The 230686-nt window shown below is 29.7% G+C and carries 183 protein-coding genes, 1 other RNA gene, 1 pseudogene, 2 riboswitches and 1 other annotated feature (2 of these 188 only partly in view); of the genes and pseudogenes, 44 read left to right on the top strand and 141 right to left on the bottom strand.

Translation table 11 applies throughout. The features are described 5' to 3' along the window. Positions 1–597, top strand: the 3' end of a protein-coding gene (locus psyc5s11_RS05790) for an MFS transporter (RefSeq protein WP_224036677.1). Its footprint begins 639 nt before the window's first position; only the last 597 of its 1236 coding nucleotides appear in the window; its start codon lies off the left edge, out of view; it ends in the stop codon at positions 595–597. 254 nt (positions 598–851) lie between these two features. Here the strand turns inward: psyc5s11_RS05790 and psyc5s11_RS05785 are convergent, their stop codons facing one another. The 4 genes from psyc5s11_RS05785 to psyc5s11_RS05770 all read right to left on the bottom strand — a co-directional run bounded on the left by psyc5s11_RS05785 (position 852) and on the right by psyc5s11_RS05770 (position 4232). Continuing rightward, positions 852–2477, bottom strand: a complete 1626-nt coding sequence (locus tag psyc5s11_RS05785) for a histidine kinase N-terminal 7TM domain-containing diguanylate cyclase (protein ID WP_224036676.1) — start codon at positions 2475–2477, stop codon at positions 852–854. Between the two features lie 333 nt (positions 2478–2810). After that, complete coding sequence (locus psyc5s11_RS05780; RefSeq protein ID WP_224036675.1) at positions 2811–3326, bottom strand: DUF2812 domain-containing protein; 516 nt, start codon at positions 3324–3326, stop codon at positions 2811–2813. 14 nt (positions 3327–3340) lie between these two features. Continuing rightward, the gene (locus tag psyc5s11_RS05775) at positions 3341–3652 is read right to left on the bottom strand and encodes a PadR family transcriptional regulator (protein WP_224038132.1); all 312 of its coding nucleotides are present in this window, start codon (positions 3650–3652) and stop codon (positions 3341–3343) included. A 409-nt stretch (positions 3653–4061) separates the two neighbouring features. Next, positions 4062–4232, bottom strand: a complete 171-nt coding sequence (locus psyc5s11_RS05770; protein ID WP_224036674.1) for a winged helix-turn-helix domain-containing protein — start codon at positions 4230–4232, stop codon at positions 4062–4064. A gap of 172 nt (positions 4233–4404) precedes the next feature. Here psyc5s11_RS05770 and psyc5s11_RS05765 point away from each other — a divergent pair, with 172 nt between their 5' ends. Both psyc5s11_RS05765 and psyc5s11_RS28045 read left to right on the top strand, forming a co-directional pair. Further along, a complete protein-coding gene (locus tag psyc5s11_RS05765) occupies positions 4405–4659 on the top strand; it encodes a hypothetical protein (protein ID WP_224036673.1) in 255 nt (84 codons plus the stop codon). Between the two features lie 238 nt (positions 4660–4897). Next, positions 4898–4978: pseudogene (locus tag psyc5s11_RS28045) on the top strand (IS200/IS605 family transposase); the annotation flags it as partial. Positions 4979–5121: 143 nt separating this feature from the next. Here psyc5s11_RS28045 and psyc5s11_RS05760 read toward each other — a convergent pair. Together psyc5s11_RS05760 and psyc5s11_RS28185 are read right to left on the bottom strand one after the other, a co-directional pair. Continuing rightward, positions 5122–5967 (bottom strand): alpha/beta hydrolase fold domain-containing protein, encoded by an 846-nt coding sequence (locus tag psyc5s11_RS05760; protein ID WP_224036672.1) that lies wholly within the window; start codon positions 5965–5967, stop codon positions 5122–5124. A 410-nt stretch (positions 5968–6377) separates the two neighbouring features. Then, a complete protein-coding gene (locus psyc5s11_RS28185) occupies positions 6378–6587 on the bottom strand; it encodes a tyrosine-type recombinase/integrase (protein ID WP_224038131.1) in 210 nt (69 codons plus the stop codon). 152 nt (positions 6588–6739) lie between these two features. Here psyc5s11_RS28185 and psyc5s11_RS05750 point away from each other — a divergent pair, with 152 nt between their 5' ends. Then, entirely contained in the window at positions 6740–7393 is a 654-nt protein-coding gene (locus psyc5s11_RS05750; protein WP_224036671.1) for a TetR/AcrR family transcriptional regulator, read from the top strand. A 544-nt stretch (positions 7394–7937) separates the two neighbouring features. Here the strand turns inward: psyc5s11_RS05750 and psyc5s11_RS05745 are convergent. The 9 genes from psyc5s11_RS05745 to psyc5s11_RS05705 all read right to left on the bottom strand — a co-directional run bounded on the left by psyc5s11_RS05745 (position 7938) and on the right by psyc5s11_RS05705 (position 23232). After that, on the bottom strand, positions 7938–8816 hold the full coding sequence (locus psyc5s11_RS05745) for an IS3 family transposase (RefSeq protein ID WP_224038130.1): 879 nt from the start codon (positions 8814–8816) through the stop codon (positions 7938–7940). A gap of 8 nt (positions 8817–8824) precedes the next feature. Next, a complete protein-coding gene (locus psyc5s11_RS05740) occupies positions 8825–9505 on the bottom strand; it encodes a helix-turn-helix domain-containing protein (RefSeq protein WP_224034445.1) in 681 nt (226 codons plus the stop codon). A 335-nt stretch (positions 9506–9840) separates the two neighbouring features. Beyond that, positions 9841–11259, bottom strand: a complete 1419-nt coding sequence (locus tag psyc5s11_RS05735) for a sigma-54-dependent transcriptional regulator (RefSeq protein WP_224036670.1) — start codon at positions 11257–11259, stop codon at positions 9841–9843. Positions 11260–11414: 155 nt separating this feature from the next. Continuing rightward, a complete protein-coding gene (locus psyc5s11_RS05730; RefSeq protein WP_224036669.1) occupies positions 11415–13385 on the bottom strand; it encodes a methyl-accepting chemotaxis protein in 1971 nt (656 codons plus the stop codon). Between the two features lie 81 nt (positions 13386–13466). Beyond that, the gene (gene atoS / locus psyc5s11_RS05725; protein WP_224036668.1) at positions 13467–15284 is read right to left on the bottom strand and encodes a two-component system sensor histidine kinase AtoS; all 1818 of its coding nucleotides are present in this window, start codon (positions 15282–15284) and stop codon (positions 13467–13469) included. Positions 15285–15487: 203 nt separating this feature from the next. Next, positions 15488–17014, bottom strand: coding sequence for an acyl CoA:acetate/3-ketoacid CoA transferase (locus psyc5s11_RS05720; RefSeq protein ID WP_224036667.1), 1527 nt, complete (start codon positions 17012–17014; stop codon positions 15488–15490). Between the two features lie 30 nt (positions 17015–17044). After that, entirely contained in the window at positions 17045–17989 is a 945-nt protein-coding gene (locus tag psyc5s11_RS05715; RefSeq protein ID WP_224036666.1) for a 3-hydroxyacyl-CoA dehydrogenase family protein, read from the bottom strand. Between the two features lie 216 nt (positions 17990–18205). Next, positions 18206–19531: a TIGR00366 family protein gene (locus psyc5s11_RS05710; protein ID WP_224036665.1), complete on the bottom strand. Its 1326-nt coding sequence runs from the start codon at positions 19529–19531 to the stop codon at positions 18206–18208. A 365-nt stretch (positions 19532–19896) separates the two neighbouring features. Continuing rightward, positions 19897–23232 (bottom strand): InlB B-repeat-containing protein, encoded by a 3336-nt coding sequence (locus tag psyc5s11_RS05705; protein WP_224036664.1) that lies wholly within the window; start codon positions 23230–23232, stop codon positions 19897–19899. Positions 23233–23526: 294 nt separating this feature from the next. Here psyc5s11_RS05705 and psyc5s11_RS05700 point away from each other — a divergent pair, with 294 nt between their 5' ends. Together psyc5s11_RS05700 and psyc5s11_RS05695 are read left to right on the top strand one after the other, a co-directional pair. Then, positions 23527–24207, top strand: coding sequence for a helix-turn-helix domain-containing protein (locus psyc5s11_RS05700; RefSeq protein WP_224034445.1), 681 nt, complete (start codon positions 23527–23529; stop codon positions 24205–24207). Continuing rightward, positions 24180–25094: an IS3 family transposase gene (locus psyc5s11_RS05695; RefSeq protein ID WP_311196440.1), complete on the top strand. Its 915-nt coding sequence runs from the start codon at positions 24180–24182 to the stop codon at positions 25092–25094. The genes psyc5s11_RS05700 and psyc5s11_RS05695 overlap by 28 nt, the downstream gene beginning before the upstream one ends. Positions 25095–25214: 120 nt before the next feature. Here psyc5s11_RS05695 and psyc5s11_RS05690 read toward each other — a convergent pair whose 3' ends face one another. Together psyc5s11_RS05690 and psyc5s11_RS05685 are read right to left on the bottom strand one after the other, a co-directional pair. Next, positions 25215–25661 carry a hypothetical protein gene (locus psyc5s11_RS05690; RefSeq protein WP_224036663.1) on the bottom strand — a complete coding sequence of 149 codons (447 nt, stop codon included), beginning with the start codon at positions 25659–25661 and terminating at the stop codon, positions 25215–25217. Further along, the gene (locus psyc5s11_RS05685; protein WP_224038128.1) at positions 25654–26109 is read right to left on the bottom strand and encodes a DUF3990 domain-containing protein; all 456 of its coding nucleotides are present in this window, start codon (positions 26107–26109) and stop codon (positions 25654–25656) included. Before psyc5s11_RS05685 ends, psyc5s11_RS05690 begins: the two co-directional genes overlap by 8 nt. A gap of 425 nt (positions 26110–26534) precedes the next feature. Between psyc5s11_RS05685 and psyc5s11_RS05680 the strand changes: the two genes are divergently transcribed. Next, complete coding sequence (locus psyc5s11_RS05680; RefSeq protein WP_224036662.1) at positions 26535–27050, top strand: ECF transporter S component; 516 nt, start codon at positions 26535–26537, stop codon at positions 27048–27050. 85 nt (positions 27051–27135) lie between these two features. On the opposite strand, the gene psyc5s11_RS05675 is transcribed toward psyc5s11_RS05680, so the two are convergent. Together psyc5s11_RS05675 and psyc5s11_RS05670 are read right to left on the bottom strand one after the other, a co-directional pair. Beyond that, positions 27136–27789, bottom strand: a complete 654-nt coding sequence (locus psyc5s11_RS05675) for a TIGR04100 family radical SAM protein (RefSeq protein ID WP_224036661.1) — start codon at positions 27787–27789, stop codon at positions 27136–27138. A 67-nt stretch (positions 27790–27856) separates the two neighbouring features. Next, positions 27857–28684: a pyridoxamine kinase gene (locus tag psyc5s11_RS05670; RefSeq protein ID WP_224036660.1), complete on the bottom strand. Its 828-nt coding sequence runs from the start codon at positions 28682–28684 to the stop codon at positions 27857–27859. Positions 28685–28938: 254 nt separating this feature from the next. On the opposite strand from psyc5s11_RS05670, the gene psyc5s11_RS05665 reads away from it, so the two are divergent. Continuing rightward, positions 28939–30333 carry a DUF4317 domain-containing protein gene (locus psyc5s11_RS05665; RefSeq protein ID WP_224038127.1) on the top strand — a complete coding sequence of 465 codons (1395 nt, stop codon included), beginning with the start codon at positions 28939–28941 and terminating at the stop codon, positions 30331–30333. A gap of 128 nt (positions 30334–30461) precedes the next feature. Here the strand turns inward: psyc5s11_RS05665 and psyc5s11_RS05660 are convergent, their stop codons facing one another. The 17 genes from psyc5s11_RS05660 to psyc5s11_RS28040 form a co-directional block, all read right to left on the bottom strand. Continuing rightward, positions 30462–31253, bottom strand: a complete 792-nt coding sequence (locus tag psyc5s11_RS05660) for a pseudouridine synthase (protein WP_224036659.1) — start codon at positions 31251–31253, stop codon at positions 30462–30464. 103 nt (positions 31254–31356) lie between these two features. Continuing rightward, on the bottom strand, positions 31357–32136 hold the full coding sequence (locus tag psyc5s11_RS05655; protein WP_311196439.1) for a class I SAM-dependent methyltransferase: 780 nt from the start codon (positions 32134–32136) through the stop codon (positions 31357–31359). A gap of 246 nt (positions 32137–32382) precedes the next feature. Then, on the bottom strand, positions 32383–34773 hold the full coding sequence (locus tag psyc5s11_RS05650; protein WP_224036657.1) for an ABC transporter permease: 2391 nt from the start codon (positions 34771–34773) through the stop codon (positions 32383–32385). After that, complete coding sequence (locus psyc5s11_RS05645; RefSeq protein WP_224036656.1) at positions 34770–35453, bottom strand: ABC transporter ATP-binding protein; 684 nt, start codon at positions 35451–35453, stop codon at positions 34770–34772. Before psyc5s11_RS05645 ends, psyc5s11_RS05650 begins: the two co-directional genes overlap by 4 nt. A 131-nt stretch (positions 35454–35584) precedes the next feature. After that, a complete protein-coding gene (locus psyc5s11_RS05640) occupies positions 35585–36829 on the bottom strand; it encodes a sensor histidine kinase (protein ID WP_224036655.1) in 1245 nt (414 codons plus the stop codon). A gap of 9 nt (positions 36830–36838) precedes the next feature. Continuing rightward, the gene (locus tag psyc5s11_RS05635) at positions 36839–37525 is read right to left on the bottom strand and encodes a response regulator transcription factor (protein ID WP_224036654.1); all 687 of its coding nucleotides are present in this window, start codon (positions 37523–37525) and stop codon (positions 36839–36841) included. Positions 37526–37780: 255 nt separating this feature from the next. Next, complete coding sequence (locus tag psyc5s11_RS05630; protein WP_224036653.1) at positions 37781–38557, bottom strand: class I SAM-dependent methyltransferase; 777 nt, start codon at positions 38555–38557, stop codon at positions 37781–37783. 23 nt (positions 38558–38580) lie between these two features. Beyond that, entirely contained in the window at positions 38581–40578 is a 1998-nt protein-coding gene (locus psyc5s11_RS05625) for a methyl-accepting chemotaxis protein (protein ID WP_224036652.1), read from the bottom strand. A gap of 405 nt (positions 40579–40983) precedes the next feature. Continuing rightward, complete coding sequence (locus tag psyc5s11_RS05620; protein WP_224036651.1) at positions 40984–41838, bottom strand: carbohydrate ABC transporter permease; 855 nt, start codon at positions 41836–41838, stop codon at positions 40984–40986. A gap of 21 nt (positions 41839–41859) precedes the next feature. Then, entirely contained in the window at positions 41860–42744 is an 885-nt protein-coding gene (locus psyc5s11_RS05615; protein ID WP_224036650.1) for a carbohydrate ABC transporter permease, read from the bottom strand. A gap of 245 nt (positions 42745–42989) precedes the next feature. Beyond that, positions 42990–44288, bottom strand: a complete 1299-nt coding sequence (locus tag psyc5s11_RS05610; RefSeq protein ID WP_224036649.1) for an extracellular solute-binding protein — start codon at positions 44286–44288, stop codon at positions 42990–42992. Positions 44289–44459: 171 nt separating this feature from the next. Next, positions 44460–46067: a response regulator gene (locus psyc5s11_RS05605; RefSeq protein WP_224036648.1), complete on the bottom strand. Its 1608-nt coding sequence runs from the start codon at positions 46065–46067 to the stop codon at positions 44460–44462. Further along, positions 46060–47877: a sensor histidine kinase gene (locus tag psyc5s11_RS05600; protein ID WP_224036647.1), complete on the bottom strand. Its 1818-nt coding sequence runs from the start codon at positions 47875–47877 to the stop codon at positions 46060–46062. Before psyc5s11_RS05600 ends, psyc5s11_RS05605 begins: the two co-directional genes overlap by 8 nt. Positions 47878–47990: 113 nt before the next feature. After that, the gene (locus tag psyc5s11_RS05595; RefSeq protein ID WP_224036646.1) at positions 47991–49706 is read right to left on the bottom strand and encodes an SGNH/GDSL hydrolase family protein; all 1716 of its coding nucleotides are present in this window, start codon (positions 49704–49706) and stop codon (positions 47991–47993) included. Positions 49707–50129: 423 nt separating this feature from the next. Continuing rightward, complete coding sequence (gene fliB / locus psyc5s11_RS05590) at positions 50130–51341, bottom strand: flagellin lysine-N-methylase (protein WP_224036645.1); 1212 nt, start codon at positions 51339–51341, stop codon at positions 50130–50132. 251 nt (positions 51342–51592) lie between these two features. After that, positions 51593–53071 (bottom strand): ISLre2 family transposase, encoded by a 1479-nt coding sequence (locus tag psyc5s11_RS05585; protein WP_224033258.1) that lies wholly within the window; start codon positions 53069–53071, stop codon positions 51593–51595. A 306-nt stretch (positions 53072–53377) separates the two neighbouring features. Beyond that, positions 53378–54466, bottom strand: a complete 1089-nt coding sequence (locus psyc5s11_RS28040; RefSeq protein ID WP_311196410.1) for a cadherin-like beta sandwich domain-containing protein — start codon at positions 54464–54466, stop codon at positions 53378–53380. Between the two features lie 162 nt (positions 54467–54628). Between psyc5s11_RS28040 and psyc5s11_RS05570 the strand changes: the two genes are divergently transcribed. Further along, positions 54629–55378, top strand: coding sequence for a MerR family transcriptional regulator (locus tag psyc5s11_RS05570; RefSeq protein WP_224036644.1), 750 nt, complete (start codon positions 54629–54631; stop codon positions 55376–55378). A gap of 149 nt (positions 55379–55527) precedes the next feature. Here the strand turns inward: psyc5s11_RS05570 and psyc5s11_RS05565 are convergent, their stop codons facing one another. The 9 genes from psyc5s11_RS05565 to psyc5s11_RS05525 form a co-directional block, all read right to left on the bottom strand. Beyond that, the gene (locus tag psyc5s11_RS05565; protein ID WP_224036643.1) at positions 55528–55713 is read right to left on the bottom strand and encodes a hypothetical protein; all 186 of its coding nucleotides are present in this window, start codon (positions 55711–55713) and stop codon (positions 55528–55530) included. A 104-nt stretch (positions 55714–55817) separates the two neighbouring features. Further along, a complete protein-coding gene (locus tag psyc5s11_RS05560) occupies positions 55818–57362 on the bottom strand; it encodes a sensor histidine kinase (protein ID WP_224036642.1) in 1545 nt (514 codons plus the stop codon). Further along, on the bottom strand, positions 57359–58048 hold the full coding sequence (locus psyc5s11_RS05555) for a response regulator transcription factor (RefSeq protein WP_224036641.1): 690 nt from the start codon (positions 58046–58048) through the stop codon (positions 57359–57361). Before psyc5s11_RS05555 ends, psyc5s11_RS05560 begins: the two co-directional genes overlap by 4 nt. A gap of 96 nt (positions 58049–58144) precedes the next feature. After that, positions 58145–59023 carry an L-serine ammonia-lyase, iron-sulfur-dependent, subunit alpha gene (gene sdaAA, locus psyc5s11_RS05550; protein ID WP_224036640.1) on the bottom strand — a complete coding sequence of 293 codons (879 nt, stop codon included), beginning with the start codon at positions 59021–59023 and terminating at the stop codon, positions 58145–58147. Positions 59024–59075: 52 nt separating this feature from the next. Further along, positions 59076–59753: an L-serine ammonia-lyase, iron-sulfur-dependent subunit beta gene (sdaAB, locus tag psyc5s11_RS05545; protein WP_224036639.1), complete on the bottom strand. Its 678-nt coding sequence runs from the start codon at positions 59751–59753 to the stop codon at positions 59076–59078. Between the two features lie 384 nt (positions 59754–60137). Further along, positions 60138–60446: a DUF6506 family protein gene (locus tag psyc5s11_RS05540; RefSeq protein ID WP_224036638.1), complete on the bottom strand. Its 309-nt coding sequence runs from the start codon at positions 60444–60446 to the stop codon at positions 60138–60140. Further along, a complete protein-coding gene (locus tag psyc5s11_RS05535; RefSeq protein ID WP_224036637.1) occupies positions 60436–61395 on the bottom strand; it encodes an ROK family glucokinase in 960 nt (319 codons plus the stop codon). Before psyc5s11_RS05535 ends, psyc5s11_RS05540 begins: the two co-directional genes overlap by 11 nt. A 66-nt stretch (positions 61396–61461) precedes the next feature. Then, entirely contained in the window at positions 61462–63177 is a 1716-nt protein-coding gene (locus psyc5s11_RS05530) for a methyl-accepting chemotaxis protein (protein WP_224036636.1), read from the bottom strand. 154 nt (positions 63178–63331) lie between these two features. Continuing rightward, positions 63332–64513 carry an MFS transporter gene (locus psyc5s11_RS05525; protein WP_224036635.1) on the bottom strand — a complete coding sequence of 394 codons (1182 nt, stop codon included), beginning with the start codon at positions 64511–64513 and terminating at the stop codon, positions 63332–63334. Between the two features lie 496 nt (positions 64514–65009). On the opposite strand from psyc5s11_RS05525, the gene psyc5s11_RS05520 reads away from it, so the two are divergent. From psyc5s11_RS05520 to psyc5s11_RS05500, 5 genes are all read left to right on the top strand, one after another. Continuing rightward, complete coding sequence (locus tag psyc5s11_RS05520) at positions 65010–66071, top strand: Gfo/Idh/MocA family protein (protein WP_224036634.1); 1062 nt, start codon at positions 65010–65012, stop codon at positions 66069–66071. A 40-nt stretch (positions 66072–66111) separates the two neighbouring features. Beyond that, positions 66112–67227 (top strand): Gfo/Idh/MocA family protein, encoded by a 1116-nt coding sequence (locus tag psyc5s11_RS05515; protein WP_224036633.1) that lies wholly within the window; start codon positions 66112–66114, stop codon positions 67225–67227. An 84-nt stretch (positions 67228–67311) separates the two neighbouring features. Beyond that, entirely contained in the window at positions 67312–68226 is a 915-nt protein-coding gene (locus psyc5s11_RS05510; protein WP_224036632.1) for a sugar phosphate isomerase/epimerase family protein, read from the top strand. A 127-nt stretch (positions 68227–68353) separates the two neighbouring features. After that, positions 68354–69802 (top strand): FAD-dependent oxidoreductase, encoded by a 1449-nt coding sequence (locus psyc5s11_RS05505; protein ID WP_224036631.1) that lies wholly within the window; start codon positions 68354–68356, stop codon positions 69800–69802. A 267-nt stretch (positions 69803–70069) separates the two neighbouring features. After that, the gene (locus psyc5s11_RS05500; RefSeq protein WP_311196409.1) at positions 70070–70906 is read left to right on the top strand and encodes a methyl-accepting chemotaxis protein; all 837 of its coding nucleotides are present in this window, start codon (positions 70070–70072) and stop codon (positions 70904–70906) included. Between the two features lie 140 nt (positions 70907–71046). Here psyc5s11_RS05500 and psyc5s11_RS05495 read toward each other — a convergent pair whose 3' ends face one another. The 7 genes from psyc5s11_RS05495 to psyc5s11_RS05470 all read right to left on the bottom strand — a co-directional run bounded on the left by psyc5s11_RS05495 (position 71047) and on the right by psyc5s11_RS05470 (position 77877). Next, positions 71047–71436, bottom strand: coding sequence for a nitroreductase family protein (locus psyc5s11_RS05495; protein ID WP_258712457.1), 390 nt, complete (start codon positions 71434–71436; stop codon positions 71047–71049). 14 nt (positions 71437–71450) lie between these two features. Beyond that, a complete protein-coding gene (locus psyc5s11_RS27815; protein WP_258712430.1) occupies positions 71451–71603 on the bottom strand; it encodes a nitroreductase family protein in 153 nt (50 codons plus the stop codon). 192 nt (positions 71604–71795) lie between these two features. Next, positions 71796–72848 carry a sugar phosphate isomerase/epimerase family protein gene (locus tag psyc5s11_RS05490; RefSeq protein WP_224036630.1) on the bottom strand — a complete coding sequence of 351 codons (1053 nt, stop codon included), beginning with the start codon at positions 72846–72848 and terminating at the stop codon, positions 71796–71798. A gap of 12 nt (positions 72849–72860) precedes the next feature. Beyond that, positions 72861–73250: a C-glycoside deglycosidase beta subunit domain-containing protein gene (locus tag psyc5s11_RS05485; protein ID WP_224036629.1), complete on the bottom strand. Its 390-nt coding sequence runs from the start codon at positions 73248–73250 to the stop codon at positions 72861–72863. A 121-nt stretch (positions 73251–73371) separates the two neighbouring features. After that, positions 73372–74322 (bottom strand): flavodoxin family protein, encoded by a 951-nt coding sequence (locus psyc5s11_RS05480; protein WP_224036628.1) that lies wholly within the window; start codon positions 74320–74322, stop codon positions 73372–73374. 109 nt (positions 74323–74431) lie between these two features. Next, positions 74432–75745: an NADH-ubiquinone oxidoreductase-F iron-sulfur binding region domain-containing protein gene (locus tag psyc5s11_RS05475; protein WP_224036627.1), complete on the bottom strand. Its 1314-nt coding sequence runs from the start codon at positions 75743–75745 to the stop codon at positions 74432–74434. Between the two features lie 2 nt (positions 75746–75747). After that, a complete protein-coding gene (locus tag psyc5s11_RS05470; RefSeq protein ID WP_224036626.1) occupies positions 75748–77877 on the bottom strand; it encodes an FAD-dependent oxidoreductase in 2130 nt (709 codons plus the stop codon). Positions 77878–78286: 409 nt separating this feature from the next. On the opposite strand from psyc5s11_RS05470, the gene psyc5s11_RS05465 reads away from it, so the two are divergent. Next, the gene (locus psyc5s11_RS05465; protein WP_224036625.1) at positions 78287–79291 is read left to right on the top strand and encodes a LacI family DNA-binding transcriptional regulator; all 1005 of its coding nucleotides are present in this window, start codon (positions 78287–78289) and stop codon (positions 79289–79291) included. 93 nt (positions 79292–79384) lie between these two features. Here the strand turns inward: psyc5s11_RS05465 and psyc5s11_RS05460 are convergent, their stop codons facing one another. From psyc5s11_RS05460 to psyc5s11_RS05415, 10 genes are all read right to left on the bottom strand, one after another. Beyond that, positions 79385–81361: an oxidoreductase gene (locus tag psyc5s11_RS05460; RefSeq protein WP_224036624.1), complete on the bottom strand. Its 1977-nt coding sequence runs from the start codon at positions 81359–81361 to the stop codon at positions 79385–79387. A gap of 94 nt (positions 81362–81455) precedes the next feature. Then, complete coding sequence (locus psyc5s11_RS05455; protein WP_224036623.1) at positions 81456–82256, bottom strand: DAPG hydrolase family protein; 801 nt, start codon at positions 82254–82256, stop codon at positions 81456–81458. A gap of 39 nt (positions 82257–82295) precedes the next feature. Beyond that, positions 82296–83447, bottom strand: coding sequence for an MFS transporter (locus tag psyc5s11_RS05450; RefSeq protein WP_224036622.1), 1152 nt, complete (start codon positions 83445–83447; stop codon positions 82296–82298). A gap of 234 nt (positions 83448–83681) precedes the next feature. Continuing rightward, the gene (locus tag psyc5s11_RS05445) at positions 83682–85637 is read right to left on the bottom strand and encodes a BglG family transcription antiterminator (RefSeq protein WP_224036621.1); all 1956 of its coding nucleotides are present in this window, start codon (positions 85635–85637) and stop codon (positions 83682–83684) included. A 394-nt stretch (positions 85638–86031) separates the two neighbouring features. After that, positions 86032–87426 (bottom strand): MFS transporter, encoded by a 1395-nt coding sequence (locus tag psyc5s11_RS05440; RefSeq protein WP_224036620.1) that lies wholly within the window; start codon positions 87424–87426, stop codon positions 86032–86034. A gap of 868 nt (positions 87427–88294) precedes the next feature. Further along, positions 88295–88492 (bottom strand): hypothetical protein, encoded by a 198-nt coding sequence (locus tag psyc5s11_RS05435; RefSeq protein ID WP_224036619.1) that lies wholly within the window; start codon positions 88490–88492, stop codon positions 88295–88297. Positions 88493–88931: 439 nt separating this feature from the next. Continuing rightward, the gene (locus psyc5s11_RS05430; protein ID WP_224036618.1) at positions 88932–90653 is read right to left on the bottom strand and encodes a methyl-accepting chemotaxis protein; all 1722 of its coding nucleotides are present in this window, start codon (positions 90651–90653) and stop codon (positions 88932–88934) included. Between the two features lie 337 nt (positions 90654–90990). Then, a complete protein-coding gene (locus psyc5s11_RS05425) occupies positions 90991–92352 on the bottom strand; it encodes a citrate/2-methylcitrate synthase (RefSeq protein WP_224036617.1) in 1362 nt (453 codons plus the stop codon). A 387-nt stretch (positions 92353–92739) separates the two neighbouring features. Further along, positions 92740–93417, bottom strand: a complete 678-nt coding sequence (locus tag psyc5s11_RS05420) for a phage replisome organizer N-terminal domain-containing protein (protein WP_224036616.1) — start codon at positions 93415–93417, stop codon at positions 92740–92742. Positions 93418–93779: 362 nt separating this feature from the next. Then, positions 93780–95435: a nucleoside kinase gene (locus psyc5s11_RS05415; RefSeq protein ID WP_224036615.1), complete on the bottom strand. Its 1656-nt coding sequence runs from the start codon at positions 95433–95435 to the stop codon at positions 93780–93782. Between the two features lie 297 nt (positions 95436–95732). Here psyc5s11_RS05415 and psyc5s11_RS05410 point away from each other — a divergent pair, with 297 nt between their 5' ends. From psyc5s11_RS05410 to psyc5s11_RS05360, 11 genes are all read left to right on the top strand, one after another. Then, complete coding sequence (locus tag psyc5s11_RS05410; protein ID WP_224036614.1) at positions 95733–96425, top strand: DUF421 domain-containing protein; 693 nt, start codon at positions 95733–95735, stop codon at positions 96423–96425. Continuing rightward, a complete protein-coding gene (locus psyc5s11_RS05405; RefSeq protein WP_224036613.1) occupies positions 96425–96805 on the top strand; it encodes a DUF4363 family protein in 381 nt (126 codons plus the stop codon). The genes psyc5s11_RS05410 and psyc5s11_RS05405 overlap by 1 nt, the downstream gene beginning before the upstream one ends. Positions 96806–97140: 335 nt before the next feature. Continuing rightward, positions 97141–98364: an argininosuccinate synthase gene (locus psyc5s11_RS05400; RefSeq protein ID WP_224036612.1), complete on the top strand. Its 1224-nt coding sequence runs from the start codon at positions 97141–97143 to the stop codon at positions 98362–98364. Next, complete coding sequence (gene argH, locus psyc5s11_RS05395; protein WP_224036611.1) at positions 98364–99752, top strand: argininosuccinate lyase; 1389 nt, start codon at positions 98364–98366, stop codon at positions 99750–99752. The genes psyc5s11_RS05400 and argH overlap by 1 nt, the downstream gene beginning before the upstream one ends. Positions 99753–99957: 205 nt before the next feature. Beyond that, entirely contained in the window at positions 99958–100992 is a 1035-nt protein-coding gene (gene argC, locus psyc5s11_RS05390; protein ID WP_224036610.1) for an N-acetyl-gamma-glutamyl-phosphate reductase, read from the top strand. A 234-nt stretch (positions 100993–101226) separates the two neighbouring features. Continuing rightward, on the top strand, positions 101227–102450 hold the full coding sequence (gene argJ, locus psyc5s11_RS05385) for a bifunctional glutamate N-acetyltransferase/amino-acid acetyltransferase ArgJ (RefSeq protein WP_224036609.1): 1224 nt from the start codon (positions 101227–101229) through the stop codon (positions 102448–102450). 67 nt (positions 102451–102517) lie between these two features. Further along, positions 102518–103372, top strand: a complete 855-nt coding sequence (gene argB / locus psyc5s11_RS05380; protein WP_224036608.1) for an acetylglutamate kinase — start codon at positions 102518–102520, stop codon at positions 103370–103372. Positions 103373–103528: 156 nt separating this feature from the next. Next, the gene (locus psyc5s11_RS05375; protein WP_224036607.1) at positions 103529–104713 is read left to right on the top strand and encodes an aspartate aminotransferase family protein; all 1185 of its coding nucleotides are present in this window, start codon (positions 103529–103531) and stop codon (positions 104711–104713) included. 47 nt (positions 104714–104760) lie between these two features. After that, on the top strand, positions 104761–105681 hold the full coding sequence (gene argF, locus psyc5s11_RS05370) for an ornithine carbamoyltransferase (RefSeq protein WP_224036606.1): 921 nt from the start codon (positions 104761–104763) through the stop codon (positions 105679–105681). A 183-nt stretch (positions 105682–105864) separates the two neighbouring features. After that, positions 105865–106722, top strand: a complete 858-nt coding sequence (locus tag psyc5s11_RS05365; RefSeq protein ID WP_224036605.1) for a MurR/RpiR family transcriptional regulator — start codon at positions 105865–105867, stop codon at positions 106720–106722. Positions 106723–106855: 133 nt separating this feature from the next. Further along, positions 106856–108331, top strand: a complete 1476-nt coding sequence (locus psyc5s11_RS05360) for a family 1 glycosylhydrolase (RefSeq protein ID WP_224036604.1) — start codon at positions 106856–106858, stop codon at positions 108329–108331. A gap of 246 nt (positions 108332–108577) precedes the next feature. Here psyc5s11_RS05360 and psyc5s11_RS05355 read toward each other — a convergent pair whose 3' ends face one another. The 3 genes from psyc5s11_RS05355 to nagE all read right to left on the bottom strand — a co-directional run bounded on the left by psyc5s11_RS05355 (position 108578) and on the right by nagE (position 112107). Continuing rightward, complete coding sequence (locus tag psyc5s11_RS05355) at positions 108578–109615, bottom strand: nucleoid-associated protein (protein WP_224036603.1); 1038 nt, start codon at positions 109613–109615, stop codon at positions 108578–108580. A 135-nt stretch (positions 109616–109750) separates the two neighbouring features. Then, positions 109751–110359, bottom strand: coding sequence for a copper homeostasis protein CutC (locus psyc5s11_RS05350; protein WP_224036602.1), 609 nt, complete (start codon positions 110357–110359; stop codon positions 109751–109753). A gap of 299 nt (positions 110360–110658) precedes the next feature. Next, complete coding sequence (gene nagE, locus psyc5s11_RS05345; RefSeq protein ID WP_224036601.1) at positions 110659–112107, bottom strand: N-acetylglucosamine-specific PTS transporter subunit IIBC; 1449 nt, start codon at positions 112105–112107, stop codon at positions 110659–110661. Between the two features lie 422 nt (positions 112108–112529). Between nagE and psyc5s11_RS05340 the strand changes: the two genes are divergently transcribed. Both psyc5s11_RS05340 and glcT read left to right on the top strand, forming a co-directional pair. Then, a complete protein-coding gene (locus psyc5s11_RS05340) occupies positions 112530–113018 on the top strand; it encodes a PTS sugar transporter subunit IIA (protein ID WP_224036600.1) in 489 nt (162 codons plus the stop codon). 122 nt (positions 113019–113140) lie between these two features. Then, positions 113141–113995, top strand: a complete 855-nt coding sequence (gene glcT, locus psyc5s11_RS05335; protein ID WP_224036599.1) for a glucose PTS transporter transcription antiterminator GlcT — start codon at positions 113141–113143, stop codon at positions 113993–113995. Positions 113996–114290: 295 nt separating this feature from the next. On the opposite strand, the gene psyc5s11_RS05330 is transcribed toward glcT, so the two are convergent. From psyc5s11_RS05330 to psyc5s11_RS05315, 4 genes are all read right to left on the bottom strand, one after another. Further along, complete coding sequence (locus psyc5s11_RS05330) at positions 114291–115019, bottom strand: amino acid ABC transporter ATP-binding protein (RefSeq protein ID WP_224036598.1); 729 nt, start codon at positions 115017–115019, stop codon at positions 114291–114293. Positions 115020–115024: 5 nt separating this feature from the next. Further along, positions 115025–115723, bottom strand: coding sequence for an amino acid ABC transporter permease (locus psyc5s11_RS05325; protein WP_224036597.1), 699 nt, complete (start codon positions 115721–115723; stop codon positions 115025–115027). A gap of 54 nt (positions 115724–115777) precedes the next feature. Further along, a complete protein-coding gene (locus psyc5s11_RS05320) occupies positions 115778–116557 on the bottom strand; it encodes a transporter substrate-binding domain-containing protein (RefSeq protein WP_224036596.1) in 780 nt (259 codons plus the stop codon). Positions 116558–116781: 224 nt separating this feature from the next. Further along, on the bottom strand, positions 116782–117408 hold the full coding sequence (locus psyc5s11_RS05315; protein ID WP_224036595.1) for a GntR family transcriptional regulator: 627 nt from the start codon (positions 117406–117408) through the stop codon (positions 116782–116784). Between the two features lie 174 nt (positions 117409–117582). Between psyc5s11_RS05315 and psyc5s11_RS05310 the strand changes: the two genes are divergently transcribed. Together psyc5s11_RS05310 and psyc5s11_RS05305 are read left to right on the top strand one after the other, a co-directional pair. Next, positions 117583–118143, top strand: a complete 561-nt coding sequence (locus psyc5s11_RS05310; RefSeq protein ID WP_224036594.1) for a class IV adenylate cyclase — start codon at positions 117583–117585, stop codon at positions 118141–118143. A gap of 157 nt (positions 118144–118300) precedes the next feature. After that, entirely contained in the window at positions 118301–120265 is a 1965-nt protein-coding gene (locus psyc5s11_RS05305) for a fructose-1,6-bisphosphatase (RefSeq protein ID WP_224036593.1), read from the top strand. A gap of 141 nt (positions 120266–120406) precedes the next feature. Here the strand turns inward: psyc5s11_RS05305 and psyc5s11_RS05300 are convergent, their stop codons facing one another. Beyond that, on the bottom strand, positions 120407–121351 hold the full coding sequence (locus psyc5s11_RS05300) for a CAP domain-containing protein (protein ID WP_224036592.1): 945 nt from the start codon (positions 121349–121351) through the stop codon (positions 120407–120409). A 389-nt stretch (positions 121352–121740) separates the two neighbouring features. Here psyc5s11_RS05300 and psyc5s11_RS05295 point away from each other — a divergent pair, with 389 nt between their 5' ends. Beyond that, complete coding sequence (locus psyc5s11_RS05295) at positions 121741–122433, top strand: PHP domain-containing protein (protein ID WP_224036591.1); 693 nt, start codon at positions 121741–121743, stop codon at positions 122431–122433. Between the two features lie 137 nt (positions 122434–122570). On the opposite strand, the gene psyc5s11_RS05290 is transcribed toward psyc5s11_RS05295, so the two are convergent. From psyc5s11_RS05290 to psyc5s11_RS05215, 16 genes are all read right to left on the bottom strand, one after another. Beyond that, entirely contained in the window at positions 122571–123167 is a 597-nt protein-coding gene (locus tag psyc5s11_RS05290) for an HD-GYP domain-containing protein (protein ID WP_224036590.1), read from the bottom strand. 252 nt (positions 123168–123419) lie between these two features. Continuing rightward, positions 123420–124412 (bottom strand): glycoside hydrolase family 43 protein, encoded by a 993-nt coding sequence (locus tag psyc5s11_RS05285; protein ID WP_224036589.1) that lies wholly within the window; start codon positions 124410–124412, stop codon positions 123420–123422. A gap of 321 nt (positions 124413–124733) precedes the next feature. Then, positions 124734–126518, bottom strand: a complete 1785-nt coding sequence (recQ, locus tag psyc5s11_RS05280; RefSeq protein WP_224036588.1) for a DNA helicase RecQ — start codon at positions 126516–126518, stop codon at positions 124734–124736. Between the two features lie 171 nt (positions 126519–126689). Continuing rightward, positions 126690–127334 carry a hypothetical protein gene (locus tag psyc5s11_RS05275; RefSeq protein WP_224036587.1) on the bottom strand — a complete coding sequence of 215 codons (645 nt, stop codon included), beginning with the start codon at positions 127332–127334 and terminating at the stop codon, positions 126690–126692. Positions 127335–127696: 362 nt separating this feature from the next. Further along, complete coding sequence (locus tag psyc5s11_RS05270; protein ID WP_224036586.1) at positions 127697–128926, bottom strand: NAD(P)-dependent oxidoreductase; 1230 nt, start codon at positions 128924–128926, stop codon at positions 127697–127699. A gap of 48 nt (positions 128927–128974) precedes the next feature. Beyond that, positions 128975–129865 carry an aldo/keto reductase gene (locus psyc5s11_RS05265; RefSeq protein ID WP_224036585.1) on the bottom strand — a complete coding sequence of 297 codons (891 nt, stop codon included), beginning with the start codon at positions 129863–129865 and terminating at the stop codon, positions 128975–128977. A gap of 124 nt (positions 129866–129989) precedes the next feature. After that, positions 129990–130982: a D-2-hydroxyacid dehydrogenase gene (locus psyc5s11_RS05260; protein ID WP_224036584.1), complete on the bottom strand. Its 993-nt coding sequence runs from the start codon at positions 130980–130982 to the stop codon at positions 129990–129992. A 167-nt stretch (positions 130983–131149) separates the two neighbouring features. Further along, complete coding sequence (locus psyc5s11_RS05255) at positions 131150–132475, bottom strand: enolase C-terminal domain-like protein (protein ID WP_224036583.1); 1326 nt, start codon at positions 132473–132475, stop codon at positions 131150–131152. A gap of 345 nt (positions 132476–132820) precedes the next feature. Then, positions 132821–133705 (bottom strand): 2-hydroxy-3-oxopropionate reductase, encoded by an 885-nt coding sequence (gene garR, locus psyc5s11_RS05250; protein ID WP_224036582.1) that lies wholly within the window; start codon positions 133703–133705, stop codon positions 132821–132823. A 57-nt stretch (positions 133706–133762) separates the two neighbouring features. Further along, complete coding sequence (gene dapA / locus psyc5s11_RS05245; RefSeq protein ID WP_224036581.1) at positions 133763–134662, bottom strand: 4-hydroxy-tetrahydrodipicolinate synthase; 900 nt, start codon at positions 134660–134662, stop codon at positions 133763–133765. Between the two features lie 18 nt (positions 134663–134680). Next, positions 134681–135826 carry a glycerate kinase gene (locus tag psyc5s11_RS05240; RefSeq protein WP_224036580.1) on the bottom strand — a complete coding sequence of 382 codons (1146 nt, stop codon included), beginning with the start codon at positions 135824–135826 and terminating at the stop codon, positions 134681–134683. A gap of 345 nt (positions 135827–136171) precedes the next feature. Then, positions 136172–137050 (bottom strand): MBL fold metallo-hydrolase, encoded by an 879-nt coding sequence (locus tag psyc5s11_RS05235; RefSeq protein ID WP_224036579.1) that lies wholly within the window; start codon positions 137048–137050, stop codon positions 136172–136174. A 50-nt stretch (positions 137051–137100) separates the two neighbouring features. After that, positions 137101–137547 carry a DUF3237 domain-containing protein gene (locus psyc5s11_RS05230; protein ID WP_224036578.1) on the bottom strand — a complete coding sequence of 149 codons (447 nt, stop codon included), beginning with the start codon at positions 137545–137547 and terminating at the stop codon, positions 137101–137103. 97 nt (positions 137548–137644) lie between these two features. After that, complete coding sequence (gene bla, locus psyc5s11_RS05225; RefSeq protein WP_224036577.1) at positions 137645–138493, bottom strand: metallo-beta-lactamase; 849 nt, start codon at positions 138491–138493, stop codon at positions 137645–137647. Between the two features lie 111 nt (positions 138494–138604). Further along, a complete protein-coding gene (locus psyc5s11_RS05220; RefSeq protein ID WP_224036576.1) occupies positions 138605–139501 on the bottom strand; it encodes an alpha/beta hydrolase in 897 nt (298 codons plus the stop codon). Positions 139502–139626: 125 nt separating this feature from the next. After that, positions 139627–140898 (bottom strand): MFS transporter, encoded by a 1272-nt coding sequence (locus psyc5s11_RS05215; RefSeq protein ID WP_224036575.1) that lies wholly within the window; start codon positions 140896–140898, stop codon positions 139627–139629. Positions 140899–141323: 425 nt separating this feature from the next. Here psyc5s11_RS05215 and psyc5s11_RS05210 point away from each other — a divergent pair, with 425 nt between their 5' ends. Further along, positions 141324–143276, top strand: a complete 1953-nt coding sequence (locus psyc5s11_RS05210) for a sigma 54-interacting transcriptional regulator (RefSeq protein WP_224036574.1) — start codon at positions 141324–141326, stop codon at positions 143274–143276. Between the two features lie 216 nt (positions 143277–143492). Here psyc5s11_RS05210 and psyc5s11_RS05205 read toward each other — a convergent pair whose 3' ends face one another. The 5 genes from psyc5s11_RS05205 to garD all read right to left on the bottom strand — a co-directional run bounded on the left by psyc5s11_RS05205 (position 143493) and on the right by garD (position 151360). Beyond that, entirely contained in the window at positions 143493–144782 is a 1290-nt protein-coding gene (locus tag psyc5s11_RS05205; RefSeq protein WP_224036573.1) for a lactate racemase domain-containing protein, read from the bottom strand. 131 nt (positions 144783–144913) lie between these two features. Next, positions 144914–146884, bottom strand: coding sequence for a methyl-accepting chemotaxis protein (locus psyc5s11_RS05200; protein WP_224036572.1), 1971 nt, complete (start codon positions 146882–146884; stop codon positions 144914–144916). Positions 146885–146985: 101 nt separating this feature from the next. Continuing rightward, positions 146986–148437, bottom strand: a complete 1452-nt coding sequence (locus psyc5s11_RS05195) for a DASS family sodium-coupled anion symporter (protein WP_224036571.1) — start codon at positions 148435–148437, stop codon at positions 146986–146988. Positions 148438–148740: 303 nt separating this feature from the next. After that, on the bottom strand, positions 148741–149703 hold the full coding sequence (locus psyc5s11_RS05190; RefSeq protein WP_224036570.1) for an AEC family transporter: 963 nt from the start codon (positions 149701–149703) through the stop codon (positions 148741–148743). 139 nt (positions 149704–149842) lie between these two features. After that, on the bottom strand, positions 149843–151360 hold the full coding sequence (gene garD, locus psyc5s11_RS05185; RefSeq protein WP_224036569.1) for a galactarate dehydratase: 1518 nt from the start codon (positions 151358–151360) through the stop codon (positions 149843–149845). 160 nt (positions 151361–151520) lie between these two features. Between garD and psyc5s11_RS05180 the strand changes: the two genes are divergently transcribed. Both psyc5s11_RS05180 and psyc5s11_RS05175 read left to right on the top strand, forming a co-directional pair. Continuing rightward, positions 151521–152450, top strand: coding sequence for a LysR family transcriptional regulator (locus psyc5s11_RS05180; RefSeq protein ID WP_224036568.1), 930 nt, complete (start codon positions 151521–151523; stop codon positions 152448–152450). A 252-nt stretch (positions 152451–152702) separates the two neighbouring features. Beyond that, a complete protein-coding gene (locus psyc5s11_RS05175) occupies positions 152703–153608 on the top strand; it encodes a LysR family transcriptional regulator (protein WP_224036567.1) in 906 nt (301 codons plus the stop codon). A gap of 87 nt (positions 153609–153695) precedes the next feature. Here psyc5s11_RS05175 and psyc5s11_RS05170 read toward each other — a convergent pair whose 3' ends face one another. The 22 genes from psyc5s11_RS05170 to psyc5s11_RS05065 form a co-directional block, all read right to left on the bottom strand. Further along, positions 153696–155054 (bottom strand): enolase C-terminal domain-like protein, encoded by a 1359-nt coding sequence (locus tag psyc5s11_RS05170; RefSeq protein WP_224036566.1) that lies wholly within the window; start codon positions 155052–155054, stop codon positions 153696–153698. Between the two features lie 239 nt (positions 155055–155293). Continuing rightward, positions 155294–156616, bottom strand: a complete 1323-nt coding sequence (locus psyc5s11_RS05165; RefSeq protein WP_224036565.1) for a gluconate:H+ symporter — start codon at positions 156614–156616, stop codon at positions 155294–155296. A gap of 603 nt (positions 156617–157219) precedes the next feature. After that, positions 157220–158377: a sugar diacid recognition domain-containing protein gene (locus tag psyc5s11_RS05160; protein ID WP_224036564.1), complete on the bottom strand. Its 1158-nt coding sequence runs from the start codon at positions 158375–158377 to the stop codon at positions 157220–157222. 166 nt (positions 158378–158543) lie between these two features. After that, positions 158544–159455, bottom strand: coding sequence for a TIM barrel protein (locus tag psyc5s11_RS05155; RefSeq protein WP_224036563.1), 912 nt, complete (start codon positions 159453–159455; stop codon positions 158544–158546). Between the two features lie 815 nt (positions 159456–160270). Next, positions 160271–161506 carry an efflux RND transporter periplasmic adaptor subunit gene (locus psyc5s11_RS05150; RefSeq protein WP_224036562.1) on the bottom strand — a complete coding sequence of 412 codons (1236 nt, stop codon included), beginning with the start codon at positions 161504–161506 and terminating at the stop codon, positions 160271–160273. A 146-nt stretch (positions 161507–161652) separates the two neighbouring features. Continuing rightward, positions 161653–164016, bottom strand: coding sequence for an ABC transporter permease (locus tag psyc5s11_RS05145; RefSeq protein WP_224036561.1), 2364 nt, complete (start codon positions 164014–164016; stop codon positions 161653–161655). Continuing rightward, positions 164016–164723, bottom strand: a complete 708-nt coding sequence (locus psyc5s11_RS05140) for an ABC transporter ATP-binding protein (protein ID WP_311196408.1) — start codon at positions 164721–164723, stop codon at positions 164016–164018. Before psyc5s11_RS05140 ends, psyc5s11_RS05145 begins: the two co-directional genes overlap by 1 nt. Positions 164724–164943: 220 nt before the next feature. Next, positions 164944–167139, bottom strand: coding sequence for a glycogen debranching protein GlgX (gene glgX / locus psyc5s11_RS05135; protein ID WP_224036560.1), 2196 nt, complete (start codon positions 167137–167139; stop codon positions 164944–164946). A gap of 62 nt (positions 167140–167201) precedes the next feature. Beyond that, complete coding sequence (locus tag psyc5s11_RS05130; RefSeq protein WP_224036559.1) at positions 167202–167807, bottom strand: transglutaminase-like domain-containing protein; 606 nt, start codon at positions 167805–167807, stop codon at positions 167202–167204. 220 nt (positions 167808–168027) lie between these two features. After that, positions 168028–170013: a methyl-accepting chemotaxis protein gene (locus psyc5s11_RS05125; RefSeq protein WP_224036558.1), complete on the bottom strand. Its 1986-nt coding sequence runs from the start codon at positions 170011–170013 to the stop codon at positions 168028–168030. Positions 170014–170185: 172 nt separating this feature from the next. After that, positions 170186–170268, bottom strand: a riboswitch (cyclic di-GMP riboswitch). A gap of 620 nt (positions 170269–170888) precedes the next feature. Then, complete coding sequence (locus psyc5s11_RS05120; protein ID WP_224036557.1) at positions 170889–171263, bottom strand: PilZ domain-containing protein; 375 nt, start codon at positions 171261–171263, stop codon at positions 170889–170891. A 364-nt stretch (positions 171264–171627) separates the two neighbouring features. Beyond that, a complete protein-coding gene (gene thiE / locus psyc5s11_RS05115) occupies positions 171628–172257 on the bottom strand; it encodes a thiamine phosphate synthase (protein ID WP_224036556.1) in 630 nt (209 codons plus the stop codon). Between the two features lie 121 nt (positions 172258–172378). Beyond that, positions 172379–173209 carry a hydroxyethylthiazole kinase gene (thiM, locus tag psyc5s11_RS05110; RefSeq protein ID WP_224036555.1) on the bottom strand — a complete coding sequence of 277 codons (831 nt, stop codon included), beginning with the start codon at positions 173207–173209 and terminating at the stop codon, positions 172379–172381. Positions 173210–173223: 14 nt separating this feature from the next. Then, the gene (gene thiC / locus psyc5s11_RS05105) at positions 173224–174534 is read right to left on the bottom strand and encodes a phosphomethylpyrimidine synthase ThiC (protein WP_224036554.1); all 1311 of its coding nucleotides are present in this window, start codon (positions 174532–174534) and stop codon (positions 173224–173226) included. Between the two features lie 79 nt (positions 174535–174613). Further along, positions 174614–175414 (bottom strand): bifunctional hydroxymethylpyrimidine kinase/phosphomethylpyrimidine kinase, encoded by an 801-nt coding sequence (gene thiD, locus psyc5s11_RS05100; RefSeq protein ID WP_224036553.1) that lies wholly within the window; start codon positions 175412–175414, stop codon positions 174614–174616. Between the two features lie 74 nt (positions 175415–175488). Beyond that, on the bottom strand, positions 175489–176028 hold the full coding sequence (gene thiW, locus psyc5s11_RS05095) for an energy coupling factor transporter S component ThiW (protein WP_224036552.1): 540 nt from the start codon (positions 176026–176028) through the stop codon (positions 175489–175491). Positions 176029–176143: 115 nt separating this feature from the next. Next, positions 176144–176253, bottom strand: a riboswitch (TPP riboswitch). A gap of 66 nt (positions 176254–176319) precedes the next feature. Beyond that, positions 176320–176514, bottom strand: a complete 195-nt coding sequence (locus tag psyc5s11_RS05090; protein ID WP_224036551.1) for a hypothetical protein — start codon at positions 176512–176514, stop codon at positions 176320–176322. A 127-nt stretch (positions 176515–176641) separates the two neighbouring features. Beyond that, entirely contained in the window at positions 176642–178357 is a 1716-nt protein-coding gene (locus tag psyc5s11_RS05085) for a S8 family peptidase (RefSeq protein ID WP_224036550.1), read from the bottom strand. Then, positions 178347–180167, bottom strand: coding sequence for a S8 family peptidase (locus psyc5s11_RS05080; protein ID WP_224036549.1), 1821 nt, complete (start codon positions 180165–180167; stop codon positions 178347–178349). The genes psyc5s11_RS05085 and psyc5s11_RS05080 overlap by 11 nt, the downstream gene beginning before the upstream one ends. Before the next feature lie 178 nt (positions 180168–180345). Beyond that, positions 180346–181536 (bottom strand): 4Fe-4S binding protein, encoded by a 1191-nt coding sequence (locus psyc5s11_RS05075; protein WP_224036548.1) that lies wholly within the window; start codon positions 181534–181536, stop codon positions 180346–180348. A gap of 421 nt (positions 181537–181957) precedes the next feature. Then, entirely contained in the window at positions 181958–184027 is a 2070-nt protein-coding gene (locus psyc5s11_RS05070; RefSeq protein ID WP_224036547.1) for an FMN-binding protein, read from the bottom strand. 40 nt (positions 184028–184067) lie between these two features. Further along, a complete protein-coding gene (locus psyc5s11_RS05065) occupies positions 184068–185108 on the bottom strand; it encodes an FAD:protein FMN transferase (protein WP_224036546.1) in 1041 nt (346 codons plus the stop codon). 501 nt (positions 185109–185609) lie between these two features. Here psyc5s11_RS05065 and psyc5s11_RS05060 point away from each other — a divergent pair. Together psyc5s11_RS05060 and psyc5s11_RS05055 are read left to right on the top strand one after the other, a co-directional pair. Further along, a complete protein-coding gene (locus tag psyc5s11_RS05060) occupies positions 185610–186290 on the top strand; it encodes a helix-turn-helix domain-containing protein (RefSeq protein ID WP_224036545.1) in 681 nt (226 codons plus the stop codon). Beyond that, on the top strand, positions 186263–187177 hold the full coding sequence (locus psyc5s11_RS05055; protein WP_311196438.1) for an IS3 family transposase: 915 nt from the start codon (positions 186263–186265) through the stop codon (positions 187175–187177). The genes psyc5s11_RS05060 and psyc5s11_RS05055 overlap by 28 nt, the downstream gene beginning before the upstream one ends. A 110-nt stretch (positions 187178–187287) precedes the next feature. Here psyc5s11_RS05055 and psyc5s11_RS27810 read toward each other — a convergent pair whose 3' ends face one another. From psyc5s11_RS27810 to psyc5s11_RS04970, 19 genes are all read right to left on the bottom strand, one after another. Continuing rightward, on the bottom strand, positions 187288–187413 hold the full coding sequence (locus tag psyc5s11_RS27810; RefSeq protein ID WP_258712427.1) for a hypothetical protein: 126 nt from the start codon (positions 187411–187413) through the stop codon (positions 187288–187290). 129 nt (positions 187414–187542) lie between these two features. Continuing rightward, positions 187543–188925, bottom strand: a complete 1383-nt coding sequence (locus tag psyc5s11_RS05050) for an amino acid permease (RefSeq protein WP_224036544.1) — start codon at positions 188923–188925, stop codon at positions 187543–187545. 900 nt (positions 188926–189825) lie between these two features. Continuing rightward, positions 189826–190181, bottom strand: a transfer-messenger RNA (tmRNA) gene (gene ssrA / locus psyc5s11_RS05045). A 302-nt stretch (positions 190182–190483) separates the two neighbouring features. Next, a complete protein-coding gene (locus tag psyc5s11_RS05040; RefSeq protein WP_224036543.1) occupies positions 190484–190729 on the bottom strand; it encodes a hypothetical protein in 246 nt (81 codons plus the stop codon). Positions 190730–190846: 117 nt separating this feature from the next. Then, positions 190847–191986, bottom strand: coding sequence for an ABC transporter permease (locus psyc5s11_RS05035; protein ID WP_224036542.1), 1140 nt, complete (start codon positions 191984–191986; stop codon positions 190847–190849). Then, positions 191987–193285 carry an ABC transporter permease gene (locus tag psyc5s11_RS05030; protein ID WP_224036541.1) on the bottom strand — a complete coding sequence of 433 codons (1299 nt, stop codon included), beginning with the start codon at positions 193283–193285 and terminating at the stop codon, positions 191987–191989. Between the two features lie 34 nt (positions 193286–193319). After that, positions 193320–194975 (bottom strand): hypothetical protein, encoded by a 1656-nt coding sequence (locus psyc5s11_RS05025; protein WP_224036540.1) that lies wholly within the window; start codon positions 194973–194975, stop codon positions 193320–193322. A gap of 18 nt (positions 194976–194993) precedes the next feature. Next, a complete protein-coding gene (locus tag psyc5s11_RS05020) occupies positions 194994–195671 on the bottom strand; it encodes an ABC transporter ATP-binding protein (protein WP_224036539.1) in 678 nt (225 codons plus the stop codon). Between the two features lie 174 nt (positions 195672–195845). Further along, positions 195846–197663, bottom strand: coding sequence for a PAS domain S-box protein (locus tag psyc5s11_RS05015; RefSeq protein ID WP_224036538.1), 1818 nt, complete (start codon positions 197661–197663; stop codon positions 195846–195848). 132 nt (positions 197664–197795) lie between these two features. Continuing rightward, the gene (locus psyc5s11_RS05010; RefSeq protein ID WP_224036537.1) at positions 197796–198080 is read right to left on the bottom strand and encodes an STAS domain-containing protein; all 285 of its coding nucleotides are present in this window, start codon (positions 198078–198080) and stop codon (positions 197796–197798) included. 11 nt (positions 198081–198091) lie between these two features. After that, positions 198092–200077 (bottom strand): methyl-accepting chemotaxis protein, encoded by a 1986-nt coding sequence (locus psyc5s11_RS05005; protein ID WP_224036536.1) that lies wholly within the window; start codon positions 200075–200077, stop codon positions 198092–198094. Between the two features lie 51 nt (positions 200078–200128). After that, on the bottom strand, positions 200129–200515 hold the full coding sequence (locus psyc5s11_RS05000) for an ATP-binding protein (protein ID WP_224036535.1): 387 nt from the start codon (positions 200513–200515) through the stop codon (positions 200129–200131). Between the two features lie 298 nt (positions 200516–200813). Beyond that, complete coding sequence (locus psyc5s11_RS04995; RefSeq protein WP_224036534.1) at positions 200814–201533, bottom strand: YczE/YyaS/YitT family protein; 720 nt, start codon at positions 201531–201533, stop codon at positions 200814–200816. A gap of 409 nt (positions 201534–201942) precedes the next feature. Further along, positions 201943–203337: an NADPH-dependent glutamate synthase gene (gene gltA / locus psyc5s11_RS04990; RefSeq protein ID WP_224036533.1), complete on the bottom strand. Its 1395-nt coding sequence runs from the start codon at positions 203335–203337 to the stop codon at positions 201943–201945. After that, positions 203337–204227, bottom strand: coding sequence for a sulfide/dihydroorotate dehydrogenase-like FAD/NAD-binding protein (locus psyc5s11_RS04985; RefSeq protein WP_224036532.1), 891 nt, complete (start codon positions 204225–204227; stop codon positions 203337–203339). Before psyc5s11_RS04985 ends, gltA begins: the two co-directional genes overlap by 1 nt. Positions 204228–204712: 485 nt before the next feature. Next, positions 204713–205969, bottom strand: coding sequence for a sensor histidine kinase (locus psyc5s11_RS04980; protein ID WP_224036531.1), 1257 nt, complete (start codon positions 205967–205969; stop codon positions 204713–204715). Between the two features lie 27 nt (positions 205970–205996). Next, a complete protein-coding gene (locus psyc5s11_RS27805) occupies positions 205997–206122 on the bottom strand; it encodes a hypothetical protein (RefSeq protein ID WP_258712426.1) in 126 nt (41 codons plus the stop codon). 41 nt (positions 206123–206163) lie between these two features. Then, positions 206164–206721, bottom strand: a complete 558-nt coding sequence (locus tag psyc5s11_RS04975; protein WP_224036530.1) for an accessory gene regulator ArgB-like protein — start codon at positions 206719–206721, stop codon at positions 206164–206166. Between the two features lie 203 nt (positions 206722–206924). Then, the gene (locus psyc5s11_RS04970; protein WP_224036529.1) at positions 206925–208175 is read right to left on the bottom strand and encodes a sensor histidine kinase; all 1251 of its coding nucleotides are present in this window, start codon (positions 208173–208175) and stop codon (positions 206925–206927) included. 299 nt (positions 208176–208474) lie between these two features. Between psyc5s11_RS04970 and psyc5s11_RS04965 the strand changes: the two genes are divergently transcribed. Next, a complete protein-coding gene (locus psyc5s11_RS04965; RefSeq protein WP_224036528.1) occupies positions 208475–209035 on the top strand; it encodes a class I SAM-dependent methyltransferase in 561 nt (186 codons plus the stop codon). 230 nt (positions 209036–209265) lie between these two features. Here the strand turns inward: psyc5s11_RS04965 and dut are convergent, their stop codons facing one another. The 4 genes from dut to psyc5s11_RS04945 all read right to left on the bottom strand — a co-directional run bounded on the left by dut (position 209266) and on the right by psyc5s11_RS04945 (position 217500). Beyond that, positions 209266–209706 (bottom strand): dUTP diphosphatase, encoded by a 441-nt coding sequence (gene dut / locus psyc5s11_RS04960; RefSeq protein ID WP_224036527.1) that lies wholly within the window; start codon positions 209704–209706, stop codon positions 209266–209268. Between the two features lie 286 nt (positions 209707–209992). Then, a complete protein-coding gene (locus psyc5s11_RS04955; protein ID WP_224038123.1) occupies positions 209993–211543 on the bottom strand; it encodes an IS1182 family transposase in 1551 nt (516 codons plus the stop codon). Between the two features lie 177 nt (positions 211544–211720). Next, positions 211721–212134 carry a SpaA isopeptide-forming pilin-related protein gene (locus psyc5s11_RS04950; protein ID WP_224036526.1) on the bottom strand — a complete coding sequence of 138 codons (414 nt, stop codon included), beginning with the start codon at positions 212132–212134 and terminating at the stop codon, positions 211721–211723. Positions 212135–212211: 77 nt separating this feature from the next. Continuing rightward, a complete protein-coding gene (locus psyc5s11_RS04945) occupies positions 212212–217500 on the bottom strand; it encodes a diguanylate cyclase (protein ID WP_224036525.1) in 5289 nt (1762 codons plus the stop codon). A 211-nt stretch (positions 217501–217711) separates the two neighbouring features. Between psyc5s11_RS04945 and psyc5s11_RS04940 the strand changes: the two genes are divergently transcribed. Then, positions 217712–218431, top strand: coding sequence for a polysaccharide deacetylase family protein (locus psyc5s11_RS04940; protein ID WP_224036524.1), 720 nt, complete (start codon positions 217712–217714; stop codon positions 218429–218431). A gap of 102 nt (positions 218432–218533) precedes the next feature. On the opposite strand, the gene psyc5s11_RS04935 is transcribed toward psyc5s11_RS04940, so the two are convergent. From psyc5s11_RS04935 to psyc5s11_RS04920, 4 genes are all read right to left on the bottom strand, one after another. Beyond that, positions 218534–219055: a tryptophan transporter gene (locus psyc5s11_RS04935; protein ID WP_224036523.1), complete on the bottom strand. Its 522-nt coding sequence runs from the start codon at positions 219053–219055 to the stop codon at positions 218534–218536. 128 nt (positions 219056–219183) lie between these two features. Beyond that, positions 219184–219417: a binding site (T-box leader), on the bottom strand. A 45-nt stretch (positions 219418–219462) separates the two neighbouring features. Next, complete coding sequence (locus psyc5s11_RS04930) at positions 219463–221208, bottom strand: putative bifunctional diguanylate cyclase/phosphodiesterase (RefSeq protein ID WP_224036522.1); 1746 nt, start codon at positions 221206–221208, stop codon at positions 219463–219465. Positions 221209–221385: 177 nt separating this feature from the next. After that, positions 221386–221598 carry a DUF4250 domain-containing protein gene (locus psyc5s11_RS04925; protein WP_224036521.1) on the bottom strand — a complete coding sequence of 71 codons (213 nt, stop codon included), beginning with the start codon at positions 221596–221598 and terminating at the stop codon, positions 221386–221388. Between the two features lie 178 nt (positions 221599–221776). Continuing rightward, positions 221777–222643: a tRNA 2-thiocytidine biosynthesis TtcA family protein gene (locus psyc5s11_RS04920; RefSeq protein ID WP_224036520.1), complete on the bottom strand. Its 867-nt coding sequence runs from the start codon at positions 222641–222643 to the stop codon at positions 221777–221779. A gap of 391 nt (positions 222644–223034) precedes the next feature. Between psyc5s11_RS04920 and psyc5s11_RS04915 the strand changes: the two genes are divergently transcribed. The 6 genes from psyc5s11_RS04915 to psyc5s11_RS04890 all read left to right on the top strand — a co-directional run bounded on the left by psyc5s11_RS04915 (position 223035) and on the right by psyc5s11_RS04890 (position 228162). Beyond that, the gene (locus psyc5s11_RS04915) at positions 223035–223256 is read left to right on the top strand and encodes a PspC domain-containing protein (protein ID WP_224036519.1); all 222 of its coding nucleotides are present in this window, start codon (positions 223035–223037) and stop codon (positions 223254–223256) included. A 172-nt stretch (positions 223257–223428) separates the two neighbouring features. Then, positions 223429–224016: an ECF transporter S component gene (locus psyc5s11_RS04910; protein ID WP_224036518.1), complete on the top strand. Its 588-nt coding sequence runs from the start codon at positions 223429–223431 to the stop codon at positions 224014–224016. A 378-nt stretch (positions 224017–224394) separates the two neighbouring features. Then, positions 224395–225147, top strand: a complete 753-nt coding sequence (locus psyc5s11_RS04905) for an ABC transporter ATP-binding protein (protein WP_375541986.1) — start codon at positions 224395–224397, stop codon at positions 225145–225147. Next, on the top strand, positions 225144–226166 hold the full coding sequence (locus tag psyc5s11_RS04900; protein ID WP_224036517.1) for an ABC transporter permease: 1023 nt from the start codon (positions 225144–225146) through the stop codon (positions 226164–226166). Before psyc5s11_RS04905 ends, psyc5s11_RS04900 begins: the two co-directional genes overlap by 4 nt. 22 nt (positions 226167–226188) lie before the next feature. After that, the gene (locus tag psyc5s11_RS04895) at positions 226189–226863 is read left to right on the top strand and encodes a TetR/AcrR family transcriptional regulator (RefSeq protein ID WP_224036516.1); all 675 of its coding nucleotides are present in this window, start codon (positions 226189–226191) and stop codon (positions 226861–226863) included. Positions 226864–227010: 147 nt separating this feature from the next. Beyond that, positions 227011–228162: an HlyD family secretion protein gene (locus tag psyc5s11_RS04890; RefSeq protein WP_224036515.1), complete on the top strand. Its 1152-nt coding sequence runs from the start codon at positions 227011–227013 to the stop codon at positions 228160–228162. 92 nt (positions 228163–228254) lie between these two features. Here psyc5s11_RS04890 and clpB read toward each other — a convergent pair whose 3' ends face one another. After that, a protein-coding gene (gene clpB, locus psyc5s11_RS04885; RefSeq protein WP_224036514.1) for an ATP-dependent chaperone ClpB crosses the window boundary here: on the bottom strand, positions 228255–230686 show its 3' portion. The gene runs 181 nt beyond the window's last position; 2432 of the gene's 2613 nt are visible here — the last part of the coding sequence; its start codon lies beyond the right edge, outside the window; its stop codon occupies positions 228255–228257.

The following is a 230686-nucleotide window of genomic DNA, read 5'->3' as shown; positions in this document are numbered from 1 at the left end:
GAGGGTTTCAACTATGTTTGGCAGGAAAAGGCTCTCACTATACTAGGCTCTGTTTTTGCAGCAGCAGGCCTTGCTGTTGGGATTATACAGCCACTTGGAGTTTTCATAATTGTTGAAAGACTAGGTCTTCCTAAGGAAAACCTTCAATTACTATTTATGGTTAATGGAGCAGCCATGTTTATTGGTGGCGGCCTAATTATGACCATAGCGAAGAAGGTAAAACCTCAAAAACTCCTTGCAATAGGACTAGTTGTAAATGCTATTTCCATGGTTGGACTGGGATTGTCCTCAAGCTGGGTTATGGTTCTTTTGTTTGAATTTTTTAATGGATTTTTTATGCCTTGTATTCAGATTGGTATTAATACACTAATTCTACAACTGACAAGGTCAGAATTTGTAGGAAGAGTAAACGGAGTATTAAATCCTATGTTTATGGGTTTCATGGTCATTACTATGTCCCTTACAGGTTGGCTTAAAGGTCAGTTTTCATTAACTGCTCTTTACATTGCAGCAGGACTGCTTTTTCTCATAGGAGCTATACTAACTTCATTAATATTTAATACTTCAGTTCATAATAAAATAGATTCCGCACAGTAATAAAACATCCGGTTTTTATTTGGGCACCTCAAATTGTTATATATATTTAACATTTTAGGTGCTTTACCTTATTATAATTAAAAGTATTTCTCTAGAGCTCAACAAAGTTATCATTAAGCCCTATCAAAAAGTCCACAAAGAAAAAAGATACTACATCTTGCAAGATCTAATATCTTCTTATAAATTAATTCAACGTGAATTTCTTCTTTTAATTACTTATTTATCCCACTTGATTAAATACTGAAATTCTATGTTTATGTTGATACAACTATCCTATTTTTTCCACTATGTTTCGCTTCATAGAGAGCCTGATCAGCCTTATTAAAAGATTCTTCCTTTGGCTGACCCTTATAATATTCATGTACACCAATACTTACAGTTACATTCCTGTTTAGTTCTATATGTTTTTCATCTTGTATTGCTTTCCTTATTGCTTCTAGTAACACTCGTGATTGCTCCATGGTTTTGTTTGTTAGTATTACTACAAACTCTTCTCCACCATACCTAGCAGTTATGTCCTCTGCTGTAACCATTGTTTTTATTCTACTTGCTATACTTTTAAGTATAATGTCACCAACACTATGACCGAAAGTATCATTTATTTTCTTGAAATCATCAATATCAAATATGGCTAACTGTAATGTGCTATTATTCCTTGAGACTTGTCCTACTATTGTATGAAAATACTCTTGAAATGTTCTATGGTTATACATATCTGTCAAAGCATCCACCTTGGACATATTTTCCATAATAGCGCTTCTAATTAACAATTCCTGCTTATCCATCGTCACTTTTTCTAAGTTATTTTCAAGTAAAAGCTGATATTCCTTTATTGTTTGTAAATTTTTCATATATTTTGTTGTATCTCTAAATAATATTAAAGTCCCTAAATATTTAGCTTTATTAAATATGGGTGTTACTTCAATATTAAAATAACGTACTCCATTTTTAAAATTTATAGCTGAGTCAAAACTAATTGAATCCTTCTTTTCTAAAGACATTCTACCATAACTCAGCAATTTTTTAGTATCCAACTCTTCCATTTTTAAAGAACTCATGAATTCTTTAAGATCTTGGCTTCTTCTTATTTCGGTATTACCACTACACCACAATTGAACTGCTTTATTAAAATCTATAATTTTTCTATTTTCATCTATTACTATAAATCCATCTGATATATAGTCTACTACCTTCTGCAATGCTATTGGCATAATGTTAAACATATCCAATTTTAATATTGCAATTCCTATTAGAATTACCAATATGACTATGCTTGGTATTGTTGAGTAACACCCTCCACGTACTATGCTAAATGATGTTAACACATTGACTACCAATGATATACCTATTCCTACAATTAATGTTATTGCTTGTTTTGAAAAAATTCCCAAATTATTTATTGCATGCTTTATTAAATATCCCAGTCCTATTGCAATGTATACGTAACAATAAATATAATGAACCCACATTAAAGGCCCCATCACCGTATCTTTAATTATTATACAAAATACTTTCATGAATAAATGATGACTTTCGTTAGTTGCAACTGCTATTGCTGACCCTATTGGTAATATGAATAGTAGTGCATATTTCCATGTTACTGTTATTTTTGAATTAGTAAAAACTATTCCTAATAATAGTATAAATACTGACACTAATCCTATACCAAAATAATTGCATGTTTGTATAAATGAATTAAAATGATATACATCTTTAGTAGTCACTTCCCCTATTGCTCCTGTACACCACACTAACACACTTGACATTAGCAAAATATATACATAATGTAATTGAGTTTTATTTTTTCTTGTGCCCACATATATAATAGATCCTAAAATTGTAATTGTGGATATAACCACTAATATTAGACTTATGCTCATCTAAAGTCTCTCCCTGCTAAATATATCTGTCTTTATAATACCATAATTTACTTAATATATTTTAATTATAACACTTTTACAAATCAATTAGTATTTTCAATACGTAAATTACTTGCTAAACTACTACCACATTAGCTCCTTAATCAAAGCCTTAACTGCCTAATTCCAAATTAGTGATATCATCAGATCTAATTCTAAATATTTCTCTTAGTAAAAAATGTAGTAACAATTATCACACTATACTCTATTTACTTTATAACTCAAAAAATCTTCGACAATACTTACATTAAAGTATTGCCGAAGATATACTTGTAGGAGGTGAATCATCACCGCCTACAATTCTTCATGTTTTAATTGCTCAATTTTCCATTTGGATTTCCAAACTATCTTTAATATTGCCAAACATATAATTGCAAGTAATACCGTAAATATTCCGAAAACAAATTCACCAGTTTTAATTGTTGCTATCAACTCCATCAAAAAACAAATGATTTCTACAGCTAAAAATATTTTAAAAAACTTCATAATCTTGCTGTATTGAGTTATTTTTGATTCCATATCTGTATACATTTCAAAAGGACCGTCTTCTATCTTTTTCTGCAAGTATACCCATCTCCACCATTGACTTATGACTTCTACCCCTGCATCCTCCATAAAAGATGCATAATCAGCATTGTTACCGTTCCAATTATCAAGCAAATCTATCTGATAATTATATTCTCCTGGCTCACATGGTTCAAAAGTATAAAATCCAAGGTAGAATTTTTTGAACGCCCATCCACTTAAAGACATTTTTTTAAGCCAATCTTCTTCTTCGTCTTTATCATAATATAGTTTGAATTTTAACATATACTCATCTCCCCCTAATCGTCCATCTTTTTTGAATTTTTTATAAGTTCATTCAACCTTTTGACTTCATTTTGAAATACCATTTTCCCCATGTTTGTAATCAAATATTCTTTTTTCTTTCTGGATTCCTTATCCTCACTATATAAACTTATCCATCCTTTTGTAAGCATTGAATTGATTGCACCATATAGAGTTCCTGGTCCGAGTATTACTCTTCCATCTGTCATTTCACTTATATTCTTAATAATTCCATATCCGTGGTTCGGTGTTCGTACCGTCAATAAAATATAAAATAAAGCTTCTGTCAAAGGTGTACTATTATCCATAACCATCGCCTCCAATCTATCGTCTAACGATATATTAAATATATCACATCCCAATATATCTGTCAATGATGTATATGAACTACTAAAATAAAAAAATTTCATAACAATACTTTTAAAATCAAGTATTGTTATGGAATTCATTAATAAGCTATGCACTTAAACTTATCATAATTTGAAATTTTCAAGATATATATTACTTCAAGAATGTTTGCACTTATACCTGGTACAAATTTAATTTCTCCATCTTAAGAATAACCCACGGCAATCAATGATTAAAATAACTATTGCCATTGGTTTCATGTTGGAGGCTAAGCACGATCTTTAAAATTCAACACTCGAAATTGAAACAAACTTGCTTGAAAAACATTTAAATAACACAAATGCTAAATATATATAATTCTAGATTAAATTAATCTCCAAATTTATAGCCCACACCCCAAACAGTTTTTATATACTTAGGGTGCTTATTATCATCTTCTATTTTATCTCTCAAATTTCTAATATGAACCATAACTGTATTATCTACTTCAAATTCCTCTTCCCCCCATATTCTTTCAAAGATTTTCTCTGTAGAAAACACTATTCCTCTATTAATTCATAATAATTTTAGAATTTTAAATTCTGTAGGAGTAAGTCTTATTTCTTCATCTTTTTTTATTAGTTTATGGGTACTTAAGTTTAATATAAAATCGTCATATTTTAATACTTCACTAAACAGACACAATAATTTTTAATTACATTACTTCTATATAATGATGGTTAAGAAGATATTATCAGAGATAAGACAATTAAAACAAGCTACTGAAGTTTTAGAATACTCATCAGATAATTTAAATGAGATAGTTGGATCATTTAAAATAAAATACAATTATTCAGCAAAAGATTTATATTTATGTGGCGATATACCTAAATCAAATACATTTGTGTTCCACAGACTTAAGAAAATTTTGCTGAAAGTATTAAGAGGAAGGTTCCACCCACCCACTTTAGCTTGCTCCAATCGCTAAAGTGGAACAACCGTCCTCTAAGTGCTTTTAGCATCGAAATTTTCAAATGCCTGTTACAGTACTCCAAGCAATGGCGTAAAAGATAATGAAAGATTCAAACTTTTATTATCACTATATAGCAGGTGCGAATCCTGCATGACAAAGGTTAGCAACCAGTCATTAGTTAGTCTTGGGATTATTATAGTGATATAATAAGTTAAGTGTAGACAAACAAGATATCAGACCGCAAGCGAATACAAAAAATCAGATACAAGAAGATATAGCTTATGAACAAATGAGTTTGAAGGAATATATATACCCGTTTAACGGGTGGCATTGATTCAAAATAAGGATTACCTGTTGCATATTTGGGTCTAAATGTAAGCGTCAAAAACATCGGCATCTCGACTTAAATGTCAAGGTGCCGATGTTTTTGATGCTTACTATTGAAGCTCCTGTTCGTAAATCCTTTGAAGATGATTATTATTTTATTTCATTAATAATATCAATGATCTGCTGTTGTGCTTTTTTTGCTTCAGGCATTGGAAAAAGCGGAAAAACATGATTCATCTTCGGGTATTCATAATAATCTATACTAATATTTTGCATTAAAGATTTCTTATTAAATATTCTTGCATCTGGTAAAAAATTCTCATAAGTTCCCATGAATAAAGAAATGTGCCCTAATCCTTTAAGGTCTCCATTAATAGGGCTAACCAAGGGATTTGTTGTACTTGAATCTCCTGCCCATAGCTTTCCCATCTGCTTTAATCCATATATACCTAGCATAAGATCTTTTTTATCTAGTGGAAGAATATCCGGGTTTTCCATTGTCACATCAAGCCAAGGAGATATTAAAGTAATTTCCTTAGGTTGAGGCATATCAGTTTTAAGCAGATGTTGCGCAAATGCAAGAGTTAACCCACCGCCTGCTGAATCTCCCATAAAGACGATATTGGATGGATTTGATTTACTTAACATATCAGAATAGACTATTACCAAGTTATCTATTGATTCCATAAAATGATGATCAGGTGCTTTGGGATAAATCGGAACAATAACAGACGCTCCCGTTTTTCTTATTAACAGATCTAAGAATTTCCAATGTTCTATTACTGGCTGTTCGATATAACTACCGCCGTGTACATAGAGAATTTGTTTTTGAGTTGTATCATGTTGCTGGTTAAGAATGAATACTTCCATACCGTTTACTGTCGTCTTCTCTGCAGTAAATTTCAATTTGGAGGACTGCGGCAAATTATATGGCTTTGCACTAATTTGGCGGCATTTTTCAATATACCTTTTAACTTTTTTCGGATCATTAGTCATTTTTTTGTAGCCATTTAAGCTCAGATATGTTTCAATAAGGATGCAGGGTAAACTTCTCATTAATAATCACCTTCCTAGTATAATGAATTCGTAACATAGTTACGTCCTTTAATAGCAGCTATTTCTTCCATATCACCTATTGTATCTTTTTTGCACAAATGGGACATCAAAAGCCTTGCTTGATGCTGCTACGGGTTGAGCCAAGATACGTGTAAAAATACCTAATAATGCTGAATTTATTACCATAACAATCTACCTATTGTTTCAATGATGAAATTATAATCAGTTCTAGAGTTCTCAACCCCACCCGTATTCTTTAAAACTGTCTAATTATATCAAAAATTTTTAAATCTGTTTTAAAATATTTGGGTATATCTTACAGTATGTTGAATATTCTTATGCCCTAAATATTACTGAATACTCCTTGTGTCTTGTCCATCATTAGGAAGCTTGAATTCGGTGAAATGCCGAAGCATACATTGGTAGACAGGTATGCCAAGGTTAGCTTCCATACCAGCTCTAACAACTATCTTTCTGAAAGTAGAATCTGTTATTGGTGTTTTGCGTTCAGTTATAAAAATATAGTCGCTGTTCGAATACTCTCGCTTAAGTGTTCTCAAAGTTCTTAATTCAGAACCCAATAGCGAATAAGTGAATGACTAGTCACTCTTTAATGGTATTATATTGATACCACAGTAAAATGTCAACTATAATTTTTAATTACATTACTTCTAATTTGTGGTACAATATTTTGAAGTTAGGAGGTATTTATGTGAAGGACTTATTTTTAAAAATTCCAGAAGAAAAAAGAAAAAGAATATATGAAGAAACTATATCTCAATTTGCTAAATATGGCTATGAAAGTACAACTACCAGCTCAATTGCAAAATCAGTAAACATAAGTGTCGGTAGTTTATTTCAATATTTTGACAATAAAGAAGATATATATATTTCTGTTGCAAAATATTATGCATTATTAACAAAACAAAACTTTGATGAAATCATGGAGCATGACGAACCTTTTATTATTAAAGTGGAAAAGATTATAAATCGTATTTTTAAAAACTCCCGTGAAAATCCAGAATACGTAAAATTCTATTATGACATGTCATCTCCTAATAAATATCACATTATGCAGCAAACTGCTCAGGAAATTGAAAGTTACGCTCTTAGTATTTATGTTAAACTGATAGAAAAAGCGAAATCTGAAGGCTTAATCCCCAATGACGGTGACACTAATTTTTATTCGTATATATTAGATAATCTATTTATTATGTTGCAGTATTCTTATACTTGTGGTTATCATAAAGAAAGATTAAAAATCTTTCTTGGTGAAGATATCTTTAATAACGATGAACTTATGGTTGAAAAAATAATAAAATTTATATATAACGCTTTTAATATCACCCATCTACCTCAAAAGTAGCACAACTTCTGTTTCTTACATATAACTTTGCCATTAGCTAAAGCATTATTGCAGAAACAAAATGTGTTGATTCAAGAATCTCAATTCATTAGAACAGTTGCAATAAAATGTTGATAAAAGTAACTGTTTGGGATGAAAAAAGTAATGTGAAAGTATTAGATGAATCAGTCAGGACCACCCGGATAAATGGGTGGCTTGCTCCACGCCTATAAGTCTAAAAAATATAGGACAGTCTTTTCACTCTGTTATACTTGCTCTATATTTTTTAATTGTGTGGTTATTTTATATTTAAAATTTAATTGTGCAACTTAAGTTTTATAGTAACTTATAGTTTTGCATTACCAGTATTAGTTTAGTTGTAATACACAAAGTTTGTGGTAAAAATATCTTTTGAGAATACTTGCAGTTTTTTAACGGTATAATCACTTACCTCCACTCGCTTACCAGATGGTTTTCTTTTAACGCTAAAGCGCATAATAAAATACCCACGAAAAATCCAAAATGAACTGCTCCCTGTCAAGTAGACAGATGAAAAAATAAAAAATTATGAAGCTAAGGTCTGATTTCGATATTCAATTGGAGTCAGACCTTTTAAGTTTTTCTGTAACCTTTTTGTATTATAAAATACTATGTAGTCATCAATTGATTGTCTCAATTCTTCATATGTATAAAACTTTTGCAAATAATACATCTCACATTTGAGAGTTCCCCAAAAACCTTCCATTGGTCCGTTGTCGATACACCTACTAACACGTGACATACTTTGGGTTGCATTGATCTTATCAAGTTTAGCTTTGAAAGTTCTATTAGTATACTGAAATCCCCTGTCACTATGAAAAAGCGGCTTTGCATTCGGATTAGCAATTACTGCTAAGTCAAATGTATCAAAAACAAGTTGATTGTTATTTGAGTGACCGACCACATAAGAAACAATGCTTTTATCAGATAAATCAAATATTGCACTGAGGTAAGCCTTTTGACCATTAAGTAGCTTAAATTCAGTGACATCTGTTAACCATTTTTCATTTGGTTTCTTTGCATAGAATTCTCTATTTAATTTGTTTTCTGCCGTAATTTGTGGAGTACTTTGCAGATAAGACTTTCTCTTTTTTCTTATAACTGATTTCATGTTAATAGACTTCATTAATCTATAAATTCGTTTATGATTATACTGTTTATTAAGAAGTCGATTTATATTCATTGTTATCCGACGGTATCCATAGATACCATGTACATCTTCATAAAGTTTAACAATTTCTTTTAGTATTAGTGAATTCTCTTTATCTAATTCAGTCTCTGAACGGTTAATCCATTTGTAGTAAGATGATCGTGCAATATTAGCTAAATTGCATAAATCAGCTATTGGATAGTCGTTTTCCTCATGTAATTCTTTTATAGAAATATATTTATATTCTTGAAATATTCTAGTACTTATCGCCTTCTTTCTACTTCCTTCAATTTTTTTAAGAAATCAATCTCCATCTTTAAACGTGTATTTTCTGATTCGATAAGTTTCAATTGTACAGATAATTTTTCCAATTCAGTAAGCTCAGTAGCTTCTTTACGCTTACCGCGTCGATCCATTAGTGCCTCATATCCATTAGCTTCGTATTTTCTTACCCATGCATAAACTTGTTGATAAGAAACTTTAAATTTATTAGCAGTGGCTTGATAATCACCATTATTCGAAATGCAGAATGCAACAATCTCAATTCTTTCTTCATAAGTAGTTTTTCTTCCATTAGTCATAATTCTATCTCCTTGCTTACTATGAGATTTAAATATTTTATGACCATTATACTTCTTAATCCAATCTCTGAGAACACGAGGAGATGAAATTTCATATATGCAGCATATATTTCTTAAAGAACCTTTTCCGGCTAGATAATCTTTAACTGCATTAAGTTTAAGCGAATCAGAATAATATTTATTTTTTGTAGAAACTATTAAATTTGCTTCCCCAACATCATTATATATTTTCAACCAGTCATAAAATGTGGCACTATGAATTGCCATCTCATCACATATCTGTATAACTGCTTTTTCTCCTGATAGATATTCTTTAATTCCTTTCAATTTCTCTTCCAGAGAACATTTCGTTTTTCTTGACATTAAAATACCCCCTTTATAGAAACAGTTTTATTATTTTAACTGTCTACTATAAAGGGAGCATATCAAAAATTTTAGATTTTAGTGGGTTTCATGGTGGAGGCGAAGAGTATCGAACCCCTATACGTTAATATTACTTTTAAAATCCAACCACATCCCCTATCAATACTCCATAATTTATATTTATTAATATGCCTTATCTTCAGTAACCTTAATTTCTTTTCCTTTAAATACAATAGCAAGCTTTATTATATCTTTGATTCCTTTTTGTAATAGTTCTTGTGCATATTAACTCACTAATGCCATTTTGTAATAAAGCCGCATTAACCTATAATAATTTAATCGATATTATTCCCATTAATTTTATAAAGAAGGGCTCTTCGTGAAATCTGAAGGAGCTTTGCAGCATGTGTGTGGTTTCCCCCTGTTCGTTCTATAGCTTCGGAGATGTGACGTTTTTCAGCTTCTAACAATATTTCTCGCAAAGGTTTGAAATAACCATTTACCGGAACAATGGCACCATCCTCTTCAACATCTTCTACTTTTATACTAAGTGGAAGATCTTCCGGTAAAATAACACGAGTGTTACTCATAATAATAGCGTGTTCCACTGCATTTTCTAATTCTCTGATATTCCCTGGCCAAGAATAGTTACGAAAAATATCTAATACCTCTGGTGCAAAAAACATGCCATTTCGCCCTACTTCTCCCGAAAAACGCTTTAAAAAGTAATCAGCTAGTAAAACAGTATCCTCTCCTCTTTCACAAAGTGGAGGTAAACATATTGAAACAACATTAAGTCGATAATATATATCCTTTCGAAAACGCTTTTCAGCTATTTCTTTAATCAAATCACGGTTTGTTGCTGCAATAATACGCACATTTGTATGAAATGTTTTCGTACCTCCAACACGTTCAAACTCTTTTTCTTGCAACACCCTAAGAAGTTTTACTTGAAGATTTGGACTCATCTCCGCAATTTCATCTAGAAAAAGTGTCCCACCTTCTGCCAGTTCAAATTTACCTGGTTTTTGAAAAAAGGCACTTGTAAATGCGCCCTTCTCATGCCCAAATATTTCACTCTCTAATAAACCTTCTGGAATTGAACCACAATTCACTTGAATGAAGGGTTTTTCTCGCCGGTCACTGGCATAATGGATAGCCTTAGCAACCATTCCTTTACCCGTCCCACTTTCTCCTGTTAGCAATACTGTAGCTTTTGAATTAGCTACTCGGCCAATAATTTTATATACTTCTTGGATTTTAGAGCTTTCCCCAACAATTTTACCTGGGGTCGTTGTTGTCATGCTCATCTCTTGCACTTCCTGCGTAAGATATACAACTTCTTTAGTCAATTGTTGCATACGAATAGCTCTATTTACAATAATCTTCACTTCATCAAGGTTAAAAGGTTTTAATATATAATCATAAGCACCGTGTTTCATAGCATCAACTGCAGTTTCCGAACTTCCAAATGCTGTCATAAGAATGATTGGTAAATTAGGCTTTATTTTGTGAATTTCATAAAATGCTTGCAACCCATCCATCTCTGGCATGCGGATATCAAAAATAGCAACATCATAGTAGTTTTCCTGCGCCATGCAAAGTGCCTCTTTTCCATTTTTAACTGTATCCACTTCATATCCCACCTTATTTAGTGCTGTTTGAAGCACCAATCTCAGGCTCAGCTCATCATCAGCTATTAAAACACGAATATTTTCTGTCATATTGTAATCAGCCTTTCTTTTTATAAACATAATATTAATCTAATTTAGTTATACAACATTTTACAGTATATATCAATATTTAACCAATTTCGATATTTTACATCTAATATTTGAATCAATTTAAATATTATGCAAATATAATAATATATATCAAAGTAAAATTTGTAATAATATCCCAAGTATTATTATAGTTTAAATTTACTTATAGCTTCATGCAAATCTTCAGATAGTTTTAGTAAATTCTGACTTGATCCAGCAATCTCAAACATTGATGCAGATTGTTCTTCTGTTGTTGCAGTTACAGTCTGCGTTTTTTCTGCAGTGTCACTACTAATTTTTTCTATTTCATAAGTTGAAGTAACAATCTTATTACTGTTTGATGATATTTGTTTTACTGTCTCCGATACACTTCTTACTTGTACTGCTACATGCTCAACTGATTGTGATATTTGACTAAATGCCTTACCTGCTGAATTTACAACATCAGTTCCATTTCTAACTTCTTTGGTTCCTTCTTTCATTACAACTACAGCATTATCAGTTTCTCTTTGAATATCTCCGATAAGTTTTGCTATCTGCATTGATGCTACATTAGATTGCTCAGAAAGTTTTCGTACTTCTTCTGCCACTATTGCAAATCCTTTACCTGATTCACCTGCACGTGCTGCTTCTATTGCTGCATTTAGTGCTAAAAGATTAGTTTGTTCAGCTATAGTAGATATTGTATCTACTATCTGTCCTATTTCCTTTGAGCTTTTACCTAATATTCCAACTACATTTGCAGAACTGTTGACAGCTTTTTCAATCTTGCTCATCTGAACAATTACTTCATCAACAGCTTTACTTCCTAGCTGTGCAGCATTTGCAGTTTCCCCTACTGTTTCTATCATGCTCTCTGTATTATCTGCCATATTCTTTATTTTTTTATCCATCTCTTCAATGGCAGATGAAGTTTGATTTACAGCTTCCATTTGTTTATTAGCCCCTTCTGATACATCCATAATAGTTGTTGCTATATGGTTTGCTGCATACGAAGTTTGCTCAGAACTTTCAGTTAATTGCTTTGAGGCAGCTGATACATTGTCTGCTGAACTTGAAACTTGTTCAATAAATCCTCTCAAATTTATTATCATATTTTCAAAAGTTTTAGCGAGTCTTCCAAATTCATTCTTTGAATTAACCTTCACCTTTGTAACACTAAAATCACCATCTGAGATGCGGAATGCCATATTCTCTATGGTTTTTAATGGTTTTAGCATTTTATTTAACATAAATAGAAATAAAAATATTACTATTATTAAAGTAATACCTAAAGCTAAAGCTGATTCAAAAATTTGTTGTACAAGTGGTCCAGTAAATTCACTTTCAGATGCCATCAGACTAATCGTCCAATTAATTCCTGGAACAGTTGTATATGAAATATATTGCTTATTAGAAGCATAGTATTCAACATTTGTTTCACCTTTGCATATATTTTGATATATTCCTTTTAATTTTGGTTCAATTTGCTCATCTTTCAATGGATTATATTTTAAAATCAAATCATTATTAGGATTAGCAATTACTGTTCCATCTAATAAATTCAGTGAGGCATAACCATTTTCTTTTACTTTTATAGAAGATATGTATTGTGTCAATTCATCAAGTTTTACATTACCACCCCAAATAGCTTTAATAGTACCATTAACCTTTATTGGAACAGCAACAACTACAGCCATTTTCCCATCTGCCTTCCCAAGTAAAGGATCTGATATTACCGTTTTTCCTGTAGCTAGTAATTCTTTATAATAAGGCCTTTCGCTTATACTTCCTGTTGTCCCTGTAGCAGAATACCAATCTCCATTAGCATCTGAAAGCCAAAACGCACTATATAGAGGAAGACGACTTGTTTCAGAAGACATATAATCTATTATATCCTGCTTAGTTCCTTTTAAGAAAACAGGAGAATTTGCAATGCTTTCCATCTCTGCCTTTCTAATATCAAGCCATAATCCAATTTCTTTAGCTGTTGATTGAGTGCTAGAAGTCATCGTTGTCTGTACTTCTGTATCAACCATCTGTTTTGTTCCTATATAACTTGTAACCTCAAGTACAGTCATAGATAAACAAATAATAGGTATAATAGCAACCGTGAGCAAAGTCTTAATACTTTTCATCAAATCATCCAATCTCTTTATAATTAGTGTAACTTAATAAATTACTTTTCTTAGTTTTTTATATCTCACTTTACACTATACTTACTTAATTACACTTTCATAAGGTAAGTAGATTGTAAATGTACTTCCAATACCAAGGATACTTTCAGCTCGAATGTGTCCTTGATGAATTTCTATGATTTTGTTACTAACAGCAAGTCCTAGACCCGTACCTGTGTCCTTTGTGGTAAAAAAAGGATCAAAAATTCTTGGTAAACTTTTCTGATCAATCCCTTTTCCATTGTCTTCTATGATAATCTCAATCCCTTTAATCATCCCTTGTGTTGTAACTGTGATTTTTCCGTTTTCTTGAGGAATAGCTTGCGTTGCATTTAGTAATAAGTTAACTAAAACTTGTTTAATGAGTTGGGCATCAACAGAAATAACTCCAATTGATGGATCAAAGTGTGTTTCTAAAATAACAATCTCCTTTTTTATACTCGGTAAAAGTAAAAAAAGAGCATTTTCCACAAGTTCGTTGGTATTAATTGATGTCACATAGTGTTTGGAAGGTTTAGCAAAATATAAAAGATCTTCAATGATACAGTTAACACGGTCAACCTCTTTCAATACAATATCTCCAAAAACTCGCGCAGAATTATCTATTGGCAATTCATCCACCAAAATTTGCACACTCCCGGAAATAGCTGATAAAGGATTACGTATTTCATGAGCCACACCAGCAGCAAGCTCCCCAACTGCAGCAAGACGATCTACTCTCCTCACACAATCCTCAAAAGCCTTATGTTCTGATAAATCTTTGAAAACTACAACTACACCCAATACATTATTATTATTATGTAGCATAGAGGTGCTGACACTGATAGGGATAATTGCACCGTCCGAACGAGTAAATTCTACTTCATATCCAATAAATTTTTTACTGGCATGCAAAGTTTCTAGCAATATGTCAAGGACTTTAATATTTCCAGAGAAGAGATCTCTATAATTAATGCCAATCACATCTTGATTTAATCCCATAATAGACCAAGCAGCAGTGTTTATCTCTGTCACCTTTTCATTATTATCAATTGTAATAATTCCATCTACCATACTCTCCATAATAATTTCTGTATGTGAACGTGTATTCATTAAACTTTGAGCCATTCCATTAATAGCTGAAGCAATTTTCCCAAATTCACCATCAATTTCTGGCAGTCGGTGACTTAAATCGTTGCCCAAACTCGATAGCCCTTTAATAATACCATGAACAGAATTAGAAACGCTATTTGCCAAAGTCATACTGATACTTAGTCCCACTAACAAAGCAATAGCCAACCCATTGTACATCACAACTTCCATCTCATATATTTGACTCTCTATACTTTCAGTCATTTCGTTAGCCCATACGTATCCGATTACACGATTATCTCGAATAAGCGGAACCATGGCATTTAGAATATTTCCTCTAACCATCTTGCCACGTGCAGTCAAAGATATCCCTTTTTTCATTACTTCACGCCCCAAATGTTCTTCACTTATTGATTGTCCAACAGTTGAGTCATATTGAGAACTTGGTCCATAGGTAATAATACAGTCGAGATCTTTAGAATAATACCCGCCTCCTACTCCTGGATTTCCCGAAACAATTTTCTCCGTAATCCCTGATAACTTTTGGTTAAGTAGTCGTACCTTCTCGTCATGGGAAGCATTCTCAGCCTCTATAGATAATAATGATTCAAAATCACCTACCATACTAGCATCCAAAGTTCTTGCTATTCCATAAAGCTTGATTTCCTTCTCTGAATTCATAGCCTTTTCCGCACTATGAATTAATATATAGCCACTCCCTACAAGTGGTATTACCACTGCAAGTGCAAGGATAATCATAAGCTTATAACGCATACTAAAAAGCCTCATCAGAATACCCCCATAAACATTAATATTTCATACTTTTCATAATATATCTTATTTTATAATTATTATATGTATTCAATTTCGTGTCAAGCAAAAGCAAAGCCTTGCAACATAATAAATCAGACCACCCCACTAAGTAGGTATTTCTGTCAAAATCTACTTAGCGGGGTATTTTTTTAAGCACAATTAAGAACTTTTTAAATCAACTATTTAAACATATTTTCATCCATAAGCTTTAATTTTGGAGATATTATTGGTTTAAATTCCATATGAGCTAGAACATCTTTTTCCAAATTTACTCCTGGCGCTATTTCTTCTAAAACTAGGCCATCCGTAGTTAACTTAAATACAGCTCTTTCTGTAACATAAAGCACAGTTTGTCCAATACTTGATGCATATTCACCACTAAAAGTAATTTGTTCAACAGCATTTACAAATTTCTTAGCCTTACCTTCATTTTCTATCGTTAATTTACCATCCCCGATTTTTAATTTTAAACCACCAGCTGTAAATGTACCACAATATATTAACTTCTTGGCATTTTGAGTTATATTAATAAATCCGCCACAGCCTGCAATCTTAGTTCCAAATTTACTAACGTTTATATTCCCTAATTTATCACATTGTGCAAGTCCTAAGAAAGCTACATCAAGACCTCCTCCATCATAAAAATCAAATTGACTACCTTGATCTAATATGCATACTGGATTAGTTGAAGCTCCAAAACTTAATCCACCTGCTGGCACTCCACCAACACCACCAGTTTCTATAGTTAAAGTCATTTCATCTGCAATACCTTCTTCATTAGCAACTATAGCTATTCCTTCCGGTATACCAATGCCTAAATTAGTAATTGCATTAGGTACAAGTTCCTTAGCGCATCTTCTTGCTATTACCTTTCTCTCATTAAGTGGTAATGGTTCTATTGAATCTACTGATACTTTAGTTTCCCCGCAATATGCTGAATTAAAGTCTTCACCAAAAGTTTGCATTTGATTTTCTGAAGATGCAACAACAATAGCATCAACATATATTCCTGGAATTTTGACTTTTCTTGGATCAAGTGAACCTTTAGCTACTACCTTTTCAACCTGAAGTATTACTATTCCGCCAGAATTTTTAGCAGCTTGAGCCATTGCTGTTGCATCAAGCGTCACAGCTTCTTTTTCTAATGTTGCATTTCCATCCTCATCTGCATAAGTAGCTCTTAAAATCGCAACATCTATAGGAAAAGTTTTATATAATAAATACTCCTTATCTTCAATATTAACTACTTTTATAATATCTTCTTTTGTAACTTCATTAAGCTTACCGCCTTCAATTCTAGGATCTACAAATGTTTTTAATCCAACATGAGTAATTGTACCCGGTTTTCCAGCCGCAATGTCTCTATACAAGTGTGATATAACCCCTTGAGGTAAATTATACGCTTGTACTTTATTGTCTAAAACTAGTTTTTGAAGTTTTGGTGTCAATGCCCAATGTCCACCTATTATTTTACTAACTAAACCTTCATGACCAAGATGATTTAACCCTCTGTCCTTACCATCCCCTTGACCTGCTGCAAAAACTAATGTCAAATTGTTAGGCGCCTGCTTTTCTAAATATTGTTTTTCTATTTCCAATGTAATTTCTTCCGGATGAGCACATCCAACAAACCCACCTACTGCAATAGTAGATCCATTTTTTATTAAATCAATTGATTGTTCTTTAGAAATTACCTTTGACTTCATATTAATTACCTCCATTTTATTTTATATCATTTATTCATTATTCTTAGAATCCCTTTCTAAGAAATATAAAAGTACTTCTGCACGTTCCTTTTCTTTTCTTTCTGAAAATTCTGGTGACCAATTATAAAAGCCTTGTTTATTCTTCTTTCCGATTTCCCCTGCTTCAACCTTAGCTTCCATTAACTTAGATGGCTCAGAATAATTACATAAATCTTTAAATAGGTATGAAGAAATATTATGAAAAATATCTAATCCTCCTAAATCTGCACTACATAATGGTCCAGTAGCAGAAAGCCTTCTCCCATGACCATACTCTATAGCTTTATCTACTTCCTCTGGTTTTGCCCAGCCCTTTTCTACTATATATAAAGCTTCTCTAAGTAACGCCAATTGTAATCTATTTCCTATAAAACCTAAACATTCTTTCTCCATGCGAACAGATTTTTTTCCTATAAAATCAACCCATTCCATAATTTTTGCTATTGTATCCTCTGATGTTTTTTCTCCTGGAACTACCTCAACTAAAGGAATTAATTGTGGTGGATTCCAAAAGTGAGCAACTGCTATTCTCTCTGGATGTTTTGTATATTTAGATATATCTGTTGGACTAAGTCCTGAAGTGTTAGTTGCTAAAATTACACTTGGTGGACAAAGCTCATCTAATTTCTTAAATATTTTTTGTTTAAGCTCTAAATTTTCCGCCAAGGATTCTATTATAAAATCAGCATTCTTGGTAGCTTCTTCAATACTTGTAACTCCTTTTATTTTATCTAAAATTTCTTTGCACCTGCTATCTTCTAATTTTCCTTGATCTTTCAAAAGATTTAAACTAGCCTTTATACTATTAAAACCTCTTTCTAAACTTTCATCTGATCTACCATACATAATTACATTTAACCCTGCCTTAGCAGAAAATAATGCTATGCCATGTCCCATAGTTCCAGTACCTAATACTGCTATATTTTTTATATTCATTTTCATCATCCTTTCCATATGTTTTATTCTTTATTTATAATGTTAAAATGATTTCAAAATTTTCTTTATGAAACTAAAGTTTAATACTTGCAAATTCCACATATGTTTACAGATTATAGTTCGAGGCTATTAACTGATAAAAATATATGTGAATCTACAAGTATTAAATAATTTACTAGTCTTAGATTTAAAAACGTATTTTTATTTTTTCAATTGTTAAAACAAAGCCAAACCTACACCAAAGATTAAAGCACCTACAATTAAGGTTGTTACACAATATCCCATAATGTCTCGAACTTTAAGGCCAGCTATAGCTAAAGCTGGTAATGCCCAAAATGGTTGCGCCATATTCATCCAAGCTTCACCATACGCAATTGCCATAGCTGATTTTCCAAGATCTGCGCCAAGTGCTTGTGCAGCTGGCATTATAAATGGACCTTGCACAACCCAATGTCCACCACCAGATGGAACAAAGAAGTTAATTAATCCTGAGCTTAAAAATGCAAAGATTGGGAATGTATGAACATTTGAAATACTAACAAAACCGCTAGTAATTAAGCCGCCTAATCCTGACAACTCCATCATGCCTTGTATACCAGCATAGAACGGAAATTGTACCATTATGCCTGCTGTTCCTTTTGCTCCATTAACTACAGCCTGCATATAAGATAAAGGACTACCATGAAGAATAATACCAGCAAAGAACATAATCATATTTACAGCGTTTACATCCATGGAACCACCATTCATAAAGTAATAGACCATATATGAAACCCCAAGAATACCAATTAGCCATGCAATAATTCTACTGTTTTCAATGCGCACAGCAAATGTTTTTTCAGTTGTAGTATCAGTACTAATCCCAGCTGCTGCCTCTGCCGCTAATAAAGCTGGATCAATTTCTACAACATCCTCGTCTTTAGGCATCATCATTCTTGTCATTAAAGGTAATACAACTATCAAAGCAATAGTTATAAAAATATTGAACGGTGCAAAAATAGTTTGACTTAAAGGAATTAATCCTATGGCCTTTTCCATTGGATTCCCTTTAGTTGCTGCCAATAGAGGAATTGAACCAGATAATCCTCCATGCCAAGTCATAAAACCAATATATGCACTTGCAATCAATAAACGATAATCGGTACGTGGTACTTTTTTAGCAACTTCTTTTGCAAGTAAGGCACCAACAATTAGACCAAATCCCCAGTTAACAATATTAGCTACTGCTGCTGAAAATGTAACAAGCATAATAGCTTGAGCTGGTGTTTTAGGTATGCTTGCAATCTTTTCTAAGATACGTTTAACAGGCGGTGAACTAGCTAATGCACTACCAGTAACTAGAATTAGCGCCATTTGCATTCCAAATGCTAGAAGATTCCAAAAACTCTTACCCCAAAATCCGATCATATCAATCGGAGTATGGCCAGTAAATATAATACCTGAAACAAACATAATTAATGTTAAAATCATTGCGAAAACAAGTGGGTCTGGAAGAAACCTTTGAACAATAGTTGTGAAAAATTTAGATAATCCTTTTATCATCTTTTTTGCCTCCTTAGATTTATTAATGAACAACAAGCTTGTTTATTCCTACACTTTATTAATATAGCAAAATACGTGCCAAATTCGCCTTTCTAAGAGTTCAAAAAAGAAAAAGTTAAAATTAATGTCGTAAAAAATCAACTTTTGCCTGTCCAGAGACACTTTGACGATTTAAATCTAAGCAAAATAATTAGAATTTATATATATAAAAACGAAAAAGTTCACACTTATTTTTATTTGTAAAAAATAAGTGCGAACTTTTTATACAGTATATGTGCAAAATCCTGCACACTTTCTATTTACTTTGACAATTGATATCCTTATATTTCATATATTAGTTTTGCACAGCCGCTTATTTTGTATTATTAAACCATAGCTCCACTTGCATCTAATAGATAACCCTCAATTACTGTATTTCTTGCCATAGCTCCATCACTATATAAGTAGTACCATTCACCATTTGATTCTTGCCAACCTATTGCCATAGCTCCATTATTCTTTAATAAATACCATATTCCATTTGACTGTATCCATCCTGTTGCCATAGCTCCACTATCTTTTAATAAGTACCAAGTACCATTTATTTGCTTCCAACCAGTTTGCATAACACTAGTTGAATCCATTAGGTACCAAGAACCATCTATTTGATTCCATCCAGTAACAGGTTGTCCATCTTTAATGTATTTCCAACCTTGTTCACTTTTTTCCCAACTTCCTGCACCATTATTAGTTGTTTGTTGATTTAATTTTACTATTGTAAAATCACTAAATTTAGTTGTTCTAACTTTTACTCCTAAAACTCCACTTGAATATTCTACTATTTCACCTCTTGCAAGTACCTTTTCTCCATCACTATGTTCTATAAATACTCCAAGGTCTTTTAAGAATGCTTCTTTCTCTGCTGGATTGCTTGGAATTGTAAAACCTTTTAACGGTATTATAATATCTACTGGTCTTGGGCTCATATTTGTATCTATGGTCATTGGACGACCTAATACTTGAGCACTATTCTTTCCTGATATATTTCTTATTACTTGTTGTTGATTTGCCCTTGCTTCGATTTCTTTTTTCTTGGTCTCATCCTTTATTGGAACAAATCTGAAATAGAAATCTCCATTTTGAGATAACCCTTGTATAGATTCTTTAGGTAAAGAAAGTCTAGCATTTTCTGTGTCTATTTCGAAGTTTATCTTTCCACTTTCTAGTACAGAAATTGTAGCTTTAGGAATATTTACTGTTGCTTCTGATACTTCATCTTTACCATCTGGCAATATTATTCTTGCTGTATCATTGCCTTCCTTTATTAATGAAGCTACTGTTTGCGTCGCTTTATCTGCTGTATAACTTACAACATCTTTTTTTGTACCATCTGTTTTGGTAGTTCTTTGAACTACAGTTTGTGAAAGCGAATTATCACTGTTACCATCTGTAATAGGCACTGTGATTTGTTCTGTACTTGAACTTGATGAAGAGCTTGAACTACTACTTGATGATGAACTTGAACTACTACTTGATGATGAACTTGGACTACTGCTTGATGAATTTGCTGTAATCATTGCAGTTTTATCTATAAATGTTTTTCCATCATAAGTAGCATTTAATCCTATATATTTACCTAGATCACTACTAGTTAATGTATAGTTTGTACCTGTTCCTATTACATTAACAAATTCAGAATTCAAACTATTTAATCCATACCATCTGTAACTTACTGCTGCACTTGTAGTAGTTACACTTTGATTTTCATCAATAAGTTCAGCACTTAAAGTATTACCAACTTTTTGAGTTCCTTTAATTGTTACTGCAGCTGGTGTTGTACTATTGTTACCTGGTGGTGTTATTACTGGATCACTTCCATTAGAAGATGTTAGTGTAAATTTTGCATACAATGTTGTATTTATATTTACTACATCAGTAGTGAAATTCCATTTAGTAGTACAAGCTGCTTCCTTAAACCACCCTTCAAATTTATACCCAACTTTAGCTGGCTCAGTTGCTGGGTTTGATACTTTACTACCACTTGTTACAAATGAATATTTATTAGCATAAGTGCCCACTTGTGAATCAAAGGTAACCTTACATCCAACACTCATATTATATTCATTCAAAGTTGCACTGCTTAAATCATAAATACCATCAGTAGGTTCACTAGTTTTTACAAGACTCATAGTATCTTCATCTACTGTGTATTTTCCTGCTGTACTAACTGTTGTTAAAAAGGAATATGCACCTGATGGAAATGTTAAATCTTTTGTATTTGCGCTATTTGTTGCGTCTGTTACGTTAATGCTTACATTACTAGTAGTTGAAAGTGGAGATAATAATTCACCTGACATAATTGGTAGTGATGATGTTGTTGTTACGGTCCCATTTACAGCACCTTTTGTGCTGCTTTTCCCAAATGCAATTATATTTGGAGTACCATCTATATTAATAGTACCACTCGACTCACTATCTTGGCCGCCGATTCCTACTCCACCATCTCCGCTGCCGATTTCTGATTCCTTGTCTCCTCCAGTAGCAGTTACTTTTGCACTACCATATATCTTAATATCACCACCTTCACCACTATATCCGCAGCCGATTCCTGCTCCTCTGTCTCTTCCAGTAGCAGTTACATCGGCACTGTCATATATATATATCTTAATATCACCACCTATACTACGATATCCGCTGCCGATTCCTGCTCCAGATTTTCCTCCAGTAGCATTTACTTTTGCACTACTATATATCTTAATATCACCACCTTCACCACTATATCCGCTGCCGATTCCTGCTCCATAGTCTCCTCCAGTAGCATTTACTTCTGCATAATCATATATATTAATAGTACCACTGCTAACACCGATACTATTGAGATTACCGACACCGCCACCGATTCCTGCTGCATTGACTCCTCCAGTAGCAGTTACGTCTGCACTACCCTTTATATTAGTAGTTCCACCGCTACCACCATTTCCACCACCGATTCCTGCTCCATAGTCTCCTCCAGTAGCAGTTACTTTCGCACTACCCTCTATATTAGTAGTTCCACCTCTACCACCAAATCCGCCTCCGATTCCTGCGCCATCGAATCCTCCAGTAGCAGTTACTTCTGCACTACCATATATATTAGTAGTTCCACCTCTACCACTCTCCATTCTGCCGCCGATTCCTGCTGCACCGTCTCCTCCAGTAGCAGTAAGTTTAGGCTTTACCTCTGTGTCTACATTGGTAATTGAAAGCTTATTTAGATATTCAACACTTATGCCTGCATAAAAATTCACACTTGATATAATATTGTTTGTACCTGATATAATAAGCTTATTATTATCATTGCCATCACCTGCAATTATTGCAGAACTATTAAATGTAGTATTTGTTATATTGAGATTTTCAATTGTAACACTTGATCCATTTGTAATATTAATAGCAAGATTTTCAAAGGTCTTATCTGTAGCTCCTATAATTTTAACAGACCCTCCATTTGCTGTAATCTTCTTACCACTTGTACCTGCATCAGTAGCAGTAATACCACTCAAGTCCAATATGTCTCCATCATTAAGCGTCCAATCTACTGTAGAGCCATTTACTGAGCTACCCCATGTTATTGGATGCAAAGGTTCTGCTGCCATTGCTGTAAATGGCGTTGAAAATACCATGGATGAAAGTAGCATAAATACAGTAAACAGACTTAAAAATTTTTTCCTGTGTTTTTTCATTTTTTATTCCCCCATATCAATTAATAATTTAGTCTTGTGCAAAACTTACAAGCTTTTAGATTTATAGAATAGTGTATTAATCATAATCAAAAAAATAGCAAGTCAATATGACTTACTTGTTGATTTGTATAACAATGTAACTATTTATACAATATCATGAATTATTCTAAATAATCTTCAAATGTAAAAATCACGGCCTGAAATGTAAAAAACACACTTAAATTTGTTATGATATGCTCCCTTTATAGTAGACAGTTAAAATAATAAAACTGTTTCTATAAAGGGGGTATTTTAATGTCAAGAAAAACGAAATGTTCTCTGGAAGAGAAATTGAAAGGAATTAAAGAATATCTATCAGGAGAAAAAGCAGTTATACAGATATGTGATGAGATGGCAATTCATAGTGCCACATTTTATGACTGGTTGAAAATATATAATGATGTTGGGGAAGCAAATTTAATAGTTTCTACAAAAAATAAATATTATTCTGATTCGCTTAAACTTAATGCAGTTAAAGATTATCTAGCCGGAAAAGGTTCTTTAAGAAATATATGCTGCATATATGAAATTTCATCTCCTCGTGTTCTCAGAGATTGGATTAAGAAGTATAATGGTCATAAAATATTTAAATCTCATAGTAAGCAAGGAGATAGAATTATGACTAATGGAAGAAAAACTACTTATGAAGAAAGAATTGAGATTGTTGCATTCTGCATTTCGAATAATGGTGATTATCAAGCCACTGCTAATAAATTTAAAGTTTCTTATCAACAAGTTTATGCATGGGTAAGAAAATACGAAGCTAATGGATATGAGGCACTAATGGATCGACGCGGTAAGCGTAAAGAAGCTACTGAGCTTACTGAATTGGAAAAATTATCTGTACAATTGAAACTTATCGAATCAGAAAATACACGTTTAAAGATGGAGATTGATTTCTTAAAAAAATTGAAGGAAGTAGAAAGAAGGCGATAAGTACTAGAATATTTCAAGAATATAAATATATTTCTATAAAAGAATTACATGAGGAAAACGACTATCCAATAGCTGATTTATGCAATTTAGCTAATATTGCACGATCATCTTACTACAAATGGATTAACCGTTCAGAGACTGAATTAGATAAAGAGAATTCACTAATACTAAAAGAAATTGTTAAACTTTATGAAGATGTACATGGTATCTATGGATACCGTCGGATAACAATGAATATAAATCGACTTCTTAATAAACAGTATAATCATAAACGAATTTATAGATTAATGAAGTCTATTAACATGAAATCAGTTATAAGAAAAAAGAGAAAGTCTTATCTGCAAAGTACTCCACAAATTACGGCAGAAAACAAATTAAATAGAGAATTCTATGCAAAGAAACCAAATGAAAAATGGTTAACAGATGTCACTGAATTTAAGCTACTTAATGGTCAAAAGGCTTACCTCAGTGCAATATTTGATTTATCTGATAAAAGCATTGTTTCTTATGTGGTCGGTCACTCAAATAACAATCAACTTGTTTTTGATACATTTGACTTAGCAGTAATTGCTAATCCGAATGCAAAGCCGCTTTTTCATAGTGACAGGGGATTTCAGTATACTAATAGAACTTTCAAAGCTAAACTTGATAAGATCAATGCAACCCAAAGTATGTCACGTGTTAGTAGGTGTATCGACAACGGACCAATGGAAGGTTTTTGGGGAACTCTCAAATGTGAGATGTATTATTTGCAAAAGTTTTATACATATGAAGAATTGAGACAATCAATTGATGACTACATAGTATTTTATAATACAAAAAGGTTACAGAAAAACTTAAAAGGTCTGACTCCAATTGAATATCGAAATCAGACCTTAGCTTCATAATTTTTTATTTTTTCATCTGTCTACTTGACAGGGAGCAGTTCAATTAAGCTTTTCGTGGGTTTCATGGGTGGAATCCAAGCACGACCTTTAAAATCCACTATAAATTTTATACTATTTAAATTATGCTAATAATTTTCCTTCCAAATAAGAATACTTCAAATATTCTGGAGTACTATAATATACTGACGAATTAAAATCTGAAATTTCATCACTAATGAATGATTGAAATACTAAGTATAGCAGATCTACTATATTATCGTGTTCTGAACTTACATCGATTATTAATCTTTGATATTCTTTACCTATTGCTTGGAAACTTGGCACATTATATTTGCATAGCCCTACTGAATCAAAATCACCTTCTTGAATATTAAAATATTCTATTATCTCATCTGATACTTGTTCAAATGATAAACAATGATTAACATCTGCAAGTTCTAACTGCCTCTCTAATTCTTTCTTTCCAAGTATTTTTACAATGGTCGCTCTTCTATTTTTCGTATTTCTTCCAATAAACTCTATAAGTGAACAAACGTAAAATAAATTATTTTTTTGAACATCATTCATTTACAATTTCACTCCTCTCAAACTGGAGACAATCTAATGCTCTTAATGTATGAAAACTTATTTGATGAGTAGGATATTTAAATTTTGCTAACTCCCAAAAAATATTTCTAGTAATTTCTTCAGCTAAAAAGTCATTTACATAATTCCAAACAGTATCATCTGCCATTGGTCCTTCTACTATATCATAATCATGTATTAATCCTTTTCTACAAGCTGCAATAAAATCTAACCATTCATCAGTCATATTTTCAAATTTCAATATTTTTAAGTCTCTATTTTCTGTAAAAGTATAATAATTAACTGTAGCATACTCCCTATTTCGTTCAGCCCATTTTTTAGCTTGTTCAAAATTATTAGTACAATAAAATCCCCATGAAAAATCTTTTGTATACCTACTTTTTCTTATCTCTGGAAATTCTACAATTTCTCCTGATGCATGATACAACATAAAATACTCACCTTTCTTTCCATATTTTCTTCTTTTTATTATATCATTTTTAAAATTCATCTTCTAGAGGCCATTTTAAAACGGCCTCTATTAGCATTACTTTACACACATAAAAAACAACAATTATTGGCTCCACTCCATTTCTTATAAAGCATACTATGTTTTTGAATGAAGTATTTTCTGCCAGTAATTCCTCTGCTTCTTTATCTCAATTCTACGCCATCTTTAAATTTGTATTTCACCATCTTATATATGTATCGATACAATAGACTATTTTTAAATTTTATGATAATCTTTTTCATGTTAGTATGTATTGAAATTTAAATATTAATTTTAATTTTAACTAATCAATCTTTAATTATGACATTGAATATATGTAATAACATCTAAAACAGTATTAATAATGATTTCAAAAGGAGAATAATATGGAAAAAGAACAAATTAAAACAAAAGACTTAACAAAAATGGGTTTAATGGCTGCATTAGTTTTTCTCGGAACATTTTTTATAAAAATTCCTTCAATAAGTGGATATACACATTTAGGCGATTGTATGATTTTTGTGTCAGTATTAATTTTAGGCTGGCGTAAAGGAGCTGTAGCTGGAGGAATTGGTGCTGCTTTAGCTGACCTTTTAGGTGGATACACTCAGTGGATTATTCCAACACTTTTCATAAAAGCTATAATGGCTATGATTATGGGTATAATGACTGAAAAATTATTTCCTAATTTAAGATTTGGCTGGTTAATAGGTGCCACTGTTGGAGGTATATTTCAAATTGCAGGATATACATTTGTAAGAATACTTTTATATGGAACAGCTATGGGATTTGTTGAACTTCCTATGTTAATAATTCAAACTGTAAGTGGTGTCGCTTTATCACTTGTTTTAGTGACAACATTATTACAATCCAATATAATAAACAAGTTAAAGGAAATATAAATATTAAAAATATCTGCGTAAATAAGACAAGCTATAACAAAATTTAATAGCTTGTCTTATTTACGATAACAGTATATTACTTTACTTATTCAAATGGACGCACTCTTAAAGGTACTCCAACAGTATCGCATACATCTTGACAAGCATCTATTTCTTCTTGTCCAATACAATCTACTACTGTCATAACTACATTGGTAACATACTCTTTGCAACTTACTGCGAATTTCAGCATGGCATCATAAGATTCTATACCAAATTTATTACGAGTTAACCTAAAATATTCTTCCGCATTTGATGCATTAAGGCTTATGGATACGGTATTAATCAAGTCTTTTAACAATGGTGCAATTTTCTTTTTATGCATTAAATCCGCTAATCCATTAGTGTTTACACGAATTGGCGTATTGCCGCTCCTATCTTTTAAGTATTTTGCTACTTCTAATAAATCATCAAGACGAGTTAAAGGTTCTCCAAAGCCACAGAATATAATTTCATCAAACTTACTTAAATCATATTTTTCAAACTCTCCTATAACTTCTTGAATGGTAGGTTCTCTATCTAACCACAGGCTATTTGACTGTGCCATTTCTTTAGTATTTCTTAAACAAAAGGTGCAAGAACAAGGGCATTGGTTAGTTAAATTAACATAAATATTTCTATGTCCTGATTCTTTTGTAGTCATATCAACATCTTTTAAATTGATATAAACACCATTGTTATATGTATACAATATAACCATAATATATCTTCCTCTTTTCTTTATGTTTTAAATTTCTAATTAATAATTATTAAATATGCTTAAATTATTACAGTTCCGTCAAATATTCTTCAAAGCAAATACCTTCATTTATTGGAGTACCAATTTTAACAGTATAATTAATAGCCTTACTGATAAAATCTGCAGCCTTTTTTACTGCAGTAACTATATCTACTCCTTTTACAATACTCGCAGCTACAATAGAAGAAAATACATCTCCAGTACCTGAACGATCTTCACCAATTTTTTTTGCTTCTATAATAGTATAGGGCTTTCCTGTTTCATATATAAAGTTTCGTATATTCCCATTATGCTGCAGTCCAGTGATAACAATTTTACTAGGACCTTTTGTGCAAAGCTCTTTTGCAATATTTTCAAGTTGATCAGGGTTCAAGGCTTTTTGTGGATAAGGAATATCAAGAAGTCTACAGGCTTCGGTAAGATTAGGAGTCATTACATCCGCATATTTAATTAACTTCTTCATTTCATCACACATTTCCTGTGTATAGGTAGAATAAAGTCGTCCATAGTCACCCATCACAGGATCAACCATGACAATAGTATTTTTTGTTTTAAAATTGTCAAGAAACTCTACAACAACATCAATTTGTTCTTTTGAACCTAAAAATCCAGTACAGATTCCATCAAATTCTAAGTTAAGCTCTTTCCAATTATTTATGTAATCCCTCATATGAGGAGTATAATCATCAAAAAAGAAACTTGAAAATCCAGTATGGGCAGATAATATTGCAGTAGGTACTGGACAACATTGTATCTTCATTGCTGATATAATAGGCAATGCTACTGCTACAGAACATCGTCCAAAACCAGTAACATCATTCACAACAGCAATTTTCTTTTGCTTTTTTAAACTCATTATAGCACCACCTTTTCTAATACCCTTTATTATAGCCTAATTAATGTATAAATCAAAGTGTACGGATACAAAATCTATGCTCAAAGCCTTACTTTGAGGAACAATTTTTTTCATAATACTAAATCAAAACATTTTACTAACTTATGAAGATAGTTTTTTAAATTTATTTAGTTACTTGCAGAGCTATTCATTGAATATTATACTATATTATGTAGCATATTCTTTATTATGCTCATGAAATGAGAGGGATATATATGAATAAAAAAGAAATCTTGGAATTGAAAAGACGTTTGAAAAAGGACGAATGTACGTTTACTAGAATGTGTGGTTGCTATGTAGATGGTCAAAAAAATATTATTTTAAATATTAAACAAACTTTTTTAAATCTAAAAGATGAAGAATTTTTTAAATATTTAGAGATTGCAAAAAAAACATTATCTGGGACAATCAGAAATAATCTTCTAGAACTTGACTTTCCTCTTGAGGAAGAAAATATAGGAGGTAGACAACATTCTCTAATGGCACTAAAAAAAAGTAGGTTAAAAGATGATGCGGCTCTTGATAGCTTCTATAAATTAATTATAGATAGTTATGACTACACAGGTAATTTTCTAATACTTATTTTTCACGATGCTTATGATGTTATTACAAGAACTACGGATAATGCAAAATTAGATGAATCAGAGGAAGTATATGAATACCTATTATGTGCAATATGCCCAGTATCACTTTCAAAGCCAGGTCTTGGATATCTAGAAGATGATAATAGAATTGGAGCACGTATTCGCGATTGGGTAGTTGAAGCTCCAAATCTTGGATTTGTCTTTCCAGCTTTTACAGACCGTAGTACTGATATTCATTCTATTATGTACTATACAAAAGATGCAAAAAATCCACATCCAGAATTAATGGAAGAAGCTTTAGGCTGTATTTCAAAAAAAACTGCTACCGAGCATAAAGAAACATTCAATACTATTATTCGTAATGCCATTGGCACTGATGATGAAAAATCTGATCATTTATTCATGGAAATTCAAGAAACTCTTAATAATATGGTAGATGATCATAATACTGTCAATGGTAAAAATGCTGAGCCTATAATTTTGACTAATGATAATATTCAAGATATTCTAATTGAAAGTGGGATTCCTGAAGAAATTACTGCAAAAATCGAAAAATCCTATACAGAAGAATTTGGTGATACTCCTCCTGTAGTAGAGAATTTAATCGATAAAAAAGTTCTTGCAGCAAATGAGCAAAGAAAAAAGGAAGAAAGGCTTGAAAAAAAAGTTCAAATACTAGAAGAAAGACTTGAAAAAACAAAACAAGATGCTGCAATAGATTCAGAAAAAGAATCGGCTTTGGAATCTGAGACTGATATCATATTAGGCGCAGAGATTGATACCCTGTTGGAAACAAATTCTGTCACTAACTTAGAATATGCTTCCGACTCAGAGTTAGAAGCAGCTTCTGACTCTGAAATAGAATCTGAGAACAATACTACTCAAAACTATGACATTGTACTTCAAGTAAATCCTCAAAAAGTAACTCAAATAAAATCACAAATAATTGACGGAAAAAAGTGTATTGTTATTCCTATGGATGATGATGAACAAGCCAATGTAAATGGTGTCAATACCTTGCTTTAGGCACATTTTTTCATTCATACTAAGAATTTCATTAAAAAGGCTAATATCTATAATTATTATGGATATTAGCCTCTTTATTATACATTTTTTGAATCGTATAATAATTATAAACCTTAATTTATAAAATACTATTCTTTACTAATTTTCATTAACTTTTGAATTTCCACTTCTGTCAAAAATCTATATTGACCTTTTTCTAATGATTCATCTAATATTAATCCTCCAATGGAAATCCTCTTTAAATATACCACGTAACAGCCTACTGCCTTTAACATACGCTTCACTTGATGCTTGCGCCCCTCTGAAATAGTAAGATATCCAGATACAACAGGCTGACTATAATGATTCGAGTGCATATTTTCTAAATTATCAATAGGCATTTCATATTTTAACTCTTTATACATTCCACATTTTTGCACTTCTATTTTAGCAGGTTTCGTTAGTATTTCACCTTTTCCAATATAAATTCCTTGTTCTAATTGCTTCCTATCTTTCTCATCTAAAGAACCCAACGCCCAGAAAAAATAAGTTTTTTCAACATGTTTTTCTGGATACATTAATTGATGTTCAAATTCGCCATCATTAGTAAGTAACAATAAGCCTTCTGTATCCTTGTCTAATCTTCCTACATGGAATACTCCATTCATGTTAACATTATCAAAAAAATCAAATACTGTTTTATGATCTGTATCCTTTGTTGCAGTAATGTAACCAGACGGTTTATTAAACATATAATATACTTTTCCAGCATAATCAACTACCTTACCAATATACTTAATAACATCAGAACTTTCATTAATTTCTATTGCAGGTTCTGTTATCACGTCTCCATTTACCGTTATCATACCTTCTTTAATATAAGTTCTCACCTTTTTCCTATTTCCAATGGATGATTGTGCTAAAAATTTATCTAATCTCATATCTCACCACCATGTATTTTTAATGTTCTAATCTATCTACATTCCTGATTCAATTTATAGATGTCAATTATTTCTGCTTATTTTTCATTTACACCTATATTTCTTATATATTTTTTTCAATCACTCCATAAATAATTGCACCGCTTTTTTTTCCTCCATAATATTTTTCTATTCCTAATTTTTCAAAATCATTAGAACCTTGTCTTTCTTTAATAACAACTCTTTTTTTACACACTCTAAGTGCTTCCATCAAAATCTCTTTTGTTAATCCTTTGTGATCTGCAAAATCCCTAAAGGAATTTATTGATGCTGACTTTCTATTTGGTGCATTAAACATAGGATCAAAATATACTACATCAAAACTATTATCACTTTGCTTTAAAATATAATCTTCATATGATTCATTAACGACCTTTATATTATTTATAGTTTCACCATTAACATTTTTATAGTTTTCTAATCCACGTTTACTTAAATAAGCTATATATTTATTAATTTCTGTCCCTACTACATATCCCTTGTCTCCAACAACTGCTGAAAAGACAAGTGAATCCCCTGCAAGACCTAATGTACAATCTAATATACTATTTCCTTCTTCTAATTTTGTTGCCTCTATTATAGTTTCTTTATTGCCTTGTCTTATTGATTTAATTTTAAGTTCTGACATATTAGGATGCCAAAATAGTGTACTATCTTCTCCCTTTATAACAATTTTATCTCTTTCAACTACTAATAAGTAATCAAAATCATCTTTTAAAATTGTTTTTTTGATACTAAAATTACCTCTTTTTATATATGATATATCTAAATCCTTAGCTATACTTTTTGCTTTATAATTTAAACTCTCATCTGCTTCTCTTGTAGTAGTAACCGCAATCTTCATTTTTTCATCTCTATCTTTCTTCATATATTTCACTTGTTCCATTATATAATACATTCTACCAATTAAATAATTCATTTTATTTTAAATTGAATTTTATAAATTCACAATTAATCTAATAAGTTTATTAATTTTATAATATATATGGATAATCTAGTATCAAGTACACTTGACATAGTATACTTACCTAAACTCTTTTTCCTTTCCTTAAATTCTATTTATTCTTTACTTCTTATGCCTTAATGAATTTTACATTGCCGTTACAACTTGTGAAATAGAATTAGCTCTAATTCTCTTCAATGGATTTATAACAGATAATATTGTAATAGATATATAGCATGCAAATATGAATACTATTTGCAACAATGGAAATTTCCATTCGCCAAGAATAAGATTACCTAATGTTCTTTGCAACACAAGTCCCAAAGTGCATCCTAGAGTGCACCCACTTAAGCTATATACAAAAGCTTCTGTTAAAACCATTCGAAAAAGCTGATCTCCAGACATGCCAATAGCTCTCATAACTCCTAAATATTTTGTTTTTGATTCTACACTTGTATTCATTGTATTTATAATATTTAAAATGCTTATAAGTACTATTACTCCTACAAATCCATAAATAAATACAGCTATTGTCATAAAAGCATTTTGGGCTTCTGAATTAAGTTGCCTCATATCATGAAATTTTATATTAGAATCTTCCATGGCTTGTATATTGGCAACATTTTGCTTTTTATCATTAAGTTGCATTTCTATAGTGCTATATTTATTGTTCTCAAATGTTTCTGAAAATAGCTTTTCAGTTGTTATAAAAGTAGACATTGTTACACTTTCACTATGCTGAGGAGCAGAACTTAATATACCCACAACTGTAAATTCTTTATTTCCTTTGGTAGTTTTAATATAAATTTTATCACCTATTTTTAATTTTGTATTTTTCACTAAATCATTTCCTCTAATTGACTTCTCAACAACTATTATTCCATTTTGTGAATTTAATTTATCTTCATCTAATTCACCAGCTGTTAAAAACTCTTTAGCCCAATTTAATTGAGTTTTATCATAGGACATAAGCCATGAATTATTTTCTGCTGCCACAAATAAACCCTTGTTATCTATTTTAATTTCTCCTACATTTTTCGTGTATTCATCAGTAAGCTTTTCTGCATCAAAGGATGCAGTAACATAGTTTGTCATTCTTCCATAAACTCTTTTTATTCCATCTATACTAGATAATTTAGAATACATATCGTTAGAAATTCCTTGCTTAGAAGTTAATGAAATATCAGGTGTATATGATTTAATTGGTGTCATACCTAAAGCTTTTGGATTAACAAGAATATTAAATCCCATAAACAACATGATACTTAACGCAATTGAAACTGACATTAAAAAAAGAGTTTTCTTTTTAGTTACAGCATTATTTATTCCAAGGGAAATATCAATATTAAAAACTTTTGTTAAAAATCCTTTTTTCTTTTTCTTTGATATTTTAATTTCATTACTTCCAGTAACTGCATTTACTGGTGATACATTTGAAGCTTTTTGGGCTGGTATTAAAGAAGCTATGAAAACTGTTAAAAAACCAATTATAACACCTAAACTTATTCCTACTATACTAAAATTAAATATTGATATTTCTCCAAAGATCTGAGTATTGTAATATTTTAATATAACAGAACAAATAGAACTAATTATCATGCCTGTAATTATGCCTATAGGTATTGCTTTTAAAGAAATAACTATTCCTTCTCGTCTTACCAATCTTTCTATCTGTTTTTTTGAAGCACCAATACATCTTAATACTCCAAACTGCCTAACCCTTTCCATAACTGAAATATTAAAAGTGTTATAAATCATTGTAATTGCTGTAACAAGAACAAGACAAAATAATACACCACCTATAGCATAGAATTTTATAATTGTATTATTATTAGTCTGCATCATAAGTGCCAGAAGACCTTCATTATGTGCTACCCTATCATCTGTTAACTTTAAATCTTTTTTAATAATATCTTCTGTCTGCTTTATATTCACTCCATCTTTAAATAAAATAAAATGTTGACTCAATTTAGGTGTTAAAGTATTTGACATATTTACTGATAAAAATACAATAGGTATAGAAGCTGCTTTTGTACCTCCCCAGTCGTTATATACTCCACTTACAGTAAATTCTTTAATTGAGTTGTTAGGCATTGCTACTGAAACTGCACTACCTATATTGATTTTAACTTTTTCCATAAACCATTTCTCAAGCATAATTTCATTTTCTTTTGTTGGATAAGTTCCTTGTGCTAAATTAAAATTTAAATTGTTTGCAAATTTCTCATCTAGAGAACCAAATGCACATTTTTCATTATTTATGGTACCTTCACCTAAATCTTTTAAAGTTCCCGCATTCTTTACATCGATTCTATTATCAACATAAGCAGTCTCATTTTCAGATGGATTGAAAATTAATATATGATAATTTCCTTCATTTTTCAAAACTTGTGCTGTTTCAAATTTAATAAGTGATTCTAACATGGAAAAAATGCTTACTACAAGTGTTACTGCTATAACTATACTCAAACTTGCCAGCCTAGTTTTCCTCTTATGAACTGATAAATATTTGGGAGCAAGGGCAAGATAACTTGTCATTTTATCTCACCTCCTAGTTCTGATACAATACCATCCTCAACATTAAAAACTCTATCTCCTAAAGAAGCTAAATTTTGATTATGTGTAATCATAATTAATGTTTGATTATATTTACTAACAGATAATTTTAAGAGATTAATTACATCCTTACTGTTTTTAGTATCAAGGTTTCCTGTTGGTTCATCTGCTAAAATAATGGCTGGTTTTGTCGCCAAAGCTCTTCCTATAGCTACTCGCTGTTGTTGTCCTCCTGATAACTGATTAGGAAGATGATTTTTCCTGTCTGATAGACCTAGTATTTCTAATAATTCATTGATATATTTTTTATTAGGTTTTTTATTATCCAATAATATTGGCAGCACGATATTCTCTTCAACATTTAATTCTGGTACCAAATTAAATGCTTGAAATATAAATCCAATATTACGTCTTCTAAAAACTGATAACTCTTTTTCTTTCATTACAAAAATATCTCTATCATCTAACAATACTTTTCCAGACGTTTGAGTATCTAACCCTCCCATAATATTAAGCAATGTACTTTTTCCTGACCCTGATGGTCCTATAATTGAAACAAACTCCCCTTTATTAATTGAAAATGTAACATTTTTTAGTGCTTCTACTTTATTATCACCTTTTCCATATGTTTTACATAAATTTTCTATTCTTAATATCTCCAATATTAAACACCTCACTTTTTACTTTACACACATGAAAGAAAATAATAGACTAACATACTGGTCTATTATTTTCTTGATTATGCCTTAATTAGACTATAACTCATTAAGCTTACAGTTAGATGTATTTAATCTTACAATGTTGTAAGTTTTGAAAAAATCAAATTAAAAGTAGTTCCCTTACCTAATTCACTTTCTACCATAATTGTGCCACCATGTTTTTCAACAATAGACTTTGAAAGCGTTAGACCAATTCCAACTCCCTGAGTATTTTTTGAAAACTTGCTTCTATAAAATCTTTTAAAAATATAATGAAAATCTTCACTATGAATACCCAATCCGTTGTCCTTAATCATAATAATTATAGCTACCGATGTATTATGACAAGAAATAGAAATTTCATTTCCTGATTTTGTATGTTCTAATGCATTTTTAATTATGTTACTTATAGATTCCAGCATCCATTCTTTATCCCAAATAAGACTAATGTTATTATCACAATTTAATACTACTTTTTTACTTTCAAATTTTGCTCGAGTTTGAAATCTCATAATTATATTTTCTAAAAAACCTTTAAGGTTGCAATTTTCCTTATTAAGCTCAATTGCCCCAGCATCTAATTTTGCTAATTTCAATAAATTTTGAATCAAACTTTCCATTCGTTCTAATTCATTCTTAATTTTTAAATTAAAACTGTTAACCACATCATTGTCAACAATTTCATCTAATATAATTTCATTATACATTTCTAATGCTGCTAGTGGTGTCTTCAATTGGTGGGATATATCTGAAATTGTGTCTTTTAAGAATTCCTTGTTTTGTTTTTCTTTTGTTATGTGGGTTATTAAAGAGGTGCCCATCATATTAATTGCTGAAAAAAGTTTTGATAAACTTCCTTCTTTATTATCATCTAAACGTATTTTATAATTACCATTCATAAAATTTAAAATATCTGAATTAGCTTTTTCTAGAGTTTTATTGTATTTAACAGCAAATGTCAATAATACAGTAAAAAATATTATTCCTATACCTAAAGATAAAACAAAGACTATTACAGCATATTTATTATGAAAAGCTTTTACACTAGGAATAAGACTATTATTTATGCTTTCATCATATCCTGCATTTCTTAAAAGTATTTCTCCGCTTCTATAATCTTCTATACTTTTATTATGAGTAAAAGCAGCTGGAAGCTGTGCCATGTTGACCTTATTTTCATATAAATATCCTGCCACTTCATAATCATGCTTTATTAATTCCTTTTTATAATCATTAGTAATTAGTGTTATAATTACTTGTCCTAAAAGAATATAAGAAAATAGAATAATTATTATAGAAATAAATAATTTCCTTAAATCTTTAATATCAAAAATTCTCATGCTAAATCCTCACTTTATAATATTCCATCTATACCCAACACCACGTATTGTTAATAAATATTTTGGGTTCTCTGGGTCATCTTCAATTTTACATCTTAATCTTCTTATATATACAGATAAAGTATTATCATCTATAAAACTGCCATTATTATCCCAGAGCCTGTCCAAAATGGTTTCGCGCATCAACCCTATATTGGGATTTCTCATAAATAAACATAAAAGCCTGTATTCAGCTGTTGTGACTTCTATTTCATTCTTATTTTTAAATACTCTGCTTTCTTCTAAGCTAATCACAATACCATTTGACTGTACTAAATTTTGTTCAATATTAGATGATTTTGTGCGACGCATAAGCGCATTAATTCTTGAAATAAGCTCATTTAATTTAAATGGTTTTGTAATATAATCATCACCACCAATATCAAGTCCCATTACAATATTAACTTCTTCATCTGAAGCAGTAAGAAAAATAATTGGAGCATTGGAAATCTGGCGTACTTTTTTACAAATTTCAAAACCAGTACCATCTGGTAATGTTAAATCGAGAATAAGTAAATCATATTTATTATCTTCAAATATTTCTAAGGCTTCTTTTACAGTTTGGGCTATATTAACATTGAATCCATTCTTTTGGAGTGAAAATTCAAGACCATCAATCAAACTTAAGTCATCTTCTACTAAAAGAATTTTATTCATTATTATTCTCCTTTTATTTTAATATTTACTATAAATGTATTTATTTTTAATGCTATCACATATTTAAAGAAAAAGACACATTGAAACTCTCTTCAATGTGTCTTTTATAAACTATAACTTCTTTTACAAAGTCTCTTATGAACTTTTTACTCTCTGGTACATTCCTGATAATAACATAAGCGCTAAAATCACTCAAAAGATTTCGTACATCTGCTTTTGTTACTATTTGATTAGTATCCTTTGCTTCTCTTTCCCTTATTCTTTTCTCAAAATATCTACTGTATGTCCACTTGCTCCTAGCAGTTCTGGTCTTTCACACGTTGAAAAATGATAATCAAGAAAAAGCCTAAATGTATCTTCATCCATAGCATTCAAAACAGGTCGCATATAATTAGCTGGTCCATCTGCTGCAATTAATTTTATCCTTTGCAGTACTGCGACCTCATTTAACTTATTAATATCTTCAATCCTTACATAATCATATAAATCTTCTGGTTCCGATATAACATGAAAATCATCAGTAAGTTTTCCATTATCAATGCTTGTACGAATATTGTTTTCCTTAAAACCATATGTTATTACACTAAATTCATTCATACAATATGCCACTAAGATAACACCGCCAACCTTAGTTACTCTTTTTGCCTCTTGCAGTGCTTGTACCTTATCTTCAAATGTATATAAATGATACATTGGTCCAAACACCAAAGTCATGTCAAAAGTATTATCCAAAAATCTTGATAAATCTAAGGCTGTTCCTTGATGCGCTTTTACTGTACTTCCTTTTGACTTTAAAACACCTAAATTGTGCTTAACAAGTTCAATTGCAGTAACATCATATCCTTCATTTGCTAGTTGTACAGAGTATCTCCCTGTCCCTGCACCAACATCTAAGATTTTTGCATTCTCATTATTTCCTAGATACTCATGAATATACTTCATGGAAGTTAAAAATTCAACCTGTGCATATTTTCTCGTTAATCTTTTGTCCTCACAAAATTTATTATAATATTTTTCCAATTCCATTGTCATATCTTTATGTACCCCATCTGTTATTATATTTTAAATTGATTAACATGTTCGATCATTTCTTTAGTCACGCCATTTAGTACTTCTGCTGCTAATGCAACTTCTGATGATGCAGACTTCATTTCTTCAGTTGAAGCTGCAATCTCTTCTGATGAAGCTGAAACCTCTTCTGATACTGCAGATGTATTCTCTATTTTATCTGAAATCACGTTCTTCTCAGTATTTATTTCTGCAATTGATACATTGGCAGACTTAATTTTGGTTACAATGTCATTTATTTCAGATATTATATTTTCATAAGATTTAAGTGCTGTGTTTATAACATTAACTTGATTATCTAATTCATTATTAAGTCCATTTGTATTTTTTATAATTCCATTAGCTTCATTTGATATTCCATTAATTAATAAATTTATATTTTTTGAAGATTCTTGAGATTGCTCTGCAAGTGTTCTAATCTCATCAGCAACCACTGCAAATCCCCTACCTGATTCTCCAGCTCTTGCCGCTTCTATAGCTGCATTTAATGCCAATAAATTTGTTTGTTCTGATATATCATTTATTAATGTAGTTATTTCCGATATTTGAATTATGTTGCTATTTAATTTTTCAATTTTCTTAATAAAATCTTTAAAAGAAGAACTTACAACATTAACAGATTCAATTAACAACTTCATATTTTCATTACTATTTCCAGCCATTTGATTAATTCCATTTGATTTTAAATTTATAGTTTCTATTTCACTCACTACACCATCTAATTTATTCCCAAATGTATTTAATATAGTTGTAATTTCCATTAAATTTGTTGCTTGACTACTTACACCAGTTGCAGTTTCATGAGTTGCAATAGATACATTCTCAGCTGTAGATGCCATTTGTTCAGCAACCTTTGATAAATTATTTGCTTTTAAATCAATATTAGCAGAATTTTCTTTAATTGATACAATTGTTCCAACTATAGATTCCTGCATGATTTTTATTGACTTAAACGCGTGACCAATTTCGTCATTAGTTTTTAATCTTTTAGCTGAAACTTCCATTGTAAAATCCCCGTTTGAAATAACTTGTAAATGAGATGAGATTTTACTTATTCCAACTGAAATTAATCTTGCCACTATATAAACTAATACTAGTCCAACTAATACAATAATTAAAGAAGCTGCAAAAATAGATATTTTCAAGACATTTAGTTGAGATAAAACTTCATTTTGAGGTACCGCAATTCCTATAAACCAATTTGTATTTTTTATTGGTGCGTATCCTACATATTTAAACTCTCCTTGATACTTAAATTCTCCAGTACCTGCTTTCCCTTTTATCATTTGATTTTGAACATCTGCCAACATTTGAAGTGATGGATCATTTTTAGCTTCCTCAATAACATTTTCACCTTTAGTTACTGATTCTTTATTATAATGCGCAACAGTAACCCCTAAATTATTAATAATAAAACTCTTGCCAGTCTTTCCAACTGTTATATCACTCGTAATTGCACTTAGTTCTGCTGCATCCCTATTTCCAATCAACACACCAATAACTTTTCCATCCTTATCTTTAATTGGTACTGCCATATTTATTATTAAGTTTCCATCTGCCTTACTAATTATAGGATCTGTAATAACTCTATTTCCTTTTAACGCTTCCTGATAATAAGGCCTATCCTTTAATACAATATGATCAAGTGTCATAGTGTAAGCATCTCCATTTAAATCTCCAAATCCAAGACTTGTAAATCCTGTCCTCTTTGCCTCTGCTTTTAATATCTCTGCCTTATCTTGAAGCGAAACACTAAAATCCCTTATTTCATTCCTTTGACTTATAGTCTCTAAAACACTATAGTTGGTATCAAGGCGACTTTCTATTACCCTTGCAGCTTGTACTGAAGTGCTAGATAACATTTCTTTTGCGTTGTTTGCCAATGCATAATTGGATGAATAATAAGCAGTAGTTCCCAAAGCTAAACATACACATACAATTAATACACCAAAATACACTGACAATTTTATTTTTATACTTCTCATAAATAAATCCCCCTAAGCCTTTTTGATTAAATTTCACTTCACACCAATTATAAATATTCTTTATTGTATAATATAATTGCAATTAGATATAGTAATTACATTATACTACATATTGACTCATATTAAATACAACGCAGCCAAATTAATTGCCCATTAGTTGTACATTATACAAATGTTTTCTTATACTTTATAACCTAATTAAGCTGAAAACATGTGCACCAATTCTCTGAGTACATTTTCTAGATATACATATATCATTGAGCTAATATTATCCTTAATTAAAACTATAATCCCATAGTTCTATCAAATTAGTTATTTGATAAATCTATGGGATTATAACTTTATTCACAAATAATTTTTTATAAGAATCGATTAATTTTTATTTATAACATTTAAAAAATAATATTAACCCTTTAGAGCACCAGCTGTTAAGCTCTTATGAACCTGACTGCTCATTAAAAGATAAATAATAACAGTAGGAATAGTAGCAATAACTAAAGCTGCACCTATGGGACCCCATTCTGTTGCATATTTCCCAGCCATAGACTGAATTCCTACTGTCAATGGCTTATAGGCCTGCTTATTAATAAATACGGTTGCAAACATTAATTCATTCCAAGCTTGCAAAAATGTGAATATAGAAATTGTTGCTACTGCTGGTCTTAAGATAGGCACAATAATACTGAAAAATATTCTGTAAATACTGCATCCATCAATACAAGCTGCTTCTTCAATTTCTCTAGGAATAGATTTCATAAAGCTTGTAAGAATAAGAATAGCCATCGGAATAGCAAATGCAACATAAGGTAAAATTAAAGCCCAATAGGTATCCAATAACTTTATCTTACGCAATATTAAAAATACTGGGAGAAGCGCTGCATGAATTGGTATCATTAGCCCTGCCATAAAAAGCAAAAGAGTTGTATTTCTAAATTTCCACTTCATTCTAACCAATGCATAAGAAGCCATTAATGAAACTAATACAGTTACAGCTATAGTAACACCTGTAATTATTGCACTGTTCATAAAGTATACTCCAACATTTGCATTAACTAATGCCTTTTCATAGTTTCCCCATAAAAACTTATCAGGCAAACCAATTAAGTTACCTCCAAATATTTCCCCATTAGTTTTAAGGGAGAATGTTATCAGCCAATATAGTGGGAAAATTTGTATAATAGCCCATACAATAAGAAATATGTATAACAGTTTGTTTACAATTTTCCCTCCAAAAATTTTTGAAATATAATTACTACTCATTTTTCATACTCCTCTACTCATTTATTCCACATCATCGACTTTGAAAAATTTCTGTATTACTCCTGTAAGTATAAGACATTCTATTATTATAAAAATTGCGATGGCACTTCCATATCCATACATGCCTCTTACAAATATATTATTAACAAGTAATGTACTTGGTACCTCACTTGCATGGTTAGGTCCACCATTAGTCAATACATATACAAGGTCAAAAATCTTCAGAGCACCTATAACAGAGAAAGTTACACATACTTTGAGCATAGGTTTTATTAGTGGTATAGTAATTTTAAAAGCCATTTTAACACCTGATGCTCCATCAAGTTTTGCGGCTTCATATATATCTGTAGGAATTGATTTTATGGCTGCATACATTAGTAACATATGATATCCTACGTATTGCCATAATGTAGGCACAAAGGATGCTCCAAGCGCTGTAGTTGGATCTGCTAACCATGTTTTTGCCATACTGCCAAGACCTATTGATTTCAAAAAACTGTTAAGTAATCCGTAATCCGGGTTATAAATCTTCATCCAAAGTTGTCCAATAACAACTGTAGAAATTATTACAGGTATAAAAAAAACATTTAAAAAAAACTTTTCTCCTTTAACTCCATTAGCAAGAACTAATGCTAAAAATAAACTAATTGGTAATTGAATAAACACTGATACAATAACAAAATATAATGAATTTTTAATAGATAGAGCAAAACTACTTGTACTACTAGTAAACAGATCTATATAATTTTGTAAACCTACAAAGACTGGCTTCTTTAATCCATCCCAATCAAGAGTACTGTAATAACCTGAAATAAATATAGGTAAAAGTACAATTAGAACAAAAAATATTAGTGCAGGAAATAAGAAAAATAATATTGCTTTTTTATCTGAAAGAACTTTATCCATTGTTAACCTCCTTAAAATAAGTCATTTTCAAAAATTACCATATTAAATTTATTGAATATGATTTAACATATACTACCCGTATGAAGACAAAATAGCAGTATCAATCCCATCAAAGGATTCATAAATCGTATATATATTAGATTGGATTTGTAGAAAACTACAAATCCAATTGTATTTAAAAACTTATTGGCAAGGAGCATGTTAAAATGAAATATTAACTTCTGTTCCTCTTCAAATTTATAACATTACTTGGCATTCATTTTTTGCATATCTTTAGCAAATTGTTCTGGTGTGACTTGTAAAGAGAATAATTGTGTTAATTCTTTTTGGTAATCGTCAGAATCTTTAGTTAGCAATAGTGAATTAAACCATTGTGTAGTTGTCTTTGCTTCCTTAAGATTTTTAGCTATTTGTAAATTTAAAGGATCAAGCTTAGATTCATCTACATCCATTTTCCAAGTTGGTATTCCAGCACCTGCTAGATATGCTTCTTTTGAGTGATGTTCAGTAATATACTTAAGAAGTTTAACTGATTCTTCTTTATGTTTTGTATTAGCACCTACAAAGAATCCTTCAGCAGCTCCACCTGTAAAATCATTTATATCGCCTTTTCCACCTTCAATAATTGGGAATTTTAAAGCAAGAATCTTACCTTTAATCTTAGAATCATCTTTTTGGATATTACCAACAGTCCAGCTACCATTTACATACATTGGAATTTTACCATCGTAAAAACCCATCTCTGATTCATCTCTTGTTACACCAAGAGCACCATCATTAAATGCTTTAAGCTTTACTAACTCCTGAAATTTTGCAGCAGCATCTATAAAACCTGGATCTTCATAAGTACCTTTTTTACTAAGCGCATCATTAACTACCTTAGCACCTGCATCACGAATAGCCATAATGTCAAAATACTGTGTTGTAGGCCATTCATCCTTAGCACCTACAGTCATAGGTGTAATTCCTTTAGCTCTAAAAGCTTTAACTGCAGTTACTAATTCATTGTAAGTTTCAGGAATCTTAATTCCATTTTGATCAAACAGTTCTTTGTTTACGAAGAATACGGCAGTTGCTTGTGTATAAGGTAAGCCATATACTTTTCCATCAAAAGTCATATTAGATAGAACTCCTGAAAGTAATCTATCTTTAGTTCCATCGTTTAAATAATCGTCTATAGGTAAAATCTTTCCAGCGTCTACATAACCTTTAATAGATCCTCCAGCCTGAGAATAGAAAACATCTGGAAGTTCATCACCAGCTGCTGCTGTCTTAATTTTAGTATCATAAGCTTTAGCTTCTGTTTCATCAATGTCTAGCTTAATATCAGGATTTTCTTTTTGAAAGTCTTCTAACACCTTAAGAAAAGGTTTTCTGTTTGACTCGCTGTCAGCAGCCCATACATGCCACAATTTTAATGTAACTTGCTTTGAACCATCAGCACTTTTTCCATCACCTGAAGAGCTAGCTCCACAACCAACTGCACTAGTTACTAATAATAACGACATAGATATAGTTGCTATTTTTTTTAAGATATTTTTCATTTTTTTACCCCCTATAATTAATATAGTTTTATTTGGTTTACTATATAATTCTAGTTCACTATGGACTTTGTTAGAACGTAAAATATTTACTTAAATGGGTAGTTTTTTTACGTCTTTAAATCGTTTTCACGAGTAACACATTAAATGGCTATTGCTTTTTGCAATAACCATTTAAATAATTTGAGTTTTCTTAAAATCACTTACAGATATCCCCGTATACTTCTTAAAACATTTTCCGAAATAATTAGGGTCAGGTACTCCAATTTTTTCGCATACCTCATAATTCCTTAAATCTGTCTCTTTAAATAATTCTATAGCTTTTTCAATTCTAATTTTTGTCAGATATTCTATAAAACTCTGTCCAATTTCTTGTTTAAAGACTCTGCACAAGTAACTTGGATTTAAATAAAATTTATTTGCTATACTTGAAAGTGAAAGTTCAGAATCAGAAATGTTTTTTTGAATATACTCTACTATTTCAATATAAACCTTATTAACCTTTTTGGCTCTAGCTCCTTTAATTGACTTAATTGCATTTAAAACAAACCTGATCAAATATTCCCTCATTTCACTAATGGTATCAATTTTTAGTATAGAATTATAAGGAAAATCTTTAGATTCTAGCATCTGCTCATAATCCATTCCTAATTCTGTTATTGAATTGAAAACCATAGTTGCTATATTTATTGATAATACCCTTACCTGTCCAATATTATAATTTTTAGTAGTATCGATATCTTTAAATATTTTATCAATAATAGATATAACCTTTTCATCAATTCCGGCTTTTATATAAAAACCCAATTCATTAGTTTCTTCATTCTTTACATCTAAGCCTTGACTCTCAATACTCATATCATTAAAATAAATTACCTGATTTTTACCATAAACTTCTTTATAATTTAATGCTTCAAAAGCCTCCCTATAGGATTTCTTTATGTTTTTTAAATCTTTATAAGCATTTCCTATGCCTACACAGACATAACAATTAAGTCTATTTATTAGCAAATCTTTAATATGTTCACAGCTAAATATAATATCTATTTTAGGATTACTGTTTAAAATAACTATCTTACGGCTATTGTCAATAATTACATATACATCCTTATAATCTTGAAAATATTTCTTAACTATTTCTGCACAAGCCAAGTCCAATAAAACAGCTTCTTCCTCACTTTTAGATTCTTCATTATCAATATGAGAAGTTCCAATTAGCGCAATTTGAATATATTGACTAAGACTTTCCACTGAAAAATATAAAAGCTTATCTATAATATGTTCCGAAGAATTACTTCTTTGGATCAAATCGTTTAAAAATTTTTCTTTTAAATACTCAAAGTTTTCTGATAATCGTTCTTTGAGTTTCAAATATTCTGCTCGGCTCATTCTTTCAGTTTCAATCTTATTTTTCAAGCTTTCAACAGATTCTCTAAGTTCTGATCTTTTAATAGGCTTTAACAAAAAGTCATTTATTCCTATCTTTATTCCTTGCTTTGCATATTCAAACTCTTCATAAGCTGTTAAAACAATAATTTTTATATATGGAAATCTTTCAGAAGCCTTTCTACTAAACTCCAAACCATCCATAAATTGCATACGTATATCTGTAATTATAATATCAGCATTAACTTTTTCTAGCATATCAAGGGCTTCTTGCCCGCTAGATGATTCTCCAGCAATTTGTATTCCAAGTTCATCCCAATTGATGCACTTCTTAATTAAATTTCTAGTATTCTCTTCATCGTCTACAATTAATATTTTTATAAAATTATTATTCATTTTTACCCCCATCTTCTATAGGAATTGTAATAGTCACTTTAGTTCCGTATCTTTTGCGACTTTCAATTTCATATACTTCTGATATACCATAAAAAATTCTTAATCTTTCTATAGTTCCCCTTAATCCAAAGCTCAAATTATTATGGTCAATTTTATCACTCATAACCTTATCAAGTTCTTCCTCTGTCATTCCAACTCCATCATCTTCTATAGATATTTTCATTAAGTTACCTATTAAACCAACTGTAAACTTTATATTACCTTTTTCACCCTTTGGTTTTATACCATGATACAATGCATTTTCTGCAATAGGCTGCAATACTAGCTTTAATATCCTAAGATGAAGTACCTTTTCATCAACTTCATAAGTGTCCGTAAAAATATCCCCATACCTTAACTTTTGTAACAAGAAATAATTTTTTACTATATCAATTTCTTCTCCTACAGTAATTACCTCTCTTCCTTTGCTAAGGCTAGTCCTATAGTATCCACCTAAAGCTTCTAGAGCTTCATATACTTCATTACATTTTCCAGATAAAGCGAGATATCCCATAGCATCCAAAGTATTATATAGAAAATGAGGTTTTACTTGAGCTTGAAGCACACTAAGTTCTGCCTTCCTCTTTACCTTTTGTTCATCAACAATTCTATTGATAAGCTTTTCAATTTCACAAACCATAATATTATACCCATCTTTAAGTTTACCAATTTCATCATTACCAACTTCAATATTAACTTTCTTAAATTCCCCATTTTCTATCCCCTTCATAGATCTCAAAAGTTTTTTTATAGGGTTAGTAATTAATCTAGATATTGAAATAGCTCCAATAAGCATCAATATTCCATTGATTATAGTAAAAATAAAGGTCATAAAATATAAGGTATTTGATTCTTTTGAAAGTTCCTTAAAAGGTATTTTACTAACAATCGTCCAGTTAAAATCTTCAATTTTCAATAAAGAAAATATATAGTCCTGCCCTTTTACTTTTTCAATTATTGAATTATGCTCCTTTTCATCAGTAGATTTTACTAACTTTTTTGTCACCAATTCACTTATTTGATTAAAATCAGATACATCCTTCGGATTAACTATAGATTCATTATTTTCATCCATAAGTAAAATATTAGTACCATTTTTACTTACAATATCCTTATAACAATTAACAAAGTAGCTTTCATTTATATTTATAACGAGTGTTCCTATTGGTTTTTGAGATTCCATATCATTTATCACTCTAATTAATGACACATAATTTTCTTTAATATTAGAATCTGCTTTCTCTCCAGCATTTAATCTTAATATATAATATCCTTTTTTATCAATAATGGTTTTATACCAATTTGCATCTTCAATTCTATCAAACTTAAAGCTATTTCTAGATTGCTTGTCTATGTAGTATTTGTTTCCAAAATTATCATAAATATAAATTGCAGATACATTATTCATGGAATCTATAATACTACTTAAATAACTATTCATAGTAATCTGGATATTACTACCATTCCTATTGTTTGAATTTTTTAATATGGACTGTATATCTTTATTAGATATTATTATTCTTGAATTATTACCTATGCTCTGTATCATAGAATTTATATTTGACTTTATGGTATAAAGTGTTTGAACAGACAATTCACTAACCTTTTTTGATGTAATGTCATCATATATTTTTTCATAAATAAAACTGCTTGCAATTACTGAAAAAATCATTAGCATAAGATATATAACAACTATTTTTGAACTTATCTTTAAATCCATGTATCTTTTACGTATACCTATTAAATTTATCATCATTATCTTCTCTTTCATTTAAATAGTTGGGAGTGGCAAAAAATACTTAGTCTATAATTTTAATTTAAACTATAAATATATTAGGAATCATTCTGCATTTTTCTTACATCTAATGGTTGCCTTGGAACTTTCTAATTATATCCAAATCCAAGGATAGTAAAAAACTTATCCTGACTATCTGCTGCCATCTTTATTTCTACCTGATGTTCCCTGCTATTTTCCTCTTGATACAAAATAACAGCATTACAATGTGTCCATCCTGTTGCTCGTGGATCTGCTGTTAACACAATCGTACTATCCACATAAACATCTGCCTTGCCAAAATCCATTCTTCCTGAATCCTTAAAAATGAGCAGCAAACTTCGGCTATTAACTGTTAAACAGAAGCTTTCATCTCCAGATTCTGGTGTGTGCATCCAATTATATGGGAACTCAGGTGTTCCCAAAGGATTACAATCCATTTCAACAAACTGAAGATCTTCATCTGTTTCTTTAAAACTTCCATGTTTTATTACTGCCCCGTATGCATTATCCTTCTTATCAATAAGATGCACTTCTATAAAACAATTTCCTATAGCTGGCTCTATATCAAGTAAGATATCCTTTTCATTACAAACATCCTTTGCAGTCTGATCGAATAAATGTGCAAGACAATCTACCATTATAGTATGTCCATCATTTGTAGGGTGATAAATGTCGTAAAAGTACTGTCTCTTTGTTATGATGTTACCTTCCTCTTTGGTTAGTTTAAATTGTTCTACAACAGCATCAGATAAGCTTACCATAGGCAAGTCATAATGATTTCCCACTGGTGAAAGTCTTTCCTGGAGATTAAAATCATCGGCAAATACACTAAACAATAAAACTACTGCTGGTTTATTTTCAGCAGAAAGTATATTTTTAACCAAACTTTCATAACATTTACCTTTTGTCTCATCTCCTTCATCATTTACTGCAAATTCAACAACAACAATATCAGGTTTTACCTTTTCATCTCTTAGAACATCCCGGTCATATCTTATCATTCCAAGCTCTGAAGGCGTTCCACCTACTCCTGCTTTTATAAAATGAACATTATCTCCACCATTCTTTCCAAACATCTCTTTAAATTTCACATATGATCTATAAGCGTAACACTCTGTATGAATTGGTTTTGCACCAGCACCTTGAGTGATAGAACCTCCTATATAAGCAATGGTTACATCTTCTCCTTTTCTTGCCTTATCTATCGCAGCTTTAAGCCTTTTATTATTACCAATATTTAAAAGAGACTTTGAAATCATTGAATTATACTTAGTACTACCGAATTCCACTGGTGGATCAATTTCGATTTCAGGCACCTCATAACCATCATTAAGATAAACCTTAACTGTTGCCTGCGCTGTTAATCCTGGATTTTCAAACTCAAAAGCTATTTTTCCAACAACATCATCATCTGTTGACCACTCATAATCTTCAAGGTTAAGAATTACCTCTGATCCATCTTTGGTGCATGGCAGCTTAATTATTGTTCCACCTGCATATCTATCTACTTTTCCATAGTTTTGAAATACAAAGTCGATAGTTCCTACATCATCTTTTCCTATTACACACACTCCGATGCTATGAACTACTTTATGAACACTGTCGCAATTTTTTAATAATTCAAGGATATTTTCATCCTTAACTCCGCCTACAAACTGAGCATTAAAGGCTAATCTACCTTCATCCAGATAAACTTCCTGAGAAGGTTTTCCTTCCAATCGTGCAGTGGCTTCTAAAATTTTATCTACCATAATATAAAAGCCACTACGTTTTTCTTGTGGATCTTTAGGCGCTTTAGGTCCTAATTGTTCATCATTCATCATATTGTTCCATTCCTCCTATATATGCTTTCTGTAATCTATAATTTTACACGTATAATTTAATAAAAATTTGTCAAAATACATTACCAATAAACATGGATAACTTTTGTTCTTCTACTAATTTTAAATTTTCTTATTACCATATTACATCTATTTGGTAAATTAAACTGGCAATATATTAACCAAATATAGACATATGTTGCACTAGATTTTATATTATAAAGAATTACTATCGTTTTAATGATTATTGTAAATTAAATGTGGATAAATCATGCTCAGAAGTTGCTTAGGTTAATTTATTTTTACTTCTTATAAAAACAAATTAACCCACGAAAATCTAAAATTAAGATTTTCGTAGGTTTCCTGGTAGAGACGAAGTACGATATTCGTATTCTTGAATATAAATATTAATTGAACTTGTTGTAATTACAAAAGCATTTTTGCAAATTCCATATTATCAAAGCTATTTTCTTTAATATATTCTAAAATTTTGCTTCTATAGTTTCTATCGTGCTCTACTGCTTTTACAAATACTTTAACAAACTCTATTATATCTTCTACAGAATCTTTTCCATTATATATGTATTTCCCAACTAGATAAAATCTGATTAATGAATATCTAAATAAAAGCAGAATATATCCATCGAACATAAAGTCACTTTCTGAAAAAGGGAATAAATTATTATATATAAAATTAACCATATAATTTTCAAATATGTGGCTGTTGCTTTCTATATACTCATCTGTATATTTTTCAAATGCATTTATATATTCCTTCTTATTTTCAATTACATCATCATTATCTTTAATATTATATCCCTGTAAAACTTCCTTAGTGTACTTTCTTAATTTATCGCTATCCATTTCATTTACTATATCTAAAGAATCAACTATATTCTTCAAAAATGAAACTTGAAGTGCATAATTCATAGGATCTCTTTTATAAGACTTAGATTTAGTTTCTATATCATATTTACTTATAAATTCTTTTATTTTATTACTTTCTATATCTTCAAGCTTATTTAAAAAATCACCCAGAACATATAATCTAGAACTGAAATTTAAATTTCTATTTTGCATTATTTTTATTGAAAAGTCTCGTATCTCTTTAAAATACTTTATAGGTGTATTTTTAAATTCAGATGATCTAGTATCAAGTACACCGGACATAGTATACTTACCTAAACTCTTTTCACTTTGCTTAAATTCTATTTTTTCTTTACTTCCAAAAATAATTCTTGCTGCCTCTATACATGATGCATCAAGACACATTTCATAATGGTCATCTACTTTATTTAGTACTCTAGGAAATTGACCACAAACACTAGATAGATAATCTTCACCAAATCTTCCTTGAATGGAACAGAAATTCTGATCATCTAGAAGCGGACATTTTTTTTCTTTGTTTAATTTAATTCTTCCATAATCTAAATCTTTATTAGTACAATATTCATTGATATGAATACTTTTTCGGATTATCTTCTTCATTGTTTCATCTGTAACTTTATGATATTTTTTAAATGTTTCTTTATCAACATCTATATCCCATCCCATGCAACAGGTATCTTCACATTTTCCTCCAATACACTGAAACTTATCTAAATATGATGGATATATTATTTTAACATTTTTCTCCATGATTATCTTCCTTACCTTTTAATATTTTATCTAAGGCACATGAAAGAAAATAATGGACCAAAGATGCGATGCATACTGGACTATTATTTTTTTAATTGTGCCTAAAGCTAATTATATCATCAAAGTAGCAAGTAATATTGAAAAATATAAAAATAAGGTTGAGTCAAGTAAAAGTTGGCAAGAATTTTATTTAAATTATTATCCATTATTTTACATTGCATTTTTAAAATTTCCCTACCCATACTGTATATTTAACTATAACTAATATCACTAAATGATTTTAATCCACATAAATCACGTACTATTTTTCTACCTAACGTTGCGGCAGCTCCGCTATACGGAATTTGTGCACTATTGCACTTATATGCCTTACACTTATTAGATTCTTTATTCGCTTGAAATACTGTTAATGGTAGTTTTGCAACTACTGTATCAATAACATCATCAGAAATAATATTTCTGTAGATTTTATCTACAGTATCAAACAACCTATTACTAAATTTTTCAGATAATATTTTAGATAAATTATCTGCACCATTAATAGACCAGCTCATTTTTCTGCCCTTCATTCTTTGAGCTAATACATCACAAATATTATGTTCCATTGTGCCTAGATTCTTGTATTCCATGCCTTCCGGCGCCGTAGGCATGTTTATGTCACTTCTTAATTTATACGGTATTAATCCATCTCTATTGTGAACAAAGTAATCATATAATTCAGTAAGCTTCTTAAATGCAATATCTTTTTCGTTTGTAAGTATCATCATATTTACAATAGTTTCTAGACCTTCATCAATTTTACCTTCTCTAAATAGTTTTAGTAATTGCTTTTGAGCTCTTTTATCACTTACCTTACGTATAATCGCTTGGCCTACATGAAATGGATCTAGCTGAAAATGAATGTCTTCATCCTCACAAGTTGCTTTAATCCAATTTGCTCCATCACCGTTTAATATTCTAGTTTGAATTTCATCTACATTGTATTTTTCTGAAATTGTTGCGCTAGCAAGCTTTTTAAAGTGATTGGAATTGCTAAAGCTTGCACAAACAGTTTTATCAACAACCACATATTCTTTTTTGCTCCCTGGGCGTAAAGTCCAGCCAGTATATGATACTGCTAGTTTTAACTCTTTCTTTTTATTTTTCCCTTTTGGTCTATCATTACCTTGAAGATAGAGCCAAACTCCATCTTGCTCCTGAAACAATACTGGTACTTCCTTTTCGCCTTTTAATGCACCTTTGTCATTTAACTCAATTTTACGATTTTCTATTTCTTTAATCTTTTCCCCAAGTGTTTGAACTATGTTCCAAACGCCTTGAGCACTAATATCTTGATTACACATAGTTTTAATATTCTCAGATGTCTTTCTAAAAGAAACCTCCGTCACGTTAGTTAAAATAGTTTCTACGAGATTTATAGACACATTTCCTAAAGTGTCCATCCCTAAATACTCATCCAAAAGGTACTTAGTTGCTTTCTTACCATCTTCAAGTTTAAATTCATAAATGCGCCTAGAATACTCTACGTTCCCCATAATAGTCCTCAAACAAGTTTGCTTACGACCTTTATTACGGTAAACCTTGCTATCTCTTTCATTAAGTAGTTTTTCATCTAAAAATTCTAATATACTTTTTAAAGCATTACAAGCTTCGTCACAAGCATATTTATAAATTCTTTTCTCTAACTCCTTGAAAGTCATTCCTTTATCATTTAAACTTAATTCATACATAAATATAACTCCATTCTATTTAGTCTTAGCAACTTAATTATAATGGATAATTTATGTATTTGGGAGATGCTTTCGCATCTCCTTTTACTATTTATACAGTTTTTATTACTGTTTCTGCCTACTAAAATTATACTCTAACTAAAAATAAGAAGGAGAATCTCCTCTTTCTGGACTTGATTCTCCTTCATTGTCTAAATACATTATTAAGTTATCATTTACAAATATTGTTTTTCCTGATGAAAAATGGTCATGGAAGTTTTGGACTTATTATTTATTTTTATGTGCCTTATCTTTTATTTCAATAAACTAATTATTTATTTTTGCGCCATCAGAACCTATTCTATATCCTTCACCTATAGCATTTACAACCATAGCACCTTTAAATCCATTAGATATTGGATTTAGATAATATGATTTTCCATTAGTTCCACTCTTTATCCAACCTGTTTGCATAAGTCCACTTTCATTCATGTAATACCATCTTCCATCTATCTTTTGCCAACCTGTTTGCTTAGCTCCATCTGGAGTTATAAAATACCATTCTCCACTTGTCTGATGCCATCCTTCACTTAATGATGTGGAAAGACTGCTTGTACTACTTGTAGCATTGCTTTCATTGCTTGATAATCTTTTAATATTTAGATTATATTCTCTTTGGTTATTATCATCATCTTTAATCTTAACTGTAACAGTATTTTTACCTTCCGATAATGACACTTTATCTGTCCAATCATCACCATCATCTACTGTACTGCCATTAATCTTAACAGTATAATCTTTATCTTCTGGCTCTGCACATATTTTTACATAACTCACTTTATTTTTAACATCAATATCATATGATGATTTCTCTTTATCGAAATTAAAATCAATATCATCGCTATCATATGTTAATGATAAATCATCTAAATATATATCATCATCACTACTATTTGAACTAGAATTTTCCTTTTTTATTTTGAGGTTATATGTTTCTTTAAGAGTTGATCCACTATATGCTTGAATTTTTAGTGTTACACTACTTGAAATACTAATTTCTTCATCTAAATTTATTTTTGTACTTCCCTTGTAAATTTCAACCTTATCACAATTAGTTCCTAAATCAATATCAGTAATCTTGATCTTCCTTACGTTGCTTCTAACTTTAGCATATAAGCTTGTTGGAGCTTTATCACTTATTTCACTTAACTTATACCGACTGTTATAACTGCTTTTAGTATATACTTTTACTGTATCATCTTTATTTGTTTCTAGTTTTATATCAGTAACATATCCTGAAGAACTAGCAGCATAAACAGCTGTTGTTCCTAAATTTAAAACACTTGGCATTATTGTAGGTGTTAAACTAAATGCCAAAGCAATAGATATTATTTTTTTTATGTCTTTTTTATTCATTATTATCTCCCCTATTATTAATTCACTACATTTTGCATAATTGTATTCGCTAATCACAAACAACTCAAGCAATTTATGTTATAGTAATAGTATAAACCTTAAAGTAACTTTAAGGTCAATATACCTTTAATCAAAAATATCTGTTTATAATAGGAGGTTCATATGAAAAAAAGAAATTATATTAAGGAAATTTCAGATATATTTGAAGTTCCATCTTCTACATTGCGCTATTGGGAGAATGAATGCCTTATTAAATTTTCAAGGGATGAAAAAAATAATTATCGACTCCCCTCTTTTCAGACAATATTGGATATTTGGAATATTGCATTTTATCGTGATCTTTCTATTCCGCTTAAAGAAATTAAACTAATACCTTTTATGAATATTGATGAGCTAGGGACTACTCTCAATAAAAATAAAGAAAAGCTCATTGATGAATTCCATAAGCTGAAAAATACTATTGAAAGAATTGAATCTAAAGAAAAAATTATTGAAAAATTAAAATATCTGCAATCCAATCCTTGTTATATAGACAATTGCATTTTTTCAGCAATTAAAGTATTTGATTATCCTAAGAATTATCTAAATAAAGAGTTTATACAATTATATCTTTCCAAACCTAATGAAGGTTTAATAGTTATTGATTCAGAAAAATCACTTATTGATTATGGTTATTTTACATCTGAAACTGATAATGATATTTTTAGAGAAAAAGATAGCTGTGAAAAATTATATTTAGTAGGCTTATTAAAAGTTGAATTTTATAATATGCTTAATAACAATTATAGTGAATTAATATCTAATGCTGAAAATTTAGGATATAAAACAGGTATTATCATTGGGAAATATCTAATTACTGCTTGTGATGATAAACAATATGATTACTATGAGGCGTGGATAGAATTGTTTTGAATGTAATTGATGTAATAGCTTACTTGATTTTCATAGCTTTCTAATTGTTCTTCATTGCTTGTACTGACATAAAAAAACACTCTAAATTTTAAAAATAAAAGCAACTTCATTAATTAGAAGATGCTTCATTAAAATCAAATATTTTTAATTTATACACACATAAGTGTATTTTCATTATTTACTTCTTTTGCCCAATAATCAACAGTATAATGCAAAACATAGTTTGTATCTTCTTCAAGTAGTTGATTAAATGTTGACTCTAAAACAACTTTTTTAGCTTCCTCATAATCATAATGATAGTTAGTAACTAAATTTTGTATAAGCAGGTGTTCCATATTTCTAAGTATAATGTGCCTATTTACGATATATAAGAACCACTGTCTCTACATGCCTTGTAAAAGCAAACATATTTATCCTCTATTCATTAGTGTATTCCAGCTTAATAGCTCGAATTATTTTCCATCTTTAGATAAACAGAAAATATTGTCCCAACCCCAACTTCACTTTCAACACGAATTTCCCCATGATTACTATCAATTATAGATTTCACTATGGAAAGTCCCAGACCATATCCTCCTTGTTCTCTAGATCTATGAACATCACTTCTAAAAAATCTATCATAAATTTTACTAAGATGCTTTTCAGTTATACCTGTCCCATTATCTGATATTCTTAGAACCCCAAAAGTTTCATCTTTAAATTTTTCTATAGCTGTAGATATTACTATTATCCCATTCTTTTTATCCGTATGAAGAACTGCATTTTGAGTTATATTAAATATAACTTGTTTAATCTGATCTTTATTTATATATACTATTACATCATCCTTTAGTTCAAGCTGTAATAGCATATCTTTAGAAAGAATTTGAAGTTGTGGAAATACTTCTTGGATTATATTATTTATGTTTTCTTTATTTATTTCTACAACTGGATTTTGCTCCAACCTAGTTAATGCCAAAAGATCATTTACTAATTTTGTTAGTCTTTCACTTTCTGTCAATATACTATTTAATGCCAAATCCAATTGTTGTTCATTTTTTGCTGCTCCTCTTAGTAGAACTTCTACAAAACCATGAATCGATGTGAGGGGAGTCCGAAGTTCATGAGATGCATCAGATACAAATCTTCTCATTTTCTCCTTAATATATTGTTCTTTTTGAAATGAGGATTCTATTCTTTCAAACATAATATTAAAAGATTTTGCTAATCTATCAATTTCCAATTGACCATTTTCTTCTGGCAATCTTTTATCTAAATCTGTTACATTTATTCCTTCAACAGTATCTGTTATATTATATAAAGGCTTTAATGTGCGTTTAAAAAGTCCCAATCCAAGTATTGTCCCTATTATCAATATTAGAATTGAAATACTTGTATGCATATATACTTCACGATTTAATATAGCGTCAATATCGTCTATTGATGTACTTAACTGTATTAACCCAACTGGTGAATCTAAGTCACCTATTTTTCTACACACAACTAATTGAGAATTATTATTTTTATCTTTTACAATTTCAAATACATGTTCCAAGTTACCTTGTTCATTAAAAAGGTTTATGTATTCTTCTTTAGAAAGTATTGGGACAGGTATTGCTTCTATTTTTCTTTCAGTTACCTCCTTAGAATCATCATCCCCATCATTATCATCTCTAGGCGTATCTGCATTACTTCTTTTACCTAACAACTCTCCATTTTTATCTATTAGGGCTACACTCATACTTTTATCCCATAAGTTCTTCAAAATTTCTTTAGAATCACTTTCAGTTACATCTGTCATATTTTCTTTTGACAAACTTGCAAAATCTATGTTGTGGAACCTTTCTTGCAACACTTGTACTTTTGTTTTATACAAATAGTCCTTCATACTTATATACTGAAAAATTCCCATTGCAACTAGTAAAACCGTTAATATAATAAGGAAACGGAATAACAGCTGCCATTTTAAACTCTTTATTTTAAGCTTGCCTATTAATTTTTTCATTGTAGCACCATTTTATAACCAACACCGCGAACAGTTTTAATAATATTATGTTCCTTATCATCTATTTTATCTCTTAAGTATCTTATGTATACTTCAACAATATTTTCTTCTCCATTAAAATCATATCCCCATACTTTTTCAAGTATCAATGACTTGCTAAGTGCTATTCCATTATTTATAAGTAAAAATCTTAATAAATTGTATTGAGTAGGAGGTAATTCTAATATTTTTCCACAGTAAGTGAACTCATGTGCTCCGTCATCTATAGTAAAATCACCAATACTCATGACATCATCTAATTCCGGAAAACTATTCCTTATCCTAGCATTAATTCGTGCTAAAAGTTCCTTAAAACTAAAAGGCTTTGCCATATAATCATCTGCACCAGTATCTAAGCCTTTTACTTTATCATCAACATCATCTCTTGCTGTAAGCATAATTATTGATGTTTTTATAGCTTTTTTAATCCTTGAACATACTTCATACCCATCCATTCCTGGTAACATAATATCTAATATAATTATATGAGGATTTATTTTTTGAGCTAATTCAATTGCTTCATTTCCATCAAAAGCTGAATACACAGCATATCCTTCAGCTTCTAACCCCATCTTAATAAAATCAACTATGCTTTTTTCATCATCTACTATAAGTATATTTATTTGTTCTCTTGCTAATAAATTCATAGAATTCCCCCTTTGATTATCAAGTTAGTCCTTGTATTTTCTGTTTTCTCACTCCTAATTTATTACTTATCAGCCTATTAGTATTCAAAAATTGTATTATTCTTTTCCAAAGACCTGTTCTTTAAGTCTTAAACCTTCTTTTGTTACTGCTACTCCACCTAAAGCTGTTTCCCTAAGTGATGGAGGCAAACATTTCCCTACCTTATACATTGCACTAACTGTATCATCAAACGGAATCTTAGATGCTACTCCTGCCATCACCATATCAACTGCACAAAGAGCAGTTATAGCTCCTTGAGCATTTCTCTTAGCACAAGGTATTTCAACAAGCCCTGCAACTGGATCACACACAAGTCCCAAAACATTTTTAAGTATTATAGCTGCTGCATCTAAACTCATTTGAGGTGTTCCCCCAAACATTTCAACAACTGCCGCTGCTCCCATTGCAGAAGCTGAGCCACATTCTGCTTGACATCCACCTTCTGCCCCTGACAAAGTAGCATTCAATCCAATAATAATTCCAACAGCTGCTGCTGCAAATAATCCTCTTAAAAGTCCCTCTTCATCTAACTCAAGCTTTTTCCCTGCTGCTAAAATCACAGCTGGCAATATTCCACAAGAACCAGCTGTTGGACATGCTACTATTTTCCCCATTGAAGCATTAACTTCCGAAGAAGAAAGTGCCATAGCCATTGCCATATTTGTTACAGTGCCTGTCAGTGTCTTGCCTTCCTTAGCATAATTATATAACTTAAAGCCATCTCCACCAATTAATCCACTAACTGAATAAACTTCCTTTTCCATTCCTTCATTAGCTGCTGAAATCATAACCTTTAAATTTGCTCTCATTTTTTCTACAACTTCATCTCTTGTTAATCCCTTTTCTTCAATTTCACATCTTATAGCATATTCACTTAATGAAATACTATATTTCTCACACAATTCTAATAATTCTACTCCAGTTTTAGCTATCATAACTAAATATCCACCTTCCTTAACTATTATCTTTCAAATTAAATTCCAACTGTTAACTGATGACAGCTGGGCTTATTGATATTACATTATGTACTAATTCTATATTTTTAATCTTTTCTATTATATGGTTATTAACCTTGTTATCCATTTCAAAAATCATGGTAGCATCTTGACCTTTATGATTTCTAAAAACTCTCATAAATGCTACATTTATATTCTCACTATAAAGAATACTTGTTACACCATTAATAACACCTGGTGCATCTTTATGATCGACTATTAAAGTTTCATACATTCCAGTAAAATCAACTTCATTATCATTAACTTCAATAATTTGAATACTTCCTCCACCAATAGATGAACCCATAACTTCACAATACTTTTCATCACTTGTTCTCATAATAAATTTTACTGTATTCGGATGAACATCTCCTAAATCAGCTTCCTTAAATAAAAATTTAATTCCCGCATCTTTTGCTATATCAATAGAATTTCTAAGCCTTTCATCACTTGGTTCCATTCCGAGTATTCCAGCAACCAATGCTCTATCTGTTCCATGTCCTTTATATGTTTTTGCAAAAGAACCATGCAATAAAAAAGTTACCTCAACTATCTCACTACCTGCTATACTCCTTGCAATTTTTCCAAGCCTTGCTGCACCTGCTGTATGTGAACTTGATGGACCTATCATAATAGGTCCTAAAATATCGAAAACTCCTATACCTTTCATATTACTCCTCTTTCTTATAACCTTTATCAAAAATACACTCTTAGTTTGTTTATTTATTATATTAATTAAACCACAATATAGTTAATTTTAATATGTCTATAATTTTATATTTTAGGGGCATCAAAAAAGCCAAGCAAAAAACAGGGTGTAATCACCTTAGTTTTTATGCTTGACTCTAAGTTCTCTCATCATTTTTATTCAATTTATGGTTTTATTATATGATGTAAATATATACTCATCCAGTATTTATAACACTACTTTAAGATTGATTGCTAATTGCTCATTTAACGATAGGATATAAGTATAAGAGGAAGTTATGTTAGTTCACTGTTTTCTTATATTAAGCATTATAGGCTATACTTCAACCTTATATTAAAACATAGCCTAATTGTTAAATAACTCATCACCGCTGTTAAAATCGAATCCAGGATGATGATCAAATTTAACAGCACCAACAGATGCTTTTCCTTGTACTGCTTTAGTAACAAGTGCAATCCCTTCATTTCCAAATCCTGCACAAAGCTCTATAGCGTTAACGCCTTGCTCAACTAATTCTTTTGCAATTTCAACCGCTTCACTGTAATTTTTTACACCTACTACGGTTAAATATACAACAGGAGTATCCACAACAGTTCTGTGAATTTTACAATCAACCTCAGGTGCTACAAAAATAAATGCTGCATTAACTTTCATTTTTTAGTCCCCTTTCTAATACCAATTTTACTCCGCCATAAATTCCAGCATCATTTCCCAGCTTAGCAAGTTCAAATCTTGTTCCTTCACATGCATGAAAAGCTTTTTCAATAAAGTGTTCTCTAATTACATTTATAAGAATCATTCCTGCCTTTGATACGCCTCCACCTATAACAAAAACTTCTGGATCGCATATACATGAAATGCTGGCAAGTGTACTTCCTAACTTTTCTCCCAAATCTTCAACCAGTTTATTAGCTAATTTATCTCCTTTTTTAGCTGCATCAAATATATCTTTTGCTGTAATTACATCCAAGTTTCTTAGAACTGAATGACTATCGTCATTACTTAAAAGTTTTTTTGATTCTTTTACTACTCCTGTTGCTGATGCATATTGCTCTAGACATCCTGTTTTTCCGCATCCACAAGTTTCTGTTTCATTTTTAGCAACTTTTATATGACCTATTTCTCCTCCAGCACCATTGGTTCCTGAAATTATATTTCCATCAATTATAATTCCACCACCAACTCCTGTTCCAAGGGTTACCATTACTACATTTTTATAGCCTTGTCCTCCGCCTTGCCACATTTCACCGAGTGCCGCAACATTGGCGTCATTACCGGCTTTTACTGGAAGATCAATCATTTCACTCAAGGTTTCTTCTACATTAAATACTCCCCAGCCTAAGTTAACACATTTTAAAACAGTTCCATCACTACTCACTGGCCCTGGAACTCCAATTCCAACACCTACCACATCATTTTTATGTATACTTTTTTCTTTCAACTTATCTTTTATTTCTTTTGCAATATCATCTAAAATATATTTTCCATTTTCCTCTTTTCTCGTATCTACTTCCCACTTTTCTAATAGTATTCCATCTCCCTTAAACAATCCCATTTTTATTGTAGTTCCACCAATATCTATTCCAAATCCATATTTTCGCATTATCTGTTCTCCCTGCAATTCGTTCTATTATTAATGATTTTCACTTTTAAATTATTTGTATAATTCCTATAACTTAAATTTTTGAACCATACTATTTAATCTTTCTGCTAATACAGCTTGATCTTGAGAAGTTTTAGTTATTTCTTGAATTGCCATAGTAGATTCATTAACACTTACTAATATTTCCTCTGAACTAGCAGCTGATTCCTCTGCTGTAGCTGATACAGTTTCAATTGCATTTTTAATTTCTGATATTGTTTCATTTACTGTATTCATTGAATCTACAATATCTGAAGATAAATCACTAAATTCTAGAGCATCATTACCATACTGTTTACCTGTATCTACAAACAATTCATAATCAACTTTAACCTTACTATCAATAAAGTTTAATACATCGTTCGCAGTTCTAGAAATATTATCAAATGCTTGTTGTACTTTCTGAGTCACGTCTTGAATGTTTTTAACTGTAGCGGAGGATTGTTCAGCTAATTTTCTAACTTCATCAGCAACTACTGCAAATCCTTTACCTTGTTCTCCTGCTCTTGCTGCTTCTATAGCTGCATTAAGTGCAAGAAGGTTTGTCTGACTTGCTATGTTTCCTATTTCATCAGCCATTATTTTAACTTGATTAACCACCTTGCCTTCTTCAATTGCTTTTACTATGCTTTCTTGTTTTTCTAAATATACTTGATTTGATGTACTAGTACTATTTTCAGCAGTTTTCCTAAATTGATTTGCTTTTATTTCTATGTTGTTCGCACTTTTATTTCCTTCATTTGCTTTCTCTGCAACATCAGCTACATTAGCTGAGATACTTTCTGTTGTAGCATTTATTTCTTGTGTTGTTGCACTTAATTGTTCTGCACCTAATGATACCTGCCTCACTGATTCATTAACAACATCCATTTTGGCAGATATTTCTTCTGTTGTTGCGCATATTTCTTCGCTTACAGTGCTTATATTCGCTGCCCCAGTAGATATTTCTTCAATTAACACCTTTAAGTTTAATATAGATTTATTTAAAGCTTTTGCTAAGATTCCAGTTTCACTATTGTTATCTATATCAGCTGTTTTTGATAAGTCATTTTCTCCAAGAGCTTTAGCAACTATTATAATCTTCTTTATTTGACTTGAAATTGTAGTAGAAATTATTATACCTAATATTACAGCAATAAATAACCCAAAAACTGTTACTACTATAGTTTTAACAACTGTACTTCTATATACTAATTGGCTATTATCATAATCAACTCGCGCATTTTCTGAAACTAATTCTACCTGCTTATCTAGAAATGCAAGTTTATTAGCTAAAATACCCTGACCATACTCAGACATAAGTCCACCTGTATCAGCATAATTTCCAGCCTCAGCTAAATTAATTATTTTATCACTTATTACACGAGAACTAGCCAATAATTTTTCAAATTCAGCCAATTCATTCCTATCTGAATCAGTTGTCAATATTGTTTTGTAATTTGCAATACTCTTATCCTCACTAGCTTTTGTAGTTTCCAACGTTTTCTTAAATGAATCTAATCCCAATCTAAATCCAGGATTAGCAACTAGTAACATGTCCCTTTCTCCTGAAATTGAATTTAATCTAAGTTCATTAATATATTTAATCTTTGCTAAATCATTCTCATAAATATTTTCAAGATTTTTGTTCATATTTCTCATGCTGTATATTCCAATACTCCCCACAATACCTATAAATAACCCAACAAGAATAAATGCTGATACTAGTTTATGAATAATTTTCAAATTGCTAAACCATTTCATTAATTGCCACTCCTTATTATTATATTTTTTAAAATCATTATTTATATAATTCGACAATTTTTTCATTTCTCCTTCTTCACATATTATATTCAATATTGTATCTCTTAAAGTAAAGTAAAAAAATCCAATAATTTTGTCTAAAGTTAATTGTTCTTCATAATTTATTCACTGCATTTTTCGTTCTGCATATTACTAAAATATAACTAAACATCGCCAATACAAGCATTCCAATAGTGCATATTATAAATATATTTCCAGTTGATACATTCCCAAATATACTTTTTGCAATGCAGTTTAGTATAATAGGCGATAACAAGCCGCCAATACCTCCAATTAATCCAAAAACACCACTTGCAAGAGTGACTGCAATTTGTGATACTGACATAGAAATCATATATGAAGCTTGCGCCATAAAACAGCTTAATGATATTCCCAAACATGCACTAGCAAAGAAAATCCCAATCATATTATTAGAAAAAACTACAAGAGACAAATATCCTACACCAGCTATAATAATTGAAAAAGGCAATGTTTTTTCTTTAAATAATGAAGATATTTTCGAAAAAGTAAGACCAACAATAAGTGCAAATACATCTGTAAACGCAGTTACAACACCCGTAAGAGCCGAACTTCCATTTAAATTTTGTGAGATATGTATTCCTATATTAGTCATATAAGCTGTTATAAATAATGTATGAAAAAAGCTAGTAATCGACAGATCAAACACCATTCGATTTAACTTTACTTTACTATGTTTTGTATCCTTAGAAACTTGTACTCCTGTCTCTGGCAATTGAGTTATTACAATTAAAAATGATATCATGGCAATCAAATGAAGTAAAAAAAACTTCTGATATCCTATGCTTCCCAGCATTCCTCCAACAATATTTATGCACATAGCTCCTATTCCCATCCCCGTAACATGCACTCCCATAAGCGCTGCGCGATCTTTACCTTGAAAAAATTCACTAATTATTGCTGTATTGAGAGGTGCTATTATTCCAAATCCAAACCCTATAAGAAATCTTGATATCATCATAAACGTAAAATTATCAACTATAAATGGACTTGTCCCTATAAAAGCAATAAAAATTAATCCTCCTAGCACTAATCTCTTTTTTGAAATTCTTGTTACTAGCCATCCAACAACTATAGATGCTATCATCAATAAAAAGTAAGGTAATGTCTGAAGCGCTTGAACCGTATTAGCTCCCTTCTCTTTAAATACATTATCTAACACCCCTAATATCGGTGCTACTCCACTAAGATTTAACCCTAAAGTAAAAGCAATTGAAAATACACATATTTTAATACGTATATTGTTTATTTCTCTCAAATTATCACTTCCCCGTTTTTATTTTTTAATATCCATTACATTATTAAGTCTCATCATAAGTTATGTTATTGTTTTCATTCAGAGTTTTAATACGAGAACTTTTAGAAGTTCTCTGTAATAATTACATCATATCATATTCATGAATACATTTGAAGTTTTTTCTGAAAATTTAGTTTTTTTCATGATTTATTATTATAATATTAGATATATATAAGTTGCATTAAAGCGTTACAATTCATAATTAATGTTTGTCTTTATATAATTTAACGTTATTTTTGCAACTTATATATACCAAGCAATTACACATTTTCTCAAGAAATTTCTTACATTAATAATGCATGTATTAGTTTTACACATATTTTAATATTTCTCTTTTTTTCTGAAAATAAAATTCAAATTTCGTTTTTACTCTTGTAATTTTCATGAAAATAATGTTATAATGTTTTCAAGAGATACAATATGTTATTTTATTAAATTATACAAGGAGGATAAAAAAATGAAAGTTAATTTTGGAATAATCGGTTTTGGATTTATGGGCCATATACATGAAAAAACATTAGATTCGTTAGAATCTGCAAATGTAGTAGCAATATGTGATATAAATGAAGAAAAAATGAACGATGCTATTACTGAAAATGTTATCAAAACTACTAGTTTTGATGAACTGTTAAAGATTGATGATATTAATACTGTACTAATTTCACTAAGTAATCATGTTCACAAGGAAGTTGTAATTAAGGCTGCAAAAGCAGGGAAAAACATAATTTGTGAAAAACCTGCTGCTATGAATGTAACGGAATACGATGAAATGATAGCCGCTGTTAAAGATGCCGGAGTATTATTTACGGTACATCAACAACGTAGATTCGACGTTGACTTTAGAACAGCAAAGGAAGTATATGATAAAGAGACATTAGGCAATGTATATACTATCCAATCAAAGTTATATGGAATAAATGGAAATATGCATGATTGGCATGTATTTAAAAAATATGGTGGCGGAATGTTATACGACTGGGGTGTTCATTTAATAGATCAAATGCTTTATATGGTTGATAGTAAGATAACGACTATATATGCTGATTTAAGGAATGTTATTAATGAAGAAGTAGACGATTACTTCAAGATTTTATTTAAGTTTGAAAATGGAGTAACAGGTGAAATTGAACTTGGAACATACTTCTTAGCTGACAAGCCAAAATGGTTTGAAAGACATTGGTTTATAGGTGGAGATACAGGAACCATGTATAGTGATGGTTTTGACCCAGAAGGAAAAATTGCAAGGACAACAAGACTTCTTGAAAATGTTTCAGGCAAAACTACTATGACTGCTTCTGGTCCAACACGTTCATTTGGACCACCACAAGAAGGAGTGCTAGTTACTGAAGATCTTCCTCAAGTGAATGTTGCTCATATTATGTTCTTTGAAAATTATCTAAATGCATTACAAGGAAAAGAAGAATTAATTGTTAAGATACCTGAAGTAAGAAGAGTTCTTGCTGTAATGGAAGCTGTAAGAGAATCAGCAGCCTCTGGAAAATCTGTTGATTTTGAATAAAAAATTTAAATAAATTTTAAATATAAAGGAGAATTGAATTATGAAAAACGGAAAAGTTCAAATTGCTATTGTAGGTTGTGGAGGAATTGCAAATCAAAAACACATGCCATCCATAAAAGCTAATTCAGAAAAGGCAGAAATAGTTGCCTTCTGTGATATTATACCTGAACGTGCAGAGAAAGCTGCTGCAGACTATGGAACACCAGATGCTAAAGTCTATGCAGATTATAAAGAAATGTTAGCTGATACAAGTATAGAATTTGATGTAGTACATGTATGCACTCCAAACGTTGCACACTGTCCAATTACAGTTGCAGCCTTTGAAGCAGGAAAGCATGTAATGTGTGAAAAGCCAATGGCTCATAACACTGAAGATGCACAAAAAATGATTGATACTTGGAAAAAATCAGGAATGAAATTCACAATTGGTTACCAAAACAGATTCCGTGATGATACAACAACATTAAATGCTTCATGTAAAAATGGAGAACTTGGAGAAGTTTATTTTGCTAAAGCACATGCTTTGAGAAGAAGAGCAGTTCCTACTTGGGGTGTATTCCCTAACAAAGCACTACAAGGTGGTGGTCCATTAATAGATATTGGTACTCATGCATTAGATATAACACTTTGGATGATGGATAATTATAAACCAGTTTCTGTAACTGGGCAAGTATTTTATAAACTAGGACGTCAAGCTGATGGTCCTGATGGAAATGTATTTGGTCCATGGGATCCTGAAACATTTGAAGTAGAAGATTCAGCATTTGGTATGATTAAAATGGAAAATGGAGCTGTTGTTTACCTAGAATCATCTTGGGCATTAAATATACTAAAATCTATGGAAGCATCTACAACACTTTGTGGAACAAAAGGTGGAGCTGAAATTCATCATGGTGGAAGTTATCCAAAAGATGAACTTATATACAACAATGTAGAACATAATCAATTAATGGAAAAAGTTATCTCACCTGCTGGTATTGTTGACTTCTTCCAAGGAGGAGCATCAGCAGAAGGTGTACGCGAGCAGTCACAATGGATGGATGCAATTATAAATGATACAGATCCACTAGTTAGACCTGAACAAGCTTTCGTAGTAACACAAATTCTAGAAGCGATCTATAAATCAGCTGAAACTGGTAAAGAAATATACCTTTAATAAATAATTAATTAACATAAGCCATAAGAGTTAGTCTCTTTTGGCTTATAATATCAAATTTTTTTAAATTGGAGGAATTATAATATGAAATTAGGTTTTGTAAGTGCTATTTTAGATACTTATACATTTGAAGAAATGATTGATTTTGCAAGTGAAAACGGTTTTGAATGTGTAGAAGTAGCTTGTTGGCCAAAAGGTAAAGCAGAACGTAGATATGCTGGTGTTACACATATTAATGTAGATGAACTTGATGACAATAAAATTGCTTATATTAAAGATTATTGTTCTAAGAAAAATGTAACTTTATCTTCTCTTGCTTACTATCCAAATGCTTTAGATCCTGATCTTGAAAAAAGAGAAGCTCATATTAACCATATAAAAAAATTAATCGTTGCATCTAACAAATTAAATATAGGTGTAGTAACTACTTTTATAGGTAGAGATCAAAATAAGACTGTAGAAGAAAATCTTGAAATATTCAAAGATGTTTGGACTCCAATAATAAAATTAGCCGAAGAAAACAAAGTTAAAGTTGCTATAGAAAATTGTCCAATGTTATTTACAAATGATCAATGGCCAGGCGGACAAAATCTTGCAACAACTCCTGCTATTTGGAGACAAATGTTTACTGCAATACAAAGCGATTATTTAGGACTAAACTATGATCCATCACATTTTGTTTGGCAGCAAATTGATTATATTAAGCCACTATACGAATTCAAAGATAAAATATTTCATGTACATTATAAAGATATTAAAGTTTATAAAGATAAATTAGACGATGTTGGGATTATGGCTACTCCATTAAAATTCATGTCTCCAAAATTACCAGGTCTTGGTGATGTAAACTGGGGTAAATATATTTCCGCTTTAACTGATATTGGATATAAAGGTAATACATGTATAGAGATTGAGGATAAAGCTTTTGAAGGCTCAGACGAAGAAATTAGAAACTCTTTATTACTTAGTCAAAAGCATTTAAAACAATTTGTAATTTAAAAGCACTTTCTCACAATACTTATTATTAAATAAATGAATACTAAACATATAATGCACACTAACTTAACACTATAATACACTATAAAATTATTGAAATTATAAACTTAAATCTAAGGAGGATTTTATTATGAAAGAAATTACATGTGACGTAGTTGTCGTTGCTGCTGGTCCAGCTGGGCTTGCTGCAGCAATATCAGCTGCTGAAAATGATATGTCAGTTATAGTATTTGAAAAATCAATGAACACAGGTGGTGCAGCCAATATGGGTATGGGCCCATTAGGTCTTGGAACTAGCGTTCAACGTAAAGAATTAGCAACTGTAGATAAAAATAAAGCTTTTGATATGTTTATGAATTATACACATTGGAGAGTAGATGCAACTTTAGTTAGAAAGTACTTTGATAAATCTGCTGATACTATCGATTGGTTACAAGATATGGGAGTTGAATTCTATAAAGCTTCTAAATATTTCCCTGGTTCAGAGCCTACTTGGCATATTGTAAAACCTGAATCTGGTATGCCTGGTCCAAGAGCTGCTGCTACTATGATAAAACGTATGACTGAAAGAGCTGTAGAATTAGGAGTTCAATTTTATTTTGAAACACCTGGAAAAGAATTAATAAAAACTGATGGCAAGATAACTGGAGTTATCGGCGAAACTAAAGATGGCGAAGAAATCAAAGCAAACTGTAAATCTGCTATTATTGCAACAGGTGGTTTTGGTGATAATGCTGAGATGATAAAGAAATATACTGGATATGAATGCGGAAAGGACTATTTTGGTTTCCGTATCCCAGGATTAGTTGGTGATGGAATTAAAATGGCTTGGAATGCTGGTGCTGGTAAAAGTGATGTTAGTATTGAAATGACATCATCTCTTCCTGGAGAAAATATCACAACTTCAATTCACGCTGCATTTAACCAACCAAATCTATTAGTTAATTTGCAAGGTGAACGTTTCTTTAATGAAGAACACTTTGAAAATAGTACTTATGCTGGAAATGCTATAAATATTCAAAAAGATCGTTGTGCTTTCATGATTATCGATGAATCAATTAAAAGACAATACCTTAAAAGAGGTGTTGATGTTGTAAGTATGGTTCTAAATCAAGAAACTATTGATGGCTTTGATGAACATATGGAAACAGCTATTTCTCAGGGAAATCCTTACTTATTTGTTGCTGATACTATTGAAGAATTAGCAAAGAAAACTGGAATTGATTGTGATACCCTATTAGATACAATTGATGATTATAATGATGCTTGCGAAGCTAGAGATGAAGCTTTTGGTAAAAAGGCTGAATATATGAGACAAATAAGAAAAGGAAAATTCTATGCTGCTAAATTCTTCCCTGGCGCTTATGGTTCATTAGGTGGAATTAAAATCAATCATAAAACTGAAGTTGTTACACAAGACTTTGAAGTTATTGAAGGACTTTATGCAGCTGGAACAGATACTTGCACAATTTATGGTGACAGTTATATGTTCTTATTACCAGGTAACACTATGGGATATGCATTAAACAGTGGTCGTATGGCTGGTGAAAATGCTTCTGATTATGTTAATGCATTATAATCTCTTTAAGATATAATTACAAAATAAAAGATATGCACAAAAATTATTAGTATAAACCAAGTCCCATACATAAGTGACTCCTCTATGTATGGGACCATTCTTAATTTCAGAAAAATTAATATAATTTATGACTATAGTAATAAATTATAAACCACATAAATTAATTAAATTATTCAATCCATACTTTACCAAAATAGACACTATTTTAAATATGGAAGGAGAAACATTATTCACTATATATTTTGTGTTTAATGTGTGTGATAATCTATGAAAAAAGAACAGATAAACTCTTTGATTGAATTAATGCCTTATTTTAATGACCTTTTCAACATAAATACAAACATCGCTGTAACCGACCTAAATCAGTTTATTTCTATTCAGCAAGGCGATGGTGCAATGAACGTCAATTGCAAAGCAGGAGATCCCTTTAATACTAACAACCCTTTTTTTGAGTCTATAGCTAAAGGTAAAAAGACTTTTTCAGCGTTTAGAGACCCTGATGACACATTCATAGTCCCTACATGCTCAACAATTACCTCTTATTATAATAATGATAACTCCATCGCAGGTTTCATATTGGTTGTACGCGACCTTGAACAACAAACAAATGTGCAGAATCTATCCCTTAATATTTCACAGACATTCTCAGAATTTAATAAAAGCTTTGATAATATTATTAAAGAAATTTCTAAATTATCAGAAGAAGCCCATTCTAATGTTCAGGATGCTGATATGCTAATGCAACGTATCAATGGTATAGATATTATAATAGAATCAATTCAGAATATTGCAAATCAGTCTAGTCTACTAGCATTAAATGCGAAAATCGAAGCCGCACGAGCTGGAGAAATCGGAAAGGGATTCGGAGTTGTTGCTGCTGAAATTGGGAAACTGTCTAGTTCAAGCAAAAATTCTGCTGAAGAGGCTAAAAAATCTCTATCGGCTATGAAACAGGCCATTGGAGAAATTAACATCCGAATCAATTCAATTGAGAGCAACACCAACAATCAAGTAACATCAATTACTAATATATCTAAAAATGTAATCGATGTACATGATAATCTGTCAAATCTAGCCCAAATTGCAAAGCTTATTAATAATTAACTAAAAGCCTGAGTGATTCGGTCTTTTTTCATGTACTGAAAGAACTTATTTTATATAAATAATTATTATATAAAAATGCAGATATTCCCTTTATTAAGGTATAACTGCATTTAACTATTTCTATGACTTATACTCTAAGTTTACTTAATCCGAGTTATCTTTGTTTCATTTAATTCGTGTGGATTTCCAGTCATATCTCCATATCCAATTGCAATAGCTGCTACAAATTGGTTCCCTTTTGGAATACAGAATAAATTTTCATAAACAGGTTTCTTCTCTCCCATAAAAGCCACTCTCATTCCACCAAGTATAATGCTCGAAAGACCAATACTCTCAGCAGCAATTACAATATTTTCAATTGAAATTCCACAATCCAACATATCAAAATGTCCTTTTAACGGAGATGAAACTACTATTAAAAGAGGTGCATCAAAAATAACCTTATTATTACGTGACTTTAATCTTCCAATTGCTATTTCATCACCTGAATTCATAGCAAGTTCAACAAGATAATTTTCTAAATCTGTTATTAATTTTGTATCCTCTACAAAACTAAACTGCCAAGGTTGTGTTTAGCAGCGCTAGGTGCTGCAAGAGCTGCTTTCATTAAAATGTTTATTTCAGTTTCACCTATTTTATCCCTTTTAAATTTGCGAATAGAACTTCTTTTCATTATTGATTTTATTGTATCATTCATTACTATTCCAACCCTTCTATTAAATATAAATTAAATTTATCTAGTGTCTCAAGACTTAATAAATTTGACACATATTTTTATAATTAATCATTCATTATTCATTTTTCATCATTTTGATCTTGTTAAATTTAATACAGAAATGTGCATGATTTCTTACAATAAATCATGCACATTAAACTTTTCAATATATTTTTATTCTTCTATAGCACGTCTTAATGCTTCTTGATGACGTCTAACTTGTTCAATACTGTCAACTTCAAAAGCATCATTGATCATTCCATGTCCCTCATATTCAGTAGATAAGAAGCCATGGTAACCTGCTTTTTTATAAGAAGCTACTATTTCTTTAATAGGCATTGATGTTTCTTCATAATTTTCATCTATTTCATAACATTTTGCATGTGTATGATAAATGTACTTAATGTTATCAATAACATCTTGAGGATCACACCATGTGTAGTTAAATGAAGCTCCTGCATATCCTAAATCTACTTTATTGCCATTAGCCTTATTAATTGCTTCCATTAATTGTGGCATTCCATTGGCTTTCATATATTCACCATGTGCGTGTCCAAGATTTGTGTCATATTTGATCTTTGTAAATCCTTTTGCAACTCTATTAGCAAAAGCTTCATCTACAATTTTAACACATTCTAAGTTAGCTCCTCGACGTATAGCTTGTTCTCGAAGCTGTCTTGGAATTTTATTGCAGAATATACCAAAGTCAGGCATAAATCCAAAGTGCTTTGTTCCTGTACGAAGAATCATTTCCATATATCCATCTGCCCATCCAGAATTCAACGAGAATGGTGAATGAACTTCAATACATACTTTAATGTCATTTTTAGCTGCACATTCAAGACTGCCTTCAATAACATCCATAGGGGTTGCAACAAGAGTACGTAAAGTTTTGAATCCAAGTTCTTTTGCAATTTTAATATCTCTCTCCATCATTTTAACTTGTTCACGAAGAGTAAGAGTTCTATTATCATAAATATGATTTTCTAAAAATGCATCATAGCAAGTTGGTTCTGTACCATACTTCTCCATCCAGCCAAACCATCGCTCTTTAAATTCTGGTGTAATTATAGGAAAAGAATCCACCATTTGTTCAGCTAAAAGTTCAATTCCTGTAGCTCCAGCTTTTGATGCTTCTCTGATACATCCTTCTAAATCTAGCTTACCAACATAATATTCTGATTGATAACTATATAATGATACACTTCTTCCAATTTTATAATCCATTGTTATTTCCTCCTATCTAATTTCAAAATCATATTCACCAGGATGTACTAAAAGAAATGGCATATATGATGGTGCAATAGTTTGAGTACATTTAATATGATGATTCCCAGCTTTAAGTCCACCTTGTTTCATTACAGTAACTGTAGCAAATTGTCCAAATAGCCAACGATTATCTATAACTGTACGCATTTCTTCTAAAGTAAATGTTTCACCATTTACAGTAAAACGAATATCTTCACGTGGATATGTTTCACCATCCACCTCAACTTCAATATTTCTTATAATAGAAAGTGTAATTCCACGATAATATTGAATTCTCATGTCAAATTGAAATCCTATAACTTCATTATCCAATACTGTGATTTTAAACCCTTCTGGATTATACATATGTCTTGCAAACATATTCCTATCTCCCTCCAATTTTTCTATAATTATATTTTTATATCAATACCAATTTTCTCTAGATTTAAAAATTATGCTCAATACAATTGATGTTTATTAATACTTAAATCTTGCATCTAAACTATTTAGTTAATTCATCAAAATTCTTATATTTTTCTAACATTTTAGGTAAAGTTTCTTTATTTGCTTGTAATTTTGGTATTAGAACTTTTATCATATTTTGAATTTCATCATAATGTTCTTTCAATCCATTCGCAGTTCCTCTTGCACGATTTTGTTGTTCTTTACTAAATTCAATATTTACTTTATCACCATCTACAGATAAATGACCTTCTATTCCACAGATTGGACATTCAACTGTTGTTGTTTTAGTTACACTAATCAAATTACAGTGACAAACTGGACAAGTACCTTCTTCACCAAACCATTCAACTTCGTCATATGGTTTTCCAACTGCTTCAGCAACTCTTTTTCCTAATTCTCCTACTCTATCCATTAAGTTTTGATCTAAAAGAGGATTAGCTGTTCTTCCCATATCATAAGCATCTATTTGACCTACAACTTTCATCATTAATGAGAAAGTGAATAAATTCATTGTTGGTAATCCTAAAGATACCCAGTTTTGTGTACTTGCGCCACCAACAGATATTAATCCAACATATTTATCTCTAAATGAACGTTCATCTAATAATTCTGTACCTGCTGCGATACGCTTATTTTGTTCTGCTTCAAGAGCTGGCCTGTCATGAGCCGGTCCAAAACGATCAACGAAATTTTTAAATTGACCTGATGGTCCTACTGCATATACTGGTGCTGCTATTATTACAGCATCTGCATCTAAAACAGCATCTTCTAATACTTGATAATCATCTTTTATAATACATTTAATTTGTTTACCATTGTCTCTTGCTGCACTACAAGCCCCACAGCCTTTACAGTGTTGAATATTCATATTAACAGCATTTATAAATTGAACATCAGCACCTGCGTCTTTAGATTTAAAAAGAGCCTCCTTTACTAAAAGGTCTCCACATTTCATTTTTCTTCCAAAAGATATTCCTAATACTTTCATTTTTTTCTTCCTTTCTTTAATATGACTAATCTAAGTCATCAGTTATTTATTTTTTATATAAATTATTTTATTTGATAGCCAATTATTATAGCACTCAAATTTTTAAATACTATCTTCTCTTTTTCCATTTTCCAACACGTGTAAGCTTATCTGGCCCCACAGCTTTATTTCCTAAAATTTTTACTATTGCAGAAACTGGACAAATATCTATACATTTACCACATTTTGTACAGTCAAACTCATCAATCATATGAATATATCCACTTTTTCCTTCAATTGCATCAAAATCACATACATCAACACATTCCCCACATCCATCACAAATATCACCTTTTATAGCAATATTTTGAGAATTTCCACATAAATCAACAGGACATTTTTTTCTTTTAATATGTGATTCATAGTTAGATTTGAATAACAGCATTGATGTTTTTACAAATTCAGTTGATTTTTGTCCATAGCTGCATAAAGTTTCTTCGGATACTTCATTAGCAATCTCTTCTATTAATTCAAGATCTTCAGCTTTACCTTTTCCTTCTGTAGCATCTGAAATCATTTGCTTTAATTGATATAATCCTTCTCTACAGAAGGTACATTTTCCACAAGTACCTTCATACATTTTTATAATTCCTTGTTTTGCAAAATCTACAATACATTCTGTTTTATTTAATGCAATAATTTCATTAGTACTGTTGCCTTCAAAAATAGTTTTCTCAGCTTCAGACTCAGCAATACACTTTCCACTTTTGCCCCCAAGGACAATTGCTTGAATTTCTCCTTCAAACCCTCCTGAAATTTTCTCAACTATTGCTATTACATTAGTATTTTCAGGTATTTCTCCAACACCCGGCTTTTTTACAGCTCCAGTTACTGAAACAATTTTTGAAGGAACATACTCTTCTTCTACATCGAAATATGCTGCAATAGATGCCATAGTATCAATATGATGTACCAAATCATAATCTTCTACTTGCCTCACATCAATTTTTCCAATTGCAATTTCGACTTCAAAACCAAATAACTCTATTTCTTTTATTCTATTTTCCAAAACTTCTTTTAAATTTGCCTTCTCTTCTGGAATATATAGAACTCCCTTAGAAATATCTACTGCTCTACCTAATATTGCCATCCCCCCAAAAACATTAGCTGGATCATTTTCAAGAAGACATATGGAAACATACGAATTATCTATGTTATTAAAACCAGTAATCAGCTTTTTTTCTTCATTTTTAGGTGCAGAAATTATTTTTTTCCATTTATCAGCAACGCTTTCTGAATACACACCACATTCTTTTAACTGAATTTTCTCAATTCTATCTATTATTTCTTGTGATGATAAATTTATTACTTTAGATAATCCTTTAGATTCTAAATTATTTGTATTAAAGTTACGCATAAGAATTGGTTTAAATTCATTTATCATAGTTAATCGTTGCCCCTTTCAATAGTAATTCCAGCAAAATCATTCCAAGTTTTAGGTTTTGATATTCCTAAACGCAAATCGCATTGTAAGCATCTGCTGCTTTCTTTATTTGCTTGTTCACATGTAAATCTATTTTCTGCTATGCTAAAATTAACTTTTCGTGAATTCACATCAATTTCATTAGGAATAATTCTTTCTTCATATCCAAATCCTGCTTTTTTCCCTATACATTTATTAGGCTCGTCTACATCAATAAGATGTTCATCTATATTTCCATCTCCGCCTAAAAATTTATCTATGGCTTTAGCAGCATCTCTGCCTGAAGCAACAGCTTTTACTACAGAATTAGTACCATAAATTGCATCTCCCGCACCAAAAACACCTTTTTTATTTGTTTCTTGTATATCATTTACAACAATTGTATTTCCTCTGCCTAATTCAAGACCGCTGTTTTCATCAATTTCTGGTCTTTGCCCAGTTGCAAATATAATTTGATCAACTTCAAGAATATGATTTGATCCTTCAACTAAATTTATTGTAAGTCTTCTATTCTCATCGAATGACATTGATTCAACATTAATAAATTCAATACCTGCAACCTTACCTTCTTCACCTAAAATCTTTCCAAAGGATTTTGAATAGTGAATAGCAATACCTTCTTCAATTCCTGCTTTTACTTCATCTTCTGAAGCTGGTATATTTTGTTCATTTTCTAAACATGCCAAATGAACTTTTTTTGCTCCAAGCCTTACTGCAGTACGTGCACAGTCAAAAGCAACATTTCCACCACCAAGAACTATTACCTTATCACCAATCTTTACTTCTTCATTTAAACTTACAGCTCTTAGAAAATCTGAATTAACTAATACTCCTTCTAAATCATTTCCTTCAATCGGCAAGCGTATACCTTTATGTGCTCCAATTGCTGCTAATACTGCATCATATCCATCATTTAATAATGATTCAAATTTTTCTATTCTTGTATTAGTAACAATTTCCACTCCTATTTCTTTAATAAGATTAGCTTCTTCTTCTATTATATTTCTTGGCAGACGATACTCTGGAATTCCTACTCTTGTCATACCACCAGCATAAGGAAGTGCTTCATAAACTGTTACATCATGTCCTTGTTTTTTCAGATAATATGCTGCACTTAATCCTGCTGGACCTGCACCAATTATACCAACCTTTTTACCAGTAGCATGAAGCTGTTTTCTATTTTTCTTCCAAATTTCTTTTTCATCATGTTCTACAGCAAAAAGTTTTAATTCTCTAATGGATACTGCTTCATTTACACCTCCTCTACGGCACTCTGATTCACATGGATGGCTGCAAATATGTCCTAATATTTTAGGTATAGGAAGCTTTTCTCTAATAACGGCTGTTGCTTCTGAATATTTGCCTTCATTTACAAGTCTTATATATGTAGGAATATCTGTTCCTGCTGGACAAGTATTTCTACATGGTACTAATGATGTGTCTTTATTTTTATTAAGATCAATTAGTTCTTTTTTATCCATTAAAGCACCTGTAGGACAAATTTCAACGCAAGCTCCACAAAATCTACAATCTGCATCTATAAGCAATTTTTCATGTGGTGCACCAATATAAACTTCATTATTTTTCTTTTGATAATCTATAGCATTAACTTTTCGAACTTTCTGGCATACCCTAGCGCATCTTCCACATAATACACATCTAGTCATATCATGATCAAATAATGGATTAGTGGTATTTTTAGGAAACGGTTTCACTCTCATCCTTAACCGCTCAGGTCCAACCCCTAAATATTGAATTAAAACTTGTAACTCACACTTTCCATATTTAGGACAAGTAGAGCATTCTTCAGGATGCGCTGCAAGAATTAATTCCATAGCAAGCTGACGTTTCTTATTAATTTGTTCGCTTTGTGTTTTAATATCCATTCCATCTTGAGCTTTTAATGTACAGCTTATAACTATTTCTCCATTATGCTCAACAATGCAAAGTCTGCATGCTCCAAGTTCTGGTAAGTCAGGATGGTGACATAAGTGTGGTATGTATATACCTGATTCCAACGCACAATCCAATACGTTTTTGCCTTCTTTAGTTATAATTTTTTTTCCATCAATCGTTATGTTAATGTCTTTCAAATCAAATACCTCCATTCATTTACACTAAATGTCCCTTAAACTTATCTTATCGTTTTCATTAAATAACATTTATTTTTCGCTACATTTTATAATTTAATTATATCATTTTTTCATACAAAGTCAAACTTTTTACAGAAAAAAGTTGTAATTTTCTTATTTTTTTCTGTAAATTTTATTTTTAACTTATTTTATTTGATTCTGAGCTCTATATAAATCTCTATTTGCAATGATCTATTGCTTTTAATTTTCATATATACTATAATTTATTACAAACGTTTTACAAAGTTGTCATATTGAAATTTTTCAATTAATTCTGTAACTATTTCAATATTTGATATATAAATAGGAAGTAATTCAACACTATGTTATTAAAAACTTTATAATTTCACTAATTTAAGGAGGGAATATTATGGCAACAGTTATAGACGTTGCAAAAGAGGCAGACGTTTCCGTTGCAACAGTTTCACGTGTATTAAATAATAGTTTTATGGTTACAGAAGAAAAACGCGAACGTGTTCGTGCTGCTATCGATAAGGTTGGTTATAAGGTCAGTGCTAAAAATAAAGAAGTAAAACGTACTAACTTAAAAGTTATTTTAGTTATTACTGGTACTCTTCTTGAAGATTTATTTAATAGTTTTCAAGATACTGCTTGTGAGCTGGGATATCATATTATCTACCATTATTGCAGCAATCCAAGTAGTACAGAAGGCGCAAAAGAAGTTGTTAATATACTAAAAAATAATATTATTGCAGGAATTATCTTGTTAGATATATCAGAAAGCAATAATGAATTTAAACAAATAATTAGTCATTATCCAGTAGTTCAAATCGGTAAGCCACTTTTAGATACAATTGATAATTATATTGTTTCTGCTGATGATCGTACAATCGCTTATGATGTAGTTTCTCATATTATTCAAACTGGCAAGAAAAGAATTGCTATTATTTCTGGGGCAACTGAAGGTAAAATTGTACATTTCGAACGTGAACGAGAAAAAGGTTATATGGATGCTTTAAGAGATAATAATCTTCCTTGTGATGACTCTTTAATATTTCATGTTGACTTCACAATAGATGGAGGAAGTGATGCTACAAAAAAAATTCTTGCTTTAGAAAATAGACCTGATGCGATTTTTTGCATAAGTGATAATCTAGCTATAGGATGTATTTACAAGTTAAAAAAGGCTGAAATATCAATTCCTGATGAAATTTCTGTTGCTGGTATTGATAATTCTGAAATTTCAGAATTTTTTGATCCTCCAATCACAACTGTAGATCAATCATTTAAAGAAATTGGCTCTGAAACTATCAAAATGCTTGTATCTTTAATTAATGGAGAGCTATCTAGAGGAAGAAAAATTTATATTGAGCACCAACTTATAGTTAGAGAATCAACTTCAAAAGAAATATAATAAAAGAGTAAGATATATAATGAACAAATCATATATATCTTACTTTTTTAATTTTATAGCTAATACAATAGCTCCTTTACTATCTTCTTACTTTTATATCATCATTGCTGAATAATATGCATTATTTACTGCATGATAAATCTGTCCAACATTTTTACAGTCACCAATAATATAATATTCATCTACTAAATCGCACAATTCATCTACTTTATCATATGGTGCTCTAAAACCAAGTGCACACACTATACTATCTGCTTCAATAATAAATTCCTCACCATTTTTTGTGCATAATACACCAGAAGGCACTATTTCTTTTATAATTGTATTTGTATAGATAGTAGCTGATTTTTCAACTTCTACCATTAAGCCTCCTCTATAGAATGAATTCACATCTTCTGCAACATCACTTTTCATTTCAATAATTGAACATTCTTTTCCATCATGTTTAAAGGAAACTGCCGCCTCACTTCCAACAAGACCGCCTCCCATAATCACAACATTCTCACCTAACTTATCATGATTCAATTCTGCATCAATAGCCATGATAACTTTTGGAGAATCTATTCCTTTGATTGGTGGTACAAGTTCCTTTGAACCTATTGCAACCATTAATGTATCGGAATTAAATTTTTTCACATATTCTTTTGTAACTTCTGTATTCAGAATTACTTTTACTCCTGCATTTTCTACTCTCTTAATCAAGACATTACAAAAATCTATAATATCCTTTTTAAAATATGCAGCACCAGCCGGATAAAGATTTCCACCTAATTTATCAGACTTCTCAACTAATGTTACATCATGTCCTCTTTGCGCAGCTGTAATTGCTGCTTCCATTCCAGCTGCGCCCCCACCTGCTATCAAGACTTTTTTCTTATACGATGCTGTCTTATGTTTTGATTTTTCAGGAAATTGCTGCCCCATAGTTGGATTAACTGAACACTTTACTGTTTCACTCTTACCAGTTTCACCAAAACATTCATAACAACGTAAACATGGTGTAATATCCTCAGCATTGCCTTCAAATGCTTTTTTAGGTAGAAACGGATCTGCCAATAAAGCTCGGCCAATTTCCACAAAATCTGCTTGTCCAGTAGCAATAATTTCCTCCATATGAGCTGGATTATTCAAACTTCCAACACATGCAACTGGTGTTTTTACATGTTTTTTTATCTCAGCTGCAAGATATACATTAACTCCTCTTGGGAAGAAAGACGACGGATGAGTTCTGCAGAACATTGCAGGATCTTCATGATTTCCACATGAAATATTAAATAAATCAATTTTGTCCTCAACCATTTTTGCTACTTCAATGCAGTCATCAAGATTAAGCCCAACTTCAGTCATATCATCCCCAGAAAGACGAAGTTCAATTGGAAAATGAGGACCAACCGCTTCACGTACAGCATCTAGCGCCATGATCAAAAATCTAAGACGATTTTCTAATGAACCACCAAACTCATCTGTTCTTTGATTCATAACAGGTGATAAAAACTGTGAGAATAGCCATCCATGTGCTGCATGAACCTGAACCATATCAAATCCACAATCTTTACACAATTTCGCTGCTTTTTTGTAGGACTCAACAATTTCTAAAATTAATTCCTTTGGCATTTCAAAAACTTCACCTTCTGGTGTAATTTCATGACTAGGTCCATATGCAACAGTGCAGCAATCCATATCACCACCAACACTAGCAAGGCCACCATATTTACCACCATGTGACAACTGGATATTGGCATAGGCACCAGCATTGTGAATTGCCCTTGTACATTCTGCAAGCCCCTGCTTTACACCAAAAGAGTCTAGCTGTAATTGTTTATTATGGGATTTTCCAGTTGCTGAATGAACAATTCCTTCTCCGTATGTAACAACACTTGCACCACCCAAGGCTTTTTCTTCTAAATAAGCAATCATTTCTTTTGTAAAATGACCCTCTGTTGTAATCATACTAGGACTTGTAGGTGCTGCTATAATACGATTTTTCATTCGTATGTTTCCAATTCGAAAAGGAGAAAACAAGTGTGGATATTTTTCTCCCTTTCTACAACATAACTTTTCCTTTTCCATAAATTTTCCTCCTCAAATAATAGAACAATACTATAACACTTTCTTTAAAATTTCTAATACTTGTTCTTTATTTCTCTAATCTTTATCTATTATATTATTTCTTTTCTAAATACTCTTCTTTGTATAATTGAGGAAGTATCACTTTTAATCCGCCTTCCATCTCTAATACATTATGTTCCAAAAGCCCTAAAAGACTCTCTTCTGTTACAACATCATCGCTCTTTAAAACTGGTATGAATCTATTTCCTAACACTTGATATCCCTTCCAAAACCTTGTTCTCATTTCTATTCCATCTTCTGTTTCATATATAAAATGAGCAACTACTGTTGGTATTGGTCTTACTGAATAGTCACCATTAAGCACTCTAGACGTTGCATTAGCACCATCTACCATAACTAAATTAGATTCCTTCATTTTTTCAACATCTATACCAGTTCGTTCTGGATTTTCCCTAAACAAATCTTGAATATATACATCTTCTAATGGGAAACCTGTTCCACAAGTTTCAAGATTCCATTTAAACCCTGAATCATAATGATGTTTTGGACACCATATTTTATATTTTAAATTACTATCTTCTCCTGATGTCCACCAACTATTCCACCATTTATACATTTCTAAAGTGACTCCTGGCATCTTATGATAAGCCGCAACATACCCACACCCATTTGGTAAAATACAATATCCATTTTCAACTTTTATTTTTCCAGGGTCTATCATATCATTTATTCTATCCCCTAAAATTGCATCTTCTGGATTCATCATAATCTTATTATCTATAATTTTTTTAACTTCCTCATTTATTGGTGTTTCTTCTCTATAAAAATATTTTGAATATGAAATCTTTTTTTCTTTTTCAGTTAATATTGGTCTATTGTTTTCACACATAAACATAGTTTTCTCTCCTCTATATATAAAAAACTTTTTTCAATTTTATTTAGTTTTAATGGTTTTTTTTATTGGATTTGCAAACAAATATAATCCAGCTATTACCAAAGTGCAAATTCCACATACATTAAATATTCTACTTGCATCATTTTCAACAATATCACCAATTATATTAATAATAAATGGTGCTATAAAATTTCCCACGTTAGACAATGCTCCCACAATAGCAATTGCCATAGCTGCACTCTCTGAAGTTACCATGTTTACTGCAAAAGTCATTGCTGATGGAGCTCTAACAGAAAAACCAAACCCTATAAAAAACGCTCCTAGGTAAACCAATTTAATGTCAGTTGAAAAAGCAGTAATAAAAAATCCACATGATATAAAAGCAACCGCTACGAAAAATATATTTCTTTTAAATATCTTTGTTAATTTTCCTACAATGAAACCCGCCGGAATACCTATCAACATAAATAATGAGTTTACAGTACCTGCTGCTTCAACACTTCCAAGGTTCTTATTTTGAATAAAAAATGCTATATTGGAATTGTATCCAGTTACAAAAATCTGACATAAAAAGCTTAGAAACGCAAAATACAAGAGTCTTACATTTATAGTGTTATTAGTTTTTTCAACTTTCTCAACAGGACTATCTTTTGGTAAAAACTTTAACACAATAAATATACAAGGTATGAACAATAAAAGTATCAAATAAGAATATGACCAATTTATTGTTGCTACTTTCCCACTAATAGCAGATAATATTGCGCCACCAATACTAATTGCTGCTGACTGATACCCCATAATACTCGCACGTTCTAAATCTTCAAAGTAATCTGAAACTATGTTTGAACTAAGAGTAGTAACCACTCCGAGCCCACTTCCCATTAATCCACTTGTAAGATACAAAATGGTTAAACTACCATTAAATAATACTGGTAACAAACCACTCATTACTATAATAAGCATACTTATCAATATCATATTCTTTTTGCTAAAATAGTAAACCATTTTACCTGAAATCAGCATAGCTGGAATTGCAATCATTGATGGTATTGTATAAATCAGCTGTATTTGTGTAGCTGTCGCATTAGGAAATGATTTATTCATCTCTGCTAACAGTGGGGCTATTAGTATGTAACAAAGTGCTAGTGTTGACATACTTAATACTGCAATTGTTATTTTTCTTTTATCCATTTGTGCTTCCTTTCTAAATTTGAAATTAGTATACAAAGATCTTTATGGATGAAATAAAAATTCTTCATCAGATAATGAAAAGTTCAAAAACTTATTCCTTGCATAAAGTATCTTGTACATTGTTATATGTTAATATTAATGAAATCCTATATTTAATACAAACGGTTACTTTCCGTTGCACAACGGAAATATTTAATTTTAAATGAAAAAAGTATCTTTCAATTAAGATACTTTTCACCTAATAATGCTAGCAAATTTATCAAATGTATTTGCTTCCATTATTTTTTCAATATTAAATTTATTGCTAAGATGCTCAACAACTAGATCAAAAAAACGTATAAGATATTTTTTATCATTTTCTTTAATTGATAGTAAGAAAATACATTTAACTTTTTGTCCATCCCATAAAATTGGTTTCTTTAAAATAACTACAGAAATAATTGTTTTATAACAGCAACAATTACTGATTGGACGTGGAATAGCTATACCACTTTCAAATGCTGTTGAAGATATTTTTTCTCTTTCAAACACTGAATTGGCAAATTCTGTTCCCACATACCCATTTTTCAATAATTCCTTTGATAAAAATGTTATCACTTCATCTTTAGAATTCATATTCAATTCATAGAAAAATAACTCTTCATCAAAATATTCTATTATTTTCTTAGGTAATTTAGGATGTACAAAATCCCTCTTTATTTTATCTATATACTCATTTATTAAAATTATATCTCTATCTTCTAAAAAGGGAGATACAACAACCCCATTTTTGCTCTTTATATACAAATCTTTTAGCTTAACTGTAGATAAAATCAATCTAGCATTACTTTTGATAATTTTTTCTTTTTCATAAACCGAAAAAGGCCCGATTATTTTTATTGTTTTTCCATAAATTGCTTCCAATTTTGATTTCAATAATTGAAAAGTACTATAATTCAAATGACTTAATATGGCTATTGAAATTTCACCTAACAACTTATTACTAACAAATCTTCTTGCCGCTGCGCCTAAATATGCTGCTATATAGCTTAATTCATTTTCTTCTATCTCCATATGAAACCTATTATTAAAATGCTTTCTGAAAATTAATGACATTTCAAATGATAATGGATATTTATTCTTTAATATTTCTATTACTGGGCTTTCCACCTCATATTCATACTTTAATTTACTTTTTAGTTTATATATATGAAGAGTTAATCCTATATAGAGTTCATCGTCCTTGGTAAAATCCAACAAATATTCTTTTTTTATATCCTTAATCAAAAGCTCAACAATCTTAATATACTCAATGTCCACATAATCCAAAATATTTTTTCTAGTAATATGCTCCCTATTGAAAGTTCTTTTTTGTAATAATAAAACCGTGAAATAATTACGTTCAAACTTATTAAAATATATATTTAGTTTTGCTTCTAACTGATCTGATAATTCATCTACAACTTTTGTAATGCTCCGCCCATCATTTATTTCCTCAACTTCTTCGGTAAGATTATGACCATCTTTAATTCTTAAATATGCAATAGCTATTGTAAATATACAATATACTAAGCCCTCATCATTTAACTTTATTTCATATTTTTCAAGAATTTTTTTTATATTTTCAGAAATAAGTTCAAAGACTTTTGAATCAAAAATGCTATCTCTAAAATTCATCCCTTCTTCTGAATTATAATCCCATTCCCTAGAAAAAAGTTCATTCAAAACTATTCGCTTACTCTTTTCATTATTTTCAAAAATAATAGTATTTCCCTTGCGAAACAACTTTAAATACGGTCTTTTTTTAGAATATTTTTCTTCTACAATTCGTATGTCCTTTTCCAATGTACTTCTACTTACAAATATCTCATCTTCCAATTCATCAATTTTCATATCCTCTTCAGCACGGATAAGTCTTATAACTAAATACCTTACTCTATCTTCCTGTGTTAACAAACTATTCTCTGTATAAATAAGCTTATGTAAAACCCTACTATCTTTAACTTTAAGAATATATCCTTTTCCTCTTATTGATTCAATACTCACATTAATCTTATTTAAAATCTTATTTAATTCTGAAATATCACTTCTAATTGTTCGGTCAGATACTTCAATTTTATTTCCTAATTCTACTCCTGTTATTAAACCTTTTTGCTCATTAAGTATACCTAGTAATTTTCGCTGCCTTGTATGTAAAACTATTTTTTCCATTTACACTACCTCATGTATAATCTGATTATTTAAATTATACAGTAAATTCTTATTTTTATAAAAATCTTTTTAAAATCCTCAACTATTTCTCCGTTGCAAATATGGAAAGAATATATCTTGAAGCTTTGGTTTTTACTACTGATGTAAATTAAATTCACAAACTGGCCTTAAATATAGAATTAGAAAATATTAATGTAAAAGCAAATACTACTGGAAAATATATAAAATCAATTAGGAATAAATAAATTATAAGTAGTAAATAAAATCTTATTATTTATAATACAATAGCCCTAACATAATATGTCTAATTCAATTAAAAACATTTAAGTAATTAATGAACATATAATACAAGTTAGAGCTATCTAATCAAATATTTTAATTTAAATGTTATTTATTAATCATGTTCTGCATGACGAAGCACTAATTCTTTACGTATCTCTTCTACCTTTGACTCTGGTAAGTTATACATCAATAATGGAATAATTGATAATAAGAAGGCAGCTGCCGGTACTAAATTAACAGAAATATTAATACCTCGAGCTATTTCAGGAGTAATTGGTTGTCCAGCTACAAATCCGAAAAGACCAATGATGAATATACCTAATGAAGCACCAACTGCTGAAGCAATTTTTTGACCTAAAACTTGCACGGCAAAAGCTGTACCATCTGGACGACCACCATACTTCCATTCACCATAATCAATTGAATCTACTGTCATACCACTACCACATGGTCCTGCTATATATCCTAATCCATATACAATGTGAGAAATAATAAGGAACGGTATATTTGTAGGATCACCAAAGAATATCATTAACATAGCTAGGGTTTGAAGTACCATTGCTAAAATAGCAGTATTTTTCTTACCAAGCTTTCTGATAATTGCTGGAGTAAAAGGCATTACAATTGTTCCAACTATCACTTGCATCATCATAAAAAGTGTAATAAGTTCAAATCTTCCAACTACAAACATGTAATAGAATACTGCAACACCAAGACGTCCAAACATTCCAATCATTGAAACAATAGTATATGCTGTTGTCGCCATTAATGGTTTATTTTTCACTATAAGTTTCATTGCCTCTTTTCGAGGAACTGCATTTTCTTTTTTTACAGTGACTACTTCCCTTGATGTTTTAAATACAAGGTAAAATATAGGCAAAGCAACTAACGCAAATATACCTGCTGTTTTTTGATACCCTGCTGCTTCAATACCATTACCAAAGAACTTAACAAGTGGTAATGTACAAAGATTAAGTGCAATCATACCTGTTGTCATACCAATCAATTGTGCTGCATATAAACGATTAATTTCATTACCGTTTCTTGACATAACTCCTGGTAATGAAACATATGGAACATTAACCACTGAATAACATATACTTAACAACAAATAAGTAATAAATGCATATATTATCTTTCCATTAGCACCAAAATTTGGAGCAGAGAATGTTAAAATTGTAAATAATACAAGAAATGGTGAACCAAATAAAATATACGGCCTAAAACGTCCCCATCTTGTATGTGTACGTTCCATTATTCCTCCCAAAATCGGATCGAATATAGCATCCCATACTCTTACAATTAACATAATCAATGCAACTGCACCTGCAGCAATTCCAGCTGCATTTGTATAAAACAGAATTAAATAAGTGCTTACCATAGTCCAAGATAATTGAGAAGCAAAATTTCCAGTACCATAAGTAAATATACTACCAAATGATAATGGTTTTTCATTACTATTTACTTTCTTTTCATTATTATCACTATTTTTCACTAAATCTGACATAAAGATCCTCCTTGTTTCTATTTATATTTTATGTGCATCACTCTACACTTATCTTAAGTCTAATCAATTCCCATAGTTAAAATTTATATATTATATACGTTTATACGTTTTCATAACTATCATATTGAATGAGTATTTACAAGTATCTTTATCTCACCTCAATTTATATTAAAATATAAAAACATTCATTTTCCACATAATATATTTTATTTATATTTTTTTATTAATTCTACTATAAAACTCCCTTCAAAATTATATTTTTATCGTATAAACATACAATGCTATATCTTGATCAGAGATAATAGCTTCTTTAACAGCTGTTTTTTCTGTATTGTATAAACTAAGTATATATCGTTTTCATAAGTTTGGCAATATATTTTCAGAAAAAGTTTTGTTTTTTTCTATTTTTACATATTTTTTCACTCTTTTTTCTTTGTTTTTTCAAGTATAATTTCAGAAAAGTTTTCATACTTATCTATAAAATATCTTTATTTTAAAAATTTGCTGTCTCGACATTATTGTCAAACCTAAAACTTACAATCTTAATAGTATATTAATTTAACCTATATCATTCTGTTTATAACGTTTACTTACATTATGTTTTATTACTTAATTATGAAGCAACTCACATATTCTTTCATCTTAACAAAAAAGTGGTTGTCTCACTAAAATAATTAGTGCACAGTTAATTTTTGTGCAAAAAAATTAATCTCAAACTCTATGAATCTGAGATTTATGATAAAATATTTCTATGCAAAAAAATATTTTACACTTGCGGTAGACGTAACAGTTATTCAAAAATTAATAATTTATATTTTCAATAGATTTAATACAAATAAAAAAAGCTTCATAAGCTTTAATTGCAAGCTTATGAAGCTTTTTTTATTTCTACTTTATTTTTAACTTGTGCTTTTACTTTATTCTTATCATAATTCTCAATTGCTCTAATATCATTACTTAATCTTTGATATTCACGTACTGTTAAATTTCCATTGCTTAATAGCATGCTTATCACGGCCTTTTTCATATTATTTGAACTAAATAGTTCTTTAAAAAATTCTTTCATAAAAATCATATTCTCCTTAAGTTTCATATTTAATTTCTTTACACCTTTATACTAAATCATTTTAAATCAAAACTCAAACCCAAAAAATACCAGATATCGTTTTAAAATATTAATAATTTGTTAACATTGCTTATTTTTTATTGAAATCATTTACTTTAACTCGTATAATATATTCTCATATAAATAATTTTTAAACTTTTGATCTTAAATAAGTACAATTATTGTTTTATTAAATTAATATAAAAAGATGCATACATAAGAAAAAATATCTTTGCATGCATCTTTTTACTATTTATAAACGAATCAATCCATTTTCAGTTATAACAAAACTTCCATTGTCTAATAATCACTAAAACTCATAAGGGGCTGTCTGTGACAGCCCCTTATTTCTTATCAATAGCATAAAATCGAATTACCCACTATAAGGTTAATTAAAACATTAAATCTTAAACTTTTGAACTATTTCAGTAAGCTTTTGAGCAAGCTCTGCTTGATTTTGAGCTGTTAATGCCACCTGCTCTAATCCTTGTGTAGTTTCATTCATACTTTCCTTTATCGTTTCTGCTTGTTCACTAGATTTCTGTGCTGCTCCTGCCATATTTTGTACTGCTTCACTTACTTGCCCTACTGTTGCAGTAACTTCCTCTGACATAGCTGCTATCTCTTCAGACATTTTACTTACAAAATCAGAATCATCATAATATTGATTACCTGTTTTTTCGTACGCTTCAAATTGTGAATTTACGTCTTTATTAATAAATTCTAATATATCACTTCCAGTATCAATACTGTTTTTAAATGCTCCTTGCACTTCTGTTATAGTTTCTTGGATGCTTTTTACCGCCTCTGATGACTGTTCTGCTAAAGCTCTAACCTCTTCTGCTACAACTGCAAAACCTTTTCCTTGTTCTCCAGCTCTTGCTGCTTCTATAGCCGCATTAAGTGCAAGTAAATTAGTTTGTTCAGATATGCTTGCTATGGTGTCTGCCATAACCTTAATATTATCTACTATTTTACCGTCTTCAATAACCTTTTTCATCTTTTTTTGTTTTTCAACAGATATTTCTTTAGCTTTTTCCATTGCTTCTTGACTATTACGCTTAACTTCTGTAGCTCTCTCTTTCGCATCATTTGCATTGCCACTTCCATCCATAGCCTTTTGTGAAAGTATATTAATACTTGAATCAACTTCTTGAATAGATGCACTCATTTCCTCTGCTCCTGCACTAGCTTCCTGCATACTACTCGAAATATTATTTACAGCTTCATCTACACTTAAAGCCTTTGATGATAACTCTTCTACAGTTGCTGAAAGTTCCTCAGAAGAAGCACTCATATTTTGAGAATTCTCAATAATTGTTTTAATAAGCTCTTTAATATTATCTTGTGCTTTAAATAACGCTGCTCCTGTTTGTCCAAATTCATCTCCTCTTGTAATTTTAAAATCAAAAGACAAATCATAATTAGCAAGTTTTTCACCAAATAGTTTTATTAGTTTAAGAGGTTTACTTATATCCTTTGCTAACACTAATCCTATTATAACTGCCAATATAAGACCAACAATGCTTAATGTAGTCATAATCGTAGTTCCTGTTGCATATATTGAAACGATATTATCATTTGCTATACTAGATTCTTTTAAATTTGATTCTATTAATTTGTCTAAATTGCTAAACAATGCATCAGTAACTTTAGGAATCCCCTTATATTGCTCTGTTGCATCAGCATAATTATTTGCATCTATAAGCTTAAGAACATTTTCTCTTAACTCTCTATACTTAATTAAATCACTATTAAATTGTTCAAATACCTTTTTTTCATCAGCATCATTAAGTAAATTTTTGAGTTGAGCCACGTACTCATCATCTTCATCTTTATTTTCTTTTATATTTTTTTCTAATTTATCTTTTACATCAGTATCTTTTTCATCTTTCATATTTAATAGTTCTGATATATTACTTTTTATTTCATTTAAATTTCCTTTCATGTCTGTTAACATATAGACATTTTCAAGATTCTGACTATACATTTTTTTTGCATTTTCGCCTACATTTTTAAGTGATATAATTCCTACTCCTCCTACAATACCAATAAAAAGTGCTACAATTAAAAACGCTGCAATCAACTTGGTCCTTACCCTTATGTTTTTAAATATATTCATTTGTATTTCCCGCCTTTCTTCTTTAAAAATATATAATTTCTAATATTTTATATTTTTTCTATCATTACTCATTTTTTTAACTTGTATTTACATCAAATATACATAATATAAACAACTTATACTTAATTTTAACATATTTCTCGTAATAATAGAATTAATTACAACTTCTTGCGGAAAAAAATCATCTTTAATAGTAATATTATTATTTTTAATAAATTAATTAAATTGTAATAATTCATCCTTTTAATATTAACAAAATTCTTGTCTATACATCAAAAAAAGTGAGTCTATATAATAAACTCACTTGTATAATTGATTTTCATAGATTAAGAAACCATCATCTTTCGTCTATATCAATGTATTCTTTTCTTTTAATAATATTTTTGTATGCAGGTCTAATTATTTTACCCGCATTCACAATTTCTTCAATGCGGTGAGCACTCCAGCCTGATATTCTTGACATGGCAAAAATAGGAGTAAATAATTCTTGAGGTATATCAAGCATTCTATATACAAAAGCTGAGTAGAAATCCACATTTGCACTTATACCCTTATATATTTTACGTACTTTGCCAACTACCTCAGGTGCCAATTTTTCAACTTTTGCATACAAATTATATTCATTCTCAAATCCCTTTTCCTTTGCAAGCTTTTCAACATGTTTTTTGAAAATAACGGCTCTTGGATCTGATATTGAATACACTGCATGACCTATACCATAAATCAATCCTGAACCATCGAAGGCTTCCTTATTTAGTATTTTCATAAGATATTCTTCAACCTCTTTATCGTCCGTCCAGTCCTTGATATTTTCTTTTATATCTTCAAACATCTGTACAACTTTGATATTTGCACCACCATGTCTTGGGCCTTTTAACGAGCCAAGAGCTGCAGCCATAACTGAATATGTGTCTGAACCCGATGATGTAACAACATGTGTAACGAAGGTTGAATTATTTCCTCCACCATGCTCTGCATGAAGAACAAGGGCAAGATCAAGAAGGGTTGCTTCAAGTTTTGTATATTTGTTGTCTGGTCTAAGCATATAAAGAATATTTTCAGCAGTGCTTAACTCAGGTAGTGGACTGTGTATAAACAAACTTTTATTGTCATGGTAATGAGTACAAGCTTGATAACCATAAACTGCCATCAATGGGAAACATGCTATTAGTATTAAGCATTGTCTCAATACATTTTCTACAGAAGTATCATCTGCTAACTCATCTAAACTATAAAATGCCAATACACTTCGTGCCATTGAATTCATAATATCTTTACTAGGCATCTTTAATATCATATCACGCACAAAACCTTCTGGTAAATTCCTATATACCGACAAGAGTTCTTCAAATTCCTTCAATTCCTGTTTTGTAGGAAGATTACCAAATAAAAGCAAGTAACATGTCTCTTCAAATCCAAAAGAATCCTTTTTCAGAAATCCATTAACAATATCAGAAATATTAAACCCCCTATAAAATAATTTCCCAGGTATCGGAACCATTTCATTTTCCTCAACTATATAAGAACGTACATCTCCAATTTCTGTAAGACCAACAAGCACGCCTCTCCCATCAATATCTCTAAGTCCCCTTTTGACCTGGTATTTAGTAAATAATTCAATATTAATTTTATTATTTTCCTGTGCCTTGCGACTAAGGATTTTTAACATTTTCTCTTCAATTCCTATACTATTTTCCATTCTAAGCCCCCCAAAAATAAGTTTTTTGTTATATTTAGTTTAACGTACATTACTATTATTAAATATATAAATTAATATAATAAATTCTCAATCTTTAACTATAAATAAAGATTTAAGAAAAAATATTTCTAACCAAAATGAATATATGATCCTAGGTTCTTGCAACAATATAATATTATATTATTTCTATCATAACACATATTTAGTTAATACATATTCAAAAATAGATAATATTTTATTTATTATCTTTATTTCTATATTAATTTAAGCGTAAAGTAAAATGGGCTACCTTCTCCTACCGTGTTAATTCATATCTCCTTTTATTTTTCTCACTATTGTATTAGGATCAACATTTAATGTTACATTCCTCCCTTAAAATTTACTTTTTCAATTACACATAGAAAACTCCATCATTATCCGTTCCCCTTCACCTAAAGGTCTTTCTTTATTATGAATACCATCAATTTGATTATCCTCACTTTCTTCCAATATCTCATCTATTTTGTTCTTTTTATTATCTCTCTTATTATTTTTCACTTCTAAAAATATAGGAATACTGTCCTGTGAATTACTATTAACCTTTTCTTTAGTTATATTATCGTCAACATTACTCGCAGTTTTTTGAATTACTTCTAAATTAGATGTTTCTTCTTTTTTTACATTTCTTGATACTTCTGCTACTTGAACATCTTTATTCTTTAGTTTAACCTCTTTATCCTTAACTATAACTTTTTCTTTTACCTTAATATTTTGGTGCTTTGCAAAATTTTTAACCCTATATACACAATCTTCTGTAAATTCAACCATTTCTAATTCTATTAATACCTCTAATGCTAATTTAACTTCTTCAGTACCTCTATTAAACTCTATTGCCAAAGTTTCAACCGTGTATGGAATGGTTCTTGACATATATAAATCCCCTTCTTGATTAGTCTTACCAGCTAGAACCATCACACGATTCCAAACATAATGGATTAAATCTCTTTCTGTTCTTTTATCTATTATTTTAAATTTAGTATCATCATACATAGCAACGCTAACTTTAACATATCTTCTTTCTCTCATCTTAATACGTCCCCTTTAAATTTTTATTTATTGTTTTTTATTTCATATAGGATATATGGTCTTTTTACTAAAATACCAACTACGTCAACAAATTTTTTTCTATTAAAATACTACAATCTTTTTATTCTCGTCGGACTTTAAGAAAAAAAGAAAAAAAGATACTACATCTTGTAAGATATAATATCTTTTTTCTAATCTGCCTTCTCTTCTTGCACCAAGTAATTAATTGCTACAATATCTATTACTTTTCAATTTTCCACTTCCATTATTATTTTATGACACAATAATAGCCACTAGTATCTATCCGCTGCGGAGTAAATAAAACTAGATTCATATTCGTTTATTGAATAAATTCGAGTAGTTTAGTATTCATAAAAAGCCGATCCTCCAATAAATTCTCTTAAAAGTGAATTCTTCGGCACTTCCTCAATATCAATTTCTTTAAAGAAGCTTAAAAAAGCCTTTAGCCTTATAGCTTCTGAATATATTGAACTTTCTGAAGTTATTTTATTTAATTCTTTTAATGCATATGGCTTTAATACTCCTAGTTCATAAACTAACGTTGAATTAAATGCAACATCTGCTTCTTCTTGATAAACAAATATATTGTTTTTTTCTCCTTTTTTTATAGATCCCCACATTTTTAAAGTTTCCTCTGATCCATATCCTCTTGATAATGAATCTCTGACTATTCTTCTTACCTTTCTTACATCCGTTGTAGAAATTCTATTATGATTGTCTATATTTAATTGGGTTAATGCTGATATATATATTTTAAATACATTACTATTTAGTTCCTTTGAAATCAAATTTGGATTTAATCCATGAATTCCTTCAAGTATCAAAACTGCATTTTTAGGTAATTTTATTTTATAATCATTCCATTCCCTTTCTCCAGTTTTGAAATTATAAATTGGCAGCTCAACGTTTTCTCCATTCATCAATTTTTCTAAATTTTCATTTAATAATTTTAAATCCAAAGCATTGATAGATTCATAATCATAATCACCGTTTTCATCTTTAGGCGTCTCCATTCGATTTACAAAGTAGTTATCCAAAGATAATGGAACAGGTATTAATCCATTGACCCTTAATTGTATACTTAATCTATTTGCAAAAGTAGTCTTGCCTGAAGAAGATGGTCCTGCAATAAGTACAATTTTTACATTTTTTTTATTACAAATTTCATCAGCAATATTAGCTATCTTCTTTTCATGAAGACCTTCTGAAACCATAATCACATTTCTTAATTCATTATTAATTACTTTTTCATTTAATGTTCCAACGTCTTCCACCCCTAAAATATTAAGCCATCTCTGTGTTTCAATAAAAATCTTAGTTAAGCTTTTTTGCTCTTTGAATTTAGGAAGTTCATTTAAATTATTGCATAGAGGCCTTTGCAAAATAAATCCTGATTCATAATTGAATACATCAAAAATTTTTATTATACCTGTAGAATACCCCATAGGTCCATAAAAATAATCATATCTTCCTTCAATTTCATAAAGATGTACATCTTTTATATTACAATACTTTAAAAGTTTGACCTTATCATCCATTTTATATCTACTAAAAATATCTATTGCATCTTCTTTTGAAGTTCTAATGCTATTTATTGGTACATCTTTATTTATTATTTCTTGCATTCTTATTTTTATTTTATTAATATCATCTTCTTTTAAAGGAATTTCCTTATGAACTTCACCGTATATGGCCTTACTTATAGCATGATCTATTGTTATTTGGGCTTCTGGAAATAATTCTAAAGCCACTTTAATAAAAATAAATTGTAATGTTCTATTATAAATCTTCATTCCAAGATCTGTATCAAAGCCTATAAGTTCTACTTCGCCTTCATCATCAATAACCTCAGTTAATTCATAATACTTCCCATTAAGCTTACATATGGCCACTTCTTTGACTTTATCTTTATCTTTATCAAAAATTAAATTATAAAACGTTATCCCCTTTTTAGCTTTAATAGTATTATTTTTCAACTCAAACTCTTCATTAATCATATAATCTAAAACCTTTCCTATTAATTTAGTTATAAAATGATTTTTATTAAATTTTTATTTTCAAATTAAAAGTAACTTTCTATAAAAAACATAGCTCCTTAATTTTTTGTATATCTCTACTTATATACAATTTTCAATATTAAATAGTTCTAAATATATTATATACATTTTTACTAAGAAATGATAAAAGTTTTTTTCTAAGATCAAATGATCTTAATTACAGCAAGCTGCTTTTTTTAAAGGTGTGTATATTAATTTTTATTTTTGCAAATATTAATTTTTAGAGGTGATTTTTTTATGTTTGTAGTATCAATTAGAACTGCAATTTTATACTTATTAGTAGTACTCACAATGCGCTTAATGGGCAAAAGGCAAATAGGTGAACTTCAACCTTATGAATTTGTAATAACAATTATGATTTCAGATTTAGCATCCTTGCCTATGCAAGATTCAAGATTACCTTTATTGCAAGGTATTATTCCCATAATTACATTATTATTCTTGAAAACAATTTTGACCCAAATGGGACTAAAATTTCAACGTACACGAAAGTTTGTTGATGGGGACCCTTGTATCTTAATTAATAAAGGAAGAATAAATTATTCAACTTTAAAAAAGCAACAATTAAATATTGATGAATTATTGGAAGAATTAAGACTTGCAAATTATTTTAATCTTGATGAGATCCAATATGCAATATTAGAAAATGATGGACAAATGTCTATATTACCCGTAGATTACAATTCTTCTAAAAGCATTCCCGATAATAAACCTACAAAAGGTGATGTTAAATTGCCCAAAGTATTAATTTCAGATGGTAAAATAAATATGAATTCTTTAACTTCCATAAATAAAGATGAAGAATGGATACTTAATTTGCTAAAAAAGCATAATATTCTATCAATAAAACATGTATTAATAGCTTTATATGACACTGAAAGTAAATTTAAATTTCAACTTTTTGATGAATATGAAAAGGAGTGTAAGTAATGAAAAATGCGATATTATCAATACTTCTCTTTCTTCTCACTATGACATGTGTTTACTTTTTAAATAATTCCATCCTTAATTTATGTGATGATATTAAAACACAAGCTGAAAACATCGAACTTAAAATTACAGACGGTGAACTTGAAGAAGCATATTCAGAGTCTCTTGAATTACTAAATTCCATTGAAAAGAAAAATTTTGTAACATCTATATATCTTAGCCATCAAGAATTTGATAATTTGATCAACGAGTCTGTAAAATTATCGACTTATATACTTCATGGAGATAAAACAGAAGCTCATACCTCCTTACATTTATTAAAGTTTAATACTGATCATATAAAAAAATTACAAATGCCAACTTTAGAAAATATACTTTAATACTAATAAATAAGAATTTGTAATTATACTTGTATATATTAAGACAATTATTTTTTAGATATTTCAATTTCAAATTATCTGTTGAATACTAGACATTTTGTATTTCATAATTATACATTATCTTTATAACTTTATAAGATATAACACTTTGTGCATAAAAATTAATTTTTTATGCATAAAACTTATATTTTAATGCATATTCCTTATTTTTTATGAATATTATTACTAATACCACTTGATTATTGTTTTATTAAACTGTATAATTATAAACAGTAAACAACTTAGAAAATTATATTAATTTATATTTTACATAATATTTGAGGAGGGCTTTTAAAATGACAAAATACAATAAAGTAGTTTTAGCTTATTCAGGAGGATTAGATACATCAATTATCATTCCATGGCTTAAGGATACTTACGGATGTGAAGTTATAGCAGTTTGTGGTAATGTAGGTCAAAAGGATGAACTAGATGGTTTAGAAGAAAAAGCACTTAAAACAGGAGCATCAAAATTATATATCGAAGATTTAACTCAAGAGTTTGTTGATGATTATATCTTCCCTACTATTCAAGCTGGTGCTATATATGAAGGAAAGTATCTTTTAGGAACTTCATTTGCTAGACCAATAATCGGAAAAAGATTAGCTGAAATTGCTAAAGCTGAGGGTGCAGATGCAATTTGTCACGGATGTACTGGTAAAGGAAATGACCAAGTAAGATTTGAAATGGCTGTTAAAGCATTTGCTCCAGAGATGCCAATAATTGCTCCATGGAGAATTTGGGATATTAAATCAAGAGATGAAGAAATAGCCTATGCAGAAGCTAAAAATATTCCATTAAAAATTAACCGCGAAACAAGTTATAGTAAAGATAAAAACATTTGGCACTTAAGTCATGAAGGTTTAGATTTAGAATTTCCTGAAAATGAGCCACAATATGATAAAATCTTAGAACTTTCTAAAACACTAGAAGCTGCTCCAAATGTAGCAACTTACATTACTTTAAGTTTTGAAAAAGGAAATGCTGTTGCAATAAATGGACAAAAAATGAACAGTGTTGACTTATTAGATGCATTAAATAAAGTTGGTGGAGAAAATGCTGTTGGTCTTACTGACATGGTAGAAAACAGACTTGTTGGTATGAAATCAAGAGGCGTTTACGAAACTCCAGGTGGAACTATTCTTTATAAAGCTCATAAAGATTTAGAAGAACTTTGTTTAGATAAAGAAACTGCACATTATAAAGAACAAATAGCTTTAAAATTTGCTGATATAGTATATAATGGGCAATGGTTTACTCCACTTAGAGAAGCATTATCTGAATTTGTTACAAAAACTCAAGAAACAGTTACAGGAGAAATTAAATTAAAATTATACAAAGGCAATATTGTTAATGCTGGTATGACTTCTCCATACTCATTATATAGTGAAGAATATGCAACTTTTGGAGAAGATGGAGTATACGATCAAAAGGATTCTGCTGGATTCATAAATCTATTTGGTCTTCCATCAGTTGTTAGAGCTAAAATGCTAGAAAACATTAAGAAAGAAGGTATATAATGAAGCTTTGGGGTGGACGATTCAAAAAGGGCACGGATAAATTAGTTAATGATTTTAATTCTTCTATTAATGTTGATTGTAGAATGTATAAAGAAGATATTGAAGGTAGTCTTGCTCATGCTTCCATGCTTGGAAATCAAAATATCATCCCAAAAGAAGCTAGTGAGAGAATTACTTCTGGTCTTCTTGAAATACTAAAGAGAATGGATAATGGAGTTATCGAAGTTGATGAAACTGCTGAAGACATTCACAGTTTCATTGAAGGTACTTTGACATATTATATTGGTGACTATGGAAAGATGGTTCATACCGGAAGAAGTAGAAATGACCAAGTAACTTTAGATTTAAGATTATATTTAAAAAAGGCAATTGTAGCCCTAAAAGAAGATATCATAGCACTCGAAGAAGTTCTTTTAGAAAAAGCTAGTGAAAATATAGATACAATAATGCCTGGATATACTCATATGCAAAAAGCTCAACCAATTACATTTGCTCATCATATTTTAGCTTATGCTGAAATGCTTAAAAGAGATTTTGGAAGACTTTCTGATTGTTACAAAAGAGTTGATGAAATGCCCCTTGGTTCTGGAGCCCTTGCAACTTCTACTTATCCTATTGATAGAGAAGCTGTTGCTCGTGACCTTGGATTTTCAAAAGTTACATTAAATAGTTTAGATTCTGTAGCCGATAGAGATTATGCTATTGAAACACTTTCTTGTCTTTCAATGATAATGATGCATTTATCAAGATTTTCAGAAGAAATAATTCTTTGGTGTACTAATGAATTTAGTTTTGTTGAACTTGATGATGGTTATAGTACTGGAAGCAGTATAATGCCTCAAAAGAAAAATCCAGATGTTGCAGAATTAGTTAGAGGAAAAACTGGTAGAGTTTATGGAGATCTTATGACGCTGCTTACTGTTATGAAAGGCATCCCTCTTGCATATAACAAAGATATGCAAGAAGATAAAGAAGCACTTTTTGATGGATTAGATACTGTTACGCTTTCACTTAAAACTTTCTGTGGAATGGTTAAAACTATGAAAATCAAAAAAGATAACATGAGAAAAGGTGCTGGTCTAGGCTTTACTAATGCTACTGATGTAGCTGATTACTTAGTAAAAAAAGGCATGGCATTTAGAAATGCTCATGAAATAGTTGGAGAAATAGTTCTTGAATGTATAAAAAGAAACAAGATGATTGAAGAATTAACTCTTGAAGAACTTAAAGGCTTCTCTCCTATCTTTGAGAAAGATGTCTATCATGCAATAGATTTAGTAACTTGTGTAGAAGAACGTAAAGTTATTGGCGGGCCTTCTACAGAATCAGTTAAAATGCAAATTGCAGCATTAGAAAACTTTATAAATGAATCTAAAGAAATAAAATAATTTTAAGCCTTAAAGAAAGAACTTAAAGTTTCTTCTTTAAGGCACATTTTTAACTTAAATAATGATTTTAAAATTAAGAATTCTAAAATTCTAAAATTCTAAAAAATCTTTAAACTTTAGAATTTGCTTGTAAAATGCGGGTTAATATATATGGGGAAACTTTATTGCAACATATTATTAATAAATTAAGGGGGCTAATTTAAAAATGGTTAAAATCGGAATAATCGGTGCTACAGGATATGTTGGTGCTGAACTTTTAAGATTACTATTATCTCATCCTAAAGTTGAAGTTGCTGCTTTAAGCTCAGTTTCTTTTGTAGGACAAGAAATTAGTAACGTATATAAAAACTTTTTAAATAAAACAGATTTAATTTGTGAATCTGCAGATGAAGTTGTTAAAAAATGTGATGTAATCTTCACTGCCCTTCCGCATGGATTAAGTGAAGATATTGCAAAAAAAGCAATTGATAATAAAAAGATTTGTATTGATATGGGTGCAGATTTTAGATTATCTAGTGAAGATGAGTATGAAGAGTGGTATGGTAAAAAATTCACTCAACCTGCATTACATTCTAAAAGCGTTTATGGACTTCCAGAATTAAATAAAGAAAAAATCAAACAATGTTCTTTAATTGCTAATCCAGGTTGCTTTCCAACAACTATAGAACTCGGATTAATGCCATTACTTAAAAATTCGTTAATAAAATTAGATAACATTATTTGTGATTCCAAGTCTGGAACTACAGGTGCTGGAAGAGGGTTAACAATAAACACTCATTTTCCTGAAGAAAATGAAACCTTTGCACCATATAAAGTTGGAGCTCATCGACATACACCTGAAATTGAAGAAACTCTATCGACTATGGCAAATGATAAGGTAAATGTAACTTTTACTCCTCATCTACTTCCAATAAATAGAGGTATTCTTTCAACTATTTACTGCAGTCCAAAAAATAAAGTAAATCTTGAAGAAATTCATAAACTATATTTAGATTTTTATAAGGATGAGCCTTTCGTTAATATCTTACCACTTGGGGAAATTGCTTCAATAAAAAATGTAAGATTAACAAACGATTGTTTTATTTCTCTACATTTAAACCATAGACAAGATCAAATTATTGTTGTAAGCACAATAGATAATATGATTAAAGGTGCTGCTGGGCAAGCTATTCAAAATATGAATATTATTCTAGGATTTAATGAAACAGATGGATTAAACTTAATTGCACCAGCCTTCTAATTGACAATGAACAATTGACAGTTGACAATTTAAGATGAAATAATTTTGTGATTTCTAAAAATGTATTTTTATATAATTACATGATTTATTTTTTTATCGTAATTAACCTATGTCATTGTTCTTTGAATAAAGCAATAAGTAAAATAAATAATATAATTCAAATCATATAGTGATTTGTTCCACAATTGCCAATTATAAATTGTCAATTGTGCATTGACTAAGGGGGTTATAAATTTGGATATAAAATATATAGGTGGTGGAGTTACTGCTCCTAATGGCTTTTTAGCTTCAGGTATATACTGTGGATTAAAGAAAAGTAATTTACAAAAGGATTTGGCTTTAATCTATTCTGAAGTACCAGCCGCTGCTGCTGGAATGTACACTAAAAATAAAGTTAAAGGTGCTCCTATTTATATTACAAAAGAGCATTTAACTAACAAAAAAGCACAAGCAATAATTATAAATAGTGGTAATGCAAACACTTGTAATGGTGATGATGGATTGCATAAAGCAGAAAAGATGACTTCTCTGCAAGCTAAAGAATTGAAGTTAAAAGCAGATGATGTTTTAGTTGCATCTACAGGAGTAATTGGGGTTCCTTTAAATATAGATGCTATTAAAGACGGTATTCCTCTACTTACTGAAAAATTATCAAAAGATGGCTCTAATGATGCATCATTAGCTATTATGACAACTGATACATTCCAAAAACAATTGGCTTTAGAATTTTTCATAGGCGACAAAAAAGTTACTATTGGTTCAATGGCAAAAGGTTCTGGAATGATTGAACCAAATATGGGGACAATGCTTTCTTTTATTACAACGGACCTTTCTATTTCTCCAAAATTACTAACTGATGCTTTAAAATCAAGTGTTACTGTGACTTACAATAGAGTTAGTGTTGATGGTGATACAAGTACTAATGACATGATATTAATTTTAGCTAACGGCTTAGCTGAAAATCCTACTATAACTGAAAAAGATGAAAATTATGATGCTTTTCTTAAAGTTCTTACTGAATTAAACACAATTATGGCTAAGAATATTGCCAAAGATGGTGAAGGTGCTACAAAATTATTAGAATGCCAAATCATAGGTGCTAAATCTGAAGAAGATGCTGTTGTTTTAGGTAAAAGTGTTATTAATTCTAGTTTGGTAAAAACTGCAATGTTTGGTAGTGATGCAAACTGGGGAAGAATTCTTTGTGCACTTGGTTATACAAAAATTGATTTTGATCCTGAAAAAGTTGATGTTTCCTTTGAAAGCCCTGCTGGAACTATAAATGTTTGTGAAGCTGGTAGTTCTTTACCTTTTGATGAAGATATGGCTAAAAAAGTTCTAAGTGAAAATGAAATTATTATTAAAGTTAATTTATTCTTAGGTGATTATAGTGCTTATGTTTGGGGCTGTGATCTAAGTTATGAATATGTAAAGATTAATGGAGACTACAGAAGTTAAAACAATTGACAATAAACAATTGACAATGAACAATTGACAACTGTTTATTGAATAAGGGGGTTGTAAATTGAATACTAATGAAAGAGCTGAGGTCTTAGTTCATGCATTGCCTTACATACAACGTTACTATGGCAAAATAATAGTAGTAAAATATGGTGGAAATGCAATGATAAGCGAAGAACTTCGCGAAACAGTTATAAATGATATTATATTAATGAAATGTGTTGGTATTGAACCAGTTGTTGTCCATGGTGGCGGACCTGATATTTCAGACTTTTTAAATAGACTAGGTGAAAAAAGCGAATTTATTAATGGTTTAAGATACACTGGTGAAAGTACTATTGATATAGTTCAAATGGTTCTTGGTGGAAAAGTAAACAAAAACTTAGTTTCTCTTATAGAAAAGTTTGGAGGCAAAGCTATTGGTTTATGTGGAATGGATGGTTCTCTTTTAAAAGCTAAAAAATTAGAAACTGATATTGATTTAGGTTATGTAGGCGAAATAACAAAGGTTAATACTGAAGTTATAAAAATGGCTATAAATTCTGGTTATATTCCAGTTATCGGAAGTATTGCTTTAGGTGAAGAAGATAATAAACCATATAACATTAATGCTGATATATGTGCTTCGAAAATTGCAGCAGCACTTAAAGCTGAAAAGTTAATGTTACTTACTGATGTACCTGGAGTTCTTATGGATGCAAAAGATCCTTCTTCATTACTTCCTGTACTTAGAATACATCAAATTCCTAAGTTATGTTTAGAAGGAGTAATAAAAGGTGGTATGATTCCTAAAATTGATTGCTGCGTTGAAGCAATCAGAATGGGTGTCGAAAGAGCACTTATCATTGATGGACGTATTCCTCATTCTATTCTTTTAGAGTTATTCTCTCCTGAAGGAATTGGAACAATGATCTACTAAAATCAGTTAAGAATTCACAATTAACAGTTAACAATGATAGATGAAATCCCTACGGGATTTCTAATATTATATTTATTCAAATCCTGAAAGGATTTGTTCCTTAACTCTTAATTGTTAATTCATAATTATTAACTAATTTAAATTGGAGGTATTTTTATGTCATATGATTTTAATGAAGCAAAAGAACATATTGTAAATAGTTATGGTCGTTTAGATCCTGTAATCACTCATGGTGAAGGTGCTTATCTTTATGATTCAGATAAAAATAAATATTTAGACTTTACAAGTGGCATTGGTGTTAGTAGCTTAGGGTATGGTCATGAAAAATGGATTAAGGCTACTAGTAAGCAATTAAAAACCCTTGTTCATTGTTCAAACATATTTCACAATGAGCCAAGTGTAAAACTTGCTAAAGAATTAACTGAAAAAGCTAATATGAATAAAGTATTTTTTGGTAACTCTGGTGCTGAAGCTAATGAAGGTGCAATTAAATTAGCTAGAAAATACAGCTACGATAAATATGGTGCTGATAGAAGTACAGTTCTTACTTTATTGCAATCTTTTCACGGTAGAACAATAACTACTTTAAAAGCAACTGGACAAGAAAAATTCCATAAATACTTCTTCCCTTTTACTGAAGGTTTTGATTATGTAAAAGCAAATGATTTAGAAGATTTCAAAGCAAGGCTTACAGATGAAGTTTGTGCTATAATGCTTGAAGCAATTCAAGGAGAAGGTGGAGTAATTCCTCTTGATAAAGAATTTGTCCAAGAAGTAGTTAAAATATGTAATGAAAAAGATGTACTTGTTATATTTGATGAAGTTCAATGTGGTATTGCTAGAACTGGTAAAATGTTTGGATATAATAATTTTGATGTAGAAGCTGATATAGTTACTGTAGCTAAAGGCCTTGGAGCTGGACTTCCTATTGGTGGCTTCTTATGCTCTTCTAAAGTAGCTGATGTATTTAATCCAGGTGATCATGGTTCAACTTTCGGAGCTAATCCAGTTGTATGCGCTGGTGCTTCAGTTGTTCTTGATGAACTTTGTAATGAAAAGTATTTTGAAAAGATAACTAAAAGAGGTGCTTACGTAAAAGAACTTATAGAAGAAGCTAAAAATCCTCAAATTGTAGATGTACGTGGCATGGGATTAATGATCGGAATAAAAGTAAAATGCGATCCTACACTCGTTCAAAAAGAAGCTATAAAAAAGGGATTATTAGTATTAACAGCAGGCAAAGATGTTATAAGACTTCTTCCACCACTTGTTATAACTAAAAAAGAATTAAAAATAGGAATAGATATTATTCTTGAAATATTATCTAATATAGAAAATTAACAACTAATTGTTCATTGTTAACTGTTAATTGACTTAGGGGGGCATATATGAAAAAAGATTTATTAAAAATGGATGATCTTTCTAAAGATGAAATCTTAGACATTTTAAATTTAGCAGATCAATTAAAGTATGAACAAAAACATGGAATAGAACACCATCACTTAAAAGGAAAAAGCTTAGGCATGATATTTGAAAAATCATCTACTAGAACTAGAGTTTCTTTTGAAGCCGGTATGTATCAATTAGGTGGAAATTCATTATTTTTAAGTGATAAGGATCTACAAATTGGTCGTGGCGAACCAATTGAAGATACTGCAAGAGTTCTTTCAAGATTCATACAAGGTATAATGATTAGAACATTTTCTCAAGAAGAAGCTGAAACATTAGCTAAATATTCATCAATCCCAGTCATTAATGGTTTAACTGATGATGAACATCCATGCCAAGTGTTAGCTGACTTAATGACAATAAGAGAAAATAAGAATATCCTTGAAGGATTAAAAGTTGCTTTCATAGGTGATGGAAATAACATGGCTAATTCTTTAATGATTGGTTGCTTAAAGGTTGGAATGAACTTTGCAGTTGCATCACCAAAAGATTATACAGCATCTGATAAATACTTAACTAGAGCAAAAGAAATCGCAGAAAAAGAAGGGGTTAACTTTACAGTAACTACTTCCCCGTATGAAGCGGCTTCGGGTGCTGATGTATTAATTACAGATGTTTGGGCTAGTATGGGACATGAAGAAGAAGCTGAAACACGTGCTAAAGCTTTTGTAGGTTTCCAAATAAATAAAGAATTAATGGCAATAGCTGATAAAAATGTAATGGTACTTCACTGTCTTCCAGCTCATAGAGGTGAAGAAATTACAGCTGAAGTTTTAGAAGAACATGCAGATTCAATCTTTGATGAATCTGAAAATAGATTACATGCTCAAAAGGCTGTCCTTGTTAAATTAATGAAATAGTCTGATTATAATAAAGAAGAAATAAATGTTTTACAATATATGTATAGCATCTATTTCTTCTTTATTATGCCATAATATATTTTTTTATGCATTATGCTCAACTTCTTATAATACGCATTGAATGAAAACAATAGTAAAATATTTAAATAAATGATAATATAACGATGGAAATGGAGGTATATTGTGATAGTATACAAAATGCAGAATTTAAATAATTTAACATTTCAAGAACAAGCTGTTGCAAATTATATAATAAAGTATCCTAAGGACTTATTAGAAATGAGCGTTACTGAATTAGCAGAAGCAAGTTATACTAGTGCTTCAACAATTATTAGATTATGTAAAAAATTAGGAACAAAAGGATATGCCGATTTAAAGTTTATCTATGCTTCAGAGTATCCCCAAATGATGAAATTAAAAGAATCTTTGAAAACAAAGCCTTATGATAAAAGCAGTAAAATTGATGATATTATACACACTATGCCATTAATCTATTCCAAGGCAATTGACCATACTAGAAGTATGCTTGATTACAATACAATTAGAAGAGTAACAGATTTAATGAAACAAGCTAAAATAATTGATGTTTATGGTGATGGTATCAATTATGAAGTTGCTAAAATGTTTTGTTATAAACTCGAAGAAATAGGTATTATTGCTAATGCTTATAATAGTATTCACTGGACTCATTGTGAAATATTGCAGCTTGATAAAATCCCTTCTTATTCAATTTTGATTTCACATACAGGTAAAAATCCCAGCGTATACGATGCTGCTAAAAGACTAAAAGAATGTGCAATTCCTACACTATCAATAAGCGGTAACATTGACCAAAGATTGTCAAAATTAACAGATGATCATATTCATATAATGACTTCAGAAAACACCTTAGAATTTTCAACTGTTATCTTTACAATGTCCACTCAATATATATTAGATATACTATTTGCTTCATTATTGGTATATAACTATAATAGTGTTGAAAAAAATGTGGATGCGTTAAAAGGTGAAAGACATGAGTGGTTAAAAAATTCTTACTAAGTTGGCACTTTTTTTCAAAATAAGATATAAAACAAGATATTTTTTGGATATTACAACCATTTTATGACTTTGCTATAACTCTATTATAAATTTTGTTTATAATAGAGTTATAAACAAAATAGGAGGAATAATAATGGCAACAAGAAGATTTCCCAAAGAATTTTTATGGGGTGGTGCTACTGCCGCTAATCAAGTTGAAGGTGGATTTAAAGAAGGTGGAAAAGGAATTAGTGTTTCTGACTGTGCTCGTCATCACTTAGACATAGATGTTCAAGATTATAAAAAGCAAAATGAAATTACAAGTAAAGATATTGAAGAAGCTTTAAAAACAAATGATGAATCTTTATATCCTAAACGTCATGGTTCAGATTTTTATCATCATTATAAAGAAGATATTAAAATGTTTGCAGAAATGGGCTTTAAAGTGTATCGCATGTCCATTGCTTGGTCTCGAATATTCCCAAATGGTGATGATAAAGAGCCTAATGAAGAAGGATTAGAATTCTATGATAATGTTTTTGATGAATGTTTAAAATATGGCATTGAACCATTAGTAACAATGTCACATTATGAGCCGCCAATTAATTTAACATTAAATTATGATGGTTGGTATTCAAGAGAATTAGTAGGCTTCTTTGAACTATATGTAAAAACAATTTGCACACGCTATAAAAATAAAGTTAAATATTGGTTGACTTTTAATGAAGTTGATTCAATGATCAGACATCCTTATACAACTGGAGGATTGGTTGAAGATAGATTCCCAAATATTAAATGGGAACAAGTAATCTTCCAAGCAATGCATCATCAATTTGTAGCTAGTGCATTAGCTACAAAAATCTGTCATGAAATAATTCCAGAATCAAGCGTCGGATGTATGCTTACAAAATTAACTTACTATCCACATACTTGTAAACCCAAAGATGTTTTACAATCTCAACAAGATATGCGCGCTACTTATTGTTATAGTGATACTCAAGTATTTGGAGAATATCCCTCATATTTATTATCTAAATTTAAAAATAACGGTATTGTAATAAAAAAAGAATATGGTGATGATACAATAATGAAAGAATATCCAGTGGATTTCGTTTCATTTTCATATTATATGTCATCATGTTCAGCAGCATCACTAGAAGGTTTAGATGTTACAGACGGAAATACAATAACCGCAGTTAAAAATCCATATTTACCATCAAGTGAATGGGGCTGGCAAATAGATCCAACTGGACTTAGAATATCAATGGTGGATTTGTGTGATAGGTATCGCAAGCCATTATTTATTGTGGAAAATGGTTTAGGCGCTAAAGATGAAGTTGCAGAAGACGGCACTATTGATGATCAATATCGTATTGATTATTTTGATGTTCACTTTAAAGCAATGTTAGATGCTATTGAATATGATGGTGTTGAATGTTTAGGATACACATCTTGGGGCTGTATTGATTTAATATCTGAATCAACTAAGCAAATGTCTAAACGTTATGGATTCATTTATGTTGATTGTGATGATTATGGAAAAGGTACTTATAAACGTATTCCAAAAAAATCATTTTATTGGTATAAAAAAGTTATTGAATCAAATGGAGAATATTTATTTAAAAACTAATGGTTTTAAAAGAGCTGTTGTAAATAGAAATATAATATTGGTTGCTTAATTTCTAAATTTTTTATCAGCTCTTTAAATATTGGGGAGACATGTTTAAAATTGAGAATATTTAATTAGAAACAAATCACAAATTCAGGCTATCTACTTTTGCTTTGCTATGCGAAAGTGATTCAATGCGAAACAAGTTTCGTTTTCTCTACTTGCTCAAAGAGAAAGTTCGAAGAGCGAAATGTAAAATTTCGATTCTCACTTTTCTATATAATTCATTACATTTTTTACTATTAGGTTGATAGTTCCATCACCATTTCTTTGGATTTCAAATTTGCTAGAATCATGGTAAGTATCTTCATTTATATATAGATCAATTTGTTTATCTATATTGAGTCTAACTCTTTTTAGCTTTTTATCAACCCAAGTTCTATCTACTGCCACTTCTTCATTTAAACCTTGTTGTTTTATGTAATTTGAAAAGTCTTCTTTTACTTGTGGATGTTCATTAAAGAGTTCTTCTGATAATGAATCTATATTTATAGTGTCTTCTTCTTTTAATTTAGCTTTAATGGCAGTTCTAATCTCTTCTGCTTTTCCTGCATCTTCTGTAATATTTTTTCTTGTCCAGTTCTCAGCTGCTTTTACAAAAGTTTTTGTCATATCTCTTTCATTTGTGATAATGCTTGCACCTAAAAATGTATTTATAAAATAATTTGCTCCATATTCATCTTCTTTACTACTTTTTTGCTTATCTAAAATCATTAAATTATAATTTGCATCTTCCATAATTGGTTTAAGAAATGCAGCCTTTTGTATCTTTTGTCCACTACCTGGAAGTCCCGCTGCTTGTGGTACTATTCCTATTCCAATCTTTTCATCTACAAATTGAATCTCATGGGTAAAGTTCTTAACATAATCCATTTTAAGTATACCTATCATAGGCCCTTGATCTGTCGTTATTGATACTATTATTAAATCTCCTGATGGAATATTTACATTTCCCTTCATTATTATAAATAGTTGACTAGCAAGCTCCTTAGATAAACTAATTAAATCACTATCTATTCCATTTAAATAGTCTTGTACAACTTCTTTAACTATATTTCTCTCAGGGTTAAAACGCGCATATTTAAGTTCATCATCTTTTAAACATTTTTCTATATGTCTATATAAAAATTTATATATATCTTCATCTAATTCTAAATTGTATTCATTAAGCACAGGTTCTTGCCCATTACTATCTAATATGTGGATAACTGCTTCATTTATGTTAATATCATTTATATATTCCATGTATTTTCACCATCCCATTAAATTTGTTCCATTAGATATTATAAACTTTTATGAATGTAAAAAAAATCTTTAAGCATTACTTCCGTTTTTATCTAATGAAAAATTGTTATTCATTTAAATTAAATCTTAATTTCTTTAAACAACTTTACTTCCATGTATTTCATAGGCTCCTGTATATTCTAATATGAAATCTCTATTTTCCTTATTTACACCCTTGCCTGGCATTATTGATATTCTGCCATTAGCATATTTAACTAAATCCCTTAATGAATCTTTACCTGCCATAGCATTTTCATTTCCACCTTTAGTAAGTATTCTATATATTCCAAGGTCAATTAATTGGTCAATAGCAGAATATTTATCCTCTATTTCATCAAAAGCCATATGAAATGTTATTGTCATAGGTTTAGCTATCGAGACTAATTCCCTTATAATATCTTCATCGACCTTAGAGTCTTTAATTGCTCCAATTACAACTCCACTAGCACCTAAGTCCTTACACATTTGTACATCATATTTCATTATTTCTAATTCATCCTTTGTATAAGAAAAATTGCCACTACACGGTCTTATAATAACCATCACTGGTATTTCTAATTTTTCTAGTGTTTTTTTTATTGTACCATAGCTAGGAGTAGTACCATCTTCCATTAAATTATCACAAAGTTCAATTCTATTTGCTCCTCTTTCTGCTGCTAAAACAGCTTCCTTATAATTTCCAACACAAGCTTCAAAAATAGCCATAAACTTTACCTCCAATTTATAATATACTTATGCTTCTTATCATTATGAATTATTATATCTAGCTTTCTTTAATAACACAAAAATATAAAATAATATTTGTAATTTTTCTAGTTTAATATCATTTATGTATTCCATTTATTTTGACAATCCAATCAAATTTTCTTATATTAGATATTATAAACTTTAATGCAAGTAAAAAGAAGTCTTCAAAAATAGATAACCTCAATAAGTATTTTAGTTTATGAACTAATTTACTTATTGAGGTTATTCAAATATATTTGTTTTATCTTTGATTTCTTTTATTTACATAATTTTTTAAATTCATCTGCTACAAATTGTACTTGTGTTCCTACAACAACTTGTAAACTAGTTTTACCAGGTCTAATTACCCCTGATACACCTGCAGATTTAATAATCTTTTCATTTACTACTGATTGATCTCTAATTTCTAAACGTAATCTAGTTACACAATTATCAATAGATGTTACGTTTTCTTTTCCTCCAACACCTTTTAATATAATAGAAGCTATTTGTGTGAAATCATCATTTGCAAGATTTACATTCATTTCTTCAGCATCGTCATCTTCTCTACCCGGTGTTTTTAAATTAAATTTTGTAATTGCAAAACGGAATACTACATAATAAATAACAGCAAATACCAAACCAATTAGGATTAAGTATATTGAATTTTCAGCCATTGGAACCTTAAAGCTTAAAACCCAATCTACAAATCCTCCACTGAAGTTAAATCCAGCTCTCACTGGTAAAGATGCACATACAAAAGCGGAAACACCTGTTAAAATAGCATGTACTACATATAAACCTGGAGCTAAAAACATAAATGCAAATTCTAATGGTTCTGTAACACCTGTAAAGAAAGATGATATTGCCCCTGCAAGTAATAAGCCATATACAGCTTTTTTCTTTTTATCTTTAGCTGTATGATACATCGCTAATGCACCTGCTGGTAAACCAAACATCATTACGGGGAAGAAACCAGTCATATACATCCCAGTTACTCCACGTGTTCCTGTACCTGCCCAAAAATTACCTAAGTCATTTATTCCAGCTACATCAAACCAAAATACAGAATTAAGTGCGTGATGAAGACCAAATGGTATTAATAGTCTATTTAAGAATGCATGAATACCTGCACCAACAGCACCTGTAGATACAATTGCTTCTCCAAAAGAAACTAATGCACCGTAAATAATAGGCCATATAAAAAATAATACTATAGATGCTATGACTGATAATGCTGCTGTTACAATTGCAACAGATCTTTTACCACTAAAGAAACCTAAAGCATCTGGCAATTTTATTCCTTTAAACTTATTATAACAATAAGAACCAATTAAACCTGATAGAATACCAATAAATTGTGTTTTAATATGTCCAAAAGCTGCTGGCACTTCTTTTACGTCAATGCCTTTAAATATTGCAACAACATCTGGAGCTAATAATGTTATAATCATTAGCCATGAAACAAGGCCTGCAAGTCCAGCTGTTCCATCATTATCATCTGACATTCCAACAGCTACACCAATTGCAAATAAAATTCCCATATTATCAATTAGTGCACTACCTGCTTTTACTAGGAAAAATGCTGCTACATTAGTTACAGCTCCATTTCCACTCATTATGCTAGGTTCAATCCAATAACCAATCCCCATTAAAATACTTGCAACAGGTAAACAAGCTACTGGAAGCATTAATGATTTTCCTAATTTTTGTAAATATTTCATCATAATATAATTCCCCTTTCATATATAAAAATTTATTTAAAGAATTTTTACATCCTTAAATGCAACATGGATTTATTAATAGCTTTTATGAATTTTTAGAAATAAAAAAAGCTGAAAAAGATAAATTATCTTTTTCAGCTAATGCTCGACTTAATCGGTTACACGCTATGTATTAAGTTTTTGTCCTTTATTTAACTTCATAGTACTACATTTCTTTTCAAGAATCAATACTTTTTTTCAAAAATCGATATTTTTTTATTTATTGACACAAATTATTTTCAATAATATAATGAGACTATAAATGTGTTACTGTTAAATCAGGCATAAGTTTACCTTCTATAGGAAACTTATGCCTTTTTGATACTATTAATATAAATAATAAAGCGAAAGGAAGTGAACATTCCTGATTATTCAGGAATATAAGTATGTTTAATTTTTTTAAAAAAAAACAAAATAAAGAAGTAAACTTAGTCGCGCCTATAACTGGAAAAACTATAGATTTATCTGCTGTACCTGATAACGTATTTGCTGAAAAATTAGCTGGTGATGGAATTGCTATAGATCCAACTGGTGATGTAATAGTTTCACCTGCTGATGGAGAATTAACATTAGTATTTAAAACAATGCATGCATTTGCTATAACACTTGCTAATGGAGCTGAATTATTAATTCATATAGGAATTGATACAGTTTCTTTAAATGGTGAAGGCTTTCAACAACTAGTTGAAGCTGGAACTATGGTTAAAGCTGGAACCCCAATTATAAAAATCGATAGAGATTTTATTTTAAGTAAAGGTCTTTCTTTAATCACCCCAGTTTTAATTACTAATATGGATATTGTAAAAAAATTAAAGACTAATGTTGATAAAGATGTTGTTGCAGGACAAAATGAAGTAATTAGCTTTAGTTTATAAAAAATAGTTTTATTATTCCAAGGACAAATAAAATCATCTAATACTATACATGGTATTTCGAAAATTTGAGCACAATACACGTAGTACATTACAATTTTTATTAAGAATAAAAGGGTGAAAATATGAGTATACTTATTGATTCAGCAGTCGTATTAAAGTCTTATAATAACAATATAGTTTCAGTAACCATAAATGAAGAAGAAAGAATACTTTTTGCTAAAGGCATTGGGTTTGGTAAAAAATTTGGAGATAAAATTGAAAAAGGCACTGAAGTTGAAAAAATATTTATTCTTGAGGATGAAGATAATTTAAGAAACTTTAAACAAGTAATTGAAAATGTTGATGAAAATTTTTTAATTTTATGTGAAACGATGATATCTTACATAGAAAATGAATTAAAAGAAGATTTAGATGAGAGGATACACGTTGCATTAGTAGACCATTTGAACTTTGCAGTACAAAGACTTTCAAATAATGAGGAAATAGAAAATCCATTTCTTATGGAAATTAAAGCGCTATATGAAAAGGAATATACCTTGGCTGAAAAAGTGGCAGAAACTTTACAATATGAAAAAGGGGTAAATATTCCAGTTGGTGAAATTGGATTTATCGCATTACATATTCATTCTGCTAGAAATTGTGGAAAATTATCTAATACACTAAAGAGTACGCATCTAATAAATTCAATAGTTGAATATGTCGAAAAACAAATAGAAGTACAAATAGATAAAACCTCTTTAGATTATGCTAGATTTGTAACACATTTAAGATTTGCAATAAAAAGAATATTAAGTGATATATCTATTAAAAATGATTTTATAAAAGAAATAAAGTCCAAGTATAAGTTATCTTATAAGATAGCTAGTGGTGTATCAAAAATATTAATTGAGCAATTGCAAAAGAATGTTACTGTTGATGAAATAGCATATTTGGCAATGCATATAGAAAGATTGAGAATAGCTACAATAGATAAATAAATACCACAGTCCCAAATTGAAGGCTCACCAAACCGTAGATTTGGAAAATCTACTTATGTATATAATTCATTACATTTTTTACTATCATGTTTATAGTCCCATCACCATCCCATTAAATTTGTTACCTTAGATATTATAAGCTTTAATTAAACGAAAAAAAACCTTTAAATATATTTTAATATGATGAAAAAGAAGATGACTCCTGTCAAATACAGAAATCATCTTCTTAATTCAGTCTAGACTTTTTTAAATTCTCTTGATAAAAATGTATATTTTATTAATACTTACTATATACCTATGCCAAATTTATACTATCCAAAAAAGCCTGCAATCTTTCATCCTTTGGATGATTAAATATTTCATCTGGAGTTCCCATCTCAGCAATCTTGCCTTCATTTAAAAATATTATTTTGTCAGAAACTTCTTTTGCAAATGCCATCTCATGAGTAACTATAATCATAGTTATCCCTATCTTCGTAAGTCCTTTCATAACCATAAGTACCTCACCAACAAGTTCTGGATCAAGAGCAGAAGTTGGTTCATCAAACAATATGACGTCTGGAGCCATAGCTAGAGTTCTTGCAATTGCAACTCTTTGCTTTTCTCCCCCTGATAACATAGCTGGATAAGTATCTGCTTTATCTTCTAATCCAACTTTATTTAAAAATTCCATAGCTGTTTTTTTTGCAGCTTCTGGTGTCATATCCTTAACAATTTTGGGACCACTCATTATATTTTCTAATACTGTCATATTGGGAAAAAGATTGAAATTCTGAAATACCATTCCAACTCTTTTTCTCATCCGATTAATTTCATGTGCTGTATTTTTCACAACTTTTCCATCAAATATTATTTTCCCACTATCTTTTTTTTCAAGGAAGTTTATACAACGGAGCAATGTACTTTTTCCAGATCCACTTGAGCCGATTATAGTCACGACTTCGCCACGCTCTACTTTTAAGTCTACACCCTTAATTACTTTTAATTTTTTGAAACTTTTATATAAATTTTGTACTTCAATCATTAAACTTACCTCTCATTACATTTTAATTTGTATTCAATATGCTTTAATAGTTTGCTTAATACATAAGTAAACATCATGTAAAAACAAGCAGCATCAAAATAAATTGGAAAAATAGAGTATGTTGCTGCTGCAAATTGTCTTGCAAGCATCATTGTTTCTGAAATAGTTATAACACTTGTAAGTGATGAATCTTTTATTGCTAAAATAAATTGATTTCCAAGTGTTGGAACTGCATGTTTAAATGCTTGTGGAAAAACAACATATCTAAAAGCTTCAAATTTAGTCATTCCAATTGAATATGACGCTTCTTCTTGTCCATAATCAACTGATTTAATAGCACCACGAAAAATTTCGCTAATATATGCACCATTATGAAATGCTAAACCAATTACTGCAGTAATAAATCTATTAATTGTAATTCCCATTTGTGGCAACCCATAAAAGATAAAAAATAGTTGCAATAGTAATGGTGTTCCACGAACAATTGCAACATAAAAATCACATATTATACATAATATCTTTATCTTAGTCATCTTCAAAACATTTACCAATATTCCAAAACCTGTTCCTAAAAGTATTGATAAAAAAGATAGTTCCAATGTAATAACTACACCTGGTAAAAAATTCGGTAAATACTTAATTGCTATAGAAAAGAACTCAAATATTCCATCCTTTGCTTGTAATAAAATTTCTAATATTCTCATAACTTACTATTCCCTCATTACTATCAAATATATAATCCATATATATATTTAATATTATTTTTCTAAAATATTAATACCAAACCAACGATTACTTATTTCTTCATAAGTTCCGTTTTTTATTATTTTTTTCAATGAATTATTAAGTGCTTCAAGTAAATCCTTGTCATCTTTACTTACAGCAATTGCAATGTCTTCTGTATAAAGCATGGGACCTACTGGAACTAAATTATACTCTTTTGGAGCTTGAAGTCCTACAAATCTACTAGTTACAATTCCATCTGAACGACCATCTGAAGCTGCCATAAAGTTTTCAACATCACCTTCAAATTGAAGTACTTCAGTAATATTATCCATACTTTTTAGTGCATCTTGAAACGTTGTTCCTGTAACAACCCCTACTTTACCATTCTTCAAATCTTCAATAGACTTATAATTCAAATCTGATTTTGTAAAAAATTGTGCTCCGTCAGTATAATATGGATCAGTAAAACTAACTTCTTCTAATCTTTTATCTGTAATAGCCATACTTCCAATAATAGTATCAAATCTTTTGCTCTTTAGCCCTCCAACTATACCGTCCCATTGTGTTGAAATTACTTCTGCCTCTACTCCCATGTCATTTGCAAGTGCATTTGCAATATCCACATCAAATCCTACTATATGTCCATCTTCATTCATATAATTAAATGGTGGATATGCTCCTGTTAATGCATATGTGAATTTCCCTTTTTCCTTAATCTTAGTTAATGTAGATTTATTGTCCTTTACTCCACAACCTACAACTGCACTAATCACTAATACAAACATAAATAATGTTAAAATCCTCTTTTTCATATACTTACCTTCCTTCTATAATTAAATATCATAATTTCTGAATTCAAAAAGTAACAACTTCAGTATACCACTAAGTTGTTACTTTTGGCAAGTTTTTGCAACAACTTGTTTTTATTTCAAAGTTGTTAATCTATATAAAAATAAGATATAATTCTATAATTTAGAATTATATCTTGCTAAAATGACACTATAAAAATTTAGACTTCTAAATGATTTCGAGATATTCAAGGATATATAAACTTATTCACACGGTCATAGCATTCTTCATCACCAACAAAATACAAAATATCATTTTCATGCAAAACTGCATATGGTCCTGGTGACATTTCAAGACAATCATTTCTTTTAATACAAATAACTGTTGCAGAAGTATTATGCCAAAAATTAATTTCTGATAGTGTTTTCTCTATATGTGGTGTATCTTTTGATAAGCATATTTCAAAGGGCATGAATGGATTTATTGATTTAAAGCGGTCTGTTTTATCAATTAGCTGAGATAATTTTTCTTTCAAATAATCATTTTCATTTTTTTGACGTTCTAAACTATTTAATATATCATTTTTTAAATCATTTATAGTTTTAACTTCATTATATTGTTTTAAAAATTTAATCGCTTTCTCACGAGATTTTATAATTACTCCACTACCTTTATTTGTCGCTACAACATCTATGTCTGATAATATACAAATAGCACGTCTTGATGTCTCTGATGATACTCCATACTGACTTGCGAGTACTGAGCGCGCATAAATTTTCTCACCAACTTCATAATCTCCATTTGCTATTTTAGATGCAATATCAACAGCAATTTGTTGATATATAGGACTTACTATTTTTACTTTTTTCTCCATACTAAAACTCTCTCTCTCATTAAAATTATCATAATAATATCTTTTAAAATGTATTTTATCACAATCCGTATACGGATACCATTATTTTTCATTAAATCTAGAAATAGCGTTAAGAATGTTATAATATTATAACTATAAACTTTATGTTTAATTTAATGAAAAGGAGATTATTTTATGCAAGAATTAGAAACTAGAATTATTGATATTGATGTTGAAAATATAAGAAGTATTTTATTATCAAATGGTGCTGAAAAAGTTAAGATGGAAGATCAAATTAATGATATATATGATTTTGAAGATGGAAGACTTCTAGAAAAAAAAGGATATGCTCGTATAAGAACTGTAAATGACATGCTTAATAATAAAGTTATATATTTCATGACTACAAAGAAAATGTTATCTCAAGAAATATTTAAAGTAATGGAAGAAAATGAGACAATAATAGAAAATAAACAAATGGGTGAAGGAATATTTAAGTCTCTTGGTTTAATTTTGAAAGAATCTAATAAAAAATATAGAGAAAGCTATAAATTATATGATTGCCTCATTGAAATAGATATAAATGATAAGAATTTCTGCCCATTTCCTTATATAGAAATAGAAACTACATCTGAAGAAAAACTAGAAAAAGTAGTTAAATTACTCGGCTATACATTAGAAGATACAACATCTCGAACTATTTATGATATTTTATCTCAAAGAGGATTACTTAATAATAATCCTAAAGGTGTATAAATCATTTCATATTTATAAAATAATTTAGCAATTTAAATTATAGTATTGCAAGTAAATATATGGTAATATATGTAAAGATGCAAATATACTTTTAAAATTAAATTTGTTTACTTTTTGTATTCAAGCTAAACATCTTTGCTTACAGGGGGAGGATATTATGGAGATTTATGATGAGAATATAAAATATTTAAAGTTACTTGCTAGGCAATATCCCACTATTGCAGAAGCATCTACTGAAATAATTAATTTAGAAGCAATTTTAAATTTACCTAAAGGAACAGAACATTTTTTAGCTGATCTTCATGGTGAATATGAACCATTTGTTCATGTTTTAAGAAATGGTTCAGGTGCTATTAAAATAAAAATCGAAGAAGTTTTTGGTAATTCATTAATGGACTCTGAGAAGAAAAGCTTGGCCACATTGGTTTATTATGCTGAACAGAAATTAGAAATCGTTTTAAAAGAAGAAAAGAATATAAATGATTGGTATAAAATCAACTTATATAGGTTAATTCAACTATGTAGATATACATCATCTAAATATACAAGATCAAAAGTAAGAAAAGCACTTCCAAAGGATTTTAGCTATATTATAGAAGAATTATTACATGAAGAAGCTGCTAACAATGATAAACAAGGTTATTATGATGGAATAATCAATACTATTATAGAGATTGATAGAGCAAAAGAATTTATAATCGCTATATCAAATCTAATACAGCGATTAGTTGTTGATAAATTACACATACTAGGAGATATATATGATAGAGGTCCAAGACCGGATATAATAATTGACACTCTTATGGATTATCATTCTGTTGATATACAATGGGGTAATCACGATATATTATGGATGGGAGCTGCTTCTGGTAATACTACCTGTATAGCAAATGTCTTAAGAATAGCAGCTAGATATTCTAATGTAGATGTAATTGAAGATATTTATGGGATAAATTTATTGCCACTTGCAACCTTTGCACTTAAATATTACAAAGATGACACCTGCACTGCTTTTATTCCTAAAAATAATGATGAAACTGGATATGGAACTTCTGAAATTGAGCTTATATCTAAAATGCATAAATCTATAACAATTATTCAATTTAAACTTGAATATGAAATAATAAAGAGAAGACCTGAATTTGAAATGAATCATAGATTGTTTTTAGATAAGATAAATTATAAAGACGGAACTATAACTTTAAATGATATCACTTATGAACTTAATGATAGAAGTTTTCCTACAATAAGCCCTAAGAATCCATTTGAACTTACAAGTGAAGAAAAAAAATTGATAGATAAACTTCAAATTTCATTTCTCAATAGTGATAAATTACAAAAGCATATTTTATTTCTTTACAATAAAGGAAGTATATATTTAACTTATAATTCTAATCTATTATTTCATGGGTGCATCCCTTTAAATAAGAACAAAACATTTAAAAGTCTAACTATTAATGGAGAAGAATATAAAGGTAAAAAACTTTTAGATAAGTTTGATTCCTTAGCTAGAGAAGGTTACTTTAATAATAGAGGTAGCGAAGAAAAGTTATATGGAATGGATATAATGTGGTATTTATGGAATGGAGCTTGTTCTTCTCTTTTTGGAAAAGAAGATATGACCACTTTTGAAAGATATTTTATTAATGACAAGACCACACATAAAGAAAAGAAAAATTCATATTATGATTTTAGAGATACAGAAGAACTGTGCAATTTAATCTTTGAAGAGTTTGGTTTAAATCCATCGGAATCTAGGATAATAAACGGACATGTCCCCGTAAAAAATAAATTTGGTGAAAATCCAGTAAAGGCACATGGTAAACTTATAGTTATAGATGGAGGGTTTGCAAAAGCATACAGAAATCAAACTGGTATTGCTGGATATACCCTAACCTATAATTCTTATGGATTACATCTTATATCTCATCAACCTTTTAAATCAATAGAAGATGCTTTTAATAATGAAATAGATATACTGTCTTCAAGAAAAATAGTTGAAAAATTAGATCGAAAAAAAGTTGGAGATACTGATGTAGGAAATGAATTAAAGAATCAAATTAAAGATTTGAAATTATTACTTAGAGCTTATAGAAAAGGCTTGATAAATGAGGTAAGATAAATATTGTATTTGATGAAGATACCCAAAATGAAAATTCACTTTGGGTATCTATCTTTTTTATTCTATAACAGAGCTCTTATAACTATAATTAAATTCTTCAACTACTACTAATGATACTGTTCCTTCTTTATCTTTTGACGATTAGTTTGAAAACTCCTGTGTACCCATATATTTATCATTGCCATTTATTACCCCTATACCAACTTTAGTATAAGACGCATTCATCATATTTGCTCTATGTTCAGATGAATTCCACCATTGGTTGAATAATTCAACTGCATCATAAGTATTATATGCTATATTTTCTCCAGTTGTAGTATATCTGTAACCGATTTCTTTAAGCCAATTAGTCCATTTTGTTCCATCTGAATTCGTATGGTCAAAGTAATTATATTGTATCATATGGTTACTCTTATACCTTGCTACTTGCAATAAAGTATTATCTATAGTTAATGGTTGTAATCCTACTTCTGTTCTTTTTTCATTCATCAATTCAAGAATTTTATTTTCAGCAGTAGCTTGTACACTTATCTTATAGTTTTGTGGCAGCGTAGGCAATTCGTTTACATCTACGTTAGTACTAATATTTACAGTTCCATTAAACTCTTGATTACTATTTATATTAGTTTGTGGTATTGCACCTATCGCTTGTCCATCCGAAGCAAATTCATATAGTTTATTTCCTACGTTAACTGATCCTACTAACATTTCTCCAGAGTTATTTAAACAATATGTTTTTGTATTAATTTTAACAACCCCTGTTTGCATTTCTCCTGTACTGTCCAAATAATACCACTTACCATTATCATTAATCCAACCAGTTTTCATTGCACCAGTTTTATCAAGATAGTACCACGTTCCACTATCACAAATCCAACCTGTATTCATTTTTCCGTTTGAATTAAAGTAATACCATGTATCAGAAATTGTTTTCCAACCATTAGCCATCGTATTTTCTTCTATATAACTCCAAGTACTATCCGTGTTTTGTCTCCACTGTGCAGATACTCCTAATGGTAATAGAGTAGTAATTGTTACTGCTACAACAACTACACTCACTAACTTTTTTAATGAAGCTTTCTTCATTAGTTTTTCCTCTTTTCCAATTCCTATTTAGACATTTTAACAAATTCAATATGATTATTTTTTATCTATTTTTTCATATATTCAAATTTATTACAAGTTTGTCCATGCACTAATTTTAACATATATTCGACATTTTTCAACTTTCATTTCACTCTTCTAATTGCAATAAAGAAAATTAGCTATGAATATCTCCTTAAAGCTAGAGTATTCCCCCTATTTTCAGTATAATATCCCCTTACCTCTTGTTTTGTAAATGTTTGCACGATTTTTATTTTAAATTAATTTTTAAATTATATTATATTCCCCCAAACTCTTATAGACCTATGTTTTAATAATTTAAATATAAATTCATATATTAAAATGTGGATAATATTTTAGTAGGAGTTATAATGTATACAAAAGGTGATTTTCATATTCACTCTACTTACTCAGATGGAGGATATACTCCCAAGGAAGTCGTTATGCTATCTAAGAAAAAAAATGTAGATATTATTTCTTTAACAGACCACAATAATACTTGCGGTATAGATGAAGCTATTCTAACTGGAGAAGAGTTTGGAGTTAAAATAATTCCTGGTGTTGAACTCTCTACTAGATATAATAATGCTAGAGTACATGTTTTAGGTTACTTTAAAGATGATAGTTATAAAAATGAACTCCTTGTTGAAGTACTAAAAAATGTAAAGGCTCATAAAATCTCTATTATTAAAAGTTTATTAGGAACCCATATAAATTTTTATGATAAAAAAGATAAACTGTATGTACAAACAGGAATTGAAATTCTAAAATTCTTTGGAGCTACAGTTATTTTAGCTCATCCTGTGCTTTTAAATAAAGATGATTTTAAGGATATTATAAGAATGAATTTTGATGGAATTGAAGCTAAATATTTCAGTAATAAAGATAAAGATACTGAATACTTTTTAAAAGTAGCTAAAGATAGGAAGTTACTATATACAGCTGGCTCAGATTTTCATAGCTGTAATGAACTTTATAGAACCCACGGAATAATAGGCGATGTGTATCTTAATGAAAATGAAATCTCTAACTTTTTAGTTGGTGGTAATTTAAATTATTTATAATTTTTATAGATACTCAACATGTGAAAACACTACTTATCCATATATTTCTCCCAAATAACGAAACATAGATTTGTTATGGTAATTTAGACAAAAATATTGTAACTATACTATAGAAAAACCCATATATAGTTACAATATTAATTATAAAGCTTTGTTACTATTTTATCCCAATTCTCTAGCATACATTCTGCTATTTTAGAATCATACATTATTCCTTTATTTTTTCTTATTTCATGTCTACATACTTCATCACTTATGCATTTTCTATATGGCCTATCACTTTTCATTGCATCTATAGAATCGCAAACTGCTAATATTCTTGCTGCAAATGGTATTTCTTCTGCTTTCAAGCCTTCTGGATACCCTTTTCCATCCCATCTTTCATGATGATATCGAACTATTTTAGGTATATCATTAAAAGTGCCTACTTTACTAAGTATATTATACCCAATATCGCAATGCTTTTTCATTAATTTCCACTCTTCAGCTTCTAATTTGCCTGCTTTGTTTAAAACTCTATCTGGCACTCCAATTTTACCGATGTCATGTAAGTCCCCTACAATATGCATAAAGTTTAATTCATCACCTGTCATTCCCAAAATTTCCCCTAAATTATATGCCATATGGCCCACTCTAGCTGAGTGACCAGATGTATAAAGATCCTTTGCTTCTAAGGCTGCGACCATACTTTTTATAATATCATGATACCTACTTTCTTTATCTTCTTCTAACATCTCTTCACTCCATTATAAGTTATTTTATTTCACTTATTCATATATTATCATATTCTTTAGTCTTTTTGTATAATTATACAGTATATTTAATTTAATTTTAACTATTTTTCTATACTAGTACTTATATCAATATGTTATCATTTTTTATAAAATAATACTCACAAAAAAAAAAGGGTTAAGACACTTTTTTTCTAAGCATCTTAACCCTCAAAATTTATTAGTTTTGTATTAAAAACTATTCTTCAATTAGTTCTATTTCTTTATTTTTTGTAATTCTTCAATATTTTCATCAGGCGATGGTACTCCAAAGTTTGGTGTTCCATCTTCATTCCATTTAATTACTTCTACTCTTGTATGCCTGTTTGGATCATATAATGGATCACCTGCAATTTCAGTATAATTTCTACCGTGATACACTAAAATATCTTCTGTTCCATCTTCTGATACAGTAAAACTGTTATGTCCTGGTCCATATTGACCATTTTCCCATGAAGTCTTAAATACTGGTTGTTGTGATTTTACCCATGAAGCTATATCTAACAAGTCACTATTTTCATCTGCTATAAGCATTCCTATACAATAATTTTCATCAGTAGCACTTGCTGAATAAGTTAAAAATATCTTACCATTTTTCTTTAATATTGCTGGACCTTCATTAACCCAAAACCTTACTATTTCCCAGTCTAATTCTGGTTTTGTTAAAAGCACAGGCTTTGTTTTTAATGTCCATGGATTCTCCATTTCAGCAATGTATAAATTTGAATGAGATTCTGGTTCAACTTCTGTTTCTTCTTGTGCCCATACATAATAAAGTTTATCTTTATGTTCAAATGTAGTTGCATCAAGAGCAAATGATTCCCATCCTGTTTTTATTTGTCCTTTCTCTACCCAATTATCACTTAATGGATCTTCATTAGGATTTTCAATTACATACATACGATGATTAAATGTAATTCCTTTTACTTCACCATTTGCTGCTGCTGCAAAATATATATACCATTTGCCTTGGATAAAATGAATTTCTGGTGCCCATATTAAGTTACTCATTTCGCCTTCATCAGGTTTTGTCCAAGCTGTGAAAGTTTCTGCTTCGCTTAAACCTTGTAATGTTTTTGATTTTCTAATTTCAATACGATCATATTCAGGAACTGATGCTGTAAAATAATAATACCCATCAGTATGCTTATAAATTAATGGATCTGCTCTTTGAATAACTATTGGATTTTTATAACCTTTTTTTAACATAAAACTTACTCCTTAATTATAAAATTATTTAACATATTATAAATATTGCTACCTACAAGCCTATCTATATATTCTTATTTATATTAAATAACATCTTATACTTTAATATTGTTTAAACAAAAGTATTCTTAACTCCCGATAAAATAAATTAGATTATCTTAAATAAAAATTTAATTTATTGTAAAGTCCTTTATATACGTATATTATATAATTTAATTATATACTGTCTATACATTTATAGCAATAGTTCATTTTATGTTTTAATAAAATCATTTATGTATGTTTGAACTAAAAATATGTAAACAAAAAAAGTCATAACTTTTACAGTATGACTTCTTTTTCATTAGCATCTTGTATTATATTCAATAATTCTTTTCCATAAGCTTCAATCTTCTTAGTACCAACACCTCTAATTTCTAATAGTTCATCTAAGGTTTTGGGTTTACTATTTGATATGGCAATTAAACTTGTATCAGAAAATATTATATATGGTTTTATTCTTTCTTTATAAGATTTTTCTTTTCTCCATTTCTTTAAAGCATCAAATAATTCTTTATTTAAAATTGTTTCTTCCTTATCTAAAATCTTAAATACTACTGTTTCCTTACTTTTTAATATTTTTATTGATCTGCTATTTAGTCTCAGCATCGAGTATGTACCTTCCTTTAAATCAACATACCCTTCATTTAATAAGCTTTTAATTAAATCTTTTATAAATGTATTTCCATACTCCTTCATTATTCCATATGTCGTTACTTTATCTAAATTATTTTGTATTATCTTAGGTCCTTTAAATCCCTTTAATATATCCACAAGTACTGATATTCCATATTGTTCTTTAGTTCTAAAAACTGTTGATAAAATCATTTGACTTTCTCTTGTAAAATCTTTTAATTCATCATCATTTAAACAATTACTACAATTATTACAGTAACTCAATTTGTGTTCATTTCCAAAATAATTTAATATATATTTTCTGTAACATTCTTTCAAATTACAATAGTCAATCATAGCTTGAAATTTTCTAAGTTGCATTTCTTTTCTATTCATTGAAGCGCTCTTATTTATTATATATTCCACTCTTCTTATATCAGCCTCGCAATAAAATAAATAGCAATTGCACTGTTCTCCATCTCTTCCCCCTCTACCTACTTCTTGATAATAGGATTCTATATTTTGAGGGAGGGTAAAATGTACTATAAATTTAATATTAGACTTATCTATTCCCATACCGAAGGCATTAGTTGCAATAATTATATCCAAGTTTTCATATAAAAAATCTTCTTGAAATTTTTCTTTTTCTTCACCTTTAAGTCCACCATGATATTTCCCTACATTATATCCTAAGTCCTTTAAATAATAATGAAGCTCATCTACTTCTTTTCTAGATGCGCAATAAACTATTCCTGCGTTATCCTCATTTTCTCTGATTATATCTTTAAGGATTTCAAGCTTATCTACTTCTTTTAACACATTAAGATTTAGATTTTCTCTATTAATATCTCCTTTATATACATATGGGTTATTTAAACCCAGAAGTTTTATTGAATCTTCTCTAACCTCTTCAGTTGCCGTAGCTGTAAACGCTGATATAATAGGTTTGTTTTTAAGAATATTATAAAAACTTGAAATTTCTCGATAACTCTTCCTAAAATCATGTCCCCATTGTGATACACAATGAGCTTCATCTATTGCAATTTGAGAAATATGAAGGTCTTTAATCATATCTCTGAATATTTTTGATTCAAGTCGTTCCGGTGAAATATAAATTATCTTATATTCTCCAATGGATGCTTCTATCAATATATTTTTTATTGTATCCATACTTTGAGTACTATTAATATATGCTGCCTTAATTCCAATACCTACAATATTATCTACCTGGTCCTTCATAAGTGAAATGAGTGGTGATATTACTATTGTTATACCTTGAAATATTATTGCTGGAATCTGATAACAAACAGATTTTCCAGCACCTGTTGGCATAAGACAAAAAGTGTCTACACCATTCAAAATGCTATTTATAATTTCAAATTGACCTTTTCTCAAAGTATCAAATCCATAATACTTTTTTAAAGCATAAAAAATCTTCTGTTTATTATCCATGTTTAATTACCTTTCCTTTAAAAGTTGGAAAATCCTTTTTAATAATAGTATATACCACAGATTCAAATTCTTAAACAAAAAATAATATACCCACTTCAAATAGTTAATAACTTTCTATTTGAAATGGGTATATTAAACTTAAATAGGTTCTATCTTTTATAATTATTTTTATTATGCTTGTCCTGCAACTAATTGTCCTAAATTTTGTATAAATTGTTTTTGATCCCCTTCTGGTACCCAAAATTTATCTTTCTTTGTAAATGTATAATTTTTTTCCTTAGTGTCTTCACTAAAAGTTGCATTTTTCAATTCATTTGCTAAATTTTCAAGAGATAATTCTGAGTATTTGTCCATAGCTTGTTTTTGATCAGTAAGTCCTAAAGCTTTTACAGATTCAAGGGCATCATTCCCAGCCTTAGTTCCAAGTTTTGTCATATCAACATAAGTTGTCTTATATTTAATTTGTGCTGCCTTACCATCATTTGATACTTCTTCTATAGTAACAGTGGCCTTCTTTACTAATTCATTTGCTGCATCTAAAATCTTTGTCATTTGTTCATCTGTAGAAGTTAATCCTTGTGCAGCATATTGAGTTTTAAGAGTCTTTATACCTTCTGCCTTATTTTTTTCTATATCAGCTTTTGCATCTTCTTCTTTCATATTAATTTTAGATATATTAGAAATGTCACCAGATCCTAGCTCCCAATATATTTGAGCCGATTCTTTTGCTGTAAATTCCTTACCGCACCCTGTAACTACGCAACTTAGTAATAACATAGTTATTAGCAATAATGCGGTGAACTTTTTGTTTTTCATTATTATTTCCCCCGTTTTTATTAATTTTAATACTTGGATTATTTTTCAACATTTAGGATTATATCATACTTTATTACCTATCTTGTACTTATTTCCATATAAAAATTATATGTAGGACAACTAAATTCACTATAAACTTATATCTTTTTATTATAATTTTCCAGTAAAATCATTCATAATGCTGTAACTTCTTCAAGTATTAATTATTTTTTGCAATTTATCTATAATTATCAAAAGCCACTATTTCCAATTGGGAATAGTGGCTTTTATAGCATAATAGTAGTAACAATAAAGATATATTTAATAAACTTCAACTTATTAAATTTCATTATTTATATTGAAATATACATAAATTCACAAAATCATAGAAAACTATTGCAATAATTTTCTATAGCTTCAGCAACTATCTTTGCATGTGCCACTGCTTCAACTACAGTTCTTGCTCCTGTAACAACATCTCCTGAACCAAATACTCCTGGTCTTGTAGTATTGCCTTGTTCATCTGTAATAATAAGTCCTGCTTTATTAGTTTCAAGTTTAGTTGTATTAGAAACTATATTTGTTTTAGGTGTTTGACTTACTGCGATAATTATGGAATCGCATTCAAATAATTCTTCTACTTTATTATCTATTTTATTAGAAATTCCATCCTTTGCACTCTCAGTATCAATTAACTTTATACCTTCCTCAGTTATTTCTACTGGAGACCTAAATAATTTAAATTTAACACCATCTTCTTTAGCTTCTTCTATTTCTTTATTAGTTGCACTCATCTTTTCAAAGTAACCTCTATAAATAATTGTAACTTCATCACAGCCATTTCTTTTTGCTGTTCTTGCTGCATCCATAGCAACATTTCCTGCTCCTATTACTGCAACTCTTTTACCTAACCTGTATGTTTCTGGTGATCTTAAATAGTCTATTGCAAAATGCGCATTTCCTAAGGTTTCTCCCTTAATATTTAAAGTCTTAGGATTCCATACACCTGTCCCTATAAATACAGCTTTATAATCTTCTTCAAACAATCTATCTATGCTTATAACTGGTCCTATAAGAGTATTTGGCCTTATCATAACACCAAGCTCAATAAGCTTATCTTCCAGCTTATCAATTAAATTATTAGGTAATCGATATTCTGGAATTCCATATCTTAATACACCTCCAATTTTTTCATTTGAATCAAAGATTGTAATTTTATATCCCTTTTTTGCTAATATAAACGCAATTGTTAATCCTGCTGGACCTCCTCCTATAATTGCAATTCTATCCTTAATTCTAGAAACATTTTTAAATTTAATTTCATTTAAATATTTTCCAGATATCTCTTTTTCAATCTCATAAAACTTTATTGGCTCACCTTTTATTCCTCTTACACAATGTCCTTCACATTGATCTTCATGAGGACAAACTATTGAGCATATAATTGAAAGTGGATTATTATTAAACAATATTTCCCCTGCTTCTTTAAGCTTACCTTCTTTATAAAGAGTTATAACTTCTGGAATCGGAGTATTAATCGGGCAATATTCTTTACACTTTGGTTTTTTACATAATAAACATCTATTGGCTTCATTTAATAAGAATAACTTCATATTATATCTTCCTTTCATACCATGTATATATTAAAATTAATTTTGCTTTCAAACTATATCTAGTGACATTTTTCTATTTGGCTTTTGAAATACTACTTCCAGTCTTTCTATATCTTTAGAAGATAAAGTTATTGATGTAGCTTTAGCATTTTCTATAACATGATCTACTGTTGATGCTTTTGGAATTGATATAATATTCTTTTCCCGAATTGTCCAGGCAAGTGCTATTTGTAGTGGTTTCACACTATGCTCTTCAGCAATTTCATCTAAAGTTTCATTTCTCAATAACTCATTTTTTAATAATCCACCTTGCGCTAATGGACAATATGCTATAGTTGGAATATTCTTTTTTCTTTGCCAAGGCAATAAATCAAATTCTATCCCTCTTGAGCCTAAATGATATAGTACTTCGTTTACTACACAGTTTCCACCCATTGATTTATTGAGTAACTCTTCCATATCATCTGTATCAAAATTAGATACTCCCCATCTTAAGATCTTGCCTTCTTTTTTTAACCTTTCCATTCCTTCTATAGTTTCTTCTAATGGAATTCCACCTCTCCAGTGAAGAAGATATAAATCTAAATAATCTGTTTTTAATCTTTTCAAACTATTTTCACAAGCTTTTGAAATTGAATTTAACCCTGCATTATTAGGATAAACCTTTGAAATTAAAAATACATCTTTTCTAATATCATTAATAACTTCGCCAACTAATTCCTCTGATAAACCATCTCCATACATTTCAGCTGTATCAATTAAGTTCATTCCAAGTTCTAACCCAAGCTTTAAAGATTTTATTTCTTCATTTTTTTTGCTATAATTTTCTCCCATATACCAAGTACCTTGTCCCAAAGCTGATACTTTAGTTCCATCTGGCAATATTACTTTTCTTTTTTCAACGTAATCTCTAATTTCTGATATTTCATTGTTAGTCATCTAATATTATCCTTTCATCAATCATATTAAATTTAGCAAAGAGCTCTCAAAATATTTCCATAAATATACATCAATAAAAAACTAAAACTTTTTTATTGATGTATATTAGATTTTAATTTCATATTTATTTAATATTTAAAGTTCTATACCCTGTAGAAAAATTTACAATATTTACGAGCCTATCTTTATTCATAAAATTTCTTAAATTCTTAGCACTAATTTGAACAATACTTTCTAAAGTTTCTGGAATATGATATCCTCCAGAAACATGAGGAGTAATTATTATATTCTCTATATCCCATATTCTATGATTTTCTGGAAGTGGTTCTGGATCAACTACATCTATTCCAGCGCCTAAAAGATGTCCACTTTCTACTGCATAACATAATTCATCTGTATCAAGCACATTTCCCCTACCAACATTTAATAACACCGCTCCATCTTTCATAAGTTTAAACTTTTCTTTAGAAAACATTTTATAAGTTTCTTTTGTTCCAGGTATAGTTAACGCTACAACATCTACAATTGGAAGTAACTCATCTATTTTATCCATTAAGTATAATTCATCAATAAAATCTGGTTTTTCTGTATTTGTTCTCCTTACTCCTATTATATAACCACCAAATGCTTTTACTCTTTTCGCAAATTCTCCACCAATATTTCCAAGTCCTATAATTAAAACTCTAGAACCATAAATGGATTTAACTTCACCTTCATCTTTCCAAAGATGTAGCTTTTGATTATTTCTATAAATATGAAGTTTTTTAAATAATTGAAGAAGAACTCCTATCATATGTTCAGATATTGCTAAACCATATGCACCTGTTGCATTTGTTAGCAAAATCTCTTTTTTTAGTATACCTTCCTTTATATAATCATCACTTCCAGCACTATTTAATTGTAACCATTTTAAATTGGGCGAACCTATAAGCATTTCTGCTGGTGGATTTCCAATGATAATATCTGCTTTTTGAACTATTGATTTATCTACATCCAACGGTGTTCTATATATATAATTAGCATTCGGTGCTTCAATTTCAATTAATTTTCTTTGCCTTTCATTTATAGGTAATAATATAAGTATATTATTAATATTCATAACTTCACCTTCACTCATCTTTAATCATTTCATTATATAATAAAAACATGAACTTATCTTTATATAATAATTTCATGTTTCTATTAAATGGTTATATAATATTTATTGGTTAATATTTTATCTAAATCTTATGGTTATATTGAGATTACATATTTTATTTAAGTAAATATGTGATATTTTATTTATTATCTAACTAGGCTAGGTTTCTTGTTATTAAATTTCCAACCTGGAATTAAAAATTGCATTCCTTCTGCATCATCTCTAGCTCCTAGATTATTATCCATGTATAATTTATGAGCTTTCATAATTTGTTCTCTATCAATTTCAACTCCAAGACCTGGTTTCTTAGGTACTTCTACAAATCCATCTTTAATTTGTAATGGTTCCTTAGTTAATCTGTCGTATCCTTCTTGCCAAATCCAATGAGTATCTATTGCTGTTATATTTCCTGGCGCTGCTGCTGCTGTATGAGTAATCATAGCTAAAGATATATCAAAGTGATTATTTGAATGTGATCCCCAAGTTAATCCCCATTCATTACATAATTGAGCTACACGTACAGTTCCTTGCATAGTCCAGAAATGACAATCTGCAAGTGGAATATCTACTGAATTTAATATTACAGAGTGTCCCATTTCTCTCCAATCAGTATTAATCATATTAGTAGCTGTTGGAAGTCCTGTTGCTTTTTTAAATTCAGCCATAATTTCACGACCTGAATATCCGTTTTCAGCTCCACATGGGTCTTCACAATAAGTTAAAATTCCATGCATATCTTTACAAAGACTGATTGCTTCTTTTAATGACCATGCTCCATTTGGATCAAGAGTAATTCTAGCATCTGGGAAACGTTCTTTTAAAGCTTTTATTGCTTTAATTTCTTCCTTTCCTTCTAATACTCCACCCTTTAATTTGAAATCAGTGAATCCATATTTTGCGTTTGAAGCTTCAGCTAATTTTACAACAGCTTCAGGTGTCATAGCTTCTTCATGACGAACTCTATACCATTCATCTGAACTATTTTCTTCACTAACATAAGGTAAATTTGTCTTTTTTCTATCAGCAACATAGAAAAGATATCCCAACATTTTAACTTTATCTCTTTGTTGTCCATCCCCAAGTAATGCACAAACTGGTACATCTAAATATTTTCCAAGTAGATCAAGTAACGCTGTTTCTACAGCTGTAACAACATGGATAGTTGTTCTTAAATCAAACGTTTGCAATCCTCTCACATCTGAGTCATCATTAAATTCATCTCTTATTTTATTTAAAGTATTTCTATAATCTCCAATTGATGATCCTACAATAAATTTTTCTGAATCCTTTAGTACTTTATATATTTTTTCTCCACCTGGAACTTCTCCAACACCTTCATTTCCACTATCATCTGTTAATATAACAATATTTCTAGTGAAATATGCTCCATGTGCTCCACTTAAATTTAATAACATACAATCATGTCCTGCAACTTGATAAGCTTCCATTTTAACTATTTTAGGTGTAGCCATTTTTATCACTCCATTTTTATTATTAATTTTTATTCAGTTAATTCTCCTGTAAACTTATACTGATAAGGTTAATTATCTAAATATATAATTAACAAATAATTTTATGCCTCATCAGTATTAGCTATTATTTAAATTAAAGTATACGGACTTTTTTAAATTTATCTTATTGTCATTATTAGGCTTTAGTTAGGCATAATCAAAAATAGAATTGTAATATTAGGTTTCTGATATTTTTAGAGATAGAATATTTTAAAAATAATGTTACAATCCTATCATAATCTGGTAGCTTGTTTGATTTTGTTTGAATTTTTTGTGTTAATTTATAATTTTTTCATTAAATGTTTATTATCTATGAACTTCAGTGTTCGCTAATTTTTCATAGTATTTTACTAAGCTTGAGTGGTCTTCCATTTCATGTCCATCGACCTTTAAGAATTCCATCATTTCACGTACAGCAGTTGTTAATGGTAGTGGAACCCCTATTCCATGAGAAGTTTCTATTACATTATTTAAATCTTTTATATGAAGATTTATTCTGAATCCTGGATCAAATTTTCTATCCATAATTAAAGGTGCTTTTGCATCTAAAACTGTACTTCCAGCAAGACCTCCTCTGATTGCATTGTAAACAAGTTCTGGACTAACTCCAGCTTTTTGAGCTAATACTAAAGCTTCTGATACAGCTGCTATATTTATAGCTACTATAGTTTGATTACAAAGTTTTGCTATATTACCAGCACCAATTTCTCCAACTCTTACTACAGAACCAGCCATTGCTTTCATCAAGTCAAGATATTTATCAAAAATTTCTTGCTTTCCTCCAACCATAACAGAAATTGTTCCATCTATAGCTTTTGGTTCTCCTCCGCTTACTGGTGCATCTAACATTTCAACACCTTTTTCTAATAATGCTGCCCCAATTTCTCTTGATGCAAGTGGTGCAATTGAACTCATATCTATTAGAGTTAATCCTTTATGTGCTCCTTCAATTAATCCATTTTCTCCAAAAACTACGTCTTTAACGTTTGGTGAATTTGGTAGCATTGTTATAACTACATCACATTTTTCTGCTATTTCTTTATTAGTTGTACAAACTTCTGCTCCAAGTGCCTTTAATTCTTTTAAAGTCTCTTTATTACGATCATTAATTAATAACTCATGACCAGCCTTTACTAAATTTTTACTCATAGGTTTTCCCATGATTCCAAGTCCTATAAATCCTATTTTCATTGTTAATCACTCCTAGTTTTTATTATTTTTTGTTTTTAAGTTCTAAACTTTAAAAAACTATTTTATGTTATAAACTTCTAAGTCTTTTAAAACTACAGCTAATTTTGCACGGTTTTCATTGCTTATTGCTCCTACTGGTTTTAAGGCAACCCCTACATCAATTCCAACTAATTGTACTGCTTCTTTTATAAGTCCTGGGAAAGTTGCAAGCGCATAAGCATTTCTAAGTGGTACTAATTTATTTTGTAATTCTTCAGCTTTTTTTAGGTCTCCATTCATAAATGCATTATAAATTCCTACAGATATCTTAGGTGCAATATTAGCACTTGATGCAATAGCTCCTTTAGTTCCATTAACTAAGCCATGATAGATTAATGTGTCTATTCCGCATAATACTGAGAAATCTTCTTTACCTTTTGTAAGTTCTAGATATTTATCCATTCTTTCAGAACTTCCACTACTATCTTTTATACCTATTATGTTTTCTACTTCTGATAATTTTAAAGCAGTTTCTGGCATTATTGAGTTATGAGCTCTACCATCGCATCCATATAAAATTATTGGTGTTTTTACCGAATTCGCTATAGCTGTATAATGGTCTATTAACTCATCTTGTGTTGGTGATATAAAATATGGAGTTATTACTGAAAGAGCTGAAATTCCTCCAACTTTTTCTGCCATTTGTGCAGTTTTTATAGAATTATTAGTCGTAATTTCACCAGCTCCTGCATAAACTGGTACTTTCCCATTTACATGTTCAACAGTAACTTCCATAACTCTTTGTTTTTGTTTATCTGTTAGTCCATAGATTTCACCAGTACTTCCTAAAATAAATACTCCATGAACTCCAGCTTCTAAAGTATAATCAATAATTTTTTTCAATGAATTTTCCATTAAATTTCCTTGCTCATCTAAAGGTGTTACTAAAGCAGGGATAATTCCACTAGGTTTAAACATACTAAATTCCCCCATTCTTTACTTAATTTTTTTTTCATTACTCATATATAAATTTATTATTCTATATGCTGCCTCTTTAACAAGTTCTGAACCATTTTTAATTGCTTCATCTAATTCCATAGGTTTATCTATTATGCTAAATATACCATCAAATCCCACTTCATATAATGATTCCGTACCTTCCCCTATTGAGCCTGCAAGGGCAATTACTGGTATATTTTTTTTCTTTGCTTCACTCGCTACACCAAAAGGTGTTTTTCCAAATTTAGTTTGATAATCTATTTTGCCTTCCCCTGTAAAAACCAAATCACAATCTTTTAATTTTTCACTAAGCTTACTTTCTCTAATAATAATATCTATTCCACGTTCTAATTCAGCTTTAATTACTGCAATAAATGCAGCTCCCATGCCTCCTGCTGCTCCAGCTCCTGGAACATTAATCACATTCATATCAAATGTATTTTCTAATATTTCTCCATAGTGATGTAATTTTTCATCTAAAACTTTCATCATTTGTTTATCTGCACCTTTTTGCGCACCAAATATGAATGAGGCTCCATTTTCTCCACAAAGGGGATTTTCAACATCACAAGCAATTTTTATGTTACATTCTATAATCCTTTTATCAAAGTTTGTCATATCAATTTTATATAACTGATCTAACTCAATGGCTCCATCTTGAAGTTCCTTGCTATCTTTATTTAGGAATTTAACTCCTAAAGCTTTAAGCATTCCTGTTCCACCATCGTTTGTGGCACTTCCACCTATTCCAATTATGAAACTTTTACAGCCTCTATCTAATGCATCCTTTATCAATTGACCTGTTCCATATGTAGAAGCTATAAGAGGGTTTCTTTCATTTTGCTCTAAAAGTGGTAATCCTGATGCAGCTGCCATCTCAATTACAGCTGTCTTTTTATCACCTAATAAACCATAAAATCCTTTTATGTCTCTCATAAGTGGATCTTTTACTTCTACAATTATTGTTTCTCCATTTGTAAGTGAAACTAAAGATTCAACTGTTCCTTCCCCACCATCTGCCATGGGTACTTTTTCAATTATAAAATCTTTACTATATTTATTAAGCCCCTCTTCTATAGCGCTTGCTACCTCAAGAGCTGTTAAACTCCCTTTGAACGAATCAGGTGCTATAACTATTTTCATAATTCACCTCCTAATCTTAATTATAATTATAAAATGTCGAAATAACTCTTTTCTAATATTTTGTCAAATAATTTATCTGATAACTTTTACACAATTTTATTATACTTAAATTAAAATCTCCAAACAATGTGCATCTAATATAAATAACATAACATATTTATTGATTTTTTTGTGCAATTCATACAGCAAAAAATATTGTTTGTAATTTACATTTTAAGTCCCACTATTCTATTCAAAAAATAGCTTATATTCATTATTTTGATTAATATGAATTATATTGTGATTCATTCCCCAAAAGAGACTTTTTCCATATGCCTACATTCACACTTTAATTGATATTCCTATTTAGTTGTTCTTAGGATCTGCCATAAACTCAACCAAAGAATCTCTTTTTTCATCCAAGTATTTCCCCCATTCAGCAGTATCCACAAATGGATTTTCATCAGGATGTTCTTTCAAATAAGCTACCTTTTCTATAAGATTATTGTTATTTGTGTGGTTTCCTAGAAATACATCTACATTCTCATTTCGGACTTTATCTAGCGAATTCAGATAAATTTGTCTGTTCTTATATTCTATATCTCCAATTTCAATAAGGTAATTTTTTTGAAGAGTGTTGAAACCAAAACCTCCATAATAACCTGCCCGTTTTACTTCTGCTCCATCAAAAATATTGAAGAAACAAGCAATTGTACCCATAGTATGTCCAGGAACCATATAAAATTGAATTTCAGTATTTCCAAATTTTTTTATATCTCCATCATGAATAATCTCATCAGGTTCAAAGATTGAATCACCAATATTAGCACTATCCTGAATATAAGAAAGCTCTGGATGTTCTTTGAACATTAGAGCATCTGGTTCTCCAAGATATACCTTACTTCCAAACATTTTGCGCATAAAATTAACTCCACCAACATGATCCACATGTCCATGAGAAAGTACAATCCATTTAATATCAGCTGGATTAAATCCTGATGACCAAATTGTATGTATCAGCATATCTGTGGCACCACAGTTGCCTGCATCAATCATTAAAAGTCCATCACCAGTATCAACAATATGGACACATACCCAGCTATCACCAACATAATAAACATTACCATATATTTTGAAAGGCTCCATATATCTACTCTCCTGATCGAGCAATACACGTCCCATAGGGTGATTTCTAATCTCCTTTTTTTGTTTCAACCGATTTTCATATTGTTCACGTATAGTCATAATTTTCCTCCCCTTTAAACTTATTTTTATATTAAAATATATAGCATCTTTTATAACATCTTATAAATTTTTATTTGAACTCCAGCTACTCCATCTTCTCTTGGACCTAATGTTCCTACGTAAACGCCATAATTTAACCATTCATATTTACCTCTTGGCGCATGAAAAGAAGGCGTTGTTGCAACTAATGAATTCTCTTTTACTCTGCTCTTATATCCTAAATTTTCTATAGCGATATAACACCCATCATCAGTCTTTAATAAGTATTTTGCAAACACTCTTGCTGATGTTACGTTGTCAACACTGTCTCCACCAAATCCCATATTCCAATCAGCTCCGCCTGGCACTACTTCCCCTCTTATTTTTTCACCTTCGAAACTGCCTCCGGTAATTAAAATTGCACGAAGATACCCAAAATCATTCGCTCCAACTTCAAGTCTTTCTGGACAATCTACCTTCAATTCCATAATTAGCTCAGCATCTAATTTTGTGATCATATTTCATCCTTCTTTATTTAATCTATTTTTCATATTATTCAACTAACCTTAACATTTATCATCATATGTTAAGGTTAGTATGTTAAATTACATTCTCCTAATTGCTTAATTTAGACGTTTCAATTATTTTCTTTATCATTTCAATTCTTCCATCTATAAATTTTCCCCATACAAATTCATCAAAAAATGGATTGAAAGTATCAGTAATTTTATCTACTAGGGCAAGCATATTAGTTTGATTTGGATGTGAGCCAAGGGCAATATCAATTTTCATATTTCTTACCTTCAAAAGACCATTTAAAAAATCATCTCTCATAGAAATAGGCCATCCGTTACTTTGAATAGTTTCATCATTTAATGTATTTACCCCAATTCCCCCATGCATACCACAGTGATATACATTACCTTCTTCATCTTTATCATCAAAGAAGAATGATGTGGTACCTGGTGTATGTCCTGGTGTATGAAGAGTATTAATTGTCATATCTCCAAGTATTATTGATTTATTATCATCATAATATTCATCTGGTTTAAAGCTTCCAAAAGCATAACCTTCTGTGTAGATTAAATCTGGTCTTTCTGTTAAGAAATACTCATCTTCTTTGCCCATATATAATTTTGCTCCAGTATACTCTTTAATTGGACGTAATCCTCCACAGTGATCATAATGTGCATGGCTTAATAAAATTATCTTTATATCCTTAGGATCAAAGCCAAGTTTTCTTATGCTTTCTAGTACAAGATATACTTGATTATGCATAGTTGTATCTATAAGTATTAATCCTTCACTTGTTTCAATTAAATATGCTCCTACCCAGCTGTTTCCCACATAATATACGTGTGGTGCAACCTTAAAAGGTTCTACTGCTACTTCCCATGGTCTTTCACAACCTTGAATAAGTAAATCTCGTGGATTATTTAATTTAACATTTATATTTTCTTTCATGAAAAATCTTCCTTTCAAATTGGGATAAAGCGAGTTATGAAGTACTTTAAATAAAAATAATTTAAAGTATCTTTCATCCTCGCTCATAGAAATATTTAAAACTATCTAAACTTATAGATTGTAAAATCCTTGTTTAAGTGTTTTTATAATTAGATTTTGACCTTCTTCGAATTCTTGCTGGCAATTAATAACAAATCCATGTTTGCTATTTAAAAATCTCTTAACCTTTACTTCTACGCCAGCTTGTGCCATCATAATAGCATATTTTTCTGCTTCAGCTCTTAAACTGTCATATGCTGAAGTAATAACAAGTGCTGGTGGTAAACCTATTAACATTTCCTCTGTAGCAAGTACCATTGATACTAACGGATTATGCTTATCCTCTTCATTATCTACATAAAGAGCATTAAATTTTCTTGCTCTATCTGGCGGAATAAGATCACCTTCTAACATCTTCTCTTCTGGATCAGTAACAGCATCCATAAACGGATAATCTATTATTTGATACTTTAATTTAAAATCCTTGCTTTTATTTGCCATTAGTGCAATTGCTGCAGTAAAGTTACCACCTGCACTATGTCCACCAAGTATAACATTTTCTGTATCAATATTTAATTTCTTTGCATTTTCAAATGCCCATTTAACAATAGCATAACACTCATTAAGTCCTTCTGGAAATGGATGCTCTGGTGCAAGCTTATAATCAATATCAATTACTTTGCATCCTACGTGTGCAGCAATCTTACTGCAGAATACTGTATCTCTTTTAGCATATGGTCTTACAAATCCACCTCCATGAATATTAATATAAAGTGGATATATATCCTTATTTTCCTTTGGTGTTATTATGTAAACATGAGATTCTCCTTCACTTGTTTTTATGAATCTCTCATCACAATCCACTAGATCTAAATTTTTTTCGTATTCTGGTGTAATCAAAGTTGTAACTACATTGGTAGCTCTAACTTGTCTCGCCATTTCTAATTTTTCTTCATAAGAAAATTCCATTTTTCACACTTCCCTTGTAAATTATATTTAACTTTTCTAACACTTATTTCATTACTCCAATATTAAACCAACAAAATAATTACAGTACAATTTTTATAAAATTATTTACCTGAGTCGACAGCTGCCTATTTTGTTGCAGGTTCATTTAATTGTTTAGGAAGTGTTAATGAAATTAGTAATCCTATAACACAGAATCCAAAAATTAAATACCAGCTTAATTGCATATTTCCAGTACTATCTTGGATGTATCCAATAGCTAATGGTGCAATTAGACCTCCTGCATTAGACGCCATATTTAATATTCCTCTTGCACTTCCAGCTTTTTCAGGCGACATTAATCTTGGTAACATTACCATTATATTTGTTCCTGTGCCTTGAAGAAATAAACATGCAAAGCATAATATTCCAAAAGAAACCCATGGACTACCTTGTAATATCATTGCTAATAGTAAAAATCCTGAAAACATTATTGGACACATACCAGCAAAAAGTCTTCTCTTCTGAGTCTTATCAGATATAGCACCAATTGATAAAACACCAATTAATACTGCTATGTTTGGAATCACACTAAGCCATCCTGTTTGAGTCATTCCTGTTTTAGTTATGCTTTTTATGATTGTTGGCATCCAAAATGCTAATCCTAACGTACCTAATGATGAAAATAAATATATACAGCATAATTTCCATAAATTTTTATCTTTTAGAATTTCTAATAATGGTGCTTTTTCAGTAGTTTTCTTATTTATTTTCTCTGCTTCTAATTTTGTAAGTAAATAATCTCTTTCTTCTTCACTTAACCACTTAGCATCTACTGGACGTTCTACAAGAAATAACATCCATAAAATAAGTAAAACTAAAGATATTGCTGCTGCAAAATGGAAAAGATATCTCCAGCTATGACCTACTAATATCGTTGCTGACATAGGTCCCGCTACAATTTGAGAAATAGAAGCACTAGCTAAAAGAGCTGCTGTAGCTCTTCCTCTTTCTTCATTAGGAAACCAATTTGCCACAATTGTAATTAATGCTGGCATAATTGCCCCTTCACAAAAACCTAAAAGAAACCTATAAATTAATGCTTCAGTACTAGTATTACATGATCCTAAAAGATATAGTACTACTGTCCATCCAAACATTGTTGCCCCAAGTAATTTTTTCGACTTACCTTTTGCAGCTAAATTACCACCTGGAATTTGTAGAAATAGATACCCTATAGAAAAAACTGTACCTAACAGTCCAGACATACTTGCAGTCATTCCCAAGTCTTTCATCATACCACCTGGCAAAGCAAAACTAATAACTGACTTATCAATCCATTGAACCAAATTGGCAACTAATATTATTGGTATAATTCTAAACCAACGTGCTTTAGGAATTTTATTTACATTTAACTCCATAAAAATTCACTCCTCTTAATTATTACGTTTACATTGAAAAAAATTTGAATTTATTTATTAGTCCTAATCTAATCCTTATAATTTAACCACTCCTCTATTTATCATAAGAAACTTGCATGGTACCATATACTTAATTATTAAGCAATTCACATGCCAACTTTTTATAATTCCAATAAAATAAATTTTAAAGCTTCAATTAAATAGGTATTTCCTTGATAACAATATGTATTATAAATTTTAAATAGTAAATTTATTAACAACAATAAAGTATTTATTTCTTATTGTAAACGTTGTTTTTTAACATTCGTAAGTAACAAACGTTGCTTTTTAAAACTATAGTTGAATAAATCTATAAATACTGTATAATATGATATATAATTTGTCGAATAACTCATATCTTGTCCAAACTAGGAGTGGATGTTTTTATGGCAAAAATCTTATTCGTTTTACCTTTGAAGGAACTAAAAAACTTAGTTTCAAAAACTATTGAAGAATATAATAATTATTGTATTTCTAGCTTTAATGAAAAAGTTGATTTAGAAATAGAAACAGTTGTACAAATATTTGGAGAAAAAATAGATGTACAACAATATAATGCAGATATTATTGTTGCTAGAGGTTATACAGCTGTAACTCTAAAAAAGCTTCACCCTGATATCCCCATAGTGGAAATTCCTATTACCACTATGGATGTAGTATCCTCTGCTAAAAAACTACAAAAGAAAAATATTAATAATGAGCAAATTGCATTAATAGGCTTTGGTGATATTTCTCTCCAAGCAAACGTTGCAAGCCAGATATGTAATATGACTATTACACCTTGTAATTATTGTTACCAAAATAATATACTAGATATTCATAAATTAATTGATGAAATTTCTACAAATGGCTTCAAGTATATTATAGGCGGCATGAGAATGATAGAAGAAGCTAATAAGAAAAATCTTGTTTCTTCATTTATTGAATGTGGACGAGAATCTATTTGGCTAGCAATAAGAGAAGCTCATCATATTGCTGGAATACGACGTAAAGAACGTGAACGAGCTGCTCATTTTGAAACTATTCTAAACTATTCCCATGAAGGAATTATTTCTGCAGATGTGAATAACAAAATTATTCATATTAATTCGTCTGCTGGTAAAATTTTAAATATAGACACCTCCACATTCATTGGGACTGACTTAGAAAAGGTTATTCCCGACTCAAAATTTTCAAATATACTAACCGATGAAAATGATTACTCTGATGAACTATTGACAACAAAAAGCGGTCGGATTATCTTAAATAAAGCTGCCATATCCCTTGGAGACGAAAAAATAGGTAATGTTATCACCTTTCAAAATATTAATAATATCCAAAATACTGAATTCAAAATAAGAAACAAACTTTATCATAAAGGACTTGTTGCAAAATATTCATTTAAGCAGATTATAGGTGAAAGCCTTTCCATAAAGGAAACAATGGAAAAAGCTAAAATCTTTGCGAAAGTTCCTTCTAATATTCTAATTTTCGGTGCTACCGGAACTGGCAAAGAACTTTTTGCTCAAAGTATACATAACTATAGCAACAGAAGAAATGGACCTTTTGTAGCTGTAAACTGTGCTGCTATACCTGAAAATCTTATAGAAAGTGAATTCTTTGGATATGCACCCGGAGCATTTACTGGCGCTTCTAAGGATGGAAAAATGGGTTTTTTTGAACTTGCCCATGAAGGCACTATATTTTTGGATGAAATTTCCGAAATTCCTTTTAATCTACAAGGAAAACTGCTTCGAGTTATTCAGGAAAGTGAAGTTATGCGTGTTGGACATGATAAAATAATTCCAATAAACATTAGAATTATTTGTGCAACTAATAAATATTTGAAAATTCTCGTTAAGGAAGGAAAATTTAGAGAAGACTTATATTACAGATTATGTGTTTTGCAACTACCGCTTCCTCCTCTTCGTGATCGTGGACAGGATGTCTTATTGCTCGCTAACCACTTTATAAACACATATTGCTCTAATTTTAAAAAAAGCAATATAATTTTACCCTCTGAGGAACAGCAACTATTTTTAAGCTATTCATGGGATGGTAATATTAGAGAACTTAGAAATATATGTGAGCAGTTAGTAGTTTTAAATCAAACTGGAGTAATTTCTGCACAGGAGGTTTCCTCAATACTTTCAACTGATAAAATTAAAGAGAGTACAATTTCTTTACCAAATGATTCTTCTTTAGATAAAAAAACACTTGAAAAAGACTTAATTATAAAAGCACTTAGAGAAAGCAATTACAAAAAAGCAAAAGCGGCATCACTTCTTGGTATAAATCGTACTACACTTTGGAAAAAATTAAAAGAATATAACATTGAATGCAAAACAACTATTTTATGACCATTGTATGAGAGCAAAGTGACACATTGCGATTGAATTCAAAATGAATAAATATTAAATGTCACTGATAACCTTCAATATATAAAATTGGAGGTTGTTTTTACTTATATTTTTATTTTTTATTTATAAAATTTTATATAGTTATTGACAAATAATTTATTTTTAAATATAACAAAAAGAGGATAAACAAAATTTATCCTCTTTATTAACTCTCTTCTAAAATATATTTCCTTCTTCATCAAATTCTAAATACTCTGGCTCACTTTCTATAACTAAGTTAGGATAATTTTTCACTTCCTCATAATAAGCTTCAGATAACATTATGTGTTCTATATGTAAGCTGTTAGGTATTCTTACTATTCTCACATTATCTTTATCAATGTTTACGCATGTTCTAATGCAAATCTGTATCACTTCTTTATCACTAGATACAACACAGGGAATTCTTGCTGATTCTAGCACTGTACTAGTAATACAATTAGGATACATTTTTTCTAAGTCTAATTTATCAAATATCCTTTTTGTTATAGCACTTGCAAGTCCTATACCAAGGCCATTTCCATGAGATTCTTCACTTAAACTCAACATTGCAGTTCTTTGTACCTTTACACCACCCGAAGCATATTTAGTAGAAAAGGTTCCTGTAATATTAGGATCTACACCTGTACCACTATAATTCTTTCCTATTTCATCAACCACAAGTACATCACATTCTCCAACTATAATATTAGGCATGTTGGCAAAGGCTTCCTGAAGTAATTTAGGCTCTTCTTCTGCAATCTCGTCTTTATTAACTCCTACGATCTTACAAGTTTCATCGAATGCATTTTCTATACACGGTATTGCAAAAAGAATTGGTGCATTTTTAATAATTACATTTCCGATGAGAGGTATATTTTTTCCAATATTATTCATTCCTTGCGAGTGGACATGCTCAGCTCCAACTTGTTTTCCTAAACCTACAGCCATCATTTTCATTATTCCACTTTCATACTTACCTCTAAATGCATTATGTGGTTTTATTCTACAAGAAATAACAATACCATCAGCCTCTGCTGCATTTTTATCTATAAATACTTCTTGACCTTCTTCTGTATATCCAATCATTTTTACTTCCATAGAAGATTTAATTGGACAGCCTAAATATTCTTCTGTTATTCCATAACCATTCAAAACCTCAATTTGCCCCTCTGCAGTTGCTCCACCGTGACTCCCCATTGCAGGTACAACAAATGGTTTAGCTCCTTTAGTTGTTATAAAGTCTGTTATTGCCTTAGTAATTATGGCTACATTAGCAATTCCTCTACTACCAGCAGTAACTGCAATATTCATCCCTGGTTTAATTTTATCAGCAAACTTTTCTTTATATAATTCTCTTCTTACTGCTTCTGGTATTTCTTCCGGCTTAATAACAGGACGAGGAAAAATTTGTCTTACTCTAAACATCTTTGGTACATAAACATTTTCTAATAATTTTGATACTACTCCACCTTTTTTAGGTTCCATTTTAATTATTCCTTTCTTAGCACTGAATCTAAAAATATTTTATATTGTTGTTATTTTGTTAAATAAAGATTTACATTCCGAATATAAATTTAATATTTTGCCTATATTTTTTATTTCAAATAGATTTAAGATTACTTAATCTTAAATCTATTTGCCAATTTTTCAAGGCTTTCTGACATTTCACCTAACTCAGCAGCTGATGCAGTCATCTCTTCAATTGATGCCACTTGCTCTTCTGTTGTAGCAGAAATTGTTTGTGCTCCAGCACTTACATTATTAGAAAGTTCAGCCATTGTTTTTATATTTAGTGATATTTCCTTGCCGTCACCTTCCATAGACTCTATAGACTCGTCCACTTCTTTTATATTTACTGAAATTTCTTGAATAGAATTGAATATTAAATCAAAATATCTATTAGCTTCATCTATTATTTTAGATCCACTGTCAACTTCATTTAATCCTTTGTCCATTACCACACTTACATTTTTAGTCTCACTTTGCATTCCATTAATCAAATTACTTACATTTTCTGCTGCTATTCCTGACTGTTCTGCTAATGTACGAACTTCTTCAGCTACAACTGCAAATCCCTTACCTTGTTCACCAGCACGAGCTGCTTCTATAGCTGCATTTAACGCTAATAGATTTGTTTGTTCAGAAATCCCTTTTATTACTTCCGTAATTTCTCCTATAGCTTTTGAATGTTCACCTAATTTATCTAAAACTTTAGCAATATTATTAACACTTTCTTGAATATTTTTCATACTCAAATTAATTTGCGATAATGCTTTGCTTCCACTTTCTGAATAATTCGATGCTTTATCTACTACCATAGTAACTGTATTAGATTTTTGTCTTACATCATTAATTCTAGATTTCAAATTATCTATATTTAAAGTAATTTTATCTATACTTAAATTTACTTTTAAAGTTCCATCTGCTATTTCATTAACATTTTCAGCTGTAGTAGTTGAAGCTTGTGATTGTTGATCACATACTTCTGCAAGTTCCCTAGATGATTCAGAAACTTGAACTGTATGTACTTTAATATTATCAATTAATTCTTGTAAATTGCCAACCATCTTTTCAAAGCTTCTACTTAAAACGCCTATTTCATCTTTTGATTTAACATTAATATTCTTAATGCTTAAATCTCCTTTTGAAATACTATCAGCGACTGATACAAGCATTTGTATTGGTTTAATTCCACGCTTTATAAATATGTAAACAACAATACTTGTAAATGCTAATAATGCAAGTCCTATTAAAGATGTAAATACAGAACTTTTAACGCTGTCTTTTATAACAAGATTATATGGTTTTTCAGCACAAATCAGCCAGCCAGTTTTAGGATCTCTAGCGTAACTAACAAGCATATCAGTTCCATCTTTTTTCACTTTTACCGAACCTTTATTACCATTCAAACCACCTTTTACAAAGTCATAGTCACTTAAATCATCTCTATCCTCTAATTTACCTAAAGCTTTATTAGCATCTGCTAATAATTTACCCTCACTGTCTAATATATAAACATTAACATTATTTTCTGAAAGATCTTTAACAAAATCATTTAACATTGTAAGTTGAATAGTCCCTTGCAGGACCCCTGTTACATCTCCACTTTGCGGATCTCTTATTGGAGTAGCTAATACAGTTATTAAATTACCAGTAGTATTACTTTCAAGAATCTCTGAAACAACTTCATCATTTCCTTTCATTGCAATCTGAAAGAAGTTACGATTTGCTGCATTCGCCAATTTGCCTTCTGGAACTTTTATAAGTTGATTCCCATCTGGTTTTGTAACTACATATGAATCAAAACTCTTATATATCTTTAAGTTGTAGCTTAAAACATTTTTAATTCCTTCCTGATCATAAGATTGAATACTTTGATTTTTTGCTACCATCTCAATTCCATGTAAATGTTCATTAATTAAGGCACTTATTTTTTCTTGAACTAGTTCTGTCCTCTTTAAATTATCATCCATAGCATTTTTTGCAGCAATGTTTTGAGAAAAATAAAAACTAATTGCAATAAAAATTATAAGTGGCGTAATACTAGCTGATAGTAATGCTACTATTAGTTTCTTTTTTATACTCATTTGTAATCCTCCCTTTGTTTTTATAATTAATAATCAATACTTCTTAAAGTATTGATTCATTCATTTTGATTCCTCTTTCTTAAAAATTAGTAATATAATACTTAGTATAATCCAATTAACTTCCACCATAACATTCCAACACCATACCAAATTATAATATGTGATATTGATACAATAAATCCTACCTTCCACCACTTTTTCTGATTAATATATCCTGTTGCAAAAAATACGCTTCCATGGGCTACTGCATAATGAGTTAGTCCTGAACTTAAAGCTGACATATTAGTAAGCAATATAATTGATATTATTGGTGGAGCTCCAACACTTATTAATATAGCTAAAAAAGCTGAAAATAGCGCAGTAAAATGAACTGTATTACTAGCAAATAAATAATGCGAATAATACATTGCCAATGCAACTATAAATAATGCTATTTGCCATGATACTCCAGAAATATTGTGCTTAACTAGACCACTTATCCAATCCACAATACCAAATTTATTTAATTGACTTGACATCATCATAAAAGATCCCTGCCAAATCAATAGATCCCAAATCTCCTTTTTACCTGTAAACTGCTTCCATGACACAATCCCTGTAGAAATAGCTACTACTAGTCCTAAAACTGCTACAGTTGTAGAATCTATATTTAACTTACTTCCAAACATCCATAGTAATAGTACTGTTATAAATAATACAATCATTATTTTTTCTGACTTTTTAATTTCACCTAATTCTTTTAGCTTTTCATCCATTATATTTTTTACGTTATCCACTTTTTTTATTTCTGGTGGACAAATAAAGTATATAATAAGAGGTATTGTAATAAACCCAATAAAACAAGGTCCTAACCCAACTAAGAACCAAGTCTGTAACGATATATTGCTATCAACTCCTAGTCCCTTTGCCATAGTAATAGCTAAAAAATTCACTGCTGAAGCTGTCATAAAAAATGAAGATGATATAAAGTTACTGTGCAAAGCTGTTAGCAATAAGAATTCTCCTGCCTTTTTTTGAGTGCCATCCTCGGCCTTTGAACCATATCCTTCTGCTAAAGACTTAGCAATAGGTAAAACTATACCTGCAGATCTTGATGTTGCACTTGGAACAAACGCACCTAATATAATTTCACATAAAACTAATGCATACCCAGCTCCTATAGTTCTTTTTCCAATTATTTTAATAATGTTATAAGCTATTCTTTGTCCTAGACCTGTGTTAGTTATCCCCATTGAAAGACAATCAGCACATACTATAAGCCAAATAAGACTCTCACTGTAGGATGAAAATGCAGTTTGAACTGTAATTATATGCGTAAATGTCAGCACAAAAATTCCAATAAATGCTGCTAATCCAACTGATGTCGCACCTATAGCGCAAGCCACTATAATTGACATAAAAACTGCTAAAAGATGCCATCCATTTTGTGGTATCTCAGCTGGCCTAGGAATAAAACAAATTGTAACTCCAACCATTATTGATATAATTAATGGAATTGTTTTCACATTAGGTGTCAACACAACTCCTTTTGTATTTATATTATTTGTTTCCATACTTCCCCCCATAAAACTGCATTCTTATTTTATATAATTGAAAAAATAATGCAGAAGAACTAGCTGACACATAATATGTCAGCTAGAACTCTTAGTAATTCTATAATAAAATTAACTATTTATTTAAATTATCATATTTTTACATATTAAAAACAATGTCAAATTTCACAATTTTACATTGTTTTTAATATCTATTTTTGTTCATCCGCATATTATTTTAAGGTAATTTCTTTACTATTTTCCTTATTTACAATTATTAAATAAAATAATATCTATCATTTTTAACTATAAAGACTCTTATCTTTAAACAGGGAATAAAATTCTAGCTATGTATATGACTGATGTAAGTGTAATTCCACTTAAGATTGTTGACACCATTACTTCCTGTGATGCAAAATTTTCATTATTATCACACTCAACAGCAATTAAAGCAGTATTTACAGCTGTGGGTACTGAGTAGGAAATTAGAAGTACCTGTGCAATAATTGTATTAAAACCAAGCATATGTATTAATGCTACTGCAATTATAGGCCCTATAATAAGCCTTGTAAAAACTGCTATATTTACATTAACATTTCTAAAATCAAACTTAGTTTTTGAAAGTTGGACTCCTAGTGATATTAACGCTATTGGTACAAGTCCATTCTTTACATATTCTAAGGTAGGCCATATTGGTGTTGAGGTTATATCAACTTTAAAATACTTAAGTAAAAGTGCAAGAGGTATTGCATATATAGATGGCATAGTAAAAATTTGACGCATTGAATCTTTAACATTCATCTTAGCTCTTCCCGCATTATAAAATCCAATTGTATTCATTGTAATATTCATAAACACCAAAATCATTATTTGAGATGTAAGCGCTTCACTTAAGTATGGTGTCTTACCATCTATTATATAAGGTGCACTTCCAAAAATAAGTGTAACAAGAGATACTCCTATGTTACCTGTATTGTTAAACATTATAGAATTTTTAAATGCACTTGTCATACCTACATCATATTTGCGAATTTTAGAAATTATTCTTGAGATTACATCATTAACTATTAAATATAATACACAAAAAAGTAAAATTTTAAGCATATCAAAAGATAAATTAGTAGTATAAAGATTATAAAATACAAATCCAGGTACAAATAAGTAAAAGCTTAATTTACTAAGGGTAGATATGCTTAAATCAAACTTTTTGCTTATTACATACCCCAAAACAATTATTATAAAAATAGGTATTATATTATTTCCTAATATGTGTAAAAAAATCTCCATTATTCTTATTTCTCCTTAAAAGTTCTTTTGTATTATTTATTATTCTTCTAAAAATTATACCATAACGAAGCTGTTGTCCAACTAAGAAATCAGTTGGACAACAGCTTCATTATATTTAAGGCTATATATCTCCTTACTATTAAGTAATTGGAGCTGGATTAAAAATACATAAATCGTTATACAATTCATATTTTTCAGCAAAAGATTTTTCTCTTCCACTAGCAACATCTATAATTTTATTAAATAGTTCAGTTCCAATTTCTTGAATAGTGGAATCTCCTGTTGCTATAGGTCCAGCATTTATATCGATTAAATCTTGCCACATATCTTTCATATCATTTCTAGAGCATACTTTAATTACAGGAACAGCTGCTAAACCATAAGGTGTACCTCGTCCTGTCATAAATACTTGAAGCGCAATACCTGATGCTAGTTGAGATGGCCCACATACAATATCACTAGCAGGTGTTGCTGCATATATAAGACCTTTTTTAGTAGGTCTTTCTGCTGGTGATAAAACTTCTACTATTGGAGAAGTTCCTGATTTTGCAATAGAACCCATAGCTTTCTCTACAATGTTAGATAACCCTCCTTTTTTATTGCCTGGAGTTGGATTAGCGCTACGATCAACTTGTCCATTTTTTAGGTAATTATCATACCATTTCATTTCAGCTGCTAATTTTTTACCTACTTCCTCGTTTATGCAGCGTTCGCCAATAATATGAACACCATCACGAACTTCAGTAACTTCTGAAAACATTACTGTAGCTCCTGCTTGAACTAACATATCAGATGCATATCCCGCACTTGGGTTTGCTGTAACACCAGAGAAAGCATCACTACCACCACATTGCATTCCAATACAAAGATCTGATAATGGAAGTGTCTCTCTTTTTCTTTGATTTAATTTATCTAGTTTTTTATCAGCCATATCCATCAATACATTTATCATAGCGTCCATTCCTTTTTGTTCTTGAAGAACAATAACATTTTCAGGACTTATGTCAGCTTCATCTAATAACATTTCTACTGTTAACTTCTCACAGCCCAATGCAACAACCATTACTTCACCACCAAAATTAGGATGCTTTACAAGATTTTGAAGCGCTCTAATTGGAATTATTGCTTCAGGTGCATTAATTGCAACTCCACATCCATAAGCATGATTAATCGGTACTATATCATCTACATTCGGATATTTAGGAAGTAATTCTTTCTTCATTTTCTTTACAGCTACATTTAAAACCCCAGTTACACATTGAACAGTTGTACTTATGCCTAAGATATTTCTAGTACCAGCATAGCCACCATTAGGATTTCTATAGCCTTCAAATGTTTTGATTGGCGCCTCCGGAAGATCTGTAACAATATTTGTTGCAAATTTCATTTCGTCTAAAGAAGGTGGTACTGGAAGTTCTAACATCTTCTCATTAATCCAGTCACCTTTTTTTATTGAGTTAAGAGCATATCCTAAAACGATTCCATAACGGATAATTTTTCCACCTTTAGGAATATCACATAGCGCAATTTTATGGCCTTGTGGAATATCTTGATTTGCTAATATACCAGCCATAACTTCTGTTCCTGCAGAAATTGCATTAACAGCAATTGCAACATTATCTAGATCATTAATCTTAATAAAAGTTTGTATACCCATAATATTATGTCCCCTTCCCTAAATTGCTAATTCAATTTATTATTTATAAACAATTTAGTTTGTCTTTTTGTTAATTTTATTGTATAAAATAAGTAGCTATTAATCAAATTAATTAAAATAAGAAAACTCTTAGAAAAACTTATAGAAAGAAGATATATGTATGGATTTAAAACAATTAGAATATATGGTACAAATTGCAGAAGAAAAAAATATAACAAAAGCATCTGAGAAGCTGTTTATTACTCAATCAGCACTCAATCAGCAATTGTTAAAGTTAGAGAAAGAATTAGGATCCCCATTATTTTATCGATCCAGAACAAACTGGCGCTTAACAGAAGTTGGCGAAATATATATAAATGCTGCTAAAGAAATTCTTGGAATAAAAAAAGAAACATATAATCGCATTAGTGACTTGATAGATATGAAAAATACTCATTTATCTATAGGATTAACACCTGAAAGAGGCATATCTATGTTTGCGTCTGTTTATCCTGAGTTTCATAAACTACACCCAAATGTAATAGTCGAACCAGTTGAATTGAGCGTAAGGCAGCAGGAAGCCATGATTAATCGTAGGGAATTAGATGTTGGATTTTTAACGCTCTCTGATGATATGCAAAAAAAAGATAATGTATATACTTCTATCTTAATAGAAGATATTATAGTTGCCATACCTTCTAGTCATCCATTAGCAAAGAATGGAAGCATGTATGGCGAGTTACTTAAAGATATTGATTTAGAACTACTAAAAGAAGATAATTTCGTGCTAATTTCTAAGGGTAGTACAATTCGAGAGGCTATAAACCCGCTCTTCCAAGATGCTAGATTCTCTCCAAAGTTATTATTTGAGACAAGAAGCTGTCAAACGCTAATTAATATGGTAATGAAAAATTTATGTTGTACTATATTACCAGAACATTATGCACTAGACTCTAAAGATGTTATTTATTTTTCTTTACCACAAAAACCGCAATTAAGAGTCGTTGCTATGCATAAAAAGGGCGTTTATTTAAGTAAAGCTACAGAAGATTTTATTAATTTGGCTTCAATTTATTGGAACAAATTGAGAAGAGAAAATCACCTTAATTAATTTAACCTTCGATACGATACTGTTTGTCCTGTATATCAGTTGAAGAATTCTGTACAATTGCGCTATAATATATATTGTATGACAAGGATTTTGAATTGGATTCAATTGCAAGCGTGTGTTAAAGTGTATAATATTTGCCTTGCATCTAAATCAGTTTTTTTATTATACTACAAGAATATTATTAACAGCAAAAGTGATTGCATGCATATCCGTGCAATCACTTTCACTGGCACAAAGAAGCAGGAGTTACTTATGGATGTTAAACATTTAGAATATATCATAGAAATTGCAGAACAAAAGAATATGACAAAATCAGCAGAGAACCTTTTCGTATCACAATCATCTTTGAGTCAATATCTATCTAGGCTTGAAGCTGAACTTGAAACTCCATTATTTAACAGAGCTAAAAATGAAATGACACTTACCCCCGCTGGAAACCTGTACGTAGAATCCGCAAAAACAGTAGTTCAGATAAAAAAGAAACTGTACCACAATGTAAAAAACCTTTCCGGTACTGGACGCATAAGTATAGGGGTTACCTCCCAATGGGGAATTAATATGATTACAAACATTATTTCAAAATATAAAAAAGCCTTTCCTAATGTTATATTAGAAATAATTGAAGATTCTGTTCCTTCAATAAAAAAATATATAACTTCAGGAAAAATAGATTTTGCTATTATGTCAGTAAATACATTAGATGAACTTCTTGGGCAATATGAACTGCTACGCGAAGAAGAAGTTATTTTCGCAGTGTCGGATTCTCATAATTATTGTCTTATTCACAAAAATGAATCAAAGGAAATTGCTACATCCGAATTAGAGAAAATATTCAAAAATGATAGTTTTATCCTATCAAAAAAAGATTCCACTATTCGCAATATTGCTGAAACCATTTTTAAAATAAGCAATTTTTCTCCAGATACTGTTTGTGAATTAAACAGTATGGCAGCTGTCGTGAAAATGGTTTCAAAAGGGGTTGGCGTTGCATTTGTTCCAGCATCCTGTGCCAAATCTAATAAAAATATCACATATTTTTCCTTTACCCCCAGACTGTATCGCTACAATGTTCTCGCACATAAAGCAAACCTTGTATTAAATGATTCAGAAAATACGCTGATTAGTTTTATTAAAGCTTATCCTTTTGTAGCGGAATAACACAAAAAAACAACGATGTTAGATAAGCTGAAAACATTATACTAATAAAAGTACAGCAATTTTATAAATTGCTGTACTTTTTTAAATTTATCTTACTAAAGCGGGCTTTTTAGGGTCAAACTTCCAGTTAGGAATTAAATATTGCATAGCCATAGCATCGTCTCTGTCATGATTATCCAGCTTATTGTAAAGTGCATTTGCTGCCATTACTTTTTCCATGTTTAATTTTATACCAAGACCTGGTAACTTTGGAACTTCAAGATATCCATCTTTAATTTGTGGTGTGTTTTCACATAGATTCTGTCCATCCTGCCATATCCAATGTGTATCAAGAGCAGTTGGCCTGCCCGGTGCTGCTGCTGCAACATGAGCAAATACAGTTAATGTAATATCAAAATGATTATTTGAATGTGAACCCCAAGTAAGACCCCAGTCATTTAAAATTTGTGCCATTCTAACACTTCCGTTCATGCCCCAGAAATGAGGATCTGCTAGTACAATATCAACTGACTTAAGTGATGTTGCATGATAGAATTGCCTCCAGTCCGTTGCAATCATATTCGTTGCTACTGGAATATTTGTTGCATTCTTAAACTCACACATAATTTCACGACTGCTGTATCCACTTTCTGGTCCACAAGGATCTTCAACATAAGTAAGGATATCCTTCATGTCTTTACATAAATTGATAGCTTCCTTAAGGCTCCATGCACCATTGGGATCAATATTAATTCTTCCACTCGGGAACTGCTTTTTAAGCGCTCTGATTGCGTCCATTTCTTTCTCGCCTTCCAAAACACCGCCTTTTAACTTAAAGTTTTTGAATCCATACTTTTCTTGTAAAGCTAATGCCTGTTCTACAATTTTATCAGTGGTAAGCATTTCATTACGACGTATTTTAAACCAAGGATCTATACTATTACTCTCATCTAGGTATTGCAGATTTTTTGCTTTTCCTTTATCAGATACATAAAAAAGATAACCTAACGTTTCAATCTTATCTCTTTGTTTTCCTTCACCTAATAATTCACACATAGGCAGACCAAGATACTGCCCAAGTAAATCTAATAGAGCACATTCAATTGCCCATTCAGACTTAACAACAAACTTTAACTTGCTAATATCTAGAGTTTGAATCCCTTCACCATCATCGCCTTCTGCTCTTGAAGCACCGCTTGCTGCTTTGTGAATTCTATTTAAAATGGAACGGTATCCTCCTACCTCCTTACCAACAACTAGCGGTATACAACTTTCCAAAGCAGCGGATGTATAATCTCCACCATGGATTTCTCCGATTCCAGTGTTACCTGCATTATCAGTTAAAATTACAAGATTTCTTGTGAAAAATGGTGCATGTGCACCACTTAAGGTCATTGACATACTATCATATCCTGCTACAGGTATTACCTTCATATCTGCAACAAGCGGACTTCCTGTTTTTATCATAATATTTTCCCTCCTCAATTGCTTTTTCATAACATTACATAATATATTAGCTGCTGAAAATCATTGGATTAGCCTGCACCTAACTCTTGATTTTAGTATACTATTCTCTATGTAAAAATTCCAATTCGTAAATATAATTACAGCAATCACATTAGCTAATAATAGAAAATAAATAAAGAAGGTACAGTCCTTTTTATTAGACTATACCTTCTCGGATACACTTTCTCTATTTATATAGTTTAAAAGAAATTACTTAAAATTAATACTCCAATCAAGCCAATCACTGATAATATACATGTATATGTTGTTCTTATTTTAATCGCCTGGCCTACTGGTAAATCAAAGTATTCCTTAAACATCCAGAATCCTGGATCATTAACGTGTGAAGCAAATATACTACCACATGTTGTAGCTAAAACCATTAATTCTGGGCTAACCCCTGCAGTTGCAACCATAGGTAAAATTATACCTGATGCTGTAGTTACAGCTACTGTTGCTGAGCCAACTGCTGTTCTTACAGCTGCTGCAATCACCCAAGCTAGTATTATAGGTGAAACATTCAAACCACTTGTTAATTGATTAACTGTATTACCTAAACCTGCATCAACAATTACTTGTTTAAATGCACCACCAGCGCCTATTACTACTATTATCATAGCAATACTTTTTATTGCGCCGCCAAAACTATTCATTACTTCTTCAATTTTTCTGCCTCTCGCAACTCCTAGAGTATATGCAGCGATTATAACAGTAATTAATAATGCAATTGGTGCATCACCAATGAAATTAATATACTTCATAATTGGTGCTTTTTTATCTACATAAAGACTAGCAAATGTTTGAATAGCCATAAGAACAACAGGAACTAATGCAGTAAATATGCTTATTCCAAAACCTGGTAGTTCTTCATCTTTAAATTTTTTAATCTCTACTAAACCTTTAGGTATTTTAGCAGTTACACTTTTAACCCATTTTGTTCTAGTATAAAATATTCCTACAATTATTGCAGCTGGAATAGCAATTATAAGTCCTATAAGTAATGTTCTCCCCATACTTGCTCCATAAGTAACAGCAACTGCTGCTGGACCTGGATGAGGTGGTAAGAAACTATGTGTTGTTGATAATCCAATAACTAGTGGTAAACCAACAGACATTAATGGTAACTCAAGTTCAAGAACTATAGTATACACAATTGGAATTAATACAATAAATGCTGCTTCAAAGAACATTGTTATACCAACAATAATTGCAGTTAACAACATTGCCCATTGAACATTTTTCTTTCCAAATTTATTAATAAGTGTCATAGTAATACGGTGTGCTGCTCCTGAATCAGATAACAACTTACCAAGCATTGCTCCAAAAGCAAGAATAAGTATTAAACTTTGTAACTGACTGCCAATTCCCTTATACATAGAAGCTGTAACTTTATCTAAAGGCATTCCTAACATAAGTCCGACAATTAATGAAACCAAGATTAATGAAATAAATCCATCAAACTTAAGTCCCATCATTAATACTAATAATATTAATACACCAAAAGCAACTGTGACTAGTGCCATATTTATCTCCCCTTTTAATTTATTTAATTTAATCAATATCTAATTCTTAGTAATAAATAAAATTCCTAACATAAATTTCACTAAACTTTTAAAATAACACATCCTTTATTTTTCTTTAGTTAACTCACTATTTATAAGTAATTTAAATATCTCATTTCCCATATTTTCCCGTAACCGTTTTCCTTGCGCGCATACGTTACCATTAAAGTGGAAAATTTATAAATTATTTAAAAATCCATTACTAATCCGTAAATAACTTATGTATACATTATCATATTTTTAGCAATCTCTTTCAATATTCAACTGCACAAACATTAACCGTTTTCAGCATGTATTTTTCATTTATATGCATAATTTTCACTCTATATTGTTTTTAACATTCAAGAGAAAATATATACACTTATTAATAATAATTTCTAGAATAAATAACTAAACTTCAACTTAATTCCAACTATGAATATTTCTTATACATCAAAATAAAGAGTTGATTTTAAAAATCAACTCTTTATTTACACAGTACTTATATTATTTATAATACAATTCTATATACTTCATTTTATGTAAACTATTTTTATTAAAGATAACATATTATTTTAATATGCCTTAATTATTATCTATTTCAAAATTAATTATTGCACTATAAAGCCAAAATAAATCCGTATATTTTCTTGGATTTCTATCTGTAAGCTTATAAATTTTATCCAATCGATAACTCAATGTATTTCTATGAATAAATAACTTATTTGCTACATTGTTGAGTTCTCCATTTTCTCCTATAAGAACTTTTAATGTTTCTCTAAGCGCTTTGCTCTTATCGTGTAAAGCTATTAATTCATATGTCTCTTTTAATTCATTAACTTTCCATTTTTCACTATTTTGAGAAAATAACATATCATATTTTAGTATCTCAAATATATAAACATTATCTTTGGGATGCATCTTTTTGCCAAATGTTAGTGCCTCATTTGCTATATCAAAGGATTTATATATTTCTGATAACTTATTCTGTATTTTACCTGCTGCTATTTTTGTATCAATTTCTATTTCATATTTAATTTTTTCATTAATTTTTTTTAATTTCTCTGTATAATCTTCATTTTTATTATTATGGGTTGAGCATTTATGTAATAGCACAATTGTTTTTGAATTAACTACACATGCTTGAGATCCTTTAAATACTCCTTCTAATATGTTGATTACTCTACTAGATATATCTAACTCTGTTTTTGCAGAGCTACTATCATTAGGAATTAATTCAATAATAAAAATATTCATAGGATGATTATTTTGCAATTTAAATTTTTTGATATATTCATCCAACAGAATAACTGAATCTGGTTTATTATATATAAGCGCAAGTATCATTTCTTCTTTAATTCTATTATTCCATTCTAATTCTTTTATTACATGCTCTTGTTCTATCATCATTTCTGCTGTCATTTTAATTAATTTAGCATAGCCTAAAACTTCCTTGGGTTTACCTGTAATTCCAATTACTCCAACTACTCTATTTTGGAATTCTATAACTATATTGGTACCCGGATGTACTCCTTGTAACTTTTTACTTTCATTTTCACTAACATTAAATTCTGATTTTCTCTGCAACGCAATAATTGAGCCTTCATGAATAGTTCCAATTCTTTCTTTATCTCCAGATGCTATTATTACACCATTTTCATTCATAATATTAATATTATAATTAACAACATTCATAGTTCTTTCAACAATACTCTCAGCCAATCCTTTGCTCAAGTATTCCATAAGTTTCCCCTCCTTTTATCCAATATAGATAATTCAAAATATGAAATAAAATAAAGGTTATAGAATCACATTATCTATCTACACCCTTTATTTTAATCTTCTCATAATTTAATAACTTAATCTAGCTTAATATTTTTCCTAAAATTGCTACAAAAAATAATTAGTTTTAAAGTAATGCCCATGCTCTGTTTAATGTTCTTTTTGCGTTTGCGACTACAATTTCTGAATCTTCATTTTCCCATGGCTTAACTTCAAATGAAATTATATATGGATTTCTTTCATCAAAAAATCCTTCTTCTTTCATAACTTGAAGAAATTCTTTAAGCTCATTTACATCATTAATTCCATTTGGAAATCCAAAACGTGGATGAGTATCACCGCATGCTTTTTCTCCATTTTTCATAACACAATTTCCAATATGAAAATGAGTTAGATATGCTTTCATAGTTTGAATAGCAAACCTTGAAGATTCATATGTTTGAGGCAAATGCGATAAATCTACTAATAATCCAAAATTATCTGCATGCTCTCTTACAGCTCTTGCAAATTCAGATGCATAAGTAGCTGGACCAATTAATACTTTTTTATCAAAATCATAATCAAAAACTTCAAGAGCAACAGAAATATTCTTAGTTTGTGCATATTTGCATATATTTTTAGTTGTTTTTAATAATTGTTCATATGCTTCATCTTTTTTATTTTCACCATATTTTCCTGCTAAAAAAGCTATACTTTTAGCGCCTAAATAATCTGCTTCATCTATTGATTCAATAATTATATCTTCAGCTTTTTTTCTTTCTGTTTCATCTAAATCATTTGGATTTAAATTTGCACTTAATAATCTAGGTTGAACTCCATATGCAACTATCATATGACTTTGTTCTAATAATTCCTTAACTTCTTGTCTTTTTTGTTTATCTTCAATATGTGTGATTTCTATTGCATTAAAATAATCATCTACTAGAACCTTTTTAATTGATTCTATAAGATTTTCTTGCTTTTCAAATTTAGTACTTTCTGGATAGGCCATAAAATGTATCAATCCCACTTGTAAATATTTATAAATCGATTCGTTCATCTTGCTTCCTCTTCTCTTAATATATTAAATAAATAACAGACCAAGCTACTATCCACTTTAAGCTATATTACGTATGCAAGTTTAACTAATTACTAAACTCACTTCTCTTCGTAACAAATAATGTGTTGCACTTTGATCTGTTATTTTCTTTAATATACATACTATTAAGTAGCTTACATAGAAATAAATAATCATAAATTAAATGACTATCTATATAATTTTTTCTTATTGCTAACAATATCAACTATATAATTTATATAAGGCACATGAAAATAAATAACAAGTCCAAAACTGCCACGACTATTTTTCATCAGGCAAGGAAGCAGAATGCCATCATAGCGGGTCTATTATGGCATTTTGTAGGCGTTGGATGATGGGAAATAGGCTGGCAGATGGACTTATTATTTTTTTGATTGTGCCTTATAGTTCTATTGATATATTTATCATAACATTGCTTGTCAATTAAATTAGTTTAGTTTATTCTTTATACTTTTTAAGTATAACCGTTTTCATTAATTGTCTCATCATTAAAATAAACAAATATTTGATTAGTTTATTGTTCAAATGCACAATAAGTTAATTACTAACAAATATCTTATATATACTTTTAATAGTCTTTTTTATATTCCATTGCCTAAATAAAACTCTATATTTAGTTTTACATGATATTCTCTAGTAAACTAAACAATAGAGTTCCCTTTTTTGATAGAAACATCCTACCATATATTATTTTAATTTTTGGAATTTATTTTATACTGTCATACATTTTAGTTATATAATCAATATTATCATCCACATGCTCTGGTTTTGTACTTTCATCCAAGCTTAATCTTCATTCCCTCTTTTATATTATTATCAGGCTTTATCAATATTTTCTCCCCTTCTTTTAAACCCTCTAAAACCTCTATTGTTTTTTCACTTTCTATACCCTTTTTTATTTCCCTTATGACAGCTTTCCCACTGTCTACAATAAATACACAAGAGCTCCCCTTATAGTCGAACACCGCACTATCTGGTATAACTAAAGTATCACTTTTAACTTGAGTAATAATTTTAATATCCAAATCATAACCTGGTCTTAACAAACTTGTTTCACCATTTATTTGAATAGTTACTGGTACTCTCTTTTGATTCACGCCTAAAGAAGATGTTATATTTTTTGCTTCTGGTGCTATTTTTATAATTTTACCTTCTACACTTAAATCTCCCATTGCTTTTCCACTTACTTCAACTTCATTACCTATTTGAACTTTATAAATATCATCAGATAATATATTTCCTTCTAATTCTAAGCTTTTAATATCTCCTATTAAAAATGCTACTGTACCTGTCACTCCCATTGAATTTTCATCTACAAGCTTTTCAAGAATAATTCCATCAATTGATGCTAGAACTTGTTGTTTTTCAATTTCTCTCATTACAGAATCTCTAAGAATTACAGCTTGTTCAATTACAGCCATATATCCATCTTTCAAATAATCAGGTGCTCCATCTTTAGCGTCCTCCACTTGAAGATTTGCAGACTTTAAAGTTACTTCAGCAGTTTTATATGCATCCTCTGCTTTATTAAGTTCTTGCTGACTTATAGCATCAGACTCGAAAAGCGTCTTTGCATTATTTAAATCTCTTGTTATAGATTCATAATTAACCTTAGCGCTGTCTACAGCTGCTTGTGCAATTTCAATCTTATTTACATAATTAGAACTATCAGTACTTGCAAGCTGAGCTTTAGCTGCTTCAATTTTCGCAGTAGCATCCTTAAGTTTTAACTCTAAATCTTGTTTATCCATTGTCAATAATACGTCACCTTTTTTTACGTAATCACCTACATTGACCTCTATGTTATTTATCTTTCCTGCACCTTCAATATAAACAGTTTGTCTTTTATTACTTTTAACTACAGCTATATCTTCAATATATTGTTTTATCTCACCTTTTTCTGTAACTGTAGTTTCTACTGCTTGTCCCCCTTGCATCTTTACATATATTAACCCACTTACTATACATAATATTATTATGGTTATTGCCCAATATATTCTTTTCTTTTTCATTTACACTCATCTCCCCTTTAAATCAGTTATGAGTTATGAGTTATTGATGAAATTCCTTTGGAATTTATATTACAAATATTATATTTTTAAAAATTTCAAAAAAATTTGTTTCCTAACTCTCAATTTTTAATTCTTAACTGACTCAATTATTCTTTATTTTTTAAAACTTCTATCATATCAAGAGCTTTAATTTTTCTCATTAAAGTTAAATTAGTAATTGCAGTAAAAAGAAGTGTGAGAATTATTGCAATAATATAAGTCTTAAATTCCACTACATATGGAATAGTATAAGCATCTGTACTGCTAGATGCCATAAGAGATGCTCCAAGCCATTTGCCAAATGGCAAACCTACAATCATTCCAAATATAACAATTATATAATTCTCATTAAAAATTAGTTTTTTAACTTCATTATTACTAAATCCCAATACCTTTAAAGTTGCCAATTCTCTTTGCCTTTCAAAGATGTTAATAGTTGCAATATTATATAAAACAGCAATAAGAAGAATCCCAGCAAGCATAATATACACTCCAATAGAAGCTTGCATTGCTCCCATGGTTTTTAAAAGAGCATTTAGTGAATCTGTTTTTGAATCCACCGACATCACATTTGGCATATTTCTCAACTTATCTTTAACTTCATTTTCAGCATTAGTATTATCCAGCTTTAGTACCGCTGAACTTGCAATCGTCCCTTCTCCTAGTATGCTATTTAAATTATCCATAGATGTGTAAGTACTTAAGCCCAGGTACTGCACTATAATCCCCTTAACAACCATTTCTTTTTTCTCTTTTCCTGGAAAATAAAACTTTATATTCACACTGTCATTCACTTTTATGCCCAAGGTATTTGCTAATTTCTCAGATATAAGTATCCCATTTTGCGGGAGACTTATAGCATTACCACTCTTGTCTTCAACCTTATACATTTGTGGTTCTTTTATTTGTGCAGTAAATCCAACATCTTTATGTTTCCATCCATTTGATATTTCCACACCTGTTTCTAGTACTGGTTCCAATTCTTTTATATGAGTAATATTTTTAATATTATTTAAGTCCTCTATACTCATTAATTTAGAGAATTTTACTTTAATATCATAATTCTGAATGTTTCCATACTGCTGTTGTATCATAAAGTCCATTGAATCTCCCATGCTTAAAGCCACCAAAAGTATAGCTGAAGAAAATATAACGCCAAGTGAAGTTAATAATGCCCTCTTTTTATATCTAAATAAATTTCGTACAATGATCTTTCCTAGATAACTAATATTTATCCATATTAAGTTTATTCTTTCAATAACTATTTTTTTACCACTTTCAGGTGATTTTTGTCTCATAGCTTCGCTAGGCATTATTTTAAATATAGCTTTGCAAGAATGGTACCCTGCAAATAAACAAAAAAATAGTGTTAATATGAATGCTGGAATTACAAACTCACTATAAATTTTAATCCCTCCAAGAGGTAAGTTAAAATATTGATTATATAGTTTTGTCATGCTAGCTCCCATATAAGTTCCAAGAATAGATCCTATAAAACTACCTATAAGTGCAATCATTGCAGAATAACTCATATAATAAGCTAATACTTGCATATTAGTAAAACCTACAGCCTTTAATACTCCAATCTGTGTTCTTTGACTTTCCACCATTCTTCCCATCATAATATATATAATAACTGATGCAACCATGAAAAATATTACCGGAAATGTACCTCCCATAGATTTCAATCCTTTTATTTTTTCGCTAATCATTTTACTGCTTGTCTGTTCTTCTCTATCAATAACATTCTTTACACCATAATTTTTCAAAGCCTTTTTCACATCATCTTTCACAGTCTTTACATCACTACCATTAGAAATTTGAATTGATAAATTATTTATAGAACCCTTAAAATCAAAAATTGCTTCTCCAAAAGATTGTTTTATGTATATTATTCCAAATCTCTTATTATCCGCCATGATCTCACTTGCATCTTTTAAGGTGTATACAAACTCAGGACTTTTAACACACCCAACAATCTTAAGCTTAACCTTATTCCCACTTATAATTGGATAAATATATTCTCCTAAATTCAAGTTATTTGCCTTAAAGAAATCCTCATCTAAAAGACATTGATTACTATCATCTTCTGAAAAATATCTTCCCGATTTTATTACAACATCATTTACTATATCTTTTTTTATATCAGGAAGAGTTATAAACCTTAAAGTTGCATTTTCTTCTAAAATATTTATACTAGCATCCTTAATAATTCTACCTGTTGCTGTTTTTACATTAGGTATACTGTCAACTTTTTCTTTTATACCCATTGGTGCACTATACAGATCCACCCAAATATCTGCTAATCTATACTCGCTATAATATTCACTACTTGAATTAGAAAGGTTTTTAAATGCAGAATTTATTGCTGTATAAAATGTAACACCTAAAACCACAATTATTAAGATAGAAATAAACTGTCCCTTTGATTTTTTTATATCTCTTAATAAATTCCTGAATAAAATATTCATTACCATTCAATCCTTTCAGGTGTCTCAGGATTTTCATTAATAGTTATAGCTTCAACAGCGCCACTTCTTACTCTAATAACCCTATCTGCCATAGCTGCAATAGCTGCATTGTGTGTAATAACTATTATTGTCTTATTGGTATTTTTATTAATATCGTAAAGTAGCTTTAAAATCAACCTTCCTGTGTTATAATCCAAAGCTCCTGTTGGTTCATCACATAAAAGCAGTAATGGATTTTTGACTAATGCTCTTGCTATTGCTACTCTTTGCTGCTCTCCTCCTGAAAGTTGTGCTGGAAAATTTGATGTTCTTTCACTTAGTCCAACTTCTTTCATAATATCCTCTGATTTTAAAGGATTATTACTAAGAGATCTTACCAATTCAACATTTTCAAGTGCTGTAAGATTTGACATTAAATTATAGAATTGAAATACAAAACCTATTTTTTTTCGTCTATACATAGTAAGTTCATTGTCGGAATACTTAGTTATATTTTTTCCTTCTACAAGTACTTCCCCATATGTAGGCCTGTCCATTCCACCAATCATATTTAACACAGTACTTTTGCCTGAACCACTTGGTCCTAGTACCACAACAAATTCACCTTCAAGAATTTCAAAGCTCATCTTATCAGACGCCTTAACTTTTATCTCCCCCATGGTGTATTCTTTTGTAACATCTTTAACTATAACAATAGGATCTTTCACTTAAAATCCCTCCATACTATGGTTTTGACCATCAGGTCAATTTATCTTATTATGTTCTCCCTTAAATATATATTCAATATATTATTGAAGACTTTTGTATAATAATTATTTTATCTTTACACATATTACGTTTACGAACAATTATTTTAGTCTAAAAAAGCAATCAACAGAAGTTATTTCTCCATTCATTGCTAATACTTTTACTTTTTAAAATTATTGTTTACTTTCTCAGTCCTTTTTCTTTCCTTATACCCAATAGAATTACTACAGACCTTGGCTCTAATTCAAGTCTTGTCCCAATTTGAAGCATCTTATTAATAGAATCATTAAATTCATGTCCTTCCGGCATAGCAGTATTTACTGCAATATTCCATTCTAGCTCTATAGGCAGATCTGGCAGTTTCACACATTGCTTTTCCCAGTGTGTGTTTACAGCAATATATACTATATCATCTTCATTCGCTTCTTTATTCCAGCCTGCAAACATAACCCCAAGTACCCTTGTTTCATTTGATGGATCCAAATACCAGGGTTCATTTCCATGTTTGCTAACATGAGGTAATCCACATTTTGCTGGTTCTATTTTATCTCTAAGTACAGGATGACTTTTCCTAAACTTTATCATATTCTTAAAAAATCTGAATATCTCTTTATTCTTGTCTAACAAAGTCCAATCAAGCCATGAAACTTCATTATCTTGGCAATATGGATTATTGTTTCCCATTTGTGTATTCCCGAATTCATCTCCAGCTAAAAACATTGGCGTGCCTTGACTTGCCAAAAGAACAGCACATGCATTTTTAATCATCTTTGTACGTAGTTTAAGGATGCTTTCATTATCAGTCTCCCCCTCAGCACCACAGTTCCAACTATTGTTACTATTTTCACCATCTGTATTATTCCAACCATTGGCTTCATTATGTTTACTGTCGTAAGAATATAAATCATACAAAGTGAATCCATCATGGCAAGTAATAAAATTCACCGATGCATTTTCTCCTCTGCTATCTACATTGTACAAATCATGGGAACCTGCAATTCGTTCAGCTACTACTTGAGCTAATCCCGAATCTCCTTTCAAGAACTTACGAATATCATCTCGATACTTACCATTCCATTCAGACCATCGTTTCCACGATGGAAAATTACCTACTTGATACAGACCACCTGCATCCCATGCTTCAGCAATTAGTTTAACCTTAGAAAGAATTGGATCAAAGGCTAGATTTTTAAGCAAAGGTGGCTTGTTCATTGGTGAACCATCTTCATTACGTCCAAGAATTGAAGCAAGATCAAATCTGAAACCATCTACCCTATATTCAGTCACCCAATAGCGGATACAATCCAATATCATTTTTTGTACAACTGGATGATTACAGTTGATAGTGTTACCACACCCGCTGAAATTGTAGTATTTTCCATTTGGTGTAAGCATATAATATACATTATTATCAAAACCTTTAAAAGATATGTATGGACCATGCTCATCACCTTCAGCCGTATGATTAAATACAACATCAAGAATTACCTCTATTCCATTCTCGTGGAAATTCTTAATCAATGACTTTAACTCATCACCCTCCCTATTGTACTCGATTTGAGCAGTATAACTAGTATTAGGCGCAAAAAAACTCACAGAATTGTATCCCCAATAATCCAGTAATATTTTGTCATCAACAATCCGTTCATCTCGCATCTCATCAAATTCGAAAATTGGCATAAGCTCAACCGCATTAATCCCAAGTTCCTTTAAATACGGAATTTTTTCAGCTAATCCTGAAAAAGTACCAGAATAATTAACACCTGATGATTGGTGTTTTGTAAATCCACGTACATGTAACTCATAAATAATTAATTCCTCCATTGGAATCAAGACCTGCTTACTGTTCCCCCAATCAAAATCATTTGTAACTACTCGTGACCTATATTCATAGCCAGATTTTGGTTTTAATCCCCACACACTCTGCCCAGCAACTGCCTTCGCATAAGGATCAAGAAGATATTTTTTATTATCAAAAATCAAACCCTTTTCTGGTTTGTATGGTCCATCTACACTATAGGCATATTCAAATTCCCCAATATCCAAGTCAAACACAATCATTGAGTACACATCTCCGATTTTATAATTCTCTGGAAATGGAATAATAGCATAAGGTTCACATTCTTTCCGTTTAAATAGAACTAATTTGCATGAAGTTGCATTTTGCGAATGAACAGTAAAACTAACACCGCCTGGAATAACCACCGTTCCATTAACAAGATAGAATCCAGGTCGAATTTTAAATCCATTGCATTCATCAATAGGTATTAGATTTTTGCTAGAAGTTTCTGCAAAATCTTGAAAATTCGCCTTATCTTTTAATACCTCTATGTGTATTTTTTCATCTTTGTTTCGTGAAAACATATGAGAATCCATTATGCATTTTCCTTTCTGTTTATATATAATTATAGTTTAATTTATATATATGCAAAGCCTTCTTAATTAAATATATCTTGCAAATCTGGTTGATAATGTTTCTTAAATTCTTTTCTGTCTTCATATTTCCTCAACACTTCTATAACCTTTTTATTAGGTTCCTTAAATATTGTTTCAATATCTCTTTCTTCAAGCTCTTTCCTTATTGGCCAAGCAAGTTTTTCTTCTTCTATGGAAAACTGTGCATTTACCCCTACCTTATTTCCCCTAGCATCTAGTCTTATCCACTTATTTAAATTACTCAAATATACTGAATTTAATCCGTGTACTACTTTTTTATTTTCCCTTGAACAAAGTATCTGATAACAAAATCCAGTAGGTATTGCAAAAAACCTTAGCATGGCTGCTAATAGATGAGATTTCGCACAACAAATACCATGTCCAAAACTTAAAACTTCTGAAGCTAAACATGTCACTTCTTCTGCATTTATGTCACCAGAATGACTAATCTCATCTCTTACAAATTCATATATTTTTTTAATTAATTCAATTTCATTATTAGTATCTTTCGTCAATTCAAGACACTTATCTACAATCAATTTATTATCATAGTCAATTACTTCTGACTTTTTTATGTAATTCTCTAAATTAGTGCTTTCAATAATCATTATTATATACCTCCATAGTAATAAATACCATTATATAAAAAAGTGAACTATTCAAAATAGAAATAATATTTCTATTTTGGAACAGTCCCTTCTTATTTATTCTTAGGTGAAACTCGACTCGCACAATTGCAGCATTTAGTGCAAGAAGATTTGTTTGTGATGTTATACTCATTATAGATTCTGAAAGTACATTTACTTAAAATATGTCCTTGGATAGGCTTCAATTAATTCTAAACTTAGAAATTTCACTTGATAAAGATGCTGAAATCTCATCTAAATGCCCTGATGCTTCTTTAAGATTTGAGAATATATCTCCTTGCTTATTAACCATATCTTCAAAGCATATAGTACTTGCAACGGATTCCTCACTTATAGCTGATGTATTTGAAACTGCTTCATTGATTTTTTTATTTTCTTTTAATAATACCTTTGCAATCTCAGATATATTTAAACTCATAGCTTTAATATTTTCAATCGCGTCTTCAATTCCGGCAAATATGGTTGAAATGCCATCAATAGAGCTTGTACCTAAGCCAACATAATTAATACTATCCTTCATTGCTATTACAGCATTTTCTATTTGCTGTTGAATTTGTTGTATCTCTGTTGAAATACCTTGTGTAGAATCTGAAGATTGTTCAGCTAATTTTCTAACCTCTTCTGCAACTACCGAAAAACCTTTCCCATGTTCTCCTGCTCTAGCCGCCTCAATACTTGCATTCAATGCCAAAAGATTAGTTTGCTCTGATATAGTAGATATAGTTGTTGTTATATTTGCAATAGTTTTAGATTTTTCTGAAAGTTCAGTTATAACACCTGATGAAAGGTTTACACTTTCCTTCATCTTATATAATAATTTCACTGTAGAATCTAAATTTTTTGAACCAGTTAAAGTCTTATCCTTTGTTTCAGCTATTCTTGTATCGATATTAGCACTTATCTCTACTAATTCCTTTGATTTACTTTCCATATCATTTATAGATATAGTAATTTTTTGTATTTCTTCTGCTGTATTTTTTGCTCCTACAGTTAGATTTTCAATTGATTGCTTAATGTCTTTTCCACCTTCAACTACTTCTAAACTAACATTTTTATAACTATTAGAGGATTCAACAACAACCTCTGAAACATCTTTTATTTTCATTATTATATTTTTCAAGTTATTTATCATCTTATTAAATGTAATATTAATTCTACCTAACTCATCTGAAGATTCTGGAAGTGAACTAATCAGGTTTCCTTCTGCTACCTCTTCTGCAATTAAAGATATTTTTAAAAGCCTATTAAAGAAATTTCTTAGTAAAATAGTTAGCAATACTATTAGAAATATTATTGCTATGGCAGAAACAATGACTGTTGCGTAAAGCAATGAATTTAAACTAGAAGTATATTCTTTTGTAGGAACTTCAAGAAACATGTACCAATCTGTTCCTTCAACACGAGAAGAAAATAACATTTTTGTTTCATTATTATCTTTAAATTCTCCCAAAAAACTATCCTTAGAAAGTGCATCTTGAACTAAACCTGAAAATTCCTTATTAGAGCTTTGTAAAAAATTGCTTTCATTATTAGATGTATCATCTTGATGGAATAAAACAGTACCATCCTTACCTAATAAATAAACTTTATCTGTCTCGCCAATATGAAAATCTGTATTTTCTTTAAAAACTGTAGAAACAAGACAAGCTCCGCTTACAACCCCAACAACTTTATTATCTTTTGTATCCCTTACAGGGCACTCCATAGATATTATCAAATCTGAAGGATTTTGTTTATCTGCAAAGGGATTTGATATAATCTTTTTTCCTTGCATAACTTGTGGGAATGTACCTTCTGTACTTATATCAATAACTACATTATTTTGCATAGTTAACTTTCCATCTCCACCAGATATTCCAAGGCTATTAAAAACTCCATCATAATTTTTTTGTTCTCTTTCAAAATAAGGCATTATTTCACTATAATTCAGACTTGATACCAATTGAGTGTTTGCAATTACTTCTACCTGAGATAATCTAGATTTAACCCATGAAGATAATTTTTGCGCATGAATTGTAACTGTTTGTTTTCCAGAACTCTCCATTGAAGACATAATTATTTTTTTTGATTTTGAATATTCTATGTATGTTACCATGCTGATAAGAGTAAGAAAAATAAATGAAATGATAAAAATAGCTCTAACCTGTAAAGACTTTTCTTTTTTCAAAACGATTCCCCCTTATAATAAGCCTGAATTTCAACTTTAAGGATATTATATAATATAAGTTAAATTTCACTATAATAATAGTGATTATTTAATCTAATAACATCTATATTATCTTATTTCCCCCTACTCTGTTTTACATTATAAAAATAAAAACCGATAATTAGTTTATAAACTAATTATCGGTCGGTTGCACCACTAACTCCCAATTCTCAAGGTACCCAAATAAAGAGAATTTTTCACAGTTCCGATTTCTCTGTTTTATTAATATATTTGAATATTATCATATAAATCTACACATTATTACTAATCATTTCATTTTATTACCATATACTCAACATTATCATATTACTACAATTAAATCAATTATTTATAATTTAATTTACTGATATTTAATTCACTTTAGTTAAATTATTAATGTTCCTTCACATTGTCTAGAAAGGGAACACTTTGCTTGTCCAAAACGTTCAAATATAACATCAAGTTTATTTTTAGGAATGCCATCCCCTTCATCTTTTACTTTAATAACAATACTTGACCCGGATTATTCACGACATATTGCCATGATTTACATGGGTTTATTATGCATTATTGTATAGACCACTATGTTTTCACTACACTTATATTTTAAAATACAGTTCTGATAAAAAATTAATTTTTAGTTTCTTCTTTTGTGCCTTATATCAAAAAATATCTATTAATCATATTGAAAAAAATCCTTCACAAGATAACTCTTATGAAGGATTTTAAATATAAAATTAGATGACACTTATTCCTCTGCTCAATTGTATTTAACTTTTAAATCAAAAGCTTCTGCTACCATAAGAGTTTATTTCATTTAATATATTGTACCCATATTATTGCAACTTATATAGTAATTAAATATTATCCAAATGTCCATCCAAGACACTTTTTAATATTTCATAATTAGAACTAGGCATACCAACAAACTCAGCACCTATAAACAAACGTCCATCAAGAATACTGTTTCTTACAATTCTTACCATAAGTTGAATAGATATAGATTTATCAAATAAAACAATAACCTCTAAAAAATCACCTTTTTTAAATTCCCTTTGTGAAATAAATCCTATACCTTGTGTACTTATATTTACACATTCAAATAAATAAAAACATTTTTCAGAATTTATCGCTATACATTGTATTGTATCTTTTTTACTAAATCTTGGCACAGATCTTCTTTCTTTTTCTACGTCATAATTAAATCCATTCATTTCAGAATGTACTTTCATATCTATCCAGCCCCCTTACAAAATTTAATTAAAATCTAATAAATATCTATTGATGCATCTGGTTTTTTACAATAGATTTAATAAAAAATTATATCTTATATTATAAATTTAAATTTTTGTCTTTTTACAATAATTAACCTTATAGTTCACTCATATTATACCTCTTATTCTTCTGATTTTCTATAAAATCACCCAAACAATTCCGTCTTATGCATAAAAAAGCCCCTAAATTAATCAGAGGTTTAAAAAAATTATTTTTTATTGACAATATTTAAGATTCTTTTACTAATTCAATATAATTATTTAATCGCCTTTATTTTTTAATGTTAGTCCATTATCCAATCAAGTTTGTCTCTTTTTAAATCTAACCTTGTTTGAATATCCTTTTCAATTCCTTTGTAGCCCCAACAATATCGTTTTGAGCAATAATTGCTGAAACTATTGCAAGTCCATCAATCCCCATGCCCTCAAAGTCCTTAATTCTTTCTTTATTAATTCCCCCAATTACTACTATAGGTAAAGATACACTTTCTCTTATTTTCTTTAACTCTTCCATTGAAGTTGGATTTGCATCTTTTTTAGTACCAGTTGCATACATAGCACCAACTCCTATATAATCTGCGCCATCTTTTTGTGCCTTAAGTGCTTGTTCTAAGCACCCTGTTGAAACTCCAATAATCTTATCATCCCCAATAATTTTTCTAACAACTGTTGCTGATAAATCACTTTGACCTACATGTACTCCTGCTGCACCTACTGCTAGTGCAATATCTAATCTATCATTTATTAACAATGGAACATTATATTTATCTGTTATTTCTTTTACCTTTACTGCAGTATTATAAAAATCAAGAGATGAACAATCCTTTTCTCTTAATTGAACTAATGTACATCCTCCGATAATAGCTTGTTCTACAGCCTCTTCTAAAGTTTCTGTGCTCATCAAATCTCTATCTGTTACAAGATAAATACTATAATCTATTTTAGGCTTCATTGAAATTTTCCTCCTCAAATTATATGTTTACTTTTCAATTTATTAAGGCATACTCATAAAATCACTAGCCACTATACCATGTGACTGTTATTTTTTCATATGCCTTAGTAGTTATTATATTTTATATTTCTTTAACTTTAACCATATTTTCAATTATTTCAGAATTCAAATTACTTATAGCATCTATTATGGCTATATGAAAACTTCCTGTTCCAATTTGTCCTGCTTTTTCAAGAGCAATTTCCCCACAAATCCCCATAGCAGCAATACCTGAAACTGCACCTATAAAGTAATCTGAACCCGCCCCACAAAATGCTCCTACGAGTGCTGTAGTCATGCACCCCGTTCCAGTAACATTCGCAAGCATCTTAGTTCCATTTTCAAGTATAGCTACTCTTTTTCCATCAGATATAATATCTGTTACCCCTGTAATCGCTACAGTACAATTAAGTTTATTAGCTAAATTCTTAGCTACGTTAGCACCTTTATCATTGACACTTTCCATATCGCTTTCAGAGGCATCAACACCCTTAGTTGAAGATTCCAAACCACTTATAAACTTAATCTCAGACATATTCCCACGTAAAACGCTTATTTTTACTTCTTCTAATATCTTCTTAGTAGTTTCATTTCTAAACTCAGATGCACCTGCACCTACCGGATCGAACACAACTGGAATATTTAATTCATTTGCCTTTTTGCCTGATGTTATCATAGATTCAATAGTTCTTTCATTTAATGTACCAATATTTATTACAAGAGCAGATGAAATCTTAGTAATATCTGCTGCTTCCTTAATATCATCAGCCATAATTGGTGATGCACCTATTGCAAGTAATATATTAGCACAATCATTAACTGTAACATAATTTGTTATATTGTGTACAAGAGGTTTATTATTTCTAACCTCATTTAATAATTTTCCTACTTTTATAACTATTTCATTACTCATAATTATGTCATCTCCTACTTTTGATCAAAAAGTTCTACTTTTTCACCATTTAGAATTTTATTAGTTGTTCTTACTGCACACATTTTCCCACACATAGAACAGCTATGTTTCTCTTCTGGTGGTAAACTTTCAAAATACGTTCTAGCCTTTTCTCCATCAATAGCAACTTTAAACATCTCATCCCAATCAAGTTTTTGACGAGCATCTGCCATTGCATTATCTTGGTTTCTTGCACCTGGAATACCATTAGCTATATCTGCTGCATGAGCTGCAATTTTTGATGCTATGATTCCTTCTTTAACATCTGCTAAATCTGGAAGTCTTAAATGTTCAGCTGGTGTTACATAACAAAGGAAGTTTGCTCCATTTGTTGCTGCAATAGCACTACCAATAGCTGATGTAATATGATCATATCCTGGAGCTATATCAGTAACAAGAGGTCCAAGTACATAAAAAGGTGCCCCATGACATAGTCTTTTTTGAATTTGCATGTTAGCTGCAATTTCATTCATAGCCATGTGTCCTGGTCCTTCAACCATAACTTGAACATCTTTTTCCCAAGCTCTCTTTGTGAGTAATCCTAGTTCTATAAGTTCAGTAATTTGTCCTGCATCCGTTGAGTCATCAAGACATCCTGGTCTCATTGCATCTCCAAGACTTATTGTAACATCATATTCTCTTAGGATTTCAAGTAACTCATCATAATATTCATAAAATGGATTTTCATTCCCTGTCATTTCCATCCACGCAAATAGCAAAGATCCTCCACGAGATACAATGTTTAATCTTCTCTTATCTTCTTTAAATAATTCAACTGTTCTCTTATTTAGACCAGCATGGATAGTAACAAAATCAACTCCCGCCTCTGCATGTTTTCTGACTACACCAAGAAAATCCTCAGCCTTTATATCTAAAAGATCTTTTTCAAGATATCCAATTGCATCATACATTGGAACTGTACCTATCATAGCAGGAGAATATTCTATAAGCTTTTCTCTAAACTCTTGCGTCTTTCCATAGTTACTTAAATCCATTATGGCTTCAGCACCAAACTCAATTGCCATTTTCACCTTTTTCATTTCATTTGTGTAATCAATGCAATCTCCTGAAACACCTAAGTTTACATTTATCTTTGTTTTAAGTCCATCACCAATACCTTCTGGACTAAGAGATTTATGATTAATATTAGCTGGAATAGCTACCTTACCTTCTGCTACAAGCTTCATTAACTTTTCCTCTGACATGTTTTCTTTCTTAGCTACTACCTTCATTTCCTTAGTAACTATACCTTTTTTACCTGCTTCCATTTGTGTTTTATAATTCATTTTTTCTCTCTCCTCACATGCAATTATTTAATTTGAATAAATCAAGTTATTTATATGTAACTGTTAATTGTTAACTGAATTAAATTCCTGCTTTTTTATATAGTTCATAAAAATGATTAGTAGGCCCAACACCATGTCCAAGATCAAATCCATGTTCAATAGCAATTGTTATATATCTCTTTCCTTCTCTCACAGCTTCTTCCATGGTCATATTTTTTGCAAGATTAGCAGCTATGGCAGAAGATAGAGTGCATCCTGTACCATGAGTGTGATTATTATTTATTCTTTCTTGTGTCAAAATTATAAATTCCTTTCCATCAAATAACAAATCAGTAGCTGCTCCTTCTAAATGCCCACCTTTAACTAGAACAGCCTTAGGTCCAAGTTCCTTAACCTTTAAAGCAGCATTCTTCATTTCATCTAAAGTTTTTATTTCCATGCCTAATATCTCTTCTGCTTCTGGTAAATTAGGTGTAACTATTGCTGCTAACGGAAATAACTCTTGAACTAAAGTTTCCTTTGCGCCCTTTGATAATAAATTAAACCCACTTTTAGAAATCATAACAGGATCTAAAACTATTAGTGGTAGGTCTTTAATTTTTCTCAATGCTTTTGATATAGCCTTTATAGATTCAATCTTCGAAACCATACCTATTTTAATAGCATCTACTCTTATATCATCAAAAATCACATCAATTTGAGATTCAATCATTTCTGGATTAATATCTTGAATTCCAAAAACACCCATGGTATTTTGAGCAGTTACTGCTGTAATAACACTCATACCATAGACACCGTTTGCTGAAAAAGATTTTAAATCAGCTTGAATTCCTGCCCCGCCACAAGTGTCAGACCCTGCAATGGTTAATGCTCTAAACATAAAATCATCCTTTCGTTTGTATCTCGTATTTAAATTATTTTACCTATTTCTTATATTATGTGCTGTTACGTTATTTAAATTTCATTAGTATTTTTAGAATTTTTCGTATTTATTGATAACTCGTTATTTATTAATGTTTTCCTTATAATAGGAACTTTCAAGAAGAAATATGCTATAACAGCTCCAGCACTACAACTCATTGTAAATGGAATTATATATACAAAAAGTGCTACTTCTTTACCTAAAAGTATTGATGCTATTGGATACGCTAATAATGCTCCTAAGATTCCTGTTCCAATTACTTCCCCAATTACCGCTACAGTTGGCTTTCTAAATTTCTTATAAAGAATACCTGCAAGCAGCGCACCTACCATACTTCCTGGAAAAGCTAGCAAACTTCCTGTTCCCATCATATTTCTTATAAGTGATGTTACGAATGCATTTAAAAGTGCATACATTGGTCCAAGTGTTATTGCTCCTACTACATTTACAAAATGTTGTACTGGTGATATTTTAGCTACTCCAATTGGTATTGAAAATGTTCCAAAAATAACTGAAATGCCAATTAATACACCACTTAATGCGATTTTTTGTGCTTTACTTTTTTCTTGCATTTAAAATCTTCCCCCTTAAAATTAATAAAATAACTATGTGGAACTAATTTGTGAAGTTATATATATTTTTCCGTAAAAAAAATGTATTCCTTAGGAATACATCAATAAACTATACATAAATATTAATATACTTCCCTACGTTGGTATTAACCAAATCAGGTTATAAGAGTCAGGAAATCAATCTTTCCAATCTCAGCTAAAACATTAGCCCCTCTAGTTATTTAAATTATTAAATTGTTTTCTACAGATTAAATCCTATACCATTAATTTCAAAACGTCAAGTATATTTTATTATTTGTTTTTTGCTAATATATAATATTTTCCATATCTTTTGACAGGTTTTATTACTTCAAAACCGTTAATAAATTCACCTATAACTTGATTTTTTTCTACTTCAATTAAAATTGTTTCTTTCTTTGTTTTAATTCGTTTGATCGGTACCATTGTAGAATGCCTGACTATATTATTTCTATTTTTGTTTGGCATTTATATCATACTCCTGTTAATATTATAAATCCTCCAATTATTATATTAACAATTTCTATAAATGTGTTAGCATTAGGTAAATTCAAAAAAATAACAAGTCAGTATGAGTCTATTTTTCCAAAATACTTTATTCAATATTTTTAAACATATCAAGCACATTTAGAATTCCATAACCCCACCTAGCATTAGGATATATATCTCCAACTCTTTTAGTGGTTCCTTTGGCAAGATATGCTTTAACAGTTTGAGAATATATATCCGGATCATTTCCTTGAACAATCCCCCATTGAAATAACATGGCACAAACTCCAGCAACTACAGCTGCTGATACACTGGTTCCATTAACAACTGTAGTTTTATTGTCAGGTGCTATAGTTAATGCGTTTACCCCTCCTGCTGCAACATCTATTCTATCAACAAAACGCTCTCTAAATGCCATACCAGAATAATTAACAACATTATTATTATTTTGATTATATGCTGCTACAGTAACTACATAAATTGAAGTACCTGGACTAGTAAATGTTCCATAAGGATCAGTTGCACTAAATTTAGTATTTCCTACTGTTATTCCTGTTTGGGGTAACCAAGCATTATATACTCCACTTAATATATAATTACCTGTTAACCTAAGAGCCCATATACCTGGTTGTAAATTCGAAAAGCTAATACGTATTAATTCATCTCCAGTATTTTCTTCTGGAAAATAATAATTAACTTTTATTGATGTCTTTTCAAATAGAAAAGTATATGTTCTAGTTGAATTGGTGACAACTGGTATTATCTTACTATTTTCACCTGATGGAGATACTATATCCAGAGTCATAATATCAGGAAAATCTATCCAAATATCTACTACTAAATGTTTCTGTTCTGGTGAAGCCTGTAGTTCCATAACTCCACGCTGACCAACTTCTGATATTATTCCAGACGTATGACCTCCTGTGTCTCTTTGATTTCCAGTTCCAGTAACTAATACTATACCACTCGTACCAGTAATTGATTCTATATATTCTTCTAAAATGCCATTTCCTTTATGATTGCCCAAAGTACTTCCAAGTGGAAAATATATAACCATAGGCTTCTTACTGGTTAGTGCATATTCATATATAAATTCTAAGGCTGAAAAAATAGATGTTATATTATATACAGGTATTTTGATATCAAACTGAGCTTTATATGAAATATCTTCTATTAACTTGACAACTACAAAATCACATTCCGGAACTACTCCTTTTAATTCTGGCTTTTTGCCGGTAGCTCCAATTATTCCAGACATGCTGGTCCCATGCCCAATTTCATCTTTACTAGGCACAATTTCATATGGAGATTCCCCTTTTCTATAAGCTCTTATAGCTTCATCTATCTTACCCTTTCTATATACCGTTCCAAATGGTACCGAGATATCTTTGTCTTGCTCCCCAGAAATTATTGTTTGATCCCAAATACCTTCAATTCTTGTTTCTCCATTAGAATCCATAAATTCATCACTTAAATAATCAATACCTGAATCAATTATTGCTATATTAACTCCAATGCCAGTCAAATTTAGAGGTAAATCTAATTGTAAAAATCTTGCATTAGACGCTTCAATTGGAGAAATTTCTTGCAGAGTATACATTTCTACTGGTTTAACATAGACAAGAGTATTAAATCTTATATCTCCAATATCAATTCCTAATTCACCCTTAATAGATAAAATTGCATACTTTTCATTAATTATTGTTACATAATAATTTGGGATTTTTGAAATTTCTTCTTCAATATTGCCTTGATATTGAACCATATAATGATTGTAATTTATCTGATTAAAAATGTTTTCCGTGGTCATGCTATGTTTCATTTAAACTCCTCCACATTCCTCTTGGAATTCTTATAAATAACTTATTACAATAATATTCTATGAATTCATTATCTATACTCGTATTATTCCTATATGATCTACTAATAACGTTAAAAGTACCTAGTAAATCAAGATATCCATATCCTATTTCTCTATTGGGATAACTATAAATACGATTACTTCTATCTGCACCATGTATTAAATAAATTATTACCTTCGTAGAATACATAGTTAAATCATTTCCATCGATAACTCCCCATTGCAATAAAAGTGCACAAACTCCTGCTACTATTCCAGTAGCTGCTGAACTCCCTGAAGCAGTTGTTACTCCACCTCCAACTTGAGTTGTTAATATATCTGTCCCCAAGGTGGCAAAATCCGGACTAAAAGTAATATCACTAGCGTTAGATCCTCTTCCTGAAGAAGCAATTAAAGTATTATTATTTCCATAATAAGCTACGGTAGCTACTTTTCTTGCTGTGCCTGGAATTGTTAAAGTTATAAATGGATCTGACTGAAGAAATTTTGTATCTTTAGGTAATGTTTTTTCAGGCGAAAGCCATATATCATATCTTCCATCAATAATATAATCCCCTCTTAATTGCAATATCCATATTCCAGGCTTAATATCATTAAAAGTAATATTTATAAGTTCATGTCCTGTGAAATGTTCTGGAGAATAATATTTAACAATCATTGCAGTATCCAAAAACACAAATTCAGCACGTGTTGTTTTATTTCTTATTACTTTAATAAATTTAGATGCTTCCCCAGTTGGTGAAATTACATTCACTGATGCCCTATTAGGTTTTCTTACCCATATATAAAAAGAAAAATATTTCATGACTTTTGGAATTTTTAATTCAATCGAAGCTATATCACCTATATTTAATATATATCCAGAAGCATGTCCTTCTGCTGCTCCTTCATTTCCAACTCCTGCAACAGAAACAATACCTCTAGTAGTACCAACAGATGTTAAATATCTCGAAAGCAAATTGTTACCATCATGACTTCCTTCCGTAGTACCCACACCTATATATATAACAATAGGTTGCTTTGCATTTATAGAAAAATTTTTCAAATATTCTATTGCTGCTAAAATTTCAGCCGCATTATAAACAGGAGTATATTCAACTCCGTTTTCCTTTAATATATTTTTGAAATTAATGGATTCAAAGAGTTTTACAATTACAAAGTTGCTGTCACTTGCAATTCCTTGAAATCTTCCATTGTATCCTCTTGCCCCTATAATTCCAGCAATTTTAGTTCCATGGCCAATATCATCCTTCGAAGGTACAATTTCATATGGATCTTTATTATTTTTATGAGCATTTATTGCATTATTTATTTGTTCATTAGAATAGGTAACTCCAATATATACAGATTCATCTTTAGTGTCTGGAATAGTTTGGTCCCATATACTGACTATTCTAGATGTGCCATCTTCTCTTGTAAACTCTTCATTGAGATAGTCTATTCCAGTATCAACCATCCCTATTAGTACACCTCTACCTGTTAAATTTAAATAGGGATTAATTTTAACATTATTTATATTATCTACACTTGATGGAGAAATATCTTGCAATACATACATGCTTCTAGGATCAATAAATATAATTGATGGTACATCCTTTCGAAGTTGATCTAAATATATATTAGACGTTGATACAATTCCAATAGTATTAGTAATTGCATTACCGCACGCATAAGATATCTTATCAATTTCCTCTTCAAAATCCCCTCTATATTCAACTAAAAAATCAGGTGAATCTTCATAAAATAAATTACAATTCTTTAAATTAGGCATGCTTAACTCCTAAGTATTACTTATATTTATTTATACTTATATTTATATTTATATTTATATTTATATTTATATTTATATTTAATTTAAATTATTCATTAACAATATGTATACATGTAAAAATAGCGAATATTCATTTTTAGAATATTCGCTATCATCTTAAATATTACTTTTATTATATTTACACCGCTAATGCATTTTTAACTGCTTCCATAATTCCTTTACTGCTATAAGTAGCGCCTGAAACTGTATCTACTGAAGTTGATTGCTTTGAAATTACATTTTTTATTACACTTGTTGACGCTCTTTCATAATACTTACGATCATCTCCATATGATAAAGTTTCTACATTCCTTATTTTTCCACCAGTCACAGTAACAGAAACTTTTGTTGTTCTTCCTTTAAAGCCTATTCCGCTTCCTGTATATGTTCCATCTTTATATTTTTGCGTGTTACTATCTGAAGTTGAACTATCTAAAGTTGCATTGCTTGAAATTGTACTTTGGTTTGAAATTATACCTGATTTAGTTAAAGCATCTGCTCCGAAATTTGTTAATCCATAAACACCTAACATTGTAGCCATTGCTACAGAACCTGCTAAATTTTGATTTACATCTTGTCCAAGTATATTTACATTTGCATTATTTCTAGGACATACTTCCGTACATTTTAAGCAATTTATACAATCGCCACCATGAGCTGAATTTACTTTATAAAGTTTTAATCCCATTGAACAATTATTATTACAAGCTCTACACTTACCACAATCAGCTTTAGGCTTATTAATTTTTGTTATGCTGAGCTTAGAAATTATAGAAAATATAGCACCTAAAGGACATAAATATCTACAGAAAAATCTTTCAATAAACGCTGCTCCTATTGTAATTAAAACTAAAAGTACTAATCCAATAAGCAAGCTAGAAAAAATAGTAGTTAAATCAGTTATTTGTCCAAATGCATCCCAAGGACTTGTACTTTCTAAAATATTACTTCCCATTGTCCAAGAAACAATTATTATAAATATCAATACTACATATTTTACATATTTTAATATTGAATCAACTTTTTCATTTACTCTAAATTTTACCTTAAATACTTTTCTTGATATGAAATATATTAAATCATTATATGCTCCAAAAGCACACAACCATCCACAAAACCATCTTCCCATTACTATTGTTAAAAGCATTACTGCTATAAATTCCACTAAACTTGGAAATGCTTCAAGAAAGTTAAAATTTCCTCCAATAATCATTTGATAAACTGTTTTTACTTCACTAAAAGTCATTGCATATAATCCAGGTAATATTAAAAACATAATAAATTGTATAACATGCCTTAAAACCTGCGATTTCTTTATTTTCTTATTCATATTTATTACTCCTTTTCTAAAACTATAATTTCAAATTATTATTCAAAGTCTTTCATATTTTCCAGTAGCAACTATAAAAATTAAACCTCTTATAATTGTGATTATTAATAATTAACTGCTTATTGTACTTATAATCAATCTGACTTCCTAAATACATTATTGATTTCTTTACTACTTGAATTATAACAAGCAAGTCTTAATGCTTCCTTAACTCAAACTGAGAACTTGCTGAGAAAAATAAAAATTATCGAAATAAATAAAGAGAGACCATCTCACACTTATTGAAATAGTCGCTCTTTATAGTCTCTTTACCTATATTATTTTCGATTGGTATTTTATATCATACTCTTACTAATATTTTTATCTTATCCATACATAGCCACCTTTGAATGAGAATGTCATATTCAAAGTGACTATTTTACTATTTTGCTTTACTTAATGCATTTTTTACAGCTTCAATTATTCCATTGCTACTATATGTAGCTCCAGAAACAGTATCTACTGACCCTGATTGGCTTGAAATAACACTATTAGTTATTTTCCCTATTGCACGGTTGTAATATTGTTGAGTGTCATCATTTGATATAGTTTTTACACTTGTTATCTTTCCATTACTTATAGTGACAGAAATATTAGTTGTTCCTCCAAATCCTGATCCACTTCCTGTATATGTTCCATCTTTATATTGACCCTTGCTACTATTACTTGTATTTGAACTTGTTGAAGGACTTGCACTATTGCTTGTATTCGGATTTGTAGTAGTATTGCTACTTCCTTGTCCTGCAGTTGAAGGTGCACTTTTTTGAGTTTCTACAGGTGGTGGCGTTGTACTTTTTTGATTACTTACTGGCGGTGGCGTTATAGTTTCACTCTTAGCAGCACTATTACTAGAAGTATTACTACTTGAAGGTGAACCAGCAGCTTGATTTAATGCATTTTTAACTGCACCTATTATTCCATTTGAACTAAAAGTAGCTCCTGAAACTGTATCTACTGATGCTGATTGATTTGAAATCATTTTATTTATTATTCCATTTGACGCCTGCTTATAAAACTCTGGAGTATCTCCATTTGATAAAGTTTTTATATTAGTTATTTTTCCATTGGCTATGGTAACAGAAATTTTAGTTGTTGCTCCATCAAAGCCTGTACCAGTTCCTGTATATGTTCCATCCTTATAATTTTGGCCTGTAGTCTTAGCATTATCTGCAGTATTTGAAGTTGCACTTTTTGCACTTTCTGTTGCATTTGGAGTCGCAGACTCAGCAGTTATACTAGTACTATCAGTAGTGTCACTATTTGAATCTGAAATACCTGCTTGACTTAGCGCATCTTTCACAGCACTTATGATTCCTTTAGAACTAAAAGTAGCTCCTGAAACTATATCTACTGATGCTGATTGTCTTGAAAGTATATTTTTTATTATTGTTCCTGATGCTCTATCGAAATATTGACGATCATCCCCATTTGATAAAGTTTCTATATTAGTTATTTTTCCATCAGCTATAGTAACAGAAACTTTAGTTGTTCCTCCGTTAAATCCCTTACCAGTTCCTATATATGTTCCATCTTTATACTTTTGTGAACCATTATTTGAAGTTGCCTCGCTTGAAATTGTACTGTCACTTGAAATCATACCTGATTTAGTTAATGCATCTGCACTAAAATTTGTTATTCCATAAAGTCCTAACATTGTCACCATTGCCATAGTTCCAGCTAGGTTTTCATTTACATCTTGTCCAAGTATATTTGCCTTTGCATTATTTCTAGGACATACTTCTGTACATTTTAAGCAATTTATACAGTCACCACCTCTAGCACCATTTACTTTATAAAGCTTTAATCCCATTGAACAATTTATTGTACAAGCTTTACATTTGCCACAATCATCTTTAGGCTTATTAATTTTTGTTATTCCAAGCCTAGAAATTATTGCAAATACAGCTCCTAAAGGACATAAATATCTACAGAAAAATCTTTCAATAAATGCTGCCCCTATTGTAATTAAAACTAATAGTATAAACCCAATAAGTAGTGTAGAAAAAATAATAGACAAATTAGTTATTTGACCAAAAGCATCCCAAGGACTGGTACTCCCTAAGATATTACTTCCCATTGTCCAAGAAACAATTATTATAAATATTAACACTACATATTTTACATATTTTAATATTGAGTCAACTTTTTCATTTACTCTAAATTTTCCTTTAAATATCTTTTTTGATATGAAATATACTAAATCATTATATGCTCCAAAAGCACATAACCATCCACAAAACCATCTTCCCATTACTATAGTTAAAAGCATAACTGCTATAAATTCAATCAAATTCGGAATTGCTTGTAGAAAATTAAAATTACCTCCACTAATCATTTGGTAAACTGTTTTTAATTCACTAAAAGTTATTGCATACAATCCTGGTAGCAATAAAAATAAAATAAATTGTACAACATGCCTTAATATCTGCGATTTCTTTATTTTCTTAGCCATATCTATTACTCCTTCTCTAAAAACATGATTTTGTTTTTAATTATATTAATGAAAATTCATCATCTGTAAATATTAAAATTTCTTTATCTAAACCAGATGTTTTATATATTTTTTTGTCTTCTGTGATGAATATTGCTTCAATACCATCTATAGCTTCTATAATTTTCATAGCTTTATCTATCCCAATAATGTAAACACCTGTTGATAATCCATCACCATCAATAGAATTATCTGATATAATAGTTGCACTTATAATTTTACTTTTTGATGGGTATCCTGTTTTAGGATCAATTATATGATGAAATCTTTGTCCATCTTTCATAAAATATTTTTCATAATTACCTGATGTAACTACTGATTTGTTTTTAACACTCAATATTCCAATATATTCTCCTCTAGGTTTAATTGGATTTTGAATGCCAACTTTCCAAGGCGTACCATCCTCTTTACTTCCAAGAGCAAATATATTTCCTCCTAAATCAATTAGGGCACTTTTAATGTTATGTTTATAAAATATGTCTCTCACTTCATCAGCTGCAAATCCCTTAGCTATACCGCCAACATCCAAAGCTTGTTTGTTATGTTTTAGCATTATTGAATGACTACTTTCATCTAGAATCACATCATTGTAATTTACAAGTTTCAATGTTTCTTCTATTTGATATTTTTCAGGAATTGCTTCTTCTTTTGTTCCTATGTTCCAAAGTTTTACTAAAGGTCTTATTGTTGGATCAAAAGTTCCCTCTAAGATTTTGCTATACTCCACAGCTTTTTTTACTACGAAATAAGTATCTTTACTTACAGTTTCTGAATTAACCCCGGCTTTAGAAGTTATTTTTGATATCTCACTATCTTCTTTAAATGCTGACATTTTATCATCAATATCATTTAATTTTTCAATTGCTTCTTTAATTGCTCTTTCACCTTTTTTGCCACATACTTTTAAATTTATTATAGTACCAAGAGCATAGCTACTCTTTACTACTTCTGGTTTTTCAAGTTTTCCAGTAGCAAATATAAAAATTAAAATTAAAATTATTATAATTGCGATTATTAATAATTGAATACTTACTGTACTCATAGGCAAATCATACCTCCCAATGCATATGTTTAATGTTCCTAATTTAATGAACTACTTTATTCATTAATTGAATTATAGCAAGTAAGCCTTAATTGTTCCTTAACGTAAGCTGAGAGTTTGCTGAGAAAAATAAAAAAAATTATCTACTTGACCTTTCTTCAATAATCGAGTAGATAAACCTCAGAAATAATTTTCCGAGGTTTTTCTTCACAGAACCGCGCATGCTTACCTCGCACACAGCTCTTGGTAAACTTCCTTCATTATTCATAATAATTATACAAAACTTTAGTTTCTACTTTAGATATATCAAACAGTTTGATTTCATCAAACCAGGCGTTAGGAATTGCCATTAACAAAGGAATGCTAATTTATAATGGTACATTAAAAGCAATATCTACAGGCACACTAAAATAAAATAGCCCACGAAAACAAGTTTTGATATGCTCCCTTTATGGTAGACAGTTAAAATAATAAAACTGTTTCTATAAAGGGGGTATTTTTATGTCAAGAAAAGCAAAGTATTCTTTAATTGAAAAGCTAAAAGCAATTGAAGAATATATATCAGATGAAAAAGGAGCTACTCAAATAATTCATGAACTGTCGATTGACCAATCAACATTCTACGAATGGGTTCGTAAATATAGGCATAATGGATTAGAGCGTTTAAAAGCATCATCAACAAACAAGTATTATTCTGATTCAGTAAAGATTACTGCGGTTAAAGATTATCTTGACGGAAAAGGTTCTTTGAGAAATATATGTGGTATATATAGAATCTCATCTACTTATGTTCTCAGAAATTGGATTAAGAAGTATAATAGTCATAAAACATTTAAATCTCATAATAAGCAAGGGGATAGAATTATGACTAATGGAAGAAAAACTACTTATGAAGAAAGAATTGAGATTGTTGCATTCTGTATTTCGAATAATGATGATTATCAAGCTACTGCTGATAAATTTAAGGTTTCTTATCAACAAGTTTATACATGGGTAAGAAAATACAAAGCTAATGGATATGAAGAGCTAATGGACCGTCGCGGTAAGCGTAAAGAGGCTGATGAGCTTACTGAGTCTGATAAATTATCCGCACAATTAAAACTTATTGAAGCAGAAAATAGACGTTTACAAATGGAGAATGATTTCTTAAAAAAATTGAAGGAAGTAGAAAGAAGGCGATAAACACTAGAATACTCCACGAATATAAATATATTTCTATAAAAGAATTACATGATGAAAATGGCTATTCAATAGCTGATTTATGCAATTTAGCTAGTATTGCACGATCATCTTACTACAAATGGATTAACCGTTCAGAGACTGAATTAGATAAAGAGAATTCGATAATACTAAAAGAAATTGTTAAACTTTATGAAGATGTACATGGCATCTATGGATACCGCCGGATAACAATTAATATAAATCGACGTCTTAATAAACAGTATAATCATAAACGAATTTATAGATTAATGAAGTCTATTAACATGAAATCAGTTATAAGAAAAAAGAGAAAGTCTTATTTGCAAAGTACTCCACAAATCACGGCAGAAAACAAATTAAATAGAGAATTCTATGCAACGAAACCAAATGAAAAATGGTTAACAGATGTTACTGAATTCAAGCTACTTAATGGTCAAAAGGCTTACCTCAGTGCAATATTTGATTTATCAGATAAAAGCATTATTTCTTATGTGGTCGGTCACTCAAATAACAATCAACTTGTTTTTGATACACTTGACTTAGCAGTAATTGCTAATCCGACCGCAAAGCCACTTTTTCATAGTGACAGGGGATTTCAGTATACCAATAGAACTTTTAAGGCTAAACTTGATAAAATCAATGCAACTCAAAGCATGTCACGTGTCAGTAGGTGTATCGACAACGGACCAATGGAAGGTTTTTGGGGAACTCTCAAATGTGAGATGTATTATTTGCAAAAGTTTTATACATATGAAGAATTGAGACAATCAATTGATGACTACATAGTATTTTATAATACAAAAAGGTTACAGAAAAACTTAAAAGGTCTGACTCCAATTGAATATCGAAATCAGACCTTAGCTTCATAATTTTTTATTTTTTCATCTGTCTACTTGACAGGGTGCAGTTCAGTTTTCGTGGGTTTTATGAGATAATTAGGCTAAATCTTTAACATAATTTATCTACATCTTTACTACTTTTAATATAAATGAATACCTCTATAGCTAAACTTAACATTCCTTAGTAATTCAGTACTTTCATAACTTAATTGTTTTAATAATTCTTCATTTATACCACCAGTCTCAAAATTTATTAATACATCCACTTTTTTTATTTATTATAGAAAAATACACCCATTTCGGGTATATTTTCTGAGCTCTGATCGAGATTTTATATTCAGTTTTATAAAGCGTAGTATCTCTAACTAACTCATCTATCATACTATAAAGTTAACCTATGCTACATTTTTTTTCACATCTTCTTCATTTTTCTTTTTTGATTTAAGTATCTTGTAAATGACCCCAAGCGCTATAAACCATACAGGTGTTACAAATAGGGCCACACGAGTTTCATCATTAAGTGCCAATACAACTATTACAAAAGCAAAAAATACTAGAATTATATAGTTTATGATTGGATAAAGTGGCATTTTGAATTTGCTCGAAGATGCAAGCTCAGGATTAGTTTTGCGATATCTTAGATGGCAGATAACTATAATTCCCCAAATGAAGATAAAGCAGAATGTTGATATACTTGTAATTAATACAAATACCCCTTTTGGCATAATATAGTTCAGAATAACTGAAATCAAGATGACAATTGCAGAGAACATTGTAGCATTAGAGGGTACTTGATGAGAAGTTAATTTTTTCATTGACTCAGGTGCATTATTTTCTTTAGCCAGAGAGAAAAGCATACGACTTGTGCTAAAGATCCCGCTATTACAAGCGGATGCAGCTGATGTTAGTACAACGAAATTCACAATACTTGCTGCTGCTACTATTCCCAGTACAGAAAATACCTGTACAAATGGACTTGTATCTGGATTAATTGAATTCCATGGGTATATACTCATAATAACAATAAGTGCTCCAATATAGAAAATAATAATTCTAATTGGAATATTGTTAATAGCCTTTGGAATAACCTGTTCTGGATTTTCAGTTTCACCAGCAGTTAAACCAACTAATTCAATTCCGGCAAAAGCAAATACAACCATTTGGAAGGAAAGGATAAAACCGCTTACTCCATTGGGGAACCAGCCACCATTAATCCAAAGATTTGTAAAGCTAGACACACCAGCATCTGTAGAAAATCCTTTAATAATCATAAATGTACCAATTATTATTAATCCTAAAATCGCAATAATTTTAATTAAGGCAAACCAGAATTCCATTTCACCAAATAACTTTACTGCGGTAAGGTTCATAATTAATAAAATTACAAGAACAAAAAGGCTCGGAACCCATTGAGGTATATTGGGGAACCAGTATTGTATATAAAGTCCAGACGCAGTTAAGTCAGCCATGGCAACTGAAATCCAGCAGAACCAGTAGGTCCATCCAGTAATAAATGCTGCTCCATTTCCTAAATAATCATGTACAAAGTCTACAAAGGAATTGTATTTTAAATTAGAAAGTAATAATTCCCCAAGGGCACGCATAATAAAAAAACAAATTACCCCTGTTATAATATATGAAAATAAAATAGATGGACCTGCCAAGTGAATGGACCTACCTGCACCAAGAAATAATCCAGTACCAATTGCACCTCCAATTGCAAGTAATTGAACATGACGATTTTTCAGTCCCCTAGATAAATTTTGATTTTCCGACATATATATTCCGCCTTTCTAAATGTTACTATTTTTAAATCTGTGTTACTTTTAGTACAATTTTCTAGAGCTATTATTTTATCATTGCGATGTAATTTTCTATTTAAATGATGTCAAATTTAATTAATCTTAAACGTAAGGTAATATATGTCACCTGCTCTTTTACCTGAAATATTTACTTTTTCTGCGTATAGTCATAGCAATAACTCGCCGCTATCTTTATCTAAATTATTAAATTTCACTATTAAATTATTAAATTTTACCGTTATATATTAATGCATATTTAACAAAGTTGCAATATTTTTTTCATTTTAATTAAAATAACAAAGGATATATGTTTTTATAAAGACTATTTTATAAAAATCAATAAATTATTTTCTTTTAAATTACTACAATTTTTTTATATCGTAGAACAAAGTTTTAATTTTACATATTTAGTTTTCTCATCCTCATGGTGTTCCACAATTTCAAATTTAACAAATTGATTTGGATACATTTCTCTAACCTCCTGCCATTTCATTTGAATCAGCTCCTTTATATTAAATACTAGATATTATTCTTAATTTGCATTTCTATTTTATACTATAAGTTCTTATCATCTTTTTATTTTAATTATAATTTACCATATAACTTCTTAAAATAAAAATTTCACTTTGAATAAGTACAAATGACATTTTTTAATCATTATTTTTGGCAAAGATTATTTCCGCTAAAAAATGCATACCCCAACAAAAAATGCACACCACCTAACTCAAAAAAACCTTAGGGGTGTACATTTATTCCATTCAAAGCAAAAAAACTAACTCTAAAAATTAAAAATTTAACCATATATTATTATTCTAAAAACAACAAAAGCCCTTGAAATCAAGGACTTTACATTGTATCACAATTTAAGTGATTATTTGGTGGAGGCGAGGGGTATCGAACCCCTGTCCGAAAGCAGCTGAATTTGCCTTTCTCCGAGTGCAGTCTACGTTTTAAGATTCCCCAAAAGTATCGCCCATAGACAGGCTATACTTCCCGGTAGCTTCATAAATACCCCTCTAGCTCAAAGCTTTGCTAGACTTCGTTTCCTACTTAATGACACCAGTTATCCAAGCCGTAGGCAGCAAGGGCTGATGAGTAGCTTTAAACTAAGCTGCTATTGCAAAATTATCTTCTGCGTTTACATTGTTGCATACTTGATTTGCGAGGATACATGCTTCCCTCGACTCGCTTAACAAACCCTATCCCACCCCCGTCGAAGCCAAGGCGCCCCCAAGTTTAAGATGGTTTAATAACAAATTCATTTTTCAAAGAATGTCATCTTATATTATTTATTCTATATCATTCCCAGTACTATGTCAAATAACACTTTTTTGTAATTTTGGATTTTTTAAATTAAAATTTTTAACTTTAGCCATATTAAAGAAAATAACAAGTCAAAGATGCGACGTATATTTTGCGTAAGATGAAGAAACAATATTAGCTCATAGCAGTGTATTAGCTAATGTTGTTGACAAAGTCTTACATAAAATAGACAAGCATACTGACTTGTTATTTATTTTAATATGCCTCATATTTAATACTTTTGAGATTGTGCATTAGAAGTTCCAGCTAATGCACTCTTATTTTTTTCAATTTGTTGCATAATATTAGTAAATTCATCTTTAGTTAATTTAAATAACTCTATATTTTGCACATTTGGTGCTTCAATTGCTTTTTCAATTGGTGCTGATAAATAACCTCCAGTTAATGAAATATTTATAAGGTTAGTAACACCAATTGCCTTTATATTTATATCATTAAAAGCTACCCCTTTATACAAAATAATTTACTCAAACTTCTCTAATTTAAATTAATTATTAGAAATTTCCTTCTATTATTGAATAACTATTCCAAATTCCTCTAAAATATACAATTTGCCTTTACCTAAGACAGCAATTTACTTTTCTCGCACAAAATTAATAACAGCACCACTAAATACACACACTATTAATACTATTGCCATGACCACAAATCCACTCGTCCCTCGAGAAATTCCATTCAAATAATAAAAAGGAGGAAATAACTTATTAATCCATGAGATAAAAGGAATAAACTTAGAAGCATCTATAAATACTGGACAAAATATTAAGGATCCAATAGTTATGACAGGTAACATGACACAGATATCTGTTCCTGATTTCACAATTAACTTAAGTAAATAAGAAAATCCACACACTAATAAAACATATAATCCCATAGCTATAATTTCTATAGACATATAAGTATAGGTATTAGACAAATAAATTGTTATAATCCCAGATATAGCCATAAGCATTGTTGGTGCTAAAATAGATATAAATCCAATAATGACTTTTGCTTCACTATTAAATGAAGAATATAATCCTATTTTTTCATCCTCAAACCATTTAATTGCACCAAACAAACCTGAAATTAATATCAATACTGATACTATCCCACGAATAGCATAAGTATTAGTTCCATCTTTAATTCCTGCTGAATTCCCCTCATCTGTTTCTATGTATTTATAATCAATAGAAAATGTCTTTTCCGGTGTATTAAACAATTCATAATTTCTAGCAATATTTTCACTATTACTTGCTCCATCCCCTACAACTATATTGTTTTCTTTAGCAAAATCCACAGCAATATTCTTACCATACTCCCCTATAATGCCTGCAAATACCACTTCATCAGAAAGACTTGAAAGAATAGTAGAAGGTGACTCTATACATGTGATACATTTCTTAATTTTATAATTATCTAGCCTGTTTTGAAAATCTAGGGGAAAAATATATGCACATTCAAGCTTTTTAGTTTCTACATCTTCTATCATTTCAGCTTTATTATCATAAATTAAAAACTTAATATAACCGTCCTTATCTTGCAAGTTCTCACAAATAAGTTTAGATAATTGTTCTTCTTCATGATATATTCCAACAATTATTCTCTTCTCTTCCTTTGTATCAACTTTGCTAAACATAGTAATTAATAGTGGTAAAATTATAAGCATACAAATAAAAGCAGGGTTTTTAATAAGCCTTTTAATAAATAACTCAGTAATAATTAAATATCTCATCTATTTCCCCACTTTCTTTATAATAAAGCCTTTAAATTTCATGATGTTATTCTTCAATTCATAAAAAATTCTATTATCAAATTCCCCTATTTTATCTTTAATAGTAACTATAATTACCGTCACCGCATAAATCCCAATTAAAATTCCACAGACTAATAAAAATCCCCTTATATCAAATTCATCCAAAAGTATGTTTCCAATTTGTTTTGATAATATATTAATAAGCATGTATGGTGCTAAACTTTGTATAGCCTTTGGTAAAAATACAGTTGGAATAAACCCTCCTGATATGAAATTCATACCTATGGTAGTAATAAAAAGTATTAATGTGCCTGAAATTTGCGATTCTGAAATAGTAAATATACACACAACAAAACTAACTACACACAATATTATAAACAATATTAAAATATAATCTCTAATTTTGAATATAACAATATCAGTACCTAAATACTTAGCAATTCCAACATATAAACAAAACCCACTAATTGCAATTATCACATATGAAATAAAAACACTTATAATTCTAGTTAGAATAACTATTCCCTTAGAAATCCTATAAGGCTTTAGTTTTTCATAAAAAGCAACATTATTAGGACATAAAGCCTTGGAAAATACCATCCCAAGTAATAACATAAAAAATACTAACCCAGAACAAATGTAATATTCAAGTGGAGTAAGCTCTCCTGCTCCTGAAATCTCCTTGTGATTAAAATAGCTTTCTCTAGCTAATGTATGATCAAAGTATTTAATGTTAATATTATCTTGCAAAGCTTTTGTAATCCTTTGATTATACACCTCTTCATATTCGTAAGTAATTGCATAAATGCCAGCTTGTGCAGATGAAAGACTTTTTGTCCCTCCATCAATTAAATCTTTTATAAGCATGGCTTCAATACTTGACTTATTAGGCAGTAAAACTGTTGCTGGTGTATTAGTCCCATCCATAATATCACGCGCTAAATGTTTAGGTATAATAATAGCTCCATAAGCTTCACCATCTTCAACCATTTTATAAGCAGCTTCTTCATTATTAACTTGAACAAAATTACAATTTTCCTTAACACTTTTCATATCCTTTATTATAGAAATCATAAATTTTTCACTGCTCTCATTCTCTTGCAGTGATACCGCTATATTTACCCTGTTCTTATCCTTTTTCTCATACAAAACCTTACTTGCGGAAAAAGAAATAACCCCTATAATAAAACAAAGAGCCAAGGCCCCTACCACAAGATGTGGTAAAAACCTTAATACTCTTTTAATTTCAATTTTTATTAAGTTTAATAAAAAAATCATATCTTACTTCATATCCTTTAAAAGTATATCCTATTTACCTAAATGCACTAGCTATTTTCATAGCATTTTTTTGCACCTCTTGTACAATCTCATTAAGTTTATTTTTATCTAATTTAAATACTTCTAATTTTTCACCTGCTGGTTCATCAATTCCATTTCCAATTGGTGAGATAGCATATGATCCATCTAGAGAAATATTTATTGGATTAGAATCAATATCAGATTTAATATCGATCTTATCAAAATCTAAGGCTAATTTTTTACTAGACTTATCAAAGTTAGCATTACCATTGCAGCTTGCGGTTAATCCTTGACCTTCAACACTCAAGTCAGCTGAACCATCAAAATCACCACTTTTAGTATTATACTTAGAATTCACATCAATATTAATTGGTTGACTATTTGAGGATAAAACTAACTTCATTTCTTCGTTAATAGTATCATCTTTTGTAGTAGTATTATTGTCTAAATCAATTTTAATTTTTTCTCCATTATTACCCAATTCCATAGACATATCAATAATATCCCCTATATTATCTTTGCCTTTAAATTCACTTGAATATTTAACATCTACTTTATTTTTATTTCCATCATCAATAGATGTATTAGCTTCTATACTCACTGCGCGACCTTTTTTATCAATATATATAGTTGTCTTAACATCATCAAAAGTAACCGAACTTTCCAACTTATCCCTACCAGTTTTCATTTCTTTATATAAATCATCTACCATTGCTTCTGGACTGTTATATTTTTTATTTTGTTGCATATATGAATATTTTACTTGCTCAGTAATTGCCTTTTTTATATCTTCATCTTGCAATAAATAATCGTAACCACTTTCAATAAAGGTTTTGACATCTTGACCTGAAATTACAACATCATAACCAGTGCATTCTTGATTAACTCCGCCAATTTCCATATTTTTAGTTTCTTTAAATTTTTCTACCTTTATATTTTTTCCAATTGTTGATAATTTTTCTGCATTATCTATTAAATAACCTTTTATAATATTATCACAGAATTCCTTATCTAAAATCTTATTACCATCATCCCCGAAAACTTTAAATGAAATTTCTTGATTAGGTAATTTCTTATTTTGAGCAAACAAAGAATTGTTATATTGATCTTGAATATTTTCAGTATCACAAGTAAACCATGAATTGTAAAGTTCTGGCACAGATAACATTAGCTTTTTATTATCAGTATAAAATTGAGCTTTAGCAATGCTTGTACCTTTATATTCTCCGCCAACATTAATCATAAGTTTTTTATTCTTTTTATCAATAGAAGAATCTATGCTTATACCAGCACCCTTTGCTTGCGCTAATTCTTTTAAATTTGTAGAGTTAAGAGTAAATTTCATATTTTGATTTACTCCCTTTTCTTCTAAATTCTTTAAGTAATCTTTTCCAGCTATTTTATCAGTAATTGTTTCTTTGTTTTTTAATTCTTCGCTTGTTGCTTTAAGTGCTTTTAATACCTTTACTTTAGGATTGCTATTTACTACTGCATAAACTCCTCCGCTTGATAATACAACAATTAAAGCTACAACAATCAAAACAATAATAAGCTTATTTTTCTTAGTTTTTGATATTTTTAAATTTTCATCATTAAAATTATTACCTTCTGTAAAGTTGTTTTCCGTGTTAACACTGTTCTCTTCATTAAAGTTATTTTCTTCATCCATTTTTTATTTACCCCTTTTTTATAATTTATTAACTAAAGCTTCTATACTTGAATTTGAATCAACTTCTGAAAGTTTTCCATCTTTCATAATTAATAGACGATTGCAAAGCGCAATTTCATCTTCTTCATGAGTGGTCATAACTATAGTTCCATTCTGCTTCAAATAATGTGATAAATATTGCCTAATTTCTTTTTTGCATACCAAATCTAAGGCAGCACTAAGCTCATCCAAAATAAGAATAGGTGGGTCATTAGCTAAGGCTGCTGCAATACTAACTCGCCTTTTCATACCTCCTGAAAGCTTACGTACAGCTATTTTCTTCACTTCATCCAGACCAAGCATAGCTGGCACGCCATCAAAAAAATCCTTTTTCAAATCTTTTTTTGAATTAGAATACCAAAGCTTAAGATTATCATTTACAGAGAGCTCTTCAATTAAAGGGTTTTCTTGTGGCACATATCCAATATAATCAGTAAATATACTTTTATTTTTAGTAGAATCCATGCCATTATAAAAAATCCTCCCACCATTGCTCTTTTTAGTTCCAGCCATGATAGAAAGGAGAGTAGATTTACCACATCCATTAGCCCCTAATATTCCCACACATTGCCCTTTTTTCACTGAAAAACTTATGTCTTCGAGTACATGCTTTTTATATTTTTTTCTAATACCATCAACAACAATCAAATTAAACACTCCAATTAATTATATGAATACTAAAACTCATTTCGCTATATTATACTATATTTTTCTATTTCTTTCAAATTCATATCATTTTTTACAATTCCAAACAATATACTTTTATTAATTTTAATAGCAACCACTTATAAATTCAATTTAACCTAATCTTATTATTCTAAAATTCAACTTTTACTTTATTTCCATTGCAATCATTGTACAATCATCCTGTAATATTCCAACCTCTAATATAGTATCATTTAAAAACTCATCAATATAATTCTTGAATTCATGTATACTAATTTGTTCCATATATTTTTGTATAATTTTATCTTCATCCAATATAAAATCTAAGCCATCAGTAAAAAATATAATTTTATCACCATGTTCAAAAGAAATTATCTGTTCACAGTATTCACTATTCTCAAACATTCCCAGAAAAATTCCTTCGGCAATTTTTTCTTCTACTTTTCCATCTTTCTTTTGAAAAATAAATTGATTTACTCCTGCTCCAACTACTTTAAGTTCATTTTTATTGAAATTCATGCTAAAACAGCATACAGCAATATAATTTTCATCATAATAATTAACCAGTTTTTTATTTAAATTCTTAACTATATTCATTGGCTCATGAGTAAGCGCAATTTCTTGAAGAAACAAAACATCAAAAGCTGATATATTAAGAGCTGCTGATATTCCTTTTCCCCTAACATCTACAATTATTCCTATAATCAACTCTTCATTTATTTCATAGATACGATAGAAATCACCACTAACTGTATTTGAAGGTATATATACTGTTTCAATATTAATAAATTTTCTTGCTGGGAAATCCAGTTGAAGAGTTTTTCTTTGAAATTCTGCAGCTTTATTTAATTCTTTCCTAATATCAGTTATGTCACGCAGAACTCCTATAATTGATGGTTTCCCTTTATATGATATGTAGCTATGTGATATTTGCAAAATAGCTACTTTTTTATTAGATAGAATAAATTCATACTCTGAAATATCCTTCACCTTTTCATTTAGTATTATATTTCTAAATCTTTTATGCAACGACTTTATATACTTTTCTTGAAAAAGCTTATACACATTTATTCCTCTAAGCTTTTCATAGCTTAAATCAAGTAAATTACATGCTTCTATATTTCCTAAAACAATTATGTTATCCACAATTATAACTACTGCATCTGGCATACTGTTAATAACTTGTTTATATCTGTCTTCATTTTCTTTAAGCATTTTATGAAGAATTCTTTTTTCTGTAACATCTCGTAATCTTTCTACAATATATAGTATTTCTCCATCATCATCTAATACCGGATTATAACATACATCCATAAATTTATTTAATTCCGGAATATACTTTTCTATTGTAATCATTTGCTTAGTTTCCATAACCTCTTCAAATGAACAATCTATACATTTTTCTTCTCTAGACAAAACTTCATAACACATCTTACCATTTACTTCTTTAGGCGTTTTATTATAAAAATTATAACCAGCTTCATTAAAAAAAGCTATTGTATAATCTGGATTATATACTTTTATCACATCAGGAATTCCCTTTATAATTCCAACGATATTTTTTTCTATCTTTTTATTTTTAGTAACATCAATAGCAATAATTAAAATATGTTTCTTTTTATTCTGTATGAATAGAAATATATTTGCTTCAACATAAACATATTTTCCATATTTTGATTTTAATATCATCTCAACTTTATCACATCTTTTATAAATCAAATTTCTATATAACTCTAAAACAGTTCCTTTTTTATCAAAAATAAAAACATCTGAAGGTATTACGTCAATAAAATTCTCTTTTGAATATTCTAAGCAACTACAAACCTTACTATTAACATCTATAAAGCACTTTGGTACAAATAATTCATCAACCTCTATAAGAAATGATAATTCATTTATTTTATCCCAAATATCTTTATAATTATTTATATCAAACTTTATACTTTTATCTAACATTTCTGATTCTTGTTTGTCTTTATACATAATCCTAATTATCCTTTCAATCTGAATTTCTCGAATATAAAAATCCAGATAATTTTTATAAGCACCCAAAAAAAATAGTTGTCCAAAATGCAAAATCTAGCATATTGGACCACTATTTTTTACTATTGCAATTTATGGATGTATTTCAAATACTTTATCCATTCTTGTAAGTTTAAATAATTTTTCAACATCTGGCTTTAAAGACTTTAATTTAACACTTCCATCCTTTTCAGCACATTTTTTATAAATTGATACCAAAGCTCCAAGTCCAGTACTATCTATAAAATCACATTGGCTAAAATTAAAAATAAAGTTTCTATTTCCTTCTTCAATTAGCTTATTTATTTGTATTCTAAATGTTGCTACTTCATCAACAACAAAATTTGTAGGTATATTAATCATAATATCCTTTTCCATTAATTGTCACCTCATATTATAAATTTTTCTACAAGTCTAGTTAATTCTTCTGCCATAGCACTTGTTTCTTGTGCTGTAGCTGTGAAATTATTTATTACACTTGCTTGCTCTTCTGTTGCCGCAGATACATTTTCACTATTTGCAGTATTACTTTCTGTTATTGTAGCTATCTCATTAATTAATTTAACAACCTTATCTGATGATGCAACTTCGTCACCAGTAATATCAAGTATCTCATTAACATGTTTAACTATATTCTCTATAGCATTCATTATGTCAACAAATGCTTTATCTGTTTCTGATACTACTTTTACCCCATTATCAACTTCAGTTTTTGACACTTCCATTGAATTTACAGCATTGTTGGTTTGTTTAGTCATTTCACTAACTAATTCAGCTATTTCTTTCGCTCTATCATTAGTTTCTTCAGACAATGTTTTTACTTCCTCAGCTACAACACTAAAGCCCTTACCATGTTCTCCTGCTCTGGCGGCTTCTATAGAAGCATTTAATGCCAAAAGGCTTGTTTGACCTGCAATATCATTTATGGTATTTACTATTCCATCTACCTTCGTAGATAATGCAGCTAATGATTTAAGTGCTTTTTCAGTTTCATCACTTCCACTACTAATAACCTTTATTGCATGTACAGTTTCTTCTACTTTTCCTCTTCCAAATTCAGCTACACTCATTGTATTAGTTGCATCTGTACTTGTTGCTTTAGCCCTATTTTGTGCAAGTTGCACAAGGCTTGATAATTGGACTAATACTCCTGAAATATCTACTATAGATTCATTTTGTTTTTCTGCATCTAGTGCTACTTGAGCTATAGTTGCACTTATTTCTTCAGTAGTTGCGCTTATCTCTTCAGATGAAGCTGCCATTTCTTCTGAAGCTGCAGTTAACTGTTCTGAAGAATTCACTACATTTTTAACTATTTCATCTTGATGCTTTATCATATTATTAAAAGATCTTCCAAGTTCTCCAATTTCATCTTTTCTAGTTGCATCACTCTTAACAGTTAAATCTCCTTCACCTGCAAGTTTCATCAGTTTTTCTAGTTTATTTATAGGTTCAACTATTCCTTTTGTTGAGTATACATATGCGCATAACATTGCAATAATTATAGATATTAATAAAATAATAATAGTGTATGTTCTTATGCTTATTGCTGATGACATGTAATCATCATAATCTGCTGTAGCTCCAATCACCCAATTATCAGCAGATTGCAAAACAACATATTTTTCTACATTGTCATAATTATAAAATCCATCAATAGCTTGGCCATCTTTCACTTGACCTATCATAGCCTTTAAATCATCAATTGCATTTTCCTTTAAGACTTTCCCTTCGTCAGGATGATAAACAAATAGTCCGTTTTTATCAGTAATAAATGCATATCCTGTTTGACCAACTTTAATTTTTGATGCATAGTTTGAAATGGCGCTAAAATTTATACTTCCAACTAATGTTCCAATAATCTTATCTCCGTCTTTAAGTGGATAAGCTATGGAAATGCCAAGCTTTCCTGTAGTTCTAGAAATTAATGCTTCACTAATAGCTTCTTTTCCACTAATTGCCGTTTTAACATACTCTCTATCACTTAAATTTATATCAGGTTCTTTCGTTTGATTGTTAATAATTTCTTTACCTGTTGTATCAGTAATAATCAATGCTTCCATGTAATCTTTATTCTTTTCTTGTACATTTTTTATATATGTATATACTTTATCCACATTTTCTGAACTTAAATTTTCAACTGCATTTTTAATGTCTCCATTAAGACTTGTCACTTCTAAAGTGCTTTTTACTGATTTAATTCTATCGTCAATCAAATTTGCAGTTCCAGAAGTCTGCGCCTTTAACTCTTTCTGCACAGAAGCTTGTATAGCTTTGTTAGACATTTGATATGATACATATCCTAAAATAGACATTGGAATAGTAATTACACAAAAAAAAGTAATAATTAATTTAATTTTTAAAGATATTTTCATTATTTTGCCTCCAGTTTTCTTAAATTACCCAATTTGTATTTTTTATTTTATTTATGAAATTCGTTTTTTCATAATTATAGAATTGCCTTTAAAACTCACCTCATCAGTATAGCAATTTATAATATATAACCCTCTCCCATTTTCATCAAAAATATTACTATTATTAATTTCCTTATTTATTTCTAATCCCTCAATTCCAACTCCACAATCAGTTACTGTTAACGTTAAATTACTTTTATCTATACGCCATTCAACATATATCGGCTTATTTTTATCACTCTTATTTCCATGAATAAACGCATTATTTAGGGCCTCAGATATAATTAATTTTATTTCAAAATGTTGATTTTTCAAATTAAAACTCTCTATTATATTATCCATTTTATTATTTATATTGTCTGTTCCATAAAACACCATCTTACCCTTGTAATCCTTCATAAGTAAAATCACCCCATCAATGAAATCAATTGTAATTGTTATATAATATATTTTATGTGAAAATAATTCCTTTTACATTATTACACTTTTAAAATTATTTTTCAACAAATTAAATAATTATTAACAAATAAGTATTTAAATAGCATTATAAATAAATTACTATACTGTTCTTTGTACCAAATATATAAATTATTTTAATTTCTATATTCCAAAACAAAAAATAACTGCTTAAAGATAAATTGAAATCATCTTTAAACAGTTACTTATAAACGTATAAATCAAACTTTAATATGCCTAATTAAGCAGTGGCAGTAACGCTTTCGCCTTCATCTTCATTACTCTCACCTACTATTAGCCTTACTAACTTTTCTCCATGTGGAAGACAAAATTGTATAAATGGTCCGATTGCTAACATCGATATTATTGTACCAATACCAATAGTTCCACCTAATAAAAATCCTATAATTAAGTATCCAGCATCCAATGTTATTCTAATCCAACGATATTGAATTTTTATTTTATCTTGTATTAAAAATGGAACAATATCATTTGGTGCAACCCCTACATTTGTAGCTGATAAAACTGAAAATCCTACTGCAATTATAAAACAACCGAATACAACCAATAATGCTCTTATAACATAATTATAAGATTCAATTGGAAAATATGAAACTACCTTTACGCATAAGTCTATTATTGGACCTACTCCAATAACACATATTAATGTTCCTATATTTACTCGTTTTCTTTCCACTAAAAGTATTATTGCAAACAGCACCACTAAAATGATCATATTAGCAACTCCTGTTGTTACTTGGGGAGAACCTGCTATCCATTTTACTAAAAAAAATTCCTTTAAGCTTGTCTTATCTAATGTTGTCGCTAATCCTTGAGTAAAAACAGTAAAAGTATCTGATCCTATATTAGTTTTTAAAAAGAGTGCAACTCCAAATTGAATTATACTCATCCCTACAAAAAATAAAATTAGTCTTTTTATTAAATTTATTGCTTTATTCATTGTTCTATCTTCCTTTGCTTCGTATTTTTCTGCAAATTTCACTTATATAAACCTTTTCTTTATTTAATCTATATCACAATTTCTCGTTTTATACACGTAGAATTTAATTATATAATTGTTTAATTCACTATAATATTTGATTGTTAATAGGTATTCTACATTATTCTTATAATATTGTCAAAGAAAAAAGTCAAATTCATTCAAAATAATTCAATTATAGTCACGTAAAATATTAATTTATAAAAAAATGGACATTTGTTCAAGCAGTTCAGATAAGTAAAACTCATAGTCTTCACTTAAATACTCCTACAAACAAATGTCCATTATATTTTTTATTTTATAAAAGGCAGATAACTACTAAGTCATAAAATATTTTAAAACTATAAATTATTGAATTACAGCAAATATCTTATTTTGCTTGTAAATATTCATCTATAGCTTTTGCTGCTTTTTTACCAGCTCCCATAGCTAAGATTACTGTTGCTGCACCTGTAACTGCATCTCCACCAGCATAAACTGCTTCTTTAGTAGTAAGCCCAGTTTCTTCTTCTGCTACTATACATCTTCTCTTATTAATTTCTAATCCTTCTGTTGTTGAAGAAATTAATGGATTTGGTGATGTTCCAAGAGACATTATTACAGTATCTAAATCCATAACAAATTCTGATCCTGCAATTTCAACTGGACTTCTTCTTCCAGATGCATCTGGTTCTCCAAGTTCCATCCTAATGCACTTCATCCCTTTAACCCATCCCTTTTCATCTACTAATATTTCACTTGGATTAGTTAAAACATCAAATATTACGCCTTCTTGCATAGCATGATGAACCTCTTCAATTCTTGCTGGAAGTTCAGATTCGCCTCTTCTATAAACAATATGACTTTCAGCTCCAAGTCTTAGTGCAGTTCTTGCTGCATCCATAGCAACATTTCCTCCACCAACTACTGCAACTTTATTTCCAGCTCTAACTGGAGTTTCATATCCGTCTACAGCTGCTTTCATTAAATTTACTCTTGTTAAGAATTCATTTGCAGAAGATACTCCATTAGCATTTTCTCCTGGTATTCCCATAAATCTTGGAAGACCTGCTCCTGAACCTATAAATACAGCTTTAAATCCTTCTTCTTCAAATAATTCATCTATAGTTATTGTTCTTCCGATAATAACATTAGTCTCAATTTTAACACCAAGTTTCTTAATGTTTTCAACTTCAATTTTAACTACTTTTTCTTTTGGAAGTCTAAATTCTGGAATACCATATACTAAAACTCCACCTTCTTTATGAAGAGCTTCAAATATAGTAACTTCATATCCCTTTTTAGCTAAATCTCCAGCACAAGTAAGTCCCGCTGGACCACTTCCTACTACTGCAACTTTAATTCCATTTTTAGGTTCTGTTGCACTTAAATCAACCTTATGTTCTGCTGCCCAGTCTGCTGTAAATCTTTCAAGCTTACCTATAGATACTGAGTCGCCCTTTATACCTAAAACACATCTTCCTTCACATTGCTTTTCTTGTGGACAAACTCTTCCACAGACAGCTGGAAGTGCACTATATTTTGCAATTTCTTTTGCTGCATCTTCAAATTTTTCATCTTTAACATGTGCAATAAATCCAGGAATGTTAATTGATACTGGACATCCATCTACACATTTAGGGTTTTTACAATTCAAACATCTTGCAGCTTCTTTTGTAGCTTCTTCTTCATTATATCCCAAACAAACTTCTTCAAAGTTTGTAGCTCTCACCTTTGGGTCTTGTTCTCTTACTGGTATTCTAACTAATCTTTCATTCATATCCATTATTTATTACCTCCACAACCGCAGCTACCATTACTATGGGTATTTCCTTCTTCTGCTTTTAATTGACATTTTCCTTCTTCAGTCTTATATAACCCTTGTCTTCTCATTGCTTCATCGTAATTTACTAAATGTCCATCAAATTCTGGTCCATCAACACAAGCAAATTTAATTTCTCCACCAATAGTTACTCTACATGCTCCACACATTCCAGTACCATCAACCATAATTGAATTTAAACTTACTGTAGTTGGAATATTTAATTCCTTAGTTAACATAGAAGTAAATTTCATCATTATCATTGGTCCAATAATAATAGCATGATCATACTTTTTACCTTGATTATTAACCAAGTCTTTTAACATATCAGAACCTGTTCCTTTAAATCCATAGCTACCATCATCTGTTGTAACATAAAGATTCCCAGAAACTGCTTTTAAATCTTCTTCATATATTAATAAATCTTTATTTCTACTTCCGAGTATAACATCTACATCTATTCCTTGTTCATGTAGCCATTTTACTTGTGGATAAACTGGTGCTGCACCAACTCCACCTGCAATAAATAGTAGTTTCTTTTTCTTTAATTCTTCTATATCTTCATGTATTAGCTCACTTGGTTGTCCAAGAGGTCCAACAAAATCGGCTACTTCTTGGCCAACTTCAAATGAAGCTAATTGCTTTGTACCCTTTCCAACAGTTTGGAAAACTATTGCAACGGTTCCCTTTTCTTTATCATAGTCTGCTATTGTTAGTGGAATTCTTTCACCCTTTTCATCATTCTTTATAATAATAAATTGACCAGGTTTTGCAGACTTTGCTATTCTTGGAGCTTCTATATCCATTAAGAATATATTATCTGTAAGTTCCTTTTTGCTAATTATTTTATACATGTAATAGCACCCCTTTTTAGTATGTTTAATTTTATACTTTCTCCTTCTAGTTTACACCATTATTCTGAATTTTTGAAATACTTTCTAAGATTTTTTATTAATTTTATGTTTTTTTGAAACTTTTTTCTCATACAGCCTTGCTATTTTTAATTATATTTTAAAAAACAAACAAATAAGTGGTAAATAACTTACAAAATGTAAATTGTTTTACCACTTATCTAAATTTCTTATTATTAATTTTTATATATTTTGCAAAAGCAATTCTTCATTCCAAATTTAAAAAATTCCGTAAAAAAGTGATAGTTGAAATTTTACATTTCATCCTTCGAACTTTCTCTTTGAGCTTCATCCACAATTGTCAATTGCAACATATATAAACAATATTATTCTATTACATTCTTTATGTATAAAACTTATTTTTAAAATATAATATATGTTTCATATAAGTAAATTTTCTAAAATTATATTTTATTATCTTATATGATTTAATTAATTGGTAAAACGATTTTAAATTCAGTAGCAGTATCAGTACTTTTAACATATATTTTTCCATTATTACTTTCTACTAAATCCTTCACAATACTTAATCCATATCCATGACTATTATCCTTATTTTCTTTTGTTGTAAATCCAACATTAAAAATATCTGTCAAAATATGTTCTTGTATTTTAGGGCCATTATTTTCTATCTTTATCACTGCATTACCTAAATATTCATAACTTTTTGCAATTATTATTCCTTCGCCATCCAGTGCCTTAATTGCATTATTTACTATATTAGATATCACCCTATAAAACTCCATTTCATCCATCTTTATTAAATTAAAACTACATTTATCTTCTATTATTACATGTATCCCTTTATCTATAGCAGGCTTTAGTGCAAGTGATAATAATGACTGTTGATCTTCGCTAATTTCCACAGCTGTTGGTGTAGATTCATTGTTATTTATAATATCTTTTAATGATTTTTTTAAATCATCAAATCTTTCCATAAGGCAAAGTCCATATAAATATGAAATTTGTGCACCATAATCGTGTTTAATTTTTCTAAGTTCATTATTTTTAATTTCTAGAGAATCATTTAATTTATATATTTGTTCTGATTTCTGATGAATCTTCCAAAAATAAGTCAAAATTACTAACATAAACAGAAAAAATACTATGTATATAACATTCTTAATTAATTGACTTTTTTCACCTAATGTTATTAAATAAAAAGTTAATACAAAATCAAGAAAAAAGCTCATTATTATAAAAACTGTTGAAACCCCTTCATCTATTATTAATTGATGAATCTGTTTTATTTTTTTTGTATATTTGAAACACAAAAGTAACAATATTGATTGTGGAACATATACCAAAAAAATCTTTTCATAAGTAACATATTCTATCGGAAGCATTCCTTTAATATATTCAAAAATCAACCCCCCAAATATAATGCTCATTAATATTATAATAGAATAGATTATTGTATATGCTATTATTGCTTTTAAAATATTTTTTCTATAAAATGCACTTGTTATGCTTAAACCTACTATATGAGTTACAAATATAGCCATACCCCAGCTATTCCCAAATACACCAGTAAAAACTTGGCCGTCTAATGAAAGCATTACTATAATGAGAACTATTTTTATTTTCGCTATTCTTTCGCTCTTATTTATACAATAAGTTATTGTATAAGTAAGTACTATTGCTTGTAATATTGAAGCTGTTATATCTAAAATAATCAATCCCAATTCGCGCCCCTCCAGTTATTTTTATATTTATCTTAAGTTTTTCATAGATTCAGGCATTTCTTCAACACCCCAATCCCCCAATGATGCTGGAGCTAATGTAATCATAGAATTTGCTATTTTCTTTAAAAATTCACCTAATACTTTTTTTATCATAAAACCCATCTCCTCTTAATTTTTTTAATTACTAAATAGTTTTATACTTCTCTTTTATTAAACATTTCTATTGCTAAAAATAGGATTGTCCAAGTTATTATTGAATAATAACTTGTATAGTTGTATGCAACTATACATATTAATCCAAGTATTGTTACATTCCTTAGTCCTGTACTCCTATTTTTATTTATAATTTCGGGGCGCGTAATTGGCATTTTTAAATTTATTACTGGAGCTTGATTCCATATGCAAAATATGCTTAGAAAAATTAAGATACAATTACTTAGAAAACTAAGATTACATTGCAAACTTAAAATCAATATTCCAGTTATAGATAGCATTGTAGTTAAAAAACATTTAATTTGAGTCTCTTCGTGATACCCTCCAATAAAAGGCTTAACTGAACACATTACTACTTGAATAATTATCATTTCTTTAAAATATCCGAATAAAGAAAAAATAATTATTGCTGAAACAATTTTTATCGATTCAAATAAAATAGTCACTAAAGCATATTCCATTTGTTCGAGTTCATCTTTACTATAATTTTCATTAGTTGCTATACTTTTTATAATTTTCTTCGAAACACTTTTTACCATTTTTATCTCTCTTTTATATATTTTTCTAGTTTATATATAGTATACCTCCTTATTTGTTAATTTTCAACATATTTGTTGTGTTTTTATGTTCTCTGTATACGTTTTATATTAATGGACTATATTTAAAATTTAATTAATTATAAAATGAAAAGATATCCTTTTAATTTGTTATTATAAGGATATCTTCTTATTTTACAATTATATTATTCAATTGGTAAAACTATTTTAAATTCAGTTGCAGTATCCGTGCTTTTAACACGAATTTTCCCATTATTACTTTCTACTAAATCTTTTACAATACTTAACCCATATCCATGGCTTTTATCATCATTATCTTTAGTTGTAAATCCTATTTTAAAAATATCTGTCAAATAATACTCTTCTATTTTAGGTCCATTATTCTGTATTTTTATTACTGCATTGCCTAAATATTCATAGCTTTTTGCAATTATTATTCCTTGACCATCCATTGCTTTAATTGCATTATTTACTATATTAGATATGACTCTATAAAATTCCATTTCATTCATAGTTATTAAACTGAAATCACATTTTTCTTCTATTATTACATGTATTCCTTTATCTATAGCAGGCTTTAAAGCAAGTGATAACAATGAATTTTTATTTTTATTAACTTCTACAGCTGTTGGTGTAGATTCATTATTATTTATAATATTTTTTAAAGATATTTTCAAATCATCAACTCTTTCCATAAGGCAAAGACCATATAAATATGAAATTTGTGCACCATAATCATGTTTGATTTTGCTAAGCTCATTATTTTTAATTTCTAGAACTTCATTTAATTTATATATTTGCTCTGATTTCTGATGAGCCTTCCAAAAATATACCAAAATGCCTAGAAAAAATATTAAAAACATTAAGTATATAATATTTTTTATTAATTGAGTTTTATATCCCATAGTCAATAAATAAAAAGTTACTGTAAAATCCATAGCAAAACTAATTATCAATAAGTAAATTAATAAACCTTCATTTACTATGAATTTATATACTTGTTCTATTTTTTTTATATATTGCAAACACAAAAACATTAATATATATTCTGGAATATATATTATAAAACTCGCCTCATAATCTACATATTCAATTGGTAAAAGTCCTTTTACATACTCAAAAATTATATTTCCAAATATAATAGAATAAATTCCAATAATACAATATATTATCGTATGTGCTATTAATGCATTATTTATATTTTTCTTATATACAAAACATACTACCCCTAATGCTAGTATGTGAGTTGAAAACACTATCATTCCCGGGCTATTTCCAAATGCTCCTGTAAATAATGTTCCTATAAGCGTAAAAATCAATGTCATAAAAAGCAACTTCATTTTATCTATTCTTGGGTTTTTATCCACACAATAAATTAATACATATGCAAATGCTAGTGATTGTAATACTGAATTTATTCCATCTATAATAATCAATGCTAAATCCTCCCAATTTTCTTCATATTTATACTTTATCTTAAACACTTAACAGATTCAAGCTTTTTTTCTACTAATTTCTACAAAATATTGTTTTTCTAATAATGTAATCATTTAGCATAATCTAATCTTCCTAGATATCAACATTAAAAGGTAACATCATTCATAATATATTGATTAATTAACGATTTCTACTAATTTATTTTATGAACTTATTGTTGTGAACATTGAACAATGTTAATATAATATTGTTCATTAATTGAACTATATTGTAGAATTAAATTTAGGAGGATAGATTTATGGAAAACATGTCTTATTGGAAAGAAGTTTGGGAGAGAAAAGGAAATGGTAATACCAAGTCCTTGGAAGAATTGGATGGTTATGAAGATACTTCTGCTGATGTAAAAGAGATAGCAAGACAAATTGTTAAAGAATTAGATATTAAAGAAACTGATAAAGTATTAGAAGTAGCTTGTGGTGCTGGCGGATTAGCTCAATATATAAAATGTGGTGAATATGTTGGGGTAGATTATTCTTCTTCCCTTGTAAAAAGACACATAGAACTGCTTAACAATTCAGTTTTACATGGTGAAGCAAATAATTTAATTTTTAAGGATAAAACCTTCGATAAAGTAATTTGCTTTGGAGCATTTCATTATTTTCCAAATCAAGAGTATGCCAAGCAAGCAATTTCTGAATTAAAAAGAGTTGCTAAAGAAGCAATATTTATTGGAGATTTACCTCTAAGTTCACATAGAGATACTCATTTACTTTATGATAAAAAAGATTTTGACGGTTGGAAAGTCATGGATGGATACTATAATCCATGTAGATTCAATGTTTCTCTTAAATTACGTTAGATATATAATAAAGGTCTTAGGCATATTCCAGAAAATAATAAGTCAGCATGCTAGTCTATTTTGTCTCATGCTTCGTCAGTATGTTTACCTAATAAGCCCATTATGAGGCCAACATACCTTATTGCCTGCCTGACGCAAAATACACATCACATGATTGACTTGTTATTTTCTTTCATATGACTTATTAAATGCCTTATAAAATGCTTTATGTATTTTATAAGGCATTTAAATTATCTTGTTCCTGAAGATCCAAATCCCTTCTCGTTTCTTTCACTCTCTGACAATTCTGATGTTTCTATTATCTCAACTTTAAATACAGGCTTTATTACCATTTGAGCAATTTTCATTCCGTGTTCTATTTTAAAAATTTCATTACTGTGGTTGATTAAAATAACTCCAATTTCTCCTCTATACCCTTCATCTATCGTTCCTGGTGAGTTTAAGGTAGTTATTCCACTTTTTAAGGCTAAACCACTTCTTGGTCTTATTTGAGCTTCTGTATTTTTAGGTAACTCTATTTGTATTCCAGTATGTACTAGTCCTCTTTCTCCTGGATTTAAAATCAGTTCTTGCACTGCATATAAGTCTAAGCCTGCATCTCCTTCATGAGCATAATTAGGTATTACAGCCTTATCATTAATTTTTTTTATTTTCAATATATATTTTTCCACTTCAACACCCACTTTAAATTTTTATATTAATTATGATTATATCTTACCAATGCACAATTCACAATGCTAAATTCATGCTCTTAATGAGTCTCTATGAGTAATTCAAAAAATCAATTAAACATATGCAAAAAGGGAGTGTCGCAAAATGATTGATTTTCGATCAGGAGCGATGCTCCTTTTCGATTCAAAGAAAGAAATCTCCCCAAAATTGAAATATCAAATCAATTTTGGGGAGATTTCTGAATTTCAAGCGCACTCAAATAAGCCTACTTATTTCATTCCATAATTAGGCAGTAGATTTTAATTCATGAAGATGATTTTGGGTTCTTTCATTTTGTATTTTTAAATGCAATTTGTTAATGTTGTAGCCAAAACAAAGCAAAATAAATTCAGTTTTAACACTATTTTTTCCACGTGTTAAAAATCTATTGAATTCATAATCACTTTTTAGAACTCCAAATGCTCCTTCGACCTGAATAGATCTGTTCATTCTTAATTTAGTTCCAAATTCAGTTGTGATATTTCTATAAGATATTTCACGCTTTTCCACAAAAGTTTTTGAAACTTGCATCTTTCTATTTCCTTTTGCTTTCGTGCACTTCGATTTATGAGCACAGTTATCACAACTTTCACACTCATAGATAGTAGCCTCTGATTTGTATCCACTGGCGGATTTTCTATTAATAATAGAGGTCGGAATCAACTTTCTACCATTATGGCAAATATATAAATCTGATTCTGCATCATATTTCATGTTTTCACGTTTACTAATATCATTTTTAAAACTTCTTTTTTTCCACTTTTCATAAGTTTGTGGTTTTATATACGGAGTTTGATTGTTAGATTCTAAAAATAAATAGTTCTCCTCACTTTCGTAACCAGAATCTGCAATTACATTAAGATATTTATACCCAATTTTTTCTTGCATATTATTAAGCATAGGTATTAATGTTGCTATATCATTTCTATCATCAAATATTCCGACCCCGGTTACGTATTCACTTTCAACTGCGATTTGTGCATTATATGCAGGTTTCAATTGACCATTTCTCATATGGTCATCTTTCATACGCATAAAAGTTGCATCTGTATCAGTTTTAGAATAACTATTTCTTTTTGATAATATGTTTTTACTGAAATTATATTTTTCTTGTCTTTCTTTATATTCAAATAGTTGCTCTATCCATTTCTGAATTGCAGTTTTTCTTTTACCAATACCGTGAACAAACTCTATGTTTCTTTTATCTTTTTCATATAAAAGCCATTCGAGAATTTTATCAATATCATCTATCAATGTTTCTTTTTTAGCAATAAAGTCTCTCGATTCTTCAAGATTGATATTTTCAGCAAGAGTAAGAATCTTATCAAACATTTTTGTCTCATTTTTATAAATGGATTTCTTCCAAACAAAAGTATAACGATTGGCATTCGCTTCGATTTTAGTACCATCAATAAATACATTTTCAAATAATATTTCATTTTGACCTGCTAGATATTTAACTTGTTGATAAAATAAATCTTCAATTACTTCATTTGAAAGATATTCTTTACGGAATCTACTAATGGTAGCATGATCAGGTGCTTTATAGCCTTGAAGTAGCCACTTGAAATTTATATCTCTTTTGCATGCTTTCTCTATTTTTCTACTAGAATAAACATTTTGAGAATAAGCATACGATACTATTTTGAACATGATTTTTGGTTCCACTGCCGGTTTTCTTCCAACGGAAGAGTACGCCTGATACAACTTTGTATAATTTAATCCCTCCAATATATGGCTTAGCAAGCGGACTGAATCATCTTCTGGTATTAAGTTTTCTAAATTTAATGGTAATATAAGTTGATAATTATCATTAAATTGATTATAATTTTAATTGTATAATTTGGTTTTTAACATAATTTAATTATACTAAAAATGTGAATTCTTTTGAATTCACATTTTTTATTTTTTTTATAAAAAAATGAGCTGCCACAAAACTAACTACGTTAGTTTTGCAACAGCCCCCTTCTTATTTTATATACAATTCTTATGTTTATTTTGTGATACAAATCTTTTAATTTTATTGACTATCATTAGTCTCTGATTTCTATTAACACTATCAATTATTATCTCATTCCAATTTATATACTTAGGTTTTTCAAAATGTCTTTTATCTATAACTTCGATTATTCTATAACAGCCTTCTTCAACTTCTGAAAAAATAGCTTTCCCATCTTGATCTGTTATTTTAGATGTTACAAGAACTGGAGATAATCCATTTATTTTATATAAATTAATCTTTACACCTTGCAAATATTCATTTTCTGAGCATTCCAAGACTGATGTAACTATAATTTCTCCATTCTGAGCTTTATTATCTTCTTCCGATATTGGGGCTTTAACATTATCTATATATTTATTGTCAGCTTTAGAAATATTAGCATCCATAAAAAATTCCTCTTCATTAAACTTTTTCTCTATATAATATGAAGAAAAAACTTTTATGTGATTATGATTTTATTATTCTAAAAAAAGATTGGAATACCTATTTCTGCAAAACAATTTAATAAATTATAATCATTACAGGTAAACTCTTTTTTATTTACTGAAACAGATAGATATAGTACAGCTAAAATTTCACCATTGCATATTATTGGTGTTATACAAACAGATCTCCAATCAGGTATACCATAATGATTATAACTATCCATAATTTCCCAATCAATTAAGTATCTTCCCTTTTCCTCTTCAATGGTACTATAAATTAATTTAAAGTTGAATTTTTCAGCTACATACCAACCCTCCTTTGTTCTTTGCTTGCTATACACGTTAATTATTTTTTTATCTTTTACAATAAATACTGTAGCTGTTTCACATTCAATAACCTGCATAACTTTTAAAATAAATTTATAGATTTTTTGTTCTTTTTTATCTTTATATTTAATTATATTAGCAACCTCCTTTAGAATTGATGCTAAATTATAATCTTTTGTTGCACTTCCTGATAAAACTCCAGTTAAATCATTATTACTATTAGTGCTTATTCCATAATCTTTCTCCCAAAAAATAGATCTATTTTTTCCTTCATGCTTTGCTTTATATAAAGCTTGATCTGCTCTTTCTATTATTTCTTCATTATTTAATAATTCATGAGCACTCATTGCTATACCAATACTTATGGTAACTTTCCTTTTATCTCCTAAAATTTTAGCATTATCAATATTCATTCTAATTTTTTCTGCCATATTCATAGCCCTTTTTTTATTTACATTTGGTAAAAGTACTATAAATTCTTCGCCTCCATATCTTCCAATGATATCTCCCTTACCTATGCACTTTTTTACTTCCTTTGTTAACTTAACTAGAACTTCATCACCTGTTTGATGCCCATATTTATCATTTACGCCTTTAAAATCATCAATATCAAACATTATTACAGCAAATTCACTTTTTTCTAGTCTTGCACTATCTAACAAGAAAAGCAAAGCCTCTTCAAAATATTTTCTATTATATACTCCTGTAAGCTTATCTAATGTAGAACTTATAGTAAGGTTGTGCTTTTCTAATAAGAAAGTTAAAAAGGGCTTAAACATCTCTATTGTTTTTTTAGATTTAGCATTTATATAATTCACTGCATTATTAGAAATTAAAATTAATCTTGCATTAATTCGAGCACTACTATTTATGTCTTTTTCTCTATTTATAATTTTCATATACATGCAAGCTTTTATTCCATCCTTTAACACAGTATCATCTAATTGATAAAGTCTTGAATCATTATTGCAAATGAAAAATATATCTTCTTCTGAATCTAATTTTAATGAAAAATATCTATTTATCTCATTTTTATCACTAATCCTATATGTGCATATAACCTCATTTCCCCCTTCATTATTTTCGATAACAATCATGGCCTTATCTGCAAGTGTTAATCTTGCCATATATTTCATTACATTTTCTATATCACTTATAGTGTCGCTGGAAAATCTCTCGAATACTTTGTATATGTCACTTAAATCATTATAATAACATTTCTCGTATAAATTTTGCATTACATTGAAAATAGATTCATTGCCTAATATGTTTATTAAATCTAATTCATTTAAAATATCATTTATTTCTTCATTTTTTTTCACCAATTCAATCTTTTTTAATTCAATATTAATGTTTAAGTCATTATTTAAGCATTTTATAAATAACTTTCGAGTTTTTAGAAATTCACTATTGTTTACATATGATAATTTATCATTTTCTGATAATAAATTAATAGTATCTATATGCAAAGCTATAGATTCATAATAATAATTAATTGCGAGTTCATTACATTTAAGTTCACTATATTTTTTCCCAATCATAGTGTATAGATCTGCTTTAATTTCTTTATTATTTATAAATGCACATATTCTTAACGCTTTATTTATCAAAAAATTAGAATGGCTTTTATTTCTAAAATTGAATTCTAGATATATATACATTCCTTCCACATTATAATCCTTTGGATATCCTTTAAGCTTTAAAAATAGTTCTTTTGCAAAATTTTTATATCCAAATAATAGAATTCGCCTAATTGTACTTATTCTAATTTCACTTTCAGTATCTACATCTTCTAATTTTTTAATTTTGTCATTTAATTTAGCATATACAATTTTTATATCATCTTCATTTTTACACTTATATATCATAAGCTCATAATAATTACATATTATGGTTTTGTAATGGAAATTTTTGGTATCGAATAATAATGTATATATTCTTTTTAAATAATTATATGCCCCGTTATAATTATAAATTAATAAATTATATAGTGCATACGTATAATTAGAACTAATAACTTCCTCTTCTAATAACTTAATTCCATTCTGCATTTGCTTTGTTAAATGGTAATACTTTACTGATAAATTTATTTTTCCGAGTCTTATATACAATAAACAAAGTTCATTGCAAATACTAAAAGAATATGCATCTATACCTTCTTCTCTTTCTCTTTCTAATGCTTTTAATAAATATTCTTCTGCCTGAACATACTTTTTTTCTTGGTTATAAATCTTTGCAATATAAATCAAACTCAATATTTCTCTTTTATATACATTATATTTATTACTTAACTTCGTTATTTCTAGATATTGCTTTATAATTATCTCATTACTATCTCCTTCTTCTTTGCAGATAGATGCATACAACAATTTGCTAAATAATTCTCCATTAACATTGTTATTACTTGTAAATATCTGAATCGCATGTAAGCATATTCTTCTAGCTTCTTTATAGTTTTCTTCTTGAATATACATTCTTACAAGAGTAGTTGTTACCCATCCATACACATCTTCTTTTATGTTTCTTTCATTACATATAGTTAATGCCTTTTCTGCATTAATTAATGTTAACTGATGGTTATATTCTAGCCTATATTTTAATGCAAGTGCATAGTGATAATAAACTTCACCCTTAGGATAAAATCTGATATCTAATAATCTTCTCACACAATTTAAAGAATAATCTATTCCTGTATTCATATCTGTAATATCATTAATTTTTATAATTATCATTTCAAGCAAGGTGTATATTTTTATCTCCGATTCATCATTTTGTATTGCAAGTTGATTTGCCTTTTCAAAAAATTCATAACTCTTCTCATGATTTGATTTTTTTTGATAAAGTTTTGCAATATTTATAGCAACTTCACTTCCGCTTAAATTACTAGGATACATTAAAGCTCTTTTGTAATAAAATATTGATTTTGATAAATTTCCCAATACATCCTGTACTTTTGCATATTTTAGAGTATAGAAATGTGCCTTTTTATAACTGTTACCTCTTTCTAAATGAATTAAAAATTCTTCTATATAATAATCTGTTTCAAATAAAATCTCTTCAAATAAGATAGATGCTTTATAGTGCCTTTCTATTTTTTCTTGTTCACTCAATTTCAAATACAATATATTTCTCAATAAATTATTTGTAAATCCTACAAGTATACCTTGATCACTTATTTTATCTCCTAATACACCCTTTGATTTCAATTCTCCATAAACTTCTATATCTTCTAACTCTGTTATTATATATTTTAATATTATTTTTTCAGATAATGGAGTTTCAAAAATTGATAATCTTTTTAAAACACTAATTTCTTGCTTATTTAATGAAGAAATATTTGCTTCCAATTTTTTTTGTAACGTTTGAGGTATTAGTATATCTTTTTCTTTAATATCAGTTCTCCACTCACCAACAACTTCGTCAAAATATAATGTTTTGTTTTCATATAATTCTTTTATTACACCGCTTATATATTGTGGATTTCCTAAAGTTTCAGAATATATTTTTACTGTTAATTTATTAAGGTCTTCATTTGTATTAAGCATACTTTTAATCATTTTAGTCGTATTGTATTGATTAAAATAATTTATTTTATACTCTTCATATTGTTCTAATTCTTTAACATCTTTCATAAATGTCAAGAAGTCCTCATCATTACTACCTTCATTCATAGTAAATATTATCATCACATTTTCTAAATTTTTTCCCAAAAAAGCAATATATCTAATGAGTAATTTAAAGATTTCATTTGTGTCATTTAAATCATCTATTAATATAACAAAAGGCTTAGTCATAGTATATTCATTTATAAGCTTGCCAATTCTGTTAATTAACTGAAGCTTTTGTTTCTTTTCATTATTAATAGAATCCTTTTCAATCAAAATTGATATAAACTTTTTTATATAAATTTCATATTTATCTTTTAAATTCTTGTCTATCTTTCCATAAATATAATTTAGTAAATTATTATATTTATCCTTTTTACTTATATTTTTATTTATTAAATCCTTAGTATTTATGATATCTATAAAATATTTATTTTCTAGTTTATATTTAATTTCTTCTAAAAGCCTACTTTTTCCACTTCCATCTTCACCACTAAATCCTATGATTTTATAATTTTCTTTACTTTCTAGTATCTTTTGAAAGTTTTTTTCTACTATTTTTATTTCTTCTTCCATACCAATTATATCTAAATCAGTTTCAATTATATTCAATGCATCAGTAACAAATAATTTATAACTTGTTTGCATTTTGTTATTTATATCTTTTATAAAATGTTCAAGTGTAAACGATTGATTTATAGTATTTACTTGATTATATATTCTTTTTATATATTTCAATTCTTTTAACTCGCCCTTGAGTTCCTCTTCAACAAATATCTTATTGAATAATTTTATAACTTGTCCAATGTTATCTTTATTGTTGATTCCATCTTCTTTGGTTTCAATATTATAGTGGTAAGGTAATGAATTTACAGATGAATTTAATAAATTTAATTTATTTATTTCATTTTGTAGTAAATTTTTTATCTTAACCTTAATCTCATTTTTTACATTTGGAATTAATACTATGTCCTTAATTGTAATATCATCAAATATATAGCCTTGCATATTTAATGTATTAATCGCTGCACATATTTCCATAAATATATCTAATTTTTTATAAATACTGCATTTCTCAATGTACGTTTGAGTATCTATTCTAGATTGAATATATTCCATTAAATATCCATATTGAGGTTTATCTAATTTTATACCATTAAGACTATAAATTATTTCAATATTAATAATATTAATGACATTATCAAAATTTAAATTTCTAATAGTTTTAAATTTACTTAATAAATATTCTCTTGTTTTTTCATAAGTGAAATCATTTTTTAAAATACATAATACATATTTCTTATTCTTTTCTGAATCTATAACTATATAGCTAGAGAAGTTTTCCTCATTACTCATCTCATATTCTATTAGATACTTATTATTTACACTTCTCAATACTCATTCATCTCTTTTCCTTGTCAATCTTACCCTTATCAATCTAATTTGAATTATACCATATTTTATAATATCACTAAAGTATATTCTATTTAACGAAATATTAACCAACTAATATTTTTTCTTTAGAAACTTAATATTAAAATTTTTTGATATTTTTTTTGTTTTTGCACATAATATTTTTATACAAATTATTTATGAAGGTGATTATATGAATTTAAAATTTTTCAAAAGATATATTTCATTTATTTTAGTTGTACTTGCACTGATTAATATTCAAACATTTAATAATATATATGTTCATGCTAATGAAAAAAAAATAGTATATCTAACTTTTGATGATGGCCCTGCTGGAAAAGTTACTAAAGATGTATTAGATATATTAAAAAAAGAATCTGTTCCCTCAACATTTTTTCTAATCGGAAACCAAATTAAAGGTCAAGAAGATTTAATAAAAAGAATTTATAATGAAGGGCACGCTCTTGGTCTTCACAGTATGAGCCATAAAAAAAATTGTCTTTATTCCTCTAATGACTCATTTTTAAAAGAAATGCTTGATACTCAAGAAACAATAAATAATATAGTTGGCTTTAAACCAACTATATTAAGATTTCCTTTTGGTTGCAATAATAATTACTATAAACTTTCTCACTCCATGGTTAATTTACTTCATGAAAATAATTTTAAAATTTATGATTGGAATACCGATAGCGGTGATGGTGCAAATCCTAGCTCTAGCCCTGGTGTATTTATTAAAAATTCTAAAAGTGATAAAAATTCTGTATTATTGTTAATGCATTGTGCCTACATGAGCAAAAATTCTGTTAAGGCTCTACCTGATATAATTAAATATTATAAAGATAATGGATATGAATTTAAAGTAATCGATGAAAATACACCTGAAGAATTTCACTTTATAAAAAATCAATGAATTTATATATTATTTTAAAACAGAAAAATAGAAGACAAATTATTTGCCTTCTATTTTTCTTATTATTAAAAACTAATACTTCTTATGAATTTGCTTTTATTATTATTCGACTGCATAAGCTCCAGTAATTCCCACTGTTTTTTCCACAACCTTAAATAACATAATACCTATTATTACATTTAATACAGCTGTTGGTACAACTACAGTTGTAAATAAAAGTCCGAATTTTTCAAATGGTATTCCACCAAGCATCATTAATACTGTTAAGAAAATACTCCCACTTATCAATGTCCCTACTGGTAACAATAAAGTAATTTGTTTTAGCTTACTTGCTTTTTCTCTTAATGGAATTAATACTAAATACATAATATTAGAAGTTATAATTTTATCTATTATATTAGGTAATTGACCACCTGGAGTTTTAGTAGTTAGTGCTGCAAATACCCCTACTATAATTCCACATATTAATGTAGTTTTATAATCTTTATTATATACTATTATTATAAATAGAATTGCTAATGATAAATCCGGTTGCATTGGTACACCAAGTAGCGGTGTTAGTTGATGTAATATTGCCCCTATTGCTATTAAAATTGAATTTGTAATCATTCTTTTTGTATTCATTATAAAAATCCCCCTTATTAATATTTATTATTCTTTGTTTCTATGTTAAAATCACTTTCTTTCATAACATAACTATCACGCTCCAATATAAAAAATATAAAAAAACATAAAAAAAACCGTCCTATAATTAATAGGACGGATATTATCCGCGTTGCCACCTAGATTGCATAAAAATGCCTCTCATTTCAGATACAAACATATCTTATTCGCTATAACGTGCGACTTACGGCTAAACTACTCTCAAAAGATTTCATATCGCTCCTCAAAGGCCCATTCATCATTAACTTCCGTGCTGAAATCTCACTATCTTCAACTCTCTTTGACATTGTATCATGATTACTATCCCTTTTCTTAGGATTTATATTATACTGTTATATTATACTCACAAAACTAATTTGTCAACATTTTTATTGAAGTTCTTTCCCAATTATATTTTTTATGTTCTCAAACATTCTAGGTTTACTAAAATAGTACCCTTGAACAACATCACATAATATGGTTCTTAAATACTCAACTTGAGATTTATCTTCAACCCCTTCTGCAACTACTTCTATTCCTAATTGATGTGATAAATTAATTATATTTTCTACAATACATTTACTTTTAGGATTTCTCAATAAGTCAATTACAAAACTTCTATCAATCTTTAATACATCTATTGGTAACTTGGTTAAATAATTCAAAGAGGAATATCCAGTTCCAAAATCATCTAATGCTATACTTACACCTAACTTTTTAATTTCTTCAAGAATTTTCACATTCTTATCAAAAGATTTCATAAGCATACTTTCTGTAATCTCAACTTCAATATATTTAGGGTTGATTTTATATTTCTTAATTAAATTTTTAAATTCCGATAAGACAATATCTTCCCTAAGTTGCATTTCTGATAGATTAACTGCTATTTTAAAATTATCGTTACCTTCGTTTAAGAGACATTTGGTTTTTTTAAATACTTCTTCTAAAACAAAGCTCCCAATTGGAATTATCATTTTTGAACTTTCTGCTATGGGAATAAACTCTGACGGACTTACATTACCAAATTCATGACTTTCCCATCTAGCCAAAGCTTCAAATCCATTAACTAAAGAATCATCTAGGGATACTTTAGGTTGGAACATAACATATAATTCATTATTCTGTAGTGCAGTTCTTAGGCCCTTTTGTAAGCTATAAACTCTATTCAGCTCAACCGAAAGATCATCGTTAAAAAAATCACATTCATTCTTTCCATTCTTTTTAGCTTCATACATTGCTGCATCTGCATTCTTTAATAGTGTATTATAATCTATTCCATGATCAGGTGATAAAGCAATTCCAATACTTGCTGTTAAATAGATTTTTTTTTCATCTACTATAGTAGGTTCTTCAAAAGATTTAATTATAATATTGCATAAAATTATTACTTCATGTATATCTGTTATATCAGGCTTAAATAACAAGAAAGTGTCTCCACTATATCTTGATACTAATATATCATTTGTGACTGATTCTAATATGCTGTGACCAACTTCTTTTAATAATAAATCTCCAAAATCATGGCCAAAGGAGTCGTTTACATACTTAAAATTATCTAAATTAATTATTATCATAGCTGCTCTTGCGTTATTATCAACTACATCTTTTAATAAATTAGTCACTGTATTTTTAAAAAAATATTTATTAGGTAATTCTGTAATTCTATCACGTTGAATAATTGAATTTATTGTTTTATTTACAATTGACTTACTCCAATTATTCATCCAGGAATCTATATTATTATATTCCTCATTTGAATTTCCAAATAAATAACTTGTTCCAATAAAATAATATTTAGAATTATTTTGTATTACTTTCCCAATAAGAATACATTCAACAATATTGTCCTTAGTATCTGTAATTCTGTATATTTGTTGTACTTGTTCTCTATTAATATAACTTTTCCTTAAATCTTTAGTAAAAAAACGTAACATATTTTTTTTATCTTCTTCATGAACAAACTTCATGAATTCCTCTAGAGTTTGATCTTTCACATTATATTTTTCTATAACGTCTGTTATATTATCATCAACTATTAATTTAGATTCTGATGGTTTCCAAATTATAGTGATTCCATTAATATCTGATGAATTTAATATTTGTTTATAATCTAATTCAAGTTCTTTATTAATCATGCACCTACAATCCTTCATACTATCTATAATTTATTTTTCTTTATTTATATTTTTAGATTTCTTATCAGCTATTAATGATGATATTAAAGCTGCTGTTGCTGCCATAACAGTGATTATTTTTCCTGTCTTTTTTAAATTCATATAACATCACCCTCCTACTATTTTTTTAATTTCAAATTATTTAAATTGATTTTCTACTTGATTATAATTATATCCAATATCTTTTAATCTATTTATAACCTCTTCTTTTGTTAGTTCTAAATCGTAACAAAGAACATCTAATGAAGAACAGTTATCTCTTAACTTCATATTAATTATGCTTAATAATATATTAGGATCAATGATTTTTTTAGACTTATCCGTCATTTTTCGCTCTTCCTTTTTATCCATATATTTAATTACAATATAACATACATTCCCAAATTAATAAATACTTTTAATTTATCTTAATGCACAATCAAAAAAATAACAAGTCCATTTGCCAGATTATTTCCCATCATTCTATGTCGCCAAATGAAAAATATTCATGGTAACTCTAGACTTGTCATTTATTTTCATGTGCCTAAAATCATTCTTCATCATAAAAATCTAAGTAAGAATGTTTAGTTTTACCTTTTTGCCATCCTAATATACCATCCATGCTAACATTTTCTGCCGATTTAAATATTGACTTTTCTACACCATCAGAGTTTTCCTTTAAAGTCTTAATTAAAGCCTTTATCTCATATCTCTTATTGCCTATTTTCTCCGCTGCAACCATACATGCACAATTTAATGGCCATATACCACTATTATTTATAAAGTTCTTTATATAATCCTCTTCAATATAATACATAGGTCTTATTAATTCTAAATTTTCAAAGTTTTTCGATTTAAATTTAGGTAACATGGTTTTGAAATTACCTGCATATAATACATTCAACATTGTTGTTTCAATTACATCATTATAATGATGTCCCAGTGCAAGCTTATTACATCCAAATTCCTGCGCCTTTGCATAAAGTGAACCTCTTCTCATTCTTGCACATAAGTAGCAAGGATAATCATTAGCCATTTTATCAACTACATCAAAAATACTAGACTCATATATATGAATTGGAATATTTAGATATTCACAGTTTTCTATTAATAACTTCTTTATATCTGGATGATATCCTGGATCCATAGCTAGAAATACCACTTCAAAATTAACTTGACCATATTTTTGTAATTCCTGAAATAGCTTTGCCATAAGTATGCTATCTTTCCCACCTGATACACCAACAGCAATTTTATCTCCTTCTTCAATTAAATTATAAGCTTTAATTGCTTTAATAAATTTTACCCAGATTTCTTTTCTATAGTCCTTAATAATACTTCTTTCAATATCTTTTAATGGCTTTTTTTCTCCATCTGGCATAATTATTGGGCAACCTTTTCCTGCAATTGTACTCATTACTCTACGTCTCCTATCTTAATGATATTTATATCAGCACTACAAATAGTAATTTCAATTTAATATATCTTTCTTTAAAGATTTTATAATGAACCCATGAGATTTACAAGTATTTTTATTGTTTAGTTTTCATGATAAGTTACTATTACCATTTTACAAAATTAATTTATATGTACATATATTTTTATAAATATTAAAAGTAATTTTTCCTTTAAATATCTAAACTTTACAGAATACATTTTAGATTTTTATTTTAAACTCTTATTATTTTCTTATTTTTATATAAAGAAACGTTAAACCTACTATAATATTTAAAATTCTCATTTATAATTAATATTAATGAGATTCGTAAGCTAATTAACAAATAATAAGAATATGGATGGTGATTATAATGATTGAAAAGAAAATATTATATAAAGATGTTTCAAGAAGAAAAATTTCTGGTGTCCTTGCAGGATTTTCTGATTATATTAATGGTGATGTTACTTTAATTAGAGTACTATTTATATTATTAAGTATAGCCTTTGTCCCAATTCCTATTATTATTTATTTTATATGTGCACTTGTAATGCCTGATAAACAAGATATATTTAATAATCCTAATCAATATTAAATAGAAAAAAATGTTCAACAAAATTTTTCGAAATAATTTTGTTGAACATTTTTTTTTATGTGATAAAATACTATTTGTCGGTATTCCTTTGGAAGCTGAACGGAAATTAATATATTATTATAGATTTTTCCGAATTATATCCACTATTACGGAATAAGAACGGAGGTATTTTATGGAAAGAAATTATATTAAACCAAGATTCTCAGTAAGACAAATGACAATGGTTGGAATGCTTTCTGCAATTTCAATTTTTTTAGGGCTAACAGGCCTCGGATTTATTCCAATTCCACCTGTAAGAGCTACTATAATGCATATTCCGGTCATTATAGGTTCAATTGTTGAAGGTCCCATTGTTGGAACTTTAGTTGGATTAGTCTTTGGATTATTTTCAATGTATCAAAATATCACAGCACCCGGCCCTACATCATTTATTTTTTGGAATCCTATAATAGCATTAGTTCCTAGAATCTTAATTGGACTTGTAGCCTATTATGTGTACATGCTAACTAAGAAAATTATTAAAAATCAAAGTATTAGCATTGCTGTAGCTTCAATATGTGCTACTTTAATTAATACTATAGGTGTTTTAGGTTTAACCTATGTCTTTTATTTAGAAAAATATTCAGCTATTCTTGGAATAAACCCTAACACAGCTGGACTTGCAATTGCAACAATCGGAGTTACAAATGGAATTCCTGAAGCTATAGTAAGTGCTGTAATTTCAGTTCCTGTCATAGTTGCAATTTTTAAAATAAAATAATAATAACTTTATAAAAACGGGGCTATGCCACGTTTTTATTTATAATTAACAGTTATATCCTTGTTGTTATTAATAAGTTCCGTATTGTGATCCACACTCTTTTTTAATGTGCGCGTTTTTTTAGATGTGAGTATTTTTTTGTAGGAGAATAAGTTCTTGGTTGTGCTGACGCACTTTTTTTATAGGTGTATATTTTAATAAATCTTCCAACTTTATTTCTTGAATATTTAATTCAGTTATAATATAATGTGTATAAAATCAAATAAATTTAATTATTAACTTTACTTTAGGAATTTTGTTTTTAATTAAATATTGAAATTATTTTTTTATTTTCATAATGAGTGATTGCTCACTTCATTTTTAGAAAGGAGTAAACTTATGCAAAACATGACTAATAAAATCACTAAAAATTCTCCTTGCATCAAAATAGAACATGTCAATAAATCCTTTGGCAAAAAACAAGTCCTTTTTGATATTTCATTAAATGTATCCTATTCTGAAATTTTAGGATTACTTGGACCATCTGGCTCTGGCAAATCAACTATTGTAAAGATGATTGCTGGAATTGATTTTCCGACCGGCGGAGATTTATATTTGTTAGATGAAAAAATGCCCAAACTTTCAATGCTTGATAAAATAGGTTATATGGCACAATCTGATGCCTTATATGATGAACTTACTGCTGAAGAAAATATAAAATTCTTTTCTTCTATGTACAAGCTTTCAAAGTCTAAACAAAAGCAAAGAATTTCTGAAGTCATGGAACTAGTAAATCTATCTGCTCATTTGAAAAAACAAGTAAAACAATATTCTGGTGGTATGAAACGCCGTTTATCACTTGCAATTGCACTTGTACACGAACCTCCTATATTAATATTAGATGAACCCACTGTTGGAATTGATCCTGTTCTTCGTAAATCCATTTGGGAAGAATTATATAAGTTAAAGAATAATGGCACCACTATTATAATTACTACCCATGTAATGGATGAAGCCGATAAATGTAACACACTTGGAATGATTCGTAATGGTAAATTGATTGCTATAGGCTCTCCTGATGAAATCAAACTTGCTTCCGGTTCAAATACTATTGAAGAAGCCTTTTTGTACTATGGAGGTGAATCAAAATGAGAATTAAAGCAATTATGATTAGAATTTTACTTCAACTTGCTCACGATAAAAGAACTATTGGCTTAATGATTTTAGCTCCAATATTAGTGCTTACATTAATGTCTTTTATCTTTGACGGCTCCAATTATCATCCAAAGATTGGAATAATAAATGCTCCATTAAACTTTGTGAACAAATTAGAAGATAATGATGCCAAAGTAATTAGATATACTGAAAATGACGGATATCTTATACTCAAATCCTCTGAAATTGATGCACTTATTAATTTTGAAGGTGGCATTCCTAAAATAGCACTTGAAGGAAGTGATCCTAGTAAAAATCAAGCTGTTATTAATCTTACACAAAAGGCCCTTTCTCTTTCAGGATTAACTCCAACTGTGAAACCAGATATAACTTATTTATATGGTTATGAAGATATGGCATCCTTTGATAATTTTGGTCCTATACTTATTGGATTTTTTGTATTCTTTTTTGTATTTTTAATAGCTGGAGTAGCGTTTTTAAAAGAACGTACTACTGGAACATTAGAAAGGATCCTTGCTACACCACTTAGAAGATGGGAAATTGTTATTGGTTATCTTCTTGGGTTCGGAGTTTTTACTATAATACAATCTGCTCTTATCGCATGGTTTTCAATTAATATTCTTGATATTATGATGATAGGTTCATTTTATTTAGTACTCTTTATAACTATCCTTACAGCATTAGTTGCTCTTACTATTGGAACCTTTATCTCAGCTTTTGCAAATAATGAACTGCAAGTAATTCAGTTTATACCAATAATTGTTGTACCACAAATATTTTTTTCAGGTCTCTTTGACTTGAGTACTATGCCTCCTTGGCTTCAATCCTTTGGACATTTTATGCCTTTATGGTATTCTGCTGATGCTCTTAGAAATATTATGATACGAGGTAAAGGCTTTAGTGATATTCTATTTGATGCCTTTATTTTAATATTAATATGCATAATCTTTACAATTGCTAATATTTTAGCTTTGAAAAAATATCGAAAAATTTAATCAAAAATACGAGGTGATAAAATTGAAATCAACAAAATCTTTAAAAGATATTATAAACGCAAGCAATATGGATAGTGATATGACTGAGAAACAAATAAATATACTTAGTGCAGCTATAGAACTTTTTTCAGAGAAAGGTTATGAAGCTACAGCTACTAGTGAAATTGCTAAAAAAGCTCAAGTCGCAGAAGGAACTATCTTTAGATATTATAAAACTAAAAAGGAACTTTTATTTGCTATTCCAAAGGCACTATCTAAAGTTTCCTTATTTGAAATTTTCCTCGAAGATTTTAATGAAATTTTAAATGATGAACATGATAATTTTGAGGATTTCTTAAGAAAAATAATCATGAATAGAAAAAAATTTGTCTCTGAAACAGCTCCTATTTTAAAAGTAATAATTCAAGAAGTTCCCTTTCACCCTGAACTTAGAAGTAAAATTTTAAATACAGTTATTTTTCCGTCTACTGAAAATGGTATTTCTATTATTGAAAAATTTAAATTAAAGAACCAAATTGTTGATATGCCAAGTACTACTATTATAAATTTAATAATTACTTCTATCTTTGGTTACCTTTTTGTGCACTATATAGCTTTGCCTGAATTACCAGAAAATGAACAAGATTTAGAGTATTTAATTCAATATATTTTAAACGGAATTGGTCAAAATAGCACTCTAAAAAATACTCCGAGATAAAAAAAGCAGCTATGCACATATAAAAAGAGCAGCTATGATGCAATCCGGAACTTTTCTGCAACCAAGAACTTTTCTCCTCTAAAAATTTTATGTAGCAAAATTGATGAACACTGAATAATTAATGGCGAATGGTTAAGGAGTGATTATATGAAAAAATTATTTATGTGCAGCTTGCTTATTTTGTTTACGACTACTGGCTGCTCTTCAAATTCTAATATACTAACTTTAAAGGGAGATATTCAAAATAACATTATATCAGCAACCTCTACTATTTCTGGAAAAATTACAGAAATGAAAAAGAATCAAGGAGAAGTAGTCAAAAAAGGTGATACTATTGCTATTGTGGATAATACTAATCAAAAATATGTTGTTGATCAAATGCAGGCAGCTTTAAATATAAAGAAGGCTAAACTTGAGGAATTACAAATAGGAACTAGGCCTGAACAAATAGAACAAGCTGAAGCTCAAGTTCGTGCCAGCAAGGCTCAATTAGATCTTTTAACCTCTGGTAATAGAAATGAACAAATAGAAGTAGCTAAAAATGAAGCTTCAATTGCACAAGATGCTGTAAATTCAGCACAATCAACATATGATTATGTAAATACTCAATATAAGAATACAGCTCAACTATATGAAAGTGATGCAGTATCAAAAAGTGTTTTAGATGATGCAAAACTAAAATTAGATACAACAACAACGCAGCTTTCCTCTGCTAAATATAAGTTTGAAAGTGCTAAACAACAATTTCAATTATTAGAAGAAGGCTCAACTTCTCAAGCCATTGATGCTGCTAAAGCAAACTATGATGCTGCAAACGCTCAATTAAGTTTGCTTAAGAATGGCTCTACAAAGCAGGCTATTGCTGTTGCCCAAGCTGATTTAGACCAAGCTACTGCTCAATTAAACCAAGCTCAAAATACTTTAAATAATTGTAATATTACTGCTTTAAATGATGGAACCATAATAAGTAAGAATTTGGAATTGGGGGATGTAGTTAATATTGGAAGCGACATTGCTGATATAGCTATTTCAAATGATGTATATGTTCTCTGCTATATACCAGATGAATACTTAGATAAAATCACCTATAATCAATCATTAAATGTAACAACATTAAATAATGAAACCCAATCAGGTTCTATTAATTATATTGCCTTAAAGCATGAATATACACCAAAAGACAAGCAATCAACTTCTGATAGTAAACATATGGCTACTAAAATTAAAGTTGCTATAGATAGTAAAAATGGTTCATTAAAATCTGGAATGACCGCTGAAGTTCACGTTCCTTTAAAATAATATAAAACCATGCATTTACAAGGAATATTCCCTATAATGCATGGTTTTGTCATATTAAAATTTTTTTTAAGTTCCACAGTCCATTTAATCTTTTATGATTTCATTGGTAATGGAACTGGTGTTATAAGCATTTCATCGTCTACTCCATGAATTCTGACCTTTGAACCATAATTTAATTCACCTTTTATTATCATTCTAGCAAGCTTATTTTCTAATGTATTTTGTATATATCTCTTAAGCGGTCTTGCTCCATAAACTACATCATAACCTTCTCTTGCCATTATTTTCTTAGCTTCATCTGTAACTTCTATTTCTATATTCTTATCTTTCAATCTCTTTCCTACATCTCCTAAGAATATATCAATTATCTTTTTAATTCCAATTTCCGACAATGGTTTGAACATTATAATATCATCAACTCTATTTAAGAATTCTGGTTTAAACCTTGATTTTAATACATTAATCACTTTGTTTTTTATATCATCATCAACATGCTCCTCATTTTTGTTTTCTAACAGATACTCACTTCCAATATTTGAAGTCATAATTATTATTGTATTTTTAAAATCTACTGTCTTGCCCTTATTGTCTGTTAATCTACCATCATCAAGTATTTGAAGAAATATATTAAATACATCTTCATGGGCTTTTTCAATTTCATCAAAAAGAATTACACTATACGGATTTCTTCTTACAGCTTCTGTTAATTGACCACCTTCATCATATCCAACATATCCTGGAGGTGCTCCAACTAATCTTGATACTGAATGTTTTTCCATATATTCTGACATATCAATACGAATAATATTTTCTTCAGAATCAAATAGATTTCTAGCTAATGTCTTAGCTAATTCTGTTTTACCAACTCCTGTAGGGCCTAAAAATATAAATGATCCTATAGGTTTATTAATATCTTTAAGTCCAGCTCTAGCCCTAAGTATTGCATTAGTTACAGCTTCAATTGCTTCTTCTTGACCTATTACTCTCCTTCCCATATCATCTTCTAATCTTAAAAGTTTTTCTCTTTCACCTTCAATTAGATTAGTTACTGGGATTCCTGTCCATTTAGAAAGTATTTCTGATACTTCTGCTTCTGTAACTTCTTCTTTTAATAAAGCACCTTCGTAATTTTCCTTTACTTCAAGTTCCTTTTGTTTAATTTCTTCTTCTAATGCTGGTATTTTACTATATTGAATCTCTGCTACTTTATTGTAATCAAAGTTTCTTTGTGCGATTTCTATTTCTCCTCTTGCTTCATCTAACTCACTTTTTAAAGTTTTTATGGCTGTAATATGTTCTTTTTCTTTTGTATATTTTGCGGTCATTTCATCATTTTTTTCTTTTAATTCAGCAAGTTCTTTTTCAAGATCGCCTAACCTATTTTTTGACCCTTCATCTTTTTCTTTAGACAAAGCTTCTTTTTCTATTTCTAATTTAAAAATCGTTCTTCTTATAACATCAAGTTCTGTTGGAAGTGAATCAATTTCTGATCTTATCATAGCGCCAGCTTCATCAATTAAATCAATTGCTTTATCAGGCAAAAATCTACCTTGAATATATCTATCAGAAAGTTTTGCAGCTGCGACTATAGCCGAATCGTGAATTCTTATTCCATGATGAATTTCAAATCTTTCTTTTAATCCTCTGAGTATTGCTATTGTATCATCAACTGTAGGCTCATCTATGATTACAGGTTGGAATCTTCTCTCTAATGCTTTATCTTTTTCAATATATTGTCTATATTCATCAAAAGTCGTAGCACCAATACAGTGAAGTTCACCTCTAGCAAGTAATGGCTTTATTAAGTTTCCAGCATCCATAGCACCCTCAGCCTTACCTGCTCCAACAATAGTATGAATTTCATCTATAAATAATAGTATTCTTCCTTCACTACTTTGAACTTCTTTTAAAACTGCTTTTAATCTTTCTTCAAATTCACCTCTATATTTAGCTCCAGCAATTAGTGATCCCATATCAAGTGAAAATATAATTTTATCTTTCAATCCTTCTGGAACATCACCTCTAACTATTCTTTCAGCTAAACCTTCAATTATTGCTGTTTTACCAACACCAGGTTCACCTATTAATACTGGATTATTCTTTGTCCTTCTAGAAAGAATCCTTATTGTTCTCCTTATTTCTTCATCTCTACCTATAACAGGATCAAGCTTATGCTTTTTAGCAAGATCAACTAAGTTTGTTCCATACTTAGCTAAAGCGTCATATGTCCCCTCTGGATCTTGAGTTTCAACTCTTTGACTTCCTCTAACCTCCGACAAAACTTTCAAAAAACTATCCTTGGTTACATTATATTGTTTTAATATCTTAGAAACTTGACTATTTTTATCTACTTCCATAATAGCTAACATTAAATGTTCAACACTAACATATGAATCTTCAAATTGCTTTGAAATTTCTTCAGCTTTAATTAATACTTCGTCTACTTTTCTAGTTATATATACATTACCAACACCTTCGCCTAAAACCTTTGGCATTGAATCTAGTTCTTTATTTATTAAATCTT

The organism is Clostridium gelidum (assembly GCF_019977655.1).
In the GTDB taxonomy this organism is placed as follows: Bacteria; Bacillota; Clostridia; order Clostridiales; family Clostridiaceae; genus Clostridium; species Clostridium gelidum.
Note: the sequence above shows the minus strand (reverse complement) of the source record. Positions and strands in the feature narration are given on the sequence as shown.

Bases quoted from the DNA above. Each gene is read 5' to 3' on its own strand.
- psyc5s11_RS05175 (WP_224036567.1), top strand. From the start codon at position 152,703: ATGGATGTTAAACATTTAGAATATATCATAGAAATTGCAGAACAAAAG.
- psyc5s11_RS05620 (WP_224036651.1), bottom strand. From the start codon at position 41,838: ATGAGTAGTAATTATATTTCAAAAATTTTTGGAGGGAAAATTGTAAAC.
- psyc5s11_RS05490 (WP_224036630.1), bottom strand. From the start codon at position 72,848: ATGGATTATAAAATTGGAAGAAGTGTATCATTATATAGTTATCAATCA.
- psyc5s11_RS04915 (WP_224036519.1), top strand. From the start codon at position 223,035: ATGATTGAAAAGAAAATATTATATAAAGATGTTTCAAGAAGAAAAATT.
- psyc5s11_RS05555 (WP_224036641.1), bottom strand. From the start codon at position 58,048: ATGAATTTATTAGCAAGAGAACAAATAAATATACTTATAGTAGATGAT.
- psyc5s11_RS05405 (WP_224036613.1), top strand. From the start codon at position 96,425: ATGAAAAATGCGATATTATCAATACTTCTCTTTCTTCTCACTATGACA.
- argC (WP_224036610.1), top strand. From the start codon at position 99,958: ATGGTTAAAATCGGAATAATCGGTGCTACAGGATATGTTGGTGCTGAA.
- psyc5s11_RS05320 (WP_224036596.1), bottom strand. From the start codon at position 116,557: ATGAAAAAGAGGATTTTAACATTATTTATGTTTGTATTAGTGATTAGT.
- psyc5s11_RS05290 (WP_224036590.1), bottom strand. From the start codon at position 123,167: ATGTTAGAAGAAGATAAAGAAAGTAGGTATCATGATATTATAAAAAGT.
- psyc5s11_RS05075 (WP_224036548.1), bottom strand. From the start codon at position 181,536: ATGAATAAGAAAATAAAGAAATCGCAGGTTTTAAGGCATGTTATACAA.
- psyc5s11_RS05210 (WP_224036574.1), top strand. From the start codon at position 141,324: ATGGCAAAAATCTTATTCGTTTTACCTTTGAAGGAACTAAAAAACTTA.
- psyc5s11_RS05520 (WP_224036634.1), top strand. From the start codon at position 65,010: ATGAAAGTTAATTTTGGAATAATCGGTTTTGGATTTATGGGCCATATA.
- thiC (WP_224036554.1), bottom strand. From the start codon at position 174,534: ATGAATTATAAAACACAAATGGAAGCAGGTAAAAAAGGTATAGTTACT.
- psyc5s11_RS04925 (WP_224036521.1), bottom strand. From the start codon at position 221,598: ATGGATAAAAAGGAAGAGCGAAAAATGACGGATAAGTCTAAAAAAATC.
- psyc5s11_RS05270 (WP_224036586.1), bottom strand. From the start codon at position 128,926: ATGAAGTTATTCTTATTAAATGAAGCCAATAGATGTTTATTATGTAAA.
- psyc5s11_RS05025 (WP_224036540.1), bottom strand. From the start codon at position 194,975: ATGGATGAAGAAAATAACTTTAATGAAGAGAACAGTGTTAACACGGAA.
- psyc5s11_RS05150 (WP_224036562.1), bottom strand. From the start codon at position 161,506: ATGAAAAAGAAAAGAATATATTGGGCAATAACCATAATAATATTATGT.
- psyc5s11_RS05740 (WP_224034445.1), bottom strand. From the start codon at position 9,505: ATGTCAAGAAAAACGAAATGTTCTCTGGAAGAGAAATTGAAAGGAATT.
- recQ (WP_224036588.1), bottom strand. From the start codon at position 126,518: ATGGATAATAAACAGAAGATTTTTTATGCTTTAAAAAAGTATTATGGA.
- psyc5s11_RS05565 (WP_224036643.1), bottom strand. From the start codon at position 55,713: ATGGAACACCTGCTTATACAAAATTTAGTTACTAACTATCATTATGAT.
- psyc5s11_RS04930 (WP_224036522.1), bottom strand. From the start codon at position 221,208: ATGATTAATAAAGAACTTGAATTAGATTATAAACAAATATTAAATTCA.
- psyc5s11_RS05505 (WP_224036631.1), top strand. From the start codon at position 68,354: ATGAAAGAAATTACATGTGACGTAGTTGTCGTTGCTGCTGGTCCAGCT.
- psyc5s11_RS05625 (WP_224036652.1), bottom strand. From the start codon at position 40,578: ATGAGAAGTATAAAAATAAAATTGTCAGTGTATTTTGGTGTATTAATT.
- psyc5s11_RS05305 (WP_224036593.1), top strand. From the start codon at position 118,301: ATGGAGATTTATGATGAGAATATAAAATATTTAAAGTTACTTGCTAGG.
- psyc5s11_RS04965 (WP_224036528.1), top strand. From the start codon at position 208,475: ATGGAAAACATGTCTTATTGGAAAGAAGTTTGGGAGAGAAAAGGAAAT.
- garR (WP_224036582.1), bottom strand. From the start codon at position 133,705: ATGAAAATAGGATTTATAGGACTTGGAATCATGGGAAAACCTATGAGT.
- psyc5s11_RS05340 (WP_224036600.1), top strand. From the start codon at position 112,530: ATGTTTAATTTTTTTAAAAAAAAACAAAATAAAGAAGTAAACTTAGTC.
- psyc5s11_RS05690 (WP_224036663.1), bottom strand. From the start codon at position 25,661: ATGAATGATGTTCAAAAAAATAATTTATTTTACGTTTGTTCACTTATA.
- psyc5s11_RS05650 (WP_224036657.1), bottom strand. From the start codon at position 34,773: ATGACAAGTTATCTTGCCCTTGCTCCCAAATATTTATCAGTTCATAAG.
- psyc5s11_RS05605 (WP_224036648.1), bottom strand. From the start codon at position 46,067: ATGAATAATAATTTTATAAAAATATTAATTGTAGACGATGAAGAGAAT.
- argH (WP_224036611.1), top strand. From the start codon at position 98,364: ATGAAGCTTTGGGGTGGACGATTCAAAAAGGGCACGGATAAATTAGTT.
- psyc5s11_RS05330 (WP_224036598.1), bottom strand. From the start codon at position 115,019: ATGATTGAAGTACAAAATTTATATAAAAGTTTCAAAAAATTAAAAGTA.
- psyc5s11_RS05180 (WP_224036568.1), top strand. From the start codon at position 151,521: ATGGATTTAAAACAATTAGAATATATGGTACAAATTGCAGAAGAAAAA.
- psyc5s11_RS05765 (WP_224036673.1), top strand. From the start codon at position 4,405: ATGATGGTTAAGAAGATATTATCAGAGATAAGACAATTAAAACAAGCT.
- psyc5s11_RS05070 (WP_224036547.1), bottom strand. From the start codon at position 184,027: ATGGCTAAGAAAATAAAGAAATCGCAGATATTAAGGCATGTTGTACAA.
- thiD (WP_224036553.1), bottom strand. From the start codon at position 175,414: ATGTTTAGAGCATTAACCATTGCAGGGTCTGACACTTGTGGCGGGGCA.
- psyc5s11_RS05050 (WP_224036544.1), bottom strand. From the start codon at position 188,925: ATGTCGGAAAATCAAAATTTATCTAGGGGACTGAAAAATCGTCATGTT.
- psyc5s11_RS04910 (WP_224036518.1), top strand. From the start codon at position 223,429: ATGGAAAGAAATTATATTAAACCAAGATTCTCAGTAAGACAAATGACA.
- psyc5s11_RS05090 (WP_224036551.1), bottom strand. From the start codon at position 176,514: ATGCCAAACAAAAATAGAAATAATATAGTCAGGCATTCTACAATGGTA.
- psyc5s11_RS27805 (WP_258712426.1), bottom strand. From the start codon at position 206,122: ATGATAAAAAAAGTATTAGGTGAATTTTTAAAGAAAATAGCAAATTCT.
- garD (WP_224036569.1), bottom strand. From the start codon at position 151,360: ATGGGTATACAAACTTTTATTAAGATTAATGATCTAGATAATGTTGCA.
- psyc5s11_RS05685 (WP_224038128.1), bottom strand. From the start codon at position 26,109: ATGTTGTATCATGCATCAGGAGAAATTGTAGAATTTCCAGAGATAAGA.
- psyc5s11_RS05295 (WP_224036591.1), top strand. From the start codon at position 121,741: ATGTATACAAAAGGTGATTTTCATATTCACTCTACTTACTCAGATGGA.
- psyc5s11_RS05540 (WP_224036638.1), bottom strand. From the start codon at position 60,446: ATGAAAGTTAATGCAGCATTTATTTTTGTAGCACCTGAGGTTGATTGT.
- psyc5s11_RS05465 (WP_224036625.1), top strand. From the start codon at position 78,287: ATGGCAACAGTTATAGACGTTGCAAAAGAGGCAGACGTTTCCGTTGCA.
- psyc5s11_RS05300 (WP_224036592.1), bottom strand. From the start codon at position 121,351: ATGAAGAAAGCTTCATTAAAAAAGTTAGTGAGTGTAGTTGTTGTAGCA.
- psyc5s11_RS05035 (WP_224036542.1), bottom strand. From the start codon at position 191,986: ATGAGATATTTAATTATTACTGAGTTATTTATTAAAAGGCTTATTAAA.
- atoS (WP_224036668.1), bottom strand. From the start codon at position 15,284: ATGAGGCTTTTTAGTATGCGTTATAAGCTTATGATTATCCTTGCACTT.
- psyc5s11_RS05410 (WP_224036614.1), top strand. From the start codon at position 95,733: ATGTTTGTAGTATCAATTAGAACTGCAATTTTATACTTATTAGTAGTA.
- psyc5s11_RS05720 (WP_224036667.1), bottom strand. From the start codon at position 17,014: ATGAAGTCAAAGGTAATTTCTAAAGAACAATCAATTGATTTAATAAAA.
- psyc5s11_RS05085 (WP_224036550.1), bottom strand. From the start codon at position 178,357: ATGAAACATAGCATGACCACGGAAAACATTTTTAATCAGATAAATTAC.
- psyc5s11_RS05735 (WP_224036670.1), bottom strand. From the start codon at position 11,259: ATGTTTATAAAAAGAAAGGCTGATTACAATATGACAGAAAATATTCGT.
- psyc5s11_RS05000 (WP_224036535.1), bottom strand. From the start codon at position 200,515: ATGAAGGATTACAAGGGTAAGATGGTGTTTTATGGAACAGACAATATA.
- psyc5s11_RS04920 (WP_224036520.1), bottom strand. From the start codon at position 222,643: ATGAGTACAATTGCAGGAAAAGGTTGCCCAATAATTATGCCAGATGGA.
- psyc5s11_RS05660 (WP_224036659.1), bottom strand. From the start codon at position 31,253: ATGAGATTAGATAAATTTTTAGCACAATCATCCATTGGAAATAGGAAA.
- psyc5s11_RS05700 (WP_224034445.1), top strand. From the start codon at position 23,527: ATGTCAAGAAAAACGAAATGTTCTCTGGAAGAGAAATTGAAAGGAATT.
- psyc5s11_RS05355 (WP_224036603.1), bottom strand. From the start codon at position 109,615: ATGGAATATATAAATGATATTAACATAAATGAAGCAGTTATCCACATA.
- psyc5s11_RS05510 (WP_224036632.1), top strand. From the start codon at position 67,312: ATGAAATTAGGTTTTGTAAGTGCTATTTTAGATACTTATACATTTGAA.
- psyc5s11_RS05460 (WP_224036624.1), bottom strand. From the start codon at position 81,361: ATGGAAAAGGAAAAGTTATGTTGTAGAAAGGGAGAAAAATATCCACAC.
- psyc5s11_RS05655 (WP_311196439.1), bottom strand. From the start codon at position 32,136: ATGAAGATTGCGGTTACTACTACAAGAGAAGCAGATGAGAGTTTAAAT.
- psyc5s11_RS05190 (WP_224036570.1), bottom strand. From the start codon at position 149,703: ATGGAGATTTTTTTACACATATTAGGAAATAATATAATACCTATTTTT.
- sdaAB (WP_224036639.1), bottom strand. From the start codon at position 59,753: ATGAAAGGTATAGGAGTTTTCGATATTTTAGGACCTATTATGATAGGT.
- gltA (WP_224036533.1), bottom strand. From the start codon at position 203,337: ATGGATATGAATGAAAGATTAGTTAGAATACCAGTAAGAGAACAAGAC.
- psyc5s11_RS05285 (WP_224036589.1), bottom strand. From the start codon at position 124,412: ATGTTAAAAAAAGGTTATAAAAATCCAATAGTTATTCAAAGAGCAGAT.
- psyc5s11_RS05640 (WP_224036655.1), bottom strand. From the start codon at position 36,829: ATGAGAATTTTTGATATTAAAGATTTAAGGAAATTATTTATTTCTATA.
- psyc5s11_RS28040 (WP_311196410.1), bottom strand. From the start codon at position 54,466: ATGAATAAAAAAGACATAAAAAAAATAATATCTATTGCTTTGGCATTT.
- psyc5s11_RS05170 (WP_224036566.1), bottom strand. From the start codon at position 155,054: ATGATAAAAACAGGAAGTCCGCTTGTTGCAGATATGAAGGTAATACCT.
- psyc5s11_RS05400 (WP_224036612.1), top strand. From the start codon at position 97,141: ATGACAAAATACAATAAAGTAGTTTTAGCTTATTCAGGAGGATTAGAT.
- psyc5s11_RS05480 (WP_224036628.1), bottom strand. From the start codon at position 74,322: ATGAAAGTATTAGGAATATCTTTTGGAAGAAAAATGAAATGTGGAGAC.
- psyc5s11_RS05205 (WP_224036573.1), bottom strand. From the start codon at position 144,782: ATGGAACCTAAAAAAGGTGGAGTAGTATCAAAATTATTAGAAAATGTT.
- psyc5s11_RS05785 (WP_224036676.1), bottom strand. From the start codon at position 2,477: ATGAGCATAAGTCTAATATTAGTGGTTATATCCACAATTACAATTTTA.
- psyc5s11_RS05430 (WP_224036618.1), bottom strand. From the start codon at position 90,653: ATGAATATATTTAAAAACATAAGGGTAAGGACCAAGTTGATTGCAGCG.
- thiW (WP_224036552.1), bottom strand. From the start codon at position 176,028: ATGCAAGAAAAAAGTAAAGCACAAAAAATCGCATTAAGTGGTGTATTA.
- psyc5s11_RS05005 (WP_224036536.1), bottom strand. From the start codon at position 200,077: ATGAAAATATCTTTAAAAATTAAATTAATTATTACTTTTTTTTGTGTA.
- psyc5s11_RS05030 (WP_224036541.1), bottom strand. From the start codon at position 193,285: ATGATTTTTTTATTAAACTTAATAAAAATTGAAATTAAAAGAGTATTA.
- psyc5s11_RS05310 (WP_224036594.1), top strand. From the start codon at position 117,583: ATGCAAGAATTAGAAACTAGAATTATTGATATTGATGTTGAAAATATA.
- psyc5s11_RS04940 (WP_224036524.1), top strand. From the start codon at position 217,712: ATGAATTTAAAATTTTTCAAAAGATATATTTCATTTATTTTAGTTGTA.
- psyc5s11_RS05120 (WP_224036557.1), bottom strand. From the start codon at position 171,263: ATGAAAGTACATTCTGAAATGAATGGATTTAATTATGACGTAGAAAAA.
- psyc5s11_RS05235 (WP_224036579.1), bottom strand. From the start codon at position 137,050: ATGACTATACGTGAACAATATGAAAATCGGTTGAAACAAAAAAAGGAG.
- psyc5s11_RS05535 (WP_224036637.1), bottom strand. From the start codon at position 61,395: ATGCGAAAATATGGATTTGGAATAGATATTGGTGGAACTACAATAAAA.
- psyc5s11_RS05475 (WP_224036627.1), bottom strand. From the start codon at position 75,745: ATGATAAATGAATTTAAACCAATTCTTATGCGTAACTTTAATACAAAT.
- psyc5s11_RS05665 (WP_224038127.1), top strand. From the start codon at position 28,939: ATGAATAAAAAAGAAATCTTGGAATTGAAAAGACGTTTGAAAAAGGAC.
- bla (WP_224036577.1), bottom strand. From the start codon at position 138,493: ATGAAAGAAAATATAAATGTTAAATTAAATAATCCACGAGATTTACTT.
- psyc5s11_RS27815 (WP_258712430.1), bottom strand. From the start codon at position 71,603: ATGAATGATACAATAAAATCAATAATGAAAAGAAGTTCTATTCGCAAA.
- psyc5s11_RS05230 (WP_224036578.1), bottom strand. From the start codon at position 137,547: ATGATCACAAAATTAGATGCTGAGCTAATTATGGAATTGAAGGTAGAT.
- psyc5s11_RS05730 (WP_224036669.1), bottom strand. From the start codon at position 13,385: ATGAAAAGTATTAAGACTTTGCTCACGGTTGCTATTATACCTATTATT.
- psyc5s11_RS05485 (WP_224036629.1), bottom strand. From the start codon at position 73,250: ATGTTTGCAAGACATATGTATAATCCAGAAGGGTTTAAAATCACAGTA.
- psyc5s11_RS05130 (WP_224036559.1), bottom strand. From the start codon at position 167,807: ATGATTATTGAAAGCACTAATTTAGAGAATTACATAAAAAAGTCAGAA.
- thiE (WP_224036556.1), bottom strand. From the start codon at position 172,257: ATGAAGCCTAAAATAGATTATAGTATTTATCTTGTAACAGATAGAGAT.
- psyc5s11_RS05515 (WP_224036633.1), top strand. From the start codon at position 66,112: ATGAAAAACGGAAAAGTTCAAATTGCTATTGTAGGTTGTGGAGGAATT.
- psyc5s11_RS05255 (WP_224036583.1), bottom strand. From the start codon at position 132,475: ATGGCTACACCTAAAATAGTTAAAATGGAAGCTTATCAAGTTGCAGGA.
- psyc5s11_RS05195 (WP_224036571.1), bottom strand. From the start codon at position 148,437: ATGGAAACAAATAATATAAATACAAAAGGAGTTGTGTTGACACCTAAT.
- psyc5s11_RS05200 (WP_224036572.1), bottom strand. From the start codon at position 146,884: ATGAGTATAAAAAAGAAACTAATAGTAGCATTACTATCAGCTAGTATT.
- psyc5s11_RS04950 (WP_224036526.1), bottom strand. From the start codon at position 212,134: ATGGATGCTAATATTTCTAAAGCTGACAATAAATATATAGATAATGTT.
- glgX (WP_224036560.1), bottom strand. From the start codon at position 167,139: ATGGATTCTCATATGTTTTCACGAAACAAAGATGAAAAAATACACATA.
- psyc5s11_RS05715 (WP_224036666.1), bottom strand. From the start codon at position 17,989: ATGAATATAAAAAATATAGCAGTATTAGGTACTGGAACTATGGGACAT.
- psyc5s11_RS05220 (WP_224036576.1), bottom strand. From the start codon at position 139,501: ATGGAATTTTCTTATGAAGAAAAATTAGAAATGGCGAGACAAGTTAGA.
- psyc5s11_RS05360 (WP_224036604.1), top strand. From the start codon at position 106,856: ATGGCAACAAGAAGATTTCCCAAAGAATTTTTATGGGGTGGTGCTACT.
- psyc5s11_RS05260 (WP_224036584.1), bottom strand. From the start codon at position 130,982: ATGAGTGAAGGTGAAGTTATGAATATTAATAATATACTTATATTATTA.
- dapA (WP_224036581.1), bottom strand. From the start codon at position 134,662: ATGTTTAAACCTAGTGGAATTATCCCTGCTTTAGTAACACCTTTAGAT.
- psyc5s11_RS05080 (WP_224036549.1), bottom strand. From the start codon at position 180,167: ATGCCTAATTTAAAGAATTGTAATTTATTTTATGAAGATTCACCTGAT.
- psyc5s11_RS04975 (WP_224036530.1), bottom strand. From the start codon at position 206,721: ATGGTAAAAAGTGTTTCGAAGAAAATTATAAAAAGTATAGCAACTAAT.
- psyc5s11_RS05500 (WP_311196409.1), top strand. From the start codon at position 70,070: ATGAAAAAAGAACAGATAAACTCTTTGATTGAATTAATGCCTTATTTT.
- psyc5s11_RS05375 (WP_224036607.1), top strand. From the start codon at position 103,529: ATGTCATATGATTTTAATGAAGCAAAAGAACATATTGTAAATAGTTAT.
- psyc5s11_RS05015 (WP_224036538.1), bottom strand. From the start codon at position 197,663: ATGTATAAAGACAAACAAGAATCAGAAATGTTAGATAAAAGTATAAAG.
- psyc5s11_RS05435 (WP_224036619.1), bottom strand. From the start codon at position 88,492: ATGAAAGAATTTTTTAAAGAACTATTTAGTTCAAATAATATGAAAAAG.
- psyc5s11_RS05215 (WP_224036575.1), bottom strand. From the start codon at position 140,898: ATGGAGTTAAATGTAAATAAAATTCCTAAAGCACGTTGGTTTAGAATT.
- psyc5s11_RS04905 (WP_375541986.1), top strand. From the start codon at position 224,395: ATGCAAAACATGACTAATAAAATCACTAAAAATTCTCCTTGCATCAAA.
- psyc5s11_RS05680 (WP_224036662.1), top strand. From the start codon at position 26,535: ATGGAAAAAGAACAAATTAAAACAAAAGACTTAACAAAAATGGGTTTA.
- psyc5s11_RS05455 (WP_224036623.1), bottom strand. From the start codon at position 82,256: ATGTTTATGTGTGAAAACAATAGACCAATATTAACTGAAAAAGAAAAA.
- psyc5s11_RS05780 (WP_224036675.1), bottom strand. From the start codon at position 3,326: ATGTTAAAATTCAAACTATATTATGATAAAGACGAAGAAGAAGATTGG.
- psyc5s11_RS05610 (WP_224036649.1), bottom strand. From the start codon at position 44,288: ATGAAAAATATCTTAAAAAAAATAGCAACTATATCTATGTCGTTATTA.
- thiM (WP_224036555.1), bottom strand. From the start codon at position 173,209: ATGAGTAATGAAATAGTTATAAAAGTAGGAAAATTATTAAATGAGGTT.
- glcT (WP_224036599.1), top strand. From the start codon at position 113,141: ATGAGTATACTTATTGATTCAGCAGTCGTATTAAAGTCTTATAATAAC.
- psyc5s11_RS05165 (WP_224036565.1), bottom strand. From the start codon at position 156,616: ATGGCACTAGTCACAGTTGCTTTTGGTGTATTAATATTATTAGTATTA.
- psyc5s11_RS05420 (WP_224036616.1), bottom strand. From the start codon at position 93,417: ATGAGAGAAAGAAGATATGTTAAAGTTAGCGTTGCTATGTATGATGAT.
- psyc5s11_RS05440 (WP_224036620.1), bottom strand. From the start codon at position 87,426: ATGTCAGATTTAGTGAAAAATAGTGATAATAATGAAAAGAAAGTAAAT.
- psyc5s11_RS05060 (WP_224036545.1), top strand. From the start codon at position 185,610: ATGTCAAGAAAAGCAAAGTATTCTTTAATTGAAAAGCTAAAAGCAATT.
- argF (WP_224036606.1), top strand. From the start codon at position 104,761: ATGAAAAAAGATTTATTAAAAATGGATGATCTTTCTAAAGATGAAATC.
- psyc5s11_RS05145 (WP_224036561.1), bottom strand. From the start codon at position 164,016: ATGAATATTTTATTCAGGAATTTATTAAGAGATATAAAAAAATCAAAG.
- psyc5s11_RS05705 (WP_224036664.1), bottom strand. From the start codon at position 23,232: ATGAAAAAACACAGGAAAAAATTTTTAAGTCTGTTTACTGTATTTATG.
- psyc5s11_RS05570 (WP_224036644.1), top strand. From the start codon at position 54,629: ATGAAAAAAAGAAATTATATTAAGGAAATTTCAGATATATTTGAAGTT.
- psyc5s11_RS05630 (WP_224036653.1), bottom strand. From the start codon at position 38,557: ATGACAATGGAATTGGAAAAATATTATAATAAATTTTGTGAGGACAAA.
- psyc5s11_RS05315 (WP_224036595.1), bottom strand. From the start codon at position 117,408: ATGGAGAAAAAAGTAAAAATAGTAAGTCCTATATATCAACAAATTGCT.
- psyc5s11_RS05530 (WP_224036636.1), bottom strand. From the start codon at position 63,177: ATGAAATGGTTTAGCAATTTGAAAATTATTCATAAACTAGTATCAGCA.
- sdaAA (WP_224036640.1), bottom strand. From the start codon at position 59,023: ATGATAGCTAAAACTGGAGTAGAATTATTAGAATTGTGTGAGAAATAT.
- psyc5s11_RS05450 (WP_224036622.1), bottom strand. From the start codon at position 83,447: ATGGATAAAAGAAAAATAACAATTGCAGTATTAAGTATGTCAACACTA.
- psyc5s11_RS05275 (WP_224036587.1), bottom strand. From the start codon at position 127,334: ATGAAAAACAAAAAGTTCACCGCATTATTGCTAATAACTATGTTATTA.
- psyc5s11_RS05670 (WP_224036660.1), bottom strand. From the start codon at position 28,684: ATGAGTTTAAAAAAGCAAAAGAAAATTGCTGTTGTGAATGATGTTACT.
- psyc5s11_RS05560 (WP_224036642.1), bottom strand. From the start codon at position 57,362: ATGAAAAAATTAATAGGCAAGCTTAAAATAAAGAGTTTAAAATGGCAG.
- psyc5s11_RS04995 (WP_224036534.1), bottom strand. From the start codon at position 201,533: ATGAATAAAGCAATAAATTTAATAAAAAGACTAATTTTATTTTTTGTA.
- psyc5s11_RS05065 (WP_224036546.1), bottom strand. From the start codon at position 185,108: ATGAGTACAGTAAGTATTCAATTATTAATAATCGCAATTATAATAATT.
- psyc5s11_RS04935 (WP_224036523.1), bottom strand. From the start codon at position 219,055: ATGAATACAAAAAGAATGATTACAAATTCAATTTTAATAGCAATAGGG.
- psyc5s11_RS04985 (WP_224036532.1), bottom strand. From the start codon at position 204,227: ATGTATAAAATAATTAGCAAAAAGGAACTTACAGATAATATATTCTTA.
- psyc5s11_RS05615 (WP_224036650.1), bottom strand. From the start codon at position 42,744: ATGGATAAAGTTCTTTCAGATAAAAAAGCAATATTATTTTTCTTATTT.
- psyc5s11_RS05415 (WP_224036615.1), bottom strand. From the start codon at position 95,435: ATGATTAATGAAGAGTTTGAGTTGAAAAATAATACTATTAAAGCTAAA.
- nagE (WP_224036601.1), bottom strand. From the start codon at position 112,107: ATGATGAAATATTTACAAAAATTAGGAAAATCATTAATGCTTCCAGTA.
- psyc5s11_RS05010 (WP_224036537.1), bottom strand. From the start codon at position 198,080: ATGGAAAAGGATATTATGATTAATATACCTACAAATTTTGTTGTTGAT.
- fliB (WP_224036645.1), bottom strand. From the start codon at position 51,341: ATGGAGAAAAATGTTAAAATAATATATCCATCATATTTAGATAAGTTT.
- psyc5s11_RS05635 (WP_224036654.1), bottom strand. From the start codon at position 37,525: ATGAATAAAATTCTTTTAGTAGAAGATGACTTAAGTTTGATTGATGGT.
- psyc5s11_RS04900 (WP_224036517.1), top strand. From the start codon at position 225,144: ATGAGAATTAAAGCAATTATGATTAGAATTTTACTTCAACTTGCTCAC.
- psyc5s11_RS05325 (WP_224036597.1), bottom strand. From the start codon at position 115,723: ATGAGAATATTAGAAATTTTATTACAAGCAAAGGATGGAATATTTGAG.
- psyc5s11_RS05760 (WP_224036672.1), bottom strand. From the start codon at position 5,967: ATGACTAATGATCCGAAAAAAGTTAAAAGGTATATTGAAAAATGCCGC.
- psyc5s11_RS05160 (WP_224036564.1), bottom strand. From the start codon at position 158,377: ATGGAATACTTGAGCAAAGGATTGGCTGAGAGTATTGTTGAAAGAACT.
- psyc5s11_RS05425 (WP_224036617.1), bottom strand. From the start codon at position 92,352: ATGGAAAATAGTATAGGAATTGAAGAGAAAATGTTAAAAATCCTTAGT.
- psyc5s11_RS05675 (WP_224036661.1), bottom strand. From the start codon at position 27,789: ATGGTTATATTGTATACATATAACAATGGTGTTTATATCAATTTAAAA.
- psyc5s11_RS05445 (WP_224036621.1), bottom strand. From the start codon at position 85,637: ATGGAAAAAATAGTTTTACATACAAGGCAGCGAAAATTACTAGGTATA.
- psyc5s11_RS05350 (WP_224036602.1), bottom strand. From the start codon at position 110,359: ATGGCTATTTTTGAAGCTTGTGTTGGAAATTATAAGGAAGCTGTTTTA.
- psyc5s11_RS05595 (WP_224036646.1), bottom strand. From the start codon at position 49,706: ATGATGAATGATGAACAATTAGGACCTAAAGCGCCTAAAGATCCACAA.
- psyc5s11_RS05775 (WP_224038132.1), bottom strand. From the start codon at position 3,652: ATGGATAATAGTACACCTTTGACAGAAGCTTTATTTTATATTTTATTG.
- psyc5s11_RS05265 (WP_224036585.1), bottom strand. From the start codon at position 129,865: ATGACTAACAATGAAATATCAGAAATTAGAGATTACGTTGAAAAAAGA.
- psyc5s11_RS05155 (WP_224036563.1), bottom strand. From the start codon at position 159,455: ATGAACGAATCGATTTATAAATATTTACAAGTGGGATTGATACATTTT.
- psyc5s11_RS05600 (WP_224036647.1), bottom strand. From the start codon at position 47,877: ATGAAAGAGAAGATAATGATGATAAATTTAATAGGTATACGTAAAAGA.
- psyc5s11_RS05710 (WP_224036665.1), bottom strand. From the start codon at position 19,531: ATGATAAAAGGATTATCTAAATTTTTCACAACTATTGTTCAAAGGTTT.
- psyc5s11_RS05240 (WP_224036580.1), bottom strand. From the start codon at position 135,826: ATGAAAATAGTTATAGCACCTGATTCGTTCAAAGGGAGTTTAACAGCT.
- psyc5s11_RS04890 (WP_224036515.1), top strand. From the start codon at position 227,011: ATGAAAAAATTATTTATGTGCAGCTTGCTTATTTTGTTTACGACTACT.
- psyc5s11_RS05585 (WP_224033258.1), bottom strand. From the start codon at position 53,071: ATGTATGAATTAAGTTTAAATGATAAAGGAATGACTTTCAAGGAGTTA.